Genomic DNA, 230,686 nt, shown 5'->3' with positions numbered 1-230,686 from the left:
CTGAACGATTGTTGCGCCACTTACAACGAATAAAGGGGGGCTTTACATTACAGTTCCTTGGCATTATTCAGTGCTAAAGATACGGCCAGCGTTTGTGCCAGGCACATTGAGGCAACCTGAGAGCGGAATCCATCGACCTGTGCTTCACGCACGACAAAGCAAACATCACTGAATGCAACTAGTGGGCTGACCTGACTATCAGTGATAGCGATTTGCTGTGCTCCCTGCTTAGCACCTAACTCCACCAGCTCTAGCGCTTCTTTGGCATAAGGGGAGTAACTGATAGCGATCACCACATCTTTGGGTTTTACCATACTAAGCTGCTCGGTAAACATGCCACCTAGGCCATCGATAAGAAATGCACGTCTTTCTAAATGACGTAAAGCATAAGTGAGGTAAGAGGCGACGCTAAACGAGCGACGCAGTCCGATCACATAGATATTTTCCGCATTGTTCAAAAGTTCTACTGCCTTATCTAACTGTTCGGCACTGATTTGCATGGGTAACTGTTGCAATGCCTGCGCATTGACCATGGTGAATACGTTTAGGATCTCTGCAGGTTTCTCCGGTGCAACGCTATCGTCTGAAGAGGTTTGGCGGAATAGACGGGCGCGCTCCGTATAGTTTACTGTTTCTTCCATCAAATGCTGGCGGAAGACCTGTTTCATTTCGTTGAACCCGCTGAATCCAAAAGCATTCGCGAAACGGATCAGAGTAGAAGGTGGGACACTGGCATGTGCGGCGATGGAAGCAACGGTATCGAAAGCAATGCTGTTACTGTTATCAAGAATATAGCGTGCTACTTGTTTCAAACGCTTGCTCAGCGTTTCATAGCGGCGACGGATCTCGTCTTGTAAAAGTGAAAGTTGAGTTGGGTTATTCATCCATTTGGCTCGCAGTATTGGCTAGGGTGAATCTGTTTATAATCCCGATAAGTTGAATTGCAAAAAGGCGTCAAGCTCTACGCGAAGTGTCGAAGTAACTCTGCCAAAGTACATGCAATTTAAATTATGTCGAGTATATACACCTGAATCATTATTCGGTCATTCTAACAGACGGAGTAGAAATTTCATTTCCTCAGAAAGCGATTTATTTTATTGCAAGCTGCATTACTTCACAGAAAATGGGCAAAAAAACCCTTAAAGCAGAAAAATCTACTTTAAGGGGGGAGTTAAAATGCAGGGGAGCTTATTCTGCTGTTCGACAGTGGGCGATACAGCCGCCAGAAACCGATCAGCCTGAGGTATTTCTGCTTCACTTGTTCGATTAACTCGGCGTCGCTTATCTCTCCTTGTAACCAAAGGCGTGAAGAGGTACCAAAAATGGTACGGCCAACAGCGAATCCTTTGACCCAAAAAGTATCGGCAGCTGCAGCGAAACCAGCCTGGAGGGTTTCCTCTAAGGAATCCAAGCCAAGAATTAGCACTCCTCGGCAGAATGGATCGTGGGTTTCAATGAGCTTTCCCACTTTCTGCCAAGTAGCTGCGCTCAGAGGTGGTAATTTCCACCAGTCGGGTTGTATGCCTAGCTGGTAGAAATGTTCTAGTGTTTCCAGGTAGTATGATTCATCTTTATCAGGGATACTATCCGGCAAAATAACTTCTAGCAGCAGCTCGTGGCCAGATTTGCAACAGCCACGGTAGATATCAACGATTTGTTCATCCTGTTCACGGCGCAATTCCTTGGCATCAAGTGGGTGGTAGAAAACCAAGCATTTCACCACGTGCTCAAGCGGCCAGTCGATTAACTGTGAACCAATATTACCGTGTTCTAACCTTAATGGACGCGAGCTTGGCAATTCGACGGGACGACCAATCCACCACCCTTTGCCGGTAATGGCATTTAACGCTTCTTGGCCATAAGTGGTATCGGCAAGAATACCACTGTTACCTTTTAATCCTGCCTCGTTAGCTGCGGCTTGAGCTGCCGCTAATAGCAAAGTTTTTAGTTGAGGAATACGCCCGTCATCAACCCCAGCTTCGCGTGCCATGTCCGCCAATTGTTTACGGTGATCAAAGGCAAAAACGCACAGTTCAGGCCACTGTTGTTTACGTGTAGTCACGCGATGTAGGTGATTCAGGCGTATATCGCGATCCGGGCGTTTTACATCCTGCTCGCGTTGCAGATAATCGTCCAGCTCGAATTTGGTTGGCATGGCGGGAGCACAACCATGGCGTGATACAACTAGTGCTCCGCAGGCATTAGCATAACGACAGGCCTGCTCCCAGCCCTCATTATTGAGGTAGCCACGCAATAGACCAGACATAAAAGCATCGCCAGCCCCCAATACGTTTAACACTTCAACCCGAACACCTGAATGCAGTTTGACCTGTTGCCAATTATTGGGGATGTCATCTTCAAATACCGAGCACCCTTGTGCCCCACGTTTACACACCAATGTTGCCTGAGTAACCTTGCGAACATTTTTAAGGGCTGTAAGCGTGTCTGTACTACCACCAGCGATATGAAACTCTTCCTCTGTTCCGACAATCAGATCGAAATGGTGTAACACTTCCTGCAACTCGCGTGTCACTTTCTCTGATTCGACAAAACGGGTTTCACCATCACCCAATGATGTCAACCCCCACAGTACCGGCCGATAATCAATATCCAGCGCGGTACGCAGCCCGTGCCTGTGTGCATACTCCAGTGCTTTAAGGACCGCTGCACGGGTATTAGGGTGGGAAAGATGTGTACCAGTGATGGCCAAAGCCCGCGATGAAGCGATGTAGTTTTCATCAATATCATCGGGTGTTAGTGCCATGTCGGCACAGTTCTCACGGTAGAAAATGAGCGGAAAAGTATCCCGATCCTTGATACCTAGGATCACCAAGCCTGTCAGACGCTGTTTGTCAGTGATCAGGTTTTGTGTATCTACCCCAACGCGCTGGAGTTCTTCACGCAAGAAACGGCCCATGTGCTCATCTCCAACGCGAGCCAACATGCCGGATTTTAGCCCTTGAATTGCTGTGCCATAAGCCACGTTGCCCGAGGAGCCGCCAAGATATTTGGCGAATGTGCTGGCATCTTCCAGGCGTGCGCCGATTTGTTGAGCATAGAAATCAACAGCGATCCGCCCGAGGCAAATAACATCAAGCTGCTTTTGTTGTGTAGCCATACTCGTTTCCTTCTGTCATTAAGCAAAACTCGATTGCGACCCGGTAGAGGAAGTAAGCAGGAAGCATAGGGGAAGTATGGGGAATAAAAATTTCAATTTCAAGATTGAATGAAATTTACACCCCAAAAAAATGGTGAATTTTATTTTTTACTTTTACAAAATAAAAGGGGCTTAGAGACAGGCTAATGTTAGTGCGAAAGTGTTTGACTTAAACCCGAAGAGAAAATGTTGGTATCGTAGTGATATCAGCAGCTTGTATCGATGTGTAAGTTCATTTAACTGAATGATATGTAATTGTTTTTATGTTTAATGATATGAATTGAAAGGATAAAAAATATGTCATTCGTAAGTTATAATGCGATCTTTATCTCAAAATGAAATATTTTTTCTGTATTGATATTTAATGGAAAATATATTTGTTTATAATCGATTTGTATTTCAAAATTTTTGTAAAATGAGCACGACTTAAATCCGAATAAAAGAGAACAATCGCTTTTGTCTATCAAAAGCCACCAGATATGCCTACTAGCTTCTAAGCCACAATGATGGCAAAGGGGATAACGCTAATCGAAAGGATGAGTAAATGGGTAAGATCAAGTTAACCATGGCACAGGCACTCGTCAGATTTCTCGACAACCAGTATTTACTGGTGGATGGTGTGGAAACCAAATTCGTAAAAGGTATTTTTGCTATTTTTGGTCATGGCAACGTACTCGGCCTTGGACAAGCATTGGAACAGGATTGTGGTGCTCTGGTGGTGCATCAGGGACGTAATGAACAGGGTATGGCACATGCAGCCACTGGGTTTGCCAAGCAGAAGCTGCGTCAACAGATTTACGCCTGTACGTCCTCTGTTGGCCCCGGTGCGGCTAATATGATTACTGCTGCAGCGACCGCCACAGCAAACCGGATCCCGTTGTTGTTGTTGCCAGGTGATGTATATGCCTCTCGTCAGCCCGATCCCGTATTGCAGCAGATTGAGCAATCCTATGATCTGAGTATCAGTACCAATGATGCTTTCCGAGCCGTCAGCAAATACTGGGACCGTATTGTACGTCCAGAACAGCTGATGAGTGCCTGTATCAACGCTATGCGTGTTCTGACCGAACCTGCGGAGACCGGCGCTGTAACGCTATGTCTTCCGCAAGACGTACAGGGGGAAGCTTATGATTACCCAGATTATTTCTTCCAGAAACGGCTGCACCGTCTTGAACGTCGCCCGGCAAGCGAAGGTATGTTGGCGGATGCATTGGCGCTGTTAGCGAGCAAGCGTAAACCACTTTTAGTCTGCGGCGGCGGTGTGAAATATTCACAGGCAGGGCAAGTCTTGCAACAGTTTGCTGAGCAGTTTCATATTCCGTTTGCTGAAACCCAAGCGGGTAAAGGAACAGTGTCTTCTGGCCATCCTTACAACGTTGGTGGGATCGGTGAAACTGGCTGTCTAGCGGCAAATACGTTGGCAAAACAGGCCGATTTAGTAATTGGTGTCGGCACGCGCTATACCGATTTTACTACCTCGTCAAAATGGCTTTTCCAGAACCCTGAAGTCGCTTTCCTCAACATTAATGTCAGTGCATTTGATGCGGGCAAACTAGACGGCGTTCAGGTGTTGGCAGACGCCCGTGTTGCACTGGTTTCTCTCCATTCTCTACTGATAAAAGCTGATTATCGTTCTGGTTGGCAAAATGCCATTCGTGAAGTTCTTGATGACCAGCAAAAAGAAACGGCACGTGTCTATCAGGCTGTCTATACCGGAGCCGGCTTTGTGCCAGAAATTGACGATTCTCTTGATCGTGAACGCGTTTTTGGCGAGTTCATTGAAAAAACGGGTTCTGTATTGACCCAAAGCCGTGTTCTGGGATTGCTAAATCAGAATTTGCCACAGGACAGTATCATCGTTGCTGCCGCAGGCAGCCTGCCTGGGGATTTGCAGCGCGTCTGGCAAAACCATGGGGAACACGGCTATCACGTTGAGTACGGCTACTCTTGTATGGGTTATGAAGTTAATGCGGCCTTAGGCGTCAAACTGGCAGAACCACAGCGTGAAGTTTACGCCATGGTAGGCGATGGTGCATTCATGATGCTGCACTCTGAGCTGGTCACCTCGATCCAGGAAGGTTGTAAAATCAATGTGTTGCTTTTTGACAATATGACTAACGGCTGCATTAACAACTTACAAATGGAACACGGTATGGAGAGTTACACCACTGAGTTCCGTTTCCGCGACCAGCAAGGTGGGAAACTTGATGGCAATTTTGTCCCGGTAAACTTCGCTATGTTAGCCGCTGCATACGGTTGCAAAACCTACAGCATTACTACTGAGGAACAGCTGATAGATGCTCTCATGGATGCTCGTAAGCAACGTGTTTCTACCTTACTGGATATCAAAGTATTGCCAAAAACCATGGTCCACAAGTATCTCAGTTGGTGGCGTGTAGGGGGGGCTCAGGTAGCCAAAAGCGAAAAAATTGTCGCCGTTGCCCGCAAGTTGCAAGAGAACATCGATAAAGCTCGCGACTACTGATAACGATCTACCCTAGGAATTTCAAGTTATAGCCGGAAAAAGCGAACGAAATAGTGCCGATGTTTAAAAAACGGTAAGGCGTAACTATACCTATTTCCAGACCTTGAGTCTGCCAAGCACATGCCCACGAGGATAACGAAAATGACATTGAACATAGGGGTTATTGGTACAGGAGCCATCGGTAGGGATCATATTCGCCGTTGCAGTAAAGTTCTGCAAGGGAGCCGCATAGTGGCAGTGAATGACATCAATCGGGATAGCGCAGCTGGTGTAGTCAGTGAGCTAAATCTGGATGCCAGGGTTTATGATAATGGCCATGATTTGATCAATTCTGCAGACGTGCAGGCGTTGTTGGTGACATCTTGGGGGCCAAGCCATGAGGAGTTTGTATTGGCCGCTATTGCTGCTGGCAAACCGGTATTTTGTGAGAAACCGCTGGCGGTTACTGCGCAAGGTTGCAAAAACATTGTGGAGGCAGAGGCCAAGTACGGTAAACGTTTGGTTCAGGTAGGTTTTATGCGTCCCTATGATCAAGGTTACCGCGCCTTGAAACAGGTATTAACCAGTGGACAGATCGGCGAACCGCTGATGTTGCATTGTGCTCATCGTAACCCTAGGGTGGGGGAAGCCTACACCACGGATATGGCGATTACCGATACGCTTATCCACGAAATCGACGTACTGCGCTGGTTATTGGACGATGATTACGTCTCTGTGCAGGTTGTGTTTCCACGCAAAAGTACCAAAGCCTTCCCACATCTTAAAGATCCGCAAATTGTATTGATGGAAACGGTAAAAGGTACCCGTATTGATGTCGAAATTTTTGTTAACTGCCAATACGGTTACGACATTCAATGTGAGGTCGTGGGTGAAACCGGCATTGCCAAATTGCCTGAGCCTTCTTCAGTGCAGATGCGTAGCGGTGCCAAACTGTCTACTGAAATCCTTACTGACTGGAAAGATCGCTTTATTGATGCCTATGACGTTGAGTTACAAGGTTTTATTAATGATGTGCAAGCTGGCAAGTTAACGGGCCCATCTGCCTGGGATGGTTATGCAGCAGCGGTAACTGCCGATGCTTGTATTGCGGCACAACTCAGCGGTGAGGTTGTACCGGTTACGTTACCTGCCCGCCCGGGTTTTTATGGTAACTAGGCCGACAAGTGCCTAAATTACTGAGGCTGAAGATGAATAAAGATAACGTAAAGCTGGCTATTGCCCCTATTGGCTGGACGAATGACGATATGCCTGAATTAGGGAAAGAGAACACGTTTCAGCAATGTGTCAGTGAAATGGCACTTGCAGGGTTCACGGGCAGTGAGGTGGGTAGTAAGTACCCACGCGATCCTAACGTATTGAAACCGATGTTGGAAATCCGTGGTATCCAAATCTGTAATGCTTGGTTTAGTACTTTTTTTGCCGAGGGTCATAAAGAAAAGACTATCGATGAGTTTGTAAACCATATGAATTTTCTGCATACAATGGGTGCGAAAGTCATTGGTTGTTCTGAGCAGAGTAAGAGTATTCAAGGTACTACGAAGGCGGTATTTGAAGATAAACCCTATTTCAGCGATGGCGAGTGGCAACGCGTTGCTGAGGGATATAACGAGCTGGCAAAGATTGCCGCAGGTAAGGGAATGCAAGTCTGTCTGCACCACCATATGGGAACAGGTATACAGACTACGCAAGAAATAGACCGTTTTATGGGGGCGGTAGGTGATAATGTTTACCTGTTGTTCGATACCGGGCATGCCTATTACTCTGAGGGAAGTCAACAGGCGATGTTGGCGATTTTGGAAAAGTACCTGCATCGAATTAATCATGTGCATTTGAAAGATGTGCGTGATGATGTGGTTACCGAGGTTAAAACGCGCAGATTAAGTTTTCTTGATGGTGTGAAAAAGGGAACTTTTACTGTACCGGGTGATGGAGTAATCGATTTCAGGCCTGTGTTTAAACTGCTGGATGATCGTGGATACAAAGGGTGGATGGTTGTAGAGGCGGAGCAGGATCCGGCGATTGCCAATCCTTTCGAATATGCCGTAAAAGCGCGTCGTTATATTCGCGAAACCGCTGGGATCTGAATCTTTTTTACTGGTGTTGTTGTGTATCTAACAAGGGCATTTGTATGACCGTAATGCCGATCGGTTAAGCTGAAAATGATCGGTTGAACGATCTTACAGCTGTGTGAAAGACCGTAATCTTATGGAGGATTGCGGTTTTTTTATGTTGGCGATAGTAACAGCACTACAAACGGTAGATCACTGATGTAAGACTTTAACATCTTTGCGTTTCACATAGCGTCCCATAATCCCGTTTATTCCTTTGCTTGGTACCGACTTGATGGGGAACTAAGGAAGTTATTTACTCGGCGTAAGTAATCAATATTTATCCAAATGTTTTTTAAAAACGCTTTACAAACGCGAATGATAATTGTTATTATTATCTCGCATTCAGAGAGAGTAATAACCCTTATTACTGGATACTGAAAGCACGACATTGCTCACATTGCTTCCAGTGTTTACTTAGGCCAGCTCGGGTGCTGGCTTTTTTTTTAACCAAAATTCTGCAGTAACTCAAACCAACCAATTCACTGAAAATTGCTTGAAGAATTAGTCTAATTTTTTGGATAAAGAGGTGAGATTTTTGCGCTTTCATATTCTTCGCCCAAGGCTAGACTATAGAAAACGTTGAGGAGAGTTGAACATGATTTATTTACGTAAAGCCGAAGATCGGGGCCATGCCAACCATGGTTGGCTAGATAGTTGGCACACTTTTTCATTTGCTAACTATTATGATCCAGACTTCATGGGATTTTCAGCACTGCGGGTGATCAACGAGGATGTCATTGAACCAAGCCAGGGATTCGGGACTCATCCCCATAAAGACATGGAAATCCTTACCTACGTACTGAGTGGTACGGTGGAACATGAGGATAGCATGGGCAACAAAGAACAGGTTCATGCAGGTGAGTTTCAGATAATGAGTGCTGGCACTGGAGTGCGTCATTCCGAGTACAATGCCAGTAGTGACCATCCATTGCATCTTTACCAGATCTGGATTATCCCAAACCAGGTTGGGTTGGAACCTCGTTATGAGCAGCGTATTTTTGACGCACCGCAAGGCTGCCAACTGGTATTGTCACCTGATGCGCGTGAAGGCTCGTTAAAAGTGTTCCAAGACATGACATTATCGCGCTGGACGCTTAAAAAAGATGAGCAGTCAGTGTACCCCATTCAGGCAGATCGTCGCGTTTGGATCCAGGTGGTTCGTGGCAGCGTGTCGATCAATGGTCAAAAAGCCGGCGCCAGCGACGCGTTTGCAGTGTGGGATGAAACCGCACTATCAATTTATACTGATGAAAACAGCGACATTTTACTATTTGATCTGCCACCGGTGTGATTGCAACACTTCTCTTAGAGGCTCAGTATTCTGAGCCTCTTGCTTAATCATACCTGTTAGCCCGCATTCTTTGCTAAAATGGTAACACTCACGCTTAGCCAGTGCATTGATAATGAAGAAAAAAAGGCCAGTGCTTCAAGATGTGGCAGATCAGGTAGGCATCACCAAGATGACGGTGAGCCGTTATTTGCGGAACCCCAACCAGGTTTCTGCTGCTCTGCAGCAAAAAATAGCGATAGCGCTAGACGACCTTGGCTACATTCCCAATCGTGCACCAGATATTCTTTCTAATGCCACGAGTCGTGCGATTGGTGTATTACTACCTTCGTTAACTAACCAGGTTTTTGCCGAAGTCTTGCGCGGTATTGAGAAAGTAACCGACGCACATAACTATCAAACCATGTTAGCGCACTACGGCTATTTACCAGAGCGTGAAGAAGAGCGCCTGGCCTCCCTGCTTTCTTACAACATAGATGGTTTGATACTTTCAGAGCGCCATCACACGCCGCGAACGTTGAAGATGATAGAAGTGGCGGGTATCCCAGTGGTCGAGTTGATGGACTGCGTCTCGCCTTGCATCGATCTGGCTGTAGGTTTCAATAACTTTGAAGCAGCACGTCAGATGACTCAACAAATTATCGCTCGTGGTCATCGCTATGTAGTCTATTTCGGTGCTCGTCAGGATGAGCGAACCATTATTAAACAGCAAGGCTACGAACAGGCAATGCATGAATCTGGCCTAGAGGCGTACAGTATCATGACCGCACGTTCCTCTTCTTATTCTGCCGGGAGTGAATTATTACGCGAAGTGCAACGGGAATATCCCCAGGTCGACAGTATTTTTTGCACCAACGATGATCTGGCGATTGGCGCAGTGTTTGAGTGCCAGCGTCAAGGATTGTCGATCCCAGGGGACATAGCCATCGCCGGTTTTCACGGTCACGATATTGGTCAGGTGATGGTGCCGAAGTTGGCAAGTGTACTGACACCGCGTGAGTACATGGGGCAGATCGCCGCTGAGCGTTTACTTGCGCGCCTGAAAGGAGAATCTGTTGTTCCACGAATGGTAGATGTCGGTTTCACCGTGATGCCCGGCGGAAGTATCTGATCCTTTGCAGAGTTCCTATGTTACCAGTTTAAGACCCTAAATAACCGCGCTTAATACCGCTTCACTGTAAGCTTCAGGTAGGTAGGAATAATGCGGAACGCCGACACGCCGTGAACCCCTCCCTGCGGGCTTGTATCGCGCATCCCCGCGCTCAACTAACCTGCATCACTCCCACCTATAGCACTATTAGACACAGCCTAGTGCTGCGATGCAACGGCTGACCACACCTTCGATGTCTGCGTCAATATCAATCCAAATTACATCTTTCTCATCGGCCCCAGGTTCTTCCAAGGCTTCAAACTGGCTTTTCAGCAATTCTGTCGGCATAAAATGCCCCGCGCGAGCTTGCAAACGTTGCAGAATGACATCGAAACTGCCCTTAAGATAGATAAAGACCATATTTTCGTTGCCTTGGCGTAACAAATCTCGGTAACGACGTTTCAGTGCTGAACAGACAATGATGCCAGTTTCACTTTTGTGATTCAGGCTGTATGCCGCATCGTTGAGGCGTTGCAGCCAGGGCACACGATCGTTGTCATTCAGCGGTTGCCCACTGGCCATCTTTTGGATGTTGGCTCGTGGATGTAAGTCATCGCCATCGATGAACTTTGCCTGTATTTCTTTTGCTATCGTTGCGCCAATAGTGGATTTTCCGCTGCCGGAAACGCCCATCAGGATGATGCTTTTGCCCGTCATAAGTTTGATCTTTATCTCAGAATACGAATTTTACCTGGGTCTGTGGTTTCGAATTTTATCATGTTACCGGTATCATGATACCGGTAACAAATGGAGGTGTGATTGTCATCACAAAGGATAGATAAAGGGTAATACCCATGTCTCTTACGTCGCCGCGTTGCGGTACTCACCCCATTAGGTTGTGTCCCTTAATTGCACGCTAGTGCGACGGGCAATTAAGTACATCACTGTACCCAACCACTTTCTTAGAGCACCAGGATAGGGCCGTACAACTAAAACAAAATATCCTCATTTCTTTGCTGTTTTGCAAAGAGGGTAAGTCATAAAAAGTTGGAGAAAATTATGCCATTAGTGATTGTTGCCGTTGGCGTAGCCATGCTGCTGCTGATGATGATCCGCTTTAAACTGAACGGCTTTATCGCGCTTATTTTGGTTGCGCTGGCGGTTGGTATTATGCAGGGCATGCCGGTGGATAAAGTCATCGGCTCTATCAAGGCCGGTGTTGGCGGCACATTGGGCGGTTTAGCACTGATTATGGGCTTTGGTGCCATGCTCGGTAAGCTTCTTGCAGATTGTGGTGGCGCGCAGCGTATTGCGACTACCCTGATCGATAAATTTGGTAAACAGCATATTCAATGGGCGGTTGTACTGACCGGTTTTACCGTTGGTTTCGCTCTCTTTTATGAAGTGGGTTTTGTACTATTGCTGCCATTGGTTTTCACGATTGCTGCATCTGCGCGTATCCCGTTGTTGTATGTTGGTGTGCCCATGGCAGCAGCGTTGTCCGTAACCCACGGTTTCTTGCCGCCGCACCCTGGTCCAACGGCTATTGCAACAATTTTTCATGCAGATATGGGGAAAACCCTTCTTTACGGTACGTTGTTAGCGATCCCCACTGTGATTCTGGCAGGCCCGGTGTATGCCCGTTTCCTCAAGGGAATAGATAAACCCATCCCTGTTGGGCTGTACAATCCTAAAATCTTTACTGAAGAAGAAATGCCCGGTTTCGGCGTCAGCGTTGCGACCTCTCTAGTACCGGTGATCCTGATGGCATTGCGTGCGGTTGCGGAAATGGTATTGCCGAAGGGTCATGTATTACTGCCTTATGCCGAGTTCTTTGGCGATCCGATTATGGCTACGTTGATTGCGGTGCTGATTGCCATTTTTACCTTTGGCCTAAACCGGGGGCGTAGCATGGAGGAAGTGATGGGTACCATCAATGAATCTATCAAAATCATTGCAATGATGCTGTTGATCATTGGTGGTGGCGGGGCGTTCAAGCAGGTATTGGTGGACAGCGGCGTTGAGCACTATATTGCCAGTATGATGCATGGCAGCAATGTTTCACCTATCCTGATGGCCTGGTCAATAGCTGCGATATTGCGCATCGCTTTGGGGTCAGCAACTGTTGCTGCAATCACCGCCGGTGGGATTGTTGCTCCATTGATTGCAACGACCGGCGTCAGCCCGGAGCTGATGGTTATTGCTGTTGGGTCGGGGAGCGTGATTTTCTCTCACGTTAACGATCCCGGTTTTTGGTTGTTCAAAGAGTATTTCAACCTGACTATTATGGAAACCATCAAATCCTGGTCGGTATTGGAAACTATCATCTCTGTCTGTGGCCTGATTGGCTGTTTGTTATTGGCCATGGTGATTTAAGCCCGCATGGTAAGAGCACAGTGGTCCGCTGTGCTCAACATGTTACAGTTTCATATAGGCTCTGATGCCATCCAGGAACATCTGGGTGGAAAGCATAACTAGAATTAACCCCATTAACCTTTCCAATGCGCTTAGGCCTTTGCTCCCCAGCAAACGGAAAAACAGGTTCGATAATAACAATATCGCGGCAGACAATGCCCAAGCAATCAGCAATGCTCCCACCAGGTGTAAAAGTTGATTTGGATATTGATGTGAAAGCAACATCAACGCCGCCAGAATTGACGGCCCTGCCACTAATGGGATAGCGAGTGGCACCAGGAACGGTTCTTCGCCAGCTGAAAGTCCGGTACTATTGCCCTCTTTAGATGGGAATATCATTTTGATAGCGATGAGGAACATGATAATTCCGCCGGATATTGAGACTGTTTCAGTGCGGAGATTAAGAAATGCCAGAATGCGTTCGCCAGCAAACAGGAAAATAAGCATCAACAACAGTGCAATTAATAATTCACGGATCAATACAATCCGACGGCGACGTGGCTCCAAGTGCTTAAGCACCGACATGAAAATCGGCAGGTTACCAAGTGGGTCCATGATTAAGAACAGCAATATCGTTGCTGAAATCATTTCTGTCATTTTTACCTCAACGTCAAATAACGCCCAATACGCTAATACTATAGATTTTGTATCGCAGTTTTTAGGTAAGCCACAGCGATAGAGTATAAGCAGGATTGCTGATAATCGTTTCTCTATCGAATAAATTCACTTTGCGCCTGCGCCGACATTTTGTAAGGTGGGAAGATATCGCACACAACTTATAATTTAGCTATGTCTCTTGTCTTGACTGCCGATGGTAACACTGAGGCCTTAAGGTTTTGGGCATAGTCATCCTCCAAGGCAGGACTATAGATATGAAAAATGTTGGTTTCATTGGTTGGCGTGGAATGGTCGGATCCGTACTCATGCAACGCATGTCGCAAGAACGCGATTTTGACGCCATTCGGCCAGTATTCTTTTCCACTTCACAGCATGGCGCTGCTGCACCGGCTTTCGGTGGCCAGCAGGGCACGCTGCAGAATGCCTACGATGTTGAGGCACTACGCGAACTTGATATTATCATTACCTGCCAAGGCGGTGATTACACTAATGAAATCTACCCAAAGCTGCGGGCAGCTGGTTGGCAAGGCTATTGGATCGATGCAGCTTCTTCTTTACGTATGAAAGATGATGCAATCATTATTCTTGATCCTGTAAACAGTATGGTGATCAAGGAAGGATTGAACAAGGGCATCAAGACCTTTGTTGGTGGTAATTGTACCGTTAGCTTGATGTTGATGTCTTTAGGAGGCCTGTTTACCAACGATCTGGTGGAGTGGGCATCTGTGGCAACTTATCAGGCTGCGTCCGGAGGAGGGGCTCGTCACATGCGTGAATTGTTGACCCAAATGGGTATGCTGCATGCGGACGTGGCGAAAGAGCTTCAGGATCCAGCCTCGGCGATCTTGGACATTGAGCGTAAAGTGACTGAAGCAACCCGTTCCGGTAAGTTGCCGACCGATAACTTTGGCGTTCCCTTGGCAGGTAGTCTTATTCCTTGGATTGATAAGCAGTTGGATAATGGTCAGAGCCGCGAAGAGTGGAAAGGACAAGCGGAAACCAACAAAATACTCGACACATCAATGACCATTCCGGTAGATGGCTTGTGTGTACGTGTTGGTGCGCTGCGCTGTCATAGTCAGGCTTTTACTCTGAAGCTGAAGAAAGATGTTTCTTTGCCAGAAATTGAACAAATGTTGGCAACGCACAACGATTGGGTACGCGTGATCCCCAATGACCGCGAACTGACTATGCGTGAGCTAACGCCTGCTGCAGTGACCGGAACCTTGAATACGCCTGTTGGCCGTCTACGTAAGTTGAATATGGGGCCAGAATATCTTTCTGCGTTTACCGTTGGCGATCAGTTACTTTGGGGAGCAGCGGAACCGCTACGCCGCATGCTGCGTATCCTACTGTAGCTTTAAACTGAATTTCCTGAGGGCTGGGTTCTTACAGCCCTTGAACGTCTTGTTTTAAACTCTTCTGTTCTTGGGTGCGTTGCGTGTGAAAGCGTCGAACGAGCGGGGAGGTTTCGCCTTTAAATACTTACTTTTGCAGGTAAATAACAACACAATGTGTCGTTAATTCTGCTGATTTTCCGATAAAGAATTTTCCTTCGTTATGCGGCAATTTTTTCGCTGGCATTGGCTATGCTTAACCGGTTGTTGAATAAAGTCGCCGTAAATGGTGATGGCTTGTCCGAAAAATAACCATAAAGAGCGAAACTATAGCTTGGGGCGGTAATGGATTAGCTAATAACCGACCGAAATCACGCTTTAGGTAGCAAATCAATTGCATGATAGACCCAATGGCTTCTTTGCTGTCAGTGTAGCCTTTTAAAGTCATGCTCTTAACTAAAGGAAGAATATAATGTCTGTACTTCCCGAACGTGACGTGATTAATCAGATAATCTCTGGTCACTATGCAGATCCTTTTTCATTGCTTGGCATGCATGTTACCGAACGTGGGTTACAGATCTGCGCTTTGTTGCCAGATGCCGGAGCAGTATGGCTGATAGAGAGCAAAACGGGTAAGCGCCTGGTGCAGCTAAATTGTGAAGATGCTCGCGGTTTTTTTAGTGCCATCGTCCCCCGTCGTAAAAATCCCTTCCGTTATCAACTTACAGTGAGTTGGAGCGATCATCAGCAAATCCTCGAAGACCCTTATCGTTTTGGTACTTTGTTGCAAGATATTGACAGCTGGTTATTAGCGGAGGGAACCCATCTACGGCCTTATGAGCATCTAGGCGCACATCCTTGTGTGCTGGATGGTGTTGAAGGCGTCAGCTTTGCCGTATGGGCACCGAATGCCCAAAGGGTATCTGTTGTTGGTGAATTCAACTTCTGGGATGGCCGACGGCATCCTATGCGTTTGCGCCGGGAGAACGGCATCTGGGAGCTGTTTTTACCAGGGGTAAAAGCTGGGCAACTGTATAAATACGAGATCATTGATTGCTACGGTAATCTTCAATTAAAAGCCGATCCCTACGCCTTTGAGGCGCAAATGCGACCAGAAACGGCATCATTAATCACGTCGCTGCCTGCGGTGGTGGAAAACACATCAGAGAGAAGACGGGCCAATGATTTTGATCGTCCAATCTCGATTTATGAAGTGCATTTGGGCTCTTGGCGTCGCCATACTGACAATAATTTCTGGCTAAGTTACCAAGAGCTTGCTGAGCAATTAATCCCTTATGTTAAAGAGATGGGATTCACTCATATTGAGCTTTTGCCAATCAATGAACATCCGTTCGATGGCAGTTGGGGTTATCAGCCTCTGGGCTTATATGCGCCTACACGCCGTTTCGGTACACCCGCAGAATTTAAAGCCTTTGTTGCTGCTGCTCATGAAGCAGGGATCAATGTGATCCTCGATTGGGTTCCGGGGCATTTCCCCAGTGATGCTCATGGTTTGGCAAATTTTGACGGGACTGCGTTGTATGAATATGCCGACCCGCGCGAAGGGTTTCACCAGGACTGGAATACACTGATTTACAACTACGGTCGTCATGAGGTCCGCAACTATTTGGCGGGTAATGCGCTCTACTGGCTTGAACGTTTTGGTATCGATGGTCTGCGAGTCGATGCGGTTGCGTCGATGATCTACCGTGACTACAGTCGTGCAGATGGCGAGTGGGTGCCTAATTATTATGGTGGTAAGGAGAATTTGGAGGCGATTTCCTTCCTGCGCTATACCAATCAGATGGTGGGTAAGGAGCGGCCTGGTGTAGTGACGCTGGCGGAGGAGTCTACCGATTATCCCGGCGTTACGTTACCGCCTGATGCTAATGGTTTAGGATTCCATTATAAGTGGGATCTCGGCTGGATGAATGACACGCTCAGCTACATGAAATGCGACCCAGTACACCGTAAATATCATCACAATCTGATGACCTTTGGCATGCTCTATGCCCATACAGAAAACTTCGTGTTGCCTATCTCACATGATGAAGTCGTGCATGGTAAATGTTCGATTCTGGATCGAATGCCGGGTGACGCCTGGCAAAAATTTGCCAACCTCCGGGCATATTACGGTTTCATGTGGGCACATCCGGGGAAAAAATTGCTGTTTATGGGCTGTGAGTTTGCGCAAGGGCGTGAATGGAATTTCGATACCAGCCTGGATTGGCATTTGCTGGAAGGAGATGATAGTTGGCATCACGGTGTGCAACGATTGGTACGCGATCTTAACCACTGCTATCAGCACAATGCTCCATTGTATGAGTGTGATTATCGTCCCGGCGGTTTTGAATGGCTGGTGGTGGACGACCATGAAAACTCGGTGCTTGCCTTTGCACGTTATGACTCGCAGGGGAATGAGTTGATTGCCATCAGCAATTTTACCCCGGTACCTCGCCATGATTATCGTATTGGTATTTCCCGCCCAGGTGAATATCAGGAAATTCTAAATACCGATTCGTTCCATTATCACGGTAGCAATGCTGGCAATCAAGGGCGGGTAGTCTCGGAACCGATCGGTAGTCATGGGCGTGAACACTCGATCAGCGTAATGGTGCCACCTTTAGCAACGGTTTACCTGTTGCGGGGGGTGTAATGACGCTGTTGATGCCTGGTATCGCTGCGCCTTTAGGGGCTTACTACGACGGTAGTGGCGTCAATTTCACGCTGTTTTCTGCGCATGCTACACAGGTAGAACTCTGTCTGTTCGACGAACAATATCGAGAAACACGCATACCTCTACCTGCTCGCAGTGGGAACATCTGGCATGGTTATTTGCCAGGCGGAAAACCGGGGCAACGTTATGGTTTTCGGGTGCATGGGCCGTTCGAACCCCAGCATGGGCACCGTTTTAACGCCAATAAACTGCTTCTTGACCCGGCAGCGCGTGCGGTAGAAGGCCCGGTAGCCGACCATCTGTATTTGCATGGGGGGTACGATCATCCGGAACCTCATGATAGTGCGATGTTAATGCCAAAGTGCGTGGTGATCGATGAACGGTACGATTGGGAAGATGATCGCCCGCCAGCAACGCCTTGGAGCAAGACGGTTATCTACGAGGCTCATGTTCGGGGCCTAACGTTGCTGCACCCGGAGATCCCTGCGGCATTGCGCGGTAGTTTTGCTGCGTTGGGCCACCCAGTGATGATTGCCTATTTCAAACGGTTGGGGATTACGGCGCTGGAACTATTGCCCGTTCAACAGCACACCACTGAACCGCGTTTACAGCGCCTGGGGCTAATCAATTATTGGGGATACAACGTGCTGGCGCCTTTTGCGCCGGATAATCGTTATAGCAGTTTGGCTACCGATATGACGCCGTTGCGTGAATTCCGCGATGCGGTAAAAGCTTTGCACAAAGCGGGGATTGAAGTGATTCTCGATGTTGTGTTCAACCATAGCGCAGAACTGGATGCTGATGGACCAACGTTGTCGTTTCGTGGCATTGATAACGCAAGTTACTACTGGCTAACGCCTGAGGGTCATTACGATAACGCCACCGGCTGCGGTAATACGTTGCGGTTAGATCAGCCAGCAGGCGTTGCGTGGGTAATGGATTGTCTGCGTTTTTGGGTAGAAGAGTGCCATGTCGACGGTTTCCGCTTCGATCTTGGCACAGTATTAGGCCGAACACCGGCATTTGACCGCGATGCTCCGCTGTTTCAAGCGATGCTCGCGGACGATACGCTTGGGCGCTGTAAACTGATTGCCGAACCTTGGGACATTGGTCCTGGGGGATATCAGGTCGGCGCATTTCCTGGTCGTTTTGCCGAGTGGAATGATCATTTCCGTGATGATATTCGTCGTTTCTGGCTGCAGAACGATTTGTCACTTGGTCAATTTGCCCATCGTTTTGCTGCCTCCAGCGAGATATTTAACCAACGTGGGCGTGCGCCCCATACCAGCATTAACATGTTGACTGCCCACGATGGATTTACTTTGCAGGATGTGGTGAGTTTCAACCAGAAGCATAATCAGTCTAACGGCGAAGGAAACCGTGATGGTACTGACCGTAACTTTAGCTGTAACCACGGCGTCGAAGGCCCGATTGCCGACGATGCCGTTTTGCAACGCCGCAAGGCCAGTCAGCGTGCGCTTCTTGCCACGTTATTGCTGTCCCAAGGAACGCCGATGCTGTTGGCCGGTGACGAGCATGGGCATAGCCAGCAAGGCAACAACAATGCTTACTGTCAAGATAACGAAACCACCTGGCTCAACTGGGCCAAGGCGGATGATTCCCTCACAGCATACACCGCCGCATTGATCCGCCTGCGCCAGCAAATACCCGCATTACAAGGAGATCGCTGGTGGCAGGAAGGAGATGGCAGTGTGCAGTGGTTGAACGTGTATGGGCAACCACTCAGTGCACAGGAGTGGGAACAGGGAGAGCGGTATTTACAGGTCCGTCTGTCGCAATGTTGGTTGCTGGTGATCAATGCGACCCCCTGCGCTGTCGAGATGACATTACCTGAGGGGGAGTGGCGGGTTGTTGCCCCCTTTACTCAGGACGATTCGCGGGCGACTTTAACCGCCTGGTGCCAGGCTGCGCATTCTGTTTGCGTGCTGGCAAAGAAAAATTAAGGAGTCAGCTATGGTTAGGTTTGAAAATAAAGACCCCCTGATGTTGGCGCGCCAACTGCCGAATAAATCCGTCGCCCTGATTCTGGCTGGTGGTCGTGGCTCGCGTTTGAAAGATTTAACCTCTACCCGGGCGAAGCCTGCGGTACATTTTGGTGGTAAGTTCCGCATTATTGACTTTGCTATGTCAAATTGCCTGAATTCAGGTATCCGCCGTATGGGCGTGATTACCCAATACCATTCGCATACCTTGGTGCAACATATACAGCGCGGTTGGTCTTTCCTTAACGAGGAAATGAACGAGTTTGTCGATCTGCTGCCAGCTCAACAGCGGCTCAGTACAGAGCATTGGTACAAAGGGACTGCGGATGCCGTTTATCAGAACCTTGATATTATCCGCCGCTATGAGGCGGAGTACGTTGTGATCCTGGCTGGCGATCATATCTACAAAATGGATTATTCGCGCATGTTGTTCGACCACGTGGAAAAAGGGGCGCAATGTACAGTGGCCTGTATTCCCGTGCCACGTAAAGAGGCCAGCGAATTTGGTGTCATGAAGGTGGACGATAACGATCTTATCCTCGAGTTCCTTGAGAAGCCGATGGACCCACCTGCAATGCCGGGTAATCCACAAATGTCGCTTGCCAGCATGGGGATCTATATTTTTAACGCCAGTTATCTTTACAAACTGCTGGAAGAGGATATGTCCAATCCAGACTCCAGTCATGACTTTGGTAAAGATCTGATCCCAAAAATCACGGCGCAAAAGGCTGCGTGGGCACACCCGTTCACATTGTCCTGTGTCACCTCCAATCCTGAATTGCCACCCTATTGGCGGGATGTGGGCACGCTTGAGGCATACTGGCGTGCTAATCTCGATCTGGCTTCGGTTACGCCAGAGCTGGATATGTATGATCGCGCATGGCCTATCCGAACCTATATGGAACCCCTGCCACCCGCCAAATTTGTACAGGATCGATCCGGTAGCCATGGTATGACCATGAACTCATTGGTGGCGGGAGGGTGTATCGTCTCGGGTTCGGTTGTGGTTCATTCGGTCTTATTCTCGCGTGTCAGAGTTAACTCATTCTGTACTATCGATTCTTCAGTCTTACTGCCGGATGTGAACATTGGTCGCTCCTGCCGTTTGCGTCGCTGCATCATTGACCGAGCCTGCCATATTCCTGAAGGGATGGTGATTGGCGAAAATGCGGATGAAGACAGCAGACGTTTTTATCGCTCGGCAGAGGGGATCGTACTCGTCACGCGTGAAATGTTGTCAAAGCTGTAGGTATTTTGCTTGCAAACCCGTGGATGCAGTGTTCTGCATCCACCCTCTCCGCAGAGAAGTTATTAGCGAATTTCAGGAGTGATAATGCAGGTTTTACACGTATGTTCTGAAATGTACCCATTGCTCAAAACAGGTGGGCTTGCAGACGTAGTAGGAGCATTACCGACGGCACAGATTGCTGAGGGAGCGGACGTTCGGGTGCTGTTACCGGCGTTTCCTGACGTACGCAATGGTATTCCAGATACGGTGCTTGTCGCGGAGGTCGACTCCTTTGCCGGGCGCGTAAGCCTGCGTTACGGCACTTATCACGGTGTGAGTGTTTACCTGATTGATGCCCCTTGGTTATATGACCGCCCGGGTAGCCCATACCATGACCAATCGATGAGCGCTTATCCCGACAACCATTGGCGCTTTGCCTTGCTGGGCTGGATGGCTTGTGAGATGGCTAAAGGTCTTGATCGTTACTGGCGTCCGCAGTTGATACACGCTCATGACTGGCATGCGGGGTTAGCCTGTGCTTACCTAGCTGCTAATGGTTACCCGGCGCGCTCGATCTTCACCGTACATAATCTAGCCTATCAGGGGTTGTTTGCAGCTCATCATCTACAGGAGTTGTGGCTACCTTCGTCGTTCTTAAATGTTTATGGTCTTGAATTTTATGGGCAAATATCCTTTCTGAAAGCAGGCCTTTACTATGCCGATCATGTTACTACCGTCAGCCCGACCTATGCGCGTGAAATTACGCTGCCAGAATTTGGTTATGGTATGGAGGGGTTACTGCAGGATCGCCAGCGACAAGGAAGATTGAGCGGCATTCTTAATGGTGTAGATGAAAACATTTGGGAACCATCCCAAGATACATGCCTAGTGGCGCGTTACGATGCTGAACGTCTGAAAGAAAAAGCTAAAAACAAGATCCATTTGCAAAAAAGTATGGGGTTGAAAGAGGATGAATCGCTACCGTTGTTTGCAGTGGTGAGTCGTTTAACCAGCCAGAAAGGGTTGGATTTGGTACTGGAAGCTTTGCCCGGCTTGTTGGCGAAAGGGGGGCAATTGGCGCTGCTAGGCTCCGGTGATGCAGTGTTGCAGCAGGCGTTCCTGGCAGCGGCTGCCGATTACCCAGAGCAGATTGGCGTGCAGATTGGTTATAACGAGTCACTATCCCACCAAATTATCGGTGGGGCAGATGTCATTCTAGTGCCGAGCCGTTTTGAACCTTGTGGGTTAACACAATTGTATGGCCTGAAGTATGGCACATTGCCACTGGTGCGTCGTACCGGTGGGTTGGCGGATACGGTGGTTGATTGTGCGCTGGAGAATCTGGCTGATGGGACCGCCAGCGGATTTGTATTTGATGACTGTGATGCCATCGCACTGGGTAATGCCATTCGGCGTGCGCTGGTGTTGTGGAGCAGACCTAAAGAGTGGCGGCACGTACAACGCTATGCCATGAGTCTTGATTTTGGCTGGCAAGTTGCGGCAAAAGATTATTTGTCGCTTTATCAACGCTTGTTGTAATCACGCACTTGGGAATGAATTACGATGACTTTACCGTTTACTTACACCTCACCCACGGTCAGTGTTGAAGCGCTGAAACATTCGATTGCCTATAAACTGATGTTTACTGTCGGTAAGGACCCTGCGATAGCCACCCAACATGACTGGCTTAATGCTGTGTTATTTGCCGTACGCGACAGGATGGTTGAACGTTGGTTACGATCTAATCGTGCCCAGCTCTCACAAGATGTCCGTCAGGTTTATTACTTGTCGATGGAGTTTTTGCTTGGCCGAACGCTCTCTAATGCCTTGCTATCCATGGGGATCTATCAGGATATTGACGACGCACTAAATGAAATGGGTCTGAGCCTGGGCGACTTGTTAGAGGAAGAAAACGATCCTGGTTTGGGCAACGGAGGTTTAGGACGGCTTGCAGCCTGTTTCCTTGATTCACTTGCCACACTGGCGTTGCCAGGACGGGGATACGGTATTCGCTATGAATACGGCATGTTCAAGCAGAACATAATCGATGGCCAGCAGATGGAATCTCCAGACTACTGGTTGGAATACGGTAATCCGTGGGAGTTTCCACGCCACAACACCCGTTACAAAGTTCGTTTTGGTGGCCGTGTTCAGCAAGAAGGTGCGAAGGTACGCTGGCTAGAAACTGAAGAAATTATCGCTATTGCCTACGATCAGGTGATCCCTGGTTTTGATACAGATGCGACTAACACACTGCGTTTGTGGAGCGCACAGGCCAGTAACGAAATAAATCTGGGTAAATTCAACCAGGGTGACTACTTTGCCGCAGTGGAAGACAAAAACCACTCCGAGAACGTATCGCGGGTACTCTATCCAGATGATTCCACCTATTCTGGGCGTGAATTGCGTTTACGGCAGGAGTACTTCCTGGTCTCGGCGACGGTTCAGGATATTCTCCATCGTCACTGGACTATGCATAAAACGTTCAACAATCTTGCCGATAAGATTGCCATCCATCTCAACGACACCCACCCAGTGTTGTCTATTCCTGAGCTGATGCATGTGCTGATTGATGAGCATAAATTCAGTTGGCTAGATGCTTGGGCAGTGGTAGAAAAAGTCTTCTCCTACACCAACCATACCTTGATGAGTGAAGCGCTTGAAACTTGGCCAGTGGATATGCTGGGTAAAATTCTACCGCGTCACTTGCAGCTTATTTTCGAAATCAACGACCATTTCCTCAAACACGTACAACAGGTCGTACCGGGTGATGATAAGTTACTGGCACGTGTATCCCTGATTGATGAAACCAATGGTCGTCGGGTACGGATGGCGTGGTTAGCGGTAGTGGCCAGTCATAAAGTGAACGGCGTTTCTGCACTGCATTCTGAACTGATGGTACAGTCGTTGTTTGCTGATTTTGCCCGGATATTCCCCGAGCGTTTCTGCAACAAAACCAATGGAGTAACGCCACGTCGCTGGTTAGGGCTGGCCAATCGGCCATTATCTGAAGTACTGGATGAGAGCATTGGTTATAACTGGCGTACCGATCTCAGCCAGCTTAGTGAAATCAAAACTAACGTGGATTACCCGAGTTTTCTTGAAGCAGTGCAGGCAGCTAAACGACAGAATAAAGAGCGCCTGGCAAGTTATATTGCTAAAAAGCTTAACGTCGTTGTGAACCCAGATGCTTTGTTTGATGTGCAAATCAAACGGATCCACGAATATAAGCGGCAGTTGCTGAATGTATTGCATGTGATCACAAGGTATAACCGGCTGCTACAAGATCCTGAAGCAGCGCGGGTGCCACGTGTGGTGATCTTTGCCGGTAAGGCTGCTTCTGCTTATTACGCGGCAAAACAGATCATCCGCTTGATTAACGATGTGGCGAAAGTCATTAACAATGATCCGCGCGTGCATCATGATCTAAAAGTGGTGTTTATCCCTAACTATGGTGTCAGCCTGGCACAGATGATCATTCCGGCCGCGGATCTTTCCGAGCAAATTTCATTGGCCGGTACTGAAGCTTCTGGAACCAGCAACATGAAGTTTGCTCTTAACGGTGCTTTGACTATTGGTACCCTGGATGGCGCTAACGTTGAAATGCTTGAGCATGTAGGTGAAGAGAATATCTTTATCTTCGGTAATACGGCTGAACAAGTGGATGAGTTGCGCCGTAAAGGTTACAACCCTCGCCAGTATTTTGAGCAGGATGAAGAACTGTATCAGGCATTAACGCAGATCGCCACGGGGATGTTCAGCCCTGAGGAACCGCAGCGCTACAGCAGCTTGTTTGACTCACTGGTGAATCTTGGCGATCACTATCAGCTGCTGGCTGATTATCGTAGCTATGTGGATACCCAGGATAAAGTTGATGAGGTATATCTTAATCAGGATGAATGGACGCGGCGTACGGTGCTTAATATCGCCAACATGGGTTATTTCTCCTCTGACCGCACCATTCAGGAATACGCAGATGAGATCTGGAACATCAAGCCGATAAAATTGTGATGGCATAGGGCTAGAAGTTCAGCCTTAATAAAATAGATCAGGGGCATCAACACAGAGGTTGATGCCCCTTTTTTTATTGCAGCGCGCTTATGATGCCAATGACAGCGCTTTCAGTTTTGCGTGTTCTGCCAGCCAGGCTTTAACTCTTGCCTGCTGGTTTTCGTTGAGCCACATACCCAGTTTAGTACGGCGCCAGATGGCATCTTCTAACTCGATAACCCATTCTTTTTCGACCAGATAACGAAGCTCAGCTTCGTACAAGCCATGGCCGAAGTCTTCACCTAAATCACTCAGGCTGAGAGCCTTGGACAAGATCAATTCGCTATGGCTACCATAAGTGCTGGCATAACGCTGTGCCAGAGACTCGGGTAACCAACCGTGTTGATGACGGAGTTTGGCGGCATAGCTGTCACGGTCGCCCCCAATATCGCCTCCTGGCAGAGAACCATTTTTAGTCCACGCAGGGCCGCAACCTGGATAGTAGGGTGCCAGTTTTTCCATTGCGTGTTCAGCCAGCTTGCGGTAAGTGGTGAGTTTGCCACCAAATACAGAAAGCAGCGGTGCTTTGCCTTCATCATCATGCACATCCAGCGTGTAATCGCGGGTGACGGCCTGCGGTGAGTCAGACTCATCATCACACAGAGGCCTTACGCCAGAGTATGTCCAAACAATATCGTCACGGCCTAGCTGTTTTTTAAAGTGGTCGTTGTAAACCTTCAGCAGGTAGTCGATTTCGTTATCGTCGATCTTGACCTCTTTAGGGTCTCCGTGGTACTCGACATCGGTAGTACCGATGATAGAAAACTCTTCAAGCCACGGAATGACAAACACAATACGGTGGTCTTCGTTCTGTAAAATATAAGACTGTGGTTGGTTATGTACTCTTGGTACCACAATATGGCTGCCTTTGATCAGACGAATGCCATAAGGCGATTTGAGTTTCAATCCATCATCAAAGAAGTTTTTTACCCAAGGGCCAGTGGCATTAACCAAGCCTTTAGCGCGCCAGCTAAATGACTTACCACTGTCTACGTCGGTAGCTTCTACTACCCACAGGCCATTTTCACGCCAAGCGCGGGTCACTTTGGTACGTGTACGCACGTCTCCACCGCGCTCGGATACAGCTTGAGCGTTCAGAACCACTAGGCGTGCATCGTCTACCCAGCAATCAGAATATTCGAAACCGCGCTTCAGTTCTGGTTTCAAAACGGATCCGGGGCCAAAGCTTAAGCCTTTACTGCCAGGTAGGCTGGTGCGTTTTCCCAAGTGGTCGTAAAGGAACAATCCGGTACGGATCATCCAAGCTGGCCGCAGATGCGGTTGATGAGGCAGACGGAAACGCATAGGGAAGGCGATATGCGGTGCTAGTTTTAGCAACACTTCACGTTCGGCAAGAGCCTCGCTAACCAAGCGGAATTCATAGTGTTCCAGGTAACGTAGACCACCGTGGATCAATTTAGAACTGGCGGAAGACGTAGCACAGGCCAAGTCCTGCGCTTCCAGTAGCAGAACAGACAATCCGCGCCCGGCAGCATCTGCCGCGATGCCTGCACCGTTGATACCGCCACCGATAACAATCAAGTCTTTGGTTTCCACGTCAACTGCCTCCAAATGTTCGAAATGGTTCTTTCATGTTCGTTTCCGCTCATTATTGTAATCAAAAACCAACAAACAAGCCAAGAGTTAACCAAAATAAATATTTCTGTGACAAAAATTGTAATATTTATGTGTCGTAGGTGCTGTTGTTTGCAGTGGCTCCTTTTGTAGCTCTAATTATTGAGGTAATAAGTCATTCAGTGAGCTGCAATACATCAATCATTGTCATTAAATGTAATCAAAAAGAGGTAGTTAACTATATCAGGGTGTCAGGGTACGTTTCTTGATTGCACAAAATTGTGATCTAAACGACATAATTTAAAATAATAACTATATCAATACGTTATATGTAAGGTGGGTGAGAATATATTGATTGGTATCAAGAAAAACAATTTCGCTATCAGATTTAAGAATACCCCATAGATTAATCAAATTATCATTTCACTCACAAATTGATACCTTAATAATAAATGAATATCACATATGGATGAATTTATGAGCCTATCCAATCAAAGTCGATCTCTGATTATATTAATTATTTCAGCAGGTTTTATTACAGTCATATCTGAGAGCATCGGTGTCACTATGGTGACCGCTTTTGGTATCAAATTCAGCTTATTACCTATGCTGTATGCGGTAATAATAGGTGTATTAGTGACCCCTGATTTATTGGGTAAAATAGTTAAGCCGATGGGGAATGTTCTTAATCATGAGACAATAAAAATTACCGGAAATATTGTCATGATCTCCTTACTTCCGCTGGGTGTTAAGTATGGCACATTGGTTGGCCCTAATGTTGCGGAGGTAATAAAGGCAGGGCCTGCACTGGTTTTGCAGGAGTTAGGAAATCTGGGTTCGGTGCTCATCGCTATGCCATTGGCTATTTTACTCGGAATGCGCAGAGAGGCTATCGGTGCCTGTTCCAGTATCTCAAGAGAACCTTCATTGGGCGTTATTGGCGAAAAATATGGGATAGATAGTCCCGAAGGTACAGGTGTACTCGGTACTTATATTGTCGGTAGCGTCATTGGGACGGTATTTTTTGGCATTATTAGCCCAGTTGGGTTGAGTTTTGGATTACATCCATTATCACTCGCTGTTGCCTGTGGTTTGGGGTCAGGGAGTATGATGGCAGCCGCATCAGCTTCTCTATCAAATGCCGTACCCGAGTTATCGAGCCAGATCCTGGCATTTGCCGCGACCAGTAACATGCTGGCAGCCGTAACGGGTATGTATGCACTGATCTTTCTGGCACTGCCACTCAGTAATTTCATGTACAAACTTCTTCGCAAATAATCGTATTGGGCAAGAATTATGAATATAAGAGAGTTTTCAGATAACACAAAAATAATTATCCCTTGTATTGCACTGGTAGTATTAGCACAATACGTGGGTAAAGGAATGTCGCCTGTTGAATCAATTCCTGGCGCAGTCATTATGTTCGTTATTATTATTATGTCTCTGCAAATTAAAATGTGGCTGCCTAAAGTCCCTCTTCCGGCTTTTGCCTGGACGACATTAATTGCACTTTTGCTCAGCATGCCATATTCTCCTGTTAGTCATATATTTATGAAGTTAACTAACAAAATTGATTTCCTATCAACTACAACACCACTTTTGGCATTTGCCGGGTTATCCGTGGGAAACAGCCTTGATAAATTAAAGTCACTGAGCTGGAAAATAGTGATTATCTCATTAGTGGTCTTTACCTGTGCATTTTTCGGTGCGGCATTCGTTGCACAATTAATTCTTAAATTCCAGAATATCATTTAAATATTCGGCAATAATTGGAGTGCGTAATGAACGATTACCGGATATCAGAGAGCTTAAAATATCTTGATGAATTCAGTCGGGGAGTTCGACATCATCTTCATACTATCCCTGAAGCATCAGGGATAGAATTTAAAACATCATCTTATTGTAAAGAACTGATGAAATCTTTCGGATATCATATTACTGAATATCCAGGGTATACGGGTTTTCATGCAGATCTCGATATTAGCCCAAAATTAAAAAGAATGGCTATTCGAGCTGACATGGACGGCTTAGAAATGCCAGACCTCACGGAGAATGATTATAAATCCTGCCATGAAAACATGGCTCATAACTGTGGGCATGACTCCCACATGGCGATAGCTCTGACTGCAGCGCGTTTCCTCGCCGAGCATCCTGAGCAGCTCCAGTTTAATGTTCGATTCATCTTTCAGATGGCTGAAGAGGATATGCGGGTACCCGGTGCAGAAAAAATGGTAGAGCTTGGGTGTGTTGATAGCGTTGATGAGATTTATGCGTTGCACAATGATGCTTCAATGGAAGTAGGTTCAATCAACATTAATAATCATATCATGTCTTCATGGGGAGCCGCCTGGACGTTAGACGTTCATGGCATTTCTGCCCATGGCTCTACGCCACAGAATGGGCGCGATGCAATCAGAGAAGCCGTTCGCATCATTGACGATCTGGACTATATTGTTGCCAAGAAAACCAATCCATTTAGCCCTGCCGTTTTTGGTTGTGGCATGATACATGGTGGCACAATTCCTAACGCTGTCCCTGATTATGTTCAGGCTCGGGGAACAATTCGTTCAATGGATGAAGAAACGGATTCAATCCTGAAGAACAGCTTTACGTCAATCATGAAAGAGAGTGCCATTCGGGGATTTGAAACGAATATGGTGTGCACGGGTTATCCGGCTGTGATCAACGATGAATATGCATATCAGCGAGTTGTTACCTGCGCGTCAAAATTCTTGCAGCGTGTAGACTGTAATTGTAAACCTATGACGGGCAGTGAAGATTTTAGCTATATGATTAACGCTATCCCTGCTAAAAAAGGTGCTTTTTTCTTCTTGGGGAGCGGCTGCAAGAGGAAAAATATTTCTAATTATTTACATGCTAATCCGTATTATCTTGATGATGACTGTTTGCTGATTGGTGCACAAATTTTTATTGAGCTGGCCACTAGCGTATAATTTCAAGATAAAAAGGGATGTCTTGCTACATAAAGGCATCCCTTTTCAACGACAATAAGCTCAATCTCCCCATAAACTTATTGAACACCTCTCTTTGATTATCTTCATGAAGTCATCCAGTAGACTGGATGGTATATTTCTTTTTCCAAATATCAAGTAATAGTCAGCAGATGGAACTTCTTCACTTATTTGAACTTCATGCAGTGATAATTTTTTATTTCTGCCTTCACCCATGGGGCTGGCCAGAACTGTCAGGTAGTTTGCACTGGTGACCAAACTCAGGATGGAGGAGATCGAATCAGTTCTTATCGACGAGCTAACATCGATACCATGCATTTCAAGGAAGTCATTAAGTTTATTGTAATAACCGAAGTTCGTTTCTGGCAGCACCCACTTGGCTGATTTTAATTCGGTTAGGCTTTTAGCCCTGGCAAGAGGGTGTAGAGGCGAAGAGAAAACAGCGAAACGACTGCGAAAGAGTTTTTCTGAATGATATTCGTAAGATAGCTCATCGTTAGACACGGTACCTATTGCGCAGTCAATGGTGCTATTACTAATCATGGGAAGTAAACTTGATAATTGGCCCTCATATATGTTGATGGCTACATTTTTGTGAGTAATTTTAAACTCATTTATAACATCAGGTAGTACCGTGTAACCTACAAGTGAAGAGTAACCTAGTGAGAAGGTCTCGTTATTTTTCCCAAACTTCTCTCTGATTTCAGAAACTGATTTTTGTAATCCGTTGATATAAGTTAATATTCTGCCATGAAAGATATTCCCAGCTTGATTGAGGTATACACCTGAGTTAGTTCTGTGGAATAAAGGAACGCCGATATGACTTTCGAGCTCTTTTATTATTCTTGTTACAGAGGGTTGAGTCATATGTAATTTTTTTGATGCACTCATTATTCCACCACATCTTGAAACTTCAAGAAAGACAATGAGATGTTTATTCTTCGGTAAGTCATTCATACAATGCTCGCAGATTATTAAGATACTTATAGTCGTCATACTTCAAGTTGCATGTGCGTTGGCTTTCCTCACTCACCCCAGTCACTTACTTGAGTAAGCTCCTGAGGATTCGTTGCGTTGCCGCCTTCCTGCAACTCGAATTATTTTGGGTATATATACGTTATATATCCGTTGCCATTCAAGCCACAGCGGTGTGGACTGCATTACTCGGCTCGTCTTTGGGCCTCGCACTCGGGCCGCAGCAAGTCGCGTTTAAATTTGCTTCCGGCAGATTTGTTACTCGTCCCAGTCAATGATTTGAGTAAGTTCCTAGGGTTTCGTTATGCAACTTGAATGAACTTGAGTATATAGTGATATGACTATTTTGAATAAACTGTGAGGCTTTTATATTTTCAATTCTGTTTAGGCCTTGTTGAATAAATCAAGTATTTAACGTCACTACCAATTTAGTGTTATATTTAAAGATAACTTTATAATAAATATAAAATAACAAGTTATATCCGACTTCATTCAAGTTTCTGCAAGGCTCAGTGACTTGGCCCCTCCTTGGGCCGCCTGTATCTTGAAAGCGCTTTAGGCTGTGTCCCTTAACCCAATAGTCGCCTTAAAAACAACCGAACAGAGCCTAATTTAAGCATGCAAAGGTAATTTCTGGCTGTTTTCTCCGAGCGTATGGCAATACGACGATGTTCTTTTAATATCCCAAAGCACCGCTCAACAACATTGCGTTTTTGGTACCGCTGAGTATCCAGTTTTCTGCGCCCATCTCGACTGGCTTTTTCATTCGATTTAAAAGGTATAACCGCTTTTATACCTTTTATTTTCAGGTGATTACGAAGCTTCTGGCTCGAATAGCCCTTATCAGCTAACACGGCGTTAGGGCGGGACTTTAGGTGTCCGCTTTTTCTGATAATACCAACTCGGTTTAGCAACGTTTCAGCATATTGACTCTCATGAGCTTGCCCACCGCTCAGGCAAAAGCTTAACGGCAACCCTGAGCTGTCTGTCGCCAAATGGACTTTGGTGCCAAAACCACCTCGAGAGCGACCAAGTCCATGATCCTTGAGTTCATCGGGGTACTTTTTTTAGCTCCTGCTGCCGCTTTTAATGCCCTGATATTGCTGCCGTCCAGTGCTATAGCATCCCAATCGATGAGTTTATTCTCATCCAAAATTTGGAGTAATTTATTGAAAATACTATTTATTACTCCAGATTTTGACCAACGATTAAAGCGGTTGTAAATCGTTTTCCAATTGCCATACCTTTCAGGAAGATCTCGCCAGGGAGCACCAGAGCAAAGCACCCAAAAGATCCCGTTCATTACAGGCCTATGTTCAAGGTAGGGACGACCGCCGCTAACACGATTACGTTCAGGCGGCAACAGGGGGGAAATGAGCGCCCAAGCCTCATCAGGGACATCATAACGAGCCAAATTCAAAAGCCTCTTGTCGGCTAAATATCGCTAAATTGTACAAAAAATAGTTACGGGACACAGCCTAGCATAAAACAAGGCAACCGATGCTTGTCGTAGCTCACCATTAGCACAACTCAAGTTGCACGTCGTATTGCTCGATAATTTTCATTACGCCCGGCGGCGGGGTTTGATCGGTAAACAGATAGTCGATTAAGTTCATATTTCCCAGATTCACCATCGCGTTACGGCCAAATTTGGAGTGATCGGTGACCAGCATAACGCAACGAGAATTTTCGATAATCGCGCGCTTAGTACGAACTTCGTGATAATCGAATTCGAGCAATGAACCATCCATGTCGATACCACTGATACCGAGAATGCCGTAGTCAAGCCGGAATTGGGAAATAAAGTCCAACGTAGCTTCTCCCATGATGCCACCGTCGCGGGTGCGCACTTCACCACCCGCTAAGATAAGACGAAAATCTTCCTTGACCGTGAGGAGAGTAGCAACGTTGAGATTGTTGGTCACTACGCGTAGATTTTTATGGTTCATCAGTGCATGGGCAACGGCTTCAGGCGTGGTGCCAATATCAATGAACAACGTTGCACCATCCGGGATCTGGCTGGCAACGCGTTGGGCGATGCGAGCCTTCTCTTCCGACCACATCACTTTGCGATCGTGATAGGCAGTGTTTACTGAGCTTGAAGGTAAGGCTGCGCCGCCGTGATGACGCTGTATTTTGTTCTGATCGGCTAGGTCATTTAAGTCGCGACGAATGGTTTGCGGGCTGACTTCAAAGTGCTCTACCAACTCTTCTGTGCTGACATATCCTTGTTGGCGAACTAATTCGATAATAGCGCCATGACGCTGTGTTTGCTTCACGATAATCCCCTAATACGCTGGTACGTTCGCTGTATTTCAACCTCGATATATACCCGTTGTCCCTCACGCTTCAAGCCGGTGGGAATGATGAGGAACGCCAAACGCGGTTCACTCCTCCCAGGCGGTTTGTATCGCGCATTCATACGCACAACGGTTGGCTATAGCCTGTGCACGCTCTTACCTGTAGCACTATTCCATGTGGCGATTTGATCGCGTTTAAATCGGTCTACGACCGATTTGTTCCTCAGTTGCTGCGTTATGTGGTACAGGTTTGTGCCTTACTCCTCCGGGGCCAACGTAAGCGCTGTTCAAAAACGCATTGCGTTTTTGAACAGCAACCTGAAGAAATGTCTTGCGGTTATTGTTTGTTGTACGTGTGATGACGCGTGTCCCAGAATGCCATCAATAACCCTAGCACTAAACCGGCGATATGTGCCGCATTTGCGATCGACATCCCTAAGATATCGAAATATCCGGCAACCAACCAGAGCACAGAAAATACCATTAAGCCCCGTGGCAAGCTTAAGCCACTTTCCGGGGCTCGCTCGCCGCTCAACCAGACGTATCCCATCAGGGCATAAACGACCCCAGAAAGTCCGCCGAACAGTGCACCACTGAACAAGGATTGTGCCCAGCCGCTGAAAAAGGCTGATACTACGGTAATGACGAACAGTTTTCCGGCCCCGAGACGTTTCTCTAAAGGGCCTCCCAGATACCACCACCACAGCAGATTAAAAGTGATGTGCAGCAGCGAAAAGTGTAGAAGCGCATGACTTACCCAACGCCACAGCTGACTATATTGCGATCCATTTTGTGGCCAGGAAAGCCAGAACATCACCGTATTGCCCCCCAACACTTGCATTAGTATGTAGACCACAATACTCAATGCCATCACGGTGAGAGTCAGGGGGCCAGCCTTGTTACGGATGGTTTGCAGATAGGAAAACTGTTGGTAATGCAAACCGGTGTTGGTGCTACCTGCCTGCCAACTGGCTGCCTGATAACGCTGATTGAGGGGATCAAGCAAAAACTGTTGTAGTTCGTGTTGTACTTGTTCCAGACGACCATCCTCTGCTAGCCAGATTTCGGTTGCTTCACCGGCATTGTGGACCTCAAGTATGACCCCCTGTGTTGCCATATAATCGACAAAGGCCTGCGCCAAGCGAGGGTTGGATACGGCGATCACTCGAACCATAGGTTTTCCGTCTAAGTAGATGACTTTGGCCGTGGGTTTAGTCCCCTGCGGCGTTAATGCCTGATTATACCTTTGAAATCTTGAGCATAGGGAACAGATATTGAAAAACAAAGGAGAATTCAGTTTAGCGCCTATCCCTCCAGGGCTATTTCATTGGCCATTGTAGCTCTAGACAGAACTCTAAATTCTCACCTACTACGTGTACTTGGGTTTCTGTACGCTGTTCGTTGTCTATTAGGGATAGGCTCTTAGGCCACTTCTACCCGTGACTCGCGAAGTTACGCCAACGTTTCAACATCTTGTGGAAACTGGCGGGACCAGGCTTCGAAACCGCCGTCGATACTGTACACAGCATCGAATCCCTGGTGCAGAAGGTACTGGGCGGCACCACGGCTGCTATTACCGTGGTAACACATCACCATGACCGGGTGATCGAACTCATTCTGCTGCATAAAGGTTGGTAGGGTGGCATTGGTTAGATGAAAAGCACCTGGCGTGTGCCCTGCGGCAAAACTTTGCGGATCGCGAATGTCGACCAATACGGCGCTGCCGTCTTTCCAACGTTGATATGCCTGTTCAACGCTGATCGCTTCAAATTGTTCCATGACTTCAATATACCCCGTAACATAGTGGAATGGTGTGCTACTCATCGACCTTCAAATCGTAGTCTAGGCTGTGTCTCTTAACTGTACGCGAGCGCCGCTGGCGGTCATTTTCGCGCAGAGCAAGGCGTGAGCCGCGAGGTTGGGTGTCCCCAATAAGCGGCGAGCAACGCAGCAATGCACGCCAATGGCGCCAGCCCGTAGGGTCGCGCCCCAAAAGCCCATTCTCTGTGTTGTCGGGCTTGAACAGAGGGCCACTCTGCCCTTCACCCTCCGCCTTGATAATGGGTTTTTGGGTCTGCGACGGGACCACGGACAGTTAAGGGACACAGCCTAGTGTATCCAACTTCGGTGCAAATAAGACCAGAGCAAAGCCAGGGGTTTACCAGAAAGCGTGCTTTCTGCCAGTTGTGTACTTTAACTTGCCTGTGGTGCCACGATAGACCCAAAGGGAAGGGGATAGTCGTCCGCTATTCAAACAAGCATTACGGGGTAGGGAAGGGGCTGCCTAGACGAGTTTCACGTCGACACCTTGTTGACGTAATTGTTCTACTATCGCTGGGCTGGCATCCTGCCCAGTGATCACGATATCGATCTGCTCGGTGCGGCTAAACAACATCCCTGCACGCTGGCCAACTTTACTGCTGTCGACCAGCACCACCAGTTTGCCGACGTAGTTGAGCATCTTCTGTTCGGCCATTGCCGTGAGCATATCGGTTTTATACAGTCCATCAGTAGTAAGGCCTATGCCGCTGGTAAACATCCAGTGCCCGGCATACAGGCTGGCATCGCCATCCTGTGGCGCTAAAGTGATAGCTTGGCTCTTATTGTATTGCCCCCCCATGATCACCACGCTTTCGTGTTCACGCTCGATCAGGTAATTAGCTAGCGGCAAGTAGTTGGTAATCACCTGTACTTCTTTACCGCACATTTCGCGCCCTAGCAGGAATGCAGTAGAACCACAGTTAATCACTACACTTTCCCCTGGCAGGCAAAGCTGAGCGGCTGCCCTGGCGATGCGCATTTTCTCGTCCAGGTGCTGCGTTTGATGGATATTGAGGGGAGACCATGCCGTGCGGGGGGGACAGGTGGCCTCAGCGCCGTTGCGTACCTTGCGCAATTTTCCTATTTCATTGAGTTTATTAATATCGCGGCGCGCGGTGGCGGGTGAGACCTCAAATGCTGCAATCACATCAGCCACAGAAATCTGACCCTTACTCTGCAAGAGATCGATAATGGCATTATGGCGTTGTGATTCTGTCATGCAGGCTCCATCAGGGAATAAGAACTATACTCAGTTAATTATATGCTCACATTCTGACGATTTGAATCATCTATGTGCAGAAGTGCGCATAAAGAGGTAAAAGACTTATACCCGTCCTCCTTCAGGCGTCAACGATGTCGGCTTTACTCGCGCCGCCAGTGACATAATGAGCTATGTTCCTAGAGGCTTGAGCGCTTGCCGCATTATTCGTCTACGTTTGTGCTTTACCCCTTTCTGACCAGTGCAAGTGCTGTTCAAAAACGCATTGCGTTTTTGTCATGCAACGTGAATGGACTTAGGTATATATGATCTTTGCTAACCTCTACAGGAAAGATTTAAACGGCAAATCAGGTTCAATAGTAAAGCAGTCTTCAAAGCCACGCGGATAGTGATATTCAAAATTATCTTTATCCAGCGGCCAGGTGAATTTGCCGCCTACCTGCCAGATAAATGGCTTGAAGCCGTATTTCAAACGTTCTTTCTTCATTTCCCAGAGTACGCGAATTTCTTGTGGGTCAGCTTGGAAATTCGACCAGATATCATGATGGAACGGAATGACGACTTTGGCATTGAGAGATTCTGCCATGCGCAGAATGTCGGCACTGGTCATTTTATCGGTAATACCGCGAGGGTTTTCACCGTAGGAACCGAGCGCTACATCGATCTGATGATCATTACCATGCTTGGCGTAATAGTTGGAATAGTGGGAATCACCACTGTGGTAGAGGTTACCGCCGGGTGTTTTGAACAGGTAGTTAACCGCACGTTGGTCCATCCCATCGGGTAATACACCCGCCGCTCTTTGTTCTGCAGGAAGCGTGATCAGAGCAGTGCGATCAAAGGCATCAAGTGCGTGAATTTCTATATCCTTGATTTTTATTACATCCCCAGGTTTTACGGCGATACAGCGCTCGCGGGGAACCCCCCAGCCAATCCACATATCCACGCAGCTCTGTGGTCCGATGAAGGGTACCGAAGCCTCACAGTTTTGCATCACCGCGGCCGCGACGTTGACATCGATATGGTCATTATGATCATGAGTTGCGAGTACGGCATCAATCGTCTTGATTGCAAAGGGGTCAAGTACGAAGGGAGTCGTACGCAGATTTGGCTGCAACTTTTTAACCCCTGCCATGCGTTGCATCTGGTGGCCTGTTTTCATCAGCGGGTTGTTGTGGCTTTGTTTACCTGTGCCGCACCAAAAATCAACACAAAGGTTGGCATTTTCCTCCGACTTCAGCCAGATCCCGGTACATCCCAACCACCACATCGCGAAGGTTCCTGGGGCAACTTGCTCCTGTTCTATTTCTTCATTCAGCCAGGAGCCCCACTCTGGGAAAGTACTCAGTATCCAGGATTCACGCGTGATAGTAGTGACTTTACTCATGATTTTTCCTCGCAAGCAGGTTGTTAAATTCAAATAAAATCAAAATAATCATTTAATGATTTGTTGTGATTTTATTTGGTTAAACTTAACACCATTAACGTCATCTTACAACTCGTGAATGCGCGGGGACATGATGGTTTTACTGCCTGATGATAAGTGTATGACGTCTTGTGATGATCATTAATTTGCTTTAATTCAACAAGTAATGAGTTATTTATAAATCCAATAGATTCAATCAATAGGCTTTGTCCATATAACTTGCGAGGTTGCTCACAAATAATCATTTGTGATCTTTTTATGATTCTCTGTGATTGATATGGTGAGGTTGTCCCCGCGTTAAGTTGGCGCTCTGGTATAAATGCCAGCCGCGTTATCTGCGGCGCATCAGGTAATGCCAAACGCTATTTGGAGAGCTGTATGGAAATCCTCTACACCATCTTCACCGTTTTTTTTAATCAGGTTATGACCAACGCGCCTTTGTTACTGGGGCTGGTTACATTGCTGGGCTATTTGCTGCTGCGAAAAAGTGCGGCGGTGATCGTTAAAGGCACGATAAAAACAATTATCGGTTTTATGCTGTTGCAGGCAGGTTCCGGCATCTTGACGAGTACTTTCAAACCCGTAGTGGCCAAACTTTCCGAGGTCTACAGCATCAATGGTGCCATCTCCGATACCTATGCTTCGATGATGGCGACTATTGAACGCATGGGGGATGCCTATAGCTGGGTTGGCTATGCGGTGTTATTGGCCTTGGCACTCAACATTGTTTATGTATTGCTGCGGCGGGTCACTGGTATCCGTACCATCATGCTGACTGGCCACATTATGTTTCAACAGGTTGGTCTGATTGCGGTGTTCTTCTACATTTTGGGTTACGACATGTGGACCACCGTGCTGTGCAGCGCCCTGATCGCCTCTCTTTACTGGGGGATCACTTCCAACATGATGTTCAAACCAACCCAGTCAGTCACGGAAAACAGCGGTTTTTCGATTGGTCACCAGCAACAGTTTGCTTCATGGGTCGCCTATAAATTGGCACCGTACCTAGGCAAAAAAGAAGAGAGCGTGGAAGAACTCAAACTGCCTGGCTGGCTCAATATTTTCCACGACAACATCGTCTCTACCGCGATCGTTATGACGGTGTTCTTCGGCATCATTCTCTGCTCATTCGGGCTGGACACATTGCAGCAAATGGCTGGCAAAACCCACTGGACAATCTACATCCTGCAAACTGGCCTGATGTTCGCCGTCGCCATTTTCATCATCGTGCAAGGCGTACGTATGTTCGTTGCCGAACTTACCGAGGCATTTAATGGCATTTCCCAACGGCTGATCCCGGGTGCTGTGTTGGCCATAGATTGTGCGGCTATCTACAGCTTTGCCCCTAATGCGGTGGTATGGGGGTTTATGTGGGGAACCATTGGGCAGTTGATTGCGGTTGGCATTCTGTTGGCTGTGGGATCCTCAATCATGATTATTCCCGGTTTTATCCCGATGTTCTTCTCTAACGCCACTATCGGCGTGTTTGCCAACCATTTTGGCGGCTGGCGTGCGGCGATGAAAATCTGTCTGGTGATGGGGATGCTCGAAATATTTGGCTGTGTCTGGGCCATTAAATTGACCGGGCTAAGTGCATGGATGGGTATGGCGGATTGGTCAATTCTCGCGCCGCCGTTGATGCAAGGTTTGAGTTTTGGCCTGTGGTTTATGGGCGTGGTGGTGCTTATTGCGCTGCTGTACATGTTCTTTGCCGGTCGGACGCTACGAGCGGAGGAAAATGCAGAAAAACAACTCACTGAATCGGCTTCAAATTAACTGGAGAGCACATTATGACGGTACGAATTCTAGCGGTATGTGGTTGCGGACAGGGAAGCTCCATGATCATGAAAATGAAAGTCGACCAATTCCTGACCCAACAAGGGGTGGATCACACAGTGAATAGCTGTGCGGTCGGGGAATATAAATCCGAACTCAGCAGTGCAGATATCATTATTGCCTCAACCCACGTGGCGGACGAAATCACGGTGAGTGGTAACAAATATGTGGTCGGCGTACGCAATATGCTTTCTGCCGCAGATTTTGGACTCAAACTCATGGCCGTGATCGAGGCTCATTTCGCAAAAGATATCAGGTGAGGCAAAGGGGATGAAGCTGAGTGATTCACTGGCGGATAACAATTCAATTCGACTTCAGGCTGAAGCACAGGACTGGCAACAGGCGGTAAAAATTGGCGTCGATCTACTGGTTGAGGCGGGCGTAGTCGAGCCACGTTATTTCGACGCTATCCTGGCGGGGGTTGAGCAATTTGGTCCTTACTTTGTCTTGGCCCCAGGGTTGGCAATGCCGCATGGCAGGCCAGAAGAAGGCGTGCTGAAAACCGGATTTGCACTGGTAACGCTGCAAACACCGGTATGTTTCGGTGACGATGACAACGACCCGATCGACATACTGATCACCATGGCTGCAGTCGATGCCAAAACGCATCAAGAAGTTGGCATTCTGCAGGTGGTTAATCTGTTTGATGATGAGGGCAATTTTGAACGCTTGCGTTCGTGCCGTTCGCCGCAACAGGTTCTGGATCTGATTAACCAAACGTCTGCTTCTGCTGCAGACCATTAAGGAGAACAAGGTGGTAAATACTTTACCTATGCTACAAGTGGCGCTGGATAACCAGTCAATGGATGATGCTTACCGCACGACGCGCCTGATTGCCAATGAAGTCGATATCATCGAAGTTGGCACCATATTGTGCGTTGCTGAGGGGATTCGTGCGGTTCGCGATCTAAAAGCCCTTTACCCAGACCGGATCGTATTAGCTGATGCCAAAATCGCCGATGCCGGTAAAATTCTCTCGCGCATGTGTTTTGACGCCAATGCAGACTGGATAACGGTGATTTGCTGCGCTGATATTAACACCACCAAGGGTGCACTAGCGGTAGCGAAAGAATTCAATGGTGATGTACAGATCGAGCTGACGGGTTTCTGGACCTGGGAGCAAGCACAAGAATGGCGTGAGGTGGGTATCCAACAAGTGGTTTACCACCGTAGCCGTGACGCGCAGGCTGCTGGGGTGGCATGGAGTGAGGCAGATATCACCGCTATAAAGCGTCTTTCCGATATGGGTTTCAAAGTAACGGTGACCGGCGGGCTGGCATTGGAAGATTTGCCGCTGTTTAAAGGGATCCCTATTCACGTGTTTATTGCTGGCCGTAGCATTCGAGATGCATCCGACCCCGTGGCCGCGGCTCGTAAGTTTAAACACGCTATTGCCCAATTGTGGGGCTAAGGAGCGATTATGGTTCCTTTAGGTATTTACGAAAAGGCGTTACCTAGCGGCGGTAGCTGGTTTGAACGTTTGCAGTTGGCGCGCGAATTGGAGTTCGACTTTGTCGAGATATCGATCGATGAAAGCGATGAGCGTTTGGCACGATTGGACTGGAGCCGCGAGCAGCGTTTGGCATTAGTCACTGCCGTTGCTAACAGCGGCGTACGGGTACCATCAATGTGCTTGAGTGCACATCGGCGTTTTCCTTTAGGCAGTGAGGATGATGCCGTCAGAGATCAGGGGCTGATTATCATGCAGAAAGCCATTCGATTGGCTCAGGATACCGGCATTCGTGTGATCCAACTGGCGGGTTACGACGTCTATTATCAACAGGCGAATGACAATACCCGGGAGAGGTTTCGCTTGGGGCTGCAACAGGCGGTGGAAATGGCCAGTCGTGCACAAGTGACATTGGCGATGGAAATTATGGATTACCCTTTGATGAGCTCCATCAGTAAAGGGCTTGGATACATCCATTATATGGATAATCCTTGGTTCCAGCTCTATCCAGATATTGGCAATCTTTCAGCCTGGGACAATGACGTTCCGATGGAACTGATAGCTGGCCGTGGTCATATCGTTGCCGTGCATGTTAAAGATACCCAGCCTGGAGTTTTCAAGGGAGTCCCTTTTGGTGAGGGCGTTGTGGATTTTGAACGTTGTTTTACCGCCTTGCAGCAAAGTGGTTATCGTGGCCCTTATCTGATCGAAATGTGGAGTGAAAAGGCAGCGGACCCAATACGTGAGGTGAAAGCTGCACGTGCCTGGGTGGTGGAGAGAATGATTAACGCCGGGCTAGCAATAGGAGCAGAGTCATGCTTGAACAGCTGAAACAGCAGGTATACGCCGCCAATATGGCTTTGCCTGCACATGGCCTAGTGACCTACACCTGGGGCAACGTCAGTGGGATTGATCGTAAGAGTGGTGCCGTGGTGATCAAACCGAGTGGGATTCCCTATGAGCAAATGCAGCCTGCAGACATGGTGGTTGTGGATTTAGCGGGTAATGTACTCGAAGGACGCTTTAGGCCGTCGTCTGACACCCCGACGCATCTAGAGTTGTATCGTTGCTATTCGCAATTAGGTGGCATTGTCCATACCCATTCAACCCATGCAACAGCTTGGGCTCAGGCTGGGCGAGCCATCCCTGCCTTGGGGACCACTCACGCAGATTACTTTGCGGAAGATATTCCTTGTACCCGAGGCCTGACGGCAACGGAGGTTTCTGGAGACTATGAATTGGAAACCGGGCGGGTCATTGTGGAAACATTGGGTGAGAGCGAACCGATGTATACGCCAGGGATTGTCGTTTATCAGCACGGACCATTTAGTTGGGGCAGCTCACCGGACGAGGCGGTACACAATGCCGTTGTTTTAGAGGAAGTAGCGAAAATGGCTTGGATCAGTTGCGGTATCAATCCTGACCTTCGCCACATTGATGCCCATTTAAGGGAAAAGCATTTCAGTCGCAAACATGGGCCAAATGCTTATTATGGGCAACAGTAGCTTCCCTGGTGGGCTTTCACGTGCACGTTAAGCGCAGGGTGGAAGAAAACGTAGCCTCATCCCAGTAGGATGCTCTTAGGCACCGTATCCCATCATCTTGAGTAACTGTTGTGCTTGCTGAACCGCCTCTTGCCGATGTGCTACGCCCAATTTTTGATAAAGATTACGAATATGGGTTTTGATGGTGGTGGCTGCCACGGCCAGTTCATTGGCTATTTTCTCATTGCTATAACCTGAGTAAATCAGGCCCAAAACCTGCCATTCACGCTGTGTTAACGGGCTGGTACGAATAAGTTCCGGCACTTGTGGATGGGTCAGTAATTTGTCGACGAAGTTCTCATCAAAATGAGCAAATTTGTGGCGATGATGCTGGTTGATGTCGCGCAGAATACGTTGGGCACGATGTTGTTCCAACTCCGGTAGTGCATTGAGTTGGATCAACTGACGTAGCTGTTGCGCCATAGTTTCGCCCTCAATAACAAAATGGCTGATAAAACCAGTCCTGTTTGCCAGCGTCAGCGCCTCTATCAGAACTCTTAACGCATCACTTTTACGGTTCATTTGCCAGTAGAGCTGATTACTGAGTAAAAGGTTACGGTTGAGATCGCTTACTAACCGCAGGCGACGAGCGTTTTCGTTTAATTCGTCTAATACCACTTCGGCTTCTTCGTATTGGCCGAGGAGGATCTGTACTCGTGCGATATTGCGCCATTGGCCCTGCATAAAATGGTTATTTGCCATACCGGGTTTTTCGGTATGGCGTAGCCAATTTGCGGCTGCAACGGTATCACCCGTGATCTGCCAATGGACCACTCGCGGTTTATCGGCGTTGGTTAGCCAGTCACGGTGATACTGCGAGCCATGAAGCAGTACTTCACAGCGCTGTAGGTGAGTATTAGCGTTATCCAGATCGCCTCGCGCCAGTGAACACTTCGCTAGCATTGCCAGACATTGCAACTGCTGTTGTGGCTGGTAGTTAGACAACACTTTTAGCCCTTCACGGGCTGCCTCTTCAGCTTCATCCAGCCGCGACCATGACCAAAGAACCTGTGAACGGATACGCAGCAGAAATTCGTGCATAGGTAACTGTTCTAAATGCTGTTCACGTACCAGCCCGAAGGCTTTTTCCTGTGTCTCATAAGCTGCCTGCAAGAAACCCTGTGCTATCAGGATCTCGCTTTGCTGCAGAAGAGCCCACAGCGCGTAATGGTAAGCCTGATGACGGTGCGCCATCTGTTCAGTCTGCTGCATCATGGGTAATGCCCGTGCCAGTTCACCTTTACAGTGATGTACCTCACCCGTGACCGAGGTAGCAACAATACGGCTGTAATAGCTGGAAAGTGGCAGGAACTTCAGCGCTTCAGTCGCCAACCGCTCAGCCTCTTCGGGTTTACCGGCGTTGATTGCCACTTGAGCACGCAGTGCATCGAATTCCGCATGCAGGGTCTGGTCAATAGTGACCTGCTGATTATGCATGGCGTGTTCAGCACGCTCCAACAGGGTGTCCACCTCGCTATAACGGTGCTGACTTTGTGCTAACCAGGCTTGTAGCAACGCCAGTTTAGGGCTCTGGATCAACCGCTCGTAAGGGAGTGCGTTCAAACACTCTTCGAGCAATGCCAATTCGCTGTGGTGGAACAAAGACCAAGCGTGCTGTAGCAGGATATCGCGCAACATATTAACATCGCTGGCAGCGAGTGCATGGTGAATGGCTTCGGCTGGATAACCCAATGCTAACCAGCCTTCAGCTGCAGAACGGTGCAATCCGGGTAATTCTAACGCCAACTCCCATTGGCAACGTTGGCGTAGGAACGAGGCGAAAAGGGGATGGAAACAGAACCATTCGCCAGTATCGTCCATACGGTGGATAAATAGCCCGTGGCGCTCGAGCTCTTCGAGGCGTTGCTGACCGTTATCCTCCTCCGTCAAGCGAACAATCAGTGCGTCATTCAGTGAACGCAATATCGAGCAGCGCAACAGAAAGGAGCGGGTGTCCGCATCGACACGATCTAACACCTCATCCACCAGATAATCGGAAAGGTGGCTGGCATTCAGCCCGGCCAGACGTTTTGCTGATTGCTGGGCTGAAGAGGCCGATTGACGGGCAGAAAGAGCGATCAGCTGTAGAGCTGTCGCCCAGCCTTCTACTTCGTCACATAATCGGCTGCTGTCATGTTGTTCAATTGGCGAACTTAGCCGGCAGTCAAAGAACTGTTTTGCTTCCTGGTGAGTAAATGCCAAGTGCTGGGTATTCAACTCCAATAATTGATCGCGTACGCGGAGATTGGCGATGCCAAGTGGTGGTAATGTTCGTGATAGCAGGAGCAACGTCAGATTTTCAGGCTGGTGGCGCAGGAAGAAACGCATTGCTTCATGAACTTGATGATTAGTGATCAAATGGTAATCATCGATTACCAGGTATAAGGGGCTATGCCAGTCAGACAGTTCGATAAACAACTGAGCAAACAGGGCCGAGAGGTTGGCGTATTGATGTTTTTGGCTTAATGCTTCGCTCTTGACACAGTGACCACCTGTTGCCTGCTGGAGTGCAGCAATCAGATAGCTGGCAAAGCGTTCTGGCTGGTTGTCACTCTCATCCAGTGAGTACCATCCCAGATCGGATTTGTCCGCAGCCCATTGAGCAATCAGCGTCGTTTTACCATATCCTGCAGGACAATTGACCAAGGCCAGACGATAGTTTACTACGCAGGCTAACTTCACCAACAGGCGATCGCGTACCACGGTATTTTGCAGCCGTACCGGACGGCTCAGTTTTGATGGGATCAGCATAATGTTCCAGATGTAAAGTGCGGTTCCCGTCGCCGAAGGACTGCCCGAAGGGATTCATCTCACCGCGACCCTGCTTCGTAATCAGGATGACTTAACTTCTGACATCGTGAAACGTATTGCAACAAGCTTACGCGTTGTATTGGAGTTAAAGTGTTATCGATCACACTTTTTTACGTTTACCCAGAGATTTAGCTCCGTACCTTTTTGTATTGTAACGTCTCAGGGATCCCTTTATACCCCAATGACTTCAAGATGCAGGTAAACGGCAAAGGAGCGGTAAATCGGTCAAGTGCCGATTTGAACGATGCTTCACTATCCGCAGGGGAACCTCCAGGGCGAGGTTCATCAACCTCTCAGAGCTTGGTAAACCAAGTATTTGCATTATTGGAAGAGGGTAAAAAAGTGTCTGGGATCACAGTTTCAGCTACGCCCCAATTCTCCTCCCCAGCTAATACCTGGTCGGGATGATGCTGTTGCTCATTCTCCGCGGCACGATAGTGAAAAAATTGGCCCATTTATCGGATAGAGAGTTTTCCTTATGTCACAGCCTATGCTCAAAAAGGACGTTTTTCTGGCTGCGCTGACCCGCCAGTGGCAGCGCTTCGGCCTCAGTTCCGCACAGCAGATGACTCAGCATCAATGGTGGGAAGCGGTCAGTGCCGCGCTGGCGGAACAGTTGGCAGCACAACCTGTGCCGAGTAAAAGCAGTAAATCGTTGCGCCATGTCAACTATATCTCGATGGAATTCTTGATTGGTCGGCTAACGGCCAACAACCTGATCAACCTTGGCTGGTATGACGTTGTTGAAACCACACTGGCAGAACAGGACATCAAGCTCGTCGATCTGCTGGAACAGGAAACCGATCCTGCATTGGGTAACGGGGGATTGGGGCGTTTGGCTGCCTGCTTCCTGGATTCGATGGCAACCGTCGAACAACCGGCTACGGGTTATGGCTTGAATTATCAATATGGTCTGTTCCGTCAATCTTTCAAAGCGTGCCATCAGCAGGAAGCACCTGATAACTGGCAGCGCGAGAGCTACCCCTGGTTCCGCCATAACTCAGCGCTTGCGGTAGATGTGGGTATGGGGGGTAAGGTAGAAAAACTGGCTGATGGCCGTGAATTATGGCACCCGGCGTTTACCTTACGTGGCGAAGCCTATGATCTGCCGGTACTCGGGTTCCGTAATGGCGTCACTCAACCTTTGCGTTTGTGGCAGGCGACACATACCCATCCGTTCGATCTGGGGGATTTCAATGACGGTAAATTCCTGCATGCGGAAAAACAGGGGATTGAAGCCGCAAAGCTGACCAAAGTGCTTTATCCGAATGATAACCACCAGGATGGCAAACGTCTGCGACTAATGCAGCAGTATTTTCAATGTGCCTGCTCGGTAGCCGATATTCTGCGCAAGCATCATCAGGCTGGCCGCAAGATTGAAGATTTGCCGAAATACGAAGTGATCCAACTGAACGATACCCATCCAACGATTGCCATTCCGGAAATGTTACGCATTCTGCTGGATGAGCATCAGTTGGATTGGGATGCGGCTTGGGCGATCACCAGTAAAACGTTTGCTTATACCAACCACACGCTGATGCCGGAAGCTTTGGAATGTTGGGATGAGAAGCTGGTGCGCAGTCTGTTACCTCGCCATTTTTCGATCATCAAACAGATCAACGCCAAGTTTAAGAAACTGGTAGACAAACGTTGGCCGGGTGATAAAGCAGTTTGGGCTAAATTGGCGGTGCATCATGACAAACAGGTACGTATGGCGAACCTATGCGTAGTAAGCGGCTTTGCGGTAAACGGGGTTGCTCAACTGCACTCGGATCTGGTGGTGAAAGATCTGTTCCCTGAATATCACCAACTGTGGCCGAACAAATTCCACAATGTGACCAATGGTATTACGCCACGGCGCTGGTTAAAACAATGTAACCCTGCCTTGTCAACGCTTATCGACACCACGCTAAATGTGGAGTGGGTCAACGACCTGGATGCATTGAAAGGCTTGGAAAAATACGCCGAAGATGCAGCATTTCGTGACAAGTTCAAGCAGATTAAACGCGATAACAAGGTGATCTTGGCTAATTATGTGCATAACGTAATGGGGTTGATGCTCAACCCTGATGCGATCTTCGATGTACAGATCAAACGTTTGCACGAGTACAAGCGCCAGCACCTGAATTTGCTGCATATTCTTTCTTTGTATCGCCAACTGCGTGATAACCCGGATCTGGATATGGTACCACGCGTGTTCTTGTTTGGTGCCAAAGCGGCTCCCGGCTATTACCTGGCCAAAAACATTATTTATGCGATCAATCAGGCAGCAGAGAAGATCAATAACGATCCTATCGTGAAGGATCGTATTAAAGTGGTCTTCATCCCTGATTACCGTGTCTCTGTCGCCGAACTGATGATCCCGGCTGCTGATATTTCTGAGCAGATCTCTACTGCAGGTAAAGAGGCATCAGGGACGGGTAATATGAAGCTGGCACTAAACGGCGCGATGACGGTTGGAACGCTGGATGGCGCTAACGTTGAAATCGCCGAACAGGTAGGCGAGGAGAATATCTTCATTTTCGGTAATACCGTCGAACAAGTTAAAGCACTGTTGAACAAGGGTTACGATCCGCTTCGTTACCGTAAAAAAGATAAACACCTGAAAACGATCCTGGATGAGTTGGCCAGTGGCATGTTCAGTAACGGCGACAAGCACGCTTTCGACATGATGTTACATAGCCTGTTGGAGGGTGGCGATCCCTACCTGGTGTTGGCGGATTTTGCATCCTACTGTGAAGCTCAACGTCAGGTAGACAAACTGTATCGCGACCGCGATGAATGGACGCGCCGAACTATCCTTAATACTGCTCGTGTAGGCATGTTCAGTTCCGATCGCTCTATTCGCGATTACCAACAGCGTATCTGGCAAGCCAAGCGTTAAGGAGAGCCGATGAGTAAAGGTATCGATCAGACAGCAACCCAGGCCGGGATTGTCGCTGATTACATCAATGCCCATGGAAAACAGCAGGCTACTTCGCTGGAAACCAAGCGTAAATTGCTGGATGCGATGAGCAGCATGCCATTACATCAAGATTCGGCACCTTTACCCGTGGTTAAGGTGTTTTATCTCGGTGAATCTGTGGCGTTGCCGCTAGGGGGCGCAGGTGAGTATCACTGGGTGCTACAGCATGAAGATGGTAACCAGCAGCAGGGCCGTGCTGCTGCACGCAAAACGTTAACCCTGCCATGCAAACTGCCACTGGGTTATCACCAGCTCACGTTGACACAGGGTGAGCAGCAATGGGAATGTCGGTTGATCATCGCCCCCAAACGCTGTTATGAACCTGATGCACTGCTGAACGGAAAAAAACTGTGGGGTGCCTGTGTTCAGCTCTACACGTTGCGGTCGGAACGTAACTGGGGTATTGGTGATTTTGGCGATTTACGGGTGATGATTGCTGAAGTTGGGGAGCGTGGTGGTGCATTCGTCGGGCTTAACCCGATACATGCGCTTTACCCGGCGAGTCCAGAAAGTGCCAGCCCCTATAGCCCTTCTTCACGACGTTGGCTGAACGTGGTGTATATCGATGTCAATGCGGTGGAGGATTTTCAACGCAGTCAGGCCGCGCAGAAATGGTGGCAAAAAGCTGCGACGCAGAAGCTGTTGGCTAAAGCCCGCAGTACTGCATGGGTGGATTACAGTACGGTAACACAACTGAAGTTGGCAGCGTTGAAACTCGCCTTTCCGCAGTTCCAGGCTCGTCAGCCAGGGGATACACACAAACAGGCGTTTGAACGTTTTGTAGGTGAAGGCGGAAGCAGCCTTTATCAGCAGGCGGCATTCGATGCCCTACATGCACACCTGCTGGCTAAAGACAGCAACATGTGGGGCTGGCCAGTCTGGCCTGAAGAGTATCGGCAAGGTAATACTCCGGCAGTAGATGCGTTTTGCAAACAGCATGCCGATGAAGTGGCTTTTTACCTATGGTTGCAATGGCTCGCTGCCAGTCAGTTCGCTGAGTGTTTCGACCAAAGTTGCGAACTGAATATGCCTATTGGTCTGTATCGCGATCTTGCCGTAGGGGTTGCAGAGGGCGGCTCAGAGACCTGGTGCGAACGCGAATTGTATTGTTTGAAAGCATCCGTAGGCGCTCCGCCGGATATTCTCGGGCCGCTGGGACAGAACTGGGGTTTGCCACCGATGGACCCTCATGTGATGGTAGCACGCGGTTATCAGCCTTTTATCGATTTGCTGCGAGCCAATATGACCAGCTGCGGCGCTTTGCGCATCGACCACGTGATGGCTCTATTACGTCTGTGGTGGATACCTTATGGTGAAACGGCCGATCGGGGGGCCTACGTTAAATATCCGGTTGACGATCTTCTCGCGCTGTTGGCGCTAGAGAGCCAGCGCCACCGTTGTATGGTGATTGGTGAAGATCTGGGCACCGTGCCAGTAGAGATTGTTGGCAAGCTGCGTGAAAGCGGTATTTACTCTTATAAAGTGTTGTATTTCGAGCATGACGAAGAGAATCAGTTCCGTGCCCCGCAATCCTACCCGGTACAGGCGATGGCCACGATTACAACCCATGATTTGCCGACAATGCGCGGTTATTGGCAGAGTGGTGATTTAACGCTCGGTGAAAAACTGGGTTTATATCCGGATGCTGAAGTGTTGAAAACGCTGTTTGCCGATCGTGAACGAGCCAAACAAGGATTACTTGACGGATTGCACCGTTACGGTTGTGTGCCGCAGAAGGTCGGTAAGAAGGCCGCGTTGCTAGAAATGAGCCCGTTAATCAACCGTGGGCTACAGCGTTATGTGGCCGACAGTGCCAGTGCGTTACTTGGTTTACAACCTGAGGATTGGTTGGATATGGCAGAACCGGTCAATATTCCAGGCACTAGCGATCAATACCCAAACTGGCGGCGTAAGCTGAGTTGCACGCTGGAAACGATGTTTCTCGATCGAGAAGTGAATCGGTTACTGAAAGATTTAGATAAACGGCGTAGAAAAGTGTCGGTAGGGTAATTGAGTAGCAGGTTCGGCTTGGCCGAACCTGCTAGGTGGTGTCACTTAAATTGCACGCGAGCGCCGCAACGCGCTTAAATGCCCCAGTCTGCGAAAGCCGCAATAGCCCATGGGATATTAAGCTTAGGCTATTCACGAGATATGCAACTGAATATCAGTAGTAGGAGTGCTCACCGCGCTGGTGTTCGGTCAGATCGCGTACGCCTTTCAGTTCGGGGAACTTTTGCAGGAGTTCTTTTTCGATCCCTTCTTTCAGCGTAACGTCCACCATGGAACAACCATTACAGCCGCCGCCAAACTGCAGGATAGCCAGCCCATCGTCGGTGATTTCCATCAGCGTAACGCGACCACCGTGGCCTGCCAGTTGCGGGTTGATCTGCGATTGCAACACGTATTCCACGCGTTCCATCAGTGGGGCGTCATCGTCCACTTTACGCATTTTTGCATTAGGTGCCTTCAGAGTGAGTTGCGAACCGAGCTGATCGGTTACGAAGTCGATTTCGGCGTCTTGCAGATAGGGGGCGCTTAGTTCATCCACGTAAGCAGACAGTTTCTCAAATTTGAGTACGGTATCTGTTGCTTCCACGGCATCTGGTGGGCAATACGAGACGCCACATTCTGCCGTAGGTGTACCCGGATTGATGACAAATACACGGATTTGGGTGCCTTCTTCTTGGTTTGCCAGCAGTTTGGCAAAGTGTTCTTGTGCAGCATCTGTTATACGGATCATAGCATTAGCTCAATAGTTGACTTCTATAGTAGGTTATAATACGCCCATTGCCTTGGTACTACAATGTACGGCAAATACACCATATTTGCAGTGATGAAACGCCTTGTTTCTGAAGTAGTTTAGCTATTTCCGCCACGGTACTGCCCGTGGTAACGACATCATCCAATAACGCCACATGCCGCCCTGCCAAGTTTTCATCACAACGAAAAGCTCCTCGCAGATTACGCCGTCGCAAACGAGCCACCAGTTGCCGTTGCGGTGAGGTTGCTCTGGTCCGACGCAATGCAGAGGCAGAGTATTCGCATCCTAGCCAACGCGCCAATGGCCGAGCCAACAGATCGCTCTGATTGTAACCACGCTGCCAACAGCGCTTGTGCTGCAAGGGTACTGCTAAAATAACATCTGGCCTGTTTAGATGTTGCTCTCTGTGCACTTTTAGCCAATGAAGCAGGATTAACCTTGCTAAAGTTGGGGCAAGTGCCGGTGTCCGTTGGAATTTTAAACGTTTGATCAGTGTGTTGAGGGGTTGGCAGTAGTCGGTAGCGAAAACCATTGCCTGCCAGGGGGCGGTTTTTGTAGGCAACGACCACAAGCTGCGTGCGGATTGCCACTGGGCAACCCGCAGCATGGGCAGCAGCAGGGTTTGGCTGGCAATGCCCGTAGGCAGTAGCTACATATGCCGTGGCCTATCAGCCGTAATGGTTGCTGACATAGCCAACAGCGGCTAAGGATTGATAACATAGACTTCTCCCTTTTCTGAAGGACAATAACTGATGACTGCGCTGTATTGGCAAACAATAGGTGAAGGCGATCGCGATCTTGTGCTATTGCATGGATGGGGGCTGAATGCAGAAGTGTGGGGTTGCATGCTGGAGCGATTGGCTCCGCATTTCCGTCTGCATCTTGTCGACTTGCCCGGTTATGGTCGCAGCCAAGGGTTCGGTGCTATACCATTACCACAGATAGCTGACGTGCTATTGGCGGCTGCACCCAGGAAGGCTTACTGGCTGGGTTGGTCGCTTGGTGGGCTAGTTGCGGGGCAGGTTGCGCTCATGCGGCCTGAACGGGTGGCAGGGGTGATCACCGTCGCTTCATCCCCCTGCTTCACGGCGAAAGAACAATGGCCTGGGATCAACCCAGAGGTGCTCAGCGGTTTCCAACAGTTGCTCAGTTATGATTTCCACCGTACTGTGGAACGGTTTCTGGCGCTGCAAACGCTAGGAACGGAGAGCGCACGTCAAGATGCACGTCTGTTGAAAACGGTGGTGCTCAATCAGCCGATACCGAGTGTCGACGTACTTAATGGCGGCTTGGAAATGTTACGTATGGTAGACCAACGTCAACTATTGGCAACACTGACGATGCCAGTGTTGCGTATTTACGGGTATCTGGACGGGTTGGTTCCGCGCAAAGTGGCTACCTTGTTGGATGAGCTTTGGCCACGGTCATCTTCGGTCGTTATCGCTAAGGCCGCTCATGCACCGTTTATTTCTCATCCTGACGAGTTCGCGAGCATTATTAATCGATTCGCTGAAGCCTAAATATCCTTGCCTTAGCGCTTAAAACGATAAATCACTGTACTGCAACCTTGGCCTTCCGGGCAGCTCTTACAGCTGCCACTCAAGCACTGGCTGGCGTCTTGCTCAACGCGTTCGGCTTTACCCATTGCGGTCAAGCGTTCCAGCATCGCCTCTACCAAAGGCAGAGGCGTGGCCAACTGGCGACTCAGTTGCTGAGCCTGAGCGCTGCCCTGCAAGGCAAGAGCATCACGGATTTGTAAAAGACTGGTCATCAGTGGCAATCACCTTGTGGCATCTGACAACATGCTGCTGGTGTGGTACTACGCAGTCGGATCGTTACACGGTTTCGTGCCTTACGTAAGCCGAGAAGAACCAGCATGTTAAACAGCAATACCAGCAGGATCGCTACTAGGCTGTATTGCGGGTGCTGATTAAACGTTGCTACCTGATAGAACAGAGTGGCCAACGAATAAGCGACATTAAGCCCCCATAGAATCGAAAAGGTCATCCAACCGCGGCTTGACTCACGTGCAATTGCACCCATCACCGAAACGCAAGGTACATACAACAGTACGAAGATCAGATAGCTGTAAGCAGAAATAGGGGTGCCAAACTTGCTGCTCATCACGCCCATTGAACCTGACCCCATTTCACCATCGCCCTTGCTGGCCTCGATAGGATTCGAGAGGACACTCAGGCTGAAGGTATCCTTCAAGCCTTGCCAAGTCTGCTCCGCTGCCGCACCCAACTCGGCAAACAGATTGAAATTGTCGGCATCGAAAGGTTCATTGGTGATCTGCTCGGCGGTGTATAGAGTATTGAGCGTCCCCACCACCACTTCTTTTGCCATCGCTCCGGTTACTAAACCGACGGTAGCCTGCCAGTTATCATTGTGAACCCCCATGGGTTGCAGCAGTGGTGTCAGCACTCTGGAAACCGATGCCAGTGCCGAATCGTTGATGCTGTCTACCGGTTTACCGCTGAAAGAAAAACTGTTCAGACCGCCGATAAAGATACTGGCAATGACGATCACTTTCCCTGCGCGTAGTATAAAGCCTTTCAGACGCTGCCAGGTTTGCAGCAGCAGGCTTTTCAGGTGTGGCACGTGATAAACGGGCAATTCCATAACGAAGGGGGAGGCTTCGCCGCGCATGATGGTGTATTTCAATACTAGGCCGGTGAGGATAGCGACGACAATGCCCAGCAGGTAGAGCGAAAACACCACGCCAGCACCGTCTTGGCCAAAGAAAGCGGCGGCAAAGACGGCAAAGATCGCCAGACGTGCGCCGCAGGACATGAACGGTGCCATCATGATAGTGATCAGGCGCTCGCGCTGAGCGTCTAAGGTCCGAGCGCCCATAATCGATGGCACGTTGCAACCAAAGCCGACAATCAGCGGTACGAACGATTTACCCGGCAGCCCGAGAATTTGCATCAGACGATCCATAACGAATGCAGCACGTGCCATATAGCCGGAATCTTCCAGGAATGACAGGAACAGGTACATCATGCCGATTTGGGGCACCAGAGGTAGGACGGTATTGATACCCCCACCTACGCCTTGTGCCAGAAAAATGGTCAGCCATTCAGGGAAGTGAAGGGTATAACCAACCCACTGTATCCCATTGATAAAAATAGCGGCCGAACCGAGTTCGAAAATGGGTTGCAGCGCACCGCCGATGTTGATCGCCAATAAAAACATCAGGTACATCACCAGCAGGAAGATGGGCACCCCCAGCCAGCGGTTAAGGATTATTTTATCCAGTGCTTCCGTCAGGTGGTTCGGCTTTGCTTGCTGCGAATTACTGACCGCATCGCAAATGGTAGCGATCGACTGGTAGCGAGCGTCAGCAATGACCAGTGCAGGATCTTCCTGCTGCTGATGTTGTAAGGCTTGTCTGGTTTGCGGCAGTAACTCGGCAGCTTTACCAACCAGTTGGTGGCTGTAGATATCCCCTTCCAGCATTTGCAAAGCCAGCCAGCGGCGCTGCTCGGAGGGTAAATTTTGCGGCATGGCCTCGCTGAGTTTGCTCATTTCTTCCAGCAGCAGTGGCGGGTAGTTCACCAACGCTTTCAATTCATTGAGTTGATGGTCATCGATCATTTGCTTAAGGAGGGTAATACCATCAGCTTTTGTTGATACTAATGGGACTACAGGACAACCGAGCCGCTCAGAAAGGGCCGCAATATCAATTTCTATGTTCTGACTCTTGGCGATATCCTGCATGTTCAATGCCACGATGCAAGGAATACCGAGTTCCAGTAATTGCAGCGTCAGGTACAGGTTGCGTTCTAGATTAGAGGCATCCACGACGTTGATCAGTAAATCGGCCTCACTGCTTAGGATGTAGTGGCAGGCAATCTGCTCATCCAGGGAGGTTTGTTCAGAGATGGTGGTGAGCGAATAAGTACCAGGTAAATCAACCAGAGTGGCTTGTGATTGTGGTGTAGTAAACTGGCCTTCCTTACGTTCGACCGTGACGCCAGACCAGTTACCGACCCGCTGGCGTGCTCCGGTGAGCTGGTTGAACAGCGTTGTTTTCCCTGAATTCGGGTTACCTATTAAGCCGATAGTAATTCTTTTCATAATCCAACGTGATATGAGTAAATTAAATACTGGCCGTACATTTATTACATATGTACGGAAAGGTCTGATGTTGAGATAGCGAGTTAGGTATGGCTATCAAGCAGGATCAGGTCCAAATCTTTTTTCCGTAGTACCAGATTAACGCGGCGAGTTCTTATTTCTATCGGATCGCCAAGAGGGGCAACACGTACGACGTCGAACATTGAACCCGGTAACATGCCGAGCGAGAATAGCTTCTGGCGATAAGCGGGGCTGATTTCGCTGGAGAAACCGGTGATTTTATAAGTCTTGTTAGGAAGAAGATGCATATTACCTTCTCAATGATTTGTGCGTTCCTGCTGGAGCGTCACTTTCATAATATTCTGCAGCCCAAATTATCTGAATAGATAAATGGGGAGAACCTGCATGACCCTCGCGAACCCTAAGTTTGCACAATGAATACGCAACACAATAATAATGAGAATGATTATCGTGTTCAATGAAAAGCACAAACATATTCGTTAAGAATTGTTAGTACAGTCACATTTGAGGCGACCATACTTGATGGGGCTAGTTTTAGCATTAAGCCCAAAACAGTGCAAATGAGAATAATAAGTTAATAAAGTTAACGCATTGTGTTTTATTTGAAATTTTATGAAGCATTTTACCGGTAGGTTTGACCCATTATTACTGACTGAAATAGCGATAAAAAGAACTCAATAACATCTTGATCGGCAAATGATAGGAGTAACTATTTGTGTTCATAATAAAATTGGCGAGCTGAAAGAGTGCTGCTGAAAATAATGTTAACGGATAGCATGCGTGAGGTGCTAATAGGAACTGCGGAGTGGGAATACGTTAAGATTCGGTAGCTTAAAAATAAATCATTTCCTTGTCGTACATCAAAAAGTAGCAAAAAAAAGGGCGGTATTTCATCCGCCCCGGAATATGTTTAGCGTTTTTTGCCAAAAGCGGCAGCAAGTGCATCACCCATCGCACTATTACCAGTACCAGTAGGGGGGGCATGACGCGACTTAGTTTTAGCGGGTTGGCGTGAAGTATTATCGCGCACTGGTGAGTTGTTACTGTTACCCCCACGCCGCGGTGAACCTTCTCCTGGCTGTTCATCCAAACGCATGCTGAGTGCGATACGCTTGCGCTGCAGATCGACTTCCATCACCTTCACTTTGACGATATCTCCGGCTTTTACCACGGTGTGCGGATCTTCAACGAATTTATCTGCCAATGAAGAGATATGAACCAGGCCGTCCTGGTGGACACCAATGTCAACGAATGCGCCGAAGTTAGTGACATTGGTCACTGAACCTTCAAGGATCATCCCTATTTGCAGGTCGTTCAGCGTTTCCACGCCCTCAGCAAATGTGGCTGTCTTGAATTCAGGACGAGGGTCACGGCCCGGTTTTTCCAGCTCTTTCAGTATGTCCGTTACCGTCGGTACCCCGAATTTTTCATCGGTAAAATCGCTGGCTTTGAGATTGCGTACTGTACTTGGATTACCCATCAAATCTTGCAAGGCGAGATGGGTGGCTGCCAGAATGCGTTCTACAACCGGATAAGTTTCAGGGTGAACCGTAGAAGCATCCAGCGGGTTGTCGCCGTGGTTAATGCGCAAGAAGCCCGCGCACTGTTCAAAAGCCTTTGGCCCTAAGCGGCTGACTTTCAGCAATTGCTCACGGTTGCTGAAGCGGCCATTATCGTCGCGCCAACTGACAATATTCTGTGCCATCATCTTTGTGAGACCCGCAACACGGGTCAACAGCGGAACGGAAGCGGTGTTCAGGTCAACGCCAACGGCATTCACGCAATCCTCTACCACTGAGTCCAGCTTCTTCGCTAACTGGCTTTGACTAACATCGTGTTGGTATTGACCGACGCCAATGGATTTAGGATCGATTTTCACCAATTCGGCCAGTGGGTCTTGCAGGCGACGGGCAATAGAAACGGCTCCGCGCAAGGAGACATCAAGGCTCGGAAATTCAAGAGCAGCCAACTCTGAGGCAGAATACACCGAAGCGCCCGCCTCACTGACGATCACTTTCTGCGCTTTTACCTCGGGGAACTGCTGTTGCAGCTCGGCAAAGAAACGCTCGGTTTCACGCGATGCTGTACCGTTGCCAATGGCAACCAGTTCAACATTGTGTCTGATACATAACGCCGCAACTGCAGTGGCGGCTTTGGCTGCCTGGCCGGTGTGCGGATAAACGGTATCGGTCGCAACCAGCTTACCGGTTGAATCGACAACGGCTACCTTTACGCCGGTACGCAGGCCGGGGTCCAGACCCATGGTTGCACGCATGCCCGCCGGTGCCGCCATGAGGAGATCGTGCAGATTACGCGCAAAGACGTTGATGGCTTCATCTTCCGCTCGTTCACGCACTGTACCCATCAGTTCGGTTTCCAGATGCAACAGTACCTTAATACGCCATGTCCAGTTGACGACCGATTTGCGCCATGCATCGGCGGGGGCGTTATTCAAGCGCAGATTGAGATGGTTAATGATGATCAGCTCACCTTGGCTTTCGCGAGGTGCTTCCTCAAATTGAGGGTCGGCGTTCAAGGCGAGCTGTAACACACCTTCATTGCGGCCACGGAACATTGCCAATGCACGGTGTGAAGGCACTTGCGAAATGGGTTCATGGTGCTCGAAGTAATCGCGGAATTTAGATCCTTCCTCTTCCTTGCCTTCGACAACCTTGGATACCAGATGGGCGTTTTTCCACAAGTAGTCGCGAACTTTGGCCAGCAAAGTGGCATCTTCGGCAAAGCGTTCCATCAGGATATAGCGTGCGCCGTCCAATGCTGCCTTGACGTCGGCAACGCCTTTTTCTGCATCGACAAACTGTTCAGCCAGGGATTCTGGTTGCTGCTGCGGATCCTGCCAGAGCGAATCTGCCAGCGGCTCCAGACCCGCCTCAATGGCGATTTGCCCGCGCGTGCGACGTTTGGGTTTATAGGGCAGATAGAGGTCTTCAAGTTCTGTCTTACTTAGCGTCGCGTTTATCGCTTCTGCCAGTTGGTCGGTAAGTTTACCCTGTTCATCAATCGACTTGAGGATGGTTTGACGGCGATCTTCAAGTTCACGTAGATAGCTCAGGCGCGTTTCCAACTGACGCAGTTGGGTGTCATCCAGGCCTCCGGTGACCTCCTTACGATAACGTGCGATAAACGGCACGGTATTACCTTCATCCAGCAGACGGATAGCGGAGTCAACTTGCTCAGGTCGTGCCTGCAGTTCTGTTGCAATGATATGGCTAAGTGGGTCAGTCATAAGTCAGGTATCTGTTAGGAACGATAATCAATAGGGGGACAGTTATACGGTTTGCAGGGGTAAAATACCAGCACTCAGGGCAGTGGCTTTGATAATGCCCTGAATTTTGGGTGTTGCTACAAGAGGAACGGCCCTAGCGATGGCCGTTTGAAAAAGACTGAACTATTCATTTTCTTTGACATACTGAATGTCGTTGACAGACCAGTAGGCAACGCCCACTGGCGTTTGTACCGTTGCGGTGTCCCCGACTTCTTTTTTCAGCAATGCGCGAGCCATTGGGGAGTCAATCGAGATGTAATCCTTACGGCCAAAGATTTCATCATAGCCCACGATACGAAAGCGTTTGATATCGCCTTCATCATTTTCGACCTCTACCCAGGCCCCAAAGAAAACTCTGCCCTCCTGCTGTGGTGAATAATCGACGATTTTCAGTTGCTCAAGACATTTGGTGATATAGCGTACGCGGCGGTCAATCTCACGGAGTCGCTTTTTATTGTATTGATAATCAGCGTTTTCACTTCGGTCACCCAGGCTTGCTGCCCAAGTGACTTTTTTGGTCACCTCTGGCCGTTCTTCGCGCCAGAGATAATCCAGCTCCTGTTTGAGTTTGTTGTAACCTTCGCGGGTGATCAGCAATGTTTTCATCAGTAATGGGTCCATCAAATCACAGGGAGTCAGCTTAGCGGATTCTTGCATAAACGAATCGTATCCTATACTCAGCGTCTACTAAACTGCACTATCGTTGATTTAACCTTGAGAGTCATTAAGGTATGTTTTTATGCTGTACACGGTGTTAAATCTGGTAAAGGTTTTTGATATTACACGTCATCGCGCTAGTGAAAATTGTTGATATTTGGACCGAAGAATAAGCTTTGTAACAATTTTATCTAGGATGTATATCAATAAACGCTGTCAGTAATGATGAGGTTTTTTAACAATACGAGACTGTTGTCAAATAACCGCCAGCGATATTGACGCATAAGTGCGGGCCACCGCCTAGAATCAGGCAATACAGCCTTTGGGAGTAAGACAATGCAAGAGAATCACAAAATCCTGGTCGTCGACGATGATATGCGCCTACGTGCACTGTTAGAGCGCTATTTAACCGAACAGGGTTTCCAGGTTCGTAGCGTGGCCAACGCAGAGCAAATGGATCGTTTGCTGACGCGTGAGTCTTTCCATCTGATGGTATTGGATCTGATGTTACCTGGCGAAGACGGGCTTTCTATTTGCCGTCGCCTGCGCAGCCAAAGCAACCCGATGCCGATCATTATGGTGACGGCCAAGGGGGAAGAAGTTGATCGGATTGTCGGGCTGGAAATTGGTGCTGATGACTATATTCCCAAACCTTTTAATCCGCGGGAATTACTGGCGCGCATACGGGCGGTGCTGCGTCGTCAGGCCAATGAACTACCCGGTGCGCCTTCTCAGGAAGAAGCCGTGATTGCTTTTGGCAAATTCAAACTGAATCTTGGTACACGCGAAATGTTTCGTGAAGATGAACCTATGCCTCTGACCAGCGGTGAATTTGCCGTGCTTAAAGCGTTAGTCAGCCACCCACGTGAGCCGTTATCGCGTGATAAACTCATGAACCTTGCACGTGGCCGTGAATACAGTGCGATGGAGCGCTCCATCGATGTGCAGATTTCTCGTCTGCGCCGTATGGTGGAGGAAGATCCAGCACATCCACGTTATATTCAGACCGTTTGGGGTCTTGGCTATGTCTTCGTTCCGGACGGCAGTAAGGCATGAAGCGATGGCGCTTTTCACCGCGTAGCTCGTTTGCTCGAACTTTACTGTTGATCGTCACCTTACTGTTTGTGAGCTTGGTGACGACCTATCTGGTGGTGCTTAATTTCGCTATCTTGCCCAGTTTGCAGCAGTTCAATAAAGTCCTAGCATATGAAGTTAGGATGTTGATGACCGATCGGTTGCAATTGGAGGATGGTACTTTTCTGGAAGTACCGCCAGCGTTCCGACGTGAGATCTACCGAGAATTGGGCATTTCTCTCTACACCAACGCGGCGGCGGAAGAGAGTGGATTGCGTTGGGCTCAACACTATCAATTCCTTAGCCAGCAAATGGCACAGCAGTTGGGGGGGCCGACCGACGTACGCGTCGAGGTCAATAAAAACTCCCCGGTAGTTTGGCTAAAAACTTGGTTGCAGCCAGATATTTGGGTTCGTGTCCCATTAACTGAAATTCACCAGGGTGATTTCTCACCGCTTTTCCGCTATACCCTAGCGATTATGTTGTTGGCGATAGGGGGAGCCTGGCTGTTTATCCGTATTCAAAATCGGCCTTTAGTTGAGCTAGAACATGCTGCTTTGCAGGTAGGTAAAGGCATTATTCCCCCCCCGCTTCGAGAATATGGCGCCTCAGAGGTGCGTTCTGTGACCCGTGCTTTTAACCATATGGCATCAGGTGTGAAGCAACTGGCTGACGACCGTACCTTGTTAATGGCGGGTGTTAGCCACGACCTACGCACACCGTTGACACGTATACGATTGGCAACGGAAATGATGAGCGCTGAGGACGGCTATCTGGCGGAATCAATCAATAAAGATATCGAGGAATGTAACGACATCATCGAGCAGTTTATTGATTACCTGCGTACCGGCCAGGAAATGCAGACCGAAATCAGCGATCTGAACGCTATCCTTGGCGAAGTAGTTGCCACGGAGAGTGGCTATGAGCGTGTGATTGAAACTGACATTTTGCCGGGCGAACTGCTGATGGATGTACATCCGCTCTCGATCAAACGTGCAGTGGTGAACCTGGTGGTGAATTCGGCTCGCTATGGCAATGGTTGGATCAAGGTTAGCAGTGGTCGCGAACTGCAACGCGGTTGGTTCCAAGTGGAAGATGACGGTCCGGGTATCAAGCCAGGAGAACTTAAACACCTCTTCCAACCTTTTGTGCGTGGCGACAGTGCACGCAGCACCAGTGGTACAGGGCTCGGGCTGGCGATTGTGCAACGTATTATTGATGCTCATGCTGGCGTACTGGATATCGGCAAAAGTGAACGTGGTGGGTTACGCATACGCGCCTATATTCCGTTACCGATCGAGAAGAGTGAATCCATCAATGGGCAATTATCGGCTAAAGAAGACGCCCTATAAGCCCTGCCTATTGAAGCGTTCTTGCTTACATGTGTTTCGTCTATTACCTTAGTTTCTGATAGTACAAGCATAAAAAGACGCGGAACCCGCGTCTTTGAAATGATAGGAGATGTGACTGGCACAGCAATGATTGTGCCGAGGGTGTTACAGTCTCGGTCCTGCACTGACCAATGCGGCACCAGCCGGCGTGTCGGTATACTTATCGAAGTTAGTGATAAAACGGTTTGCCAGGTCCTGTGCTTTTTCTTCCCATGCCTTTGTGCTGGAATAGGTGGCACGTGGATCTAGAATGGCGGGATCAACGCCAGGCAGGCTGGTTGGCATGGCCAGGTCGAAGATGGGTAGCGTAATAGTTTCTGCTTTATCGATCTCTCCGTTCAGAATGGCGTCGATAATACCGCGCGTATCTTTGATCGATATACGTTTACCGCTGCCGTTCCAGCCGGTATTCACTAAATAAGCCTGGGCACCGGCCGCTTGCATGCGTTTGACTAGCACTTCTGCGTACTGGGTTGGGTGCAGTGACAGGAAGGCTGCGCCGAAGCAAGCGGAGAAAGTCGGTGTTGGTTCGGTAACACCACGCTCGGTACCAGCCAGTTTCGCAGTGAAACCAGACAGGAAGTGGTATTGGGTCTGGTTAGCCGTCAGGCGCGATACCGGAGGCAATACGCCGAAGGCATCGGCAGTCAGGAATATCACCTTGGTAGCATGACCTGCTTTGGAAACCGGCTTGACGATGTTATGAATATGGTAAATCGGGTAAGAAACGCGGGTATTTTCCGTTTTTGAACCATCGTTGAAATCGACAGTACCGTTTGCCAAAACCGTCACGTTTTCTAGCAGCGCATCGCGCTTTATCGCGTTGTAGATGTCTGGTTCCGCTTCCTGAGACAGCTTGATCGTCTTGGCATAGCAGCCGCCTTCAAAGTTGAAGACGCCATCATCATCCCAGCCGTGCTCATCATCGCCAATCAACTGGCGCTTTGGGTCGGTAGACAACGTGGTTTTCCCCGTACCGGATAGGCCGAAGAACACCGCCACATCACCTTTCTTGCCCACGTTGGCCGAACAGTGCATGGAAGCAATGCCTTTCAGCGGCAGCAGGTAGTTCATTATTGAGAACATCCCTTTCTTCATTTCGCCGCCGTACCAGGTACCGCCGATCAGCTGCATGCGTTCGGTCAGGTTGAATGCCACGAAATTTTCCGAGTTCATTCCCTGCTGTTGCCAGTTCGGGTTAGTGCACTTGGCACCGTTCATCACCACAAAGTCAGGTTCAAAGCCCTGTAGTTCCTCTTCAGTTGGGCGAATGAACATGTTTTTTACAAAGTGTGCCTGCCATGCCACTTCCGTAATGAAGCGCACTTTTAAACGCGAATCCGCGTTGGCACCGCAGAAGGTATCTACCACAAATAGACGTTTGCCAGAGAGTTGTTCAGTAACCTGTTTTTTCAGATCTGCCCAGACTTCAGGGCTGAGAGGTTTGTTATCGTTCTTGCCTTTGCCCTGATCGGCCCACCAGACGGTGTTGCGCGTAATATCGTCACGAACAATATATTTATCTTTTGGAGAACGACCGGTGAAGATGCCTGTATCGACAGCAACTGCACCCAAATTGGTTACTACACCACGCTCAAAACCTTCAAGCGCAGGATCCGTCTCTTCTTTAAACAGTAATTCATAACTCGGGTTGTGAATGATTTCACCAGCGTTATGAATTCCATAAGCGGCAAGTTCTTGGCGGGTAATACCTTTAACACTCATGTCACTACTCCTTGAATACAGAATTTCTTGCGACAATAGTAGGGGGTCAGTGCATTGTAACCTCTATAGGTATCAAAAAATTAATGTATTAAACTTTTTTAGTTACGTTATGGGACATAGCACACGGAAAAAAGCAAGTGTGCAAACGACGGCTTGTTTCCATCTGTCCGCAGGTTGACGCTAATATTGATACAGTCTAGGAATAGGTTTGCATGTCACAACAATAACTTTTACTGCTGTCGTGACATTTAATACAAAAACTTTATCACTGAACGGAGAGTATTAAAACGGCATCACCAGTAAAGTCCTCGGTGGGAATGTTTTTTGCAGATGGCTTTTTTACTGGGGCAACATCAATGCGATCGCTTCCTTTGCCATTCAACAAAGCATTGTTAAAATTGCCCCCAGGGTTTAACCGTTTTCCCTCATTATTTCATGACGATACTAATTGCTGGATTGCTGGATTGCTGGATTGCTGGATTGCTGGATTGCTGGCAGCGATAAACTGCTGCTGTTGGCAGCCATGTTGGCTTTTACCGGCAAATTGCGCGTACTCTTGCAACTGTAATGGGTTTTAATGTGGCTTTTTGGTGCGCTGATGGCTATAGGGCTTACAACGACGAACATCCACAAGCAAAAATTTTGTTGGCAAGCTGTATACACAGCGTATTGAGGGTGAAAATCTGACATTGCGTAACCGACTGAAACGGCTCAATCGTAAGACGCCGGGGTATTCAAAATCCCCCGAAATGCACGACGGGACATCGGCACTTTCATCGAACGCGAGTATTACGTTTAATACGGTATCAACTCATTGAATGTATGAAAAAAAATTGGGTTTAATGAATTTTGATTTGTATATTCATTTTTATATAATAAGAAATTATCAGAGTGGCTCATGTTTTAGATGCAAAAAATTTAAATAACTAATATTAGAAACCATTCGAGCTGCATTTAGGCGGCAAGACCGAAAGTCGCTAGGAGCAATTAGCCCACGATGTGACTGATGCATACGCATGCAGCCAACACCCAAGCAACGTGAATTATGGCGAGTATAGTTACCGCCTTGCGGCATTCAAAGCAGTTGACGAACCATTTTACGGCTCTGCCTCACTATGCGTTGAAGCCGCTCGGGCGATAACTTAATGCAGTTGCTCATTGCCATCGGTATGACCGGCGTACAGGGTGGCAATATCTACCGAGTTGAACACGTAATGATTGCCGCAATAGTCGCAATGCATATCAATGTTGCCGTCTTGCTCCAACATATCGGCAACCTCTTCCGCAGGGAGTGTCATTAATGCATCGGCACAGCGCTGGTGCGAACAAGTGCAACGGAAAGTCACATCTTGTGGTTCGTACAGCGTGACCTCTTCCTGATGATAGAGACGATACAGCACTTCGTTAGCTGGTAGCGTGAACAGCTCTTGGTTCTTGATGGTGGCGGTCAGTTGTACCAGATGATCGAAATCATCGGCATTACCTTCCTGTGCGGGCAGAACCTGCAGCAGCATACCACTGGCGACCGGTTTCCCTTCTGCTTCTCCGGTACGGATAAACAAACGCGTTGGCAACTGCTCGGACTGGCGGAAATAGCCTTCCAGGCACTCGGCTAGCGTTCCGCCCTCCAGGCTCACCACGCCCTGATAACGCTCACCTTCCGTTGGGCTGATGGTGATCACCATGATGCCATTACCGAGCATTTGGTGTAGAGAGCTGTCAGCCGCGATATAGCCATCTACACGGGCGACACCGCGCATTTCCTGACGGTTGTTGCCGTTGATCACCGCCAGTTTCAGCGGGCCATCGCCCTGTATCTGCACGGTAATGTCACCGTCGAACTTCAGTGTGGCTGTCAAAAGGCTGGTTGCAACCAGTAATTCACCTAGCAGCGTTTGCACTGCAGCCGGGTAGTCATGGTTGGTCAGGATCTGCTGAAAGGTCTCGCTGACGGTCACCAGTTCACCGCGCACCGCATAGTTTTCGAACAGGTAACGGTGTAATTGGTCATGGTTAGACATAGTATTCTCTCTTTAAGGTGAGGGACTATTCCTGTTCACCAAATTTAAATTTGATCAGATCGCGCCGTTCTTTCTTGTCTGGGCGACGGTCTGGATGCGGCATGGTCAGTGCATTCATCCGGCGTGCCAGCGCCATTTTTTCGCGGTTGGCAATACTGGCTTGTGTTTCCTGGTACATCAGAACAGCCTCACTGGCACCGCGCCGTTGGTTGGTAACAGCCAGAACTATCACGGTGCGTTCTTCATTGCCTTGGCGCAGCTTGATTTCAGCATTAACCTCAACAGTTTTACTCGGCTTGCTGCGTTGCCCGTTGTAATGAACTTTGCCACCGTCGATCATTTCACGGGCCAGTGCACGGGTTTTATAAAAGCGTGCTGCCCATAGCCATTTATCCAGACGGACATCATCATTCGGCACTTCTTTGGCTTTCATGTTCTCCTCCGTTCCAACGCCGGTATCAACAGGCGATAATCGCTTATTGATGGAAAACGCTGGAAAGTCTTACTCGCCATACTGGAATCCGGGTTCTGTACGCCAAGACAGTGACGGATACCGAACTGACTGGCTGCATCAAGAATCGGTTCGCTGTCGTCAACAAACAACGTGCGTTGTGGTTCGAATCCCGTTTGCTGTTGCACCAGTTGCCATAGGCGCTGATCCTCTTTTGGATAACCAAATGTGTGGGTGGAAAGTAATAAATCAAGGTGCTGATCCAAACCCGTGTGTTCAACTTTTACCGCCAGGCTATGTGGGTGCGCGTTGGTTAGCAGGATTGTGCGGTGACCAGCGCGGCGCAAGGCTTGCAAAAATGGTGTGGTATCTTCACGTAAACGCGCACGGCTACCCACCTCGCTGGTCATCTGGTAGATATCCAGATCCAAGCGCTCACACCAATAATCAAAACAGTACCAGTTCATCGTGTGCTGCACGGCAAGATATTCGTCGTCGATAAGCTTGCGTGCTTCTTCGAGGGGAATGGCACGTTGTTCACTCAAGGCAAGTGGGACCCGCGTTAACCAGAAATGGCTGTCGAACTCTAAATCCAATAGGGTGCCATCCATGTCCAGTAATACGGTGTCAATATCTTGCCAGTCAAACTTTGGAACCATGTAACAAACCTCTTTGCGGGTTAATCATGACCCGTAGATGACAGCCTAATATGAGTTTACCATAAGCAGGGGGCGCGAGAGGCGCAGCCTAGACCGCAGGACTTATTGATACCGGGGTTAGCTGTGGATTAAAGCAACTTTGGTAATAGCGGTGAATATCAGCAAGACGATGTTGGTTTTTGCGCCAGCGTTGTATTAAACGCCAGGTGTTGTATCCAAAGATAATGACCAGTGCCAGGAGCAGTAAGCTGGTACCCAGATAGCGCCACAGGGTTACCATATCTGGTTCGCTGTGTAGTGCGATATGACGAGTGCCGTTAGCATCCACAAAGGTATTGGTGATAACGCCCTGAGCTTTGAAAGGGGTATTTAACAAAGCTCTACTAAGACGTTGCAATTCTTTCCATTGGTCAAAAGTATTGTATTCGTTAAGCGGCTGTAGGGGGAGTTGATGGTTCACCAACAGCTTGCCTTCGTCGCTGGTGATCAAAAAACCGCCCGATGGCGGATTATTAAGTCGAGCTATCGCCTGAAGGGTTTCCTGAGAGAAAAATGCTGAGGTTGCCGCATTGGTCAAGTTTTCCAGAGATTTGGCACTGATGGGCCGAAGAAGAACGTTAATGCCTCGCAGGGCGCCAGACTTTGCTCTTTTCACCAGACTGGTCCAGTTTTTAGCGTTTCCCAGATTGGTCAAGGCGTTCTTCAGCCTAATGCAATCAGCTTCCTTTCCGCACAAATCCTGAGTTTTTAAAACGATACCTGAAAAATCGTCCAGCAAGATCATACCTGATTTCTCTATTGCGCTGGCCAACTGTGGATTGAGTTTCTGTTCGTTACCACTGCGGTGCAATTGCCCGTTGACAGAGGCCCGTAGGGCTGTAGCCTTGTTGACTATTTCGGACTCTGGCTGTGGCAGCGGATCGGCATTACTCCAGTAGATTGTAGAGCAGTCGAAAGGCATAAAACTAGGAACCGCAGCTGTTGGATGGTTGTTTGAGGGGACATAACACATACCTGTGCCATGAATTTTCAGTGTATCACCGATATGCAAAGGAAGAGTGTTTAACTCCTGCACGTTAGAAACTTCAGTTCTCTTAGTGCCTTGTAGCCATGAACTGCTCAATTTAACCGGTAAACTGAGTGGGATGTAGGTGAGCAGCAAGAGCAGGACCACAAGAGAATTCGCCGCCAGCACGGCGTTCTTACCCCACTTCTGTAGAGGAAAATTTTTTACTTCGTCGTGTAGGGAAAGATAGTGGCCATGCCGTATCACTTGCTTGTTAAGATAAATATCTACGTTGGTTATTTTCCCCAAATCTTGTGAGAGGTAAGGTTGCCAGTGTGGGGGATATATCAAATCAATGGTCCCCAAAGAGATATTACTGACTTGCTCCTGATTAGACTCGCCGAACAACTCCCAGCGCTTTGGTGTGCCACGTAAACCGTGGACCTCTTTCAACTCACCTTCAACTGGGCGACGAAATAGACTCCAACACCCCCAAACGATCGTCAGCACAGCAGAAAAAATCATCCATGGGATCACGACTACCGGGCTTATTAAGCTGAAAAACAGCAACAGTAGAGCCACGGAGATAGTTATCGCTTCTTTGACGCCGTTGGGACCATTGAGTGTATATTCTTCACGGGTTTCTTTACGAATATTTATCAACTCAACATGTTCACTCTCATCCTTGCGGATGGCTGCATTCTCAGAGTGATTAACAGTAACCACCGGCGGCGGTGAACTATTCTGAATGTGGTCGAGCAGAGAATAGCCGTTGAGTGAAATGACTAACGGGAGAGTCTGGGTCTTGATCACTTCGACGTAGTTATCTGCGCTGATGTACTGCTCCCAGAATGGCGGCAGATGGATCTCTTCAGAATCGAGATAATAGCGCCAATTGTTGGGGGTATCATTCGCTAGCCCGTAGCGAGTAATGGCCTGAGTGATGGGGTAGACATCATCACTCTGCACCGTCAGCGTCAGCTTGGCAGAGTTTGGAGTAGGAATGTTGGGCAATAGTTTGTTTTCTGACCAGCTATCCTGCTGGTTGAGATAATATTCAATCGCAGCGCGCTCTTCTAAGGTAAGTTTGCGGTGTGTCGGTTTTATGAAGGTTAGGGAACCTGTTAAAGAAGGTTTACGACGGCGACTGAGCCAGAGGTAGAGGCTGGCAGCGAGTAGAAAAACAAGCACTAGGGCCAATATCAACGCTATTGTGCCCATGCTACCCTCACCTTGGATCCTTAGACTCGCCGATCCCGCTGTCTTTAAAGTCTATTTGAATCTTATCAGCGGATAAACGTAACATATTATACGGACTTGAAAGCTCAGTGATAGAACGCGCAATCGTTAAATTGTAAGTTGGTGCCATTAGCAAACCGCTTACTAGCTGATCATAGCAACTTCTTCTTATGGCACGATATCGGGTTTATCTTATTTTCTTAAACCGTTTTTAATGAGTATGGGGGAAAATTGCTGCCGAGCTGGTCACGCTTGTTAAAAAAAAGTAAGTTATGCCCTAGGTTGTGTGTCTCCATTATACGCGAGCGTCGCTAGTGGTTATTTGTGCGTAGGGCACGGCGACAGCCTAAGCGCGTTGTGGTCAATGTTCTCATTAAATCATCATGTGAACAAAATTGAGTTTAGTCAGTGTTTGTTTGAGCGTCATCAGAGCACAACTTGCACATTATTATCCTGGTTACAGGCCTTATTACCGCACTATTTTAGTGGCATGGGGTGTAACCTTCTTGAGGCAATCATGGATAAACACCTGCAGAAACCTAAAATTCTGAAAGTAGAAACAGTCGCACGTTCGCGTTTATTTAACGTTGAGTCGGTCGATCTGGAATTTAGTAATGGTGTGCGGCGAGTCTATGAACGTATGCGGCCTTCAGAACGTGAAGCCGTGATGATTGTGCCGATAATTGGTGATGATTTACTGTTGATCCGTGAGTATGCGGTGGGAACTGAATCCTATGAATTGGGTTTTCCGAAAGGGTTGATTGATCCTGGCGAGGGCCTTCTGGAAGCGGCTAACCGCGAGTTGATGGAAGAAGTTGGATTCGGTGCTAAGCGCTTTGATTTTCTTAGTAAACTGACGATGGCGCCTTCCTATTTTTCCAGTCAGATGAATATTGTTGTGGCTCAGGATCTCTATCCACAAAGTCTGGAAGGCGATGAGCCAGAACCATTACCGCAAGTCCGCTGGCCAATCGCCAATATGATGACATTGTTGGCTGAGGAGGACTTTCGTGAAGCACGTAACGTCAGCGCATTATTCCTGACTGCGGCCTTTCTACAGGGTTCCCGCTAGCGCTAGCCTGTATCCGGAAATTTATTCTCGGTGTTGTCGCACATTCACTATTATGCGTTTCCCTCATCTGCCTTAATAATGAGCTTTTGGAGCTTGACGGCACGACGGACACTAAGGTGTAAAGCCTAGATTAAAAATGGCCAGACTGCTGTACTGGCCATTTTCGTTTTTAGAATAGTTCGTGACTTTCGCCAGTTGGATCTGTGAGAGTGGTGCCTGCATCTTGTGCAGAGAACTCTGTCGGTTGAGTGCCTTCGATAAAATATTCAGAACGGCTGCCAGCGCCGCCATTGGACAATTTACCTGTTCTTTTGTCGATGGTTACACTGACAATCCCCGGAGGGGGGGTTATTTTCTGTTCTGGGAGCCCTTCAAGAGCAACTTTCATAAAGTTATCCCACGCGGGTTGAGCACTTTTTGCACCGCCTTCCCCTCCAGAGATTTGATCTGTTATTGCACCAGAGGCTGTTGTTCGGCCAAGATCGCGGCGATGATCGTCAAAGCCGATCCAGACTGAAGTGATCGTATCCGGACCATAACCAGAGAACCAAGCATCTTTCGAACTGTTGGTTGTACCGGTTTTGCCACCGATATCATGGCGTTTGAGGTCGCGGCCTGCACGCCAACCGGTCCCCATCCAGCCGGGTTCGCCAAAGATATTGCTATTCAATGCATCACGCATAAGGAATGATAACTGGGTGCTAATCACATGTGGCGCGTACTGCTGCTCATTATCCTGTCGTACTTGGGCTGGCGTGATCTGCTCAAGCTGCGGCATTGGCACGCTGTTATTGATACCTTCCTGTGATACCGCTACGTTCTCAACGTTATCGTCAGAGAGCATGGCCGAACGCTGAGTGTCACCATAAATAACCGGCAGATTACAGCTTTTGCAGACGATTTTGGGCTTGGCGTTGAATATAGTGTTACCTGTGTAGTCATCAATCTTGGTAATGAAATAGGGGTCAACCAGATAGCCTCCATTGGCTAACACGGCATAACCTCGTACCACCTGTAATGGGGTAAAAGAAGCCGATCCCAATGCCAAAGATTCCGAATGCACAATATTCTGTGCGGGGAAACCGAAGCGTTGCAGATATTCTGCAGCGTAATCGACGCCCATGGCACGCATTGCGCGAACCATCACCACGTTTTTTGATTGTCCAAGTCCCTGACGTAGGCGGATCGGACCGTCGTAAGTGGGGGGGGAGTTTTTAGGGCGCCAGTCGGTACCGGCACCTGCATCCCAGCGGGTGATCGGTAAATCGTTGAGGATCGTGGCCAGCGTCAGCCCCTTGTCCATCGCCGCAGTGTAAAGGAAAGGTTTAATGTTGGACCCCACCTGACGCAACGCTTGAGTGACCCGGTTGAATTTACTCTGGTTGAAATCGAACCCCCCCACCAGTGCCTTGACAGCGCCATTATTTGGATCGATGGAAACCAGTGCCGAATTGACGTCCGGCACTTGTGCCAACCACCATTTATCATTCTCCTTGCGGATCCATACCTGTTGACCCGTCTGCACTACATCGGTAACGCGCTTGGGTGTTGGGCCTTGCAGGGTATCCGTTTTGAAGGGGCGTGCCCAACGCATACCTGACATCGTTAGCACAATACTGCTGCCGTCGGACAGCATCGCTGAGGCTTGTTCTGCATCCGCATGGGTAATCACTGCCGGTGCCAGCGGGCCGTAATTAGGCAGGTTTTTCAGAGAGTCTATAATTTGTTTCTGATCCCATGCTATCTCCCCCACTTTCCACAGCACGTTTGACGGTCCTCTGTAGCCATGACGCATGTCATAATCGAGCACATTTTTATGCACGGCTTCCTGGGCAGCCAATTGCAGCTTCTTGGTGATGGTGGTGTATACCTTATAACCATCTGTGTAAGCATTCTCACCATATCGACCGATCATTTCCTGACGCACCATTTCTGCAAGGTATGGCGCGGAGAAGCTGATTTCTGGCGCATGGTAATGCGCAACCAGTTCTTCACTGCGAGCTTGATAGTATTGCTCTTTGGTGATGTAGCGTTCGTCCAACATGCGCAACAGCACAACGTTGCGGCGTGCCACCGCGCGATCGTGGGAATAGAGTGGGTTGAATGTTGAGGGAGCCTTGGGCAATCCGGCAATCGTCGCTATCTGACTCAAGCTTAGTTCGCTAACGTCTTTACCAAAATAGACATGTGCCGCGGCACCTACACCGTAAGCACGGTAACCTAAATAAATCTTGTTGAGATACAGTTCAAGGATTTCATCCTTGGTCATCATCTGTTCAATGCGGATCGCCAAGAAGACCTCCTTGATTTTCCGTATCAAAGTACGTTCTGGGCTCAAGAAGAAATTTCTGGCCAATTGCTGAGTGATGGTACTTGCACCTTGGGTTGCATGGCCTGAGAGCAGCGCAATAGAGGCTGCACGGAAGATACCGACAGGGTCGACCCCATGATGCTCATAGAAACGGCTGTCTTCTGTGGCGATGAAAGCATGCATCATCACCGGCGGGATTTGATCCAGCTTCAGAGGTATACGACGTTTCTCACCGAATTGGGCGATAAGCTCGCCATCGGCACTGTAAACCTGCATTGGAATTTGCAGCCGCACGTCTTTTAGCGTTGCGACGTCGGGCAGCTGTGACTCGACATATTTGTACAAGCCAAAAATCGAGGCTGCTCCCAGCAAGATGCAACACAATGCAAGGATTAAAAAATACTTTACGAACTTCACCTGAGATTTCCCATTTCATGCCAGTTGGGCAGTTTATAAACAACCGCGCAGTAGTATAAAGGTAAGCCTGCAACATGGATATGTTCTTTTGTTATTTGAGGGTATGGAGGCTATAAAGAATATGTTTTCTCAAGTTTGGCAGGTGGGGTTGGATATACAAAGCCACTGCGTTAGAGCGCTGGCAGCACAATATCGCCGAAGCGGTTGGCAACTGCGCCACTGGTGGCAACAGGCGTTACCGCATCCTGTGTTGCGTGAAGGATGTTTAGAAGAAACTGATACTTTGGTTACCATTTTGAAGCAGTGGCGTAACCAGTTACCAAGACATATCTCCTTACGCATTGCTTTGCCCGCGCAGCGTGTTTTACAACACACTTTGCCTTTACCGGACTTCCGTTTACGGGAGCCGATACGTCATGACTATATTACCTCTCAAGGGCTGAGGCAGTTCCCGCTAGACAGCCAGACTCTGGTGATGGATTACCGTCCGGCACCCCCAAATTCACATCATTTGCTGCTCACTGCTGCCCGTCAGCAGGAACTGCAGCAGTGGCTAGATTGCCTGCTGCAGGCCGAATTACAACCGGAAGTTGTTGATATCACACCTAATGCTTTATCCGTGATGGCAGGGGCTGTTGGCCTGTCCCAGGATGTTGGGTTGCTGCACCGATTAGAGTATGAGTGGTTGTGGGTTGCACCACGTACTGAGGCATTTACTTATGGTGTATTGCCCGTTCGTGAGGCTGAGAGCGTAGAGCAGGCATTGAGCGTAATAGGAGCCGCGTGCCCAACGCTTGCAACCAAGGGAGTTTACTACAGCAGCGTGATTGACGAAGTGGTGGCTGAAGGGATCGGCGCTATATCTTGGTCGCCGTTCACTGCTTTCAGCCGCTTATATCCGCCGCTACCACTTTTGCCTACGGCTTTTGTTCTGGCTGGCGGGTTAGCACTTCGCGGTGAGGACAATTAATGTACCAGGTCAATCTTTTACCTTGGCGTGTCAGGCAACAACGGCGACGCTATGTGTTCTGGTTAAGGCTGTTCTGCACCCAGTTGTTTGTCGCCACGTCTATCCTTACTTCTATCTTTTTTTTACTGGGCCATCAGCAGGTACAACAACGTAAGGTGGTGCAAACGTTAACTCAGCAATATTCCGACTTGACCGTTCGGCTCCGTGAAGTGCAGCAATCGATGTCAGAACTGGCGCGAGTAACAGCAGCAGAAACCCAGCGTCGGCAGAATCTTGCACATAATCGGCGTTATCTGTCACTGCTACAGCAACTCTCCCTCGCGTTGCCTGATACTTTGTGGCTCACAAGGTTTGAAGAAAATGCGAAGGGGATCTTGTTGCAAGGAGTGGGGGCACCTTATGCGGCGATTATCACATTTGAGCAGCAGATGGCCTTATCGCCTTTGCTGCATCACAGCCAACTAGCGGAAGTTATGGCACGGGAAGAAGGGGGACTGACGTTTATCCTGAAGGCACGCTGGGTGACGAATGAATAAGCCCTTACCAATTTGGTTAATCCAATGGCTTGGGCGGCCATGTTGGCAGCTACTGGCCGTTCAATGGCTGGTATTGGCTGCGGGTATTTTGCTGGCTTATGTGTTGTTTATCTCCGGTCAGTGGCAGCGACGGGAAAGATTGTATCAACAGCAACAACAGCTTCAATTACAGGTTACAGAGCGGCAGCAGCAAATAAGCCAGTTGCCGTCGCTAGAGGCATTAGAGTTGAGTTTGCAACACAAAGCGATAAAACAGCCGGAAGACCACGCGGAACTGGGGAGTAATCTCTCCCAGGTTGGCGGGAAGTTACTGCGTTGGCAACAGCAGGATAAGCCAGCACAACAAACGTTTAAATTTCAGGTGAATTACTCGGGATTGCTGCGTTTACTAGAAACGATTTCACCACACAAACGGATTGACCAGATACGTATCGAGAGTCGGTCTGAAGGGGTATTCACCGAACTGACATTGCTCAGCTCTGGGGACGGCGCTGATGAGTAAAATTTGTTGGTTGTGGTTGCTTCTTTCCACTTTGCTTGGCGCGGTGCAATATCGCGATCCGTTTCAGTCAGCGCAGGTAATACCCTGCAAAACGCCGACGGTTTCACCGACAGATTGGTTGCTCAAAGGCATTATTGGTTCCCCCGACTTTCGTCAAGGCTGGGTTGTGACTCCGCTAGGACAATGGTTGCGGCTATTGCCACAGCAATGGTTGCCGGGTGAATACTGGCAAGTGGAATCGATCCATTCTGATCGCATAGAACTCCGTGCCAAGGGAACGAATGAGGGTTGTTTGCCACAGGGCGGCAGTGTGGTGCTCACCTTGCAAAAGAAACCATAAGGACATGGAAATGAAGAGATTTAGCGGTTTTTGGGCCTGTTGGCTTGCTATACCTTTAACGGTAATGGGAAATGTGCAGCAAGAAAAACCCGTGTCACTGGTGTTTCATGAGACACCTATCAGTCTAATTTTACAGGCTTTGGCAGAATATCAGCAGTTGAATCTGGTAGCTGGTGAAGGTACCAATAGCAACCTGACTCTGCGGTTAGATAATGTTCCTTGGCAACAGGCGATTGCAGTAGTACTGCGCATGGGAAAATTGACGATGACTATTGAGGGGAATGTGATGATGGTTTTCCCTGAGCCGGATGAACAGGAACGGCAACGTCGCCAGCAGGTTTTGGCACAACAATTGCCATTAGCGAATCTGACAATGACGCTGCAAAATGCAGATGCCAGCGACATAGCGCAAAGTCTGGATAGCCAGCGTGGCAAACTATTGACCGAGCGCGGTAGTGTGGTGGTAGACAAACGGACGAACGCGTTGTTATTGCGTGATACTGCTCAGGCTCTTGCTCAAATGAAATCCTGGGTTGCCGAGATGGATGCGCCGTTGGAGCAGGTACAACTGGCAGCGCATATTGTTACCATCAGTAGCGAAAATTTGCGGGAGTTGGGTGTCCGCTGGGGGCTAAATGGGGAAGACGAATCTGCGAAGGGATTGCGGATAAACAACTTCAACGTTGATTTACCGATAGAAAATAGCCCAGTGGCAGCTGGTTTTCACCTCGCGCGGCTCAGTGGCCGTATTCTGGATTTGGAGTTGTCGGCACTGGAGCAGGAAAATGAGGTAGAAATCATTGCCAGCCCACGTCTACTTACTGCACATCAGCAAACGGCCAGCATTAAGCAGGGGACGGAAATCCCTTACGAAGTCTCGAGCGGTGCCAGTGGTGCTACTTCTGTAGAGTTCAAGGAAGCGGTGCTGGGCATGGAAGTTACGCCAAAGATTTTGCCTAATGGGCGGATCACATTAACACTTCAGATTAGTCAGAATATGCCAGGGCGTTCGATAAAACAGGGGGCAGGTGAGGCTCTTGCAATCGACAAACAGGAAGTTAAAACTCAGGTAACGGTAAAAAACGGTGAAACCATCGTATTGGGTGGCATATTCCAACGGCAAAACACGTATGGCGTGGACAAAGTTCCTGTGGTGGGGGATGTTCCTTTGCTGAGTTATTTTTTCAAACGCAGCAGCAAGCAGCATAAACGACGCGAATTGGTGATTTTCATCACTCCAACGCTGATAAAGGTCTGAATTTTATGCTTTTTTATAAGCGATGTTACGATGGCATTTTTTCAGATACCTTCCTGATGTATATTAGAGGTTATAACCTTGGAGATCCCCTCAAGGCGAGTACCTGCAGATTGGGGAAGCATATGACCGATTGTGGGCATAAGTGAGAAACACGCATAGAGTGAAAACGCTTAAAAGTTGATGGGCAAGTGCACTTTTTTCTTGTCTTCGCGGTATCTACGTTTGACGCTGCCGCCGATTTAGCTTACAAGGGTTACCGAATTGAGCTCCGAGGTTTTTTTGTTAATGCTTTACCCATCGTCTTTCAAGCTGTGACGTTGTTGGTTTAATGTATTTATCCGGTAACTTACCGAAGTTAAGTTTCTGGGATCTTTTACGTTTGCCTCTCCGAAACTTGAAATCTATAGGGTATAAGACGCCGTTAAAAACGTATGGTTTCCCTCCTGCGGCGTGGATAGCGATTTATTCGGTTGCCAAACTACCAAGAGTGTTGAGATAATTTTTCGTCTGATCTCGCACTATCGCTCATGAGGTTTCAGTTTAGGTCCCGTTGCTGATTTGATTGGCGGGGCGGGTTATCATTAACGAATTGTCTTAGTAATACCGAAAAACATGGCAGAGAAACGCAATATCTTTCTGGTTGGGCCTATGGGTGCCGGCAAAAGCACTATTGGCCGTCAGTTAGCTCAGCAACTCAATATGGAGTTTTTCGACTCCGATCAAGAAATTGAGCGACGTACCGGAGCTGACGTGGGCTGGGTATTCGATGTGGAAGGGGAAGAAGGCTTCCGCGATCGCGAAGAAAAAGTCATTAATGAACTGACGGAAAAGCAAGGCATTGTACTTGCTACAGGCGGTGGTTCGGTTAAGTCTCGTGAAACACGTAACCGCTTGTCGGCGCGTGGCGTTGTGGTCTATCTCGAAACCACCATCGAGAAGCAGTTGGCCCGTACTCAGCGTGACAAAAAACGTCCGTTGTTGCAGGTTGACTCTCCTCCGCGCGAAGTTCTGGAAGCGTTAGCTAAAGAACGTAATCCGTTGTATGAAGAAATCGCAGATCTCACCATCCGCACGGACGATCAAAGCGCAAAAGTAGTTGCTAACCAGATAATCAATATGCTGGAAAGCAACTGATAGACTCGCCATACTTCGCATGGCATGTGTGCAGGCAGTGCTCAAAAAACTCAGTTATTCAGTTGTCCATAATAGCTAGAGATCTTGGAGTCACTGCCTTTGCGTAACTTAAATGATTCAGAGTAATAGTGTTTCCGTGTTACTTTTGGGTAAATGCGGAAATCCTGAATTGTGTTCCCTGCGTTTGCAGGGGTAGACCACATTAGAACTGAGCGCGACATGGAGAGAATTACCGTAACGCTTGGGGAGCGCAGCTACCCGATTACCATTGCCGCCGGATTGTTTAACGATCCGGCTTCTTTTATGCCGCTAACGGCGGGTGAGCAGGTTATGCTGGTCACCAACCAGACTTTGGCACCGTTGTACCTGGAACGTATCAGGAAGGTGCTTGAGCAGAGTGGTATTGTGGTCGATCAGGTGATACTGCCCGACGGCGAACAGTATAAGTCCCTCGCCGTGCTTGAGCAGGTCTTCTCGGCGTTGCTGGAAAAACCGCACGGCCGCGATACCACACTTATTGCCCTCGGCGGTGGTGTGGTGGGCGATCTGACCGGTTTTGCCGCAGCATGCTATCAACGTGGTGTGCGTTTTATTCAGGTTCCTACTACGTTACTTTCGCAGGTGGACTCTTCTGTAGGCGGCAAAACCGCCGTCAATCATCCGCTCGGTAAAAACATGATTGGTGCCTTCTACCAACCCGCTTCTGTGGTGGTAGATCTTGATTGTTTGCGTACCTTGCCGGCACGTGAGTTATCCTCTGGGCTAGCGGAAGTGATCAAGTACGGAATTATTCTTGACCGTGATTTCTTTGTTTGGTTGGAAAAGAATATTGATGCGCTAGTGGCGCTGGATATGTCAGCGTTGGCGTACTGCATTCGCCGTTGTTGCGAATTGAAGGCTGAGGTTGTCGCTGCAGATGAACGTGAAAATGGTCTGCGGGCGTTACTCAATCTGGGTCATACCTATGGTCATGCTATAGAAGCCGAAATGGGTTATGGCGTATGGCTACATGGTGAAGCGGTTGCTGCGGGCATGGTAATGGCGTCGCAAACGGCCTACCGGCTGGGGCAATTTACTGCTGACGATATCGAACGGGTCAAAGGTCTGCTGCTGCGTGCTGGATTACCGGTTTGTGGTCCGCAGGAAATGGCACCAGCAGCTTATTTGCCGCATATGATGCGTGATAAGAAGGTATTGGCCGGTGAACTGCGTTTAGTATTACCAAAGGCAATTGGCGAAGCTGAAGTCCGTGGTGGCGTTGCCCATGAGGTCGTTTTGGCTTCCATCACGGATTGCCTTCCAATTTCAGGGGTTAAATCTATGCCCAAGTTACTGCAGGGCCGATAGTCTGAAACACAGCCGAGACTCCAGCTACCTCAAGTAATAAGAGTATAACAGTGGCTTGGCTACTGTTAGTATCTATACTCGCCGGTTTTAAGTGGCAGTGTGCCGTTTATACTCGCCGGTTTTGGCCACATAGCCTATCTATGGCACGGGGCTTCTTCTTCTCGGCTGCTTGTGTTGATGGAACTTACAATGACTCAATGAGTAGAGTAAGGCTCATGTTGCTTTGCCGTTGTCGTGTTACACAGTCTCTAACCATTCTGGATAACGGGTGGTAAGCTTTTTTCTCTAGTTGGAGGAGGTCATATGGATGAGTTTAAACCAGAAGACGATCTTCGGCCTGATACCAGCGACCGTCGACCTTCACGTTCGCGTCGATCATCTTCAGGCCCACGTTTAGCGGTCTCGCATCAGCATGTAATGATTGGTGTTGGCATTCTGGTCCTGTTGGTGTTGATTGTGGGTATCGGTTCGGCGTTGAAGTCGCCTACCGCGCATGAGGCTACTCAGCAAGGTATAAGCCGCGATATTAATCTTTCAGGATCTTCGTCGCTGACGGCGGCAAACGGCAGTGTAGCGGGTGGCACTACTGATACAAACGACAACAATGGCGTAGGCATTTCCCAACCAGCGCAGCCTCAAAATATCAGCGTTCCGCCAATCTCTAGTACTCCTACCGAAGCGCCGCCACAGCCTGCTCAAGGTGGTGCTCAACGGCGTATCGATTTACCCGGCAATATGGCAGATGCGCTATTGTCTCAACAAGGTCAGGTTGATACTGCCACACAGGATCTGAATACGCCGATTGCCGGTTTACCCACCGCTCCAGCTACGCTAATGAGTGGTAGTGCTGTAAAAGAATCTGCGCGAATGGGCAGTGTGAGTTCAGTTGCAAAAGAAACCACGCGTCCGTTGCACAATAACTCAGCCGTATCGGTTCAACAGCATAAAACGCCAGCAAGAACTGTGGCAACACCTGCGGTACCGCCCAAACCCTCACCCACCACGACCACAGCTTATACACCACCGGTGTCTGGCAAGAGTAGTGCGGTGAGTGGGGGTAACGGTTCCATCAAGTCGGCACCGGGTAGCCATTTCACACTGCAATTGAGCAGTGCTTCTCGTTCCGATACGCTCAATGCTTTTGCCAAGCAGCAAAACCTGCAGCACTTCATGGTGTACCAGACCAAGCGTGACGGCAAGCCGTGGTTTGTGTTAGTGAGCGGAGATTATGCTTCATCAGCGGAGGCCAAACGTGCAATCGCTTCGTTACCAGCAGATGTCCAAGCGAAAAAACCATGGGTCCGCCCTGTACACCAAGTGCAGCAAGACTTTAAAAAATAAATCATTTAATTTTGTGCGCTGATGTGCTGTTTGAAACAGAGTACAATCCGCCGCTCTGAATTGTATAAGTAGCTAACTGACGGCATGAAGAAAAACCGCGCTTTTTTAAAATGGGCTGGTGGAAAGTACCCGCTGATAGACGAAATTCGTCGTCATTTGCCAGCGGGTGACTGCTTAATCGAACCCTTTGTGGGGGCGGGTTCAGTATTCCTGAACATGGAGTACGACGCCTATATTCTCGCCGACATCAACAGCGATCTTATCAACCTGTATAACATCGTTAAGCAGCGCACGGATGACTTCGTGCGCGATGCACGTATCCTTTTCACCAATGAGTACAATAAGTCAGACCAATTTTATCTATTGCGTGAAGAGTTTAACAAAAGTACTGATGCTTATAGGCGCGCGTTACTGTTCCTGTATCTGAATCGTCACTGCTACAACGGACTGTGTCGTTATAATCTGAGTGGTGAGTTCAATGTGCCATTTGGTCGTTATAAAAAGCCTTATTTTCCTGAAGAAGAGCTGTATTGGTTTGCTGAAAAATCACGCAACGCCACTTTTGTCTGTGAGCATTACCGCGATACCATGGCAAAGGCAACGCAAGGCGCGGTGGTTTATTGCGATCCACCCTATGCGCCACTTTCGGCGACGGCTAACTTTACTGCATACCACACCAACAGCTTTAGTATGGCTGACCAGCAAGGGCTGGCGCTTATTGCTCATCGACTGTCGGTGGAAAGCCAAGTGCCAGTATTGATATCTAATCATGACACCGAACTGACACGTTGCTGGTACCAACATGCTTCGCTACATGTGGTGAAAGCACGTCGCACCATCAGCAGTAATATTCTGGGGCGCAGCAAGGTAAACGAACTACTGGCATTGTATAGCTAACAACTCGAATCCTACGTTTGGAGAAGCGGATGAAAAAGTTTTTGATTGCCCCGTCCATTCTGTCAGCCGATTTTGCCCGTTTGGGCGACGATACTGCCAAGGTGTTGGCTGCGGGCGCTGACGTAGTACACTTTGATGTGATGGATAACCATTACGTACCTAATCTGACGATTGGGCCGATGGTGTGTGAGTCTTTGCGAAGCTATGGCATAACCGCCCCTATCGACGTTCATCTGATGGTGAAACCTGTTGATCGTATCGTGCCCGATTTCGCTAAAGCCGGGGCAAGTTATATCTCTTTCCATCCTGAAGCCTCTGAACATGTTGATCGTACCCTTCAATTGATCAAAGAGCACGGCTGCAAAGCTGGACTGGTCTTTAACCCGGCAACACCACTGAGTTATCTTGATTACGTTATGGATAAGCTCGATGTGATCCTGTTGATGTCGGTTAATCCTGGTTTTGGCGGGCAGTCATTTATTCCAGGAACCTTAGATAAGTTGCGTCAGGTCCGTACTCTGATCGATAAAAGTGGGCATGATATTCGTCTGGAAGTCGATGGTGGCGTGAAAGTGGACAATATTGCCGAAATTGCTGCGGCCGGGGCTGACATGTTTGTTGCAGGCTCGGCAATTTTTGGCAAGCCGGATTACCGTAAAGTGATCGATGAAATGCGTCGTGAACTGGCTAAGGTTCACCATGGTTGATTTTAGCGCGATCCGTGGCCTGGTTTTTGATCTTGATGGCACATTGGTAGACAGTGCGCCTGGCTTGGCTGCCGCTATCGATCTGGCTTTAGCCGAAATGGGATTGCCGCAGGCAGGCGAAACCCGCGTCGCTACCTGGATTGGTAATGGTGCCGATGTGCTGGTTCAGCGTGCGCTATGTTGGGCTGAAGTGGACGCCACAGCGGAACATTGCCAGCAAATGCGCCAGCACTTTGACCGTTTCTATGCGCAAACCGTTGATAGCGGTAGTCGCCTGTTTCCGCAGGTGAAAGAAACGCTTAGCTGCCTGGCAGGCAAGGGCTATCCAATGGCGCTGGTGACCAACAAGCCCACGCCTTTTGTCGCTCCGTTGCTGACGGCACTCGGGATTGTCGACTATTTTTCGTTGATTATCGGCGGTGACGATGTGGTGGAAAAAAAACCACACCCAGCACCGTTGTATCTGGTGTTTGGCAAACTCGGGCTGCGAGCGAATGAAGTGCTGTTTGTCGGCGATTCACGTAACGATATTCAAGCGGCACAGGCGGCGGGTTGCCCAAACGTTGGTCTGACTTACGGATATAACTACGGTGAAGCGATCGCCTTGAGTCGTCCCGAGTGCGTGTTGGAGCATTTTGCCGATTTGTTGCCCGTTCTTGGGCTGTTACCTATAGAGAATCAGGAAATTTAAACATGAGTAAACCCATCGTATTTAGCGGCGCGCAGCCGTCTGGTGAACTGACCATTGGCAACTACATGGGTGCACTGCGTCAGTGGGTTCATATGCAAGACGACTATGATTGTATCTACTGCATTGTTGATCTTCATGCTATTACCGCGCGCCAAGATGCAGAGAAACTGCGTAAAGCCACGCTGGATACGCTGGCACTTTACCTCGCTTGTGGTATCGATCCGCAAAAAAGCACTATCTTCGTGCAGTCTCATGTGCCAGAGCATACGCAGCTGAGTTGGGTGCTCAACTGCTATACCTATTTTGGTGAACTGAACCGCATGACCCAGTTTAAGGATAAATCGGCGCGTTACGCGGAAAACATCAACGCGGGTCTGTTTGGTTACCCGGTATTGATGGCTGCAGATATCTTGCTGTATCAGACCAATCAGGTTCCGGTAGGTGAGGATCAGAAACAGCATATGGAACTGACCCGTGACGTTGGACAGCGTTTTAACGCACTGTACGGCGATGTGTTCAAGCTACCTGAGCCGTTTATTCCCAAAGCTGGTGGGCGCGTGATGTCTTTGCAAGAACCGACCAAAAAGATGTCCAAGTCGGATGAAAATCGTAACAACGTGATCGGCTTGCTGGAAGACCCGAAAGAAGTCACCAAGAAAATCAAACGCGCAATGACCGACTCGCAGGATCCCCCAGTGATTCGCTACGATGTGGCGAATAAACCGGGTGTTTCCAACTTGTTGGACATTCTGTCCGGCGTCACAGGCAAGAGCACAGAACAGTTGGAAATCGAGTTTGAAGGCCAGATGTATGGTCATTTAAAAGGTGCGGTCGCTGAGGCCGTTTCCGACATGTTGAGTAACCTGCAGGAGCGATATCACCGCTACCGTAACGATGAGGCTTTACTGCAGCAGATAATGCGCGATGGTGCTGCAAAGGCACGTGTTCGTGCACAGGAAACGCTGGCAAAAGTCTATCAAGCAGTGGGTTTTGTCGCGCATCCGTAACGTCCTGTGCAAAAAGGAAAAAAGCGACCAAAGTTGCCGCTGAGGTTGATGATAAAGTCGCTTTCTAACCAGATATACATGAGCCTAGGGCACCTTGTGGCTATTATGGGACACTTATCTGTTATGCCGACGGCTTACACTGTTACGATCCCTTCGGCACACTCTCTCAAATAGCGGGCTTTGTCAGCAGCCTGAACGGCCAAAACGTTGCTTTTTACGCCATTTTGCTGAGGTCTGATGGGGAGTCTCTGCAGGTAAACCAGTTCAGTTTGCTGCGTAGGCTAACGACACTTCCGACGATAATCAGGGTAGGGCTGGTGGCCTGTGCAGCCAACGCCCCCAATTGTGCCAGTTCACCTTCAATAACCCGCTGACGAGTCGAGGTGCCGTTCTCAATGAGGGCAATCGGCATTGAAGCCTCCACACCATGGGCTAACAGCTGTTGTTGGATCACCGGTGCCTGGTTTAACCCCATATAAAACACCAGCGTCTGATGTTCTGTAACAAGCTGCGCCCAGTCCAATTCGCCGTCGGTTTTGGCATGGCCGGTGACCAACCGTACGCTTTGTGCATGATCTCGATGGGTGAGGGGGATGCCGCTGTAGGCTGAGCAGCCTGATGCTGCTGTGATCCCAGGTACAACGGAAAAGGGAATGCCTGCTTCGGCCAACGTCTCCAGTTCTTCCCCTCCGCGGCCAAAAATAAAGGGATCTCCTCCTTTTAATCTGACGACACGTAAGCCCCGCTGAGCGTGATCCAGCAGGATCTGATTGATTTGTTCCTGCGGCACGCAGTGGTATCCGGCGCGTTTGCCTACAAATATGCGTTCTGCATCCCGGCGTACCAATGCCATTATCTCGTCAGAAACCAGACGGTCGTAGACCACAACGTCGGCCTGCTGGATCTGCTGTAGGCCTTTTAACGTCAATAGCCCAGCATCACCGGGGCCAGCGCCAACCAGTACCACTTCACCCTGTGCTTCTTGCCGTTCGCCAAACAACTGCTTGACGTGTCGTTTAACGAACTCGGTATCGTTGTTGGCCAAGGATTGCGCCAGCCTGTGGTGCACGAACAGTTTTTCCCAGAAACGACGACGAGTGCTAATATTGGCAAACCGTTGTTTAACTCTCTTTCGTAAGGAGCCCGCCAGATTCGCCAACTGGCCAAGGTGTTGTGGCAGCATGGCCTCGAGTTTTTCACGCAATAGGCGAGCCAGTACGGGCGCTTTTCCCCCGGAAGAGACGGCAACCATTATTGGCGAACGATCGATAATTGAAGGCATGATAAAACTGGCACGCTTGGGGTCATCAACGACGTTGCAGAATACCCGTTGCTGATTGGCAGATTGGTATACTAGGGCGTTTACTTCCACGCTGTTGGTCGCGGCAATAACCAACCATTTCTCTGCCAGTAAATCGGCATAAAACTCCCCTTCCACAAGCGTTAATCGCCCAAACTCGGCCCATACGCGAAATTGGTTATTGAATTGACGGGCATTGACGGTTAAACGTGCACCGGCATCCAACAGCAGTCGGGCTTTACGTTCGGCGACTTCCCCACCACCGACTAACAGGCAGGCTTTGTGTTGCAGTTGGCAGAAGATCGGTAAGTAATCCATCGAAATCCTCAATGAAGTCATTATGTTGTACTGAATTGCATACCAGTGGCGCAATTAAGCACAAGCCTGACAGGGCGATCTTCTGCCCCAGATTGACTATGTGGTTTGACGCATGGTGGTTTTCTCAGCCTCTGGCCGCTGTGCGCGCGGCGTGGCATACCAGTAACCTAGGCTGTGTCCCTTAACGGTACGCAAGCGCCGCTGGCGGACAGTTAAGGGACACAGCCTAGGCCCATAAAGACTGAACCAGATAGCATGTTGCCCAGTGACACCCAAATTATGACCAATACCGCTAAGGGTATAAGTATCACTATGCTGGCCGAACCAAGACAAGGCAAACAGCGTCATGACGATGCGTGCCGCTTTGGCAGCACATTTATTGATGGCATCGGTGAACATAAGTTTCCCAGAAAATGAATAGGTCAAATGCAATAAGCGGTAAGACTATCCGCTTTAAGCCTCATTTTTCGGCAGAAGTTTAAACTTAGGTATTGGCTGCGACCTGTACCATGCCGTCGATGACTCGGCTGGCAAAACTGGCAACGGAGCGGTTTTCATCTTCCAGACAGAAGCCATCGTGCAAACGAAAATGCTGTTTCTTCAGTGGACTTGCTATCCACAGTTCACCTTGATGTTCGGCAATCAGACCGCGTGAAAGCACGCTGGCCTGTGCAAACGGGTCAATATTGCTGAGTGCAAACAGTTGTTCATCGGTATAGGGACGGAATATCGCCACTTGTTGGCTGTCAATCAGCGCACATATGCCGGTGCCCGGTAGAATATCTGCGATCGGACAAACGGTGATCCACTGGCTCATACGTTGTTCTCCTCAGTTTCAAGCCAAGTAACGGTAATGCGTTCCTCTGGACGCGCCGGGCGGTGTTGCTCACGTTCTGCGACTACTTGAACGAGAGGATCGCGCTGGTGGTTGTTAATGAAGTGTGCGAAGCGTGCCTGTGATTCAGGATGTTCAACCGTTTCTTTCCATTCGCAGGTCACCACCTCGCGTAAGCGAGCGATTTCTGCTTCCAGTTGTGCGTTGATGCCCAGTTTGTCGCCGACAATTACGCTGCGCAGGTAATCGATACCGCCTTCCAAGCTCTCCAGCCAGAGCGAGGTACGCTGTAATTTATCGCCGGCACTGATATAGAACATAATAAAACGGTCGAGATAGCGTATCAGTGTCGTATCGTCGAGGTCGGCAGCCAGCAGGTCTGCATGACGCGGTTTCATCCCGCCATTTCCACAAACATACAGGTTCCAGCCCTTCTCGGTAGCAATTATACCAACGTCTTTTCCCTGCGCTTCGGCACATTCACGGGTACAACCAGAAACGCCAAACTTCATTTTATGTGGGGTGCGGATGCCTTTGTAGCGATGCTCAAGCTTCACGCCAAAACCCACGCTATCGCCGACGCCGTAGCGGCACCAGGTACTGCCAACACAGGTCTTGGCCATGCGCAGTGCTTTAGCGTAGGCATGACCCGTCTCGAAACCGGCGGCGATCAGTTTGGCCCAGATTGCCGGCAAATCGTCTTTTTGTGCACCGAACATGCCAATGCGTTGTGAACCAGTGATTTTGGTATAAAGGCTGTATTCTTTGGCGATCTGGCCGATGGCCAGCAGACCGTCTGGGGTGATTTCTCCCCCGGCAGATCGTGGGATCACCGAGTAAGTTCCGTCTTTCTGGATGTTACCCAGGAAGTTATCATTAGTATCCTGCAGCGGTGTGTGCTGTGGTTTAAGGATATATTCATTCCAGCATGAAGCTAGTAGTGAGCCAATTGTAGGCTTGCATACTTCGCAACCGTAGCCTTTACCGTATTTTTCCAGCAGTGCTCCAAAGGTTTTAATGCCTTCAACACGGATCAAGTGGTACAGCTCCTGACGCGAATAGGTGAAGTGTTCGCATAGGTGGTTGTTGACTTCGATGCCTTGCTTGCTCAATTCGGCATTCAGTACCTGCGTGATCAGTGGAATACAGCCACCACAGCCTGTTCCTGCTTTGGTTTCGGATTTGATGGCCGCGACGGTATGGCAACCCATATTGACTGCCTTGATAATATCGCCTTTGCTGACGTCGAAGCAGGAACAGATTTGCGCAGTATCCGGCAGTGAATCTACGCCAATAGCGGGTTTGCTGCCCGCGTGTGCCGGTAGGATCAGGCTATCCGGGTTTTCCGGTAATTGGACGTTGTTCAGCGCTAATTGCAGCAGGTTACCGTAGTCGCTGGTATCTCCAACCAACACCGCACCGAGCAGTGTTTTATTATCTGCACTGACGACGATACGCTTATAGACTTCCTTATTTTCATCCAGATAAACGTAGCTGCGTGCGCCAGCGGTGCGCGCGTGGGCATCACCAATACCCCCAACATCCACGCCTAATAGCTTCAGCTTGGCACTCATGTCTGCACCTTGGAAGCTGTTTTCTCTGCTTAGCAGGTGGTCAACGGCAACCTGCGCCATCTTGTAGCCTGGTGCCACTAAACCGAATATGCGTTGCCGCCATGAAGCGCATTCACCGATGGCGTAAATATCAGGATCGGAAGTTTGACAGCTGTCATTAATTGCAATACCTCCACGCGGTGCCGTTTCCAGTCCACATTGGCGAGCCAGTTTGTCTTGTGGCCGGATGCCGGTGGAAAATACGATAAAATCGACTTCCAGTTCAGTGTCATCAGCAAAGTGCATGGTTTTGCGAGCGGTTTTCCCACCGTTGACGATCTCCGTAGTGTTTTTTCCTGTATGGACTTTGACGCCCATCCGTTCGATTTTGCGCCGTAACTGATTCCCCCCCATGGGATCGAGTTGCTCTGCCATCAGCACTGGAGCAAATTCGATCACATGGGTTTCAACGCCCAGGTTTTTTAACGCCCCTGCGGCTTCCAGACCAAGAAGACCACCACCCACCACGGCCCCCCGCTGACTACGACGAGCGCAGGATTCGATAGCATTAAGATCTTCAATAGTGCGATAAACGAAGCAATCCTGGCTCTCTGCCCCTTTGATTGGTGGGATCCACGGGTAAGAACCGGTAGCCATGATCAGTTTGTCGTAATACACCGTGCGGCCGGTATTGGAGTGAATAACTTTTTCTGCACGGTTGATGGTGATCGCACGTTCACCGATCAGTACCTTCACGCCGTGTTTTTGGTAAAACCCCTCGCGGACCAACGAAAGTTCTTCAGCTGTGTGATGCGAAAAATAGGAGGAGAGATGGACGCGATCGTAAGCGATACGCGGTTCTTCACAAAAAACGGTGATTTCAAACGAGTCTTTGTCTGCCTTTTCCAGCAGGTTTTCGATAAAACGGTGGCCGACCATGCCGTTACCGATGACAGCGAGTTGGAGCCTGCGCATTTTTACCTCGAAATTCTGATTTCCTAGATGTACCTTATTCCTCCCTGACGGTCATTTATTGATACAAATCAAGACAGCCTTCATATACCTATAATGTGTTATCTGTGTGATTTTTATCGATATTTTATAACTTGTGGTTTTTATTCAACTTTAGCTTAATCGTGTTGATAGAAGAATGCTCATCCGGTATTGGCAAAGCCGCAGGTTATTACGTTGCCAATCTGTATGATTAGGCTGTGTCCCTTAACTGTCCGTGGTGCCGTCATAGCCCTAAAAGCCCATTATCAAGGCGGAGGGTGAAGGGCAGAGGGCCCTCTGTTCAAGCCGGACAACACAGAGAATGGGCTTTTGGTGTACGACCCTACGGGCTGACGCCATTGGCGTGCATTGCTGCGTTTTTCGCCGCTTATTGGGGACACCCAACCTCGCGGCTTACGCCTTGCTCTGCACGCAAATGACCGCCAGCGGCGCTCGCGTACAGTTAAGGGGCACAGCTTAGTGTCATGACGAGTCAAGCAAGGGGGTAAAAGTGGCGAATAATCCAGTGCAGTTTATCGACAATCTGCGGCTCAGTTGCCACGAGGCCACAATTGTTGCAGGCTGTGATTTTACAACTCTGGCAGAAGAAGCGTGAGTGTGTGCAATTCGGCGAGGCACAACAGTAGTAGCGATGAACGCTCATGGGGCAGGCACTATAGGCGGGCATGCTCTCGACGGAAAGTTTAGTCACTGAGATTACCGCCGTGTTTGTCGAGGAAGCGGCTCTCGCCGTTATCATGCAGGAATAAAAGCTTTGCAGGGCACGTAATATATATGGTGCAGAGTATAATACGATGAAATAAATGGGAAAAGTACTCCGCTGAACTCATACCGAAGACGCGCTACGTTCAAAAGAGCACTAAAAACAGCCAGTCGGAAATCTCGGCGGTTCCGGTGACGAATCCCTTAATGCAACACAGCTTTAAAACTTAAAGAATCGTTATAAAATATTATTTTTTTTGTAAAAAAAAGAATTTAAAACTTTAATTTATAATTTACTTTGACTTAACTAATTGGTAATATTTTTTGAATTGAAATTGATTTAATTTAAATAACTACTAGTTATTAAATTAATAGTTACCTTAATTAACTATCGAACGTTCCTTTCGTAATTTTCACATAAAGTTAAATCTTATAAATCCGATTATTTAGTCTTTCTTTGCTTTGAAATTTGTAACACCAATAGGGTTTTATTTATAGCAAAAATCTTCGCATGAGTTACTCGGTGTAAAATCATGTACACACTGAAAGTATAAAAAGAGCCTTGAATCAAGGATGCATCAGTGTGAAGTTTGCCTAGTTAATAATTATTTTGGTTTACGCCCCCCTTTTTAAGGGTGATTTTCAACGCAGAATACTATTTACAACAGTGCCTTAATCGGATTTTTTTATGCAAAATTCTATACAAGAATCAAACCGGACAATTACAGTTGAAGGGGATTTCCTACCTCGTTTAATAGATGGAAGCTCAGCATTAAAACTGCGACGTATTACAGGTGCTGAAACACTATCACAACCTTATGAGTACCATCTAGAGTTATCGACATCATTGGATATGCCAGATGAGCAAGCCGCAAATCTGGACTTACGCGCAATGCTGTGTCATGAGATGACAGTGAAAATTCAGCTTGATGGAGTAAGTATATCCATCTCTGGTATGGGAGAGCAAAAAAATATTGGTGAGGGGATACGTGAAATATCTGGCCTTGTCACTGAGGCAAGTTTAGTAGAAAAAAAAGACCGCTATTACATTTATAGGTTGGTTATATCTCCTTGGATTGTGCTTGCTAAACGTCGTACTGATTACCGTATTTTTCAGAAAAAAACAATTATTGAAATTATTGATGAGCTATTGAACGGTCAGTATTCTTATTTCTATGAGCTTCATTTTCAAAATGTACATCCGATAATAGAATATGAGGTGCAATACGGTGAGTCAGACTATGACTTCCTTCAGCGTTTATTAGAACGTAGTGGCATCTATTGGTATTTTAAACACGAGCATGGCATGCATCGGATGATATTGACTGACAGCATGGGAACTCATGCTCCTGTTGCAAGCTCAGCCTATCAGGTGTTGCCATATTCTCCTTCTGAAGATAGGAATGCACAAGAGTTTATCAGTTCTTTTAATATGACTGAATGTATTCAGTCAGGAGGGTGGACGACTAATGATTTTGACTTCACGAAGCCATTGGCTGAATTAACAGTAGAAAATTCAGATCCAAAACCAAATCCATATAATAATTTAGCCATTTACGAATGGCCAGGAAACTATACAGATACCGCTCAGGGGAATGAATATGCTCGAGTGCGTATGGAAGAGATTCAAGTCAAGAGCTTGCAGGCATCCGGAAAAGGCAATGTGCGTAATATCGTCTGTGGTACCACGTTTAACCTGCAAGGATATCCGCAGAAAAACGCCAATCGAGAGTATTTAGTCACACATTCATGGTTGGAGGCTGAAGAGTTGGGTGAAGCAAGTGCGTCTGGCAATTATAATTTCAAGGCGCGCTTTAACGTACAACCCGTAACTATACCATTTCGCCCTGAGCGTAAAACTAAATTACCCCGTACAACAGGGCCTCAAACAGCAATTGTGACAGGCCCGCCTGGGCAAGAAATCTGGACGGATGAACATGGTCGCGTAAAGGTGAAGTTTCATTGGGATCGATCGTCTATGTGTGATCACAATTCATCATGCTGGATAAGGGTTTCCTACCCGTGGGCCGGCAGTAATTTTGGTGGTGTTAATATCCCGCGTGTAGGCACTGAGGTCATCGTGGATTTTAAGAATGGTGATCCTAATAGACCCATTATTACCGGACGTGTATACAACAACGTCACTATGCCTCCGTGGGATCTACCGGGAAACGCAACGCAAAGCGGACTAATATCACGATCGTTAGGTGGGGGATTGGACAATGCGAATGCACTGCGCTTTGAAGATCGTATGGGGCAAGAAGAGGTGTGGCTGCAAGCCGAACGTGATCTGCTTACTCAGGTGAAAAACCATGAAGTACATCAAGTACAGGCAAATCGTAATAAGGCAATTGGCGGAGATGAGACAACGGATATCCAAGGAACACGTTCTGAAACAGTCGTTGGTGACGAAAAGATCGAGCTGATGGCCAATCGCCGTCGATCGGTCGCAAAGGATGAAACCATCGAGATCGGGGGAAATCATCAAAAATCGGTCAAAGGCAATCAGCGATATGATGTCACAAATAACCACGACAGATCGATTGGTGGAGATGATAGTCTCGATGTATCCGGTCAACAGAATATTAAAATCAATAAGGGACAGAAAGTAGAGGTAGAGCAGGATCTAAATAAGAGCATTGGTGGGGATCATACCGTTAGTGTTGGTAAAACCTATAACCTGACAGCTACTGATAAAATTGAGTTGATTGTAGGTTCAGTATCTTTTGTTCTGGAAAGCAATGGCAATATCACTATTAATGGAGTAGATATTAATATTGGTGGTAGTGGTCACATCAATATTAACGGTGATACTGTTGATTTAAATTAAGTCCTGCGGAACCTTAAAGGTAATTTATAAACAGAGAAATCATATAATCTATTTTAACCTAGACAACATAATGATAATCGTATGGCTAATTTTAAAAATTATAGTTTTTTTTCTGCCTTACAATATAAAGGCATAGATCAGAATGACACGGGTTTTCACGTGGTTGTTGCTCGTGTTGTTTATGATATGAAAATAGAGAAAAACAACCAATGTGCTCTTACCCTTTCATCAAAACAAGAATCATTAAACTATAGTGATATAAACTATAAGGATATGAGTCGTAGTAGCGTTAAGTATGAGAGCGATTTAGCACCCTATAAACCTAAAACAGATATTATTATTAATGCTACGGCCTATTCTCCTCATGATCAGGCGACGCCCTCTTTTAACGTATCCGTCATGATAGGGAATTATAAAAAGTCATTGCGTATTCACGGCCCACGCTCTTGGCTATTTACCCCTCTAGGGTGGTCACTCGGGTTTCCAAAACCTATCAAACAGCTTGATATTACCTATGAGTATGCATCCGGTGGCTGGTATGAGAGTGAAGATAAAACCATCGCTTCACCCAATAACCCATTAGGAATGGGATGGTATCCTGCTGAATATTTGAAAACGTGTAAAGTCACTGAACTGCCTGCGCCACAAATTGAATCAGAAACTTTACCCGTAGTCAGTATTAAAGAACTTATTCTTCCAGAGGGATTCGGATTTTTTGGCAGAGGTTGGCATGGACGTATCGAATATGCAGGAACTTACGATAACGCATGGGTAGAAAACAGACATCCTTATTTACCTGAGGATTTCAATTTCAGATACTGGTGTGGAGCACACCCGACGCTTCAAATTTCACACCCGAAACCTTGTGATAATATCCCTGTAGAGCTTTTTGGCTTACTACCAGCAAGTGAAATCGCAGATCAACATATTCGTATTCAGATCCCGGTAGAAACCTTGTTTATTTTTTTCAATACAGAATTTAGGCTTGGAATTACCAAGGATATGATACTTGATACGATAATTATCGACATGAATGCCCGCAAAGTGTTCTGTTCTTATCGAATCACACTGGCAGAAGAACTTAATGTTACGGAGATCCAGTTGCGCTATATCGCAGTGGATCACCGGCAAAAGCAAATAGATAGAGCAACGGCAATGAGACAAGATCTGTCGTCTACAGAGTTTATTCCTTTGCCGCCCAGCTTACTCAATAAAGGTAATTTATATGGCTAAAAAACTCGGAGCAAGAAAAGATTCAAATTGGTTGATTATTGGTAAATTGCCTGATGTTTGCCTTACCCCGCCAGGCAACATCCCGGTGCCCTATCAAGTCGTTTCGGATCTTGGAGATGCACAAGATACGATAAATGATGTCAGGCTCAATGGCGATCCAGCCTTTGTGTTTAATAAAAGTAAAGCACCGAAAACGAAAGGGGATGAAGCAGGCACTCAGGGAGGCATTAAAAGTGGAACCGTCGGTGGAGATTGCTGGCCGAAAGAACGTAGTAATACAGTACGTATCGGGAAAAAATATGTCATCCGTGATGGAGATGAATTTTATATGAATGGAAAGTTTAACGCTGAGTGAATCTCATATTATGACATTCTCCTTCAGTGGGCTGCAGAATATTCTAGAGGGTAAAAAAAATGAGTATGGGTGAATGAAATTATACCCCGGTGTAATAATACTAAATTGGCAAAATATGTGATGTGTGAGAAAAATCTGTTCAACATAAACAGCAATTTCAGAGAGAATAATTGACAGTATGGCTGAAGGAAACACAATAGGAACACTTGTCAACCAATCCAGCCCCAACTCATCGGGCGGTGACACCAATCCTCCTGAAGAAAAAAGCTGGTGGGATTCGATAAAAGAATACGTACACACTGGCTTGGATATTGCTGCAGCGCTCCCGGTCGCTGGGGCCATATTTGACGGTCTGAATGGCGCTATTTACACAGCAGAAGGTGATTATGGGAATGCCGCCATCTCATTTTCTTCTGCCGCACTGGATTTCGTGCCGGGGGTGGGATCATTAGCCAAAGGTGGAAAATATGCTTATAAAATTACCAAAAGTGTATTAAAAGTTTCTGAAAAAACAGTTGCAACGCAGTTAGAAAAAACAGTTGCAAAGCAGTTAGAAAAAAATGTTGCCAAACAATCTGAAAAAAGTCTCGCCAAACAATCTGAAAAAGAAACTGCTGAAACTATTGGAAATCGAGCGGCAAAAAAGGACGATGGTATTTCGGTTAAAGATAAAAAAAATGAGAAGTCAGTCCCTTCGAAGGTTTGTCCCAAGAGTGGGCACCCCGTCAACCCTGTTTTAGGCTGCAAATTTTTAACGGAAGAAACCGAACTTGATTTTAGGTTGCCATCAGTGTTGCCTTTACTTTGGCAACGTAGTTATTTCTCTGATCAGTCTGGTAACGACTGGCTTGGACAGGGCTGGTCTCTTCCATTCTCTTGGCGCTTATTGCAACAAACAAATAGTATGTTATTGATCGATTATCAGGGGAGAGAAATAAAATTACCTAAACTTGCAGAAGGGATGCGTATATTTGAGCCTAATGAACAGCTTTTTTTTGCGCGAGAGAGAAATAGCCGCTACCGTATTAGTACCATTGACAACCGGGTTCAGTATATTTTTTCACCTCTTGCATTAGGTGATGATGACCCTCAAGGAATCAAGGTTTCTTATTTCCCTTTGACGGCAGTGCAAGATGAATATGGAAATCATATTCGTTTGTGTTATGAAGATAATGGGTTACCTACAAATATTTATGATGCTGCTGGGCGATGGCTTAAATTGCATTTTATTACATTGACTCGACCTGATGGCAACGAAGTTCACCGCTTGCAAAGCGTCACTCAACTGAGCTGGGGTGCCGATTGCAAAGATCAACGCAAAACACAGCATCCTGAAACACTAGTCACCTATCGATATTCAGACGATGGCGATCTCATTGGCGTTTATGCCGCGAATGGTGATATTATTCGTGAGTATCGCTATAAAAATCATATTCTTATTGAACATAGTCAACCAGGTGGTCTTGTTGCGCGTTATGAATATGATGAGTATACAATAAAAGGTAAGGTTGTACGCCATACAACAAATTTAGGGCAGACCTGGTTATTTGATTATCGGGTTAATGAAACTTGGGTAACAGATCCTATTCAGCGTGTTACGCGTTATCAGTATAATGCCGATAAAGAGCTAACGGGTGTTATCAGTGGTAATGAACAAACAATACAAAAAATTTTAGATAAGTTCGGTCGTCAGACCACCCTTACTAAGCCTGGTGGGCTTCAGACACACTATGAATATAACAGTTACGGTATGGTGACAGCGGTCACTGATGCTGCAGGTAACCGTATAGCAATACGGTATAATCTCCAACACCGTCCTATTGCGATTATAGATGCAATGGGTCATGCAACTCGCTATGAATATAATTCAGCAGGAAGTATTTCACGTCAAATTAATCCATTAGGACATATAACCGAGTATACCTATAATGAGCGAGGTTTAGTGACTGAAATAAAAAGTCATGATGGAAAAATTCGTCAAATGGAATATAACTCGGCAGGGCTGTTGGTTACCTATACGGATTGTTCCGGTTTTATTACTCGATTTGGCCACGATACAAAAGGAAACGTCAACACCTTATCTACAGCTGACGGTACTACATTAGTGTTCACTTACGATTTTCGAGGGAAACTGCTTACCACCTCCTTTGCGGATGGTTCAAGTAATCATTACACGTATGACCGTCTTGGCCGTCAAATTGGAAAAAGTAATGGTTTGTCGGCAAAGACTGCTTGGCAACTGGATGTTGACGGGTTGCCGCTTATACGTACTGATGCTTGCGGTAATAATTTTTGCTATCAATATGATAATGTCCGTCGACTTGTTGGCCTGACGAATGAAAATGGGGCAAATTATTATATTACCTATGATAACAATGACCGAATCATTCGTGAAAAAGGTTTTGACGGCACGGTGACTAACTACCGATATAACGATGCTGGACAGCTTTTTGAAAAATATGAGTTTGGAAGCGAAGGTTCTATACAAATAGGCAATAGTCCAAATCAGGGGATTAAGACAATATTCAATAGAGACAAGTTAGGTCGAGTTATTGAGAAAATCACCTGTGACGAAAAAAACAATCTAGAGATGCGAAATTATTATCAATATAATAAAAATGGCTTCCTGATAAAGGCTTATAATACTGATAGCATAATTGAGCGTAGTTATAATGAAATAAATCAGTTAATGTCAGAAACATGTAAAGCTTTTGGGTATACCCAAACTCTTCTGCATTCTTATGATAGTTATGGTAACCGCTGTCAGACAATCCTTCCTAGCTATACAAAATTGGATTATTTTTATTACGGTCCAGGCCATTTGCTACAGATTAATGTTGATGGGGAAGTGCTTTGTGAAATGGAACGGGATAGCATGCATCGCACAGTCTCCTGCACACAGGGTGAGTTAATCAGTCATTTTCAATACAGCCCTCTAGGACAATTACAACATCAACAGGTTTTACCCCAAACCTCTCCTAAAGAGCTCTTTACTCCCATTATTTCTCGTACCTACCAATATGACAGAGCGGGTAATTTACAAAGTATAAGTAGCCCTTTTGATAAAGAAAGAAATTACCAATATGATGCTCTTAATCGAATACTCAAGGCTGGTGATGAGATTTTTGCTTTTGATCCCGCACATAACTTGATTGAAAACGCTTCATCAAAATATGCAAATAGGGTAATTGATAACCGCCTCAGTGGTTACCAGAATTGCCACTATTCCTATGATCTTTACGGGAATCTAAGGGAAAAGACCATGGGTAAAGATAGTTGCCTTCTCCTGCATTATAACCCCGAGCACCAACTCGAGCGTGCGGAAATGCGTTTTGGAGGTAACCATATGGTGACCAAATATAATTATGATGCGCTGGGACGCCGGATTTACAAAAAGAGCACCCATGAGGCGGTGTTTTTTTTATGGGACGATAACCAGTTATTAAGCGAAATAAAAGCAGGGCAGACGACTACCTTTTTATATGAACCTGGCACTTTCTCTCCATTGGCGCAAATTGTCCAAAAAGGCACTTCGGAGAAAGATATTTACTATTATCATACCGATCAAGTCGGTGCACCACACGAACTGACAACAATGAACGGGCAGATCGTATGGCGTGCTCATTATAAAGTCTGGGGGAAGGTAGCGGCGATAGATTCCTCAGAACAACAGGATAATAACGATGCGATACGTCAGCCATTGCGCTTCCAAGGGCAATACCATGATGAAGAAACAGGATTATATTACAACTACCATCGTTACTATGACCCTGATATTGGGCGTTTTATTACCCCTGACCCTATAGGCTTGGCTGGTGGAATGAATGCTTATCAGTATGCGCCTAATCCAACAGTTTGGATTGACCCTATGGGATTAGTAAATGAACACACCGGTTTTGTATATAGAGCTTTAACAAATCCTCAGTACTTGTCGGCAATTTTGGGAGTTGGTATTGAAGCCAAAAACCCTAATGCTGATTTTTCCCACAAAATGCATGTGGGTGGCGGTGTCATTCCTGGAGGTGATCATCCTGGGGGACAGGATTTGCAAACTCAATTCCTATCAACAAGCAAATCTTTGGAGCGTGTCAAGTGTTATGATCAATCGGAAGGGCAGATAAAAAAAATTGTGAAAGGGCAGATAATTAAAATCGACTTATCAAAAATTCCCGATAATGCAATAAAAGATATTAGCAATGGGCATGGTTTGAAAGGATCTGCACAAATGTGGGCCCGACGGGACCAAGAAGTTCTGATAAACAGAGTCATTCCACCTGATGCTTATGAATTGCTCTTATGAGTTGCACTGATGTGATGGACGCCGCTCTCTGTGTCTGGCCTGTGATACGGCTGATAGGATGGTGACCACTGTTTGCCCTATTTCACCATCAGTGCTGATCCCTTCGTCACACAGTGCGCGGATCTCCGCAATGGCGTAGTTATTGCGGAGATCCAACCTGCGGAAACAACACTGTATCTGGCACAGTAAGAGAAGGTTGATTTCCAGCGTTAAATGCAACGAAGGCAATAAAAAAGGGTTCTGACGTGGCAGAACCCTTGAACGCCAATGATCAGAGTTTAGTGTGTGGTATGTCCATGACTGCGGTGTTTGGTGACAAAACCAAGCAGCAGACACATCACAAACACCACCAGATACAGGCCGTTAGCCGTAGTCAGTGCGGCGTGTGCGCCGCCTTTAGCAACGATCGGGCCAGTAACCACAAAGGTCAACATCGTACCAATGGTGCCGCAGGTGAGAATGAAGTTGACCAATTTGGGTGAAGAAACCTTGGTCTGCAGTGAACCCAACGTAATTAACGTCGTGTAGATGGCACTGGAGACGAAACCTAGCGCTAGCATGTAGTAGCCCAGGTGGGTTGGGTTATCGGTGCTGATAAACAGGTACATTGCGACGGTCGCCAAGGCTGCCAATACGGTAACGACGCGTTGCAGATCGAAGAAGCGCAGTACAAAGCTGAACACCCACATTCCAACCATGTACGAAGTCCAGAAGTTGCTGACCACTTTCCCCGCTTGGCCGATCTCCATACTGAACGATTTGGTCGCGTATTCCGGCACCCATTGAATGAAACCCAATTGGCCCAGGATATAGCACAGTGCCGCGATAGAAAGGAACAGGACTCCGATCCCCCATTTCTCTTTCACTACCGGTTCGCCGCTTTCTTCACCTTTGTTACCCAGCACCGGAAACTCGGAACACAAGGTCAATACAAAGATAACCAGATAGAGCACACCAATACAGGCATAAACCCAATACCAACCTATGCTGCGTGCCAACAAGGTCGCGGCAATGATCGGAAAGATCATTCCAGCCATGCTAAAGAAAGAATCGGTGAACAGCAGACGTGAACCACGCTGACGGCCAGCATACATATGCGTGATCAGGAAGGTTCCGATCGACATGGTAATACCGCTGACAACGCCGAGCACAAACATGCACAATGAGAACACCGTTAGACTTTTGCCCACCATCAACCCGGCGATTGCCAGCACCATCAGGATGAAGCCAAAGACCAATTGACGTTTGAGCGGGATAATCTCCATCAGCCAGGCATTTAGGAAGATCGAAATCAAGATACCCGCGTTGAGGAATGTGAAGGTATTGCTCATGCTGGAAATCGGCAGATTAAAGTAGTCTGCAATATTTCCCATCACCATCCCTGTGACGATCACTAATGCACCGGTCAGCGCGTAAGAAAAAAAGCTGATCCATGTTAGCCGGATGCGGTTGCTGTCATTCATGTTATAGGCCTGATTGTGTCTGTTGAGGTGTATATCCGTCGCCATTGAAATTACAAAGGGGGATGTTCCATCTGTAAGTTGGTTGTAAGTCGCGTTCAAATTGATTTCTGACCGATGTGTCGTTCAGTTGTACCTACCCTGCATCTTGGAGTTATTTGGGTATATACTCTTCATACTTCAAGTTGCTTGGGTGTTGACTGCCTTCGTTCATCCCAGTCACTTACCTGAGTAAGCTCCTGGGGCTTCGCTCAGTTGCCGCCTACAAGCAACTCGAATTATTTTGGGTATAGAACAGGTTTTAGGCCGCTGGCTTTTTCTGGTAAAAACAGAAAAATCCCGTTGAGGCCAACAGGACGAGGATCCTAGCATAGGGAACGGGATTTTTTGTGATCGAGATCTTCTTTTGGGTTCAATACATTAAATGTAGTAACTTTCTTCCATGATACCGCACACAAGTTCATTCAAGTTGCAGGTAGGTTTCAACCTTGTTGGCGGTGATTCCACGAGCGCATAGTTAGCGTTGTTTGATAACGCCTTTGAGACTGTAATGGCACCACGAGCGGTGAAGGGGCACACCGAGTACCCATTATGGCCCCATTAACCCTCCGTGGATCAAAATCTATTCAAGTTCCCCGACATATTGACAACCTTGTTCTTTACAACTTTCTTCATAAGAAAGAATACTCAACAATTCGGTTCCAGGTTCACGTAGGGCATCTCTTGCAATTATAGAGACGATGCCATTAACGTTTGAAAAATATTCAATGGATGTTTTGCCGAAAAAATTACGTTGAATAGCGACTTTTTGCCCTGGTTTTACCATGTCACCTAAATCGACAAGCATTTCAACATAACCGCCAGTTTTAGAAACGATGGTATCCAGTTTGTTACCAAAGAAAAAATTCGTGTCTTTGGCTACTTTCCCGACTTTTTCATTACTCATCGCATAATCGGCAAGAATATTCATTACGCCATCGACGCTGGCTTGAATCAGCTTTTTATCAAAATGCCTGGGGCCTCCAACTTCAACGGTAATTGCGGGTACACCCGATTTTATTAACGTTGTTTCCAGCGTTCCCTGTACACCGGGATCGTCTTTAATCTGATCGACAGGAAAGAGTTCCGCCAAGCGTTTAGACTCAGGGTTACGGTAATCTGAAAAAATAAACCACGCAAAGTCAATGCCTGTAGAAGCGGTATGGAAGTCAACAGCGATATCCGCATTGCCTTTGATCAGTTTTTCCCAAATCAGCCAGGCTTGCCGTTCGGCAGCATTACCAAACTCTTTCCCTGGCCAGACTCGATTCATATCTGACAGGCTGCTTCCTGCGCTGCTAAGCGGCCATTTACGCTGCACAAACTCAGTAGAAGGGCGGCTAATATCAAGTATGGCTATCACCGTTCCCGACAACTGTTCTGGATTGATTGTGTTAAACACCTTATGCAGTACACCGACAGGACTGGTTTCATCACCGTGTACGCCTGACGTCAATAGTAGCCTTTTACCCTCATTCATCCCTTTCGCAACCATAATAGGAACATACCAATATTGCCCCGTTCCCATTTCTACACCTTTAAAAAGAAAATAATGAATTTTACCTTTTTGCAAGCTATCCAGATTCAGAGATTCAATGACTGGGTAACCCTGAATGCTATCTGTCTTTAAATCATCAGCCTTCGCCAGAGGAGGGATTAAAAATAAAGTAATAATCAACATGCATTTAACGATGTTTTTCATTTGTTTACTCCACGTGAGGTAACTAGTTGAAATGGGTTAGTCGTGTTACCGTTATATTTATGAAGAATGTTTCTTTGACGCTAATATCCTTGTATATATACCCTCCACTCTTCAAGTTGCATGGGTGTTAGCGTCGTCCGTTCGCACCCGTCACAGAGTGAGCTATGCTCCTGGCGACGCTCAGACTTGCCGCCTATATGCAACTCGAATTATTTTGGGTATAGGCTTATTTTTCTGAATCTTTAAAAAAGCCAGTTCAGTATAGTGCACCTTTATTTTTTCAGAGTTTCATAAAGCGCCTTCAGTATCAGAATATGCCCTTCACGTTGCTGTGATGTCGGCTGTGTTTACTGCTCCAGCGTTCTTTAATTGTGTACAAGTGGTGCCGTTGGAGGTTCCTTGAGAGTACGGTAAGGTAGAGCTTCATGGCTTACTGACCAAATAAGTGGTGAACAACCTAGCAATATAGTCAATAGCTTAAGCACTCCAGTTACGCCTCAAAACCTTTCAGATAACGCTTGTAAATCTGTCTGAATATACTTATTAATCTTTTAACTCGGTAAATAATGCGTGTTCAGCTTGGCAAAAATGGGGCTTGCGATCATACTGTCGACAGGAAAAACCAGCCGTGTTAGGAAGTGTCTGACAATTGAGTAAATGTTGGTAAATGGCTGGCGCTGGTCAGATTAGCTCTTTAGAATTGATGAGCTTCTCCGTTATATGTCTCTTAGAGAAAGGACCTGTTCATGTTCAAACGTACTTTAGTGACCTTCGTTGCGCTGTGTTCACTTACCGCAATGGCTCCTTCGGCATTGGCCGCCGGTGAAACACATGTCATGTTAACCACCTCGGCAGGTAATATTGAGTTGGCGCTCGACAGCCAGAAGGCACCTGTATCCACCAAGAACTTTATCGACTATGTGAACAGTGGCTATTACAACAACACCATTTTCCATCGCGTTATTCCTGGTTTTATGATCCAAGGCGGCGGATTCACTGCGGATATGCAGCAGAAAACCGCCAAGACGCCGATCAAGAATGAGGCTGATAACGGTCTGCGTAATTTGCGCGGTACCATTTCTATGGCGCGTACTGCCGATAAAGACAGCGCGACCAGCCAGTTCTTCCTGAATGTGGCCGACAATGCGTTCTTGGATCACGGCCAGCGTGATTTTGGTTATGCGGTATTTGGCAAAGTGGTGAAAGGTATGGACGTGGTAGACAAAATTTCCCAAGTACCTACCGGTAACGTCGGCCCTTTCCAGAATGTACCGAGCAAACCGATTGTGATCTTGTCAGCGAAAGTACTGCCATAAATCGAATGCGCCGGTTCTGGTAGAAGAACCGGCAGTTTTTCCCGCTAGAAGCCTTATCTGCATCACTGTTTTCTTCCGCACCTCATGATTCAATTGCCCACCTATACCTGACCGGATACCCGGTACACTGTGTTTCCCGTGTTGTTCAGGATTAGCTGTTGTTATGTTCGAGTTTAACCAGGTTTTACTGCTGCTTCAGCAGATGAGTGTCTACCTTGTTATTGCTTATTTGTTGAGTAAAACACCGCTGTTTATTCCTTTGATGCAGGCCACTATCCGCTTACCTCACAAACTACGGTATGAACTGATACTGGTCAGTTAACGTATTGAAAAAATGCGCTTTTCCTGATTAGGTTAAGCGCCTTTTTCTTTGAAATGACTACACCATAGACTACACCGAAACTTGAACGATATTACTCTTTGATGAACGCAGGCAAACAAAAAAGTCACCTAAGTGGCGTTGTTATTTAATGCTGGCGTAAACCACTGCAGCCATAAAGACGGCTCGTAAATGCTCACCCATTTTTAACAATAAGCCATTGCAACAAGATGATCATCGCGTAAACAAATGCACCTAACCCAATGAAATGAAATAGAATATATACTTTCCGAAGTAACGGAGTCACAGCCTTAACTGGGATAAGGTTTACTTGCTTTGCGACACACTCATTCGATCTTATAGCTAAAATATCTGGAACATCTTGATTTACAGATAGAATCTCACACCGGATAGGGTCGTTCGGAGAAAGGCTCTCAAAAGTAACTATGTAACGACCATCATTCACAAAACTTTCTGTATATTGATGAATAGGCCAAAAATTCATATACATAGGTTTGTAATTAAATACTAACGTAATGTTAGTTGCACTCTCTCGACCTTCATTGACTAGGATTAGCGATCGGGTATGTACTAACTGACGGTCATAAATAATCTCATTATTCGCATTGCGCACAGGCTCGTTCAATAAAAACGTAAATCCATGTTGAAAGCCATAAGATAACGCTGCTTTCGCTTTGAAACGGTTATTTCGCTTTGAAACGGTTATTAAGCACCCAAGTGAACAAAGCGATAAACACAGAAAATATCTCCTTGCTGTAAAGCTTCAAAATCTCCATATAACCTCTCCAATGAATGTGGCCGAGAAGAACAGTTTACACTCAATGTTTGGAAGATTCTTTGCAGCCTTTGCCCCCATTAGATACCCTTGAACGCCGCAAGGCGCTGTTGTTGCTCTTCGCTCAGGTCGAAGGCAAATTCTTCATGCTGTAGCTGATAGGTGCCGAAGCTCATCAGGAAGGCGACAGCCGGGTCTATCTTGTTCGCGGCCTTCTTCTTGTTCGGCTTGATATTGGCGTTAGCATCGGTTTCCATCACCACGTTATCCGGGTAGTTACCAAGCCTAAGGCGCTCCAACCTAGCCCCACGCCCATCTAAACGATACGCATAAACCCAGCTTACTGCGCCTGACTTGGAAACACGGACGCTCAACCCTTCACCATCTGCAATCACAATTTCTTTTTCGCGTGGCGTGTTGAGTAATGATCGAAGTTTTTTGTCGTTCAGCTTGTTTGTGCCGCTGGCCATATCACCCCAGAAATATCAGTTCATAGCTTCCACGTGATACACGGATCAATGTAAACCCACGAACAAGCATGAACAACCACAAACAAAAATATATTTATTTATGATAAAAATCATAATATTACAAGACAGCCACGAACCATAAAAAACCATGCTTCACAGAATACTTTGTTATGTGATCTTTTCGGTGTTTTGCATTATGGGCACCTATTTCGGTTTACATAATTCAGTACTCCATCGCCAACACGCACGCCATCGGTGCCGTATTGGGTGGGGGATTGCACCGCGCTATACGTTGAGAGGGAAGCCGACAACGCAGCAACGTATTCAAATGGACGCCGTCCGATGACGAGCTTTGAGAACGCGAGAGAACCTAGACAATCAATGAACACAGCTTAGGCCACCTTGACGGCAGTAGGCTACGCTTATAGCTTTAACATATCGTCAGACGTTTCTACGTTGCATTCGCTTGAAGGAAAAGCCTATGAGTGAACCACGGATTATTGCCAAAGCGATGATTGCTGGGAAACCAGCACATGATCTGGTTATTCTGCCTGCCTTAGCAAACCGGCATGGCCTAATCACCGGAGCGACCGGAACGGGTAAAACGATCACTCTGCAAAAGATGGCAGAACAATTCTCGCGCATCGGTATTCCGGTATTTTTGGCAGATGTAAAAGGTGATCTGTCGGGTATTGCTGCCGAAGGGGTCTCTTCCGATAAACTACAGGCGCGATTGGCTACCATTGGTATCAGCAATTGGCAACCCCATGCCTGCCCAGTGATCCCTTGGGATATTTTTGGAGAAAAAGGCCATCCGATACGTGCCACTATTTCCGATCTTGGCCCACTGTTGCTGGGCCGTTTGCTGGATCTGAATGAAGTGCAAAACGGTGTGCTACAACTGGTGTTTAAAATCGCTGATGATAACGCACTGTTGTTGCTGGATATGAAAGATCTGCGTGCGGTGGTGCAGTATGTCGGTGATAACGCCAAACAGTTCCAGACTCAATACGGCAATATCTCTTCAGCGTCGATCGGTGCTATCCAACGTGGTTTGTTGACGTTAGAACAGCAGGGAGCCAATCAGTTCTTTGGTGAACCGATGCTGGATATTAATGATTTGATGAGAACTGACAGTAACGGCCAGGGCGTCATTAATCTACTGGCCGCAGATAAGCTGATTAACCAGCCGAAATTATATTCAGTCTTTCTACTGTGGTTATTGGCAGAATTGTTTGAGCACTTGCCAGAAGTCGGCGACCCTGAACAACCTAAGCTGGTCTTTTTCTTCGATGAAGCGCATTTGTTGTTTAATGAAGCTCCCTCCTCTCTGCTGACTAAAATCGAACAAGTTGTACGTTTGATCCGTTCTAAAGGTGTGGGTATTTACTTTGTCACCCAGAATCCACTGGATATTCCAGACAGTGTATTAGGCCAGTTGGGTAATCGTGTCCAGCATGCTTTACGGGCCTTTACGCCAAGGGACCAAAAAGCGGTGAAGGCTGCCGCACAAACCCTGCGTGCTAATCCTGCCTTTGATGCACAAACAGTGATTACCGAGTTGGGCGTTGGGGAGGCGTTGGTTTCCTTTCTGGATGAGAAAGGACGTCCAAACATGGTGGAGCGAGCGATGGTGATTGCCCCCGAATCGAGAATGGGCATGTTGGGGGATGAAGGGTTGAACAGCGTTATCAATAAGTCGCCGCTGTATGGGTGCTACGAAGATCTGGTCGATCGTGAATCTGCTTACGAAAAGCTTTCTGTTGAGGGGTTTGCCACTCTTGGCAAACCGCAGCCGGACCACACGGCGCAAAAACCGGCAACAGAGCAGCAAAATAGCGGTGGTCTGATGGGGGGGTTAAACGAAATTTTATTTGGTTCTACCGGGCCTCGCGGCGGAAAACGAGATGGTATCGTTCAGACTGCCGCCAAGAGCATGGCTCGTGATCTGGGGCGTCAGATCCTGCGTGGCGTCTTAGGCTCAATCATGGGTGGCCGCAAAAAGTAGGCTGACATTATCGGTAGTCGCAGTAAACTGGTGCCGCGTTTTTTCTGTTGGACGTTATATGCTGCTGCTGATTGATAATTACGACTCTTTCACCTACAACCTTTATCAATACTTCTGCGAATTGGGTGCAGAAGTGTTGGTAAAACGTAATGATGAATTACAACTGACCGATATTGAAAAGTTGGCCCCCCAGCATTTAGTTATCTCCCCTGGACCTTGTACCCCAAACGAAGCGGGAGTCTCGTTGGACGCTATTCGCCATTTTGCCGGAAAACTGCCAATCCTCGGCGTTTGCCTTGGGCATCAGGCCTTAGGACAGGCGTTTGGTGCTGACGTAGTGCGTGCTCGCGAGGTTATGCACGGTAAGACGTCCAGTATCCGCCATATCAATAGGGGAGTATTCACAGGCCTGAATAACCCGCTGACGGTAACGCGTTACCACTCATTGGTACTTGATGCTGCTACTTTGCCTGATTGTTTTGAGGTAACAGCCTGGAGCCAGAGAGGCAATGAGCAGGATGAGATAATGGGTATTCGCCACCGAACGCTCGCGTTGGAGGGGGTACAATTCCATCCTGAAAGCATTCTCAGTGAACAAGGGCATCAGCTTTTGGATAATTTTCTTAAAAATTAGAAGGTTATGTTTTTTCGCTATTTAAAGTGATTTATATTTGCTCTTGATTGGTTTTTTATGCATATTTTGTGATTATATTTTCACTTGATACCTATTGTTCAGGAGTTCCTGATGTCCGAAAAACCCTCTGTAAATCGCAGTACCTTCGACCAGGTTATTCTACCTGTCTATGCCCCCGCTCAGTTTGTGCCGGTAGAGGGCAAGGGCAGCCGTGTATGGGATCAGCAAGGGAAGGAGTATATCGATTTTTCTGGCGGTATTGCGGTGACGGCACTGGGGCACTGTCATCCAGCCTTGGTGAAAGCGTTAAAGCAGCAGGGTGAAACCTTATGGCATACCAGCAATGTGTTCACCAATGAGCCTGCATTGCGTTTGGCCACCAAACTGATTGCAGCCACCTTTGCTGACCGCGTGTTTTTTGCCAACTCAGGGGCTGAAGCTAATGAAGCCGCATTCAAATTGGCGCGTCATTATGCTATCACTCGTCACAGCCCTTACAAAACCAAAATCATTGCCTTTAACAATGCGTTCCATGGTCGTACCCTGTTCACCGTTTCGGTGGGGGGACAGCCGAAATACTCTGATGGCTTTGGGCCTAAACCTGCTGATATTGTTCATGTTCCCTTTAACGATCTCGCAGCCGTCAAGGCTGTAATGGACGATCACACTTGTGCCGTCGTCATGGAGCCGATACAGGGGGAAGGAGGGATCACCGTCGCTGAGATGGCTTTCCTCAAAGGCGTGCGTGACTTGTGTAATCAACACCAGGCTCTGCTGATATTTGATGAAGTACAAAGCGGTATGGGCCGTAGCGGTAAGCTGTTTAGCTATATGCATTTTGGCGTTACGCCAGACATTCTGACCACAGCCAAAGCACTGGGAGGGGGATTTCCAGTGAGTGCAATGCTGACTACCGAAGAGGTCGCCTCGGTAATGCAGGTAGGTACTCATGGTACGACCTATGGGGGAAACCCGCTGGCTTGTGCGGTGGCAGAGGCTGCATTGGATGTTATCAATACGCCGGAAGTGTTAAGCGGCATCGAGCAGCGGCACGGGTTATTTGTCCAGGCTTTACAGAAAATAGACAAAAAACACGGTATTTTCAGCGATATTCGCGGCTTGGGGTTGCTTATTGGTGCAGAGTTAAAAGCGGAATATCATGGTAAAGCACGTGATTTCCTGACCGCCGCCGCCGCGCGTGGTTTGATGATCCTTAACGCCGGGCCAAATGTGATCCGCTTTGCTCCTTCGCTGGTGGTAGAGTTGAAAGATATTGAAGAGGGTATGGCACTGTTTGAACTGGCCGTGCAGGATGTGATTCACGCCTAATCTTTCTGCGTGCTCAGGCTCATGGACGGGCCAAGAATACCTAGGCGGCTTGAAGTCTGACGAGTAGATCAGCTGTCACGCAGTTTGCGCTTAAGCCAAATCCCATGGTGTGGGCGTTGGCGCCACGCCAGTGAAGAAATGGTATGCATTACGCCAAGATGTGAAAGAATGCGCCGCAGGTGGCGCTCCATTTCGGTTATTGGCATATCCGGGTGCAGGGCAGGTAACTGCATGATGCTGTTGCTGATATTCGGCCCGTCATACTCCAAGCGCTGTTGGCAGCTTTGCAGCGCAATCTCACAGCTTTGCAGATATTCTTCCGCCAGTTTTGGCGTCAGCATATAGTGCTCGCGTGCCAGAATGGTCATTGCATTCAGATGTTCGACAATAAACTGGTTGTGTGTGATCCATAACCGCATATCTGTCAGATAATCTGATTTAAACCCGGGTTCCTGCATGGCCTGATTGAGAGAGGTGAATAGGGTGTTGTGAGCCTGATTAACCTGCATCCGCGTATAGGCTAATTTGATGGGGTTGGGTTCCTGTTCTTCCAATAACATGCGTAATGCTGTCTGGTCATATTCCAGCGCCTGATGCGCGTTTTTACGCAGTAGTCCACTTTGCCATTGTGGCCACAGCCAGATCGTTCCGCCAAATACCAGTACGCAGCCGATAAGCGTATCTATTAGCCGGGGTATCAGGAAATCGGTGCCGTTGAGAGCCAATATTTGCAACGTGTAGACGGCGGTGATGGTAAAGCCTATCACTGCCAACCCGTAGTTTTTACGCAAAACCAGATAGGCCGCGAGAGTGATTGCCAGCATAACGCAGAGCGTTGCCAGCTCTGGCAGTTGCAACTGCAGCAACCCTGAGGCAATCACTAATCCAATCACAGTACCAAGCGCACGGTGCTGGATCCTCACCCTTGTCGCGTTGTAACCGTTCTGGCTGACCAGCATAATGGTCAGCAAAATCCAATAAGGTTTGGGCAGGTTGAATATCATCCCCAGATTGCAGCCGACGGCGAGTATAACCCCCAACCGGGCAGCGTTACGCAACGCATTGGATTTTAGCGAAAGATAGCCCACCACCGCGGGCCAGAAGGGTAATCGCGACTGATTGATCATAATGTTACGGCGATAGAGTGGGCGCTGGGTTCGTAGCAGACGTGCGATCCGGCTGAAGTGGTAATAGCAGAATTGGCCAACCGGATTATCGGCATGCTGTGTAGCCACTTTTTCTAATGCGGCCAACTCGTTTTTCATAGCAAAACGCTGTGAGCGGCGATGATAAAGAATATCGTCGGCCACTTCGCGCAGGCGCGTTGCGATAACTTGCGCGTTGCGGCGGATAATCGCTTCGGCCTGACTCTGCTCCACCAGTTTTTGTACCTCTTCTGGCTGATGCAGGCTGACGGTAATGTGTTCCTGCAGATCGAGCGCGACCTGAAATATGTTTTCTAAACGCTTTTGCTCAAGGTTGCTGGCATGGGGCAAGAAATTGAGTTGTTGGTACAACAGGTTGATGAGATCCATCACTTGTTGTTGGCGTTTTAATAAAGGGGGAAGGGCGGTTTCCGGATCGATGTGTTGAGTCAGCAATGAGTATTTCGCTTCAAAATAATCGGCTAACTGCGTAAAAAGTTGGCTCAGAGATTCACGCATCGGTTGTTCTTTCCATAGCTTGAACCAGAACCAGGTAAATAACCCGTACCACGCTGTGCCTACGATATATAGCAAGGGGTTATGCCATATAGGGACGCTGCCTGCCGTGCTGAGTGAGAAAATGGCCGCGACCATTGCTGCGGGCAACAAACGGGCGTGCAGTGGACTGATTTCACCACTGACGCCAAATAACAATGCCATCCCCAACATTAGCAAGGGTAACGGAACATGCCACAGCAGAGTCTGTTGCAGCAATAAACTACTGAAGGCGAACAATAGGCCGCCAACGACTAGACGCTTGAAAAAGCGTTTGTGGGGAGTATCCAGCCCGGCGATGTTGCAACAGGCGGGAACCAGAGAGAACAGCAACCCCAATTGCAGGTTTCCAATCAGCAAACCAAAAGCCACTGGCAGGCAAAGTACCAGCGTTTGCCGCAGCGCATAATTGACTTCAGGGTGATAAATCAGGCGACGCCACATGGTTTGCCATTCTGCAGGTAGAGACACGACGCATGTTCCTGCGCCGTGTTTTCAAGGATTAACGAGTGCCGTATACGACAATGGTTTTGCCGTGAGCGGAAATCAGGTTTTGATCTTCGAGCATTTTCAGAATACGACCGACGGTTTCACGCGAGCAACCGACGATTTGGCCAATTTCTTGGCGGGTGATCTTGATCTGCATACCATCAGGATGAGTCATGGCATCGGGTTGTTTTGCCAGATTCAACAATGTTTGCGCGATGCGCCCAGTGACGTCAAGGAAAGCGAGGTTACCCACTTTCTCTGAGGTGACTTGTAGACGGCTTGCCATCTGTGCGGAAAGACGCATCAGAATATCCGGATTAACCTGGATCAGTTGGCGGAATTTTTTGTAAGAAATTTCAGCTACTTCACAAGCCGTTTTTGCTCTTACCCAAGCACTACGCTCTTGGCCTTCTTCAAATAATCCTAGCTCGCCGATGAAATCCCCTTGGTTAAGGTAAGACAGAATCATCTCTTTGCCTTCTTCATCTTTAATCAGCACCGCGACGGAGCCTTTTACGATGTAGTAAAGCGTTTCGGCCTTTTCACCTTGGTGAATCAGCGTACTCTTTGATGGATATTTGTGGATATGGCAATGAGACAGGAACCATTCAAGAGTCGGGTCTGTTTGCGGTTTGCCGAGAACCATTCGCTGTTATCCTCTGTTGTTATCGCTGCCTTGTATCACAGGGGTCAGAGTTCCCTGTAAACGTGCCTATAGCCTGGTTTTTTATTAGTGGCTATCAACAGGTTTGAGGCATGTTATAGAAATATGCTTGTGTTCTAGCATATTGACTTGCGCGGAGTGCTGCAAGCTACATTCTGTTAACATACCAATATAGGAACCTTTCCTTTGGCAGTTCCCTGAAAATCGAACACCTGGAAAGAGTTATTGCGACTTTGTTTGTAGCACAGAGTGAGGCGAGTGTCTTGTATTGTCTCGCTTCAGCATGACTAGCATCAGGTTCCGTTGTCAGTTTCTATGCGAAAGCTTACTTTGTTTTCAGAAGTTAACCGGAGAGTACAAAATGCAGGCAAGAGTGAAATGGGTTGAGGGGCTGACTTTTTTGGGGGAGTCAGCTTCTGGTCATCAGGTGTTGATGGATGGTAACGCGGGGGATAAAGCACCAAGCCCAATGGAGATGGTGTTAATGTCCGTTGGGGCGTGCAGTGCCATTGATGTGGTGTCAATTCTCCAAAAAGGCCGTAACGATATTGTTAATTGTGAGGTAAAACTGACCTCAGAACGTCGTGAAGAAGCTCCTCGTCTGTTTACCCATATCAACCTGCACTTTATTGTGACCGGTAACGGGCTGACCGATAATATTGTTGAACGAGCGGTTAATCTTTCCGCAGAGAAATACTGCTCTGTAGCGCTGATGCTGAACAAAGCCGCTAGCGTTACCCATACTTTTGAAATCTGTGAAATTGCCTGAGCCTACCATCGATAGCGCTGGCAGTGAACGCGTAATAAATCCAGAAATTGCCGCGCCGTAATGGTTAGCGGCGATTTTTGCGAGTACAGCACGCAATACTGTGCTTGCGGCAGATTGTCGATAGGTAATGTCACCAGTCGGTGCTGTAAATAGAGCGGTGTCGCCATTGCTCGAGCGACTATCGCCAGATAGCCCGCTTCCAAGACCATATTCAGCCCGCATGCCACTGAATCTGTACGTATAGGCGTATGGGGCAACTGTTGGTAGAAAGTGCCGAGTATCGATTGTAGTTGTTGGTAATACCCCATGTCGGTTTCCGGTAATACGAGTTTTGCTTCACGGAGTTCATCCATTGATGTCGCCTGCATCAGGGGGTGTCCTTGGCGTGCAATAATGCAAAATGAAGCGTTGAATAGCGGTTCGCGCACTAAATCCTGCAACGGGAGTTCAGCGCTGAAAGTGCCGACGGCAAAATCCAGCCGCCCCTCACGTAATGCTGGTAGCAATGTAGAAATCTGGGCTTCACGGATGAGCAGATTGGCCTGTGGAAACGGTTGTTTAAATTCCTCTACCAGTGCCGGGAGTACCGTGAGTGCCAGCAAAGAAGAGCATCCAACAGCAACGCTGCCCTGTGAATGCTGGTTCAACTGTTTTATCTCATCGGCGGCACGCTGCAGTTCTTCCAGAATCAACTGCATCCGTAGAGAGAAGGTGCGGCCTGTTTCGGTCAATGTCATCCCTTGGTTACTTCTAATGATTAACTGGGTTTCTAACACTTGCTCCAATTCGCGGATAGTGCGACTGACTGCCGGTTGAGATTGCCCAAGCGTGCGCGCCGCAGCGCGAATACTACCGCTGCGGATCACTTGCTGGAAAACCTTCAGTTGCTGCAACTTTGGTAAATACCCCATTTCTACCCCTATCAGCAAAAGTCATCATCAATTAAAAAATTGTATCTTATGCAGTTAATAAAAAGCCTATAGATTCCACGGGATTGATATAAGTGATTGTTATTTAAAGTTATAAGTGATGTCGATCACACTATCAACATAAGCCCGCCATGATGTGGGACCTTAGCGATAACTTAAAGGAATATCAGCGATGAAAAATCGTTCACTAATGATTTTTTTGCTGTTTGTGGGTTATGTCGTAGTTTACATTGATAAAACCGTAATGGGGTTCGCGCTGTTGCCTATCGAACGTGAGTTCAATTTGCAGGCTGAACAGTTGGGGTATATTACCGGTATGTTCTTCTTGGCCTACTCATTGTTCCAGATACCGGCTGGTTGGCTCAATGACCGTTTTGGATTCAAGAAAGTACTGTGTAGCTCATTACTATTGCTCGGCGGATTTGCGCTGTGCTTCGGCATCTTGGGATTCGGCTTGGGGCTACTGGTAACGTTTCGTTTCCTTTCCGGTATAGGCCACTCCGGCTATCCCTGCTCGTGCGCTAAAGCTGTGGTGGCGAGTTTCTCGCTTGAACAGCGTACGTTCGCGCAATCCATTCTACTTTCCTCCGCCGGGCTGGCGATGACTGTCGGGCCGCTAGTGGCGGTTTATTGCCTTGATCATATCGGTTGGCGTGGTTCCTTCTCTGCGCTTGGGCTGCTGGCATTCGTGATTGCTGCCTGTATCTTATGGCTGGTACCTAACCCGCCTCAAGCCGAACGTGCCCAGCCTGGAGCAACAGGGGCAAGCTATAAAGCCTTGTTGAAAAGCCCGATCGTATTGCTGCTATTTGTGGCGATCTTCTGCATTAACATTCCGTCTTATGGTTTGATGGCCTGGCTGCCGAAATTCCTGGTTCAGCAACGAGGGCTACCGATAGGTGTTTCCAGCCTGGTAGTGGCTGCTGGTGGTTTGGGGATTTGGATTTCCTCACTGGGTACTGGCTGGTTGGTAGGGCGTTATCTACAAGGCCGCGAGCCACAGGTGATTTGTTTGAGTTCCTTCCTTAGCGCAATCTGCATCTGGCTGGTGTTTACCAGTGAGTCACCATTGACTGCCAGTCTGTGCCTGTTCCTGAGTTATGTCTTTCTGATGGCGTCTTTTGTGACGGTTTTTACCCTGCCAATGAAACGTTTGCCTGCGGAAGTGATGGGTGCTGCGATGGGGTTGATCAACACAGGTGGCACCCTTGGGGGATTTGTTGCGCCGATTGCTATGGGCTATTTGATCACTCTAAGTCAGGACTACATGACGACCTTTATCTTTTTGGCATTGGCCATGGTGGTTTCTGGGCTGGTGATCCTGCCGCTGGCGCGCCAGTCGCGTCAACCAGCATTGAACATTGAGGAGTACGAAAATGGATATTGAGCAGTTGATAGCAGGTGTTGAGCAACAGGTATTGAATTGGCGCCGCCACATTCATGCCCATCCTGAATTATCATTTCATGAAGCGCAGACAGCCGATTATATCGCCGAGCAACTGGCCAGCTTTGGCCCCTTAACGGTAACCCGTCCGACCCCGAATAGCGTGGTTGCTGAATTGAAGGGGGCGGCACCGGGGCCTTGTTTTGCGTTGCGTGCTGACATCGATGCTTTGCCGATTCAGGAGGAAAACGACGAACCCTTCTGTTCGACACGACCAGGTGTGATGCATGCCTGCGGCCATGATGCGCATAGTGCAATGCTACTGGGGGCAGCCAGAGTATTATGCCAGTTGCAATCTCACTTACAGGGTTCAGTGCGTTTCATCTTCCAACATGCCGAGGAGGTTCCACCGGGAGGGGCACAGCAATTGGTGGAGCTTGGGGTATTGAATGGGGTGACGATGATCTTCGGCTTGCATGTTATGCCCAATTTCCCTACTGGTGAAGTGGCGTTAAAACAGGGCGTTTTCAGCGCTTCCAGTGATAACTTCGATATCGTACTGCAGGGGAAGGGTGGACATGGGTCGATGCCTCATTTATGTATTGATCCCATCCCTATCGGTGCGGAAATTGTCACTGCCTTGCAGCAGATTGTTGCACGTAAGCTTGATCCATTGAATGTCCCTGTCCTGACAGTGGCAACCTTCCAGGGGGGTGACAGTTATAACGTTATTCCGGACAGTGTCAGGCTAGCAGGCACCCTGCGTACTCATAGCCGGGAAGTACGCGAACGGGTACCGCTGTTGGTTGAACAAACCGTTGCAGGGATCAGCCAAGCTCATGGCGCAAGCTACAGTGTGAACTGGACGCGTGGTTATACCATCGGTAATAACCACCCAGACGCTTGTACCATCGCACGTGAGGTGATTGCTGAAGCTGTGGGGCCGCGGGCATTGCGGGAAATGGCAACGCCGATGTTTGGCAGTGAAGATTTCTCGTCCTATCAAGAGAAAGTTCCGGGATGTTTCCTGTTTGTCGGCAGTGGCAATGAAGCGATTGGTGCCACTTATGGTGTGCATAATCCACGGTTTAAGCTGGATGAAGCTGCATTACTGATCGGGGTGAAACTGCACGTCGGCTTTATTCGCCGTCTACTGATGCGCTGAGAAGCATAGGCGCGGTGATGAACCGCGCCAGACAAGGTTACTATTCTATTTTCTTACCTTCCAATAGCTGTTTTACCAATGGAGCCATGATCAGCTCCATTGCCAGCCCCATTTTGCCACCCGGCACAACCAGCGTATTGATATGTGAAATAAACGATCCCTGTAGCATGGCCAACAGGTAGGGGAAATCGATCTGATCCAGGCCGCGAAAGTGGATCACCACCAGGCTTTCATCCAGTGAAGGAATCGCTTTAGCGGCAAATGGGTTAGAGGTGTCCACCGTTGGAACCCGTTGGAAATTGATGTGGGTACGTGAGAACTGTGGCGTAATATAGTTAATGTAGTCCTCCATCGAACGAACTACGGAGTCCATTACCGCTTCGCGTGAGTGACCTCGCTCCCCCGTGTCACGCACAAGCTTCTGTATCCACTCTAGGTTGACAATAGGAACCACGCCAACGAGTAGGTCGACATGTTTAGCCACATCGATGTGTTCTGTCACTACGCCGCCATGTAGACCTTCATAAAATAGTACATCTGTTGGAACAGGTAAGGGTTCCCAAGGGGTGAATGTTCCCGGCACCTGATTGTAGGGTACGGCTTCATCGTAAGTGTGCAGATATTTGCGTGAGCGACCGGTACCATTTTTGCCATATTCGACAAAACTTTGTTCAAGCAGGCCAAAATCGTTGGCTTCCGGGCCGAAATAGCTGATATGGCGACCCAGATCGCGCGCTTTACGGATGGCTGCATCCATTTCCGGCCGAGTATAGTGATGGAAACTGTCACCTTCCAGCTGTGCCGCATGGATATTGAGCTGCTGGAAAATCTTGCGAAACGCCTGGCTGGTGGTGGTTGTTCCGGCACCGCTGGAACCGGTTACCGCGATAATAGGGTGCTTAGCAGACATAAGTGGAAAACTCCATTAAGTGTGCGAGGTAGTAGGCTTCAATTCGCCTTAACAGAATATACCTCTATTTCTTGATGTTACAGATAACCAGTTTGCCATTGAGACCATTTTTAAATGGAGGATCGCAGTGATCTGCGCCCTCCTGCGATCCCCGCAACTGTAGCCATGGCACCAAGAAGCAGTGAGAGGCGAAAAAATGTTTCATCATATCCTAGTGCTGAAATCAACGGTGTGCTGAATAAAGGGGAAAGAAACTGACCAAGAAATATTGATGTGGTCAAAACGCCCCCAGCGAAGCCCCTGCGTTGTTCTGGCACAAGGTTGAGTGCAATAGCGACGAAATTTGGTGACACCGTGGCGTAACCTGCGCCGATCGCTGCAGTACCGGCAAAGATGGTCCAGGTATTTCCTCCATTGCTGATGAGCGTAAACCCAAGGGCCATCATGGCATAGCCTAAGGTGTAGTTACCAAAAAAGCCGATTACCCGCTTTATCCGGGCATAAAGTAAAGCGGTACAGCCCCCCGTTAGTGTCAATACACCTAAAGCCGAGCCGGTCATCACTGCGCTATTGTATCCTTGTGCATTGAAGAAAAAGGGCAACTGCGTTGGCAGGACGAAGAAGATCAGGTTCGTCATCATTTGCAAACACGCTAAAGCTAATAAAATAAAAGGGTTCCATGCGGGATCTCCACTGTTCCTGGATATTTTTGCCTGAGGGGTTGCTCTGGCTGGCTCGGTAATGACCATCCACATCAGAGGCAGGAAAAGGGCCGCTAGGCCGTAGATCGCGAAGGGTAGGCGGGGTGATATTGCTGCCGCGTATCCAGCCAGTGAGATAAACAGAAAACCTCCGAAATTGCGAGCCGACACCTGTAACCCCACAAAGTCATTGCGTTGGTCGCCGGTGAAGTAGTCACCAATCAGGGCTGTTCCCGCTGTCATAATGATCGCCACGGCGACGCCCAAGACCAAGCGGCTTGCAAAAATCTCAGGCAGGCTTGGAAGGTAGAGACCGGCACTACCTGTGATAATAAACAGGATAACGCCAACCAGCAGCATCCAGCGTCGCCCAAAACGGTCAGAGAAAATACCTGCAAGCGGAGCACATAGAACCACGCTCAGAGAAGGAGCAGGCACCAGCAGGCGCGTCAGAATGCCTGCGTTTGGCGTGTCTGAAAAACTAGCCTCAAGCCCTGCTAGTGCGGGGCTGATCGTTGCATTCGCCATAACGGTCAAACTCGCCGCCATTAAAAGAGCAATAGCTTTTGGATCTCTCCAGACGGCTCTTTTGAGATAATCCGGACCTTGTTCCATGTTTTGTTTTCCTGTTGCAAGAGTTTGTGTGTTGATGCATCTTACAAATTCAAGTCAACTTGAGGTCAAGTATGAAAGTTCTGGATATCGGCGAAGTAGCGCAACAATCCGGCGTATCACCTTCGACGTTGCGTTATTACGAGGAAATAGGGTTGATCGCATCCGTTGGACGACATGGGTTGCGCCGGCAGTTTGAGACGGATGTTTTGTTGCGGCTCTCATTAGTGGCGCTCGGTAAGTCCGCAGGTTTCTCACTGGATGAGATTTCTGGAATGTTTGGCAAAGATGGCAGGCCGGAATTACCGCGCGCAAACCTACATCTCAAAGCAGACGAGCTAGAGCGTCAGATCGACAATCTCACAGTGTTGAAAAATGCTCTACGTCATGTTGCCGACTGCCCGGCCCCATCACATCTTGAATGTCCGAAATTCCGGCGTTTACTCTTGACGGCAATCCGTCGCCAAAAGAGTAAAGCGAAATAAGAAATGAGGTTATCGTTGCGAAAACCCGTACCCTTCGCCCTGCCATAGAGCGACGTTGGGTAAAACGATGTTGAAGGGGGATGTCGGTGAAATGGCAACTACATCTCTTCGTGCCCGGTGCGTATCTGCCCACGGGGCATGAGATTAATGGTTTCATGCAGTTCAGACCACACCAGCACCACCTCTCCACTTTTCAACTGGCGGCGTACGTCTTCCACCTTTTGTTCTAGCGTTCGCTCATGTTCACCGTAGTCGGTTCCTTCACGCAGGACAAAGGATTCGATCAGGTTGTTCAGAGTTTCATTTTCAAGCTCTTGCCAGGGGATAATCACGTTGTTGATTCCAGAAAAGGAGCAAGCCAGGATGGAATGCGGTATTCCAGCCACATTTGCGGTTTTTTTAATGTGCCGCCAACAAAGCCAACGTGGCCGCCGCGTTCCGTCAGTTGATATTCGATATTGGTAGGTAGGCTGGTGAGGTCGGGGATCACCTCATCGGTCATAAAGGGATCGTCTTTGGCATGAATGATCAGCAAGGGTGTGGTGACCTGCGGCAACAGCGGCAAGGCACTGCAACGGCGATAATAATCGATAGCATCACTGAAACCGTGAATGCGTGAGGTAATAACTTCATCGAATTCGCGGATGCGCCGTAATTTGTTCAACTGTGGCAGATTCAGAGGCAGTGTGCCTGGATAATGCAGCAGTTTACGCGCCGCATTTTGTTTTAGCTGGCCTAAGAGGTAGTGCTGATAAACGCGAGAAAAGCCCTGTTCCATACGAATCGAACAAGGCTCCAACATCAGCGGAGCAGAAACGATAGCGGCTGCCTGTAACAGGCTGTCATTCCCCTGTTGTGCCAGGTAGTAAGCCAGCATATTGCCGCCAAGAGAAATGCCGACCGCTGCCGTGGGCACTTCACCAAAACTGTCACGTAACCAGCGCAGGAAGAAACGCGCATCTTCCGTTTCACCGGAATGATAGATACGTTGCTTGCGATTGGGGACGCCACTGCAGCCGCGAAAATGCATTACCACCCCCAGCCAACCTTTCTCGCGCCATGTATTGAGCAATCCGTGGGCATAAGGACTGTAAAAACTCCCCTCCAACCCATGAAATAGCACCACGCGTGGTTTATTCCGCGCCAATTGCGGATCTTCATTCCAGGCTAAATCGACGAAATCGCCATCAGGCAACTCCAGCCGCTGCCAGAAGGGTTTCAACATGACACGACGACGAACCAACCGTGGCAACAGGGTTTGCAGATGTGGATTACTTGCCCCAGTCAGTGGGCGAAAGGATTCATTCATAGTTGAATAAAATTCTTGTTGGCGGCTATTGTGTGATCAATACCGCACTGTTAGCTTCAATACCCAATGTGAACAATCATACTGCAAAAAAATCATTTGGGTGAGGAGCACCCACTTCATGGAGCTGAGTTTATTTCTTTCGATGTTAGGTTTCTTGTGGGTTGCAGCGATCACGCCAGGCCCAAATAACATGCTGCTGACCACTTCTGGCGCTAATTTCGGCTTCACGCGTTCATTGTGGCTGATGATTGGTATTATGCTGGGTATGCAAAGTATTTTGTTGCTGGTGGCGTTTGGTGTAGGTGGGTTGATTCTGATTTATCCCTCTTTGCACTTGATGCTCAAGATCCTTGGCAGTCTCTACCTGCTGTGGCTGGCATGGAAAGTAGCTACAGCGGCTTATGAACAACTGGAAACCGACGTTGCACCGCCCAAGCCTATTCGCTTCTATCAAGGCTGGCTGTTGCAGTTCCTCAATCCAAAGGCTTGGTTAATGGCATTGGGGGCGGTGGCGAGTTTTAGTCTGGCGGGTGACAAATACAATCACTCTATTCTGGCGATCGCCTTTGGTATTTTTGCCGTAAACATCATTGCTGGGATCATCTGGTTGGGGTTTGGTACGGTCATTGGCCGTCTGTTACGCAGTAAAAAAGCCTGGGTTATCTTTAACGTTTCGATGGGGCTGTTAACGGCGGCTTGTGTATTACTTATTTGGCATTGAGGAAACACCGATGGATGAAAATTATTTTCACGTTGATGCGTTTATCGGCAAAGGTCTGCGCGGTAACCCGGCGGGAGTTTTACTGTTAAAACAGCCTTTGGATAGCGCGCAAATGCAAGCTATTGCTAATGAGCTCTCTCTGCCGGAAACCAGTTTTGTTTGGGATGATGGTGATATGCAGGCGATCCGCTGGTTTACGCCAACGCGAGAGGTTGACCTCTGCGGGCACGCGACTCTGGCTGCTGCTCATGTGCTGCTGAATGTGGTAAATCCGTCACAGAAAGACATCCGTTTCCGTTCCGCCAGCGGTGAATTGTATGTAAAACGCGATATTGCAGACGGTGAACGTCTGATCCTTGATTTCCCCTCCCGGCCACCACAGAAAATAGCCGAACCGGCGCGACTGGCGACATTGCTTGGTGCTCAACTGTTGGAGGTATGGCAAGCGACTGCGATAATGGTGGTCTTGGCGAATGAAGAACAGGTCAAAACATTACAGCCAGATATCGCTGCGTTGATCGATTACGTCGGTTGCGGCGTGATCGTAACTGCGCCGGGCGACGAAGTTGACTTTGTTTCGCGTTACTTCTCTTTGGATCGTAGTGAAGACCCGGTAACGGGATCTGCACATTGTACGCTTATGCCTTATTGGACGGCGCGGCTTGGTCGCCATGTGCTGCATGCCAAACAGATCTCGTCGCGTGGTGGTGAGTTATTCTGCGAACTGAAAGGGGATCGCACGTTGTTGGGCGGTTATGCCCATATCTTTTTGCGCGGGAAAATCAATCTATAAAAGTCTGTAGCACCTTAGGTGCTACAGAGCCGAGATTAGCTGCAACCGTCGGTTTTAAGGATACTATCGAGCATGCTGGGCTGTAGCTATGGATACCAGACGACCCTGCAGCTCTTGCTCCATGGTTACCCGTTCTTGCTCGACAATATTCCCCGTAATAATGGGTGGGATGTTAGGTATTACATAGGGGTAATTGAATTTATTGTAAAGCTATCAGTGATAATCAGCATCACTTGACGTTGTATGAGATATCGTTTCAGAGAGTCCGGTTTATTGAGGCTTCGATTGTCAATATTGTGTTAGATAATACCTCATCAATTCCCCTCAATATTATCAGCAGGGGGTAAAGGGTGTGTATGCTAATAACGTCCTGCTTCACTGAAGGTTAATAGACCCAAAGTAGGCAATTATATGATCCCGTTCTCATGGCTAATATAACGGGTTATCTTGCATGAGTAAATCAATCACAATCAGGTTTTTAACAGGAGTATAACCATTTATATCATTAACTTAATCACTATGACTTTGCTGATTCTTCACAAAAAAAGGATGTGAGAATTATCTTATTCTGGGGTCCAGCCTTTTATGCTCATACATTGATAGAAAGAGTCGTTACGATTTTTTGTGTTAATATCTTTGAGGTAAGTCTCTATCCCAAGCCTACCAAAATTTTCATATCCCCCATCTCCTCTATCTACACCATATTCTCCACTCGTCCAACTTCTATCATATTTCATATAGTTACAATGACTATCATTGCCAGTGTTATTAATGTAATGATCATATTTTGATATTTTTTTTACCTCGCACTCGATAGGGAATATTTCTTCTGCTTTCTCATGGCATAATATTTTAGCAAGAGGAAGATACATAATGTTGTCATTGTCCTTTTTTATAGCCCAATAACTCGATGTGACTTGGTTTTTTGAACAACCAAGAAGGCATGTTGCAATAATAAGTGTTGTTAATACGGTTGTTACTTTCATGTTGTTCAATTAATGATTATTGTGCAATGTGTCTTGCAGTAATATACGTAGGTTACTTTTTATTGTTCATTAGTCCACTGCTTTCTAGTTTGGATTAGCTATTCATTTAGTTTTCATTAATGCTCATTGTTTCTAAGATAAATGCTGATGGGGAAAAGTTGGCAGAGTCAGCAGGTAGATAAATGAAATTTTAACGATGTGACTAAAAAACGATTAATGAATTTCAGAGTGTTAGCTTCTTTACAAAATAAATTCACCTTGCGTTGCAAGGTGAATGAAGTTGTAGACCTCGGGTATTAGGCTGTGTCCCTTAACTTTACGCGAGAGCCGCTGGCGGTCATTTACGCGCAGAGCAAGGCGTGAACCGTGAGGTTTGTTGGGACAGGTAAACGGCGAACAACGCAGAAATGAGCGCAAACGGCCCCGGCCCGTAGGGACGCGCCCCAAAAGCCCATTATCTGTGTTGTCGGGCTTGAACAGAGGACCACACTCTGCCCTTAACCCTCCGCCTTTATAATGGGCTTTTGGGTCTACGACGGCACCACGGGCAGTTAAGGGACACAGCCTAGGATTAATTTTCTGATTCAAACGCCTGGGTCAGGTTTTCCAGCTGTTCCTGCGCTTCTAACCAGGTCATTTCTGTCTCTTCCAACGCGGATTTGGTTTGGCTCTGCTTTTGAAGGCATTCCGTCAGTTCGGCTTTCCGGCTGATATCATACAATGCCGAATTTGCCAGCTGCTCTTCCACTGTCACTAACTCAGCCCCCAGTTTGTCCATCTGTTGTTCCAACTTGGCGATTTGCTTACGCAAAGGCTGGGTTTGCGTTCGGAATTCGGCTTCGCGACGTTTCTGATCTTTACGTGCTTGCGCGCTGTTGCCGTTATCCTGTTTGGATGGGGTATCTTGCTGCGCCTGCTGTTTTTGCAAGTCACTGAGCCACTGCTGGTAATCGTCCAGATCTCCCTCAAACGGCTCTACCTGGCCGTCATGTACCAGATAAAGATCGTCGGTAGTAGAGCGGAGTAAGTGACGGTCGTGCGAAACGACCACCAATGCGCCTTCGAAGTCGATCAGCGCTTCAGTCAACGCCTGACGCATATCCAGATCCAAGTGGTTGGTGGGTTCATCGAGCAGCAGGAGGTTGGGCCGCTGCCAGACGATTAGCGCCAGAACCAGCCGCGCTTTTTCACCACCTGAAAAACGCTCGGTAACCTCGGTAACTTTATCGCCCTGAAAACCGAAGCCGCCGAGATAATCACGTAGCTGCTGTTCCAACACTCGCGGCGCGATGCGGCTCAGATGCTGCAATGGTGATTCATCAGCGCGCAGGAACTCCAACTGATGCTGCGCGAAGTAGCCCAGCTTTATGCCCTTTGCCAGCCCAACTTCGCCGCTCAGTGATGGCAGAGTACCAGCCAGCAATTTAATCAGGGTCGATTTACCGGCGCCGTTACGGCCCAGTAAGCCAATGCGTGAACCGGGCACCAGATTGAGCTTAATCGACTGCAGGACCACTTTATCACCGTATCCAGCACTGACTTTTTCCATGCGTAGCAACGGGTTTGGCAGGCTTTCCGGTTCACGGAAGCTAAAACTGAAGGGGTTATCTACATGCGCAGGAGCAATCAGCTCCATGCGCTCCAGCATCTTGATACGGCTCTGTGCCTGCTTGGCTTTAGAGGCCTTGGCACGGAAACGGTCAATATAGCTTTGCAGGTGAGCCACTTTCTCCTGCTGGCTCTGATAGAGCGACTGTTGCTGCGCCAGCTTGGTTACGCGCTGGCGCTCGAACGAGGAATAGTTACCGGTATATTCGTTGATGGTCTGATTTTCAATATGGAGGATCTTGTCCACAATGGGATCGAGAAAGTCCCGATCGTGCGAAATCAGTACTAAAGTGCCGGGATAGTTTTTCAACCAGCGTTCCAGCCAGATAACCGCATCCAGATCCAAGTGGTTGGTCGGTTCGTCGAGTAACAGTAAATCAGAACGGCAAACCAGAGCCTGAGCCAGATTGAGACGCATGCGCCAACCACCGGAGAACGCACGCACCGGCTTGAGTAACTGCTCATTGGAAAAGCCTAAACCGTGCAGCAGGCTGGCGGCACGGGAACGAATAGTCCAGGCATCAATCGCGTCCAGCTTACCGTGCAGTGTGGCGATGGCATGTCCGTCATTGTCACTGTTTGCCTGTTGTAATTCGATTTCGAGCTGACGAAACTCGCGATCGCCGTCAATAACATATTCAATGGCAGGCACATCCAATGCGGGTGTTTCCTGATTAACCCAGGCTAATGCCCAGTTGCCGGGGAAGGTATAACTCCCGCTGTCTGCGGTGATTTCGCCCTTTAATAATGCCAATAGCGTCGATTTACCGCAGCCGTTCTTACCCACCAGGCCAACTTTTTGACCTGGATTAACCGTCGCCGTGGCGTTGTCCAACAGGACGCGTGTACCGCGTCGGATTTGTAGCGAGGAGAATACAATCATAAAGCGCCGTATGTTTGGAGTATGTTAAATTGAATCGGTTTACGTTAACAGGACACTCACCTATTTCTTTCAAGTTGCGGCTATGCTGCAATTTGGTGCATCCTCACGGGCTTACTTGAGTCAGGGCTGGAGCAAGTGAACGCAGCCAACAGCGCAGCAGCTTGAAGAATACGAGTTTATGCTGTCCTAATTATCAGTCTTTGCGTTGCATGGTAACGGAAATCTGCCGGCATGACGACGCTTTGGAGGGGAATGATGTCGCAGCCACCTAAGGTTTTGCTGCTGTATACCCATCCGGAATCCCAGAACTCGGTAGCGAATCGGGTTTTGTTAAAGCCGGCACAGCAATTGGAACACGTTACCGTGCACGACTTATATGCACACTACCCAGACTTTTTTATTGATATTCACCACGAACAACAACTGTTGCGTGACCATCAGATTATTGTTTTTCAACACCCTTTATATACCTACAGTTGCCCAGCTCTGTTGAAAGAGTGGCTGGATCGTGTTCTGGTCCGTGGTTTTGCCAGTGGTATTGGCGGTAATGCACTGGCAGGTAAATACTGGCGATCGGTGATCACCACCGGCGAGCCTGAAGGAGCTTATCGAATCGGGGGTTATAACCGTTATCCCATCGAGGATGTCCTGCGTCCTTTTGAACTGACCGCTGCCATGTGCCATATGCACTGGTTGACGCCGATGGTGGTGTACTGGGCGCGCCGTCAGAAGCCCGAAGTGTTGAGTACCCATGCCGATGCTTATGATGATTGGTTGCGTAACCCTCTGCAATATAAAGGGAGGTTGTGATGGAAGGTGCAACGCTAATCAGCGCCATTCTGTTATTTCTGTTTGCAGCCGTGGTTACGGTGCCTATTGCCCGCCGTTTGGGGATAGGCGCGGTTTTAGGCTACCTGATCGCCGGTATCGCCATTGGCCCTTGGGGATTGGGTTTTATCCGAGATGTCGATGAAATACTGCACTTCTCAGAGCTTGGCGTGGTGTTTCTGATGTTTATCATCGGGCTGGAGTTGAATCCGGCCAAGCTGTGGCAACTACGTCGTTCGATCTTCGGTGTTGGGGCTGGGCAAGTGTTGATCACCGCTGCGGTAATGGGGACGTTGCTTTACTTCAGCCATTTTGCTTGGCAGGCCGCGGTGATTGGTGGTATTGGCCTGGCGATGTCGTCAACGGCCATGGCGCTTCAGCTGATGCGTGAAAAAGGCATGAACCGCAATGAAGGGGGGCAGCTAGGTTTCTCTGTGCTGCTGTTCCAGGATATGGCGGTGATCCCTGCGTTGGCCTTGATCCCTCTCTTGGCGGGAGGAGCAGGCAACAGCGACGACTGGGCTGACATCGCCATAAAGGTAGCGGCATTCGGTGGCATGCTGATTGGTGGCCGCGTCCTGCTGCGGCCACTGTTTCGCTATATCGCCTCCTCAGGCGTGCGGGAAATCTTTACGGCAGCAGCGCTGCTGGTTGTGTTGGGCGCCGCATTGTTCATGGAAACACTTGGTCTGTCGATGGCTCTGGGGACGTTTATCGCTGGAGTGCTGTTGGCCGAAAGTGAATATCGCCATGAGCTGGAAATTGCTATCGAGCCTTTCAAAGGGTTGTTGCTTGGGCTGTTTTTCATCTCGGTAGGGATGGCCTTGAATATCGGCGTACTTTATACCCATCTGGCGCAGGTGCTATTAGGCGTCTTTGTCCTGATAGCCGTTAAGTCAAGTATATTGTACTCGTTGGCGAGCATATTCGGTTTGCGTAGTGCCGTACGCACGCAGTTTTCTGGCGTGCTGAGTCAAGGTGGGGAATTTGCATTCGTGCTGTTTTCAGTAGCGTCGACTCAGCATGTTCTGGATACAAAACAGTTGGCATTGTTGTCGGTAGTTGTAACTCTCTCGATGATGACGACACCTTTATTGATGCAAATAATTGATCGCGTTCTTGCCCATCGTTACAACGTTCAGGATGAAAATGAAGAAAAACCCTATGTAGAGGATGATGATCCCCAGGTGATCATTATCGGCTTTGGCCGTTTCGGGCAGGTGGTTGGCCGCTTGCTGATGGCCAACAAAATGCGCATTACCGTACTGGAACGCGATGTCAGTGCGGTTGGCGTACTGCGCCGTTATGGCTATAAGGTTTACTATGGGGATGCTACTGAGTTGGAGCTGTTACGTGCGGCGGGAGCAGAGAAGGCTAAATCCATCGTCATTACCTGTAATGAACCGGAAGACACGATGGCTATCGTTCATTTATGTCAGACTCATTTCCCTAACCTCTCTATTCTGGCGCGAGCCAGAGGCCGTGTAGAGGCTCACGAACTGTTACAGGCGGGAGTAAAACAATTCAGCCGAGAAACGTTTTCCAGTGCCCTCGAACTAGGACGTAAAACGTTGATGGAGCTGGGCATGCATCCTCATCAGGCTCATCGCGCGCAACAGCACTTCCGGCGATTGGATATGCGTATGTTGCGAGAGTTAATGCCACCGCACCAGGGTGATGTGGCGCAGATCTCACGTGTTAAAGAAGCACGGCGCGAACTGGAAGAGCTTTTCCACCGTGAAATGCAAAAAGAAAAGCGGCAGTTTGATGGCTGGGATGAAGACTAGGCGTTGTCTCTCAGTTGCCCGTGAGCCATACCCGTCAATAGCGAAAAAATTCGGAGCTTAATGATGTCTGTAACACGTAAAAGATTTATCGCCGGAGCAGTGTGTCCAAGCTGTAACGCTATGGATTCGATGATGGTGTGGCGTGAAGATCAGGTTGAGGTGGTGGAGTGTGTCAAGTGTAAGCATTATCAGCGCCAGACCGAGCAACAGGTTGAGAAACACGTCCGCGCACAAGAGCAGGTGATCGGTATTTTTCACCCTGAATAGCGTTATCTGCCGTGATTTTTCATGCTGGAGGGTACACTGAGGCAGATTTCCGATACAATCTTCACCGATTTAGTTTCTACCCAAAGTACTTGGGGCTTCAGGTAGGCGGCAAGGGCTGACTATGTGACTGGGGTGAGCGCTTGCAGCCAACACCCCTACTGCTTCAAGTAAGACGGGTATCCAACGGTAGGAGATATCATGAAAGTAGCAAAAGACCTGGTAGTCAGTTTGGCTTATCAGGTACGTACAGAAGACGGTGTTTTGGTTGATGAGTCTCCGGTGAGTGCACCGTTGGACTATCTGCATGGGCATGGCTCTCTGATTTCTGGTCTGGAAACAGCATTAGAAGGTCGCGATGTGGGCGAGCGGTTTGACGTTCATGTCGGTGCTAACGACGCATACGGTAACTACGACGAAAACCTGGTGCAGCGCGTACCAAAAGACGTTTTCATGGGCGTTGACGAACTGCAGGTTGGCATGCGTTTCCTGGCAGATACCGATCAAGGGCCAGTGCCTGTTGAGATCACTGAAGTGGATGGTGACCATGTTGTGGTTGATGGCAACCACATGCTTGCCGGTCAAAACCTGAACTTCAATGTGGAAGTTGTTGCAATCCGTGAAGCCACAGAAGAAGAGTTGGCTCACGGGCATGTTCACGGCGAGCACGATCATCACCATGAACACGGTGATGGCTGCTGTGGTGGTCATGATCACGAACATGACCATGAAAAGAAAGGTGGCTGTGGCGGTAACGGTGGTTGCGGTTGCCACTGATCCAGATGTTCTTATTACAAAGAGGTCGCTTATGCGGCCTTTTTCAGTAATGTGGTGGTGGGGTTTCTTCTGACTGTGAAGCGATCATCGAAGGTTGAGTGGCGCGCAGTTTATCAACCAATAGGCGAAGCTGCTCCTGCAATTTCAACATTTCCAACTGATGCCGCACCACGGTTTGGTTAAGCTCTTCGATAGTTATTTCCTGAAATGCCAGCCGGCTTTCCAACTCTTCCAGCCGTTTTTTTAAGCTCTCGTCACCTGTGTTGTGCATTATGTTACCTTTAGTGCTGTTAAATCACGAATCCCGAATCTATGTTAGCAGTAGCAGCAGACTTTGTGCTGTGTAATTTACTAAAGTGGCGTTTCAGAGCACGGTATCTAATAAAGTAAATATCAGTGCAACTTAAAAAAGCAGTTAACTATCATTCCATTAAGAAGGACGAGTGGTCGGAGTATCCAACTGGCTAAACTGCTTACGTTAATAATATCTAATGTGTAGACTCTAGGCCGCGGTTTGAAACTTATGTACGATTAAGTGGTCACATCTTGACTCGATTGATTACCTGTGTGACTGTTTTATTAGGTTCAGGCAGTTATAGTAGCTTGGTTAATTTACTTAATGATTGTTTGGGGCATCGCTTCAGACACTGGAGATATGGATGAAATCTTTGTTTAAAGTCACGCTTCTTGCAACCACGATGGCCTTTGCTCTGAATGTGACTCACGTTATGGCGGCCGATGCAGCTAAACCTGACGCTGCTGCGGCAACTGCAGAAGCAGCTAAAGCAGCACCTGCGGAAGCAGCTAAACCAGCAGAGGCACCAAGCACGGGAAAATTCAAGAACGACGATGAGCAAGCCGCTTATGCACTGGGTGCCTCACTGGGCCGTTATATGGAAAACTCGCTGAAAGAGCAGGAAAAGCTGGGGATAAAACTGGATAAAGACCAGTTGCTGGCTGGTGTTCAGGATGCGTTTACCAACCAGAGCAAGCTGAATGATGCAGATATTGAAAAAACATTACAAGGTTTTGAAGCACGTGTGAAAGCCTCTGCTCAGGCTAAGATGGAGCAGGACGCGAAAGAAAATGAAGCAAAAGGAACCAAATACACTGAGTCCTTTGCCAAAGAAAAAGGCGTGAAGAAAACCGAGTCTGGTCTGCTGTATCTGGTAGAAAAGGAAGGGACAGGTGAAGCACCAAAAGACACTGATACTGTTGTGGTGAACTACAAAGGTACCCTCACCGATGGTACCGTGTTTGATAATTCCTATGACCGCGGCGAGCCATTATCATTCCGTTTAGACGGCGTGATCCCAGGTTGGACCGAAGGACTGAAACATGTCAAGAAAGGTGGTAAAATCAAGCTTGTTATCCCACCAGCACTGGCTTACGGCAAAACAGGTGTTCCCGGTATCCCAGCCAATTCCACTCTGGTCTTTGATGTTGAGTTACTGGATATAAAACCAGCACCTAAAGCTGACGAAAAGACAGAAAAAGCAGCTAGCGAAGCAGCAACCGATACCAAAGCTAAGTAAGTCCTTAATTTCATCAACTGCCGCCAATAATCTTCTTGGCGGCGGTTTTTTACTTCCAAACCAGTCATCATTCAAATTCCCTACAAGTTTAATACTCTCTTAACTGATCGCTTGACGCCTAGCTGGCATCGGGCTTAACGTCAATAACACGCGCAAAGAAAAGGACTCTGATCTGGCAGTTTGCTAGACTCGCGGTCTGAACTTATGAATCATGCGTCTGCCCCTTAGGGCATGTATCTAAAACTGTTCTTGGCCTCTCACCTGTGGATGATGGCTGTACTCCACCAGAATATCTTTCAGGTGTGATTGCATGAGCAGTTTTAGCTGCGCCCCCTGGCCCAGGCGTTCTATGAGGTGGTATCTCCGATGTCTAATTCGCTTTTATCCAGCGAAACCAGCGAACTTGATTTGCAGAATGAACGTCCGTTTAGCCAGACGGATTACGAAATCCTGAAGTCATATGAAGCCGTGGTTGATGGGTTGGCAATGTTGATCGGTGCGCACTGTGAGATCGTGCTGCATTCGCTCGAAGATCTGAAATGTTCCGCAGTAAGAATCGCTAATGGCGAGCATACCGGACGTAAAATCGGATCTCCTATTACTGACCTTGCACTGCGTATGCAGCATGATATGGCGGGGGATGACAGTAGCGTTTCCAAAGCCTATTTTACTCGTGCCAAAAGCGGTGTTCTGATGAAATCAGTAACGATAGCCATCCGAAATCGCGAGCAGCGCGTTATTGGTCTGCTTTGCATCAACATGAACCTTGATGTGCCTTTTTCCCAGATCATTCAGACTTTCATGCCGCCAGAAACGCAAGAAGTCGCTTCCTCGGTCAACTTTGCTTCCTCGGTTGATGATTTGGTGGCACAGACGCTGGAGTTCACTATCGAAGAGGTGAATGCCGATCGCAATGTGTCGAATAACGCGAAAAATCGTCAAATAGTGCTCAATCTCTATGAGAAAGGGATATTTGATATCAAGGATGCAATTAATCAGGTTGCCGACCGCCTGAATATCTCCAAACATACCGTGTATCTGTATATCCGCCAGTTTAAAAGTGGCGATCTGCTGGGTAATGAGCGCTGATGCTGAATTATTGTCTACTGGTTACCGGGCCTGCTTATGGTTCACAACAGGCTAGCAGCGCTTGGCAGTTCGCTCAGGCCTTATTGGCTGCTGGTCACCGAATTTCTTGCGTCTTCTTTTATCGCGAAGGCGTGCTGAATGCTAACCAATTGACGTCTCCGGCGAACGATGAGTTTGATCTGGTACGGGCGTGGGTTGCCCTAGCGCAGCAACATGGTATTGAACTTAACGTTTGTGTGGCTGCTGCTCTGCGTCGGGGAGTGGCTGATGAACAGGAAGCCGAGCAGCTTAAGCTGGTTACGTCAAATCTACAGGCTGGTTTTACCCTGAGTGGTTTAGGTTCATTGGCAGAAGCTGCACTGAGCTGTGACCGTCTTGTGCAGTTTTAAGAGAGTAATATGAAACGAGTTGCATTTGTTTTTACTCACGGGCCGCATGGTAATGCATCCGGTAGGGAAGGACTGGATGCCTTGCTTGCGACTTCGGCACTCAGCGAGGACATCGCTGTTTTTTTCATTGCCGACGGTGTGTTGCAGTTGCTTCCCGGTCAGCAACCGGAAAAGATTTTGGCACGAAACTATATTGCTACTTTCGGATTATTGCCGTTGTATGACGTTGAACATGTCTATGTTTGTGAAGCTGCTTTGCATGAACGTGGCTTACAAAGTGTCAACGATTGGGTGTTGGCCGCGGAGATTCTTCCCGCTGATGCGTTACGGCAGAAACTGGCCAGTTACGATGTCGTAATGACATTTTAGGATACTCAAATGCTGTTTACTCTCAGCCATTCCCCTACCCACTGCGATCTCCCTGCACTGTTGAAGCTTACCGAGGAAGGCGATGCCTTGTTATTGATGCAAGACGGTGTGCTCGCCGGTCTTGCCGGCAGCGCCTGGCTTGATTTATTGCTTAATGCCCCAGCAAAGCTATATGCGTTGCGGAACGATCTTGATGCAAGAGGGCTGGCTGGTTGTATTTCACACAATATTACTGTCATCGGTTATACTCATTTCGTTGAATTAACCGTAAAGCACCGCAGCCAAATGGCATGGTAATGCGAGTAATGTTGTATATTTCTTGACACCTCTACAGGTCAGCCATAAAATTCTGCGTCCTCGTACTTTGCCAGTAGTGCATACGAGGGGACTTATCACGTGTTTACGAAGCAAGAAACGAAGCAAAACCCAGGAGCTTTTTGAATGGCAACGATTAATCAGCTGGTTCGCAAACCACGCTCTGTGAAGGCTGCTAAAAGCAACGTTCCAGCGCTGGAAGCTTGCCCGCAGAAACGTGGTGTATGTACCCGCGTGTATACCACCACCCCGAAAAAACCAAACTCTGCACTGCGTAAAGTATGCCGTGTGCGTTTAACCAACGGTTTCGAAGTGACTTCCTACATCGGTGGTGAAGGTCACAACCTGCAGGAGCACTCCGTGATCCTGATCCGTGGCGGTCGTGTTAAAGACCTGCCAGGTGTTCGTTATCACACCGTTCGTGGTGCACTTGACTGTTCCGGTGTTAAAGACCGCAAGCAAGCTCGTTCCAAGTACGGCGTGAAGAAGCCAAAGGCTTAATGGTTCTCCGTTAAGTAAGGCCAAACATTTTCACTTTAATGTCAAAATAAACTCATAGAGTTTTGGACAATCCTGAATTAACAACGGAGTATTTCCATGCCACGTCGTCGCGTAATCGGCCAACGTAAAATCCTGCCAGATCCTAAGTTCGGATCAGAGCTGTTGGCCAAATTTGTAAATATTCTGATGGTAGACGGTAAAAAATCTACTGCAGAAGCAATCGTCTATACCGCGCTGGAGACCCTGGCTCAGCGCTCTGGTAAAAATCATCTGGAAGCTTTCGAAGTCGCTCTGGACAACGTGCGCCCGACTGTAGAAGTTAAGTCTCGCCGCGTTGGTGGTTCTACTTATCAGGTTCCAGTTGAAGTTCGTCCGGTTCGTCGTAATGCCCTTGCAATGCGCTGGATCGTTGATGCTGCTCGTAAACGTGGTGATAAATCCATGGCTCTGCGCCTGGCGAATGAACTGTCTGATGCAGCAGAGAACAAAGGTTCTGCTGTTAAGAAGCGTGAAGATGTTCACCGTATGGCAGAAGCCAACAAGGCGTTCGCCCACTACCGTTGGTAATTACCACGTAGTAGTTATGCTAACCAAGCGGGCGCTCCAAGAAGCTAACCTGCTTGGCTTAACTGAACTTGAACGCCTAAGGCAATAGAGGAATAAAATGGCTCGTACAACACCCATTGCGCGTTACCGTAATATCGGTATCAGTGCTCACATCGACGCCGGTAAAACCACCACTACCGAACGTATTTTGTTCTATACCGGTGTAAACCATAAGATTGGTGAAACGCACGAAGGCACCGCGACCATGGACTGGATGGAGCAGGAACAGGAACGTGGTATTACTATCACTTCTGCTGCGACGACCGCCTTCTGGTCAGGCATGGCCAAACAGTTTGAGCCGCATCGTATTAACATTATCGACACCCCTGGTCACGTTGACTTCACTATCGAAGTAGAACGTTCAATGCGTGTGTTGGATGGTGCAGTAATGGTTTACTGTGCCGTTGGTGGTGTGCAGCCACAGTCAGAAACTGTATGGCGTCAGGCTAACAAATATAAAGTGCCACGCATCGCGTTCGTTAACAAAATGGACCGTATGGGTGCCAACTTCCTGAAAGTGGTTGGTCAGCTTAAATCTCGTCTAGCAGCAAACCCGGTTCCATTGCAACTGGCGATCGGTGCTGAAGAGAAGTTCACCGGTGTTATTGACCTGGTGAAAATGAAAGCGATTAACTGGAGTGATGCAGACCAGGGCGTGAGCTTTGAATATGAAGACATCCCTGCAGACATGGTTGAGTTGGCTGAAGAGTGGCACCAGAATCTAGTTGAATCTGCAGCTGAAGCTTCTGAAGAGCTGATGGATAAATACCTGGGCGGCGAAGAGCTGACCGAGGAAGAGATCAAAAAAGCTCTGCGTCAGCGCGTGCTGAAGAATGAAATTATCCTGGTTACCTGTGGTTCTGCGTTTAAAAACAAAGGCGTACAGGCAATGCTGGATGCGGTTGTTGAATACTTGCCGGCCCCAACTGACGTTGAAGCTATCAACGGTATGCTGGACGATGGGAAAGACACCCCAGCGGTTCGTCACTCTGATGACAAAGAGCCTTTCTCAGCGTTGGCGTTTAAAATCGCTACCGACCCATTCGTGGGTAACCTGACGTTCTTCCGTGTTTACTCGGGTGTTGTTAACTCCGGTGACACCGTTTTGAACTCAGTCAAAGCTCAGCGTGAGCGTCTGGGCCGTATCGTTCAGATGCACGCTAACAAGCGTGAAGAAATCAAAGAAGTTCGTGCTGGCGACATCGCTGCGGCAATCGGTCTGAAAGATGTAACTACCGGTGATACGTTGTGTGATCCTGCTAACCCGATCATTCTTGAGCGTATGGAATTCCCAGATCCGGTAATCTCGGTTGCTGTTGAACCAAAAACCAAAGCTGACCAGGAAAAAATGGGTATGGCTCTTGGCCGCTTGGCGAAGGAAGACCCATCATTCCGCGTATGGACTGATGAAGAATCAGGTCAGACTATCATCGCGGGTATGGGTGAGCTGCACTTGGATGTCTTGGTTGACCGTATGCGTCGCGAGTTTCACGTTGAAGCAAACGTCGGTAAGCCGCAGGTTGCTTACCGTGAAACGATCCGCGATACGGTTAAAGACATTGAAGGTAAGCACGCCAAACAGTCTGGTGGTCGCGGTCAGTACGGTCACGTTGTGATCGATATGATGCCTCTGCCTCCAGGCGGCGTTGGTTACGAATTTGTCAACGACATCGTGGGTGGTACGATTCCTAAGGAATTCATCCCAGCCGTTGATAAAGGTATCCAGGAGCAGCTGAAAGCCGGTCCACTGGCAGGTTATCCTGTTGTTGACATCAAAGTGCGCTTGCACTTCGGTTCTTACCACGATGTTGACTCCTCTGAACTGGCGTTTAAATTGGCTGCTTCTATCGCATTTAAAGATGCGTTCAAGAAAGCCAAACCAGTTCTGCTTGAGCCTGTAATGAAGGTTGAAGTTGAAACCCCTGAAGATTATATGGGTGACGTAATTGGTGACTTGAACCGTCGTCGCGGTATGATCGAAGGCATGGATGATACTGCTACCGGTAAAACCGTTCGCGCTCAGGTTCCGCTGTCTGAAATGTTTGGTTATGCTACTGACCTGCGTTCTCAGACCCAGGGCCGTGCTTCATACTCCATGGAGTTTTTGAAGTATGCTGAAGCGCCGAACAACGTCGCTCTGGCCGTTATCGAAGCCCGTGGTAAATAAGCTTTCGGGTTTAACACATTGATCCAGTGCTCTCACCAAAAGGGGGAGCATAAGAGTAAGGAATATAGCCGTGTCTAAAGAAAAATTTGAACGTTCCAAACCGCACGTTAACGTTGGTACTATCGGCCACGTTGACCACGGTAAAACTACCCTGACTGCTGCAATCACTACCGTTCTGGCTAAAACCTACGGTGGTAGCGCTCGTGCTTTCGACCAGATCGATAACGCACCAGAAGAAAAAGCACGTGGTATCACTATCAACACTTCTCACGTTGAGTATGACACCCCGACTCGCCACTACGCACACGTTGACTGCCCAGGGCACGCCGACTACGTGAAAAACATGATCACCGGTGCTGCTCAGATGGACGGCGCTATCCTGGTTGTTGCTGCGACTGACGGCCCAATGCCTCAGACTCGTGAGCACATCCTGCTGGGTCGTCAGGTTGGCGTTCCTTACATCATCGTATTCATGAACAAATGTGACATGGTTGATGATGAAGAGCTGCTGGAACTGGTGGAAATGGAAGTTCGTGAACTTCTGTCTGCTTATGACTTCCCTGGTGATGATCTGCCAGTTGTCCGTGGTTCGGCTCTGCAAGCGCTGAATGGCGTGCCAGAGTGGGAAGCGAAGATCATTGAGCTGGCTGGTCATCTGGATTCTTACATCCCAGAGCCAGAGCGTGCGATTGACAAGCCATTCCTGCTGCCAATTGAAGACGTATTCTCCATCTCTGGTCGTGGTACCGTTGTTACTGGTCGTGTTGAGCGCGGTATCATCAAGGTTGGCGAAGAAGTTGAAATCGTTGGTATCAAAGACACTGTTAAGTCTACCTGTACTGGCGTTGAAATGTTCCGCAAACTGCTGGACGAAGGCCGTGCGGGTGAGAACGTGGGTGTTCTGCTGCGTGGTATCAAGCGTGAAGATATCGAACGTGGTCAGGTTCTGGCTAAACCAGGTTCTATCAAGCCGCACACCAAATTTGACTCAGAAGTGTACATCCTGAGCAAAGAAGAAGGTGGTCGTCATACTCCATTCTTCAAAGGCTACCGTCCACAGTTTTACTTCCGTACAACTGACGTGACCGGTACCATCGAACTGCCAGAAGGCGTAGAGATGGTAATGCCTGGCGATAACGTGAACATGGTTGTTACCCTGATCCACCCAATCGCGATGGATGACGGTCTGCGTTTCGCAATCCGTGAAGGTGGCCGTACCGTAGGTGCGGGCGTTGTTGCTAAAGTTCTTGCTTAATAGCAAGTAACTTACGAGCATTAAAAGAGGGCACTTCGGTGCCCTTTTTTGATTTTAATTGAAATGGAAACTATTCTCACTTAGAATTATGAAATAGATTATGCAGTGAGTCCCACTTATGTACGTATGCCTATGCAATGCAGTGACTGACAAAGCGATCCGCAATGCAGTACGTCAACACGGTCCCCATACGATTAAACAATTACGTAGCTTGGTGCCAATCGGTAAGGATTGCGGTAAATGTATGCGCCAGGCGAGACAAATCCTGCTTGAGGAACGTGCTGCGATTATTCATCTACACAAAGTTGCCTAACTCGGAAACTAAAAGGTCAGGCGGTTCTTTGACTCTTTGTTCATAGGTTCTACACTTCTAGAACTTCCCAAGAGGAGATACCTATGAAAGGCGATAAAAAAATCATTGCCCACCTCAATAAACTGCTCGGCAACGAGCTGGTTGCTATCAATCAATATTTCCTGCATGCCCGAATGTTCAAAAACTGGGGCTTGATGCGTCTCAACGCCAAGGAATATCACGAGTCGATCGATGAGATGAAACATGCCGATCGCTACATAGAACGTATTCTGTTTCTTGAAGGGATACCGAACTTGCAAGAGCTTGGCAAACTAAATATTGGCGAAGATATTGAAGAAATGTTGAAATCCGACCTCAATCTTGAGCTTAAAGGAGCAAAAGATTTGCGTGAAGGAATTGCCTACGCTGATTCGATCCATGACTACGTCAGCCGCGATCTGATGAAAGATGTTTTAGCCGATGAGGAAGAGCATATTGACTGGTTGGAGACAGAATTAAGCCTGATCGAACGCTTAGGTATTCAAAACTACACGCAGAATCAGGTGCTGGAACCAAAAGACTGATACTAACTGCTCCCCGTCGCTAATGTATCATGGTAGGTACTAGGCAGTGTCCCTTTACTGTCCGTGGTGCCGTCGCAGACCCAAAAGCCCATTATCAAGGTGGAGGGGGAAGGGCAGAGTGCGGTCCTCTGTTCAAGCCCGACAACACGGAGAATGGGCTTTTGGGGTGCGACCCTACAGGCTGGGGCCATTTGCGCGCATTTCTGCGTTGCTCGCCGTTTATTTGGCCCACCAAACCTCACGGCTCACGCCTTGCTCTGCGCGTAAATGACCGCCAGCGGCGCTCGCGTACAGTTAAGGGACACAGCCTAGGAATAGGGGAGCAAAAGCATTTCCCCGTTCTTATACCTATCACTTTGATCGTCAAAATGCCCACCTGCTGAAATCACCGCCATCCTTGGTGCATCGCCATCCATTACTTGCTTCCTGTTCAGTTTTGCGTATAATGCGCGGGCTTACCTAATCTTGGTAAGCCTGATTTTAGCGAATCAGTCGATAGGCAGGTACGTTTTGCCCTTCGAACAATACTCCCGACATGGGGGTTATATGTTGACGATTACACTCCCCCATCAATCGAAATGGGTGCGAGGAGTAATTATTTACGTTTATAAATAATTGGAGCTCTGGTCTCATGCAGAACCAAAGAATCCGTATCCGCCTGAAAGCGTTTGATCATCGTCTGATCGATCAATCAACCGCGGAAATCGTCGAGACTGCCAAGCGCACTGGTGCGCAAGTCCGTGGTCCGATCCCGCTGCCAACTCGCAAAGAGCGCTTTACCGTTCTGATCTCTCCGCACGTCAACAAAGATGCGCGTGATCAGTACGAGATCCGCACTCACAAGCGTCTGGTTGACATCGTTGAGCCAACCGAGAAAACCGTTGATGCTCTGATGCGTCTGGATCTGGCTGCCGGTGTGGACGTGCAGATCAGCCTGGGTTAATCAGGTCATTGAGCGATTGAGAGGTTGAAACAATGATTGGTTTAGTCGGTAAAAAAGTGGGCATGACGCGTATCTTCACTGAAGACGGCGTTTCTATCCCAGTAACCGTAATTGAAATTGAAGCGAACCGTGTGACTCAGGTTAAAGACCTGGATAACGACGGGTACCGTGCCATTCAGGTCACTACTGGTAGCAAAAAAGCGAACCGTGTGACCAAACCGGAAGCGGGCCATTTCGCTAAAGCTGGCGTTGAAGCTGGCCGTGGTCTGTGGGAGTTCCGCCTTGAAGAAGGTCAGGAGTTCACTGCGGGTCAAGAAATCAGCGTAGAAATTTTCGCTGACGTTAAGAAAGTTGATGTTACAGGTACTTCTAAAGGTAAAGGTTTTGCTGGCACTGTAAAGCGCTGGAACTTCCGTACCCAAGACGCTACCCACGGTAACTCCTTGTCTCACCGCGTTCCGGGTTCTATCGGTCAGAACCAGACTCCGGGCAAAGTGTTCAAAGGCAAGAAAATGGCTGGCCACCTGGGTGACGAGCGTGTAACCGTTCAAAGCCTGGACGTAGTACGTGTTGACGCTGAGCGCAACCTGCTGCTGGTTAAGGGTGCTGTACCGGGCGCTACCGGTGGCAACCTGATCGTTAAACCAGCTGTGAAGGCGTAAGGGGATAGCAATGGAATTAGTATTGAAAGACGCGCAAAGCGCGCTGACTGTTTCCGAAACTACCTTCGGTCGTGATTTCAACGAAGCGCTGGTACATCAGGTTGTTGTTGCTTATGCAGCAGGTGCCCGTCAAGGTACTCGTGCTCAGAAGACCCGTGCTGAAGTGACTGGTTCCGGTAAAAAACCATGGCGTCAGAAAGGTACTGGCCGTGCGCGTTCAGGTTCTGTAAAGAGCCCGATCTGGCGTTCCGGTGGGGTGACCTTTGCTGCTAAGCCACAGGACCACAGTCAGAAAGTAAACAAAAAGATGTACCGCGGCGCGCTGAAAAGCATCCTGTCCGAACTGGTACGTCAAGATCGTCTGATCGTTGTCGAAAAGTTCTCTGTAGAAGCGCCTAAAACCAAGCTGCTTGCACAGAAACTGAAAGATATGGCGCTGGAAGATGTGCTGATCGTTACCGGTGAACTGGATGAGAATCTGTTCCTGGCTGCCCGCAACCTGTACAAGGTTGACGTGCGCGATGTAGCAGGTATCGACCCGGTTAGCCTGATCGCCTTCGACAAAGTGGTTATGACTGCTGATGCTGTGAAGCAAGTTGAGGAGATGCTGGCATGATCCGTGAAGAACGTTTGCTGAAAGTGCTGCGTGCACCGCACGTATCTGAAAAAGCATCGGCTGCGATGGAAAAAAGTAACACCATCGTTCTCAAAGTTGCCAAAGACGCGACCAAAGCAGAAATCAAAGCTGCAGTGCAGAAACTGTTTGAAGTCGAAGTCAAAGACGTTAACACCCTTGTTGTTAAAGGAAAAGTGAAGCGTCACGGTCAGCGTGTTGGTCGTCGTAGCGACTGGAAAAAAGCTTACGTCACCCTGAAAGAAGGCCAGAACCTGGACTTCATCAGCGGCGCAGAGTAAGTCGGAGGAGTAAGAACAATGGCAATTGTTAAATGTAAACCTACATCTCCGGGTCGTCGCCACGTTGTTAAAGTGGTTAACCCTGAGCTGCACAAGGGTAAACCTTATGCCCCGCTGCTTGAGAAACTGAGCAAAAGCGGTGGTCGTAACAACAATGGCCGTATCACCACGCGTCATATCGGTGGTGGCCACAAGCAACATTATCGTCTGGTTGACTTCAAACGCAACAAAGATGGTATCCCTGCTGTGGTTGAGCGTCTGGAGTACGATCCGAACCGTTCCGCGAACATCGCGCTGGTTCTGTACAAAGACGGCGAACGCCGTTATATCCTTGCGCCTAAAGGCCTGAAAGCTGGTGACCAGATCCAATCTGGAGTTGATGCTGCAATTAAAGCAGGTAACACCCTGCCTATGCGTAACATCCCAGTAGGTTCAACGGTTCATAACGTAGAAATGAAACCAGGTAAAGGCGGCCAGTTGGCGCGTTCTGCTGGTGCCTACGTTCAGATCGTTGCACGTGATGGTTCCTACGTAACTCTGCGTCTGCGCTCTGGCGAAATGCGTAAAGTTCCAGTTGATTGCCGTGCCACCTTGGGTGAAGTCGGTAATGCTGAACATATGCTTCGCGTTTTGGGTAAAGCAGGTGCTGCACGTTGGCGTGGTGTTCGTCCTACCGTTCGCGGTACGGCGATGAACCCAGTAGATCACCCGCACGGTGGTGGTGAAGGTCGTAACTTTGGTAAGCACCCGGTAACTCCGTGGGGCGTTCAGACCAAAGGTAAGAAGACCCGTAGCAACAAGCGTACTGACAAGTTCATCGTACGTCGCCGTAGTAAAAAATAATTAGAGGATAAGCCATGCCACGTTCTCTCAAGAAAGGTCCATTTATTGACCTGCACTTGCTGAAGAAGGTAGAGAAAGCGGTGGAAAGCGGTGACAAGAAGCCTTTGCGCACTTGGTCCCGTCGTTCAACGATCTTTCCTAACATGATCGGTTTGACCATCGCTGTCCATAATGGTCGTCAGCACGTACCAGTGTTCGTTTCCGATGAAATGGTCGGTCACAAACTGGGTGAATTCGCGCCGACTCGTACTTATCGCGGCCATGCGGCTGATAAAAAAGCTAAAAAGCGCTAAGGTAGGAGGAAGAGATGGAAACTATCGCTAAACATCGCCACGCTCGTTCTTCTGCTCAGAAGGTCCGCCTTGTTGCTGACCTGATCCGCGGTAAGAAAGTGTCGCAAGCTCTGGAAACTCTGACCTATACCAACAAGAAAGCTGCTGGTCTGGTTAAGAAGGTGCTGGAGTCTGCCATTGCTAACGCAGAACACAACGATGGCGCTGACATCGATGATCTGAAAGTCACGAAAATCTTCGTCGACGAAGGCCCAAGCATGAAGCGCATTATGCCGCGTGCGAAAGGTCGTGCAGATCGCATCCTGAAGCGCACCAGCCACATTACTGTGGTTGTGTCCGATCGCTGAGACTCTGGAGACTAGCAATGGGTCAGAAAGTACATCCTAATGGTATTCGCCTGGGTATTGTCAAACCTTGGAACTCTACTTGGTACGCGAATACCAAAGAATTCGCTGACAACCTGGACAGCGACTTTAAAGTTCGTCAATTCTTGTCTAAAGAGCTGGCGAAAGCTTCCGTTTCTCGCATCGTTATCGAGCGTCCTGCGAAGAGCATCCGTGTGACTATTCACACTGCTCGCCCAGGCATCGTTATCGGCAAGAAGGGCGAAGATGTCGAAAAACTGCGTATGGTCGTAGCGAAAATCGCTGGCGTTCCTGCGCAAATTAACATCGCCGAAGTCCGTAAACCGGAACTGGACGCGAAATTGGTTGCTGACAGCATTACTTCACAGCTGGAACGTCGTGTTATGTTCCGTCGTGCTATGAAGCGTGCAGTACAGAACGCAATGCGTCTTGGCGCTAAAGGTATCAAAGTTGAAGTAAGTGGCCGTCTTGGCGGTGCTGAAATCGCGCGTACTGAATGGTACCGTGAAGGTCGTGTTCCACTGCATACATTGCGTGCGGATATCGATTACAACACATCTGAAGCGCACACCACTTATGGTGTAATCGGCGTTAAGGTATGGATCTTCAAAGGTGAGATCCTGGGTGGTATGGCTGCAGTTGAACAACCGGAACCGGCTGCTCAACCTAAAAAGCAGCAGCGTAAAGGCCGCAAGTAAGGAGAGTCGCTGATGTTACAACCAAAGCGTACAAAATTCCGTAAGATGCACAAAGGCCGCAACCGTGGCCTGGCGCAGGGTACGGATGTTAGCTTCGGCACTTTCGGTCTGAAAGCTGTTGGCCGTGGCCGTCTGACTGCTCGTCAAATCGAAGCAGCTCGTCGTGCAATGACTCGTGCAGTTAAGCGTCAAGGTAAGATTTGGATCCGTGTATTCCCGGACAAACCAATCACCGAGAAGCCGCTTGAAGTGCGTATGGGTAAAGGTAAAGGGAACGTGGAGTATTGGGTTGCCCTGATCCAACCTGGTAAAGTCCTGTACGAAATGGACGGTGTGCCAGAAGAAGTCGCCCGTGAAGCGTTCAAGCTGGCAGCAGCGAAACTGCCGATCAAAACCACCTTTGTAACTAAGACGGTGATGTAATGAAAGCACAAGAGCTGCGTGAAAAAAGTGTTGAAGAGCTGAACACTGAGCTGCTCAACCTGCTGCGTGAGCAATTCAACTTACGCATGCAGGCGGCGAGTGGCCAACTGCAACAAACTCACCTGTTGAAACAAGTGCGTCGTAATGTCGCACGCGTTAAGACTTTACTGACTGAAAAGGCGGGTGCGTAAATGACTGATATTATCCGTACACTGCAAGGTCGTGTTGTTAGTGACAAAATGGAGAAATCCTTGGTTGTCGCTATCGAACGTACGGTGAAGCACCCAATCTACGGGAAATTCATCAAGCGTACGACTAAGCTACACGTACATGACGAGAACAACGAGTGTGGTATCGGCGACGTGGTAGAAATCCGTGAATGCCGGCCATTGTCCAAGACCAAATCTTGGACGTTGGTTCGCGTTGTAGAGAAAGCGATTCTGTAATAGAGTAGCTGGCTCTAACTTAATAAACGGCTCAGTAAGTGAGCCGTTTATTTTTTCTACCCATACATTGGAAGCGGTGTTATAATGCTGCGCCCTCAGTTATGGGGCTTTTCAACGACCTAGTAATAGGTCCTAAAGTTGTAGTTGACATTAGCGGAGCACTAACATGATCCAAGAACAGACTATGCTGAACGTGGCCGACAACTCCGGTGCACGTCGCGTAATGTGTATCAAGGTTCTAGGTGGCTCGCACCGTCGCTACGCAGGCGTCGGCGACATCATCAAAATTACCATCAAGGAAGCAATTCCTCGCGGTAAGGTGAAGAAAGGCGATGTGCTGAAAGCGGTAGTGGTGCGCACCAAGAAGGGTGTACGTCGCCCGGACGGTTCTGTCATTCGCTTCGATGGTAATGCATGTGTTATTTTGAACAATAACAGCGAGCAACCTATCGGTACGCGTATTTTTGGGCCGGTAACTCGTGAACTGCGTAATGAGAAGTTCATGAAAATTATCTCTCTGGCACCAGAAGTACTCTAAGGAGCGAACCATGGCAGCGAAAATCCGTCGTGATGACGAAGTTATCGTGCTTACCGGGAAAGACAAAGGTAAACGCGGTAAAGTAAAAAATGTCCTGTCTGCTGGTAAGGTCATTGTTGAAGGGATCAACCTGGTTAAAAAGCATCAGAAGCCTGTACCGGCTCTGAACCAGCCAGGTGGCATTGTTGAAAAAGAAGCTGCTATTCAGGTTTCCAACATTGCGCTCTTCAACTCGGCTACCGGTAAGGCTGACCGTGTAGGCTTTAGATTCGAAGACGGTAAGAAAGTCCGTTTTTTCAAATCTAACAGCGAAACTATCAAGTAATTTGGAGTATGACGATGGCGAAACTGCATGATTACTACAAAGACGAGGTAGTCAAACAACTGATGTCTCAGTTTGATTACAACTCTGTCATGCAAGTCCCTCGGGTCGAGAAGATCACCCTGAATATGGGTGTTGGTGAAGCGATCGCTGACAAGAAACTGCTGGACAATGCAGCAGCCGATTTGGCAGCAATCTCCGGTCAAAAACCGTTAGTCACCAAAGCACGCAAATCTGTTGCAGGCTTCAAAATCCGCCAGGGCTATCCGATCGGCTGTAAAGTAACTCTGCGTGGCGAACGCATGTGGGAGTTCTTTGAGCGTCTGATTTCCATTGCTGTTCCACGTATCCGTGACTTCCGTGGCCTATCCGCCAAGTCATTCGATGGTCGTGGTAACTACAGCATGGGTGTGCGTGAGCAAATCATCTTCCCAGAAATCGACTACGACAAAGTCGATCGTGTTCGTGGTTTGGATATTACCATTACCACTTCTGCGAAATCTGATGATGAAGGCCGCGCACTGTTGGCTGCTTTTAACTTCCCGTTCCGCAAGTAAGGCAGGGTTACTGATGGCTAAGCAATCAATGAAAGCACGCGAAGTTGTTCGCGTGAAACTGGCTGACAAGTACCGCGCTAAACGCGAGGAGTTGAAAGCTATCATTTCTGGTGTGAACTCATCCGACGAAGATCGTTGGAATGCTGTTCTCAAGCTGCAGAGTCTGCCGCGTGATTCCAGCCCGTCTCGTCAGCGTAAACGCTGCCGCCAAACTGGTCGTCCGCATGGTTATGTGGGCAAGTTCGGGTTGAGCCGTATCAAGCTACGTGAAGCCGCTATGCGCGGTGAAGTGCCAGGCTTGAAAAAGGCTAGCTGGTAATTACCAATTGAATCACGGGAGTAAAGACAGATGAGCATGCAAGATCCGATCGCGGATATGCTGACCCGTATCCGTAACGGTCAAGCCGCGAACAAAGTTGCGGTCACCATGCCTTCCTCCAAGCTGAAAGTGGCTATTGCCAACGTGCTGAAGGAAGAAGGTTATATTGAAGATTTCAAAGTCGAAGGCGATGCCAAGCCTGTTCTGGAGCTGGTACTGAAGTACTTCCAGGGCAACGCAGTGGTAGAAAGCATTCAGCGTATCAGCCGTCCAGGTCTGCGCATCTATAAGAAAAAAGATGAGCTGCCAAAAGTTATGGCCGGTTTGGGTATCGCTGTTATTTCTACCTCTAAAGGTGTTATGACCGATCGTGCAGCTCGCCAGGCTGGTCTTGGTGGCGAGATTATCTGCTACGTAGCTTAATTCGGGAGGAAAGAATGTCTCGTGTTGCAAAAGCACCCGTCGTCATTCCTGCCGGCGTAGAGGTAAAACTCAACGGTCAGGTTATTTCGATTAAGGGTAAAAACGGCGAGCTGACTCGTACAGTCCATGACGCCGTTATCGTTACGCAAGAAGCTAATACATTGACTTTCGCTCCGCGTGAAGGTTTTGTAAATGCATGGGCCCAAGCGGGTACCACGCGCGCTCTGCTGAACGCAATGGTTGTCGGTGTTACCGAAGGCTTCACCAAGAAGCTTCAACTGGTAGGTGTTGGTTATCGTGCAGCCATTAAAGGCAATGTGGTGAATTTAGCCTTAGGCTTCTCTCACCCAGTGGATCACCAGCTGCCAGCAGGTATTACTGCAGAGTGCCCTAGCCAAACTGAAATCGTGCTGAAAGGCGCTGATAAGCAGCTTATTGGCCAGGTTGCTGCAGATCTGCGAGCCTACCGCCGTCCTGAGCCTTATAAAGGCAAGGGTGTCCGTTACGCCGACGAAGTCGTGCGTACCAAAGAGGCTAAGAAGAAGTAAGGTAACACTATGGATAAGAAATCTGCTCGTATCCGTCGTGCGACCCGCGCACGCCGTAAGCTCAAAGAACTGGGGGCAACCCGCCTGGTGGTACATCGTACCCCGCGTCACATTTACGCACAGGTCATTGCTCCCAATGGTTCTGAAGTACTGGTAGCCGCTTCTACTGTAGAAAAAGCTATCAATGAGCAATTGAAGTACTCCGGTAACAAAGACGCAGCAGCAGCAGTTGGTAAAGCACTGGCTGAACGCGCGTTGGAAAAAGGGATTGCTAAAGTCTCCTTTGACCGTTCCGGTTTCCAATATCATGGTCGAGTCCAGGCACTGGCAGATGCTGCCCGTGAAGCTGGCCTTCAGTTCTAAGGAAGAGGTTTAAGATGGCTCACATCGAAAAACAAGCTGGCGAACTGCAGGAAAAGCTGATCGCGGTAAACCGCGTATCCAAAACCGTAAAAGGTGGCCGTATTTTCAGCTTTACCGCACTGACTGTCGTTGGTGATGGTAACGGTCGCGTTGGTTTTGGCTACGGCAAAGCACGCGAAGTTCCAGCAGCGATCCAGAAAGCGATGGAAAAAGCCCGTCGCAACATGATGAATGTCGCTTTGAACAGCGGCACCCTACAGCACCCGGTTAAAGGTGCACATACGGGGTCCCGTGTGTTCATGCAGCCAGCTCACGAAGGTACCGGTATCATCGCGGGTGGTGCAATGCGCGCCGTTCTCGAAGTTGCTGGGGTGCACAACGTATTGGCTAAAGCTTATGGTTCCACCAACCCGATCAACGTGGTTCGTGCAACTATCGACGCTTTGGCAAATATGAAGTCTCCTGAAATGGTCGCTGCCAAGCGTGGTAAATCCGTTGCAGACATTCTGGGGTAATTGACCATGGCTAAGACTATCAAAGTTACACAAGTTCGCAGCGCCATTGGCCGTCTGCCGAAGCATAAAGCTACACTGCTCGGCCTGGGTCTGCGTCGTATTGGTCACACCGTTGAGCGCGAGGATACTCCTGCTGTACGCGGTATGATCAACCTGGTTTCCTACATGGTTAAAGTTGAGGAGTAACAGATGCGTTTAAATACTCTGTCTCCGGCTGAAGGTGCCAAGCATGCGCCGAAGCGTGTAGGTCGTGGTATTGGTTCTGGCCTGGGTAAAACTGGCGGCCGTGGTCACAAAGGTCAGAAGTCTCGTTCTGGCGGTGGCGTACGTCGTGGTTTTGAAGGTGGTCAGATGCCTTTATATCGTCGTTTGCCGAAATTCGGCTTCACCTCTCGCAAAGCTATGATCACGGCAGAAGTTCGTCTGTCTGAGCTAGCTCTGATCGAAGGCGACGTAATCGACCTGAACACGCTGAAAGCCGCTAACGTTGTTGGTACCCAGATCGAGTTCGCTAAAGTGATGCTTTCTGGTGAAATCGCTCGTCCGGTTACCCTGCGTGGTCTGCGTGTCACCAAAGGCGCTCGTGCTGCTATCGAAGCTGCTGGCGGTAAAATTGAGGAATAAGTGAGCTAATGGCTAAGCAACCAGGACTAGATTTTCAAAGTGCTAAAGGCGGGCTCGGCGAACTGAAGCGCAGACTTTTGTTTGTTATCGGCGCGCTAATTGTCTTCCGTATCGGCTCTTTTATTCCGATTCCTGGTATCGACGCCACTGTGCTTGCCAAATTGCTTGAGCAGCAAAGAGGTACCATCATTGAAATGTTTAACATGTTCTCTGGTGGTGCCCTTAGCCGTGCTTCTATTTTTGCTCTGGGGATCATGCCGTATATCTCGGCGTCGATTATTATCCAGCTGTTGACGGTGGTTCACCCTACGTTAGCGGAAATCAAGAAAGAAGGGGAAGCTGGCCGTCGCAAGATTAGCCAGTACACCCGTTACGGTACGCTGGTATTGGCCATATTCCAGTCAATCGGTATTGCTACCGGTTTGCCGAATATGCCTGGTATGCAGGGCCTGGTGTTAAATCCAGGCTTTGCATTCTACTTTACTGCGGTTGTGAGTCTGGTAACCGGGACAATGTTCCTGATGTGGCTAGGCGAGCAGATTACTGAACGAGGTATCGGTAATGGTATTTCGATCATCATCTTCGCGGGTATTGTAGCGGGTCTTCCGCCGGCAATTGGCCATACTATTGAGCAAGCTCGGCAGGGCGACTTGCACTTCCTCCTGTTGCTGTTGGTTGCAGTATTAGTGTTTGCAGTAACCTTCTTCGTTGTTTTCATGGAACGTGGTCAGCGTCGTATTGTCGTTAACTATGCGAAACGTCAACAAGGTCGTCGTGTTTACGCAGCACAGAGTACACACTTACCGTTGAAAGTGAACATGGCAGGGGTAATCCCAGCAATCTTCGCTTCCAGCATTATTCTGTTCCCTGCCACGATTGCATCATGGTTTGGGGGCGGTACCGGTTGGAACTGGCTGACAACGATTTCGTTATACTTGCAGCCTGGGCAACCGCTTTATGTGCTACTCTATGCTTCTGCAATCATCTTCTTCTGTTTCTTCTACACTGCGTTGGTTTTCAACCCGCGTGAAACAGCAGATAACCTGAAGAAGTCCGGTGCCTTCGTACCAGGAATTCGTCCGGGAGAGCAAACGGCGAAGTATATCGATAAAGTAATGACGCGCTTAACCTTGGTGGGCGCGTTGTATATTACTTTTATCTGCCTCATCCCGGAGTTCATGCGTGATGCAATGAAAGTACCATTCTACTTTGGTGGTACCTCGCTACTGATAGTGGTTGTCGTCATCATGGACTTTATGGCTCAAGTGCAAACTCTGATGATGTCAAGTCAGTACGAGTCTGCATTGAAGAAAGCAAACCTGAAAGGTTATAACCGCTAGTCAGGTGCGTTTGAGAAGTTACGGAGAGTAAAAATGAAAGTTCGTGCTTCCGTCAAGAAATTATGTCGTAACTGCAAAATCGTTAAGCGTAACGGTGTCGTTCGTGTGATTTGCAGCGCCGAACCGAAGCATAAACAGCGTCAAGGCTGATTATCTCGCATATTTTTCTTGCAAAGTTGGGTTGAGCTGGCTAGATTAGCCAGCCAATCTTTTGTATGTAGCTGCAACATTATTTGAGTATCCTGAAAACGGGCTTTTCAGAATGGTGTTGCCGTAAAAATTAGTAGGAGTGCATAGTGGCCCGTATAGCAGGCATTAACATTCCTGATCATAAACATACCGTTATCGCGTTAACGTCGATCTTCGGAATCGGCAAAACTCGTTCACAGTCTATCTGTGCATCAACGGGTATTGCTGAAAATGTTAAGATCAGTGAGCTGTCTGAAGAGCAAATTGAACAACTGCGTGAAGCGGTTGCCAAATTCACTGTTGAAGGTGATTTGCGTCGTGAAGTTACCCTGAGCATCAAGCGTCTGATGGATCTTGGTACATACCGTGGTTTGCGTCATCGTCGTGGTCTACCAGTGCGCGGTCAGCGTACTAAGACCAACGCACGTACCCGTAAGGGTCCGCGTAAACCGATCAAGAAATAATCGGGGTGATTGAATAATGGCAAAGGCACCTGTTCGTACACGTAAGCGTGTAAGAAAACAAGTCTCTGACGGCGTGGCTCATATCCATGCTTCTTTCAACAACACCATTGTGACTATTACCGATCGTCAAGGTAACGCTTTGGGTTGGGCAACTGCCGGTGGTTCCGGTTTCCGTGGTTCTCGTAAGTCAACGCCTTTCGCAGCTCAGGTTGCCGCAGAACGTTGTGCTGACGCAGTTAAAGAATACGGTATCAAGAACCTGGAAGTTATGGTTAAAGGACCTGGTCCTGGTCGTGAGTCTACTATCCGCGCCCTGAACGCGGCTGGTTTCCGCATCACTAATATTACCGATGTGACTCCGATCCCTCATAACGGTTGTCGTCCGCCGAAAAAGCGCCGCGTGTAACGCCCCTGCTTTTCGGATTGTTGGAGAAAGAAAATGGCAAGATATTTGGGTCCTAAGCTCAAGCTTAGCCGCCGCGAGGGCACAGACCTGTTCCTTAAGTCTGGCGTTCGTGCGATAGATTCAAAATGCAAAATTGAGCAACCGCCTGGTCAACATGGTGCGCGCAAACCGCGTCTGTCTGACTATGGTGTGCAGTTACGTGAGAAGCAAAAAGTTCGCCGTATGTACGGTGTTCTGGAGCGCCAGTTCCGTAACTATTACAAAGCAGCAACCCGCCTGAAAGGCAACACCGGTGAAAACCTGTTGACCCTTCTGGAAGGTCGTCTGGACAACGTTGTTTACCGTATGGGTTTTGGCGCCACTCGTGCAGAAGCACGTCAATTGGTTAGCCACAAAGCAGTTATGGTAAATGGTCGCGTTGTTAACATCGCTTCTTATCAGGTATCTCCGAATGATGTAGTCAGCATCCGCGAGAAAGCTAAAAAGCAGTCTCGTGTTAAGGCTTCTCTGGAGCTGGCTGAGCAGCGTGAAAAGCCGACTTGGTTGGAAGTTGATGCTGCGAAGATGGAAGGTGTGTTCAAACGTATTCCTGAACGTACCGATCTGTCCGCCGACATTAACGAACACCTGATCGTCGAGCTTTACTCCAAGTAAAGCTTGAGTTTCAAAGAGAGGACACAATGCAGGGTTCTGTGACAGAGTTTCTAAAACCGCGCCTGGTAGATATCGAGCAAGTCAGTTCGACGCACGCCAAGGTGACCCTTGAGCCTTTAGAGCGTGGCTTTGGCCATACTCTTGGCAACGCACTGCGCCGTATTCTGCTTTCATCCATGCCGGGTTGCGCGGTGACCGAGGTTGAGATTGATGGTGTACTACATGAGTACAGCACCAAAGAAGGCGTACAGGAAGATATCCTGGAGATCTTACTCAACCTGAAAGGGCTGGCGGTGAGAGTTCAAGGCAAAGATGAAGTTATTCTTACCCTGAATAAATCTGGCATTGGCCCTGTGACCGCTGCCGACATTACCCATGATGGTGATGTCGAAATCGTCAAGCCGCAGCACGTGATCTGCCACCTGACCGATGTAAACGCTACTATCAGTATGCGTATCAAAGTTCAGCGTGGTCGTGGTTATGTGCCGGCTTCTGCCCGAATTCATTCGGAAGAAGATGAGCGCCCGATTGGTCGTCTGTTGGTTGACGCCTGCTATAGCCCTGTAGAGCGCATTGCCTACAATGTTGAAGCAGCGCGTGTAGAACAGCGTACCGACCTGGACAAGCTGGTAATCGAAATGGAAACCAACGGTACAATCGATCCTGAAGAGGCGATCCGCCGTGCGGCAACCATTCTGGCAGAACAACTGGAAGCTTTCGTTGACTTACGTGATGTTCGTCAGCCGGAAGTGAAAGAAGAGAAACCAGAATTTGATCCGATCCTGCTGCGCCCTGTTGACGATCTGGAATTGACTGTCCGCTCTGCTAACTGCCTTAAGGCAGAAGCTATCCACTACATCGGTGATCTGGTACAGCGTACCGAGGTTGAGCTGCTCAAAACGCCTAACCTTGGTAAAAAATCTCTTACTGAGATTAAAGACGTGCTGGCCTCCCGTGGTTTGTCTCTGGGCATGCGCCTGGAAAACTGGCCACCGGCAAGCATTGCTGACGAGTAACCGGATCACAGGTTAAGGTTTTACTGAGAAGGATAAGGTCATGCGCCATCGTAAGAGTGGTCGTCAACTGAACCGTAACAGCAGCCATCGCCAGGCTATGTTCCGTAACATGGCCGGCTCTTTGGTTCGTCATGAGATCATCAAGACGACCCTGCCAAAAGCGAAAGAGCTGCGTCGCGTTGTTGAGCCGCTGATTACTCTTGCCAAGACCGACAGCGTAGCTAATCGTCGTCTGGCATTCGCCCGAACTCGTGATAACGAGATTGTGGCAAAACTGTTTAATGAGCTGGGCCCGCGTTTTGCGAGCCGTGCAGGTGGTTACACTCGCATTCTGAAGTGTGGCTTTCGTGCAGGCGACAACGCGCCGATGGCATACATCGAGCTGGTTGATCGTGCTGAGTCTCAAGCAGAAGTTGCAACTGCAGAGTAATCTGTAGTAGCGTAAAAAAACCGGGCTTGCCCGGTTTTTTTACGTCTATTTCCTGTCAGAATGTGTCTGCATTGTGCACTGCTTAATTTCCCTCTTATCACCTACCATGGCTATGGCTTAATCTGTTCTTTAGAAGGGGCATGTATCTATGTGGTTACTGAAACCGTAGGCAGGTCGGTACATACTTGGCACTTAAAAAATTGGTGTGTTAAATAACCTGCCTCGGCTAAGGCAACCCTCTGGTATTCAAAAAGGTGGCTATGGACCCTGATTAGTATCAAGAGTCGGCAAACGATAAATTCAACCTGGAGGTATCCTGATGTTTAAAATCGGGCAATTGGCTAAGCTTGCAGATGTCACACCGGATACGGTGCGTTATTACGAGAAGCAAGGAATGATGGATCACAATACTCGTACCGAAGGAGGGTATCGTTTGTATAACGAGCAGGATTTACAGCGCCTGCGATTCATTCGTTATGCAAAACAGCTAGGTTTTACGCTAGAAACTATAGCTGAGCTATTATCAATCCGCGTTGATCCTGAACATCATACATGTGAAGAGTCTAAGTCAATCGTTGATGCGAGACTACGTGAGGTTGAAAGCAGACTATCCGAATTAACCAGAATGCGCGAATCACTGAAAAGGCTCAGTGATGCTTGTTGTGGAAGTAGTCACACCAGCAATTACTGTTCTATCCTAGAAGCCTTAGAGCAAGGCGCTAGCGAAGAGAAGGCTAAAAAGTGATTTGAATGCTTAGGAGCGTTTAATTGCTTCCCACAAGGTAGTACTATAAGCGAGTTTATTACCACAAACAGACAGGAATTAAGTTATGACAAAATATCGGCATACTAGAGGCCAGATCCGGGAAAATGCCATTGAGGCATTACTACACGATCCGTTGTTCCGGCAGCGTGTAGAAAAGAACAACAAGGGGAAGGGAAGTTACCGGCGAAAAGATAAACATGTAAAAGGTGGTAGCTGGGAGGCCAGTGGTAAATTTTCTTGTGATAACTTACCACTGGCCTTCTGGTTTTAAGGGACCAACAACCATCTTTTCATTAGGTTTTGCGTGCTGATGAAAAGCTTATTACTGCTTTGGCCGTTGTTGCTTGCTCAGCAAATCACGGATTTCAGTTAGCAATTTCTCTTCGGCTGTTGGAGCTGGCGGGGCAGTCGGTTCTTCAACTTCTTTACGGCGCATTTTGTTCATTAATTTAATGGCCATAAAGATTGCGAGGGCAACAATCACGAAATCAAAAATATTCTGCAGGAAAGCACCATAATTCATGACTACTGCGGGAACATTGCCTTCAGCTTCGCGTAGCACCAAGTGGAATTTTTTGAAATCTACCCCACCGATCAATAAACCCAGCGGTGGCATGATAATGTCTGCGACCAGAGAAGATACTATTCTGCCAAACGCGGCTCCAATGATCACACCGACTGCCAGGTCGACCACATTGCCACGCATGGCAAATTCACGGAACTCTTTCAATATACTCATCAGAACCCCCTCAAAAATCGACTAACATAAGTTTAATAAAGCAACTTATCCTTGCCATGGCAAGTAATGAAAATTTTAAGTTTTTACTGTGCGGATGAGACCGTGCGTCAATTAATCATCGCGAAATATCCCCGTACCCCCAGTCGCAACGGGGGCTTGTTCGCTTGCCGTCTGTCTGCAACTTGAAAATATTCACACCTATAAGAAAAATGGGCTGGGCTGGAACAATCGTTCGACGTCGGGAACAAACTTCTTATCGGTAATAAACATAATTACATGGTCGCCTTGCTGAATTTTGCTGTTGCTGTTGGCAATAATCACATCATCGCCACGGACAATGGCACCAATGGTGGTACCCGGTGGTAGTTTTATTTCCTCCACCATACGTCCCACAACTTTAGAGGTGCTTTCATCTCCATGTGCGATAGCTTCAATTGCCTCGGCGACACCACGGCGTAGTGAAGATACGCTGACAATATCTGCTTTACGGACGTGGCCAAGTAACGCCGAAATTGTCGCTTGCTGTGGTGAAATAGCAATATCAATCACACTGTCCTGGACTAAATCAACATAGGCTCGACGCTGAATGAGTACCATTACCTTTTTTGCACCCATACGTTTTGCCAGCATGGCAGACATAATATTTGCCTCGTCATCGTTGGTAATGGCGATAAAAACGTCAATCTGTTCTACATGCTCTTCTGCTAACAATTCCTGGTCTGAGGCATCACCATAGAAAACAATAGTGTCTTGCAACTGTTCAGCAAGCTCGGCAGCACGTTGCTGATTTCGCTCAATCAGTTTTACGTTGTATGATTTTTCTAACCGATGTGCCAGCCCCGCGCCTACATTGCCACCGCCGACAATCATGATACGCTTGTAAGGTTTTTCAAGGCGCTGAAGCTCGCTCATCACTGCACGGATATTTTGTGATGCTGCTACGAAGAAAACTTCGTCACCGGCTTCGATAATTGTGGAACCTTGGGGGCGAATTGGACGATCCTGTCGAAAGATCGCTGCCACTCTGGTATCTATGTGTGGCATATGTTCACGCATGGAAGAGAGGGCATTACCCACTAATGGGCCTCCGTAATAGGCCTTAACTGCGGCGATGCTAACCTTGCCTTCTGCAAAGTTAACCACCTGAAGTGCGCCGGGGTATTCGATTAATTTATAGATGTAATCGATAACCAACTGTTCTGGCGAGATCAGGTGATCGATTGGAACGGCTTCTGGATTAAAAAGTTTCTCTGCTTCCCTTATGTAATCTGGTGCACGGATACGCGCGATGCGGTTTGGGGTATTAAACAGCGAATAGGCAATCTGACAGGCGATCATATTGGTTTCGTCAGAATTGGTTACTGCAACCAGCATATCCGCGTCTTCCGCACCGGCTTCACGCAATACACGTGGATGGGAACCATGTCCTTGAACGACACGTAAGTCAAACTTATCCTGTAACTGACGTAGGCGTCCAGTATCGGTATCGACCACGGTGATATCGTTATTTTCACCAACCAGGTTTTCTGCTAGTGTCCCGCCAACCTGACCAGCGCCAAGAATAATTATTTTCATTGAATTCTCTGCTTCATACTACAACGGTCATGACCGAACGTTGAGAGTGTTAACAACACCCTTTAACAGTTATATTTTAATCAGCTTAGCGTAAAAGAAACCATCACCGTCTTCAGGATGAGGAAGATTCTGTTTACCCGGCGTTTGTTCGTTGCCAGTTTCAACTAGTTTCGCATCGCTATGGCTTTCTAGAAACGAAGCTATTTGCTCACTATTCTCTTGCGGCAGAATAGAGCAAGTTGCATAAAGCAACACCCCACCAGGTTTCAGATGTGGCCAGATGGCTTCCAGTATTTCACTTTGTAAACTGGCTAACTCTGCAATATCACTATCACGGCGCAACCATTTGATATCTGGATGTCGGCGGATCACACCAGTAGCGGAACAAGGTGCATCCAAAAGTATACGGTCAAACTGTTTGTCACCACACCATTGTTGCGGTGTCCTACCATCACCTTGCCTAACGACAGCCTGCAGGCGCAGACGTTGCAAATTTTCCTTTACTCGTGTCAATCGCTGTTCATCTATATCTACAGCCATCACATTCGCTTTTGGGGCTGCTTCCAAAATATGGGTGGTTTTACCACCGGGTGCGGCACAAAGATCGAGGATCTGCTCACTATCTTGCGGATCCAGCAGTTCGACACATCCTTGGGCTGAAGCGTCTTGTACAGTGACCCAGCCGTCTGCAAATCCCGGTAAATCTGTCACTGAGCAAGGAGTCAGCAGTCGTACCGCATCGCGATATTGCTTATGGGGCTCAGCCGAAATGCCGGCCTGCTGCATGAGTTTTAAGTAATTTTCTCGCGTATGGTGTAACCGATTGACACGAAGCCACATTGGAGGTTTTTGATTATTGGCATCAATGACTTGCTCCCAATGTGCCGGATAGGCTTGTTTAATACGTTCCAGCAACCAACTCGGATGCAGATAACGGCTTTGATTATTGGCTGCACGTGCCAATAGTTCTTCCTGTTGGCGCTGGAACTGCCGAAGGACGCCATTAATCAGGCCTTTCAGCTGCGGGCGTTTTAAGGCAACAGCGCCTTCCACTGTTTCTGCCAATACGGCGTGAGCTGGAATGCGGGTGTACAACAACTGATATAAACCAACCATCAGCAAGTAATGCAGCGTGCGCTGTTTACCCGTCATTGGCTTCGCCATCAGTTGCTGAATGCACCACTCAAGTTGTGGCAATACGCGCAGTGTACCGAAACAGAGCTCCTGCAATAAGGCTCGGTCTTTATCAGAAATGTTCTTCTGTAATGTTGGCAGAATTGTGTTGAGTGACTGCCCTTGATCCAGTACTTGGCCGATAGCTTTGGCTGCGTGGCTGCGAAGATTATAATTGTTTTTCATAGGCTGAAGCTGATAACGATCGGCATTAGGAAATAAAATGCCTGGTAAAAAAGCCCAGGCAATGGGAGTGATTGATATAACCGTCATACTTCAAGTTGCATGTACGTTGACGTTGTTTGTTCACCCCAGTCATTTACCGCCTTAAGTTCCCGGGGATTCAATGTGTTTCCGCCTTCCTGCAACTCGAGTTATTTAGGTTATATCCGGTTACCTGGAATAAACCATTCTCGACGTGAATTCAGTAAATCTTGGGCTGACATAGGTTTTTTACCGGCAGGCTGCAGTTGCGTCAGGTTTAGAACACCTTCTGCTGTAGCTACCTGGATGCCATGTTTATCGGCTTGTACAATGGTTCCTGGTTCTAAACAGGAGGTCTCAGCCAGCACGTTTGCTTGCCAGACTTTCACTGGTTGATCATCGATAGTGAAATAACTGACTGGCCACGGATTAAAGGCACGAATACAGCGCTCCAGCTGTGCAGCGGAAAGATGCCAATCAAGGCGTGCTTCTTCCTTGCTCAGTTTTTCAGCGTAGGTAACCAGTGCTTCTTCTTGTACTTCACGCTGAGCTATGCCTGAAGCCAGTTGCTGTAATGTTACCAACAGCCCTTGTGGCCCCAGTTTTGCTAGCTTGTCATACAGGCTGGCACTTGTGTCTGTGGCTTCTATTGGGCAACTGACCTTGAGCATCATATCACCGGTATCAAGGCCGACATCCATCTGCATGATCGTTACCCCTGTTTCGTTATCACCAGCCCACAACGCACGTTGGATCGGCGCCGCACCACGCCAGCGTGGAAGCAGTGACCCATGAACGTTGATACAACCTAGGCGTGGCATATCAAGCACAGCTTTTGGCAAGATGAGGCCATAGGCAACCACAACCATAACGTCTGCACTAAGATCGGCAACGAGATGCTGGTTCTCTTCTGGACGAAGAGATTTGGGTTGAAACACAGGGATCTGATGTTGCTCAGCCAGAACTTTTACCGGACTTGGCGTTAGTTTGTTTCCTCTGCCGGCAGGACGATCGGGCTGAGTGAATACCCCGACAATCTGATGCTGGGATGACAACAGTGTGTCAAGGTGACGCGCGGCGAAGTCTGGTGTACCTGCGAAAATAATCCGTAAAGGGTCAGACACGTTATTTTCCCGATCTGTTAGGCACGCGCATTAAGCTTGGCCATTTTTTCCAGTTTCTGACGAATGCGTTGGCGTTTAAGTGGCGACAGGTAATCGACAAATAGTTTGCCTACAAGATGATCCATTTCGTGCTGGATACAGATAGCTAACAAGCCATCTGCTTCGAGCTCAAAAGAGTGGCCATCGCGGTCAAGAGCGCGGATCTTCACTTTCTCTGCGCGAGGCACCAGCGCTCTGTGCTCAGGAACGGAAAGACAACCCTCTTCGATACCGGTTTCGCCGTGTTTTTCCAATAGTTCTGGATTGATCAATACCAAGCGTTGATCTCGATTCTCTGAAACGTCAATGACGATAATGCGTTGATGAATATCTACCTGTGTCGCGGCCAGGCCAATGCCTTCTTCCGCATACATAGTTTCGAACATATCATCAACGATGCGTTGGATATCTGCATTGACTTCTTTTACCGGGGCCGCAATTTTGCGTAACCGCTCGTCTGGGAAATGTAATACCTGCAAGACTGACATATATCTTTAGATCTGAATCCGAGTGATAAGGAGAGTTTAGTTTCTATTCTAGACATTTCCCGACCTGATTGACAGCATCCTTGAACGATTACATGAATTGGTATTACCCCATATTCAGCGAGGGAGTGCACGATGCAGCCAGAAGAAATTACTTTGCGTATGCATGCGGTAACAGGGATTAGCGTGCAGCAGGCCACCCATGTCATCAATCGGTTGATGGCAGAAGATAACCCGTCTTACTCGTTGTTAAGAGCATTAGGTTTAAATGATAAACAACAAGAACAGTTTATGCGGAGGCACTCGAGTTATCTCAAAGCAACGCTCAATTGGTTGGAACAACCGGGAAATCGGATGTTGAGATACGGTGAACCGGGCTTCCCTGAGCTTTTGGCTCATATCGGCGATGCTCCATTGTTACTGATGGTTCAGGGGGATGCAGCTGCACTGGGACGACCGCAAATCGCCATGGTTGGTAGCCGGCAATTTAGTCACTATGGTGAGCACTGGGGCAATTATTTTGCCTGTGGGCTAGTAAATTGTGGTTTTGCTATCACCAGTGGGTTGGCTATCGGTATCGATGGTATCTGTCATCGAGCAACACTTGATACCCAAGGAGTCACGATTGCTGTGTTGGGAAGTGGCCTGGAGAATATCTATCCACGTCGGCATCGTCGTTTGGCAAAGCAAATCATAGAACAGGGAGGAGCGGTAATTTCTGAACACTTGACCACCGATCTGCCTTTGGCCGATCATTTCCCACGCCGTAATCGTATTATTAGTGGGTTAAGTTTGGGCGTTGTGGTGATAGAAGCCTCGTTGCGAAGTGGTTCGCTGATAACGGCTCGTTATGCCTTGGAGCAGGGGCGTGAAGTGTTCGCCCTTCCGGGGGCTTTAGGTAACCCGATGAGTGAGGGAACACACTGGTTGATTCAGCAGGGCGCCAGTCTGGTGACTAGCCCAAAAGATATTGCTGAACAGCTAGGGAGTGGATTGAATTGGTTGCCTTTGAATGAGAATACAACTATTTCTTCATCAGAAGCTCAAGTTGAATTGCCATTTGCTGATGTGTTGGCTAACGTAGGAGATGAGGTGACACCTGTTGACGTCGTCGCTGAACGTGCCGGCCAACCTGTGCCAGAGGTAGTAATCAAGTTACTCGATCTGGAGTTAGCAGGGTGGATCGCAGCTGTACCCGGCGGCTATGTCCGAATAAGGAGGGCAGGCCATGTTCGACGTACTCATGTACTTGTTTGAAACCTATATCCATAATGAGTCTGAGATGCATGTAGATCAGGATACCTTGACTGACGATCTTGCGGAAGCAGGATTCGATCGGGATGATATCTTTAATGCATTGAATTGGCTTGAAAAACTTGCAGACCTCCAGGAAGGCGAGAATGCTCCTTATTTTATGGGTGCTGACCCGCTAGCCATGCGGATTTATACTGAAGAAGAGAGAGGACGTTTAGATGCTAATTGCCGTGGCTTTCTCCTGTTTTTAGAACAAATCCAGGTATTGAATCTCGAAACCCGTGAAATGGTTATCGATCGTGTTATGGCGTTGGATAACGAGGAGTTCGGTCTTGAAGACCTTAAATGGGTTGTGTTGATGGTACTGTTTAATATTCCAGGATATGAAGGTGCTTATCAACAAATGGAAGAACTATTGTTTGAAGTAAACGAAGGTTACCTGCACTGAGCGGGTAACGAGCATAGAAGACGTTATGACAAAAACAGCGATTTTTGCTGCTAGGCAAAATGAACCCTGTCCGGAATGTGGGGCCGAATTGGTGATCCGTAGCGGTCGCCACGGCCCTTTCTTTGGCTGTTCTGAATATCCTGACTGTCAATATATCAGGCCTCTAAAGGCACAGGCTGATGGGCATGTAGTCAAGGTGTTGGAAGGGCAAGCTTGTCCGAAATGTCTGGCGACTCTTGTATTACGTCAAGGGCGTTTTGGCATGTTTATCGGTTGTAGCCACTACCCTGACTGTGATCATATTGAAGTGATCGATAAGCCTGATGAGACTAGCATCGCTTGTCCCCAATGCGGCCAGGGAACATTACTGCAGCGCAAGTCTCGCTACGGCAAAACGTTTCACGCTTGTGATCGTTACCCAGAGTGTCAATTTGCCCTCAATTTTAAACCTGTGGCCGGTGAGTGCGCTTATTGCCACTACCCATTATTGATGGAGAAGCGCACAGTAAAAGGCCCAACGCTTTGCTGCGCTAGTAAACTATGCGGAAAACCCGTCGCAATCACAGAATAATTTCTCTATGAGCTCAGAACAAATTTCCGTATTCGCATCTATTATTTCCGCTCTCGAAAAACAGCAAGTCATTGCCTACCCAACAGAAGCCGTATTCGGCTTGGGATGTGATCCTGATAGCCAACAGGCCGTTATTGCGTTACTGGCGTTGAAGCAGCGCCCGTTAGATAAAGGCTTGATCCTTATTGCTGCCGATTACTCGCAGCTCACACCTTATATTGATGACAGTGTTTTGAGTGAACAACAGCGTGCCGCGATGTTTGCCAGTTGGCCTGGCCCAGTCACCTGGGTCGTGCCAGCAAAGTCGGAGACGCCACGCTTTCTTACCGGTCGTTTTAGTTCTCTGGCTGTACGTGTTAGCGACCATCCACTGGTAAAACAGCTTTGTCTTCAGTTCGGCAAGCCACTGGTTTCAACCAGTGCAAACTTGAGTGGTGAAGAACCGTGTCGCAATGTTGCAGAAGTGAGACAGCAGTTCGGCGAGTCTTTCCCTGTGCTGGTAGGTCACGTGGGTGGGCGGTTGAACCCTTCTGAAATAAGAGACGCTTTGACTGGTGAGCAGATCCGTCAAGGGTAGAATAGGTAATGTTTATGGAAAGGTTCGCAGTATTCGGTAATCCGATAGCTCATAGCAAGTCACCTCGTATCCATGCGCTATTTGCTGAGCAAACTGGGATTGAGCACCCGTATGGGCGTGTGCTGGCTCCGCTGGATGGTTTTGGGCCGGCTCTAAAGCAGTTTATTGGAGCGGGTGGTCAAGGCGCTAATGTTACCGTTCCTTTTAAAGAACAGGCCTATGCGGCAGCTTCAGAGCTAAGTCAAAGGGCGGCTATGGCAGGAGCAGTGAATACGCTTAAAGTTTTACCAGGGGGGCGGCTATTTGGGGATAACACCGACGGTGTCGGTTTGTTATCAGACCTTGAGCGTCAGCAACTTATCCAACCTGGAGATCGCATTCTGCTGGTTGGCGCGGGAGGGGCTGCACGAGGCGTTATTTTACCGCTGCTCTCTTCTGGTTGTGAAATGGTACTTACCAACCGCACATATAGTCGGGCTAACGAGTTGACGGAAGTATTCCGTACTTTTGGAAAGGTCGACGCATTACCTCTGGATCAACTTGATCAACCTGTATTTGACTTAGTGATCAATGCCACTGCCTCAGGGATAAACGGTGAGATACCGTCGTTGCCGAACAGTATTGTGAACAATACCACTCGTTGTTATGACATGTTTTATCGGCAGGGGATCACCCCATTCCTGGCCTGGGCACAGCAGCTTGGGGTAGAGCATTATGCTGATGGCTTGGGGATGCTTGTTGGTCAGGCGGCACATGCTTTCTTTTTATGGCACGGCGTTATGCCAGAAATCGAAGCGGTTTTACAACAACTCCGAAAAGAAATGGCGGCTTAGTTATGCCCCCGCTTTGGGCAACCGGGAGCGGGGTATTAGACATCTTCGGAAAGGTAGTCGTCTTTCCAGCGGACATAGTTATTGGCTGAGTAACGTAATCCCTCTAGTTCTTCTGTAGTTAATCGCCGGGCTTGGCGTGCTGGACTACCTACATACAAGTAACCACTTTCCAGGCGTTTGCCAGGTGAGACAAGACTGCCCGCTCCAATCATCACATCATCTTCGATTATTGCACCATCAAGCAGGATTGAACCCATACCAACCAGAACGCGATTACCGATAATGCAACCGTGTAGCATGGCTTTATGCCCGACTGTGACATCTTCACCAATCAGCAAGGGATAACCAGCAGGATTATATGCCGACTTGTGTGTGACATGCAGGACGCTGCCGTCCTGGATATTGCTTCGGGCGCCAATCTTAACTGCGTTGACGTCACCGCGAATGGAAACTAACGGCCAGATACTGACATCATCAGCCAGTGTAACGTTGCCGACCACGACACTAGATGGGTCGATCATGACGCGAAGGCCAAGTTGTGGGGAATAATGAAGATAAGAACGTATTGAATTGGACATGTGATAACACCTCTGGATCATATTACTGGCAATACTAGTCTTTAGCGGTGTAATTACAACCAGATAGCGCAGCGGATCCCTTGTAAAATAGCTGTTTTCGGGCAAGAACCACACGAAAGGGCTGAAAAGTGCGCAGTCGGCAAGAAAAGATCTAAAAAGAGGTTGTGGAAAAAAGGAAGATCCCTATAATGCGCCTCCATCGACACGGAACAGGTGAATGATTTCACGGTGCTTCCGGGGTCAGCAGAAAAAACCTAAAAATAAGGTTGACTCTGTAAAAGGAAAGCGTATTATACGCCACCTCGAGTTAGCAAGCGAAAGCGCGTAACTCACTGCTCTTTAACAATTTATCAGACAATCTGTGTGGGCACTCACAAGACGATATCCAGCTGCTTAGGCAGCAAAAAAATATCAAGTCTTGAAGAGTGACCAAGCAGTAATTCATGCGAATGAATTATTACGAAAGTTAATTTTCGAGCATCGCTTCACGAGTTGAAGCAAATCAAGCTTTTAATTGAAGAGTTTGATCATGGCTCAGATTGAACGCTGGCGGCAGGCCTAACACATGCAAGTCGAGCGGTAGCACAGGGGAGCTTGCTCCCTGGGTGACGAGCGGCGGACGGGTGAGTAATGTCTGGGAAACTGCCCGATGGAGGGGGATAACTACTGGAAACGGTGGCTAATACCGCATAACGTCGCAAGACCAAAGTGGGGGACCTTCGGGCCTCACACCATCGGATGTGCCCAGATGGGATTAGCTAGTAGGTGGGGTAATGGCTCACCTAGGCGACGATCCCTAGCTGGTCTGAGAGGATGACCAGCCACACTGGAACTGAGACACGGTCCAGACTCCTACGGGAGGCAGCAGTGGGGAATATTGCACAATGGGCGCAAGCCTGATGCAGCCATGCCGCGTGTGTGAAGAAGGCCTTCGGGTTGTAAAGCACTTTCAGCGAGGAGGAAGGGTTCAGTGTTAATAGCACTGTTCATTGACGTTACTCGCAGAAGAAGCACCGGCTAACTCCGTGCCAGCAGCCGCGGTAATACGGAGGGTGCAAGCGTTAATCGGAATTACTGGGCGTAAAGCGCACGCAGGCGGTTTGTTAAGTCAGATGTGAAATCCCCGAGCTTAACTTGGGAACTGCATTTGAAACTGGCAAGCTAGAGTCTTGTAGAGGGGGGTAGAATTCCAGGTGTAGCGGTGAAATGCGTAGAGATCTGGAGGAATACCGGTGGCGAAGGCGGCCCCCTGGACAAAGACTGACGCTCAGGTGCGAAAGCGTGGGGAGCAAACAGGATTAGATACCCTGGTAGTCCACGCTGTAAACGATGTCGATTTGGAGGTTGTGCCCTTGAGGCGTGGCTTCCGGAGCTAACGCGTTAAATCGACCGCCTGGGGAGTACGGCCGCAAGGTTAAAACTCAAATGAATTGACGGGGGCCCGCACAAGCGGTGGAGCATGTGGTTTAATTCGATGCAACGCGAAGAACCTTACCTACTCTTGACATCCACGGAATTTGCTAGAGATAGCTTAGTGCCTTCGGGAACCGTGAGACAGGTGCTGCATGGCTGTCGTCAGCTCGTGTTGTGAAATGTTGGGTTAAGTCCCGCAACGAGCGCAACCCTTATCCTTTGTTGCCAGCGATTCGGTCGGGAACTCAAAGGAGACTGCCGGTGATAAACCGGAGGAAGGTGGGGATGACGTCAAGTCATCATGGCCCTTACGAGTAGGGCTACACACGTGCTACAATGGCGTATACAAAGAGAAGCGACCTCGCGAGAGCAAGCGGACCTCATAAAGTACGTCGTAGTCCGGATTGGAGTCTGCAACTCGACTCCATGAAGTCGGAATCGCTAGTAATCGTAGATCAGAATGCTACGGTGAATACGTTCCCGGGCCTTGTACACACCGCCCGTCACACCATGGGAGTGGGTTGCAAAAGAAGTAGGTAGCTTAACCTTCGGGAGGGCGCTTACCACTTTGTGATTCATGACTGGGGTGAAGTCGTAACAAGGTAACCGTAGGGGAACCTGCGGTTGGATCACCTCCTTACCTAAAGATATTAGTTGAGTGCAGTGTCCACACAGATTGTCTGATGAAAAGTAACGAGCAGAAATACCTTTATAGGCTTGTAGCTCAGGTGGTTAGAGCGCACCCCTGATAAGGGTGAGGTCGGTGGTTCAAGTCCACTCAGGCCTACCAAATTTCTTCTCATGCTGCGTTATGTGCGCGGTCGTTTACGCCAGTAAACTTCCCTTCCACATGCCTTGCGTGAAAAGAAATTACATTCGCACTTCAAATCGAATGTAACTCTCCGAGTGGTACATAAAGGTCTCTGCGAGTGACTGTATGGGGCTATAGCTCAGCTGGGAGAGCGCCTGCCTTGCACGCAGGAGGTCAGCGGTTCGATCCCGCTTAGCTCCACCATACCGTCCTTGATAATACTTCAGAGTGTACTGGCAACAGTATGCTGCGAAGTATTTTGCTCTTTAACAATCTGGAACAAGCTGAAAATTGAAACCTGACAGCTGAAACTTATCTCTCCGTAGAAGTATTGAGATAAGGACTAACCTGTCAGAGAGTCTCTCAAATGTTTGCAGCACGAACGATGGAAACATCTTCGGGTTGTGAGGTTAAGTGACTAAGCGTACACGGTGGATGCCTAGGCAGTCAGAGGCGATGAAGGGCGTGCTAATCTGCGATAAGTGTCGGTAAGCTGATATGAAGCGTTACAACCGGCAATACCCGAATGGGGAAACCCAGTGCAATTCGTTGCACTATCCTGTCATGAATACATAGTGGCAGGAGGCGAACCGGGGGAACTGAAACATCTAAGTACCCCGAGGAAAAGAAATCAACCGAGATTCCCCCAGTAGCGGCGAGCGAACGGGGAACAGCCCAGAACCTGAATCAGGGTGTGTGTTAGTGGAAGCGTCTGGAAAGTCGCGCAGTAAAGGGTGATAGCCCCGTACACTAAAATGCACATTCTGTGAGTTCGATGAGTAGGGCGGGACACGTGACATCCTGTCTGAATATGGGGGGACCATCCTCCAAGGCTAAATACTCCTGACTGACCGATAGTGAACCAGTACCGTGAGGGAAAGGCGAAAAGAACCCCGGCGAGGGGAGTGAAATAGAACCTGAAACCGTGTACGTACAAGCAGTGGGAGCCTTCTTAATGGGGGTGACTGCGTACCTTTTGTATAATGGGTCAGCGACTTATATTTTGTAGCAAGGTTAACCGAATAGGGGAGCCGTAGGGAAACCGAGTCTTAACTGGGCGTCTAGTTGCAAGGTATAGACCCGAAACCCGGTGATCTAGCCATGGGCAGGTTGAAGGTTGGGTAACACTAACTGGAGGACCGAACCGACTAATGTTGAAAAATTAGCGGATGACTTGTGGCTGGGGGTGAAAGGCCAATCAAACCGGGAGATAGCTGGTTCTCCCCGAAAGCTATTTAGGTAGCGCCTCGTGAACTCATCTTCGGGGGTAGAGCACTGTTTCGGCTAGGGGGCCATCCCGGCTTACCAACCCGATGCAAACTCCGAATACCGAAGAATGTTATCACGGGAGACACACGGCGGGTGCTAACGTCCGTCGTGAAGAGGGAAACAACCCAGACCGCCAGCTAAGGTCCCAAAGTCATGGTTAAGTGGGAAACGATGTGGGAAGGCACAGACAGCCAGGATGTTGGCTTAGAAGCAGCCATCATTTAAAGAAAGCGTAATAGCTCACTGGTCGAGTCGGCCTGCGCGGAAGATGTAACGGGGCTAAACCATGCACCGAAGCTGCGGCAGCGACGCTTAGGCGTTGTTGGGTAGGGGAGCGTTCTGTAAGCCGTTGAAGGTGGACTGTGAGGTCTGCTGGAGGTATCAGAAGTGCGAATGCTGACATAAGTAACGATAAAGCGGGTGAAAAGCCCGCTCGCCGGAAGACCAAGGGTTCCTGTCCAACGTTAATCGGGGCAGGGTGAGTCGACCCCTAAGGCGAGGCTGAAAAGCGTAGTCGATGGGAAACAGGTTAATATTCCTGTACTCGGTGTTACTGCGAAGGGGGGACGAAGAAGGCTAGGCTAGCCGGGCGACGGTTGTCCCGGTTTAAGCGTGTAGGGGGTGTGACCTGGTAAATCCGGTTGCATATCAACCCTGAGGCGTGATGACGAGTCACTACGGTGGCGAAGTGGTTGATGCCCAGCTTCCAGGAAAAGCCTCTAAGCATCAGGTAACACAGAATCGTACCCCAAACCGACACAGGTGGTCAGGTAGAGAATACTCAGGCGCTTGAGAGAACTCGGGTGAAGGAACTAGGCAAAATGGTGCCGTAACTTCGGGAGAAGGCACGCTGGCACGTAGGTGAAGAGACTTGCTCTCGGAGCTGAAGCCAGTCGCAGATACCAGCTGGCTGCAACTGTTTAATAAAAACACAGCACTGTGCAAACACGAAAGTGGACGTATACGGTGTGACGCCTGCCCGGTGCTGGAAGGTTAATTGATGGGGTTAGCGGCAACGCGAAGCTCTTGATCGAAGCCCCAGTAAACGGCGGCCGTAACTATAACGGTCCTAAGGTAGCGAAATTCCTTGTCGGGTAAGTTCCGACCTGCACGAATGGCGTAATGATGGCCAGGCTGTCTCCACCCGAGACTCAGTGAAATTGAACTCGCTGTGAAGATGCAGTGTACCCGCGGCAAGACGGAAAGACCCCGTGAACCTTTACTATAGCTTGACACTGAACATTGAGCCTTGATGTGTAGGATAGGTGGGAGGCTTTGAAGTGTGGACGCCAGTCTGCATGGAGCCAACCTTGAAATACCACCCTTTAATGTTTGATGTTCTAACTCTGCCCCATAATCTGGGGTGAGGACAGTGTCTGGTGGGTAGTTTGACTGGGGCGGTCTCCTCCCAAAGAGTAACGGAGGAGCACGAAGGTTAGCTAATCACGGTCGGACATCGTGAGGTTAGTGCAAAGGCATAAGCTAGCTTGACTGCGAGAGTGACGGCTCGAGCAGGTACGAAAGTAGGTCTTAGTGATCCGGTGGTTCTGAATGGAAGGGCCATCGCTCAACGGATAAAAGGTACTCCGGGGATAACAGGCTGATACCGCCCAAGAGTTCATATCGACGGCGGTGTTTGGCACCTCGATGTCGGCTCATCACATCCTGGGGCTGAAGTAGGTCCCAAGGGTATGGCTGTTCGCCATTTAAAGTGGTACGCGAGCTGGGTTTAGAACGTCGTGAGACAGTTCGGTCCCTATCTGCCGTGGGCGTTGGAAGATTGAGAGGGGTTGCTCCTAGTACGAGAGGACCGGAGTGAACGCACCACTGGTGTTCGGGTTGTCATGCCAATGGCACTGCCCGGTAGCTAAGTGCGGAAAAGATAAGCGCTGAAAGCATCTAAGCGCGAAACTTGCCTCGAGATGAGTCTTCCCTGGGCCTTTAAGGTCCCTGAAGGAACGTTTAAGACTAAGACGTTGATAGGCTGGGTGTGTAAGTGCAGCGATGCATTGAGCTAACCAGTACTAATGATCCGTGAGGCTTAACCTTACAACACCGAAGGTGTTTTGGATTTGAGAGAAAAGAGTCGGTTTTCAGCGAAAGTTCCGGATTGGTTCTGATGGCTGCACGTGAGAAAGCGTGAGCGGTTGGGATGAAACAGAATTTGCCTGGCGGTAATAGCGCGGTGGTCCCACCTGACCCCATGCCGAACTCAGAAGTGAAACGCCGTAGCGCCGATGGTAGTGTGGGGTCTCCCCATGCGAGAGTAGGACACTGCCAGGCATCAAATTTGTGGGCTGATATGGCTCAGTTGGTAGAGCGCACCCTTGGTAAGGGTGAGGTCCCCAGTTCGACTCTGGGTATCAGCACCAGTTTACAGTGGTAATCAGAAGTTCGGCGAAAAAAATTAAAGAATTTGCTTGGCGGCAATAGCGCGGTGGTCCCACCTGACCCCATGCCGAACTCAGAAGTGAAACGCCGTAGCGCCGATGGTAGTGTGGGGTCTCCCCATGCGAGAGTAGGACACTGCCAAGCATCAATTACGCAAAAAGGCCACCCTTACAGGTGGCCTTTTTGCGTATGGGGGGTTGGTATCGTCTTATAGAATCTGAGCATTCTTGGTTATAAGTTAAACTCCACCCTCTTATTTATGAAAGATTTTCACCTTGATGCTGAATACTCGACATTAAGTTTAAAAAACGTTATCTTTGGGCATCTAGAAGTCTAAACGTATAAATGGATATGTGAGGATTAAGTAATGCCGATTCGTGTACCTGATGAACTACCTGCGGTAAATTTTTTGCGCGATGAGAATGTCTTTGTGATGACATCCTCACGAGCAAAAACACAGGAAATCAGGCCGTTAAAAGTACTCATCCTCAACCTGATGCCAAAAAAGATTGAAACCGAAAACCAGTTCTTGCGGTTACTTTCCAATTCTCCGTTGCAGATCGATATTCAACTGCTACGTATTGATTGTCGCGAATCGAAGAATACGCCAGCTGAACACCTGAATAATTTTTACTGTAACTTCGAGGACATTGAAGGTGAGAACTATGATGGTCTGATTGTAACCGGTGCCCCATTGGGTCTTATTGATTTTTGTGATATTGCTTATTGGCCGCAGATTGAACGTGTTATTGCTTGGGCTAGTAACCATGTTACATCAACGCTATTCGTCTGTTGGGCAGTGCAAGCAGCGCTGAATGTTTTATACGGTATCCCCAAAATAACGCGCGAAGTAAAGCTTTCTGGCGTTTACCAGCATCAGACACTCCAGCAGCATGCTTTACTGACCCGGGGCTTTGATGAGACTTTCCTGGCTCCTCATTCGCGTTATGCAGATTTTCCGACTGACGTTATTCGCCAATACACAGATCTGGATATTTTGGCGGAGTCAGAGCTTGCTGGAGCGTATCTTTTCGCCAGTAAGGATAAGCGCTTGGCATTTGTTACCGGACATCCAGAATACGATCCCCTGACGCTTGCAAACGAATATTGTCGCGATAAGAATGCCGGTCTCAACCCTTCCATTCCGCTCAACTACTTTCCTTACGACAATCCTCAACTTCCACCTGTAGCTTCATGGCGTAGCCATGGTCATCTGCTATTTTCTAATTGGTTGAATTACTATGTTTACCAGATCACACCGTTCGATTTGCGTCATATGAACCCCACCCTCGAGTAATTTTCCAATCTGCTCTAATGGTTGCTGCCATAGAGCACTTTAGGCTGTGTCCCTTAACTGTCTGTGGTGTTGCTGCAGTTCCAAAAGCTGTTATCAAGGCTAGGGTTGGCTTTCTGTTCAAGCCCGACAACACAGACTACGGCCTTTTGGGACGAATCCCTTAGGCTGCTGCCATTTGCGCACAAACGACTGCTAGCGGCACTCGCGTACAGCCTAATATTCCTGTCTTTTTCACTGTATTCTAAAGTTAGTAAATCACTTAAAAGACAAACACTGTCAATTTATGGAATGAGGTTCCTTGTTTTTATTACTATATTAAAGTTTTAATTTATTGATAATAATAAATTAATTATTATTTTTAATAAAAAATGGAAATCGTTTTTGATTTTTTAATTTTGTTAGCTATTCTAAAATTAAGCAGGATAAAGACTGACCAGTTTCAGGCTTTTTTACTCTGAATTGTAGTGATTTCCGATAACAATATTTCGCACTACCCGCATTGACAGTGTGAAAAGAAAGATGGAAAGGATAAAAACAATGACACAACAGGTAATAGGCAGGGAATTAAGTTTCACGCAGCGTTTCGGTGAAACTGAACGGCAGGTGCTCACGGAGGATGCAATCGAGTTCCTGACAGATCTGGTAGAAAAATTTACCCCTCAGCGTAACGAACTGCTGGCGGCACGTACTCGTTGGCAAGAAAAAATCGATCATGGTGAACTTCCTGAATTTATTTCGGAAAATGATTCCATTATTAATGGTGAATGGAAAATTCGAGGTATTCCCAATGACTTACTTGACCGCCGAGTAGAAATCACCGGTCCGGTTGAACGTAAAATGGTGATTAATGCCTTGAATGCCAATGTCAAAGTTTTCATGGCTGACTTTGAGGACTCACTGGCACCCAGTTGGGAGAAAGTCATTGAGGGACAAATCAATCTACGAGATGCGGTGAATGGCACTATCTCTTACACCAATGAGACAGGGAAAGTTTACCAACTCAAGCCCAATCCAGCCGTATTGATCGCTCGCGTACGCGGCCTCCATCTGCCAGAGAAGCACGTACAGTGGCAGGGAGATGCGATCCCCGGTGGGTTGTTCGATTTTGCTCTGTATTTCTTCCATAACTATCGTCAGTTGTTGGCAAAGGGCAGTGGCCCCTACTTCTATCTGCCGAAAACCCAGTCCTGGCAGGAGGCCGCCTGGTGGAGCGAAGTATTCAGTTTTACCGAGGATCGTTTCGAACTACCGCGTGGCACCATTAAGGCCACCGTACTGATTGAAACACTGCCCGCAGTATTCCAGATGGATGAGATCCTCTATCACCTACGCGATCATATCGTTGGGCTGAACTGTGGACGCTGGGATTATATTTTCAGCTATATCAAAACGCTGAAAAATCATAGCGACCGTGTCTTGCCGGATCGTCAGTCCGTTACCATGAACAAACCGTTTCTCAGCGCCTACTCACGACTGTTGATTAAGACCTGCCATAGGCGTGGTGCCTTTGCGATGGGCGGAATGGCCGCGTTTATCCCCAGTAAAGATGCTGAACAAAACGCAGTGGTTTTGGGAAAAGTACGCGCGGATAAAGAGTTAGAAGCGACCAATGGTCATGACGGCACGTGGGTGGCACACCCGGGACTGGCAGATACGGTGATGGAGGTCTTTAACCGTGCGCTCGGTGAGCGCCAGAATCAATTGGAAATATTGCGCGAAAATGATGCACCTATTACCGCAGCACAGTTGCTGCAACCCTGTGATGGTGAGCGCACCGAAAGCGGGATGCGTGCCAATATTCGCGTGGCGGTGCAATACATTGAAGCCTGGATCTCCGGCAACGGCTGCGTACCGATCTATGGCTTGATGGAAGATGCTGCTACCGCAGAGATTGCACGGACTTCTATTTGGCAGTGGATCCACCATGAGAAAAGTTTAAGCAATGGCCAACTGGTTACTAAAGCACGGTTTCGCCAAATGTTAAAAGAAGAAATGTGGGTTATCCGCGAGGAAGTGGGGGAAACGCGTTATCACGCGGGCCGATTCAGTGAGGCTGCACAGCTGATGGAACATATCACTACACAGGATGAATTAATCGATTTTCTGACTTTACCTGGCTATGCATTACTGGCCTGAACCGGTAAATCTGGCTTTTATGCTGGCTGAACCTAGTTAGGCCTTGCCGATAAAGTCAGAGCTTATCGGTCTGTTGAACCCTACTTCACCGAAAAGGATAAAAATATGGCTACCTCACGTACTCAACAGATCCAACAGCTGGAACAGGAATGGAAATCAGCACGCTGGAAAGGTATTACCCGGCCTTACAATGCTGAAGATGTGGTTAATTTGCGTGGTTCGGTCAATCCGGTTTGCACGCTGGCGCAGAATGGGGCAGACAAGTTGTGGGAACTGCTGCACGGCAAGTCCCGTAAAGGTTATGTCAACAGCCTTGGCGCGTTGACAGGAGGCCAGGCACTACAACAGGCGAAGGCCGGTGTAGAAGCTATTTATCTCTCCGGCTGGCAGGTAGCTGCGGATGCTAACACCGCTTCAGCTATGTACCCAGATCAGTCTCTATATCCCGTGGACTCCGTTCCCGCAGTCGTTGAGCGTATCAATAATACCTTCCGCCGGGCGGATCAAATCCAGTGGGCGAACAAAATTGAGCCAGGCAGTGAGGGTTATACCGATTACTTCTTACCTATCGTAGCGGATGCCGAAGCTGGATTTGGTGGGGTGCTGAATGCTTTTGAGTTGATGAAGGCTATGATTGAGGCTGGGGCCGCAGGTGTTCACTTTGAAGACCAACTGGCAGCGGTGAAGAAATGCGGCCATATGGGCGGTAAAGTTCTGGTGCCAACTCAGGAGGCGATTCAGAAATTAGTGGCAGCGCGGCTGGCCGCTGACGTTCTTGGCGTACCTACTTTGTTAATCGCCCGTACCGATGCCGATGCAGCGGATTTACTGACTTCCGATTGCGATCCGTACGACAGCGCTTTTGTTACTGGTGAACGCACCCCTGAAGGTTTCTTGCGTACTCATGCGGGCATCGAGCAGGCAATCAGTCGTGGTCTAGCCTACGCCCCTTACGCTGACCTGGTATGGTGTGAAACCTCCACGCCCGACCTGCAAACAGCCAAACGTTTTGCTGATGCGATCCACGCTAAATATCCAGGCAAGCTGCTGGCTTATAACTGTTCGCCGTCCTTCAACTGGAAGAAGAACCTGGACGACCAGACTATTGCACGTTTCCAGGACGAACTGTCAGCCATGGGCTATAAGTACCAATTCATTACGTTGGCTGGTATTCATAGCATGTGGTTCAACATGTTCGATCTAGCCCATGCTTACGCTCGTGGCGAAGGTATGAAGCATTATGTGGAAAAAGTGCAACAGCCAGAGTTTGCCGCAGTAGAACGTGGCTACACTTTTGCTTCGCATCAACAGGAAGTGGGGACCGGTTACTTCGACAAAGTGACCACCATTATTCAGGGAGGCGCATCTTCGGTAACGGCTCTGACGGGTTCTACTGAAGAACAACAGTTCTGATTGTTCAGGTTTGATTTCTGTGGGCTTGGCAGGCCAAGCCCTTGTGTGATCGATTTACGGCAGAGGCGAACAATGGCGGCAAAACTGGAATTATTGATCGCACAAACGATCTTGCAGGGTTTTGATGCCCAATATGGTCGCTTTCTTGAAGTCACTGCTGGAGCTCAACAACGTTTTGAGCAGGCAGACTGGCCCGCCGTTCAGTTGGCAATGAAACAGCGTATCCATCTTTATGATCATCACGTCGGCCTGGTGGTTAAACAACTGCAATGTATTACCGGACAGAAGTATTACGATGCAGATTTCCAAAATAGAGTCAAAGCCGTATATACCGAGCTTTTACCTGACTACCCGCGTTTTGAGATTGCAGAAAGCTTCTTCAATTCGGTCTACTGCCGCTTATTCCAACACCGCGATCTCACGCCGGAAAAGTTGTTCGTCTTCAGTTCTCAGCCCGAACGGCGCTTTCGCGATATTCCGCGGCCCCTAGCACGCGATGTTGTCCCTAATGGGGATTTGGCTGAGATGTTGCACAACCTGCTTACTGATTTACCGCTGCGTTTGCCCTGGGAAGACTTACCGCGCGACATTCACTATATCACCCAGACCTTATTGCAAATGTTTGATCCACAGCAATTAGCCGGAGCGACATTTCAGATCGCCAATGAATTATTTTACCGTAATAAAGCGGCGTGGCTGGTAGGCAAACTAAGGTTGGAGGAAGACATTTACCCGTTCCTGCTACCGATCCACCGCAGTGATGCTGGCGCGTTGTTTATTGATACCTGTCTGACCAGTAAAGCGGAAGCCAGCATTGTGTTTGGCTTTGCTCGCTCTTACTTTATGGTGTACGCCCCGCTGCCAGCGGCAATGGTCGAGTGGCTGCGGGAGATCCTCCCCGGTAAGACGACCGCTGAACTGTATATGGCTATTGGTTGCCAGAAACACGGTAAAACCGAATGCTATCGAGAATATCTGACCTTTATGGCGCAATCTCAAGAACAATTCATTATTGCGCCGGGCGTTAAAGGTATGGTGATGCTGGTGTTTACATTGCCCTCCTTTGATCGGGTATTCAAAGTGATCAAAGACGAATTTGCCCCGCAAAAAGAGGTGACTCAAGCGCAAGTGATGGTCTGTTACCAGTTGGTCAAGGAGCATGACCGTGTTGGGCGTATGGCCGATACACAGGAATATGAAAATTTCGTGGTTGATAAGGGGCGTATCAGTCCGGAATTGTTAGCAGAGTTGCAGCGTGAAGTACCGGAAAAACTGGAAGATCTCGGCGATCGGATCGTGATAAAGCATTTGTATATGGAACGGCGTATGACGCCATTGAATCTTTATTTAGAGCAGGCTAACGACCAGCAGTTACATGATGCCATCGAAGAGTACGGTAACGCCATTAAACAGCTGGCGGCGGCCAATATCTTCCCGGGCGATATGCTATTCAAGAACTTTGGTGTCACCCGCCATGGACGGGTGGTGTTCTATGACTATGATGAGATTTGCTATATGACCGAGGTGAATTTCCGCGAAATTCCACCGCCGCGTTATCCAGAAGATGAACTCGCCAGTGAACCTTGGTATAGCATTTCGCCTAATGACGTTTTCCCTGAAGAATTTCGTCATTTCCTGTGTGGTGATAAACGTATCCGACGTATCTTTGAGGAGATGCATAGCGACCTGTTTGATGCAAACTACTGGCGTGGACTGCAACAGCGTATCAAGGAAGGGCACATAGAAGATGTCTTTGCCTATCGCAAAAAACGACGCTTTAGCCAGCGGTTGCCTGCCGATTTTTCAGGGATGTCGCAGGCTTAAGTTATAAGGGGGTTGTGTTCTCCTCCCGTTACCGCTGAAATGGGAGGAGGACAAAACGTCAACGCACGCCGCCATATTCCAGGCTGATTTCTTTCGCCGCATGTATCACCAACGCACCCAGTTCGGTTACGCGATCGTCAGTAATACGTGATACCGGCCCGGAAATCGAGATGGCGGCAAAGGCTTCACGATGCTCGTCAAAAATACAGGCTGCTACACAGCGTAGTCCAAGGGCATGTTCTTCATCATCAAAGGAAAATCCCTGTTTGCGGATCAACGCCAATCCTTCTTTCAGGTTATGCGGTGTCAAGGTATAAGGGGTATAGGTATACATGCCTTTTTTATGTAGGAGTTTGGTGACCTGCTCATCCGGCATGCTGGCCAGAAAGGCTTTACCGGCGCCAGAGGCGTGCATTGGCAGTTTACCGCCGATCGGCGCAGACATCCGCATCAGTGCTGTACACTGGACTTGATCGATAATCACCGCCTGATCCTCGGCTTTATCCATCACTGCCAGATTGACTGTTTCACCCGACTCCTCCATCAAACGACGCAGTGTGGGGTGCACCATCGCCAGCAGGTTACGGCTTTGCAGAAAACTACTCCCAACGACAAACGCATGTGCCCCCATTGTCCATAGGCCAAGATCGCCGACCTGGCGCACGAAACCTAGCTGCTGCATGGTGGTCAGCAGGCGGTGAGTCGTGGAGTTAGGCAAACCCGCCTGCAGTGCCAGATCGGTCAATGCTATATTGCCATGCGCTTCGGCAATAAATTCCAGTAATTTTAAACCACGTGTCAGAGACTGGACCTGTCCCGTCGCTGCATTAGCAGTGAGCGTTGTACTGCGTGGCTTCTTGCCGCGTTTGGCAGGAGTTGATACGACCATGATTCACCTTCTTTTTTCCATCTTATGGAATTTATTTTCGTTTTTATAGTATGAATTGCAATACACTTATCCGCTCATCGGATCTGTTACCTGGCCAACCTGAAAAACTCTCAATACCCGCTGACAGCTTTGCCAGCATAACCTGTGCTAGGATGACTGGCTCTTCATCTTTCAAGTAATAAGCTGTTGAGCATAGGACGTTAGCGAATAATCGGGTGTGAAGGGGCTACAGTGATAAATCGAGTGGAACAACTGCGTCAGCAGTTAGCGCAGCGAATTTTCGTGTTGGATGGCGGTATGGGAACCATGATCCAGAGCTATCGGCTGGAGGAAATGGATTACCGTGGTGAACGCTTTGCAGATTGGCAAAGCGACCTGAAAGGCAATAATGACTTACTGGTGCTCACCAAGCCCGAGGTGATCACTGAAATCCATAATGGGTACCTGGCTGCGGGTGCCGACATTATTGAAACCAACACCTTCAACGCTACCACGATTGCCATGGCCGACTACCATATGGCGTCGCTGTCTGCCGAGATTAACTATCAGGCAGCAACCTTGGCCCGCGCCAGTGCCGATGAGTGGACTGCACGAACTCCCGAGAAACCCCGCTATGTTGCTGGCGTTCTGGGGCCAACTAACCGAACTGCATCTATTTCGCCAAATGTTAACGATCCTGCATTCCGTAATGTTTCTTTTGATCAACTGGTAGATGCTTACCGCGAATCAACCCGTGCATTGGTTGAAGGGGGAGTCGATCTGATCATGATCGAAACCATCTTCGACACTCTGAATGCCAAAGCCGCTGCTTTTGCGGTAGAAACCGAGTTTGAAGCACTTGGTATTACGTTGCCAATCATGATTTCCGGCACCATTACCGACGCCTCGGGGCGTACCCTTTCCGGCCAGACTACGGAAGCGTTCTACAATTCGCTGCGTCATGTTAAGCCGCTGACCTTTGGTCTTAATTGTGCTCTTGGTCCAGACGAGCTGCGCCAATACGTCGCTGAGCTGGCGCGCATCTCTGAAAGCTATGTCACTGCACACCCAAATGCCGGATTACCGAATGCGTTCGGTGAATACGATCTGGATGCTGAAGAGATGGCCAGACAGGTTGGAGAATGGGCTCAAGCGGGTTTCCTGAACATCATTGGTGGCTGTTGTGGCACGACCCCAGCGCATATTGCTGCGATGGCGAAGGCGGTTGAAGGTGTGCCACCACGTCAGCTGCCACAGTTACCTGTCGCCTGCCGCCTGGCTGGCTTGGAACCGCTGAATATTGATGCTAAGTCTTTGTTTGTTAACGTAGGGGAGCGCACCAACGTTACCGGTTCAGCGCGTTTCAAGCGGTTGATCAAAGAAGATAAGTACAATGAAGCGCTGGATGTGGCGCGCCAGCAAGTGGAAAGTGGCGCACAGATTATCGATATCAATATGGATGAGGGAATGCTCGACGCTGAAGCCGCGATGGTGCGTTTTCTTAACCTGATTGCCGGCGAACCCGATATCGCCCGCGTGCCGATCATGATCGACTCATCCAAATGGAGCGTGATCGAAAAGGGCCTAAAATGTATTCAGGGCAAAGGGATCGTTAACTCGATTTCGATGAAAGAGGGCGAAGAAGCCTTTATCCAGCATGCCAAACTGGTACGCCGCTATGGTGCTGCGGTGGTAGTGATGGCATTTGACGAAGTGGGCCAGGCAGATACCCGCGAACGCAAGTTCGAGATTTGTCGCCGTGCTTATCAAATCCTGACCGAACAGGTGGGGTTCCCGCCAGAAGACATCATTTTTGATCCGAATATTTTTGCCGTAGCGACCGGTATTGAAGAGCATAACAACTATGCTGTCGACTTTATCGAAGCCTGTGGCGACATTAAAACTCATCTGCCGCATGCCATGATCTCCGGCGGTGTATCCAATGTCTCGTTCTCTTTCCGGGGTAACGATCCGGTGCGTGAAGCAATCCACGCGGTATTCTTGTATCACGCTATTCGTAACGGTATGGACATGGGGATCGTCAACGCTGGTCAGTTGGCGATCTACGACGATTTGAGTTTAGAACTGCGTGAAGCCGTAGAAGATGTGATCCTCAACCGCCGCCAGGATGGTACAGAGCGATTACTGGTATTGGCAGAGAAATTCCGTGGTAACAAAGACAATGAAGTGGCGGTACAACAGGCTGAATGGCGGGGGTGGTCAGTTGATAAACGTCTGGAATACTCGCTGGTTAAGGGGATCACCGAGTTTATAGAATTGGATACTGAAGAGGCGCGTCAGCAGGCAGAACGTCCGATTGAAGTGATCGAAGGGCCATTGATGGCCGGTATGAACGTGGTGGGCGATCTGTTTGGTGAAGGGAAAATGTTCCTGCCACAGGTGGTGAAATCTGCTCGCGTCATGAAACAGGCTGTGGCTTATCTTGAACCTTACATTGAAGCTAGCAAGCAGAAAGGCTCAACGGCGGGGAAAATTCTGCTGGCGACGGTGAAAGGCGACGTGCATGACATCGGTAAAAATATCGTTGGCGTGGTGCTGCAATGCAATAACTACGAAATCATCGATCTGGGTGTGATGGTGCCAACCGAAAAGATCCTCAAAACTGCCCGCGAAGAGAAGGTCGATATTATCGGTCTGTCTGGTTTGATCACCCCTTCGCTGGATGAAATGGTCAACGTTGCCAAAGAGATGGAGCGTCAGGGATTTACCTTGCCGCTGCTGATTGGTGGTGCGACCACTTCTAAAGCGCATACTGCGGTGAAGATCGAGCAAAACTACAGTGGCCCAACGGTTTACGTGCAAAACGCATCGCGAACCGTTGGTGTGGTGTCTGCGCTGTTATCCGATAACCAGCGGGATGAGTTTGTTGCTCGTACGCGTAAAGAGTACGAAACCGTGCGTATCCAACATGGACGTAAAAAACCGCGTACTCCGCCGATCGGCCTGCAAAAAGCGCGGGAAAATGCTATGGCGCTGGATTGGGAAAACTACCAGCCGCCGGTGCCGAAAAAGTTGGGCGTATTCCCGGTGGAGGCCAATATTAGCACGTTGCGCCATTACATCGACTGGACCCCGTTCTTTATGACCTGGTCGCTGGCGGGCAAATATCCGCGCATTTTGGAAGATGAAGTGGTAGGGGAAGAGGCGAGACGCTTGCTCCAAGACGCTAACCAAATGCTGGATAGCCTGGCAGCCAACGGTAGTCTTAACCCACGAGGCGTCTATGGCTTATTCCCGGCTAACCGCGTTGGCGATGATGTGGAAGTCTACCCGGATGAGAGCCGCGAGGAGGTGCTGGTGGTCAGCCATCATCTCCGGCAACAAACGGAAAAAACCGACTTTCCGAACTATTGTCTGGCTGATTTTGTAGCTCCCAAGAGCAGCGGTAAAGCCGATTATTTAGGGGCTTTTGCTGTCACTGGGGGGCTGGAAGAGGATGAGCTGGCGGCGGCTTACGATGCCAAGCATGATGATTACAACAAGATCATGATCAAAGCCCTGTCCGATCGTTTGGCAGAGGCGTTTGCCGAATACCTGCATGAGCAGGTTCGTAAACTGCACTGGGGCTTTGCCGCAGATGAAAACCTCAGTAACGACGAGCTAATCCGCGAGAATTACCAAGGTATCCGCCCGGCGCCGGGCTACCCTGCTTGCCCTGAGCATACCGAGAAGGCGCAAATCTGGCATTTGCTGGACGTTAACCGCCATACTGGTATGAAACTGACGGAATCCTTTGCTATGTGGCCAGGGGCGGCGGTTTCTGGCTGGTATTTCAGCCATCCTGAGAGCAAGTATTTCGCGGTGGCTCAAATCCAGCGCGACCAAGTGGAGGATTACGCGCTGCGCAAAGGCATGAAAGTCGCTGAAGTGGAGCGCTGGTTAGCCCCGAACTTGGGATATGACGCAGATTGACGGCGATACTCACATCAAGTGCCCGTTACCAAACGGAAGCGGGCACTTGACTTGCTATCACTGTTTTTTCTGAATAGGGCGGCCGGACCAGTAACCTGCCAGCAGTGAGCCAGACAGATTGTGCCAGACTGAGAACAGCGCACCTGGTAGCGCCGCCAGTGGTGAGAAGTAGATCTTGCCCAGCGTTGCTGCCAACCCGGAGTTTTGCATCCCGACCTCGATGGCTAGTGTTCTACAGGTGGATTCATCAAACCCGAACAGCTTGCCACCCCAGTAGCCACTCAGTAATCCGATACCGTTGTGCAGGATCACCGCGATAATCACCATTAACCCCACCGAAGCGATATGGCTTTGGCTGCCCGCGACAACGGCACTGATAATGGCCACGATGCAGACCATCGACAGAGCGGGTAGATAGGGTTCGACACGTTTGACGGTTTTGGTGAAAGCGTGATGGATGATCAGACCCAGTCCGATTGGGAACACCACAATTTGCAGGATACTCAGCAGCATTCCCATGATATCAACGCTGATATTGGCATCGACATACAGACGCGTCAGTAAAGGGGTAGCAAAAACGCCAACCAACGTAGAAATGGCAGAAATAGTCACAGACAGAGCAACATCACCTTTAGACAGATAGATCATCACGTTGGAGGCGGTGCCGCTGGCTACGCTACCAACCAATACCATCCCGGCGGAGAGGTCTGGCGGCATACGAAAGAGTATCGCCAGTACCCAAGCAGCCAGCGGCATAATCAGATAATGCAAAAAAATCCCTGCCGCGACAGGCCCTGGACGTGACAACACACGTTTGAAGTCTTCCAGGCGCAACGTGACTCCCATGGCAAACATGATCAGCATCAACAGCGGGCTAATGTATGGGCTGAGGCCGGTAAACGTCGCCGGTGTGTAGTAAGCGGCAATAGAGAGCAGCACCGCCCACAGTGGGAATAAACGCGTAATTTTTGCCAACATAAATAGGTTGTCCTTAGCCAATATTGAATAGGTACGATGGGCGGTGTCGTGGGTACACCGCACTTCTATGATTGATAAAAATTTAATAAAAAGGCGCAGAGAGTCTGCGCCTGAGAGTTTAGCTGTCTGTGGCCTAATTACTCGAACAGATTATGATGCAGCGTTTGTACTACTCGCTCGGCATCGTCGCCTGGTACCAGGAAACAGAGGTTATAGCTGCTGGCACCGTAGCAAATCATGCGAATATTGAAAGGGTCCAGCACACCAAATACTTCTTTGCCCACTCCACAGGCTTGGGAAAGCTTGTTACCAATCAGAGCAACCAGTGCCAGATTCTCTTCTACTTCCACGCTGCACAACGAGGAAAGCTCGGTGAGCAGGGAGGTGGTAAGCAGACTGCCACCGGTAGTGGTGGAACCGGTAGTATCCATAGTCAATGCAACGCTGACTTCAGATGTGGTGATCAGATCCACGGAGATATTGTGGCGAGCCAGAATATTGAAAACCTCGGCCAGGAATCCGCGTGCATGCAGCATATTCAGGCTGTGCAGAGTGAGCAGCGTTTGTTTGCGGCGCAGTGCCAGTGCGCGGAACAATGGCGGGTTATCTGTGGTATTGCATACCAGCGTACCACCCGCTGCGGGTTCTTTGCTCGAACCGACAAATACCGGAATATCGCTGCGCACGGCGGGCAGCAAGGTGGCCGGGTGCAGGACTTTGGCCCCAAAAGTAGCCATTTCCGCCGCTTCTTCAAAAGCAATTTTATCGATACGTTTAGCGCTAGGCACCACGCGTGGGTCAGTGGTGTAAATGCCCGGCACGTCGGTCCAGATATCTACGCGGCTGACGCTTAAGGCTTCACCGATCAGTGCAGCAGTATAGTCGCTGCCACCACGGCCCAAAGTGGTGGTCCGGCCTTTGGGGTCGCAGCCGATAAAGCCCTGGGTAATCACCAGAGCCTCTTGCAGACGTGGTTTTAATAGTGAGTGAGCCAATTCTTTCAGCGCGGCGTTATCCGGTGCGGCTCGACCGAAATGATCATCGGTACGCATGACTTTACGAACATCAAACCATTCCGCCTTGACCTGACGCTGACGCAGCAGTTCTACAAACAGCAGCGTTGACATTAGTTCGCCGTGGCTTACCAATTCGTCTGTCAGGGCGCTAGACTTTGCCAAGGCGGCAGCTTCTGACAGCATGGTGATATTTTCCAGCATGCGCTCAATTTCATCGCGGATCACGGCTGGGTTATCGAGACGCTCAAGAATGGCGTATTGAATACGGCGGATTTCATCGATTTGATAGATCCGTTTCTCTGAGTCACAGCCTTCCGCCAGCGCCACGAGCAGGTTGGTGACACCGGCTGAAGCCGAAAGAACGACCAATCGAACAGTGGGATTGGAAAGTACGACATCGGCACTGCGATTCATAGCGTCGAAATCGGCTACACTGGTACCGCCGAATTTGGCTACAACTATCGCGTTTTGTGATGCTGCTTGATTCATGTAAAACCTCGTGTCAGGGATGCTATTTTAGATAGCATTTAATTTCCATAGCCTTGGCACAAGGGAAGAGCGGTAAACAGGGAGCAGGCGTAGAGGTTAAAACTACGATACACCCAGAAGCGCCCCACCTTGCTGACCGCCCTCTTAGGCGACCCATGGTGACAACCCAGGGGATTCAGCCCCTGTAGTCGACGCGATAATGACCGTTTCTATCGCATCTCGGCGTCGCTCCCCCTCGAGTGTCGTCATGGGATTACGGCTCCTCTGACACTGTACCTGGGCGACGCGCCTCTTCTGGCTTGCACGCATGGTTGTGCAAGTAGGCTGATAGAAATAACGGGTTTACACGCTGCTGTCAACGGGCAGAGGTTGAGGGATTTTCACTTGGTAACTGGGCAACCCATGTTCGGCGCATTCTCGGTGCGGTGTCTTCTCTGATCTTGGTGCAAAATAGAGGCACGTTTCCCGTTTCATCGCTGTGATAACAGGCTACAATCGGTCAATCACTTCACATTCATTCTCAAGCATAAGAGCGTTGCCATGAAAAATACCAATCCTAGTCAAACTGCTGCTTGGCAAGCCTTGCAGCAACATTTTGAACAAATGAAGGACATCCAGATCCGTGATCTGTTCGCTCAGGATAGCGACCGTTTCTCCAAGTTTTCTGCTACTTTCAACGGGCAGATGCTGGTGGATTATTCTAAAAACCGTATTACCTCAGAAACCCTGGAAAAACTGCAGGCGCTGGCCAAAGAAACCGACCTACAAAGCGCAATAAACTCAATGTTTGCCGGGGAAAAAATCAACCGTACAGAAGATCGCGCAGTGCTACACGTTGCGTTGCGCAATCGCAGTAACACCCCGATCATCGTCGATGGTAAAGATGTCATGCCGGAAGTGAATGCGGTGCTGGCGAAAATGAAACAGTTCTGCGACCGTGTGATTGGTGGCGATTGGAAAGGCTATACCGGCAAGCCGATCACCGACGTGGTAAATATTGGCATTGGCGGTTCTGATCTTGGCCCTTATATGGCGACCGAAGCGTTACGCCCCTATAAAAACCACCTGAATATGCACTTCGTTTCTAACGTCGATGGCACTCACATTGCCGAAACGCTGAAACCCCTAGACCCGGCGACTACGCTGTTCCTAGTTGCTTCCAAGACCTTTACTACCCAAGAGACCATGACCAACGCCCATAGTGCACGTGACTGGTTCCTGAACACTGCTGGCGATCAAAAGCATGTGGCGAAACACTTCGCTGCATTATCTACCAACGGCAAAGCGGTCGCTGAGTTTGGCATCGACACTAACAACATGTTCGAATTCTGGGACTGGGTGGGTGGGCGTTACTCTCTGTGGTCTGCAATTGGTTTATCTATCGCACTGTCGCTGGGCTTTGAAAACTTCGAGCAGTTGCTGAGCGGTGCGCATGAGATGGATAAGCACTTTGCCAAGACGCCGGCAGAGCAAAACTTGCCGGTACTGCTGGCACTGATCGGCATCTGGTACAACAACTTCTTTGGTGCGGAAACCGAAGCCATTCTGCCCTATGACCAGTATATGCATCGGTTTGCTGCCTATTTCCAGCAGGGTAATATGGAGTCTAATGGCAAATACGTTGACCGTAATGGCAACCCGGTGGATTACCAAACGGGCCCAATTATCTGGGGAGAACCGGGTACTAACGGGCAGCATGCCTTTTATCAATTGATTCATCAAGGCACCAAACTGATCCCTTGCGACTTTATTGCCCCTGCCATCAGTCATAACCCATTGAGCGACCATCACGCCAAGCTGCTGTCGAACTTTTTTGCTCAGACAGAAGCGCTGGCATTTGGTAAGTCTCGGGAAGAGGTAGAAGCCGAGTTTGCCGCGCAGGGCAAAAAACCAGAAGACGTTAAGCACGTTGCCCCTTTCAAAGTGTTTGAAGGTAATCGGCCAACCAACTCTATCTTGCTGAGGGAGATTACCCCGTTCAACCTAGGTAGCTTGATTGCCTTGTATGAACACAAAATCTTTACTCAGGGCGCTATCCTCAATATCTTCACCTTCGACCAATGGGGGGTGGAACTGGGTAAACAATTGGCAAACCGTATTCTGCCTGAACTGGCAGGCACAGAAGCCGTGTCAAGCCATGACAGTTCGACCAATGGCCTGATCAATCGTTTTAAAGCCTGGCGTTGAGCGTTGTATCGCACGAGTGATATGGCGTTGGCAAAAATTGCGTTGCCTGTTTTTTAGGCAGCTAACCGATAAGATTGTTCTGCCGGAGACGGTAAGGTCCCGGCAGAATATTGGTCTATGTGTATCATAAAGATCAGTTCCATACCTGCACAGGATAGTCTGTGCCCGCCAGAATCTTGAATACCAGCCTGGCTTGCGTCCCTCAATGCGAATAGCTTTAATAAACCCGATGGCAAGTGCTGGGAAAAGACCGGTCATGCGTTGATTAATGCACCAGCGATTGATTGCCATTGATGCTGTCACCATCATCATTGATCAACTGGTAACTGATATTCTGGTACTGGTGATTGCTTGACCGGTCGAGGATGATAATTTTACTGGAAAAGGGGGCGAGCATACCAATATCGACAGCGTAGCGATCTGTTGCATGTGTTAGCGTGGCGTCTTGATAGGTTGCGTAATAGGGAGAGCGATTTTCAACCTCCAGTTTCAATCGACCAGGCTCACGGATCAGGTTGAAGTGTTGCAGCTTGAGTAGATGATTAACTGCGGGGCTAAGGTCTTTAGGACGATATAACATCTTAAGCTGCAGGCGTATCGCCACTTTTATTTTGATTTGGTCAATGGCAGCGTTCTGTTCAGTGGGAGGAATTTCGTAAATATTGAGCCAGTATAACGACTCACGTTCCTGCGGTTGTGGCACTTGTGTCGCCAGCAACCGTAGGTTTTTCTTTTCCCCTGGTTCAAGGCGAAACAGCCCCGGCAGGGGTATCACTGGCACCTCCCCAGCGTTTTCTGGCGTGCCTTCTGGGGCCCCATCATCAATCCATGCCTGTACCACCACCGGATAGGGATTGGCGTTGAGCAATTGTAATGAGCGTTCGCGGTCTTCCCCCGAAAATACGACTCGGGAGGATTCAATAACCACTCCGGCCTGTACCCAACTACTGAGCAGTAATCCCCCAGCAAGATAACTTTTGAGCCATTTACGCATTATTGCACCTGAATAATGACTTGTGCTGTCGCATCGATCTTCCCTGCGGTGACTTTATTACCAGGTAAAGCCTTCAGGGTGGCGTTCAAGGTTTTGGTATAACGGGTTACCCCATTGACCACAGCGCCTGCGGTAGCGTCGTCTAATACTGGGTACCACCCGGCGCTCTCTACGCCTGTTAATGTGGTCAGTAGGTTTAATGGCGTGCCGTTAGGGCGCGAAAATTGAATGCCTACACCGGTGGCAACACCAGGGTCGCTGCCATAACCATCAGATAAAAGATAGCTGACCGCCCCCCCTGATAGGCCAAACCCGGCAGAGATTGCTGCTGCTGCGTTGGCTGGATTGACCAAGATCCCCATCGCTGTGTGGTTAGCTGCGATCCCATTGGAAAAATCCGTTAAATGACCATTGGCTGGACTTCCCGTCTGACAATCAAAGTTGATGGTCACAGGCATCTGACGACTCCCCCCTGAGCGCAGCTCTGAGACAGTAATGACCGGGAACGTCACCGTGGGGGTGACATTGGTGACGGAACAACTGGCGGCGCGACGAATATAAACGCGGTTATACAGACTGACGGCTCCGGGCGAGTAAGCAGAACCGTTGGAAGAGGTATTGAAGGAGTCCGTCCCTACCTTTAAGTCACTGGAGAGTGTCCCCCCTCTAAAGGCGATATAGGTATTAGGCTGTGGGAGTGCATAAATACCAGTGGTGTTTGAACCTTGCGCCGTTTCTAAGCGGAATAGCTCCACATAGGTATCACTGAAATGTTTGGCTTTCACCAATATCCAACCTTGTGAGTCAGTCTCCAGATTGATTAAGGGGCGTGCTTTCCAGTAACGGGAGTAGTATTCGCCAGTTACCAGATTGGTGGCACGCAACCCCATCCCTGTGGCAGCAGTCTGGTAGGTTTCTGGGAGGCCATAGGCGCTTCCTAATTCAACATTTCCTGCGTGAGCGGAACCACCGTTGGTAGCGTAGTATTCATACAATTTCCCTGCTTCGTCGGGAGTACAGCGAAATAACACTTGCTCAGCGCTGTAAGGTTGTCCCCCTGACTGTAGAAAACTGACGGTACCACTGGCAATCAACGACGTGTTCGCCTGAAAAGCAACCGTATTTATATTGATCACACTTGGCAAACTACCACTGGAACCGGATGCGCTAGTCGCGCCATCCCAATGTACGGCATTGCCTTTGCCGGGCTCAATATAGTAAGGAGAGTTGGGGTCTTGACTGGCCGTTGTGATTTTGTAGCATTCAGCCGAAGCAAGGTGAGTGAATGTCATGGCTACCAGTATGAACAGTGTCATCATCAGGTATTGGTGTGTAATTCGGATCAGTTGCATGATAGCTCCAAATGGTACAGAGACTGATGGCTCTCTTGGCCATCTAAATCGTAATTCAGAGTACATTGCTCACTCGCCGCTTCTCCCCACTTCAGGCGCAAAAGACCCTGCTTATTTGGGACACGGGCATAAAGTTGAGCACTCTGGCCTATCAAACCGACAATCGCATCGTTGCTGTCATAGACATTGCTACCTAACAGTAACTTGCTGGTGTGAGGGCCACGCAACTTGATCAGCAACGGATAACCCTCCACGGTTTTGAAACTCACTTTCACCACTGATCCAGCGTAGGGTGCTACATGCTTCTGGTTTTCCGCCAGTTCAGTGTTAGGATTTTCGATCCCTTTTGCATCAAGGATGATGTCGTTATAACGGTAAGGCACAAGTGAGGGCACAATGGCATAACCGAAACGGTCAATTTGTGCCCCCATGCCGTTGACTACGTTAGCCCCATGCACGTTTTTGGCTTCGATCAAGGCGAAGGTATCGCCAATATAGGGACCGAGAGTGACGCCACCAGAGTGCAACACCAGCGCCCCGCGTGCGCTGGCTCCTCCTTGGGTATAGTGTTTGCCTTGAGAGAGGTTACCCCCGACAGTGGCGATTGAAGTCTGTTGGGTGATGTTGCCACCGATACTGGCTCCGTTTCCTTGCGGGTCGAAAGCTCCGTTGAGCGCATAGCTTGAACGTTGCGCTTCCCCGAGTGTGCCTGTTAATGAGGTTTGATAACTGGTAGTACCATATTTCCCGGTGGTATGGGTGACACTGGAAGAAAGGGTTGGAGAATGCGAATCATTCCGAAGAGGGATCGACAGTGACAACATAACAATATTTTGTACTGAGCCATCACTGGTCACCTGATCATTAACATTATTATTATAACGTGTACTTCCCGTTTTCTGGCGGCCGACTGAGAGGTTGTAACTAATCCCTTTAAAGTGGTTGGAGTAGGACATTTGGTATTGGGTATCGCGCTCGCGTCCCCCACGATAAGCGGTGGTGGAGCCAGAGAAGTTGAGTTGACCATATTCACCCAGGCTCTGACTGACAGTCGCCACCCACTGGTTACTCTGCTGGTAGCTATTGGAGGTCCATATTGCATTATTCTCATCGGTATCACGTAACCCCAGTACATCAGTTAAATCGCGGTATCCTTCTATGGAGTAGTGATAGCTTGCCAGTGTCAGGGTTGTGGCGGTAGGGGTAATGGTACGACTATAAGTGCTTCCCAAACGCCATCCCTTTAGGGTCTCGCCCCACAGGTCTGCCCGTGAGTAGGTAGCATTGAATCCTAATGCTCCTAACTCGCTGGCGACGACAGCACCTGCCAAGAGGGCTTGATAGCCGTCCGAAATACGCACCCCGCTATTGGCAGTGATGGCGTTGGTTAGTCCGGTCTGGTAAGTGAGATCGGCAAACTTTGCGTCACTGTTACCAACATTGCGCACTTTACCTGCGGCGAAACTGTAATTGGAATGCCCTGGCCTCATAGAATCGGGTAGCGCAGAGAAGGGCACAGTAAAGGAAGAGACGCGGCCATCAGCCTCTTGAATATCGACAGCAAGGCCACCTTGGAAACTGGTGGGGTAGAGATCATTAATAACAAAGGCGCCTGGTGCTACGGTTGTCTGATAAATCAAGATACCTGATTGGCGCACACTGACTTTGGCGGTGGTGGCTGCGACACCGCGAATAGTTGGTGCATAGCCTTGCTGTGATTCAGGACGCATTCGTTCATCAGTTTGTAACATGATGCCGCGAAATCCCAAACTGCTAAACAAGGAGCCAGGGGTGAAACTTTCTCCCAGCGTCAACTGACTTCCCAGTGTGGGAAGAGGACGTTGCATATAGGTGCGGATGGCATCCCAACGATTATTATTACTACCGCTATCCTGGCGATAGCGAGTAAAACTGGACTGCTGGCGGAACTGCCATAAACCGAGGTTAATTCCTGCGTTGACTCCGAGAAAGGCAGAGTCGGTAGTGCTGCCAAAGGCCTTAGTGCGATAGTAGTTAGTATCGTAGCTGGTAAATGCCACCATATCGCCAGCAGAGAGCTCGCTGACTGGCACTGCGCCACGGGGTTGATGTTGCATAGAGACCTGTGGAACCGATAGGTCGAGACGTAACCGGGAAAAATCAAAATTGCTGGAAGCCCCGTCTACCCACTGCTCTAGACTGAGACAGTGACTTTGCTGACTGGTGCTGGCGAGAGGGCGTATAGCTTCTGGCAAGACATCAGCTTCCAGTAATAGCTCTTGGGATAAACAAGCAGAGACTCGCTGCTGTTGCCCGATCGCGAATCGCAAAGGTTTGTTGCTAAAAAATTGGCCATTGATAAAGATATCGACCTGATACTCCCCCGGCTCCACGCTGTTGGGATGATTTAAATGGTCAAGGTTGTTGAGAGTTTTAGTCTCGCCTATCAGCATATTGGGATCGAATTCAAACTGCTCATTGGTGCTCTCAGCAAAGGCGTGTGACACAGACAAACCTAGCCATATAACCAGCGGTTTGAGATGTATGCTATGTAAAGAGTTGTTCACTATCATCGCTTTCTCTGAGCGATTATATCCTTGTATGGTATTGATTTTTATTGTCATTCCTTTATACCCTGAAGCAAAAAAGCTAGCCAAACTCCATGGTGTCGCTTGATCTAAATACCCGCGTCTACTACCACTCCACTTTTACTAAGCTAGGTTTATTGGCTGAGGATAAATAAGTGGTATTCATAAACCGGCTCACACTCTTCAGCTTTCAGCAATTGTTACACCGTTCGGCAACGGTTATTGCTTATGACATATGTCATGCAAAGCCAATCTCAAGTGCTCTAAAAAGAGAAACTTTTCAATCCTTCATAGCCTCATGGCGTGAGAGAATCATCCCATACTCCGACAGAATAATGAGGGAGTACAAGGTGTTAAGCCAAGTGAGTCAGTGTGTTGCTACGCTGTAACATCAACATGGCGTTAGGACGTATAGCGCAATTGTTATCTGGTATTTTCTGGATGACTTTTTGCATTCGGTGTCGTTCATGTTGGAGATCGAGGACGGTAGGTTACCCGTTCGGTTGTGAGGGAATGTAATATTTGGCGATTGATAAGATCGCCCAACCGAATTGAGTTCCTTTCAGTAATTTAGGTACGGATATTTAGTTTAGGGCGGTTTCTGACTGTTGTTGTCCTCCATAATCATTAATGAAAGAAAACGTAACTTTCTGTGCCCCAGCGGGGGAACGGCTTCCTTTTTCTTGTTCCCAACTGACTTGAGATTTTGGTGCCACCATGTCAGCGCTAAATGAAACGGTTTGCCCACCCACCACCGCGTTGGCAGTGACAAAGGAGATAAAATAGTTAGAGTCATTGTGCGCCGTTAGTAACCACTTTCCCCCTTGTTGGTTCAACGAAAACCGAACTTGCTTTGTTGCGTCCCCAGGTTCGCCGACGATCTTGGCCGGCCGATAAAAAATTTTCAGTCGGTTACGCAGTACCAACATCATCTGGTTATTCCCTTTACCATTGATATTTTTTGGGGGGATCTGCGCACTGTTGAGGTAGAACACGGACTCACGATCCTGTGGCAGATTATTACCAGTAAAGGTTAAGCGCACTGATTGACCTGTTTGCGGTTCAATACGAAACAGAGCCGGCAGCACCACAAAGGGGCCATCTGCCGTCTCAGGCGTAGAGGACGGATTATTAATATCGGTCCATATCTGCATCACATACGGGATATTGTCTTTATTGTTTAATTGTAGTGTTTTTGACGGCTCGTCACTGGGATAGATGACTCTGGTGCTTAGCAAGACTACACCTGCCTGTGAAGGGGCTGTAAGCAGCATGAGTAGAGCCAAAAGAGCAACATACGGTCTGTAGTAGAAGTTGTTAATCACGCAAACCATCCTTTGGAAATCCCCTCTTCCAAAGACAGAGAAGAGGGGATGCGGCATTAATTATCTGTATGCAATGCTGTACTGAACACTTCCTAGTACAGTGCCTGGCGTTGTTGCAGCTTCTGCAACGTACTCCACTGCGTAGGTATGGCTGCTTGAGGTGGCATTCTCACCTAAAACAGTATATGTAGAACTGACCTCACCATTTAACTTCAATGGTCTGGTGGGGTAGATGGGGTCAACAATTTGTAGCGTAACACCTGTTGCTGTACCCGTATTGGCGATATGACCTTGAGCCGTTAAGTTGTCAGCCAAAAAGGTAGTCTTAAGGATAGTCGGATTGGCTGAGGCGGTACAGCCTGTCAGGTTGAGAATAAATGCTGTTGAACCAGATGTTTTTCCCGCTTGGTCTAACGTACTGGCTATAACGGTTGGCAGTATGATCAAAGGATCAGGGCCATTGCCGTTAATGTCAATTGTGCAGGTCTGGTCTATCACTTCACCTTGGAAACGGATAACGTGGGTGCCAGCAGCCATTACTGTAGTAGAAACCACTAAACCAGCCGCTATAATTGCAAGTTTGATCATTTTCATTTTGGATTTTTCCTGAAGCCAAAACATTAGCAAAGTGATATTCACTTTGCTGTTTCCCGTGGTCACAACACAAATTATCAGTCAGTCGAATAACATAACTGAATAACTATTTTTTCGCATATCGTAATTGATATAACTCATGCTTACGTGTTGTCCGAATAATAGATAGCATGACTTTTAAATTCTTGCTGGCTTTTAGGAACATTCTTATTTGGATTTTTAAAATGTAGACAGAAAGATCTTTTGGCTAATAAGGGGTATTTCAGTCAGGTACTTCATAATTATTAAAAATAAGAGGGATAAAAATTACTTATCCTTTCAAAGCAGAATAAAAAAATGGGCTGATTGCACGTAAAAAATTTACAGTTCGGCTGAATAAAAAGAGTAACGTGGTGAGCAAAAGATATGCAGATCTGATAGAACGACATAATTTCATTCTTTGCGTAAATATAAAAAAATGGGGCCGCAGAAAAAATTTATTTTCGAAGTGAGAGGAAATAAACGATAAGAACATCGTTTGGTATCTTGCTATTTATCACTATCTATTAATTTACGCTATCTTCCCTGTTTTGCGATATTAATTCCGTAATTAATCGAATTACTAAATAAAGCATTCAAGCCGGTGATGTGAATGTGGTGCCCTAAATTATGTTACATTTACATCCAAAGATTCCTTCGAAGTGACTCGATGTAAGGCTAAAGTCTATAGTAGCAAGTGCGAAAGTGGTGGTGATGCCCTACGCGCCTTTTGCCCCGAACACGGAACTCTGCTTCTGGGGCGTGCGGCCATTTGCGTGCAATTGAGGGATACTGCCTAAATAGGTGTTCTTAATACCGCGACACATCACGCTTTTGGCAGATGGGAATGATGAGGAACGCCGACACGCCGAGCCCCCCTCCCGGGGGCTCGTATCGCGCATTCTTGATCTCAATGGTAGGCTAACCTGCATCACTCACACCTGTAGCACTATTATGCGCTATTTAGCCTTTCACACCACCAGCCGTCAGGCCACCCACCAACCAACGCTGTGCCAGCAGGAAAACGGCAGTAATCGGGATTGCCGATAAAACGGCGGCAGCGGCAAAGTCGCCCCACAGGTAGTTTTGCGGGTTGAGGTATTGCTGCATACCCACGGCTAACGTATAGCTATCGACATCACGCAGCAGCAGTGAAGCGACGGGCACCTCGGTGATCGCGGCGATAAACGACAGAATAAATACCACGGCCAGAATGGGAACGGAAAGTGGCAACAGCACCAGACGAAATGCTTGCCATGGTGTAGCACCATCCAGCGCGGCAGCTTCCTCCAGCGAGTTATCAATTGTTTCGAAATAGCCTTTAATCGTCCAGACATGCAGCGCGATACCGCCCATATAGGCAAAAATTACCCCGCCATGCGTGTTAAGGCCGATGAAAGGAATGTATTGGCCCAAACGATCGAACAGCGCGTACAACGCCACCAGAGAAAGTACTGCCGGGAACATCTGGAAGATCAACATACTTTTCAGCAAAGTACTCTTGCCGCGAAAACGCATGCGGGCAAACGCATAGGCACAGGTGGTGGAGAGCGTCACGATACCTACTGCGGTGATCGCTGCAATTTTAACCGAGTTCCATAGCCATAACAGTACCGGGAAAGGGGGAGGCGTTACGCTGCCGTCGGCATGAGTAATGCTCATACCGAGTGCCAAGCGCCAGTGATCCCAAGAGATTTGCTCTGGGATCAAACTACCGGTGGCAAAGTTGCCGGAGCGTAACGATATTGCCACTACCATCAGTAACGGAAACATGATCAGAGCAATAAAACTCAGCATCAGAATATGGGTGATCCATAGACGTACTCGCTGGGATTTAGGTTGTACCATCGCCATTATTGTTCTCCCTTAGTCAAAGTTCATCTTGCTGGCTTTCAGATTTAAGATCGCCAGTGCGCCAACTAACAGGAAGATTAGCGTGGCAATAGCAGCTGCCAGACCGAAGTCTTGCCCACCGCCGCCTTCAAATGCGATGCGATAGGTGTAACTGACCAGCAGATCGGTATAACCGGCAGGGGTCGTCGTACCGATCATGTCGGGTCCGCCACGTGTCAGCAGTTGGATCAGAACAAAGTTGTTAAAGTTGAAGGCAAAACTGGCAATCATCAGCGGCGTCAACGGTTTGATCAACAGTGGTAGAGTGATGCGGAAAAAGTTTTGCATCGGGCTGGCGCCATCCATCGCCGAGGCTTCGTACAGATCGTCTGGGATCGCTTTGAGTAGCCCCATGCACAGGATCATCATGTAGGGATAACCTAGCCAGGTGTTAACGATCAGGATCATGCTTTTCGCAGTGAGCGGATCGGCGAACCAAGCCGGTTTAATGCCAAACAGCGCGTTGAGCATCAGGTTGATTTCACCAAAGCTCTGGTTGAATAACCCCTTGAAAATTAGAATAGAGATAAAAGAAGGTACAGCATAGGGCAGGATCAGCAGGACCCGATACACCGCTTTACCTTTCAACGCCTCCCACTGCACGACACAGGCTAACACCATACCAACCGCAACGGTAAGGATAACGGTCATTACCGAGAAGATAATGGTCCACACAAAGATAGAGACAAAAGGCTTCTGAATACCTTCATCATTCAATACGCGCAAGAAGTTTTTCCAACCGATAGTTACGGTATAACCAGGACTCAGGGTGCCTTTTGCCCAATCACCGTCGGCATTAATCGCCTGGTAAAAACCGATCTCCGGGTTAGGGCGATACTGGATTTGCGTTTGGTTATCCGTCAGCGTCTTGCCATCCTGAGCCAGCGTGTATAGCGGACTGGCACCTGAAAACTGGCGCAGGGAACTCATACGCAACTCGCCACCGTCAGTTAGGGTAGCGACGATTTGGCTCAGTGCCTGACGATTCAAGGTAATGTCGCGTAATGTTGCGCGTTCACCGCCAAGCTCGCTATTTTCCGCGGCCAATTTCAGCGTTTGTACTGCGTTATCACCAAGGCTGAAGGGTTCTGAAATCAGCAATTGGCCATTGTCAGGGTGAATTAACTGTAAACGCCACTGTTGGTTAGCTGCTGGATACAGCGCAAAAGTGAATGTTTTTCCCGTTTGGAACTGACGCTGCATAAGTACAGACTGAGCCCGTTCAAAGGTCAGTTGGTTAGTGCTGCTATAGTTGGTAAAGGCAATCGCAACAGTGCAAATCAGTGGAAACAGGACGAAAAGCCCCATACCGGCGATACCCGGATAAACGTAGCGCCAGGCATAAGCGCGGCGGTTGGCGAACACGTAGAGTCCGGTGCTGACCAATACCAGCGTTAGAATGGCAAACAGATATTCTCCCTGCGCATACATCAACACAATCAGATAACAGGTCGCCAAACTGAACAGGCCAACAAATAGCCACTTCAGTAAGTCGCTCTGCCACCACTTCGATTTTTTTCGCTCTGGCAAACCGGCGTGAGCTAATTGCATAGGGCATTCCTTTCTGGGGTGTTACCGCGGGATGCAATGGCATCCCGCACAACGAACTACGTGTTGATGGCAGTGGTGTGCACTGTCAGGTTATTACTTGGTAATACGGGTATGGGCATCTTCCAGCGCCGCTTTTACTGTCTGGCGACCGGTAATGGCATTAATCACTGCACTCCGCATGGCATACCAGAATGTACTCATCTGCGGGATATTTGGCATGATCTCGCCGTTTTGTGCGTTCTGCATGGTTGCCGCAATTCTTGGGTCTTTCGCCAGATGTTCCTGGAATGACTTCAGCGCTACGGCACCCAGTGGCTTGTCTTTATTGACCTCCGCCAATCCTTGGTCGGTCAGCAGGTAGTTTTCTAGGAACTCGGTTGCCAGTTCTTTGTTCGGACTGGCAGCGTTGATGCCGGCAGTGAGGACACCAACAAATGGCTTGGACGGTTTGCCCTGGAAGGTTGGCAGCAGTGTCACACCATAATTGATGTTGCTCTGCTCAATGTTGTTCCAGGCCCATGGGCCGTTGATGGTCATCGCCGTTTGGCCTTTGTTGAATGCGCCCTCGGCAATTGAGTAATCAGTATCGGCGTTGATGTGCTTGTTCTTCACTAAGTCGACAATAAACTGTAATCCAGCCTGTGAACCGGCATTCGCTACACCCACGTCTTTGACGTTGTACTTACCCTCTTCGAGTTTAAAGGCGAATCCGCCATCGGCGGCGATGATTGGCCAAGTGAAGTAGGGTTCCTGCAAATTCCACATGATGGCGCTTTTGCCCTTGGCACGCAGCTCTTTATCCAGCGCCGGGATCTCTTCCCAGGTTTTTGGCGCGTCTTTGATCAGATCTTTGTTATAAATCAGCGAGAGTGCTTCAACTGCAATCGGGTAGCCGATCATTTTGCCGTCAAACCGAACCGCATCCCAGGTGAACGGATAGATTTTTTCCTGGAAAGCCTTGGAAGGATGGATTTCTGCTAACAGGCCGGACTGGGCATAACCACCAAAACGGTCATGTGCCCAGAAGATGATATCTGGACCGTCACCGGTTGCGGCAACCTGCGGGAATTTCTCTTCCAGTTTATCCGGGTGCTCGATGGTTACTTTGATACCGGTGTCTTTCTCAAACTTTTTACCTACCTCGGCCAGGCCGTTATAACCTTTGTCGCCGTTGATCCAGATAACCAGTTTACCTTCTTCTATTTTGGCAAAGGCTGAAGAGGAGAGTACCAGAGTAGTTAACGCCGAAAGCGTAAGCGCACGTATGCTTTTTGTTATGCTGCGATTCATAATCCAATCCTTTTAAGAATACTGCGGTAAGGAGAGCGGTTTCGCGCCCATAGTGGGTCAAAAACCGACTTATTCTCATCCTCCCCCCATCTACGCCCCACACTCAAGTTGTGTGATCTGGCTTGCAAAGCCTTATATTCTTTGGCGTCAGGCACAAAAATGATGGGAATTTTTTGCAAGAAAGATCACATATTTGCCTTGTTCTTGGCATTTTATCTCTACATCCTCTTTCTCTCATCCTCCCATCTCCTCCCCCATGAAAAATCCCGTTACGGATGATCCTCCGCTCTTTTCATTCCCGCACTATCGGCTGCATTGTTTTTCACCGCAATGCATACCAGGGGCTTGGTTTTATGTCGTTAATGTCTATCGCCACTCGTCCTACGTTGTACCTGATCCACCCTGCTAGTTTTCGTGACGGCAACGGCGATGGTGTTGGCGATGAACAAGGCATGATGACTGCACTGCCTTACCTGAGAACGTTAGCGGTTGATGGGTTGTTGTTGCCAGAGAGCTTACCACCGGAGGCAAGGGAGGCAGTGGCGGAGCATGGATTGGCCCTTTGGTACAGTGAAAGCCCAGGCCGAATTTGCTGCAGTGCTGCACCAGAACAACATTACATGCGCCGTGCTTTGGCGCTTGAAGTGGTGCCGTTCAGCATCGAAAAGCTGGTGTCCGTATTGAATGCAGCTCGGAGCCGGCTGGCCGAAAACGTCTGGAGTACCGGTGAGGCTGACCAGCCAAGGGTTGTTAGTCACTGGGGACAAGGCGATCTCCGTTCTGCCCAGGCTTTTCTAACGCTTCTGGCATTACTGCCCGCACCAGTATGTCTTTATCAAGGCGAAGAGTTGGGACTGCCACATGCGGCAAACTTACAGGATCCGAATGGGGCACAAACCCCTATGCCATGGTATGAGGCTCCTGAACAGGCGACAGCCAGTGAAATTCATTGGTATCAGCAAGTGGCTATCGAGCATCGGGCGCTAGCCATTAGCCGCCAGCAGCAGGATAGCCATTCAACCTTACGCTATTGCCAGGCGCTACTGGCTCTGCGCAAGTTACCGATTATTCAGTATGGCGAGTTGGGAGTGGTCAGTCAGGAAAATGGTGTGCTCCGCTTACTGATTACCTATCAAGATCAATGCGTTGAAGCGCTCATTAATCTGCAGCCTTATACTCAGCCGGTTGTTCCGTCTGAGGCAACTATTCCACTGGAGTGGCAGATGGCGCAGAGCCAGGAAGGTGATCAACGATTTTTGGCAGGTTTTGCATCTGCCATTTTTACACGAAATGTTAACTGCGAAAGCAGGGGAGTAACGCATGGCTAGCGTCACACTGCGCAGCGTTTATAAGGCCTTTGGTGAGGCTGTGATTTCCAGGGACGTCAATCTAAGCATCGATGACGGCGAGTTTGTCGTGTTTGTAGGGCCATCGGGGTGCGGTAAATCGACGTTGCTACGTATGATCGCAGGGTTGGAGGACATTACCTCTGGTGATTTGTTCATCGGTGAAAAGCGGATGAATGAGGTGCCACCCTCCGAACGGGGTATCGGCATGGTATTTCAGTCGTATGCGCTTTATCCGCATCTGTCTGTGGCCGACAATATGTCATTTGGTCTGAAGCTGGCAGGAACAAAAAAAGCTGAAATTACTCAGCGGGTTAATCAGGTTTCAGAAGTATTACAACTGGCGCATTTATTGGAACGTCGGCCCAAAGCGCTGTCTGGTGGGCAGCGTCAGCGTGTGGCAATAGGTCGTACATTGGTCGCAGAACCCGATGTGTTCCTGTTAGATGAGCCGCTTTCTAACTTGGATGCCGCACTGCGTGTGCAGATGCGTATTGAGATTTCACGCCTGCACAAGCGCCTACAGCGCACCATGATTTACGTCACCCATGATCAGGTCGAAGCAATGACGCTGGCTGACAAAATTGTGGTCTTGGACGCTGGGCGCGTTGCCCAGATCGGCAAGCCGCTGGAACTGTACCACTACCCGGCCAACCGCTTTGTTGCAGGGTTCATCGGCTCACCAAAAATGAATTTCCTACCGGTTAAAGTTACCGCAGTGGAACATAACCGAGTGCAGGTTGAATTGCCGATGCCTAATCGCCAACTGGTGTGGTTGCCGGTTGAATCTCAAGGGGTTGAAATTGGGGCCAATCTGTCGTTGGGCATTCGCCCTGAACATCTGTTGCCAAGCTCTGAATCCGCAGTCGCGCTGATGGGGGAGGTGCAGGTGGTGGAACAGTTAGGCAATGAAACCCAAATTCATATTCAAATTCCAGAAATCCGTCAGAACCTGGTGTACCGCCAGAACGACGTGGTGCTGGTTGAAGAAGGTGCAATATTCGCTATCGGGTTGCCGCCGCACCGCTGCCACTTATTCCGTGAAGACGGTACCGCGTGTAAACGGCTGCATCAGGAACCGGGCGTTTAACGCATCAACGGCTGTATAACAGGAGAATAATAATGACTACTCTGCACAAACTTCCTCTGGCACTGGCTGTCGCTGCAGGAGTTCTATCTACACAAGCAATGGCTGTGGATTTCCATGGTTACGCACGTTCCGGTATCGGTTGGACTGGTAGCGGTGGTACACAACAGTGTTTTCAGGCTACTGGTGCCCAAAGTAAGTATCGTCTGGGTAACGAGTGCGAAACCTACGCTGAATTAAAACTGGGCCAAGAGTTGTGGAAAGACGGTGATAAGAGCTTTTACCTAGACTCAAACGTTGCATATAGCGTCAATCAGGCCAATGACTATGAAGCAACCAGTCCAGCCTTCCGCGAAATCAACGTACAGGGTAAAAACCTGATAGCTGCATTACCAGGCGCTAATATGTGGGCAGGTAAGCGTTTTTATCAACGTCACGATGTCCACATGATCGATTTCTACTACTGGGATATCTCTGGCCCGGGTGCGGGTCTGGAAAATATCGATCTGGGCTTTGGCAAACTGTCATTTGCCGTTACGCGTAATACGGAAGCCGGTGGTTCGGCAGCCTTTGGGAACTCAAGAACCGAGTACTATCTCGATCAGGCAACAGGGTCGATAGCCAGTCGTGAAGTTAGAAATACCGCCGATGTTTACAACGATGTTTATGATGTGCGCCTGGCAGGGTTGGAAACCAATCCTGGTGGCACGCTGGAATTGGGTATTGATTACGGCAATGCGACTACCAAGAACGGCGTTGAACTGCAGGAAGGTGCTTCTAAGAATGGTGTAATGGCGACGGCACAACACACTCAGAGTATGTTCGGCGGCTTTAACAAGTTTGTTGTGCAATATGCTACTGACTCGATGACCTCTTGGAACACGGGGCACAGCGAGGGCGGCAGTGTGAATAACGACGGCCATATGTTGCGCCTGCTGGATCATGGCGCAGTGAAGCTAAGCGATGATTGGGAAATGATGTACGTCGGGATGTACCAGAACATCAATCTGGATAACAACAACGGAACCACGTGGTACACGGTAGGTATCCGCCCGATGTACAAGTGGACACCCATCATGAGTACTTTGTTTGAAGCAGGCTATGACAACGTCAAATCTCAAAGAACAGACGATCGCAATAGCCAATATAAACTGACCTTGGCCCAACAGTGGCAGGCAGGCGACAGCATTTGGTCGCGTCCGGCTCTGCGTGTCTTCGTCACCTATGCCAATTGGGATGAGAAGTGGGGATATGTTAATGGTGGTGCGGTAAATGATGCTGGCCGCGGTAAAGATAATGAAGTGACCTTCGGTGCCCAATTCGAGGCCTGGTGGTAATCAGTAGACATGCGGCCAACCGTGAAAGTTGGCTGCATTAATCCTTCATTCACCAGTTTGGCTGACGTGTGTTCTTGCCAGTTGTGCGTCAGTCTTCCCGCCTCTTTGCGAAAGGGCTATCACAATGAAAAAAAATCTACTCGCTTTTTACCTGTCACTGGTCTGTGGTTCAGCATTGCCGTTGATGGCGCAGGCCACAGTATTCAATGCTCCGGCGGATATCTCGGTTGCACCAACGATCTCCCATGAGACGTTACAAAAGTTGTCCTGGACGCCAATCGTGCCGCCAGCGAGTGAAAGCTTCAAAATTACTGATTCAAATCAGAAAGTGGCTCAAGGCGATGTTCAGGGCTCGGTGGCTGGTTTTACTCTGCCAGCTGACCGTGGTTCGATAGAAATTACGCTCAGCAGTCTGGTAAAAGATCGTAGCGTCTTTTCGCCTAACGTACTGGTATTAGATGAACAATTACGCCCCGCCGCGTTTTATCCCAGCAGTTACTTCCCTTATGAGCGTGCTGGTGTGATGTCTGGTGATCGTTTGGAAGGAACCCTAAAACTGACCCCTGCACTAGGGCAAAAACAGATTTACCTGTTGGTTTACACTACCCGTCAGGATTTAGCGACAACCACTCAGCTTCTTGACCCGGCGAAGGCTTACGCTATGGGCGTAGGGAATGCGGTGCCCGATATTCCAGATCCTGTTGCACAGCACAGTGCAACGGGGGAGCTGAATCTGAAAGTTCGCTCAGAGCAGAATATGGGGAGCGTAATGATTGGCTTGCCGTTAAATAGTTCTCCGGCAACGGCACCGGTTGTTGTTGGCCCTGCAGTACCCGCAGTTGCTGCTCCAGCACCTGCTCCAGCCTCTTTATCTCCGTCAGAGCCAATGCTTGATGACACTGAAGCCTATTTTAATAAAGGTATCAAGCAGGCGGTCAAGGATGGCGATATCGATAAAGCACTGAAATTAATGAATGAAGCAGAAAAATTGGGTTCCGCCACAGCACGTAAGACATTTATTGGTAGTGTGAAAGGCAAGGGGTAATACCCCACACTGCCGATGCTGGCTTTATGATTGGTGCGTTTAGGCGCACCTTTTTTGCTGGGCGTTCGTTTTTCTCTCAAGGGGAGTATTGTGCTTTATTCCTCATCTTTCAGGTCGGACATAAGGCAGACTTCTTAACGAATCGACCTGCCGCTTTCTCATTTCTGCGTTACAATAGCCTTCTGTTAACGATTTGTATTGTCTGGAACCAGGCCATTCTGCGTGGTTTCTGGCATGGAGTAGAACAATGTTTGGCAATAAGGATCCCATCCTGCCGCCCATTGAGTGGTTGCCTGAGAACTCCCCAATACCTATCGCTGTCAGTGATTGGCTGATGGAGCCAGGGTCCATGACTCGCCGTTTTGAAGGCTATTGTCACCGTGTACATATAGAGCCGCAGCGCGAGTGCTTTATAACGCGTGAGAATTTGGCTGAAGAGGCCACACATCTGCCGTACAGCAAGCGCTATTGGTTGCGTGAAATTGTGTTGCTAGGGGATGGTGAACCCTGGTTGTTGGGGCGAACCGTGATCCCGCAGGAAACGTTGACCGGGCCCGATCAGGCGTTGGTTGATTTGGGCACAGTGCCACTAGGGCGCTATCTGTTCAGCAGTAACAGCCTGACTCGCGACTATATCAACGTTGGCCGCCAGAAAGCGTTGTGGGCACGACGTTCCCGGCTCTGTCTGGCGGGAAAACCACTTTTGCTGACAGAACTATTTTTATCGGCTTCTCCACTGTATGCGCTGGAAAAGGTGAAACCGGTACGATGAGGGGAGATAAATTGTGGAAGGGAGCGTAATTCAAAGCAAATGGCAGGCCTATAGCCATCTGATGCGCATTGATAAGCCCATTGGTACGCTGTTGTTGCTATGGCCCACATTGTGGGCGTTATGGCTGGCGGGAGGAAAGGTTCCATCGCTCTCGATATTGTTGGTTTTTGTGCTGGGTGTTTTTCTGATGCGCGCTGCTGGATGTGTGGTGAATGACTATGCTGATCGCGCATTCGATGGCCATGTGAAGCGCACGGCGGGACGACCAATACCCAGTGGCCGTGTCAGTGAAAAAGAAGCCAAAATTCTGTTTGTCTCGCTGGTGCTGGTTTCTTTTGCACTGGTTTTGACACTCAATGCTATGACCATCTGGTTGTCGCTGGTCGCATTGGCACTGGCCTGGATTTATCCGTTTATGAAGCGGGTGACCAACCTGCCACAATTGGTGCTCGGAACGGCATTTGGTTGGTCGATCCCCATGGCCTATGCTGCCGTAAGCGAGTCGCTCCCCCTGAGTTGCTGGTTGCTGTTTATGGCCAATCTTTGCTGGACAGTAGCTTACGACACCTTGTACGCCATGGTTGACCGCGATGACGATTTAAAGATTGGTATCAAATCTACCGCTGTGCTGTTTGGCCGCCATGACAAACTCATTGTTGGCATATTGCAATTTATTACTTTGCTGCTGATGCTTTGCGTGGGGTTGATGATGGATCTGGGAGGCGCATTTTATTGGTCGCTATTGTTGGCCGGCATGTTGTTTATCCATCAACAAAAGCAGATAGTCAGCCGCGATCGCGATGCCTGCTTCCGCGCTTTTTTGAACAATAATTATGTAGGGTTGGTGTTGTTTATCGGTATTGCGCTCAGTTATCTCTGATTTTCTTGCTACCGCTGTAAAAAGGGCACCCACGCGGTGCCCTTTTTACTATGACTTGCGTTACTGGTCTTCTCCTTTCACTTCCGTTGCTATCTGCGGAGCGCTGGTTTCTTCCAGCACACTGACGCTTTCTATCGTCAACTTGATTTCCGGGGTGATCAGATCGCTCAGAATGGTGTACACCTCGATGGTGTGTTCACGGATCGCATCGCCACTATCGCTGATGTAGCCTTCCTCGCGCAGTGTGGCGACCAGGGTGGAGAACACCGCCTTATCAAAGAACTCTGGCGCATTAATGCCATGCAGTACCGACAGACGTTGCGCCATAATGCGACTCTCTTTCTCCAGCGCCCCGCGGTTGATGCTTGGGTTTGCACTCAGGATCGACATAGTGATCGCGTAGCGCTGCAAGGTTTCGCGTACACCAGCAGCCAACAGCTGCAGCGGACGGATACGTGCCGGATTCAGCACCAGATCGTCCCCTTTAACACCAATCAGTTTCTGGCGCGCCAGCTCTTCGATCAACGGCTGCAGTACCTGTGGCAATTGATCTTTTTCGTAACGCAGAAACAACTCAGCTTTTAACATCGGATAAATCAGACTGACCTGGCGCAACAGTTCAGCACGCGACACGCAGCGATGATGCATCACGATCGTTGCGATCAGTGAAGGTAAAACCAGCATGTGGTGAATGTTGTTCCGGTAGTAAGTCATCAACACTGCCTGTTCCCGTGGCAGGATAATGATGTCGCCGATGCTGTCTTTTTCCACCTCGAACTTGTTCATGTTCAATGCATGATCCAACAACTGATCCGGCGTTTGTGAAGGTACTGTCACGTCGCGTGCGTAAGGCGCATTGCGCATCAATTGTTGGTAGCAATCCAACTGCTCAACCAACTGCTCTCGGGTCAGTGAACGCTGACGAGAGGCCAATAGCGCAGTGGAGCACAGGTTCATGGCATTGGCTGCGGCAGCGTTGTTGATGCGCACCATGATTTGGATTGCCAGATCGTTTACCACGGGGGTTAGCCAGTTTGGGCGTGGCGTTTCTATTGGGTCTATAGACTCACGCCATTGGGGAACGTGCTGATTGAGGTAAGACGTTAATGACAACGGCTCACCAAAATTGACGTAACCTTGGCCCAGGTTGCGCAGTTTACGCAGGCCGCGCAGCATTTGTAACAGGCCTTCTTTCTCTTTGGTTGCACCACGCAATTCTTTGGCGTAGGTGCCTACTTCCATCACGTGCTCATAGCCGATGTAAATTGGCACCAGCGTAATTGGCCGAGTACCTCCTCGTAACATGGCTTGAATGGTCATCGAAAGAGTACCGGTTTTGGGTTCCAGCAGGCGGCCAGTTCGGGAACGCCCACCTTCAACAAAGTATTCTACTGAGTAGCCGCGAGTGAACAACTCACCAAGATATTCACGGAACACCGTCGAATAGAGTTTATTACCCTTGAAAGTCCGACGGATGAAGAACGCACCCAAGCGGCGGAAAATCGGCCCAGCAGGCCAGAAATTCAAATTGATACCGGCAGCAATATGCGGTGGTACCAGCCCTTGGTGGTAGAGCACGTAAGAAAGTAACAGGTAGTCCATATGGCTACGGTGACAGGGAACATAGACAATCTCGTGGCCGTCCTGCGCCAATTGACGCACGCGCTCAGCATTGGTGACGTTGATACCCTGATACAAACGGTTCCAGGTCCAGCTGAGCACACGGTCAGACAGGCGCACCGCTTCATAGGAAAAGTTAGCAGCAATCTCTTCCATCAATGCAATTGCATTTTGTTGTGCTTTTTCGTGAGAGATCTTCTTGCTACGAGCCTCGTCTTCGACGGCTTTTTCAATCGCTTTGGAAGCCAGTAGTTTATTAAACAGATCCTGACGGTCAGGCAGGCTTGGCCCAACTGCGGCCAAACGCTGGCGTGCGAAGTGCATACGTGCCACTCGAGCCAGTTTCTGCGCGATAGATTTATCTGTGCCATGCTCGGTCGCCATTCGGCGTAAAGACACGGTATTAGAGAAGCGGACAAAGCTGTCTCGCCCTAACCATAATACGGCAAAGAATTTCTGTACCCCGTTCAGCAGGCGTAGTTGCGGCGCACCTTGGCCTTCACGCCCTGGGGAACGGCCAAACATTACCGATACCGGCAACATCTGAATATCAAGCTCTAGGTTGTTACGATGTAAATCCAGATAATCGTGGAACAGCTTTACCGACTCTTCTTTCGGCGTGTAATAACGGAATACGCGCGGACCATCGTGAATAAACACATGGCTAGGCAGTACGATACCGTCTATTTCGAGTGGTTTAAGGGGATCGGGCAGATCTTGCTCTAGGCACTGGGTGCGCAAAGTCAGTAAATCCGCCTTGGAATTATAAGGTAAAACATACAAAATCGGCCGTGAGGGGTCTAACCCTAACTCCATGACCGGATCTGAAGGGATAACCTTACTGTTTACCAATAATTTCATTGGTAAACTCAATAATTTATAATAAATTTTACGCCAACCTGACATAACAACGTGAAGCCTCTTGTTAGCAATGCGCCGCAAGAATACCAGAAACCGGGTAACAGGTCTGTGGTGTTGGGAAATCCAGAACCATCCAGGCAATGGATAGACTTAATTAGATTATACCGTATGTGTGTCAGCTTGCAGCGCTGACCACTATGGCAGGGCTAGCCTTATGCTCAAAAAATGCCTTGCTGTATCCTGAATTGGTGACGGTTCTATCATTTACCGCTGAGAAAGGTCCCCTTACCATGGCAAATCAAATCACTGGTCTAAAACGTATTGTGAAAGCCGTTGGTTATTCATATAAAGGTTTATCAGCAGCTTGGCACAACGAGGCCTCATTCCGCCAGGAGCTGGTTGTTGCCGTGTTGGCTATCATACTGGCGATTTGGTTGGATGTCGGTGCCGTAGCACGGATTTTACTGATAGGTTCGGTAATGCTGGTGATGATTATCGAAATACTCAACAGTGCCATTGAAGCTGTCGTTGACCGTGTAGGAGCGGACTACCACGAATTATCGGGGCGGGCGAAAGACATGGGTTCGGCGGCGGTATCTTTGACGATTATTTTGGCGCTGTTTGTTTGGGGCTCCGTGCTTTGGGTGCATTTTGCTTGAAGTTAAGGTGACAATGTTGCGAACAAGTTCGCTAATCCCTGATTTTTATTCATTCTTAGGTTCCCAATCTATATTTACCTGTATATACTCACAGCAAGACTGTATAAACAAACAGGGGGCGGAATGAAAGCACTAACTACCAGGCAGCAAGAGGTCTATGACCTGATTCGCGATCATATTTCTCAAACGGGCATGCCACCAACGCGTGCCGAGATCGCAACACGTCTGGGGTTCCGTTCGCCAAATGCTGCTGAAGAACATCTGAAGGCACTGGCCCGTAAAGGTGTCATCGAAATCGTCTCCGGTGCCTCTCGGGGGATTCGCCTGCTGATGGAAGATGAAGAGGGGCTGCCTTTGGTAGGTCGGGTCGCTGCTGGTGAACCTTTACTGGCTCAGCAACATATCGAAGGGCATTACAAAGTTGATCCTTCCCTGTTCAAACCTAATGCAGATTTTCTGCTGCGAGTGAGCGGTATGTCGATGCGTGACATTGGCATTCTGGATGGCGATTTGCTGGCAGTGCATAAAACTCAGGATGTGCGTAACGGCCAGGTGGTCGTCGCCCGTATTGAGGACGAAGTTACTGTAAAACGTCTGAAAAAGCACGGTAACGTTGTTGAGTTACTGCCGGAAAACAGTGAGTTTCAGCCGATAGTGGTTGATCTGCGTCAACAGAATTTCACTATAGAAGGTTTGGCGGTTGGGGTGATCCGTAACGGTGACTGGCTCTAAAGGTTTTACCAGGTATTGGTGCCCACGTTTATCGACCATCTTCTTTCAATGCACAGACAATATACCCAAGTAACTTCAAGATACAGGTAACCAACATCCCTGTAACTTGAAGGGCTGCGTAAACAATGCCGTTACCTGAAAGATAGCAGGGTATATCGTGCAGCCCTAGTGCGATTTCTTTTTTAACTCATCCTTAACTGACCCTGCCTTGAGAACGTACTGCTATGCGCCTGCTTTCTACTTTCACCAGCGATGCCGACAAAGCGCTGTGGCGCCTTGCACTGCCGATGATCTTTTCCAATATTACGGTTCCCTTGCTCGGTTTGGTTGATACAGCCGTTATCGGTCATCTTGACAGCCCGATTTACCTTGGTGGTGTTGCCGTCGGCTCTATGGTGACCAGCTTCCTGTTTATGCTGATGCTATTTTTGCGCATGAGCACTACCGGCCTTGCGGCACAGGCGTTGGGAGCGCAAGACCCACGGAAATTGGCGCGTACTTTTATACAACCATTCTTACTGGCTCTGCTGGCAGGGATGGCTATTGTGGTGTTGCGTACGCCGTTGATCACGCTTGCACTGCATGTAGTCGGTGGCGATAGGGACGTGTTGGCACAAGCAAGACTATTTCTGGAGGTCCGTTGGTTGAGTGCCCCCGCAGCATTAGCCAATATGGTGCTGTTGGGCTGGCTGCTGGGTGTCCAGTATATACGTGCGCCGGTAATTTTACTGATTAGCGGCAATCTGCTGAACATCGTATTGGATATCTGGCTGGTGATGGGACTGGGTTGGAATGTGCAAGGGGCTGCAGCAGCGACGGTTATTGCGGAATATGCAACGCTAATGCTTGGCTTATGGTTATCATTACGGGTATTACGTTTACACGGGATTTCGCTGGCAATATTACTCACAGCTTGGCGTGGTAATCTGCGCCAGCTCTTGGCGCTTAACCGTGACATTATGCTGCGCTCGCTATTACTGCAACTGTGTTTTGCTGCCATTACCCTATTAGGGGCCAGAATGGGAGGGAGCGTGGTGGCGGTCAATGCGGTGCTGATGAATTTGCTGACGTTTACCGCCTACGCGCTGGACGGTTTTGCTTACGCCGTAGAGGCGCACTCGGGTTATGCCTATGGCGCACATGACGATCGTCGATTACGCAAGGTTTGGCATGCCGCTTGTCGGCAAGCGTGCTTGGTTGCCTGTGGTTTTGCCGTCATTTACTTGCTTGCCGGGCAGCAGATCGTGGCTGCATTGACTTCATTGCCTGAGCTTCGTGCGCTGGCTGGCCATTACCTGCCTTGGCAAGTGGTGCTACCTCTGGTGGGTGTTTGGTGTTATTTACTGGACGGCATGTTTATCGGTGCTACCCGTGGTACCGAGATGCGCAACAGTATGGCGGTGGCGGCGATCGGCTATGGTGTTACCCTACTGACCCTGCCTGTATTAGGTAATCATGGTTTATGGTTGGCTTTGACCGTATTTCTGGCACTTCGGGGCATTGTATTGTGGTGGATGTGGCACCGCCATCGTCTTCACGGAACCTGGTTCTCAGCAAGATAATTGCCAATTAATCTGGCCGGTAGAAAGGGAGCATTGATACCTAATCAGGGACCTCATCCCGCATTCGATAACGGGAACATAAGGTGTTCCCGGTCTATTTATTTTTTCTTTGTCACAATGCTGTGATCGTGATTGCAATCGTGTTTATTCTCACAAGCCTCTATTTCAACACAAGGGGAACATAAACCGTGTGCTTCAACCACGCTGTGCCGTAATACGAACCCTGATTCCTGGGCGAGTTTCTGTAATGTTTCTTCCATCCCTTCGGTGGTGCGTTCAGTAACCAGTCCACAACGATCACAGATAAACAGCGCAGATGTGTGCATCGGTTGTTCAAAGTGATGGCATACTACATAGCTGTTGGTTGACTCAACGCGGTGGATAAACCCCTGCTCCAGTAAGAAATCCAGAGCACGGTATACCGTAGGCGGTTTTGCCTGAGGTTCCGCCACACGCAGCAGGTCCAGCAGGTCATAGGCACTGATGGCACCGGGCTGCTCAGCCATCAGGCGTAATACTTCCAGCCGTTGCGGGGTTAGTCGCACGTTGCGCTGCTGACAGAGTTGTTCAGCCTGCGCGAGCAGCTTTTCCTGGTTGGTTGGGTTCATGGCAAATATCCCGATATCCCGGTACGTAAAGAAGTCGATTTTATCATATTTAAGCGCAGTCGCCGAGGGTTGTTCTGTTTCACATGGCTAACGTGTTCTCAACAGACTATTTACAAGTTTTGTCGTATTTCAAATTTGCAATATTTACTGTCGCTATTCACAGCCTATTTTGCTTCAATCAGCCCTCTTTATTCTTGCCTAGATAAATGGTGTTTTTCCCAAGCTCCAAAATTGTCGCTATAATAGCCGCTTAGCGACATCGGTGCTGAGCACCGGTTGTTGAATCCTAGACATTTCAGGTAGCCAGTAACTCAGCATGACGAAAGAAATCAACATTTCCAAATACGCCGCCAATCGTTTCTCCATTGCCCCGATGCTGGACTGGACCGACCGCCACTGCCGTTATTTTCATCGTTTGCTGAGCAAAGAGATACTGTTGTATACCGAAATGGTGACCACCGGCGCGATTATTCACGGCAAAGGGGATTATCTGGCGTACAGCGAAGAAGAGCATCCGGTAGCGTTACAGCTGGGGGGGAGCGACCCCGCGGCACTGGCACACTGTGCCAAACTGGCAGAACAGCGTGGCTATGATGAGATCAATCTTAACGTGGGTTGCCCTTCTGATCGTGTGCAGAACGGTATGTTCGGTGCCTGCTTGATGGGGCAGGCCACGTTGGTGGCGGATTGTGTTAAAGCGATGCGCGATGTCGTATCTATACCGGTTACGGTGAAAACCCGTATTGGTATTGATGAGCAGGATAGTTATGCCTTCTTGTATGATTTTATTGCTACGGTTGCAGGGCGTGGCGAGTGCGATATGTTCACCATTCATGCCCGTAAAGCCTGGCTTTCAGGCCTGAGCCCGAAAGAAAACCGCGAAGTTCCACCGTTGGACTATCCGCGTGTTTATCAGTTAAAACGTGATTTCCCGGCGTTGACTATCGCCATCAACGGCGGGGTGAAAACGTTGGAAGAGGCTAAACAGCATCTGCACCATGTGGATGGTGTGATGATGGGACGTGAGGCGTACCAAAATCCTGGGATACTGGCGCAAGTTGATAGCGAGATATTCGGCAAGCAAAGTGCGGTGATGGATAACGTCGCCATTATCGAAGCACTGTACCCGTATATTGAACGCGAACTGGCGAACGGGACCTATTTGGGCCACATTACCCGCCATATCCTTGGGCTGTTCCAAGGGGTGCCGGGTGCGCGGCAGTGGCGTCGTCATCTGAGTGAAAATGCGCATAAACCGGGGGCTGACGTTCGTGTTGTTGAGCAGGCACTGGCTTTGGTTCGCTCAGCCCGCACTGAAGTGGCCTAATTTGTCATTTATTTGACTAAAATTTGGTTTTTTTGACCAATGACACCATTTGTTGTGGCATTATTGTTATTATTTTTCAATGCGTTAATTTTTTATTCATATTGGCATGCTTCTTGTAATGAACAAGGCAGACACATTGTTTTGCCAAGGAGCAATCTATGTTGGAACTTTTCTTTATTATCGGTTTTGTCGTTATGCTGTTGGTGACTGGGGTCTCTCTGCTGGGCGTCATCGCGGCGTTGTTCGTAGCGGCGGCTTTTATGCTATTAGGCGGATTGTTTGCGATTGTGATCAAATTGTTGCCATGGTTAATCCTGGCAGTAATTGGTGTGTGGATATACCGTTCAATGCAGAAGCCACAAATACGGCGCTATTAAGATTTTTTGCTGTAAAATCAGTCATCCATGCTGAAAATTACAGTGCTGTTTGCCTGCTAGTGCGCTAGGGTTCACACCTTGAGGTTTTTTAAGCAAACATTTTATTTACATTATCTGGCTGTTAGGATGTTTACCTCTGCAGCAATGCGAAGGGTATTATCCCCGCTGGGCATATACTAGCGTTGTTAAAGCAACCCGTAATCTCTTGCGAATTGAGCTCTACCCTTACAAAATGCAGTAATAGAAAGGGCTCCGTGCGGAGCCCTTTTATTGGCTTAAAACCCTGGGATCAGCAGGCAAGATCCGCTGGTTTGGCCACTTTCAAGCAATCCGTGTGCCCGTTGCGCGTCTGAAAGCCCAAATATCTGCTCTTTTTTCACATCAACTCTTATCGCCCCGCTGCCAATCAGCGAGAACAACTCATTACTGGCAAACTGCAATTCCTGGCGGTTGGTGATATAGCCATTGAGCGAGGGGCGGGTGACGTATAATGAGCCTTTCTGATTCAGCAAAGCCAGATCGACACCGGTTACCGGGCCAGAGGCGTTACCGAAGCTGACTAACAACCCCCGACGCTTAAGGCTATTGAGCGAGTCTTGCCAGGTACTTTTCCCGACCGAGTCATAAACCACGCTAACTTTCTCACCGTTGGTTAATTCTTCCACACGTTGAACTATGTTTTCTTTGCGATAGTTAATGGTCGCCCATGCACCTGCTTGTTTCGCCTGTTGTGCTTTTTCTTCAGAACTCACACTGCCAATCAGTTTGGCACCCAAGGCTTTGGCCCACTGGCAGGCGATCAGCCCAACGCCGCCGGCAGCGGCATGGAACAGGAAAATCTCACCGGGTTTAACCTCATAGGTCTGGCGTAACAGATAATGCACGGTTAACCCTTTGAGAAAGGACGCGGCACCCTGCTCAAAGCTGAGGTTGTCAGGCAGGATGGCCACTTTATCCTCCCGAACGTTGTGAATTTCAGAGTAGGCACCCTGAGTGGATTGAGCATAAACGACGCGATCGCCGGGTTTGAGTGTGCTGACGCCTGCTCCCACTTTAGTCACCACACCTGCCGCTTCAGAACCTAGGCCACTGGGGAGTTTTTCCGAGGGGTATAACCCACTTCGTATGTAAGTATCGATAAAGTTGATACCGATCGCTTTGTTCTCTACCTGAACCTCGCCAGTGGCGGGAGCAATAGGGGTAAAATCTACATATTGCAGCACTTCTGGGCCACCCGTGGCGGAGAATTGAATGCGCTTGGCCATGTCGTTACCTCCTTTGACAGTCTGGTTCCAGACTACGCTTTTCAGTATCAGCTATCCAGTTTGCCAATTCACGATTTATCCTTTTTTGCTAAGGGATGCCGCAGGAATCATCGATTAAAATCACGTATACTCTCGCGTCAGGATTTACCCTTCGCAACCGGATAAAGAAAACGCTTCATGGCAGGCAAAAAACCAACCAATAAAACAAACACGTACGAACCCAGAGACCGCCAGATGGAAGGGCTGAAGATGCCGCCACATTCGCTGGAGGCGGAGCAGTCCGTGTTGGGCGGTTTGATGCTGGATAATGAACGTTGGGACAACGTCGCTGAACGCGTGGTCTCCAATGATTTCTTCAGCCGCCCACATCGTCTGATCTTTACCGAGATGCAGCGTCTGTTGGAAATGAACCGCCCGATAGATCTGATCACATTGTCCGAATCGTTGGAACAGAAAGGGGAATTGGAATCAGTGGGGGGGTTTGCCTATCTGGCGGAACTTTCCAAAAATACCCCGAGTGCTGCCAACATCGGTGCTTATGCTGACATTGTGCGCGAACGTGCGGTCGTACGTGAAATGATTTCCGTTGCTAACGAGATTGCCGATGCGGGTTACGATCCGCAGGGGCGCAGTAGCGAGGATTTGCTCGACCTAGCTGAATCTCGGGTATTTCAGATTGCTGAAAACCGTGCCAGTAAAGATGATGGCCCGAAAGGGATCGAACGTATTCTAGAAGATACCGTTGCTCGTATTGAACAACTTTATCAACGCCCACACGATGGCGTAACCGGGGTCTCCACTGGCTATGGGGATTTGGACAAAAAAACGGCTGGTTTGCAGAAGTCGGATTTGATCATTGTCGCAGCGCGTCCTTCGATGGGTAAAACCACGTTCGCTATGAACCTGTGTGAAAACGCTGCGATGATGCAAGATAAACCGGTGCTGATCTTCAGCCTGGAAATGCCCGGCAACCAGCTTATGATGCGTATGTTGGCTTCGTTGTCACGCGTCGATCAGACCCGTATCCGAACCGGTCAGCTTGATGATGAGGATTGGGCGCGAATTTCCAGCACCATGGGGATCTTGCTGGAGAAACGCAATATGTACATCGACGACTCCTCTGGTTTAACGCCGACCGAAGTGCGTTCCCGTGCGCGCCGTATTTTCCGTGAGCATGACGGGCTTAGCCTGATTATGATCGACTATCTGCAATTGATGCGTGTGCCTGCGTTGTCTGATAACCGTACCCTTGAGATTGCCGAAATTTCCCGCTCTCTGAAAGCGTTGGCGAAAGAATTACAGGTTCCGGTAGTCGCATTGTCGCAGTTGAACCGAAGCCTGGAACAACGTGCAGATAAACGCCCGGTTAACTCCGATCTGCGTGAATCAGGCTCTATTGAGCAGGATGCTGACTTGATCATGTTTATCTACCGCGATGAGGTTTATCACGAAAACAGCGATCTCAAAGGAGTTGCTGAAATTATTCTGGGTAAGCAGCGTAATGGCCCTATCGGCACCGTGCGCTTAACCTTTAACGGGCAATGGTCGCGCTTCGATAACTACGCGGGGCCACAATATGATGATGAATAGTCAGCTAAGGAACTGAAATGAAAGCGGCAACTGCTGTAATTGACCGCCGTGCTCTGCGACATAACCTGCAACAGGTGCGCCGTATGGCACCACAAAGCCGCCTGATCGCCGTTGTGAAAGCCAACGCTTATGGACATGGCCTGCTGGAGGCTGCCCACGCGCTGCAAGATGCCGACTGCTATGGCGTGGCGCGTATTGCAGAAGCGTTGATACTCAGAGCTGGCGGCATCATCAAACCGATCCTGCTACTGGAAGGCTTCTTCTGTGCTGAAGATTTGCCCGCATTGGTGGCGAATAATATCGAAACTGTCATCCACAGTATTGAGCAGTTGGAATCGCTGGAACAGGGCGAATTGGCACATCCGTTACGGGTATGGATGAAACTTGATACCGGGATGCATCGCTTGGGGGTTCGCCCTGAGCAGGCCGAAGCATTTTATCAGCGTTTGTGCGCATGCCCTAACGTGGCGCAGCCGGTTAATATCATGAGCCACTTTAGCCGTGCCGACGAACCACAGGTGGATACGACAGAAAAGCAGATCGACTGTTTCGAACGCTTTATCGCTGATAAAGCGGGTCAGAAATCGATTGCGGCTTCCGGTGGGATTTTGCTGTGGCCACAGGCTCATTACGACTGGGTACGCCCTGGCATTATTCTTTATGGTGTCTCCCCATTAGACACGCTATACGCCGATAACTTTGGTCTGCAGCCCGCCATGACGCTTAAATCCAGCCTGATCGCGGTGCGAGAGCATAAAGCGAATGAGCCTGTGGGTTATGGTGGGGTTTGGGTAAGCGAGCGGGATACCCGTCTTGGTGTGGTAGCTATGGGTTATGGTGATGGTTATCCACGCATTGTCTCTCCCGGCACGCCAGTGTGGGTGAATGGCCGTGAAGTGCCGATAGTAGGCCGCGTGTCCATGGATATGATTTCGGTGGATCTGGGGCCAGGTGCAGCTGATAAAGTGGGTGATGAAGTAGTGTTATGGGGCAATCAGTTACCGGTTGAGCGGGTTGCCGCTTTCAGCGGAATGAGTGCTTATGAGTTGATCACCAAACTGACCCAGCGCGTAACGATGGAATACATTGGCGAGTAGCCAGCGGTTTCTCCCCCTCAATTTTTCCAGAAGTGTAACGAGGGGGAGCGAATATCACATCACTTTCTTACCGCCAACCACTGTTCGATAATCTTCTGATACTCCCCACTGGCTTTGCTTAGGTGCAGCCACTGATCGACATACAGTTTCCAACTCATATCGTCGCGCGGCAACATGTACGCTTTCTCACCATATTGCATAGGTTTATCCGGGTTCACCGCACACAGCTTAGGGAATTGTTTTTGTTGATAAAGGGCTTCTGAGGCATCGGTGATCATCACGTCTACTTTGCGATCAACCAATTGCTGGAAAATACCCATATTGTCATGAGATAGCGTCAGGTTAGCCTTGGGCAAGTAGGCTTGAACAAAGGCTTCATTGGTCCCGCCAGCGGGCTCTATCATGCGGACCGAAGGTTTATTAATCTGCTCTAGAGTCCGGTATTTTTTCACATCGGTGCAACGCACCAGCGGTATTTTACCATCGGTATCAAGCCGTTCAGCGAAGAATACCTGTTTCTGGCGTTCCAGAGTGACTGAGATCCCCCCCATAGCGATATCGCATTTCCCTGATACAAAGTCAGGCATCAGGGTTTTCCATGTGGTTTTAACCCACTTCACTTTGGCTCCCATGCTTTTCGCCAGTGACTCGGCCATCTCGATATCAATACCCTCGTAGCTGCCATCTTCTTTCAAGAAGGTATAAGGCTTGTAATCGCCGGTGGTGCAGACCGTCAGCACTTTTTGCTGCAACACCTTATCCAGATTGGATTGTGCACTGGTGCTTCCAACTGCAAGCAGCAAAGCGAGAGGTAATAATTTCTTCATTTGTTATCCCTTTTATACCTGTTGTATTTATTCTCAAGCCATAGTCTAACGTTCATACACGTATTGTTCTGCAATTTGCGAAGGGGCTGAGTTACCCTTTTCATGCAACTCGAATTGTTTAGGGTATATAGTAGATGATGTTCAGAACAACCCAAATCAGGAGAACCAACCCGTGTTCCAGAATGTTGATGCTTATGCAGGTGACCCAATTCTGTCGCTGATGGAAAAATTCAAAAAAGATCCCCGTACTCACAAAGTTAACCTGAGTATCGGCTTGTATTATAACGAGCAGGGGATTATTCCGCAGATGAGGGCGGTGGCTGCCGCAGAAGCCCAGCTTAACAGTATTGAGCACGGCGCATCAGTCTATCTGCCAATGGAAGGCTTACAGCCCTACCGCAATGCGATCCAGCAACTGTTGTTCGGTGCCGAGCATACCATGTTGCAACAGGGTCGTATCGCCACGATCCAAACCATTGGTGGCTCAGGTGCGCTGAAAGTCGGTGCTGATTTCCTAAAGAGTTACTTCCCGGATTCACAGGTATGGGTCAGCGACCCTACCTGGGAAAACCACGTGGCAATCTTCTCTGGTGCCGGTTTTAAGGTGAATACCTATCCCTATTTTGATAGTGAAAACCTAGGGGTGAAATTTGACGCCATGCTGGACACGTTGAAAACGCTGCCAGCCAGAAGCATTGTGCTATTGCACCCTTGTTGTCACAACCCGACTGGCTCCGATCTTACAGCTACCCAATGGGATCTGGTGGTTGAAGCGCTCGCTGAACGTGAATTGATCCCATTCCTCGACATTGCTTATCAAGGTTTTGGTGGCGGGATTGAGCAGGATGTCTACGCTATCCGCGCTATTGCGGCGGCGGGCCTGCCAAGCCTGGTGAGCAACTCATTCTCGAAAATATTCTCGCTTTACGGTGAGCGCGTTGGTGGGCTATCCGTGTTGTGTGAAAGCAGTGATGCTGCCGAGCGTGTGCTTGGGCAACTGAAAGCCACTGTGCGTCGTAACTACTCCAGCCCACCGAATTTTGGTGCGCAAGTTGTGGCAAAAGTATTGAATGACCCACAACTGAAGGCCGAGTGGTTGGCTGAAGTCGAGTCCATGCGCACCCGTATCCTGGAAATGCGTAAGGTGCTGGTAGAGACCTTGAAGAGTGCCTTGCCGCAGCGTAATTTTGATTACCTGCTGGAACAACGCGGGATGTTCAGTTACACCGGTTTCAGTGCGGCGCAGGTTGATCGCCTGCGTGAGGAGTTTGGTGTCTACCTGATCCACAGTGGGCGGATGTGCGTGGCTGGCCTCAATCATAACAACGTGCATCAGGTAGCAGAGGCGTTTGCGGCTGTTCAGTAAATGAGAACGACCCCATCCATTGACTCAGAGAAAATGACCGTGAACAAACAGCAACTGATGGATTATTGCCTTACCAAACCGGGCAGTGAACACGACTATCAGAATGATTGGCAGGCAGATCGTGTCAGAGTTGCCGACAAAATGTTTGCATTGTTCGGTGAAGCCTATGGTCGACCTGTGATCTCGCTAAAATGTGGGGTAGAACTCGCGGAACAACTGCGTGGGCAACATGCAGAAATTATCCCAGGCTACTATCTCAATAAAGCGCATTGGAACAGCATTTTCTTGGATGGTGCACTACCAGATTCTCAGTTTTATCGGTTGATCGATATTTCTTACCAATTGGTCACGGCGGGTTTATCGAAGAAAAAACGCCAAGAACTGGGTATCTGAAAGTAAAGCCCCTCTCCTGCCGTTGGTCAGGAGAGGGGCAGCTCTAAATCATTCGAGTTGCATGTCAAAAACGCCATGCGTTTTTGAACAGTGTTTGTGCTGGCCCCAAAACGCAGGCAACTTGAAGTATGATGAATAAGATCATTTTTTATGCAAAATTGGCTTCAGGAAACGCGCAGTGTGTGACGTTTTGCAGCCCGCTACGGTTTCTGGTGTGCCAGACACCAAGATCTCGCCACCACCACTCCCCCCCTCTGGCCCCAGATCGACAATCCAGTCCGCTGTTTTAATGACGTCCAGATTGTGTTCAATGACGACGATAGTATTGCCTTGATCGCGCAGCTGATGCAGAACCGCCAGTAACTGTTGGATATCGGCGAAATGCAGGCCTGTGGTTGGTTCATCAAGGATATACAGAGTCTGGCCTGTGCCGCGTTTCGACAGTTCGCGTGCCAGTTTCACACGCTGCGCCTCACCACCGGAAAGGGTAGTTGCCGACTGCCCCAGACGGATGTAAGAGAGCCCTACCTCCATCAGCGTTTGCAGTTTACGCGCCAGTGCAGGTACCGCATCGAAGAAATCACGAGCCTCTTCAATGGTCATATCCAGCACTTCGTGGATATTTTTACCTTTGTACTTCACCTCCAACGTTTCGCGATTATAGCGCTTCCCTTTGCACTGATCGCAGGGTACGTAGATATCCGGCAGGAAGTGCATCTCTACCTTGATCACGCCGTCGCCCTGGCAGGCTTCACAACGGCCTCCCTTCACGTTAAAGCTGAATCGGCCAGGTGTGTAACCACGGGTGCGGGATTCCGGTACGCCAGCAAACAGTTCACGTACTGGCGTAAAGATCCCGGTATAGGTTGCAGGGTTGGAACGCGGTGTGCGACCAATCGGACTCTGATCGATGTCGATCACCTTGTCGAAGTGCTCCAGCCCAGTCACTTCACGGTAAGGTGATGGTTCGGCAATGGTCGCTCCGTTGAGCTGACGCTGGGCAATAGGAAAAAGCGTATCGTTGATCAGCGTTGATTTGCCTGAACCAGAAACACCGGTAATACAGGTAAACAGCCCCACGGGCAGCGTCAGTGTGACATCTTTGAGGTTATTGCCACGAGCACCGCTCAGCTTCAGCACTTTAGCCGGGTCTGCTGGTACGCGTTGTGCCGGGATAGCGATTTCGCGTTTGCCGCTAAGGAACTGGCCTGTCAATGAGTCTGGCTCTGCCATGATGTCTTCAACGGTGCCTTCCGCAACCACTTGCCCACCGTGCACACCGGCACCGGGACCAATATCGATCACATGATCGGCGGCGCGGATCGCGTCTTCATCGTGTTCAACCACAATCACGGTATTACCCAGATTGCGCAGATGGATCAGAGTCTCTAACAGGCGCTCATTATCGCGCTGGTGCAAGCCGATGGAAGGTTCATCCAGCACGTACATCACACCTACCAAACCTGCGCCGATCTGGCTGGCCAGACGGATACGCTGAGCTTCACCCCCAGAGAGTGTCTCAGCAGAACGCGATAGGGAAAGGTAGTTCAAGCCGACATTGACCAGGAACTTCAGGCGATCGCCAATCTCTTTCAGCACTTTTTCGGCGATCTGTGCGCGTTGGCCGCTCAGTTTCATGTTCTGGAAGAATGTCATCGCGTGGCCGATACTCAGATCTGAAATCTCAGGTAACGTTGTATCTTCCACGAACACGTTACGTGCTTCTTCACGCAGGCGTGTGCCATGGCATGAGGCGCAAGGGCGGTTACTGATAAATTTGGCCAGTTCTTCCCGCACAGCGCTGGATTCTGTCTCTTTGTAACGGCGTTCCATATTGTGCAGTACACCCTCAAACGGATGACGGCGCACGGTGGTATCACCACGATCGTTAATGTATTTGAATTCGATTGATTCTTTGCCTGAGCCGCTGAGCACGGCTTTTTGTACGCTGGCACTCAGACTGCTGAATGGCGCTTCTACATCAAATTCATAGTGCTCAGCCAATGAACGCAGCATCTGGAAATAATAGAAATTGCGACGATCCCAACCACGAATAGCGCCGCCGGCAAGAGACAGGTCGGGATTTTGTACCACACGTTCAGGATCGAAAAACTGCTGCACACCTAGCCCATCACAGGTTGGACAGGCTCCCGCCGGGTTGTTGAATGAGAACAGTCGCGGTTCCAATTCACGCATGCTGTAACCACAGGTTGGGCAGGCAAAATTGGCAGAGAACAGCAGTTCTTCTGCTTTTTCGTCATCCATGTCGGCAACGATGGCCGTTCCGCCTGAGAGTTCTAGCGCAGTTTCAAAAGACTCGGCCAGGCGCTGTGCCAAATCGTCACGAACTTTGAAACGGTCCACTACCACTTCAATAGTGTGTTTCTTTTGCAGTTCCAGCTTAGGTGGATCGGAGAGATCGCACACCTCGCCGTCAATACGTGCACGGATATATCCTTGGGCTGCCAGGTTTTCCAACGTCTTGGTGTGTTCACCCTTACGATCTTTTACCACTGGAGCCAGTAACATCAGGCGTTTGCCTTCCGGCTGGTTGAGTACGTTATCCACCATCTGGCTGACCGTTTGTGCCGCCAGAGTAACATGGTGATCCGGGCAGCGTGGTTCACCGACTCGGGCAAACAGCAGACGCAGATAGTCGTGGATTTCGGTGATAGTACCCACGGTGGAGCGCGGGTTGTGTGAGGTCGATTTTTGCTCAATAGAAATCGCTGGCGAAAGACCTTCAATATGGTCGACGTCCGGTTTTTCCATCAGCGAAAGAAATTGCCGCGCGTAAGCAGAGAGAGATTCGACGTAACGCCGTTGCCCTTCGGCATACAGTGTATCAAAGGCCAATGAGGACTTGCCTGAACCCGACAGACCGGTAACAACGATCAGTTTGTCACGCGGAATAATAAGATTGATGTTTTTGAGATTATGGGTTCGAGCACCACGAACTTCGATATTGTCCATTTACACTTCCCGTCTTGATGATACACCACGCCTGTCTCCGTTTCTTAACGAGCGAATTTGTGATTTTACCCGCAAAAACGACACTGTCAGGACGAAACGCATAATTATGACACAAGTAAACCTGAATGAATATCCAGTATGGATATGTAAGGAGGTCGATTGTAGAAGCAATTTTGGAAGGAACTTCGCAGGTATAATCTAGGCGTATGACATGCTACAATTTACGGTTTAGACTAGGCTGTGTCCCTTAATTGCACGCGAGCGGCGCTTGTTGTCATGTACGCGCAGGGCAAGATGGAAGCCTCGCTGTTTGTAGGCCTAACAAGTGGTGAACAACGTGGCAATGCCCCGGTCTGAAGGTGTGCGTGCCAAAAGCCTGTATTCTATGTCGGGCTTGAACAAAGGCAATTCTGTCATTCACCCCGTCTCGATGACGGTTTTTTGGGCTGCGACGTTACCACGGTAATTAAGGCACACAGCTTAAGCAAAATGTGGTTTTTATCCACTTAATGATTCATCAGGAGATTGAATATGGCCAGCAGAGGCGTAAACAAAGTAATCTTGGTCGGAAATCTGGGCCAAGACCCTGAAGTCCGCTACATGCCTAACGGTGGTGCTGTTGCCAACATTACCCTGGCGACCTCAGAGAGCTGGCGTGACAAAGTGACCGGCGAGCAGAAAGAAAAAACGGAATGGCACCGTGTTGTGTTGTTTGGCAAGCTGGCGGAAGTGGCGGGTGAATACTTGCGTAAAGGTTCTCAAGTTTATATTGAGGGTGCGTTGCAGACGCGTAAATGGACCGATCAGGCAGGTGTAGAAAAGTACACTACCGAAGTCGTAGTTAATGTGGGCGGTACCATGCAGATGTTGGGTGGCCGTCAGGGGGGGGGAGCCCCGGCAGGTGGTGGTCAGCCAGCAGGCGGCCAACAGGGGGGTTGGGGGCAGCCTCAGCAGCCGCAAAGTAGCAGCCAGTTCAGCGGTGGTGGCCAGCAGCAGGCCCGCCCAGCTCAAAACAGCGCGCCAGCGGCCGGTAATGAACCCCCAATGGACTTTGACGACGATATTCCGTTCTAAAATACGCCATAGATTTTTTGTAAAGTATAGTGTCCTTAAGCCCCGTTATGCGGGGCTTTCCTGTTTTTTGTAGGCTACAAAAGTGTGAAAAGCGCTTTCGTTGTTTTCAGGATACTTTTTAACTCTATAAAAGAGTTAGAGGCGAAATATATCAGTATCCAGAAAGACCACAGATGAGGTTAATGACATCATTTGGTCCTTTCCCCGTCTGAAATACAAGAAAGCCCCTCGAGGTAACGCCGTTAACATTATCTCGCGGGGCTTAGTTTATTTTGTCAGTGAATGTGCTGACGATCAGTTGAAGATTTCTGCGGTGCCGTACATTTTGTTTTTCCCACCAGCAGCAATAATGCGGTAGGAGCTGGCACCCGCTGCCTCGGCTTTGCTTGCCAGTTCGGCTTCCAGAGCACTCAGGTTGTTCGCACCACTTACAGATACCACACCGATTTTATGTGCGCCAGCAGCGGGCTGGTTGCTTAATTGGTCTGCGGCAATGCTAGCGAAAGAAGCAGAAGCTAGAATAAAAGCAGTAGCAAAAATTTTGATGTTTTTCATGGTCAAATCCTCAGAGTTTATATTAGGTGAGAGGCTGTATCCTCTCGATGTGTTAAATACTAGGCTAAATATAGCCAATAGAAAATCGAGGTGTTTTGAGTGTTTCATTCAAATAAATTGATGATCGTGTCTGAGGTAAACCGGTTTGGCAGGAGACCAGGAGGCAACTACCTTTAATGCAAGTATTGTTACCGGAGAAAACCCATGATTACCCTTCATCATCTCAATAATTCCCGTTCACAACGCATCCTATGGTTCTTGGAAGAATTGGGTGTTCCGTATCAAATCCAGCGTTACCAGCGCGACAGCCTTACGATGCTTGCACCAGTGGAATTGCAAAAAATCCATCCTTTAGGAAAGTCTCCCGTGCTCGTTGATGGGGATCTTACACTCGCGGAATCGGGGGCCATTATTGAGTATTTGCAGGAAGTTTATGATGAACAGGAGGTATTCAAACCGACCGATCTCCGTGCTCGTCAGGAGTATCGTTATTGGCTGCATTATGCTGAAGGTTCGTTAATGCCTCTGTTGGTAATGAAACTGGTGCTCAACCGGTTAGGACTCCCACCCGTCCCATGGGTGATCCGTCCGCTTGCAGGTGCTATTGGCAAAGGCGTACAAAAGGGGTATTTGGATAAACAGATTGCTACCCATCGCAACTATCTTGAGCAACACCTGAATAAAAGTGCCTGGTTTGTCGGCAATGCGTTTAGCGCAGCAGATATTCAAATGAGTTTTCCACTAGAGGCGATGGCTGGACGAGGTGGGTTGGATGAATGTCCGCAGTTACAAAATTTTCTGCAGCGTGTTCATGCTCGTCCCGCCTATCAGCGAGCGCTGGAACAGGGTGGGCCATTTATTATGCCGGAATAAACCTTTCCTTGGACATCGATAACGATGTTTAGTAGGGGCTTAGAGCTGTTTTAACCAAGCACGGGTTTCCTGGACTTTGACGAGTACGGATGAACAGGAGATACACGCAAACCGCGCATTGCTGCATTATTCGCTGCTTATTGGGTCTATCAAACCGCACAACTCACGCCTTGTTCAGTGCGCAAATGACCCCCAGGGGTGTTCGTGTATCATTGAGGGGAACAGCCTAGCCCTGCATTATTGTCAGCGCACGTGTCCAATAAATTTTCACATACAATGTCGCGATCTTTAGTTGATCAGACGGTATAGAAGGCTAGATAATCGTTTGCCTTAAAAATACCTTTCAAATCTAAAATCTGATTAGCGTCGGTTTCATTTGAGATCTTTTGGGTAAAGCCATCATCAATCCACCGCTTCACGCAACGAGAGTTAAACGTTTGCCATATTATATGGCGTCATTTGGCCGTGTTACTGAAAGGTATGGAAGTGAACGTGATGGAAACGGTTTCGTAATGAGCATGCGTAAGCAGAATAACAGGCCTCTTCCTAGGGGCTGGCAATGAAAACAGGGGACAGCAACATGTCGAAATCTCAAGCGGATAATGCCTTCACACCAAAGGGCGGGCTTGATGGGTATTTTCAACTTTCAGCACGGGGTACTAATGTGCGTCAGGAAGTGGTTGCAGGGTTAACTACCTTCCTGGCGATGGTCTATTCGGTGATCGTCGTCCCAAGCATGCTAGGCAAAGCCGGTTTTCCTCCAACCGCGGTGTTTGTTGCCACCTGCCTGGTTGCCGGTTTGGGATCGTTGCTGATGGGCTTGTGGGCCAACCTGCCAATGGCGATAGGTTGTGCTATTTCACTGACAGCGTTTACCGCCTTTAGCTTGGTACTGGGCCAGCAAATCAGTATTCCTGTGGCGCTGGGGGCAGTATTTTTGATGGGAGTGCTGTTCACCATTATTTCGGTGACTGGCATCCGCTCCTGGATCCTACGTAACCTGCCTATGGGGGTGGCGCACGGTACAGGTATTGGCATTGGCCTTTTCTTGTTACTGATTGCTGCAAACGGGGTTGGCTTGGTAGTGAAAAACCCGCTGGATGGCTTGCCGGTTGCGCTAGGAGCATTCACTTCATTCCCTGTCGTAATGACATTGTTTGGGCTAGCGGTAATCTTTGGCCTGGAAAAATTGCGCGTACCGGGCGGAATACTATTGGTGATTATCGCTATTTCCATCATTGGCCTTATTTTTGATCCAACGGTGAAATACCAAGGCCTATTTGCCATGCCGAGTTTGGCAGGACCAGACGGTAACTCATTAATATTCAGTCTGGATATTATGGGGGCCTTGCAGCCAGTGGTGCTGCCAAGCGTGTTAGCATTGGTGATGACAGCGGTGTTCGACGCCACGGGTACTATTCGTGCGGTGGCGGGGCAGGCAAATCTGCTGGATAAAAATGGCCAGATCGTCAACGGCGGTAAAGCGCTGACTTCAGACTCTTTGAGCAGCATCTTCTCTGGTTTGGTGGGAGCAGCACCAGCGGCGGTTTATATCGAATCTGCCGCAGGTACGGCGGCTGGTGGGAAAACAGGTCTGACTGCCACGGTGGTGGGGATTTTGTTCCTGCTGATCCTGTTCTTGTCACCACTTTCCTATTTGGTACCGGTGTACGCGACGGCGCCTGCCTTAATGTACGTTGGCTTGTTGATGTTAAGCAACGTGACTAAATTGGACTTCAACGACTTCGTTGATGCCATGGCCGGGTTACTATGCGCTGTGTTTATCGTTCTGACATGCAACATCGTTACCGGGATTATGTTGGGTTTCAGCTCTCTGGTGATTGGCCGCGTATTCTCTGGTGAATGGCGTAAGCTGAACATTGGTACGGTGTTGATTGCTGCTGCGCTGGTTACGTTCTATGCTGGTGGCTGGGCGATCTAACTCATCAGCAATGTCGGGGCGCTGGCGTAGCGCCCCGATTCTTATCTCAAATTTTACCTCTTCTTCTTGCCCTATATTATTAAGTGCCTCTTCCATCAGTTTAATTTTACTGACTATTTGAACCTATTCTGGCGTTGTTCACCGCTGATTTGGCAAACTTTACCGCGTGGCTTACGTTTTGCCCTGCGCTTAAATAGCCACCAACGGCACTCACGTGTAATAAGAGAGAGGGTATAAGGTAAAACAAGCTTTAATCCCACGAAAAAAGTGATTTACTATTGGACGTTAACTTTGTCAGCGAGCTTTGATGTTCTGAACCGTAGAGTCTAAGGAAAGCATGGAAATCTTTTTTACAATCCTCATTCTGATTTTGGTGGTCTCCCTTTCTGGGGTGATAACACGCATATTACCGTTTCAGATACCATTGCCGTTAATACAGATAGTTATCGGGGCTTTGCTCGCCTGGCCGCATTTTGGGCTGCATGTTGATTTTGATCCTGAACTGTTCCTCGTATTGTTTATACCACCGTTATTGTTTGCCGATGGATGGAAAACCCCTACGCGCGAATTCCTGCACCACGGGCGCGAAATTCTTGGGTTAGCATTGGTGCTGGTGTTGCTCACCGTTGTGGGTGTCGGTTATCTCATTTACCTGATGGTGCCGGGGATACCTCTGGTAGCTGCGTTTGCTCTGGCGGCGGTATTGTCGCCAACCGATGCTGTTGCGTTGGGTGGTATCGTTGGCAAAGGGCGCATTCCTAAATCGATTATGGGCGTACTAGAAGGGGAGGCATTGATGAACGATGCTTCCGGTCTGGTTTCGCTAAAGTTTGCCATCGCGGTAGCAATGGGGACGATGATATTTACCGTTGGTGGCGCCACTCTGGAATTTTTGAAAGTGGCGATTGGCGGTCTGTTGGCCGGCGTTGCGGTGACCTGGACGTACAGTAAGTGCCTGCGCGTTATGAGCCGTTGGAGTGGTGACGATCCGGCAACGCAGATTGTATTCCTGCTGTTGTTGCCCTTTGCCTCCTATTTGATCGCTGAACATATTGGTGTTTCCGGTATTTTGGCTGCAGTAGCCGCGGGGATGACTATCAGCCAGTCTGGGGTGATCCGCAATGCACCGCTGACTATGCGTTTGCGGGCCAACAGCGTTTGGGCCATGTTGGAGTTTGTGTTCAACGGCATGGTCTTCATCATGTTGGGGCTTCAGCTCCCGGGGATTTTGGAAACCTCCATCCTCCAAGCTGAGTTAGATCCAACCATCGAAACCTGGTATCTGTTCACTGACGTAGCGATTATCTATACCGCATTGCTGGCGTTGCGTTTTACCTGGCTGTGGTTGATGAAAAACGCCAGCAAACGTTTTATGAAAAAACGCCCGTTGCTGTTTGGCGATTACAGTACCCGTGAACTGTGGGTGGCCTCTTTTGCGGGAGTCCGCGGGGCGATAACTCTGGCGGGTGTGCTCTCCATTCCGTTGCTACTGAGTGACGGTACTGCTTTCCCGGCGCGTTACCAACTGGTGTTTATTGCCACCGGGGTTATCCTGCTGTCGCTGATTGTCGGCGTATTGGTCTTGCCTGCACTGCTGCGCGGAGTGCATGTCGTTGATAAAAGCACCAGCAAAAAAGAAGAGCGTATGGCGATAGCTATGGCTGCGGAAGTAGGGATCCAAAGTATCAACAAAATGGAAGAGCGCTTGCTTGCTGATACGGAGGAAAACTTCGATCCGCAGGTGCTTAAAGAGATCAGTTCACGTGTAGTTGGTACGCTCAGACGGCGTATCACTAGCAAAGATGATATTGAGAATACGTTGATACTGGAAAATCTGGAGCGGCGTTTTCGCCTGACAGCATTACGAGCTGAACGCGGTGAGCTTTATCATCTGCGTGCCACACAGAAAATCAGCAATGAAACATTGCAAAAGCTGCTAACGGATCTCGATCTGATGGAGGCTTTGTTAGTCGAACGAGAAGGTTAGGGTGCCTTGGCTCCTTTTAGTCATCTAGGTTGTGTCCTTCAATTGCACGCGAACAACGTAACCATAGGCTCCAGCCTGAAGTGGCTGTTGCGGTTCCACGGGAAGTTAAAGGATACAACCTAATAGTGATGACTTTTGGCTGAGGTTAACTTCATGTTTCTGGCGTTTCGCCGTGCTGCTTCTGCTTTCCTGACTCGCCTCCAGGTGCCGATTCAGGTTGTGCTATATGCCTTGCTATACCTGGCTGCCGATCAACTGGTCAAGCAATTTCATCTGCCTTTACCCGCCAATATTGTCGGAATGCTGATGGTGGAGAGCTGGAGGATTTTTCTGGTGATTGCTATCAGTACTATGCTGACGTTGGGTGTTACCAGCTTGGTGGTTGGCCGTGTTTACCGTTTTGAAGTCTGGTTGCAACGGCGGAAACAGCGAGATGTATAATTTTATCCTCAGTGCGCAACGGCCTGGCGAAAGGAGCCCGATTTGGCGCTTCTTGCCACGGAGCCGGGACCGCCAGAGCCGACGAGATTTTGCCCAGCAGGTGGGCGTGTTTTCCAGCCTGGCGATGATGCTGGCGGGAGTAATCACGGTGATCGGTGCGCCACTGATAAGCCGATTAATGTGGTAATGAAACTGGGGGCTAAGGCTAAGCTGTACTCCTTAACTGTCGTAGGCCCAAAAGCCGACATCAAGCCCGGCAAAACACAGGCGATGGGCTTTTTGGGGGGGCCTACAGAGTATGAAGCTTCTCAAATTGCAGTTGGGTGACTCGAAATCTTTCGTGGCTTGCACTGCTTGCTGATTGAGTCTCATTATTTAATAGAGTGAAGGTGAACCTTCCGGTCGCGTTTTGAAACGTCGGTGTAACCACAGATATTGTTCCGGTGCACGCATAATCTCTTTCTCTATAACTTTATTCATATAAGCAGCTGCTGCGACTTCATTATCGATTGGATAGTCTTCCAACGGTGGTTGGATCAGCAGGTCGTAGCCTAAGCCTTTCGGGCGACGAATCAGTACCACCGGCACCAGAGCCGGTTTTGCCATACGGGCCAGCATAAAGGTACCGCTGGTAGTTGCGGCCTGATCGACAGCAAACAGCGGCGCAAATACGCTGCCGCGAGGGCCGTAATCCTGATCTGGGGCGAACCATACGGCCTCTCCGCGTTTTAGTGCTTGCACCATGCCCCGCAGGTCTTTGCGATCAAGCATAGCCTTATTTGAGCGCATACGGCCTTTGGTCTGGGCCCACTCCATCGCTTTGTTATTATGTGGGCGATACATCGCCATCATGGGTTGGCACAATCCCATAGCTCGACCACCCAGCTCTAACGACATAAAATGCACGCCAATCACTAATACGCCGCGGCCATTTTTCTGCGCCAGGTTCAAATGGTTAATACCGGACACGTTGAACCAGCGTTTGACGCGTTTGTCTGACCAGAACCAGGCCATACCGGTTTCTAGCAATCCCATTCCGAGGGATTCGAAGTTTCCGATAATTTTGCTCTCACGCTGTGCTGTATCCATATCTGGAAAGCATAATTCGAGATTACGGCGAGCGATCGATACACGGCGTTTCAAGAAACGCATTGAAGTACGCCCCATCCATCCCCCTAGCCTGTAAAGCACAGGATAAGGGAGTTGAACCAGCAGGAATAAAACCGTAAGACCGAACCAGGTCAACCAATAGCGGGGGTGCAGTAAAGAACGATGAAAACTTTGCGGACGCGTCATATTAACTCTTATGCAATGTGGGGTATAAGCCTGTAGCGCATAAAGAAGTGACTCGATAGCGGTACAATACTCAGACACCACGTCATGGTGATCGTTTAGCGAGATAACGTTATTAACTAAATCTTTACATTCTAAGGGCGGCTCGCATTACCATCAAGTTTCGGAAGGGCTTTTGCCTGCCCGCGAAGGGACTCGTTGAGCGTTGATTATATCATATAATCAACCGTCCAGGTTTCCTGGAGACGAGGCCGCGCTCCCGAGTTTCACGTAAGCGTTGCTGAGACCGAAAAAGATCAAGAGTTTAACATGAATATCGTGTCTTTCTTGCACTGGGTGTATTGCGGTATATACTCGGCAGGCTTTAAGTTGCATCGGCATGTTTTTCGCTTTTTTAAACTTTAATTACCTAATATATTCAATCTGATAGAGGATTCTTCCAGTTATTCACCCGTCATACATAGCGTAAGCTTTTGGCCTGAATGGGAGAAATTAGAAGCCGTCAATAATGTAAAAGGAATGTACTGTGTCAGAAACATCCCAACCGACCTCACAGGCTTTACGCTTCCCTTGCACGGTATTCAGAACTCAAAAGCGTATGGATGATTACGCTGCTGATGACATGCGCTGTGGTGACCTCAGCGCGACACAGTTGAAAACTGCTTTTAAGCTGAGTCATGTGTCAAGCAAAGCAGACCCATACACACTAACGTTGTTCGGACAGATGCAATCAATGCCTTATGGGTATCTGGCTGGTATGAAGTTGGAAAGCAAGAAGATAACACGGCATGAATGTGCCAAAATCCTCTTTGATGAGTTTCGCAACGAATCGCAGACCTTCTCTTTTTATGGCCCGTATAGAAAGTGATTGGCAAGATGATCGATCATACGCAAAGCGGTAATGGTACACCGTTTAGGGATATGATATTAAATACAGCATTGAAAGAGCAGATCCTTGATGACACCTCAGAAAATAGTTCATTATTAAGAATAAAGAAGGTGTTAATAGACAATATTGATTGGAAAAACAAGTTATATCCAGAAGAAAAAGAAGGGGATATCAGAAAGGCTATTTCTTTCGGTAGATTGCCAAAATTTGACCGATTACAGGATCGCATTAATGGATTAGGTATTACGGTTCATGATATATATGCAGCTCATATCACGATAACTTCATTACAGATTAATAATGATCGCTACCGTGCGGTTATTCGGTATAATGTTCAGGACCATTTTGGCCTAGATAATAAAGATATTATGAAGTTTAAAAAGTTTAGTATATTCCGACTCTGGTTTGTACTCCAGCGATTCAATCAGTTTTGCTATAAGCCCTTCATGACTAACATTGAAACAACGATTGAAATTGAAGGTAGTCGCCATGATAGTAAAAAATAAACTATACATCGGCATATTGTTGCCCATCATCGCCATCCTCAGCTATATGCTATGGTTGTTAAATCGCCCTATTGAAATTGTCGCCGTCCATCAGGATGAGAATTTTAGTTCAGTTTTGGTCAAAAACTTTCCCATTACCGATCAAGGGAAAATAAACTGGTGGCTGGACTTGAGACGACGGCCACGATGATGCACTTCCCCATGACGACGCAGCACCCGGTAAAAGGTCGACTCACTCGCCAGATAAACTCCTTTATCCGCCAGACGTGGCACGATTTGTGACGGCGGCAGGCTGGCATACTCGGGTTGATGGCAGACAGCCCGTATCTGCTGCTCTTCTTCCACACTCAGGCGATTGGCGGGCGCTGGGCGTATCGCCGTGGTTCTTCGGTCTTCCGGGGACGTTTGCCAGCGCTGCCAGGTGCGTACACTGAGCTCAACTTCGCGGCAGGCCACCGCTCGGCGGGCACCGGCAGTGACGGCCTCATTTATCCACGCGATAAACTGCTGCCGTTCCTCGTTGGGTGTCAGTCGTCCTCGTCCGTTTCCCCGTAGTAGTCCCTGAGCTTTTTTCTTAACACCAGGATCGCCGCCGCCTCCGCCAGCGCCTTTTCTTTACGCAACAGTTCCTTTTTCAACTGTTTGTTTTCTTTCTGGCTTTGCTTGAGAGCCGCTTTATCATCGCCAGAAGGAACCTGCAAAAAAGCCTGTTTCCATTGCGCTATCTGCGCGGGATAGAGCCCCTTTTTGCGGCAGTATTCGGCGATTTCCGTTTCACTTAACGTGGCGGTTTCCACGATAACGGCGAGCCGCGCTTCGGCGGGCCACTGTTCACTGTTTTTCTCTGCACCGGGCACCGGTTTCCCCTCTGATTTAGCCTGATTGCGCCAATTATAGAGAGTCGCTTCCGATATCCCTTCCATCTGTGCAACAGCCGCGACAGTCATGTTGTAAGGGGGCAGCAATTTTGCCAACACGCTGGCTTTACGTTCGGGAGAAATACGTTTTATTTGTCACTCCGTCGCCCTCTGGATCCATTTTTAGAAGGGGGGTGACAACTATGCTGACACTGAGGGCAGTTTTCAGGGTAAAAAACTTTTTTCTATGAGCTTTAGAAAAATAAAGGGCGTGGCTGGTATTAAGAACTAGCATGATTGCTAAGAAATCACCGCCTTGAATCCTATGGACAGGCCTATACTATGTACCTGCTGTACTAAGCCTGACCTAAGATAATGTTAATTGCACGATAAGGAGAACCATATGGATACGGTAGAGGAACTGAACGGAACGTATTTCTATAAGGGATTAACTAACCTCACGCCACAAGAATTGCTCTTTTGGGTGTTCGTTGAAGAAGTTGAAAAGCAGTTAGGAATACAGGATATCATAGGCGTTGCAGCCGTTGTTCTTGGTAGTAATATTATTGATGTGCCTGGAAAACCAAGCACAGCCACACCGGGAACGTCACATGCATCGCTATTTTTTCGCAAACATATCAGCTATAAGTTTAAAACGCGGGTATTACCAACACTGACTAGAAAATCTTTTAGCCTCAGAGGAATTAAGATTATGTGGGTTAATAATCTTGGTGCCTTTGTTGGAAGAGCTGTTCCCGTTCTAGGTTGGGTCATACTTGCGAATGACGTTTCAACAATCGGTTACCGCACTCTTAGAAACTACAACACAATCGCACGACCAGAGGATAAAATTTTGTGAATCAGGTAACTGATGCTGCTGTAAGGGAGTTTGTAAAAAGCGAATTGCCTTTGATAACAACACTTTTGCTAAAGAAGGTTGATATTGACGACCACTCTACCTTGCAGGAGCTGTATGAAGCAGATGATGTAGCGGAAATGATTGAAAAATACTTTGTACATTTTAATGTTAATCCTGCCGATTTTATTATTACAAATTATTTTCCTTGGAAAACCCCCTTCCTATTCTTTAGAAAGCCGGTTAATCAGGATAAAACTTCGCTCACCATACAAATGTTTATCGATTCCGCTAAGGCTGGACGATGGCTTTATTAATAACAAAACTCGGCGGTCGTGATGCAGATTTAGTGGTAGTGGTTGATTGTCAGATACCATCCGATGATCTTATCGTGCATCTCTTCTGACTTTGAGAAACAAATGGTCTTGCGGGTAAGCCGCTTAAGATGGGTCCGCAAGTTCAGATTATGTCGCTCAATCCGCCGCGTGTATTTCTTGCTGATAACATGACTGGTTGAAGACAATAAAGTCCGGTATACCGGCCAGGCATCGGTCATGTAGAAGGCAATGCTAAACGGGTCCAGCAAAACCAGAAGACGCTGGAGTGTCAGTGCATTTCGCGGGCCAAACACGTGGGCGATGACGCGCTTTCGGATACGGTCATAGGCATAAAACAGCCAGCGCTGATTGCCTTTACAGCGGACATACGACCACTGTTCATCGGCTTCACAACAAATAACGACTTCTGCCCCCTGGCTCAACGTTTTGCGCTACCTGATGCGGTGCGAGTTTTTTAGATGACGGAGAACGGTGTTGAGACTTATCCGCAGTGCTCTTGCCGTATCGCGGCATCCGGAGCCGTTCATCGCCATATCAACAATGGTTTGATGTTAGCCCCGTTGTAGCGATAGTGGAGCTGGAAGGTCTTCAGACACTGCTTACAGCGATAGAGCTGCGATCCTGAACTGGAATGGCCGTTTCGGATAACCCCCTGAGTGTCAGAGCAACGGGGACAAACCACATCAATCTTTGCCATCAATCATCCAAAGGGCAAAGAATACAACAACACTAAATCTGAGTCACGACCGGTAATCCGTAAGATATACCGTCGATTGATTAGATAATTTTAATATTGCTTGAGAAACCGCTTTGGTTTTTTTTTATTTTTGGCGTTCGAGTATCCAATATTTACGATTCCCACATGATGAAATACCGATGCGGTGATCTTCAAATACACATTTTCCATGTCTTACTTACTCATGATTGAAAGGGCATACCGATGCTGCTTAGATGGCTTTTTTGTTTGCCTGCGTTTAATAGAGATTAATATCTTTCATGTCACTGTATATCACGTGGTGTATCACGCGAAAAGAAAAAGGCGCTTACCGAATGAGGTAAAAGCGCCTTTTTTCAATACGTTAACTGACTAGTATCAGTTCATGCCGTATTTTTTCAATTTCTTACGCAGTGTTCCGCGGTTGATTCCCATCATCAGGGCTGCGCGTGTCTGGTTGCCACGGGTGTATTGCATCACCATGTCCAACAGTGGCTGTTCAACTTCAGCCAATACCAGCTCATACAGGTCATTAACATCTTGACCATTCAATTGAGCAAAATAGTTCTTCAGTGCTTGCTTAACCGAGTCACGCAGAGGCTTTTGTGTCACTTGGTCCTGTGAGTTCACGGTTGAAACGGTTAGTACGTCAGAATTTACGCGTTGTTCGAACATAGTTCTGTCAGCTCTTTTTTGTTACGCAAGATTTTCGAAATATGCCTCCAA

General features: G+C 48.7%; 203 protein-coding genes, 3 tRNA genes, 4 rRNA genes, 8 pseudogenes and 1 riboswitch (1 of these 219 running past the window's edge). Of the genes and pseudogenes, 146 read left to right on the top strand and 72 right to left on the bottom strand.

The features are described 5' to 3' along the window. Window positions 1-47 precede the first annotated feature (47 nt). Together OK023_RS16640 and OK023_RS16635 are read right to left on the bottom strand one after the other, a co-directional pair. A complete protein-coding gene (locus tag OK023_RS16640) occupies window positions 48-884 on the bottom strand; it encodes a MurR/RpiR family transcriptional regulator (RefSeq protein WP_317693761.1) in 837 nt (278 codons plus the stop codon). A gap of 287 nt (window positions 885-1,171) precedes the next feature. Next, entirely contained in the window at window positions 1,172-3,118 is a 1,947-nt protein-coding gene (locus OK023_RS16635; protein WP_317693760.1) for a bifunctional 5-dehydro-2-deoxygluconokinase/5-dehydro-2-deoxyphosphogluconate aldolase, read from the bottom strand. Between the two features lie 583 nt (window positions 3,119-3,701). Between OK023_RS16635 and iolD the strand changes: the two genes are divergently transcribed. From iolD to gntR, 5 genes are all read left to right on the top strand, one after another. After that, window positions 3,702-5,642, top strand: coding sequence for a 3D-(3,5/4)-trihydroxycyclohexane-1,2-dione acylhydrolase (decyclizing) (iolD, locus tag OK023_RS16630; RefSeq protein WP_317693759.1), 1,941 nt, complete (start codon window positions 3,702-3,704; stop codon window positions 5,640-5,642). 141 nt (window positions 5,643-5,783) lie between these two features. Next, window positions 5,784-6,797, top strand: a complete 1,014-nt coding sequence (locus tag OK023_RS16625; protein WP_317693758.1) for a Gfo/Idh/MocA family oxidoreductase — start codon at window positions 5,784-5,786, stop codon at window positions 6,795-6,797. Window positions 6,798-6,829: 32 nt separating this feature from the next. Continuing rightward, entirely contained in the window at window positions 6,830-7,726 is an 897-nt protein-coding gene (gene iolE, locus OK023_RS16620; RefSeq protein ID WP_317693757.1) for a myo-inosose-2 dehydratase, read from the top strand. A gap of 622 nt (window positions 7,727-8,348) precedes the next feature. Beyond that, window positions 8,349-9,044: a pirin family protein gene (locus OK023_RS16615; protein WP_317693756.1), complete on the top strand. Its 696-nt coding sequence runs from the start codon at window positions 8,349-8,351 to the stop codon at window positions 9,042-9,044. 112 nt (window positions 9,045-9,156) lie between these two features. Further along, on the top strand, window positions 9,157-10,152 hold the full coding sequence (gntR, locus tag OK023_RS16610) for a gluconate operon transcriptional repressor GntR (RefSeq protein ID WP_317693755.1): 996 nt from the start codon (window positions 9,157-9,159) through the stop codon (window positions 10,150-10,152). Between the two features lie 186 nt (window positions 10,153-10,338). On the opposite strand, the gene OK023_RS16605 is transcribed toward gntR, so the two are convergent. Beyond that, window positions 10,339-10,848 carry a gluconokinase gene (locus OK023_RS16605; protein ID WP_317693754.1) on the bottom strand — a complete coding sequence of 170 codons (510 nt, stop codon included), beginning with the start codon at window positions 10,846-10,848 and terminating at the stop codon, window positions 10,339-10,341. Between the two features lie 342 nt (window positions 10,849-11,190). Here OK023_RS16605 and gntT point away from each other — a divergent pair, with 342 nt between their 5' ends. Continuing rightward, entirely contained in the window at window positions 11,191-12,507 is a 1,317-nt protein-coding gene (gntT, locus tag OK023_RS16600; RefSeq protein WP_317693753.1) for a gluconate transporter, read from the top strand. 42 nt (window positions 12,508-12,549) lie between these two features. On the opposite strand, the gene OK023_RS16595 is transcribed toward gntT, so the two are convergent. Beyond that, complete coding sequence (locus tag OK023_RS16595) at window positions 12,550-13,143, bottom strand: YhgN family NAAT transporter (RefSeq protein WP_317693752.1); 594 nt, start codon at window positions 13,141-13,143, stop codon at window positions 12,550-12,552. 275 nt (window positions 13,144-13,418) lie between these two features. Between OK023_RS16595 and asd the strand changes: the two genes are divergently transcribed. The 6 genes from asd (at window position 13,419) to glgP (ending at window position 24,420) form a co-directional block, all read left to right on the top strand. Further along, on the top strand, window positions 13,419-14,522 hold the full coding sequence (asd, locus tag OK023_RS16590; protein WP_317693751.1) for an aspartate-semialdehyde dehydrogenase: 1,104 nt from the start codon (window positions 13,419-13,421) through the stop codon (window positions 14,520-14,522). Between the two features lie 451 nt (window positions 14,523-14,973). Next, window positions 14,974-17,157, top strand: coding sequence for a 1,4-alpha-glucan branching enzyme (gene glgB, locus OK023_RS16585; protein ID WP_317693750.1), 2,184 nt, complete (start codon window positions 14,974-14,976; stop codon window positions 17,155-17,157). Beyond that, window positions 17,157-19,142 carry a glycogen debranching protein GlgX gene (gene glgX, locus OK023_RS16580; protein WP_317693749.1) on the top strand — a complete coding sequence of 662 codons (1,986 nt, stop codon included), beginning with the start codon at window positions 17,157-17,159 and terminating at the stop codon, window positions 19,140-19,142. Before glgB ends, glgX begins: the two co-directional genes overlap by 1 nt. A 10-nt stretch (window positions 19,143-19,152) precedes the next feature. Beyond that, on the top strand, window positions 19,153-20,430 hold the full coding sequence (gene glgC / locus OK023_RS16575; RefSeq protein WP_317693748.1) for a glucose-1-phosphate adenylyltransferase: 1,278 nt from the start codon (window positions 19,153-19,155) through the stop codon (window positions 20,428-20,430). Between the two features lie 84 nt (window positions 20,431-20,514). Further along, window positions 20,515-21,948 (top strand): glycogen synthase GlgA, encoded by a 1,434-nt coding sequence (gene glgA / locus OK023_RS16570; RefSeq protein WP_317693747.1) that lies wholly within the window; start codon window positions 20,515-20,517, stop codon window positions 21,946-21,948. 24 nt (window positions 21,949-21,972) lie between these two features. Beyond that, the gene (glgP, locus tag OK023_RS16565; RefSeq protein WP_317693746.1) at window positions 21,973-24,420 is read left to right on the top strand and encodes a glycogen phosphorylase; all 2,448 of its coding nucleotides are present in this window, start codon (window positions 21,973-21,975) and stop codon (window positions 24,418-24,420) included. 87 nt (window positions 24,421-24,507) lie between these two features. On the opposite strand, the gene glpD is transcribed toward glgP, so the two are convergent. After that, on the bottom strand, window positions 24,508-26,016 hold the full coding sequence (gene glpD, locus OK023_RS16560; protein ID WP_317693745.1) for a glycerol-3-phosphate dehydrogenase: 1,509 nt from the start codon (window positions 26,014-26,016) through the stop codon (window positions 24,508-24,510). Between the two features lie 483 nt (window positions 26,017-26,499). Between glpD and OK023_RS16555 the strand changes: the two genes are divergently transcribed. The 3 genes from OK023_RS16555 to OK023_RS16545 are packed head-to-tail and all read left to right on the top strand — an operon-like array spanning window position 26,500 to window position 28,988. Next, window positions 26,500-27,312 carry a DUF3100 domain-containing protein gene (locus tag OK023_RS16555; RefSeq protein ID WP_317693744.1) on the top strand — a complete coding sequence of 271 codons (813 nt, stop codon included), beginning with the start codon at window positions 26,500-26,502 and terminating at the stop codon, window positions 27,310-27,312. Between the two features lie 18 nt (window positions 27,313-27,330). Further along, entirely contained in the window at window positions 27,331-27,789 is a 459-nt protein-coding gene (locus OK023_RS16550; RefSeq protein ID WP_317693743.1) for a hypothetical protein, read from the top strand. Window positions 27,790-27,815: 26 nt separating this feature from the next. Continuing rightward, window positions 27,816-28,988 carry a M20 family metallopeptidase gene (locus OK023_RS16545; RefSeq protein WP_317693742.1) on the top strand — a complete coding sequence of 391 codons (1,173 nt, stop codon included), beginning with the start codon at window positions 27,816-27,818 and terminating at the stop codon, window positions 28,986-28,988. Window positions 28,989-29,048: 60 nt separating this feature from the next. Here the strand turns inward: OK023_RS16545 and tdcA are convergent, their stop codons facing one another. The 7 genes from tdcA to ulaG all read right to left on the bottom strand — a co-directional run bounded on the left by tdcA (window position 29,049) and on the right by ulaG (window position 36,708). Beyond that, window positions 29,049-29,963, bottom strand: a complete 915-nt coding sequence (gene tdcA / locus OK023_RS16540) for a transcriptional regulator TdcA (protein WP_317693741.1) — start codon at window positions 29,961-29,963, stop codon at window positions 29,049-29,051. 587 nt (window positions 29,964-30,550) lie between these two features. Then, window positions 30,551-31,395, bottom strand: a protein-coding gene (locus tag OK023_RS16535; RefSeq protein ID WP_317693740.1) for an IS5 family transposase whose coding sequence is annotated in 2 segments (ribosomal slippage) — window positions 30,551-31,050 and window positions 31,050-31,395 — 846 coding nt in all. Because the reading frame shifts where the segments join, the coding sequence is not laid out codon by codon here. 106 nt (window positions 31,396-31,501) lie between these two features. Then, on the bottom strand, window positions 31,502-32,260 hold the full coding sequence (locus OK023_RS16530) for a DeoR/GlpR family transcriptional regulator (RefSeq protein ID WP_317693739.1): 759 nt from the start codon (window positions 32,258-32,260) through the stop codon (window positions 31,502-31,504). A 358-nt stretch (window positions 32,261-32,618) separates the two neighbouring features. Then, window positions 32,619-33,455: a rhomboid family intramembrane serine protease GlpG gene (gene glpG, locus OK023_RS16525; RefSeq protein WP_317693738.1), complete on the bottom strand. Its 837-nt coding sequence runs from the start codon at window positions 33,453-33,455 to the stop codon at window positions 32,619-32,621. 278 nt (window positions 33,456-33,733) lie between these two features. Next, entirely contained in the window at window positions 33,734-34,060 is a 327-nt protein-coding gene (gene glpE, locus OK023_RS16520) for a thiosulfate sulfurtransferase GlpE (RefSeq protein ID WP_317697780.1), read from the bottom strand. A gap of 505 nt (window positions 34,061-34,565) precedes the next feature. Continuing rightward, window positions 34,566-35,321 carry an HTH-type transcriptional regulator UlaR gene (ulaR, locus tag OK023_RS16515; protein WP_317693737.1) on the bottom strand — a complete coding sequence of 252 codons (756 nt, stop codon included), beginning with the start codon at window positions 35,319-35,321 and terminating at the stop codon, window positions 34,566-34,568. Window positions 35,322-35,643: 322 nt separating this feature from the next. Then, window positions 35,644-36,708 (bottom strand): L-ascorbate 6-phosphate lactonase, encoded by a 1,065-nt coding sequence (ulaG, locus tag OK023_RS16510; protein WP_317693736.1) that lies wholly within the window; start codon window positions 36,706-36,708, stop codon window positions 35,644-35,646. A 417-nt stretch (window positions 36,709-37,125) separates the two neighbouring features. Between ulaG and ulaA the strand changes: the two genes are divergently transcribed. The 6 genes from ulaA to OK023_RS16480 are packed head-to-tail and all read left to right on the top strand — an operon-like array spanning window position 37,126 to window position 41,538. Then, a complete protein-coding gene (gene ulaA / locus OK023_RS16505; RefSeq protein WP_317693735.1) occupies window positions 37,126-38,523 on the top strand; it encodes a PTS ascorbate transporter subunit IIC in 1,398 nt (465 codons plus the stop codon). A 14-nt stretch (window positions 38,524-38,537) separates the two neighbouring features. Then, complete coding sequence (ulaB, locus tag OK023_RS16500; protein WP_317693734.1) at window positions 38,538-38,843, top strand: PTS ascorbate transporter subunit IIB; 306 nt, start codon at window positions 38,538-38,540, stop codon at window positions 38,841-38,843. Window positions 38,844-38,853: 10 nt separating this feature from the next. Then, window positions 38,854-39,327, top strand: a complete 474-nt coding sequence (gene ulaC / locus OK023_RS16495; protein ID WP_317693733.1) for a PTS ascorbate transporter subunit IIA — start codon at window positions 38,854-38,856, stop codon at window positions 39,325-39,327. A 28-nt stretch (window positions 39,328-39,355) separates the two neighbouring features. Then, window positions 39,356-39,994, top strand: coding sequence for a 3-keto-L-gulonate-6-phosphate decarboxylase UlaD (locus tag OK023_RS16490; RefSeq protein ID WP_317697778.1), 639 nt, complete (start codon window positions 39,356-39,358; stop codon window positions 39,992-39,994). A gap of 9 nt (window positions 39,995-40,003) precedes the next feature. Further along, complete coding sequence (locus OK023_RS16485; RefSeq protein ID WP_317693732.1) at window positions 40,004-40,864, top strand: L-ribulose-5-phosphate 3-epimerase; 861 nt, start codon at window positions 40,004-40,006, stop codon at window positions 40,862-40,864. Further along, complete coding sequence (locus OK023_RS16480; protein WP_317693731.1) at window positions 40,849-41,538, top strand: L-ribulose-5-phosphate 4-epimerase; 690 nt, start codon at window positions 40,849-40,851, stop codon at window positions 41,536-41,538. The genes OK023_RS16485 and OK023_RS16480 overlap by 16 nt, the downstream gene beginning before the upstream one ends. A gap of 75 nt (window positions 41,539-41,613) precedes the next feature. Here OK023_RS16480 and malT read toward each other — a convergent pair whose 3' ends face one another. Then, window positions 41,614-44,328: an HTH-type transcriptional regulator MalT gene (gene malT, locus OK023_RS16475; RefSeq protein WP_317693730.1), complete on the bottom strand. Its 2,715-nt coding sequence runs from the start codon at window positions 44,326-44,328 to the stop codon at window positions 41,614-41,616. Between the two features lie 538 nt (window positions 44,329-44,866). Here malT and malP point away from each other — a divergent pair. Further along, complete coding sequence (malP, locus tag OK023_RS16470; protein WP_317693729.1) at window positions 44,867-47,272, top strand: maltodextrin phosphorylase; 2,406 nt, start codon at window positions 44,867-44,869, stop codon at window positions 47,270-47,272. 9 nt (window positions 47,273-47,281) lie between these two features. Continuing rightward, window positions 47,282-49,363, top strand: a complete 2,082-nt coding sequence (gene malQ / locus OK023_RS16465) for a 4-alpha-glucanotransferase (protein ID WP_317693728.1) — start codon at window positions 47,282-47,284, stop codon at window positions 49,361-49,363. 154 nt (window positions 49,364-49,517) lie between these two features. Here malQ and nfuA read toward each other — a convergent pair whose 3' ends face one another. After that, window positions 49,518-50,093, bottom strand: a complete 576-nt coding sequence (gene nfuA / locus OK023_RS16460) for a Fe-S biogenesis protein NfuA (protein ID WP_317693727.1) — start codon at window positions 50,091-50,093, stop codon at window positions 49,518-49,520. A gap of 58 nt (window positions 50,094-50,151) precedes the next feature. Beyond that, a pseudogene (gntX, locus tag OK023_RS16455) lies at window positions 50,152-50,834 on the bottom strand (DNA utilization protein GntX). Window positions 50,835-50,866: 32 nt separating this feature from the next. Here gntX and bioH point away from each other — a divergent pair. Next, on the top strand, window positions 50,867-51,634 hold the full coding sequence (gene bioH / locus OK023_RS16450) for a pimeloyl-ACP methyl ester esterase BioH (RefSeq protein WP_317693726.1): 768 nt from the start codon (window positions 50,867-50,869) through the stop codon (window positions 51,632-51,634). 11 nt (window positions 51,635-51,645) lie between these two features. Here the strand turns inward: bioH and OK023_RS16445 are convergent, their stop codons facing one another. The 5 genes from OK023_RS16445 to greB all read right to left on the bottom strand — a co-directional run bounded on the left by OK023_RS16445 (window position 51,646) and on the right by greB (window position 58,113). Continuing rightward, window positions 51,646-51,885, bottom strand: a complete 240-nt coding sequence (locus OK023_RS16445) for a FeoC-like transcriptional regulator (RefSeq protein WP_317693725.1) — start codon at window positions 51,883-51,885, stop codon at window positions 51,646-51,648. After that, entirely contained in the window at window positions 51,885-54,200 is a 2,316-nt protein-coding gene (feoB, locus tag OK023_RS16440) for a Fe(2+) transporter permease subunit FeoB (protein ID WP_317693724.1), read from the bottom strand. Before feoB ends, OK023_RS16445 begins: the two co-directional genes overlap by 1 nt. A gap of 83 nt (window positions 54,201-54,283) precedes the next feature. Next, entirely contained in the window at window positions 54,284-54,508 is a 225-nt protein-coding gene (feoA, locus tag OK023_RS16435) for a ferrous iron transporter A (RefSeq protein WP_317693723.1), read from the bottom strand. Window positions 54,509-55,131: 623 nt separating this feature from the next. Then, a complete protein-coding gene (locus OK023_RS16430) occupies window positions 55,132-57,468 on the bottom strand; it encodes a Tex family protein (protein ID WP_317693722.1) in 2,337 nt (778 codons plus the stop codon). Window positions 57,469-57,630: 162 nt separating this feature from the next. Then, entirely contained in the window at window positions 57,631-58,113 is a 483-nt protein-coding gene (gene greB / locus OK023_RS16425; protein ID WP_317697776.1) for a transcription elongation factor GreB, read from the bottom strand. Between the two features lie 387 nt (window positions 58,114-58,500). Between greB and ompR the strand changes: the two genes are divergently transcribed. After that, window positions 58,501-59,220, top strand: a complete 720-nt coding sequence (gene ompR, locus OK023_RS16420; protein ID WP_004709363.1) for a two-component system response regulator OmpR — start codon at window positions 58,501-58,503, stop codon at window positions 59,218-59,220. Further along, window positions 59,217-60,590 (top strand): two-component system sensor histidine kinase EnvZ, encoded by a 1,374-nt coding sequence (envZ, locus tag OK023_RS16415; RefSeq protein WP_317693721.1) that lies wholly within the window; start codon window positions 59,217-59,219, stop codon window positions 60,588-60,590. Before ompR ends, envZ begins: the two co-directional genes overlap by 4 nt. A 144-nt stretch (window positions 60,591-60,734) precedes the next feature. On the opposite strand, the gene pckA is transcribed toward envZ, so the two are convergent. Then, window positions 60,735-62,354, bottom strand: a complete 1,620-nt coding sequence (gene pckA / locus OK023_RS16410; RefSeq protein ID WP_317693720.1) for a phosphoenolpyruvate carboxykinase (ATP) — start codon at window positions 62,352-62,354, stop codon at window positions 60,735-60,737. Between the two features lie 647 nt (window positions 62,355-63,001). Here pckA and OK023_RS16405 point away from each other — a divergent pair. Beyond that, window positions 63,002-63,153: pseudogene (locus OK023_RS16405) on the top strand (IS1 family transposase); the annotation flags it as partial. A gap of 343 nt (window positions 63,154-63,496) precedes the next feature. On the opposite strand, the gene hslO reads toward OK023_RS16405, so the two are convergent. The 4 genes from hslO to OK023_RS16385 form a co-directional block, all read right to left on the bottom strand. Continuing rightward, window positions 63,497-64,375 (bottom strand): Hsp33 family molecular chaperone HslO, encoded by an 879-nt coding sequence (gene hslO, locus OK023_RS16400; protein WP_317693719.1) that lies wholly within the window; start codon window positions 64,373-64,375, stop codon window positions 63,497-63,499. Between the two features lie 25 nt (window positions 64,376-64,400). Then, complete coding sequence (gene hslR / locus OK023_RS16395; protein ID WP_317693718.1) at window positions 64,401-64,808, bottom strand: ribosome-associated heat shock protein Hsp15; 408 nt, start codon at window positions 64,806-64,808, stop codon at window positions 64,401-64,403. Beyond that, the gene (gene yrfG, locus OK023_RS16390) at window positions 64,805-65,485 is read right to left on the bottom strand and encodes a GMP/IMP nucleotidase (RefSeq protein ID WP_317693717.1); all 681 of its coding nucleotides are present in this window, start codon (window positions 65,483-65,485) and stop codon (window positions 64,805-64,807) included. Before yrfG ends, hslR begins: the two co-directional genes overlap by 4 nt. Window positions 65,486-65,573: 88 nt before the next feature. Continuing rightward, window positions 65,574-67,712 carry an IgaA/UmoB family intracellular growth attenuator gene (locus OK023_RS16385; protein ID WP_317693716.1) on the bottom strand — a complete coding sequence of 713 codons (2,139 nt, stop codon included), beginning with the start codon at window positions 67,710-67,712 and terminating at the stop codon, window positions 65,574-65,576. Window positions 67,713-68,247: 535 nt separating this feature from the next. Between OK023_RS16385 and nudE the strand changes: the two genes are divergently transcribed. After that, entirely contained in the window at window positions 68,248-68,802 is a 555-nt protein-coding gene (gene nudE, locus OK023_RS16380; protein WP_317693715.1) for an ADP compounds hydrolase NudE, read from the top strand. Window positions 68,803-68,971: 169 nt separating this feature from the next. Here nudE and mrcA read toward each other — a convergent pair whose 3' ends face one another. Continuing rightward, a complete protein-coding gene (gene mrcA, locus OK023_RS16375; protein ID WP_317693714.1) occupies window positions 68,972-71,530 on the bottom strand; it encodes a peptidoglycan glycosyltransferase/peptidoglycan DD-transpeptidase MrcA in 2,559 nt (852 codons plus the stop codon). Between the two features lie 121 nt (window positions 71,531-71,651). Here mrcA and pilM point away from each other — a divergent pair, with 121 nt between their 5' ends. The 12 genes from pilM to trpS all read left to right on the top strand — a co-directional run bounded on the left by pilM (window position 71,652) and on the right by trpS (window position 82,260). Continuing rightward, window positions 71,652-72,500 (top strand): type IV pilus biogenesis protein PilM, encoded by an 849-nt coding sequence (gene pilM / locus OK023_RS16370; protein ID WP_317693713.1) that lies wholly within the window; start codon window positions 71,652-71,654, stop codon window positions 72,498-72,500. After that, a complete protein-coding gene (locus OK023_RS16365; protein ID WP_317693712.1) occupies window positions 72,500-73,036 on the top strand; it encodes a PilN domain-containing protein in 537 nt (178 codons plus the stop codon). Before pilM ends, OK023_RS16365 begins: the two co-directional genes overlap by 1 nt. Beyond that, on the top strand, window positions 73,029-73,538 hold the full coding sequence (locus OK023_RS16360) for a hypothetical protein (protein ID WP_317693711.1): 510 nt from the start codon (window positions 73,029-73,031) through the stop codon (window positions 73,536-73,538). The genes OK023_RS16365 and OK023_RS16360 overlap by 8 nt, the downstream gene beginning before the upstream one ends. Then, window positions 73,531-73,878 (top strand): hypothetical protein, encoded by a 348-nt coding sequence (locus OK023_RS16355; RefSeq protein ID WP_317693710.1) that lies wholly within the window; start codon window positions 73,531-73,533, stop codon window positions 73,876-73,878. Before OK023_RS16360 ends, OK023_RS16355 begins: the two co-directional genes overlap by 8 nt. 64 nt (window positions 73,879-73,942) lie before the next feature. Next, on the top strand, window positions 73,943-75,136 hold the full coding sequence (gene hofQ, locus OK023_RS16350) for a DNA uptake porin HofQ (protein ID WP_317697774.1): 1,194 nt from the start codon (window positions 73,943-73,945) through the stop codon (window positions 75,134-75,136). Window positions 75,137-75,748: 612 nt separating this feature from the next. Continuing rightward, a complete protein-coding gene (gene aroK / locus OK023_RS16345) occupies window positions 75,749-76,270 on the top strand; it encodes a shikimate kinase AroK (protein WP_317693709.1) in 522 nt (173 codons plus the stop codon). 219 nt (window positions 76,271-76,489) lie between these two features. Then, window positions 76,490-77,617 (top strand): 3-dehydroquinate synthase, encoded by a 1,128-nt coding sequence (gene aroB, locus OK023_RS16340; RefSeq protein WP_317693708.1) that lies wholly within the window; start codon window positions 76,490-76,492, stop codon window positions 77,615-77,617. 303 nt (window positions 77,618-77,920) lie between these two features. After that, on the top strand, window positions 77,921-78,958 hold the full coding sequence (locus tag OK023_RS16335) for an SPOR domain-containing protein (RefSeq protein ID WP_317693707.1): 1,038 nt from the start codon (window positions 77,921-77,923) through the stop codon (window positions 78,956-78,958). Window positions 78,959-79,042: 84 nt separating this feature from the next. Then, window positions 79,043-79,855: an adenine-specific DNA-methyltransferase gene (dam, locus tag OK023_RS16330; protein WP_317693706.1), complete on the top strand. Its 813-nt coding sequence runs from the start codon at window positions 79,043-79,045 to the stop codon at window positions 79,853-79,855. A 29-nt stretch (window positions 79,856-79,884) separates the two neighbouring features. Continuing rightward, window positions 79,885-80,562: a ribulose-phosphate 3-epimerase gene (gene rpe / locus OK023_RS16325; RefSeq protein WP_317693705.1), complete on the top strand. Its 678-nt coding sequence runs from the start codon at window positions 79,885-79,887 to the stop codon at window positions 80,560-80,562. After that, entirely contained in the window at window positions 80,555-81,253 is a 699-nt protein-coding gene (locus tag OK023_RS16320) for a phosphoglycolate phosphatase (protein ID WP_317693704.1), read from the top strand. The genes rpe and OK023_RS16320 overlap by 8 nt, the downstream gene beginning before the upstream one ends. A 2-nt stretch (window positions 81,254-81,255) precedes the next feature. Further along, a complete protein-coding gene (gene trpS, locus OK023_RS16315) occupies window positions 81,256-82,260 on the top strand; it encodes a tryptophan--tRNA ligase (RefSeq protein WP_317693703.1) in 1,005 nt (334 codons plus the stop codon). 214 nt (window positions 82,261-82,474) lie between these two features. Here trpS and cysG read toward each other — a convergent pair whose 3' ends face one another. The 4 genes and pseudogenes from cysG to nirB all read right to left on the bottom strand — a co-directional run bounded on the left by cysG (window position 82,475) and on the right by nirB (window position 87,241). Then, window positions 82,475-83,878: a siroheme synthase CysG gene (cysG, locus tag OK023_RS16310; RefSeq protein WP_317693702.1), complete on the bottom strand. Its 1,404-nt coding sequence runs from the start codon at window positions 83,876-83,878 to the stop codon at window positions 82,475-82,477. Between the two features lie 96 nt (window positions 83,879-83,974). Beyond that, window positions 83,975-84,226 (bottom strand): annotated as a pseudogene (locus OK023_RS16305) (hypothetical protein); the annotation flags it as partial. Window positions 84,227-84,362: 136 nt separating this feature from the next. Next, entirely contained in the window at window positions 84,363-84,695 is a 333-nt protein-coding gene (nirD, locus tag OK023_RS16300; protein ID WP_317693701.1) for a nitrite reductase small subunit NirD, read from the bottom strand. Further along, a complete protein-coding gene (nirB, locus tag OK023_RS16295) occupies window positions 84,692-87,241 on the bottom strand; it encodes a nitrite reductase large subunit NirB (protein WP_317693700.1) in 2,550 nt (849 codons plus the stop codon). Before nirB ends, nirD begins: the two co-directional genes overlap by 4 nt. Before the next feature lie 1,429 nt (window positions 87,242-88,670). Between nirB and OK023_RS16290 the strand changes: the two genes are divergently transcribed. The 4 genes from OK023_RS16290 (at window position 88,671) to OK023_RS16275 (ending at window position 96,700) form a co-directional block, all read left to right on the top strand. Then, window positions 88,671-90,812 carry a type VI secretion system Vgr family protein gene (locus OK023_RS16290; RefSeq protein ID WP_317693699.1) on the top strand — a complete coding sequence of 714 codons (2,142 nt, stop codon included), beginning with the start codon at window positions 88,671-88,673 and terminating at the stop codon, window positions 90,810-90,812. Between the two features lie 81 nt (window positions 90,813-90,893). Continuing rightward, window positions 90,894-92,045 (top strand): DUF2169 domain-containing protein, encoded by a 1,152-nt coding sequence (locus tag OK023_RS16285; protein WP_317693698.1) that lies wholly within the window; start codon window positions 90,894-90,896, stop codon window positions 92,043-92,045. After that, window positions 92,038-92,400, top strand: coding sequence for a DUF4150 domain-containing protein (locus tag OK023_RS16280; RefSeq protein WP_317693697.1), 363 nt, complete (start codon window positions 92,038-92,040; stop codon window positions 92,398-92,400). Before OK023_RS16285 ends, OK023_RS16280 begins: the two co-directional genes overlap by 8 nt. A gap of 178 nt (window positions 92,401-92,578) precedes the next feature. Beyond that, window positions 92,579-96,700 (top strand): RHS repeat-associated core domain-containing protein, encoded by a 4,122-nt coding sequence (locus OK023_RS16275; RefSeq protein ID WP_317693696.1) that lies wholly within the window; start codon window positions 92,579-92,581, stop codon window positions 96,698-96,700. A gap of 278 nt (window positions 96,701-96,978) precedes the next feature. Here OK023_RS16275 and tsgA read toward each other — a convergent pair whose 3' ends face one another. Beyond that, window positions 96,979-98,163 carry an MFS transporter TsgA gene (tsgA, locus tag OK023_RS16270; RefSeq protein WP_317693695.1) on the bottom strand — a complete coding sequence of 395 codons (1,185 nt, stop codon included), beginning with the start codon at window positions 98,161-98,163 and terminating at the stop codon, window positions 96,979-96,981. 619 nt (window positions 98,164-98,782) lie between these two features. Continuing rightward, window positions 98,783-99,901: a succinylglutamate desuccinylase/aspartoacylase family protein gene (locus OK023_RS16265; protein WP_317693694.1), complete on the bottom strand. Its 1,119-nt coding sequence runs from the start codon at window positions 99,899-99,901 to the stop codon at window positions 98,783-98,785. A 746-nt stretch (window positions 99,902-100,647) separates the two neighbouring features. Here OK023_RS16265 and ppiA point away from each other — a divergent pair. Further along, window positions 100,648-101,217: a peptidylprolyl isomerase A gene (gene ppiA, locus OK023_RS16260; RefSeq protein ID WP_317693693.1), complete on the top strand. Its 570-nt coding sequence runs from the start codon at window positions 100,648-100,650 to the stop codon at window positions 101,215-101,217. A gap of 163 nt (window positions 101,218-101,380) precedes the next feature. Beyond that, window positions 101,381-101,539: a hypothetical protein gene (locus tag OK023_RS16255; RefSeq protein WP_317697845.1), complete on the top strand. Its 159-nt coding sequence runs from the start codon at window positions 101,381-101,383 to the stop codon at window positions 101,537-101,539. Between the two features lie 873 nt (window positions 101,540-102,412). Here the strand turns inward: OK023_RS16255 and OK023_RS16250 are convergent. After that, a complete protein-coding gene (locus OK023_RS16250) occupies window positions 102,413-102,802 on the bottom strand; it encodes an Arm DNA-binding domain-containing protein (RefSeq protein ID WP_317693692.1) in 390 nt (129 codons plus the stop codon). A gap of 154 nt (window positions 102,803-102,956) precedes the next feature. Here OK023_RS16250 and OK023_RS16245 point away from each other — a divergent pair. The 4 genes and pseudogenes from OK023_RS16245 to OK023_RS16230 form a co-directional block, all read left to right on the top strand. After that, window positions 102,957-103,074 (top strand): annotated as a pseudogene (locus OK023_RS16245) (LytS/YhcK type 5TM receptor domain-containing protein); the annotation flags it as partial. 209 nt (window positions 103,075-103,283) lie between these two features. Next, entirely contained in the window at window positions 103,284-104,810 is a 1,527-nt protein-coding gene (locus OK023_RS16240; protein ID WP_317693691.1) for a DUF853 domain-containing protein, read from the top strand. A 58-nt stretch (window positions 104,811-104,868) separates the two neighbouring features. Beyond that, on the top strand, window positions 104,869-105,444 hold the full coding sequence (locus OK023_RS16235) for an aminodeoxychorismate synthase component II (RefSeq protein ID WP_317693690.1): 576 nt from the start codon (window positions 104,869-104,871) through the stop codon (window positions 105,442-105,444). Between the two features lie 111 nt (window positions 105,445-105,555). Then, the gene (locus OK023_RS16230; RefSeq protein ID WP_317693689.1) at window positions 105,556-106,773 is read left to right on the top strand and encodes an aspartate aminotransferase family protein; all 1,218 of its coding nucleotides are present in this window, start codon (window positions 105,556-105,558) and stop codon (window positions 106,771-106,773) included. A 68-nt stretch (window positions 106,774-106,841) separates the two neighbouring features. Here OK023_RS16230 and OK023_RS16225 read toward each other — a convergent pair whose 3' ends face one another. Both OK023_RS16225 and crp read right to left on the bottom strand, forming a co-directional pair. Next, window positions 106,842-108,917, bottom strand: a complete 2,076-nt coding sequence (locus tag OK023_RS16225) for a YccS/YhfK family putative transporter (RefSeq protein WP_317697772.1) — start codon at window positions 108,915-108,917, stop codon at window positions 106,842-106,844. A gap of 58 nt (window positions 108,918-108,975) precedes the next feature. Beyond that, on the bottom strand, window positions 108,976-109,608 hold the full coding sequence (gene crp, locus OK023_RS16220) for a cAMP-activated global transcriptional regulator CRP (RefSeq protein ID WP_004090925.1): 633 nt from the start codon (window positions 109,606-109,608) through the stop codon (window positions 108,976-108,978). Between the two features lie 379 nt (window positions 109,609-109,987). Between crp and OK023_RS16215 the strand changes: the two genes are divergently transcribed. Continuing rightward, a complete protein-coding gene (locus tag OK023_RS16215; RefSeq protein WP_317693688.1) occupies window positions 109,988-110,395 on the top strand; it encodes an OsmC family protein in 408 nt (135 codons plus the stop codon). Between the two features lie 2 nt (window positions 110,396-110,397). Here OK023_RS16215 and OK023_RS16210 read toward each other — a convergent pair whose 3' ends face one another. After that, window positions 110,398-111,306, bottom strand: coding sequence for a LysR substrate-binding domain-containing protein (locus tag OK023_RS16210; RefSeq protein ID WP_317693687.1), 909 nt, complete (start codon window positions 111,304-111,306; stop codon window positions 110,398-110,400). Between the two features lie 190 nt (window positions 111,307-111,496). Between OK023_RS16210 and OK023_RS16205 the strand changes: the two genes are divergently transcribed. Next, a complete protein-coding gene (locus OK023_RS16205; protein ID WP_317693686.1) occupies window positions 111,497-112,711 on the top strand; it encodes an MFS transporter in 1,215 nt (404 codons plus the stop codon). Then, entirely contained in the window at window positions 112,701-113,873 is a 1,173-nt protein-coding gene (locus tag OK023_RS16200; protein ID WP_317693685.1) for an amidohydrolase, read from the top strand. Before OK023_RS16205 ends, OK023_RS16200 begins: the two co-directional genes overlap by 11 nt. Window positions 113,874-113,913: 40 nt before the next feature. Here the strand turns inward: OK023_RS16200 and OK023_RS16195 are convergent, their stop codons facing one another. Both OK023_RS16195 and OK023_RS16190 read right to left on the bottom strand, forming a co-directional pair. Then, window positions 113,914-114,783, bottom strand: coding sequence for a phosphoribulokinase (locus OK023_RS16195; protein ID WP_317693684.1), 870 nt, complete (start codon window positions 114,781-114,783; stop codon window positions 113,914-113,916). 110 nt (window positions 114,784-114,893) lie between these two features. Continuing rightward, window positions 114,894-116,099: an MFS transporter gene (locus OK023_RS16190; protein ID WP_317693683.1), complete on the bottom strand. Its 1,206-nt coding sequence runs from the start codon at window positions 116,097-116,099 to the stop codon at window positions 114,894-114,896. 71 nt (window positions 116,100-116,170) lie between these two features. Here OK023_RS16190 and OK023_RS16185 point away from each other — a divergent pair, with 71 nt between their 5' ends. Continuing rightward, a complete protein-coding gene (locus tag OK023_RS16185) occupies window positions 116,171-116,581 on the top strand; it encodes a helix-turn-helix domain-containing protein (protein WP_411569366.1) in 411 nt (136 codons plus the stop codon). Between the two features lie 98 nt (window positions 116,582-116,679). Here OK023_RS16185 and OK023_RS16180 read toward each other — a convergent pair whose 3' ends face one another. After that, the gene (locus OK023_RS16180; RefSeq protein ID WP_317693682.1) at window positions 116,680-116,913 is read right to left on the bottom strand and encodes a YheU family protein; all 234 of its coding nucleotides are present in this window, start codon (window positions 116,911-116,913) and stop codon (window positions 116,680-116,682) included. After that, a complete protein-coding gene (locus OK023_RS16175) occupies window positions 116,910-117,890 on the bottom strand; it encodes a hydrolase (protein WP_317693681.1) in 981 nt (326 codons plus the stop codon). Before OK023_RS16175 ends, OK023_RS16180 begins: the two co-directional genes overlap by 4 nt. A 118-nt stretch (window positions 117,891-118,008) precedes the next feature. Between OK023_RS16175 and OK023_RS16170 the strand changes: the two genes are divergently transcribed. Then, on the top strand, window positions 118,009-118,611 hold the full coding sequence (locus OK023_RS16170; protein ID WP_317693680.1) for a LysE family translocator: 603 nt from the start codon (window positions 118,009-118,011) through the stop codon (window positions 118,609-118,611). Window positions 118,612-118,621: 10 nt separating this feature from the next. Next, complete coding sequence (locus tag OK023_RS16165; RefSeq protein ID WP_317693679.1) at window positions 118,622-119,404, top strand: PhzF family phenazine biosynthesis protein; 783 nt, start codon at window positions 118,622-118,624, stop codon at window positions 119,402-119,404. Between the two features lie 563 nt (window positions 119,405-119,967). On the opposite strand, the gene OK023_RS16160 is transcribed toward OK023_RS16165, so the two are convergent. Together OK023_RS16160 and OK023_RS16155 are read right to left on the bottom strand one after the other, a co-directional pair. Continuing rightward, window positions 119,968-120,390 (bottom strand): hypothetical protein, encoded by a 423-nt coding sequence (locus OK023_RS16160; protein WP_317693678.1) that lies wholly within the window; start codon window positions 120,388-120,390, stop codon window positions 119,968-119,970. A 571-nt stretch (window positions 120,391-120,961) separates the two neighbouring features. After that, a complete protein-coding gene (locus tag OK023_RS16155) occupies window positions 120,962-122,881 on the bottom strand; it encodes an ABC transporter ATP-binding protein (RefSeq protein ID WP_317693677.1) in 1,920 nt (639 codons plus the stop codon). A gap of 255 nt (window positions 122,882-123,136) precedes the next feature. Here OK023_RS16155 and kefG point away from each other — a divergent pair, with 255 nt between their 5' ends. From kefG to slyD, 4 genes are all read left to right on the top strand, one after another. Beyond that, window positions 123,137-123,691: a glutathione-regulated potassium-efflux system ancillary protein KefG gene (gene kefG / locus OK023_RS16150; protein WP_317697767.1), complete on the top strand. Its 555-nt coding sequence runs from the start codon at window positions 123,137-123,139 to the stop codon at window positions 123,689-123,691. Beyond that, window positions 123,691-125,496 (top strand): glutathione-regulated potassium-efflux system protein KefB, encoded by a 1,806-nt coding sequence (gene kefB, locus OK023_RS16145; RefSeq protein WP_317693676.1) that lies wholly within the window; start codon window positions 123,691-123,693, stop codon window positions 125,494-125,496. Before kefG ends, kefB begins: the two co-directional genes overlap by 1 nt. Window positions 125,497-125,559: 63 nt before the next feature. Continuing rightward, the gene (locus OK023_RS16140) at window positions 125,560-125,763 is read left to right on the top strand and encodes a YheV family putative zinc ribbon protein (protein WP_317697765.1); all 204 of its coding nucleotides are present in this window, start codon (window positions 125,560-125,562) and stop codon (window positions 125,761-125,763) included. Between the two features lie 198 nt (window positions 125,764-125,961). Beyond that, window positions 125,962-126,537, top strand: coding sequence for a peptidylprolyl isomerase (gene slyD, locus OK023_RS16135; RefSeq protein WP_317693675.1), 576 nt, complete (start codon window positions 125,962-125,964; stop codon window positions 126,535-126,537). A gap of 43 nt (window positions 126,538-126,580) precedes the next feature. Here slyD and OK023_RS16130 read toward each other — a convergent pair whose 3' ends face one another. Beyond that, window positions 126,581-126,808 carry a protein SlyX gene (locus tag OK023_RS16130; RefSeq protein WP_317693674.1) on the bottom strand — a complete coding sequence of 76 codons (228 nt, stop codon included), beginning with the start codon at window positions 126,806-126,808 and terminating at the stop codon, window positions 126,581-126,583. Window positions 126,809-127,196: 388 nt separating this feature from the next. Between OK023_RS16130 and fkpA the strand changes: the two genes are divergently transcribed. The 41 genes from fkpA to OK023_RS15925 all read left to right on the top strand — a co-directional run bounded on the left by fkpA (window position 127,197) and on the right by OK023_RS15925 (window position 150,972). Further along, the gene (gene fkpA / locus OK023_RS16125; protein WP_317693673.1) at window positions 127,197-128,072 is read left to right on the top strand and encodes an FKBP-type peptidyl-prolyl cis-trans isomerase; all 876 of its coding nucleotides are present in this window, start codon (window positions 127,197-127,199) and stop codon (window positions 128,070-128,072) included. Between the two features lie 366 nt (window positions 128,073-128,438). Next, window positions 128,439-129,161: a transcriptional regulator gene (locus OK023_RS16120; RefSeq protein ID WP_317693672.1), complete on the top strand. Its 723-nt coding sequence runs from the start codon at window positions 128,439-128,441 to the stop codon at window positions 129,159-129,161. Beyond that, window positions 129,161-129,550: a sulfurtransferase complex subunit TusD gene (gene tusD, locus OK023_RS16115; protein ID WP_317693671.1), complete on the top strand. Its 390-nt coding sequence runs from the start codon at window positions 129,161-129,163 to the stop codon at window positions 129,548-129,550. The genes OK023_RS16120 and tusD overlap by 1 nt, the downstream gene beginning before the upstream one ends. A gap of 9 nt (window positions 129,551-129,559) precedes the next feature. After that, window positions 129,560-129,919, top strand: a complete 360-nt coding sequence (gene tusC / locus OK023_RS16110; RefSeq protein WP_317693670.1) for a sulfurtransferase complex subunit TusC — start codon at window positions 129,560-129,562, stop codon at window positions 129,917-129,919. A gap of 9 nt (window positions 129,920-129,928) precedes the next feature. Then, window positions 129,929-130,216: a sulfurtransferase complex subunit TusB gene (gene tusB, locus OK023_RS16105; RefSeq protein ID WP_317693669.1), complete on the top strand. Its 288-nt coding sequence runs from the start codon at window positions 129,929-129,931 to the stop codon at window positions 130,214-130,216. 144 nt (window positions 130,217-130,360) lie between these two features. Beyond that, entirely contained in the window at window positions 130,361-130,735 is a 375-nt protein-coding gene (gene rpsL, locus OK023_RS16100; RefSeq protein ID WP_004930426.1) for a 30S ribosomal protein S12, read from the top strand. A 96-nt stretch (window positions 130,736-130,831) separates the two neighbouring features. After that, window positions 130,832-131,302 (top strand): 30S ribosomal protein S7, encoded by a 471-nt coding sequence (rpsG, locus tag OK023_RS16095; RefSeq protein ID WP_127959713.1) that lies wholly within the window; start codon window positions 130,832-130,834, stop codon window positions 131,300-131,302. Window positions 131,303-131,399: 97 nt separating this feature from the next. After that, window positions 131,400-133,508, top strand: a complete 2,109-nt coding sequence (gene fusA, locus OK023_RS16090) for an elongation factor G (RefSeq protein ID WP_317693668.1) — start codon at window positions 131,400-131,402, stop codon at window positions 133,506-133,508. Between the two features lie 70 nt (window positions 133,509-133,578). Continuing rightward, a complete protein-coding gene (gene tuf / locus OK023_RS16085) occupies window positions 133,579-134,763 on the top strand; it encodes an elongation factor Tu (protein WP_317693667.1) in 1,185 nt (394 codons plus the stop codon). A 118-nt stretch (window positions 134,764-134,881) separates the two neighbouring features. After that, window positions 134,882-135,076: a bacterioferritin-associated ferredoxin gene (gene bfd, locus OK023_RS16080; protein WP_317693666.1), complete on the top strand. Its 195-nt coding sequence runs from the start codon at window positions 134,882-134,884 to the stop codon at window positions 135,074-135,076. A gap of 83 nt (window positions 135,077-135,159) precedes the next feature. Beyond that, on the top strand, window positions 135,160-135,639 hold the full coding sequence (bfr, locus tag OK023_RS16075) for a bacterioferritin (protein ID WP_317693665.1): 480 nt from the start codon (window positions 135,160-135,162) through the stop codon (window positions 135,637-135,639). Between the two features lie 631 nt (window positions 135,640-136,270). Beyond that, the gene (rpsJ, locus tag OK023_RS16070) at window positions 136,271-136,582 is read left to right on the top strand and encodes a 30S ribosomal protein S10 (RefSeq protein WP_001181005.1); all 312 of its coding nucleotides are present in this window, start codon (window positions 136,271-136,273) and stop codon (window positions 136,580-136,582) included. A gap of 32 nt (window positions 136,583-136,614) precedes the next feature. Beyond that, the gene (gene rplC, locus OK023_RS16065; RefSeq protein WP_142008002.1) at window positions 136,615-137,244 is read left to right on the top strand and encodes a 50S ribosomal protein L3; all 630 of its coding nucleotides are present in this window, start codon (window positions 136,615-136,617) and stop codon (window positions 137,242-137,244) included. 10 nt (window positions 137,245-137,254) lie between these two features. Beyond that, complete coding sequence (gene rplD / locus OK023_RS16060; protein WP_004929779.1) at window positions 137,255-137,860, top strand: 50S ribosomal protein L4; 606 nt, start codon at window positions 137,255-137,257, stop codon at window positions 137,858-137,860. Next, a complete protein-coding gene (gene rplW / locus OK023_RS16055) occupies window positions 137,857-138,159 on the top strand; it encodes a 50S ribosomal protein L23 (RefSeq protein WP_317693664.1) in 303 nt (100 codons plus the stop codon). Before rplD ends, rplW begins: the two co-directional genes overlap by 4 nt. Window positions 138,160-138,177: 18 nt before the next feature. Then, on the top strand, window positions 138,178-139,002 hold the full coding sequence (gene rplB, locus OK023_RS16050; RefSeq protein WP_024912205.1) for a 50S ribosomal protein L2: 825 nt from the start codon (window positions 138,178-138,180) through the stop codon (window positions 139,000-139,002). A 14-nt stretch (window positions 139,003-139,016) separates the two neighbouring features. After that, entirely contained in the window at window positions 139,017-139,295 is a 279-nt protein-coding gene (gene rpsS, locus OK023_RS16045; protein WP_004929772.1) for a 30S ribosomal protein S19, read from the top strand. A 14-nt stretch (window positions 139,296-139,309) separates the two neighbouring features. Further along, window positions 139,310-139,642, top strand: coding sequence for a 50S ribosomal protein L22 (gene rplV / locus OK023_RS16040; RefSeq protein WP_002223844.1), 333 nt, complete (start codon window positions 139,310-139,312; stop codon window positions 139,640-139,642). Between the two features lie 17 nt (window positions 139,643-139,659). After that, window positions 139,660-140,358, top strand: coding sequence for a 30S ribosomal protein S3 (rpsC, locus tag OK023_RS16035; RefSeq protein ID WP_317693663.1), 699 nt, complete (start codon window positions 139,660-139,662; stop codon window positions 140,356-140,358). 12 nt (window positions 140,359-140,370) lie between these two features. Beyond that, a complete protein-coding gene (gene rplP, locus OK023_RS16030; protein WP_004951171.1) occupies window positions 140,371-140,781 on the top strand; it encodes a 50S ribosomal protein L16 in 411 nt (136 codons plus the stop codon). Beyond that, complete coding sequence (gene rpmC, locus OK023_RS16025; RefSeq protein ID WP_002218942.1) at window positions 140,781-140,972, top strand: 50S ribosomal protein L29; 192 nt, start codon at window positions 140,781-140,783, stop codon at window positions 140,970-140,972. Before rplP ends, rpmC begins: the two co-directional genes overlap by 1 nt. Further along, window positions 140,973-141,227: a 30S ribosomal protein S17 gene (gene rpsQ, locus OK023_RS16020; protein ID WP_234587549.1), complete on the top strand. Its 255-nt coding sequence runs from the start codon at window positions 140,973-140,975 to the stop codon at window positions 141,225-141,227. Between the two features lie 166 nt (window positions 141,228-141,393). After that, window positions 141,394-141,765, top strand: coding sequence for a 50S ribosomal protein L14 (rplN, locus tag OK023_RS16015; RefSeq protein WP_000613954.1), 372 nt, complete (start codon window positions 141,394-141,396; stop codon window positions 141,763-141,765). Window positions 141,766-141,775: 10 nt separating this feature from the next. Next, window positions 141,776-142,090 (top strand): 50S ribosomal protein L24, encoded by a 315-nt coding sequence (gene rplX, locus OK023_RS16010; protein ID WP_021808126.1) that lies wholly within the window; start codon window positions 141,776-141,778, stop codon window positions 142,088-142,090. Window positions 142,091-142,104: 14 nt separating this feature from the next. Further along, window positions 142,105-142,644 (top strand): 50S ribosomal protein L5, encoded by a 540-nt coding sequence (gene rplE, locus OK023_RS16005; protein ID WP_317693662.1) that lies wholly within the window; start codon window positions 142,105-142,107, stop codon window positions 142,642-142,644. A 13-nt stretch (window positions 142,645-142,657) separates the two neighbouring features. Continuing rightward, complete coding sequence (gene rpsN, locus OK023_RS16000) at window positions 142,658-142,963, top strand: 30S ribosomal protein S14 (protein ID WP_202308054.1); 306 nt, start codon at window positions 142,658-142,660, stop codon at window positions 142,961-142,963. 30 nt (window positions 142,964-142,993) lie between these two features. After that, window positions 142,994-143,386, top strand: a complete 393-nt coding sequence (gene rpsH, locus OK023_RS15995; protein WP_317693661.1) for a 30S ribosomal protein S8 — start codon at window positions 142,994-142,996, stop codon at window positions 143,384-143,386. Between the two features lie 14 nt (window positions 143,387-143,400). Then, window positions 143,401-143,934 carry a 50S ribosomal protein L6 gene (gene rplF / locus OK023_RS15990; protein WP_317693660.1) on the top strand — a complete coding sequence of 178 codons (534 nt, stop codon included), beginning with the start codon at window positions 143,401-143,403 and terminating at the stop codon, window positions 143,932-143,934. Window positions 143,935-143,943: 9 nt separating this feature from the next. After that, window positions 143,944-144,297, top strand: coding sequence for a 50S ribosomal protein L18 (gene rplR / locus OK023_RS15985; RefSeq protein ID WP_317693659.1), 354 nt, complete (start codon window positions 143,944-143,946; stop codon window positions 144,295-144,297). Window positions 144,298-144,311: 14 nt separating this feature from the next. Further along, a complete protein-coding gene (gene rpsE, locus OK023_RS15980) occupies window positions 144,312-144,812 on the top strand; it encodes a 30S ribosomal protein S5 (protein ID WP_004929747.1) in 501 nt (166 codons plus the stop codon). 6 nt (window positions 144,813-144,818) lie between these two features. Further along, complete coding sequence (gene rpmD / locus OK023_RS15975) at window positions 144,819-144,998, top strand: 50S ribosomal protein L30 (protein ID WP_142007995.1); 180 nt, start codon at window positions 144,819-144,821, stop codon at window positions 144,996-144,998. Between the two features lie 3 nt (window positions 144,999-145,001). Further along, window positions 145,002-145,436: a 50S ribosomal protein L15 gene (gene rplO / locus OK023_RS15970; RefSeq protein ID WP_024912197.1), complete on the top strand. Its 435-nt coding sequence runs from the start codon at window positions 145,002-145,004 to the stop codon at window positions 145,434-145,436. 8 nt (window positions 145,437-145,444) lie between these two features. Beyond that, on the top strand, window positions 145,445-146,776 hold the full coding sequence (gene secY / locus OK023_RS15965) for a preprotein translocase subunit SecY (RefSeq protein ID WP_317693658.1): 1,332 nt from the start codon (window positions 145,445-145,447) through the stop codon (window positions 146,774-146,776). 33 nt (window positions 146,777-146,809) lie between these two features. Continuing rightward, window positions 146,810-146,926, top strand: coding sequence for a 50S ribosomal protein L36 (rpmJ, locus tag OK023_RS15960; protein ID WP_002227352.1), 117 nt, complete (start codon window positions 146,810-146,812; stop codon window positions 146,924-146,926). A gap of 146 nt (window positions 146,927-147,072) precedes the next feature. Next, on the top strand, window positions 147,073-147,429 hold the full coding sequence (rpsM, locus tag OK023_RS15955) for a 30S ribosomal protein S13 (protein ID WP_004951130.1): 357 nt from the start codon (window positions 147,073-147,075) through the stop codon (window positions 147,427-147,429). Window positions 147,430-147,445: 16 nt separating this feature from the next. Next, window positions 147,446-147,835 (top strand): 30S ribosomal protein S11, encoded by a 390-nt coding sequence (gene rpsK / locus OK023_RS15950; RefSeq protein WP_004929731.1) that lies wholly within the window; start codon window positions 147,446-147,448, stop codon window positions 147,833-147,835. Between the two features lie 33 nt (window positions 147,836-147,868). Continuing rightward, a complete protein-coding gene (rpsD, locus tag OK023_RS15945; RefSeq protein WP_317693657.1) occupies window positions 147,869-148,489 on the top strand; it encodes a 30S ribosomal protein S4 in 621 nt (206 codons plus the stop codon). Between the two features lie 26 nt (window positions 148,490-148,515). Next, complete coding sequence (locus tag OK023_RS15940) at window positions 148,516-149,505, top strand: DNA-directed RNA polymerase subunit alpha (RefSeq protein WP_317693656.1); 990 nt, start codon at window positions 148,516-148,518, stop codon at window positions 149,503-149,505. Between the two features lie 40 nt (window positions 149,506-149,545). After that, window positions 149,546-149,935: a 50S ribosomal protein L17 gene (gene rplQ / locus OK023_RS15935; RefSeq protein WP_004929726.1), complete on the top strand. Its 390-nt coding sequence runs from the start codon at window positions 149,546-149,548 to the stop codon at window positions 149,933-149,935. 319 nt (window positions 149,936-150,254) lie between these two features. Then, on the top strand, window positions 150,255-150,680 hold the full coding sequence (zntR, locus tag OK023_RS15930) for a Zn(2+)-responsive transcriptional regulator (protein WP_317693655.1): 426 nt from the start codon (window positions 150,255-150,257) through the stop codon (window positions 150,678-150,680). A gap of 85 nt (window positions 150,681-150,765) precedes the next feature. Next, complete coding sequence (locus tag OK023_RS15925; RefSeq protein ID WP_317693654.1) at window positions 150,766-150,972, top strand: alternative ribosome-rescue factor A; 207 nt, start codon at window positions 150,766-150,768, stop codon at window positions 150,970-150,972. A 51-nt stretch (window positions 150,973-151,023) separates the two neighbouring features. Here the strand turns inward: OK023_RS15925 and mscL are convergent, their stop codons facing one another. From mscL to def, 5 genes are all read right to left on the bottom strand, one after another. Then, a complete protein-coding gene (mscL, locus tag OK023_RS15920) occupies window positions 151,024-151,440 on the bottom strand; it encodes a large-conductance mechanosensitive channel protein MscL (RefSeq protein ID WP_317693653.1) in 417 nt (138 codons plus the stop codon). Window positions 151,441-151,638: 198 nt separating this feature from the next. Further along, entirely contained in the window at window positions 151,639-153,015 is a 1,377-nt protein-coding gene (gene trkA, locus OK023_RS15915) for a Trk system potassium transporter TrkA (RefSeq protein ID WP_317693652.1), read from the bottom strand. A gap of 69 nt (window positions 153,016-153,084) precedes the next feature. Beyond that, window positions 153,085-154,374 (bottom strand): 16S rRNA (cytosine(967)-C(5))-methyltransferase RsmB, encoded by a 1,290-nt coding sequence (rsmB, locus tag OK023_RS15910; protein WP_317693651.1) that lies wholly within the window; start codon window positions 154,372-154,374, stop codon window positions 153,085-153,087. Window positions 154,375-154,571: 197 nt separating this feature from the next. Beyond that, the gene (gene fmt / locus OK023_RS15905) at window positions 154,572-155,516 is read right to left on the bottom strand and encodes a methionyl-tRNA formyltransferase (protein ID WP_317693650.1); all 945 of its coding nucleotides are present in this window, start codon (window positions 155,514-155,516) and stop codon (window positions 154,572-154,574) included. 17 nt (window positions 155,517-155,533) lie between these two features. After that, a complete protein-coding gene (def, locus tag OK023_RS15900) occupies window positions 155,534-156,043 on the bottom strand; it encodes a peptide deformylase (RefSeq protein ID WP_317693649.1) in 510 nt (169 codons plus the stop codon). A 132-nt stretch (window positions 156,044-156,175) separates the two neighbouring features. Here def and dprA point away from each other — a divergent pair, with 132 nt between their 5' ends. Genes dprA through aroE form a run of 5 tightly spaced genes read left to right on the top strand, consistent with a single transcriptional unit; the run spans window position 156,176 to window position 159,723 of the window. Beyond that, a complete protein-coding gene (gene dprA / locus OK023_RS15895; RefSeq protein WP_317693648.1) occupies window positions 156,176-157,297 on the top strand; it encodes a DNA-protecting protein DprA in 1,122 nt (373 codons plus the stop codon). Beyond that, entirely contained in the window at window positions 157,269-157,742 is a 474-nt protein-coding gene (locus OK023_RS15890; RefSeq protein ID WP_317693647.1) for a DUF494 family protein, read from the top strand. The genes dprA and OK023_RS15890 overlap by 29 nt, the downstream gene beginning before the upstream one ends. Window positions 157,743-157,767: 25 nt before the next feature. Next, window positions 157,768-158,313, top strand: a complete 546-nt coding sequence (locus OK023_RS15885) for a type I DNA topoisomerase (RefSeq protein WP_317693646.1) — start codon at window positions 157,768-157,770, stop codon at window positions 158,311-158,313. A gap of 7 nt (window positions 158,314-158,320) precedes the next feature. Then, a complete protein-coding gene (tsaC, locus tag OK023_RS15880; protein ID WP_317693645.1) occupies window positions 158,321-158,890 on the top strand; it encodes an L-threonylcarbamoyladenylate synthase type 1 TsaC in 570 nt (189 codons plus the stop codon). A gap of 14 nt (window positions 158,891-158,904) precedes the next feature. Further along, a complete protein-coding gene (gene aroE / locus OK023_RS15875) occupies window positions 158,905-159,723 on the top strand; it encodes a shikimate dehydrogenase (protein WP_317693644.1) in 819 nt (272 codons plus the stop codon). 35 nt (window positions 159,724-159,758) lie between these two features. Here the strand turns inward: aroE and OK023_RS15870 are convergent, their stop codons facing one another. Next, the gene (locus OK023_RS15870) at window positions 159,759-160,301 is read right to left on the bottom strand and encodes a gamma carbonic anhydrase family protein (protein ID WP_317693643.1); all 543 of its coding nucleotides are present in this window, start codon (window positions 160,299-160,301) and stop codon (window positions 159,759-159,761) included. Between the two features lie 511 nt (window positions 160,302-160,812). Here OK023_RS15870 and OK023_RS15865 point away from each other — a divergent pair. From OK023_RS15865 to aceK, 11 genes are all read left to right on the top strand, one after another. Next, window positions 160,813-162,354 (top strand): 16S ribosomal RNA (locus OK023_RS15865). A gap of 73 nt (window positions 162,355-162,427) precedes the next feature. Continuing rightward, a tRNA-Ile gene (locus OK023_RS15860) sits at window positions 162,428-162,504 on the top strand. A 149-nt stretch (window positions 162,505-162,653) separates the two neighbouring features. Then, a tRNA-Ala gene (locus tag OK023_RS15855) sits at window positions 162,654-162,729 on the top strand. Between the two features lie 204 nt (window positions 162,730-162,933). Continuing rightward, a 23S ribosomal RNA gene (locus tag OK023_RS15850) occupies window positions 162,934-165,843 on the top strand. A gap of 118 nt (window positions 165,844-165,961) precedes the next feature. Continuing rightward, a 5S ribosomal RNA gene (gene rrf, locus OK023_RS15845) occupies window positions 165,962-166,077 on the top strand. Between the two features lie 13 nt (window positions 166,078-166,090). Beyond that, window positions 166,091-166,166, top strand: a tRNA-Thr gene (locus OK023_RS15840). Window positions 166,167-166,213: 47 nt separating this feature from the next. After that, a 5S ribosomal RNA gene (gene rrf / locus OK023_RS15835) occupies window positions 166,214-166,329 on the top strand. The 16S, 23S and 5S rRNA genes sit together here with 3 tRNA genes alongside, the layout of an rRNA operon. 223 nt (window positions 166,330-166,552) lie before the next feature. Next, window positions 166,553-167,482 carry a homoserine O-acetyltransferase MetA gene (metA, locus tag OK023_RS15830; RefSeq protein WP_317693642.1) on the top strand — a complete coding sequence of 310 codons (930 nt, stop codon included), beginning with the start codon at window positions 166,553-166,555 and terminating at the stop codon, window positions 167,480-167,482. 537 nt (window positions 167,483-168,019) lie between these two features. Continuing rightward, window positions 168,020-169,618 carry a malate synthase A gene (gene aceB, locus OK023_RS15825; RefSeq protein WP_317693641.1) on the top strand — a complete coding sequence of 533 codons (1,599 nt, stop codon included), beginning with the start codon at window positions 168,020-168,022 and terminating at the stop codon, window positions 169,616-169,618. A 105-nt stretch (window positions 169,619-169,723) separates the two neighbouring features. Continuing rightward, window positions 169,724-171,031 (top strand): isocitrate lyase, encoded by a 1,308-nt coding sequence (aceA, locus tag OK023_RS15820; protein ID WP_317693640.1) that lies wholly within the window; start codon window positions 169,724-169,726, stop codon window positions 171,029-171,031. 72 nt (window positions 171,032-171,103) lie between these two features. Continuing rightward, window positions 171,104-172,855 (top strand): bifunctional isocitrate dehydrogenase kinase/phosphatase, encoded by a 1,752-nt coding sequence (gene aceK / locus OK023_RS15815; protein WP_317693639.1) that lies wholly within the window; start codon window positions 171,104-171,106, stop codon window positions 172,853-172,855. Between the two features lie 58 nt (window positions 172,856-172,913). Here aceK and iclR read toward each other — a convergent pair whose 3' ends face one another. Further along, window positions 172,914-173,744 carry a glyoxylate bypass operon transcriptional repressor IclR gene (iclR, locus tag OK023_RS15810; RefSeq protein WP_317693638.1) on the bottom strand — a complete coding sequence of 277 codons (831 nt, stop codon included), beginning with the start codon at window positions 173,742-173,744 and terminating at the stop codon, window positions 172,914-172,916. Between the two features lie 231 nt (window positions 173,745-173,975). Here iclR and metH point away from each other — a divergent pair, with 231 nt between their 5' ends. Continuing rightward, window positions 173,976-177,656, top strand: a complete 3,681-nt coding sequence (gene metH, locus OK023_RS15805) for a methionine synthase (protein ID WP_317693637.1) — start codon at window positions 173,976-173,978, stop codon at window positions 177,654-177,656. Between the two features lie 57 nt (window positions 177,657-177,713). Here the strand turns inward: metH and panS are convergent, their stop codons facing one another. Both panS and lysC read right to left on the bottom strand, forming a co-directional pair. Continuing rightward, window positions 177,714-178,634, bottom strand: coding sequence for a ketopantoate/pantoate/pantothenate transporter PanS (gene panS / locus OK023_RS15800; RefSeq protein WP_317693636.1), 921 nt, complete (start codon window positions 178,632-178,634; stop codon window positions 177,714-177,716). A 137-nt stretch (window positions 178,635-178,771) separates the two neighbouring features. Further along, on the bottom strand, window positions 178,772-180,139 hold the full coding sequence (gene lysC, locus OK023_RS15795; protein WP_317693635.1) for a lysine-sensitive aspartokinase 3: 1,368 nt from the start codon (window positions 180,137-180,139) through the stop codon (window positions 178,772-178,774). A gap of 109 nt (window positions 180,140-180,248) precedes the next feature. After that, window positions 180,249-180,441: riboswitch (Lysine riboswitch) on the bottom strand. A 238-nt stretch (window positions 180,442-180,679) separates the two neighbouring features. On the opposite strand from lysC, the gene pgi reads away from it, so the two are divergent. Further along, entirely contained in the window at window positions 180,680-182,326 is a 1,647-nt protein-coding gene (pgi, locus tag OK023_RS15790) for a glucose-6-phosphate isomerase (protein WP_317693634.1), read from the top strand. A gap of 265 nt (window positions 182,327-182,591) precedes the next feature. Here pgi and OK023_RS15785 read toward each other — a convergent pair whose 3' ends face one another. From OK023_RS15785 to OK023_RS15765, 5 genes are all read right to left on the bottom strand, one after another. After that, entirely contained in the window at window positions 182,592-183,320 is a 729-nt protein-coding gene (locus tag OK023_RS15785; RefSeq protein WP_317693633.1) for a molecular chaperone, read from the bottom strand. After that, window positions 183,320-184,672, bottom strand: a complete 1,353-nt coding sequence (locus OK023_RS15780) for a fimbrial protein (protein WP_317693632.1) — start codon at window positions 184,670-184,672, stop codon at window positions 183,320-183,322. The genes OK023_RS15785 and OK023_RS15780 overlap by 1 nt, the downstream gene beginning before the upstream one ends. Continuing rightward, a complete protein-coding gene (locus OK023_RS15775) occupies window positions 184,663-187,275 on the bottom strand; it encodes a fimbria/pilus outer membrane usher protein (RefSeq protein ID WP_317693631.1) in 2,613 nt (870 codons plus the stop codon). The genes OK023_RS15780 and OK023_RS15775 overlap by 10 nt, the downstream gene beginning before the upstream one ends. A gap of 548 nt (window positions 187,276-187,823) precedes the next feature. Further along, window positions 187,824-188,564, bottom strand: a complete 741-nt coding sequence (locus OK023_RS15770) for a molecular chaperone (protein ID WP_317693630.1) — start codon at window positions 188,562-188,564, stop codon at window positions 187,824-187,826. Window positions 188,565-188,624: 60 nt separating this feature from the next. Then, the gene (locus tag OK023_RS15765) at window positions 188,625-189,203 is read right to left on the bottom strand and encodes a fimbrial protein (protein WP_317693629.1); all 579 of its coding nucleotides are present in this window, start codon (window positions 189,201-189,203) and stop codon (window positions 188,625-188,627) included. A gap of 296 nt (window positions 189,204-189,499) precedes the next feature. On the opposite strand from OK023_RS15765, the gene OK023_RS19240 reads away from it, so the two are divergent. Next, the gene (locus OK023_RS19240) at window positions 189,500-189,649 is read left to right on the top strand and encodes an IS1 family transposase (RefSeq protein ID WP_411569425.1); all 150 of its coding nucleotides are present in this window, start codon (window positions 189,500-189,502) and stop codon (window positions 189,647-189,649) included. 490 nt (window positions 189,650-190,139) lie between these two features. On the opposite strand, the gene malG is transcribed toward OK023_RS19240, so the two are convergent. The 3 genes from malG to malE all read right to left on the bottom strand — a co-directional run bounded on the left by malG (window position 190,140) and on the right by malE (window position 193,910). Then, window positions 190,140-191,030 carry a maltose ABC transporter permease MalG gene (malG, locus tag OK023_RS15760; protein WP_317693628.1) on the bottom strand — a complete coding sequence of 297 codons (891 nt, stop codon included), beginning with the start codon at window positions 191,028-191,030 and terminating at the stop codon, window positions 190,140-190,142. Between the two features lie 12 nt (window positions 191,031-191,042). Beyond that, entirely contained in the window at window positions 191,043-192,620 is a 1,578-nt protein-coding gene (gene malF / locus OK023_RS15755) for a maltose ABC transporter permease MalF (RefSeq protein ID WP_317693627.1), read from the bottom strand. 93 nt (window positions 192,621-192,713) lie between these two features. Then, window positions 192,714-193,910, bottom strand: coding sequence for a maltose/maltodextrin ABC transporter substrate-binding protein MalE (gene malE / locus OK023_RS15750; RefSeq protein WP_317693626.1), 1,197 nt, complete (start codon window positions 193,908-193,910; stop codon window positions 192,714-192,716). A 353-nt stretch (window positions 193,911-194,263) separates the two neighbouring features. On the opposite strand from malE, the gene OK023_RS15745 reads away from it, so the two are divergent. The 6 genes from OK023_RS15745 to ubiA all read left to right on the top strand — a co-directional run bounded on the left by OK023_RS15745 (window position 194,264) and on the right by ubiA (window position 200,377). After that, window positions 194,264-195,238 (top strand): alpha-amylase family glycosyl hydrolase, encoded by a 975-nt coding sequence (locus tag OK023_RS15745; RefSeq protein WP_317693625.1) that lies wholly within the window; start codon window positions 194,264-194,266, stop codon window positions 195,236-195,238. After that, a complete protein-coding gene (gene malK / locus OK023_RS15740) occupies window positions 195,231-196,346 on the top strand; it encodes a maltose/maltodextrin ABC transporter ATP-binding protein MalK (RefSeq protein WP_317693624.1) in 1,116 nt (371 codons plus the stop codon). Before OK023_RS15745 ends, malK begins: the two co-directional genes overlap by 8 nt. 32 nt (window positions 196,347-196,378) lie before the next feature. Further along, window positions 196,379-197,680, top strand: a complete 1,302-nt coding sequence (locus OK023_RS15735) for a maltoporin (RefSeq protein WP_317693623.1) — start codon at window positions 196,379-196,381, stop codon at window positions 197,678-197,680. Between the two features lie 124 nt (window positions 197,681-197,804). Beyond that, window positions 197,805-198,725 (top strand): maltose operon protein MalM, encoded by a 921-nt coding sequence (gene malM / locus OK023_RS15730; protein ID WP_317693622.1) that lies wholly within the window; start codon window positions 197,805-197,807, stop codon window positions 198,723-198,725. Between the two features lie 247 nt (window positions 198,726-198,972). Then, window positions 198,973-199,497 carry a chorismate lyase gene (gene ubiC / locus OK023_RS15725; RefSeq protein ID WP_317693621.1) on the top strand — a complete coding sequence of 175 codons (525 nt, stop codon included), beginning with the start codon at window positions 198,973-198,975 and terminating at the stop codon, window positions 199,495-199,497. Window positions 199,498-199,510: 13 nt separating this feature from the next. Then, entirely contained in the window at window positions 199,511-200,377 is an 867-nt protein-coding gene (ubiA, locus tag OK023_RS15720; RefSeq protein ID WP_317693620.1) for a 4-hydroxybenzoate octaprenyltransferase, read from the top strand. Between the two features lie 60 nt (window positions 200,378-200,437). Here ubiA and plsB read toward each other — a convergent pair whose 3' ends face one another. Next, the gene (plsB, locus tag OK023_RS15715; RefSeq protein ID WP_317693619.1) at window positions 200,438-202,903 is read right to left on the bottom strand and encodes a glycerol-3-phosphate 1-O-acyltransferase PlsB; all 2,466 of its coding nucleotides are present in this window, start codon (window positions 202,901-202,903) and stop codon (window positions 200,438-200,440) included. Between the two features lie 245 nt (window positions 202,904-203,148). On the opposite strand from plsB, the gene OK023_RS15710 reads away from it, so the two are divergent. The 3 genes from OK023_RS15710 (at window position 203,149) to dinF (ending at window position 205,811) form a co-directional block, all read left to right on the top strand. Continuing rightward, window positions 203,149-203,517, top strand: coding sequence for a diacylglycerol kinase (locus tag OK023_RS15710; protein WP_317693618.1), 369 nt, complete (start codon window positions 203,149-203,151; stop codon window positions 203,515-203,517). A gap of 123 nt (window positions 203,518-203,640) precedes the next feature. Continuing rightward, window positions 203,641-204,249 (top strand): transcriptional repressor LexA, encoded by a 609-nt coding sequence (lexA, locus tag OK023_RS15705; RefSeq protein ID WP_317693617.1) that lies wholly within the window; start codon window positions 203,641-203,643, stop codon window positions 204,247-204,249. A 224-nt stretch (window positions 204,250-204,473) separates the two neighbouring features. Continuing rightward, entirely contained in the window at window positions 204,474-205,811 is a 1,338-nt protein-coding gene (dinF, locus tag OK023_RS15700; protein ID WP_317693616.1) for an MATE family efflux transporter DinF, read from the top strand. A gap of 98 nt (window positions 205,812-205,909) precedes the next feature. Here dinF and zur read toward each other — a convergent pair whose 3' ends face one another. Then, window positions 205,910-206,419, bottom strand: a complete 510-nt coding sequence (gene zur / locus OK023_RS15695; protein ID WP_317693615.1) for a zinc uptake transcriptional repressor Zur — start codon at window positions 206,417-206,419, stop codon at window positions 205,910-205,912. Between the two features lie 316 nt (window positions 206,420-206,735). Here zur and dusA point away from each other — a divergent pair, with 316 nt between their 5' ends. Next, complete coding sequence (dusA, locus tag OK023_RS15690) at window positions 206,736-207,746, top strand: tRNA dihydrouridine(20/20a) synthase DusA (protein ID WP_317693614.1); 1,011 nt, start codon at window positions 206,736-206,738, stop codon at window positions 207,744-207,746. Between the two features lie 158 nt (window positions 207,747-207,904). Beyond that, entirely contained in the window at window positions 207,905-208,123 is a 219-nt protein-coding gene (pspG, locus tag OK023_RS15685; protein WP_317693613.1) for an envelope stress response protein PspG, read from the top strand. A gap of 275 nt (window positions 208,124-208,398) precedes the next feature. Here pspG and OK023_RS15680 read toward each other — a convergent pair whose 3' ends face one another. Further along, window positions 208,399-209,388, bottom strand: a complete 990-nt coding sequence (locus tag OK023_RS15680; RefSeq protein ID WP_317693612.1) for a quinone oxidoreductase — start codon at window positions 209,386-209,388, stop codon at window positions 208,399-208,401. A 177-nt stretch (window positions 209,389-209,565) separates the two neighbouring features. Between OK023_RS15680 and dnaB the strand changes: the two genes are divergently transcribed. Continuing rightward, window positions 209,566-210,978, top strand: coding sequence for a replicative DNA helicase (dnaB, locus tag OK023_RS15675; RefSeq protein WP_317693611.1), 1,413 nt, complete (start codon window positions 209,566-209,568; stop codon window positions 210,976-210,978). Window positions 210,979-210,995: 17 nt separating this feature from the next. Further along, entirely contained in the window at window positions 210,996-212,075 is a 1,080-nt protein-coding gene (gene alr, locus OK023_RS15670) for an alanine racemase (RefSeq protein WP_317693610.1), read from the top strand. 59 nt (window positions 212,076-212,134) lie between these two features. Here alr and OK023_RS15665 read toward each other — a convergent pair whose 3' ends face one another. Continuing rightward, window positions 212,135-212,902 carry a transporter substrate-binding domain-containing protein gene (locus OK023_RS15665; RefSeq protein ID WP_317693609.1) on the bottom strand — a complete coding sequence of 256 codons (768 nt, stop codon included), beginning with the start codon at window positions 212,900-212,902 and terminating at the stop codon, window positions 212,135-212,137. A gap of 172 nt (window positions 212,903-213,074) precedes the next feature. On the opposite strand from OK023_RS15665, the gene OK023_RS15660 reads away from it, so the two are divergent. Further along, the gene (locus OK023_RS15660) at window positions 213,075-214,268 is read left to right on the top strand and encodes an amino acid aminotransferase (protein WP_317693608.1); all 1,194 of its coding nucleotides are present in this window, start codon (window positions 213,075-213,077) and stop codon (window positions 214,266-214,268) included. A 39-nt stretch (window positions 214,269-214,307) separates the two neighbouring features. Beyond that, entirely contained in the window at window positions 214,308-214,661 is a 354-nt protein-coding gene (locus OK023_RS15655) for an MmcQ/YjbR family DNA-binding protein (protein WP_317693607.1), read from the top strand. A 141-nt stretch (window positions 214,662-214,802) separates the two neighbouring features. Here OK023_RS15655 and uvrA read toward each other — a convergent pair whose 3' ends face one another. Further along, window positions 214,803-217,634: an excinuclease ABC subunit UvrA gene (uvrA, locus tag OK023_RS15650; RefSeq protein WP_317693606.1), complete on the bottom strand. Its 2,832-nt coding sequence runs from the start codon at window positions 217,632-217,634 to the stop codon at window positions 214,803-214,805. 531 nt (window positions 217,635-218,165) lie between these two features. Here uvrA and OK023_RS15645 point away from each other — a divergent pair. Further along, complete coding sequence (locus OK023_RS15645) at window positions 218,166-218,708, top strand: single-stranded DNA-binding protein (protein WP_317693605.1); 543 nt, start codon at window positions 218,166-218,168, stop codon at window positions 218,706-218,708. 294 nt (window positions 218,709-219,002) lie between these two features. On the opposite strand, the gene bhsA is transcribed toward OK023_RS15645, so the two are convergent. Beyond that, window positions 219,003-219,263, bottom strand: a complete 261-nt coding sequence (gene bhsA, locus OK023_RS15640) for a multiple stress resistance protein BhsA (protein ID WP_317693604.1) — start codon at window positions 219,261-219,263, stop codon at window positions 219,003-219,005. A gap of 204 nt (window positions 219,264-219,467) precedes the next feature. On the opposite strand from bhsA, the gene OK023_RS15635 reads away from it, so the two are divergent. The 5 genes and pseudogenes from OK023_RS15635 to OK023_RS15615 all read left to right on the top strand — a co-directional run. After that, window positions 219,468-220,136 (top strand): glutathione S-transferase, encoded by a 669-nt coding sequence (locus OK023_RS15635; RefSeq protein WP_317693603.1) that lies wholly within the window; start codon window positions 219,468-219,470, stop codon window positions 220,134-220,136. Between the two features lie 580 nt (window positions 220,137-220,716). Then, on the top strand, window positions 220,717-222,078 hold the full coding sequence (locus tag OK023_RS15630) for an NCS2 family permease (RefSeq protein ID WP_317693602.1): 1,362 nt from the start codon (window positions 220,717-220,719) through the stop codon (window positions 222,076-222,078). 337 nt (window positions 222,079-222,415) lie between these two features. Continuing rightward, window positions 222,416-224,065: a Na+/H+ antiporter gene (locus OK023_RS15625; RefSeq protein ID WP_317693601.1), complete on the top strand. Its 1,650-nt coding sequence runs from the start codon at window positions 222,416-222,418 to the stop codon at window positions 224,063-224,065. A 153-nt stretch (window positions 224,066-224,218) separates the two neighbouring features. Then, on the top strand, window positions 224,219-224,506 hold the full coding sequence (locus tag OK023_RS15620) for a hypothetical protein (protein WP_317693600.1): 288 nt from the start codon (window positions 224,219-224,221) through the stop codon (window positions 224,504-224,506). An 8-nt stretch (window positions 224,507-224,514) separates the two neighbouring features. Next, window positions 224,515-224,693, top strand: a pseudogene (locus OK023_RS15615) (LrgB family protein); the annotation flags it as partial. 188 nt (window positions 224,694-224,881) lie between these two features. On the opposite strand, the gene lpxP reads toward OK023_RS15615, so the two are convergent. Further along, entirely contained in the window at window positions 224,882-225,802 is a 921-nt protein-coding gene (gene lpxP, locus OK023_RS15610; protein ID WP_317693599.1) for a kdo(2)-lipid IV(A) palmitoleoyltransferase, read from the bottom strand. A 523-nt stretch (window positions 225,803-226,325) separates the two neighbouring features. On the opposite strand from lpxP, the gene OK023_RS15605 reads away from it, so the two are divergent. The 3 genes from OK023_RS15605 to OK023_RS15595 are packed head-to-tail and all read left to right on the top strand — an operon-like array spanning window position 226,326 to window position 227,384. Then, a complete protein-coding gene (locus tag OK023_RS15605; RefSeq protein ID WP_317693598.1) occupies window positions 226,326-226,667 on the top strand; it encodes a DUF3289 family protein in 342 nt (113 codons plus the stop codon). Window positions 226,668-226,675: 8 nt separating this feature from the next. Next, complete coding sequence (locus OK023_RS15600; protein WP_317693597.1) at window positions 226,676-227,194, top strand: YPO3983 family protein; 519 nt, start codon at window positions 226,676-226,678, stop codon at window positions 227,192-227,194. Beyond that, on the top strand, window positions 227,178-227,384 hold the full coding sequence (locus OK023_RS15595; protein WP_317693596.1) for a DUF943 family protein: 207 nt from the start codon (window positions 227,178-227,180) through the stop codon (window positions 227,382-227,384). The genes OK023_RS15600 and OK023_RS15595 overlap by 17 nt, the downstream gene beginning before the upstream one ends. Here the strand turns inward: OK023_RS15595 and OK023_RS19235 are convergent. Then, window positions 227,372-227,844 (bottom strand): annotated as a pseudogene (locus OK023_RS19235) (helix-turn-helix domain-containing protein); the annotation flags it as partial. The gene OK023_RS15595 and the pseudogene OK023_RS19235 overlap by 13 nt on opposite strands. A 33-nt stretch (window positions 227,845-227,877) precedes the next feature. Further along, window positions 227,878-228,195 (bottom strand): annotated as a pseudogene (locus tag OK023_RS15585) (transposase); the annotation flags it as partial. Window positions 228,196-228,454: 259 nt separating this feature from the next. Here OK023_RS15585 and OK023_RS15580 point away from each other — a divergent pair. Next, window positions 228,455-228,910 (top strand): STM2901 family protein, encoded by a 456-nt coding sequence (locus OK023_RS15580; RefSeq protein ID WP_317693594.1) that lies wholly within the window; start codon window positions 228,455-228,457, stop codon window positions 228,908-228,910. Further along, complete coding sequence (locus OK023_RS15575; protein ID WP_317693593.1) at window positions 228,907-229,224, top strand: DUF1493 family protein; 318 nt, start codon at window positions 228,907-228,909, stop codon at window positions 229,222-229,224. The genes OK023_RS15580 and OK023_RS15575 overlap by 4 nt, the downstream gene beginning before the upstream one ends. A gap of 29 nt (window positions 229,225-229,253) precedes the next feature. On the opposite strand, the pseudogene OK023_RS15570 reads toward OK023_RS15575, so the two are convergent. From OK023_RS15570 to dusB, 3 genes and pseudogenes are all read right to left on the bottom strand, one after another. Continuing rightward, a pseudogene (locus OK023_RS15570) lies at window positions 229,254-229,942 on the bottom strand (IS1 family transposase). Window positions 229,943-230,338: 396 nt separating this feature from the next. Further along, on the bottom strand, window positions 230,339-230,635 hold the full coding sequence (gene fis, locus OK023_RS15565) for a DNA-binding transcriptional regulator Fis (RefSeq protein ID WP_000462905.1): 297 nt from the start codon (window positions 230,633-230,635) through the stop codon (window positions 230,339-230,341). Between the two features lie 21 nt (window positions 230,636-230,656). After that, window positions 230,657-230,686, bottom strand: partial view of a tRNA dihydrouridine synthase DusB gene (dusB, locus tag OK023_RS15560; RefSeq protein ID WP_317693592.1) — the end only. 936 nt of this gene lie beyond the right edge of the window; the window shows 30 of its 966 coding nt (coding positions 937-966); the start codon falls outside the window, past its right edge — the gene reads right to left on this strand; its stop codon occupies window positions 230,657-230,659.

The sequence above is a fragment of the Serratia sp. UGAL515B_01 genome, from assembly GCF_033095805.1.
Lineage (GTDB): Bacteria > Pseudomonadota > Gammaproteobacteria > Enterobacterales > Enterobacteriaceae > Chania.
The sequence above is the reverse complement of the archived record's forward strand: the minus strand, read 5'-3'. Positions and strand labels throughout refer to the sequence as shown.

What these genes read in the sequence shown, in the direction of transcription:
- OK023_RS16640 (WP_317693761.1), bottom strand. Translation starts at nt 884, where the DNA reads ATGAATAACCCAACTCAACTTTCACTTTTACAAGACGAGATCCGTCGC.
- OK023_RS16635 (WP_317693760.1), bottom strand. Translation starts at nt 3,118, where the DNA reads ATGGCTACACAACAAAAGCAGCTTGATGTTATTTGCCTCGGGCGGATC.
- iolD (WP_317693759.1), top strand. Translation starts at nt 3,702, where the DNA reads ATGGGTAAGATCAAGTTAACCATGGCACAGGCACTCGTCAGATTTCTC.
- OK023_RS16625 (WP_317693758.1), top strand. Translation starts at nt 5,784, where the DNA reads ATGACATTGAACATAGGGGTTATTGGTACAGGAGCCATCGGTAGGGAT.
- iolE (WP_317693757.1), top strand. Translation starts at nt 6,830, where the DNA reads ATGAATAAAGATAACGTAAAGCTGGCTATTGCCCCTATTGGCTGGACG.
- OK023_RS16615 (WP_317693756.1), top strand. Translation starts at nt 8,349, where the DNA reads ATGATTTATTTACGTAAAGCCGAAGATCGGGGCCATGCCAACCATGGT.
- gntR (WP_317693755.1), top strand. Translation starts at nt 9,157, where the DNA reads ATGAAGAAAAAAAGGCCAGTGCTTCAAGATGTGGCAGATCAGGTAGGC.
- OK023_RS16605 (WP_317693754.1), bottom strand. Translation starts at nt 10,848, where the DNA reads ATGACGGGCAAAAGCATCATCCTGATGGGCGTTTCCGGCAGCGGAAAA.
- gntT (WP_317693753.1), top strand. Translation starts at nt 11,191, where the DNA reads ATGCCATTAGTGATTGTTGCCGTTGGCGTAGCCATGCTGCTGCTGATG.
- OK023_RS16595 (WP_317693752.1), bottom strand. Translation starts at nt 13,143, where the DNA reads ATGACAGAAATGATTTCAGCAACGATATTGCTGTTCTTAATCATGGAC.
- asd (WP_317693751.1), top strand. Translation starts at nt 13,419, where the DNA reads ATGAAAAATGTTGGTTTCATTGGTTGGCGTGGAATGGTCGGATCCGTA.
- glgB (WP_317693750.1), top strand. Translation starts at nt 14,974, where the DNA reads ATGTCTGTACTTCCCGAACGTGACGTGATTAATCAGATAATCTCTGGT.
- glgX (WP_317693749.1), top strand. Translation starts at nt 17,157, where the DNA reads ATGACGCTGTTGATGCCTGGTATCGCTGCGCCTTTAGGGGCTTACTAC.
- glgC (WP_317693748.1), top strand. Translation starts at nt 19,153, where the DNA reads ATGGTTAGGTTTGAAAATAAAGACCCCCTGATGTTGGCGCGCCAACTG.
- glgA (WP_317693747.1), top strand. Translation starts at nt 20,515, where the DNA reads ATGCAGGTTTTACACGTATGTTCTGAAATGTACCCATTGCTCAAAACA.
- glgP (WP_317693746.1), top strand. Translation starts at nt 21,973, where the DNA reads ATGACTTTACCGTTTACTTACACCTCACCCACGGTCAGTGTTGAAGCG.
- OK023_RS16555 (WP_317693744.1), top strand. Translation starts at nt 26,500, where the DNA reads ATGGATGAATTTATGAGCCTATCCAATCAAAGTCGATCTCTGATTATA.
- OK023_RS16550 (WP_317693743.1), top strand. Translation starts at nt 27,331, where the DNA reads ATGAATATAAGAGAGTTTTCAGATAACACAAAAATAATTATCCCTTGT.
- OK023_RS16545 (WP_317693742.1), top strand. Translation starts at nt 27,816, where the DNA reads ATGAACGATTACCGGATATCAGAGAGCTTAAAATATCTTGATGAATTC.
- tdcA (WP_317693741.1), bottom strand. Translation starts at nt 29,963, where the DNA reads ATGAATGACTTACCGAAGAATAAACATCTCATTGTCTTTCTTGAAGTT.
- glpG (WP_317693738.1), bottom strand. Translation starts at nt 33,455, where the DNA reads ATGGTTCGAGTGATCGCCGTATCCAACCCTCGCTTGGCGCAGGCCTTT.
- glpE (WP_317697780.1), bottom strand. Translation starts at nt 34,060, where the DNA reads ATGGAACAATTTGAAGCGATCAGCGTTGAACAGGCATATCAACGTTGG.
- ulaR (WP_317693737.1), bottom strand. Translation starts at nt 35,321, where the DNA reads ATGACAGAATCACAACGCCATAATGCCATTATCGATCTCTTGCAGAGT.
- ulaG (WP_317693736.1), bottom strand. Translation starts at nt 36,708, where the DNA reads ATGAGTAAAGTCACTACTATCACGCGTGAATCCTGGATACTGAGTACT.
- ulaA (WP_317693735.1), top strand. Translation starts at nt 37,126, where the DNA reads ATGGAAATCCTCTACACCATCTTCACCGTTTTTTTTAATCAGGTTATG.
- ulaB (WP_317693734.1), top strand. Translation starts at nt 38,538, where the DNA reads ATGACGGTACGAATTCTAGCGGTATGTGGTTGCGGACAGGGAAGCTCC.
- ulaC (WP_317693733.1), top strand. Translation starts at nt 38,854, where the DNA reads ATGAAGCTGAGTGATTCACTGGCGGATAACAATTCAATTCGACTTCAG.
- OK023_RS16490 (WP_317697778.1), top strand. Translation starts at nt 39,356, where the DNA reads ATGCTACAAGTGGCGCTGGATAACCAGTCAATGGATGATGCTTACCGC.
- OK023_RS16485 (WP_317693732.1), top strand. Translation starts at nt 40,004, where the DNA reads ATGGTTCCTTTAGGTATTTACGAAAAGGCGTTACCTAGCGGCGGTAGC.
- OK023_RS16480 (WP_317693731.1), top strand. Translation starts at nt 40,849, where the DNA reads ATGCTTGAACAGCTGAAACAGCAGGTATACGCCGCCAATATGGCTTTG.
- malT (WP_317693730.1), bottom strand. Translation starts at nt 44,328, where the DNA reads ATGCTGATCCCATCAAAACTGAGCCGTCCGGTACGGCTGCAAAATACC.
- malP (WP_317693729.1), top strand. Translation starts at nt 44,867, where the DNA reads ATGTCACAGCCTATGCTCAAAAAGGACGTTTTTCTGGCTGCGCTGACC.
- malQ (WP_317693728.1), top strand. Translation starts at nt 47,282, where the DNA reads ATGAGTAAAGGTATCGATCAGACAGCAACCCAGGCCGGGATTGTCGCT.
- nfuA (WP_317693727.1), bottom strand. Translation starts at nt 50,093, where the DNA reads ATGATCCGTATAACAGATGCTGCACAAGAACACTTTGCCAAACTGCTG.
- bioH (WP_317693726.1), top strand. Translation starts at nt 50,867, where the DNA reads ATGACTGCGCTGTATTGGCAAACAATAGGTGAAGGCGATCGCGATCTT.
- OK023_RS16445 (WP_317693725.1), bottom strand. Translation starts at nt 51,885, where the DNA reads ATGACCAGTCTTTTACAAATCCGTGATGCTCTTGCCTTGCAGGGCAGC.
- feoB (WP_317693724.1), bottom strand. Translation starts at nt 54,200, where the DNA reads ATGAAAAGAATTACTATCGGCTTAATAGGTAACCCGAATTCAGGGAAA.
- feoA (WP_317693723.1), bottom strand. Translation starts at nt 54,508, where the DNA reads ATGCATCTTCTTCCTAACAAGACTTATAAAATCACCGGTTTCTCCAGC.
- OK023_RS16430 (WP_317693722.1), bottom strand. Translation starts at nt 57,468, where the DNA reads ATGACTGACCCACTTAGCCATATCATTGCAACAGAACTGCAGGCACGA.
- greB (WP_317697776.1), bottom strand. Translation starts at nt 58,113, where the DNA reads ATGAAAACATTGCTGATCACCCGCGAAGGTTACAACAAACTCAAACAG.
- ompR (WP_004709363.1), top strand. Translation starts at nt 58,501, where the DNA reads ATGCAAGAGAATCACAAAATCCTGGTCGTCGACGATGATATGCGCCTA.
- envZ (WP_317693721.1), top strand. Translation starts at nt 59,217, where the DNA reads ATGAAGCGATGGCGCTTTTCACCGCGTAGCTCGTTTGCTCGAACTTTA.
- pckA (WP_317693720.1), bottom strand. Translation starts at nt 62,354, where the DNA reads ATGAGTGTTAAAGGTATTACCCGCCAAGAACTTGCCGCTTATGGAATT.
- hslO (WP_317693719.1), bottom strand. Translation starts at nt 64,375, where the DNA reads ATGTCTAACCATGACCAATTACACCGTTACCTGTTCGAAAACTATGCG.
- hslR (WP_317693718.1), bottom strand. Translation starts at nt 64,808, where the DNA reads ATGAAAGCCAAAGAAGTGCCGAATGATGATGTCCGTCTGGATAAATGG.
- yrfG (WP_317693717.1), bottom strand. Translation starts at nt 65,485, where the DNA reads ATGGTTCCAAAGTTTGACTGGCAAGATATTGACACCGTATTACTGGAC.
- OK023_RS16385 (WP_317693716.1), bottom strand. Translation starts at nt 67,712, where the DNA reads ATGGGCACAATAGCGTTGATATTGGCCCTAGTGCTTGTTTTTCTACTC.
- nudE (WP_317693715.1), top strand. Translation starts at nt 68,248, where the DNA reads ATGGATAAACACCTGCAGAAACCTAAAATTCTGAAAGTAGAAACAGTC.
- pilM (WP_317693713.1), top strand. Translation starts at nt 71,652, where the DNA reads ATGTTTTCTCAAGTTTGGCAGGTGGGGTTGGATATACAAAGCCACTGC.
- OK023_RS16365 (WP_317693712.1), top strand. Translation starts at nt 72,500, where the DNA reads ATGTACCAGGTCAATCTTTTACCTTGGCGTGTCAGGCAACAACGGCGA.
- OK023_RS16360 (WP_317693711.1), top strand. Translation starts at nt 73,029, where the DNA reads ATGAATAAGCCCTTACCAATTTGGTTAATCCAATGGCTTGGGCGGCCA.
- OK023_RS16355 (WP_317693710.1), top strand. Translation starts at nt 73,531, where the DNA reads ATGAGTAAAATTTGTTGGTTGTGGTTGCTTCTTTCCACTTTGCTTGGC.
- hofQ (WP_317697774.1), top strand. Translation starts at nt 73,943, where the DNA reads ATGGGAAATGTGCAGCAAGAAAAACCCGTGTCACTGGTGTTTCATGAG.
- aroK (WP_317693709.1), top strand. Translation starts at nt 75,749, where the DNA reads ATGGCAGAGAAACGCAATATCTTTCTGGTTGGGCCTATGGGTGCCGGC.
- aroB (WP_317693708.1), top strand. Translation starts at nt 76,490, where the DNA reads ATGGAGAGAATTACCGTAACGCTTGGGGAGCGCAGCTACCCGATTACC.
- OK023_RS16335 (WP_317693707.1), top strand. Translation starts at nt 77,921, where the DNA reads ATGGATGAGTTTAAACCAGAAGACGATCTTCGGCCTGATACCAGCGAC.
- dam (WP_317693706.1), top strand. Translation starts at nt 79,043, where the DNA reads ATGAAGAAAAACCGCGCTTTTTTAAAATGGGCTGGTGGAAAGTACCCG.
- rpe (WP_317693705.1), top strand. Translation starts at nt 79,885, where the DNA reads ATGAAAAAGTTTTTGATTGCCCCGTCCATTCTGTCAGCCGATTTTGCC.
- OK023_RS16320 (WP_317693704.1), top strand. Translation starts at nt 80,555, where the DNA reads ATGGTTGATTTTAGCGCGATCCGTGGCCTGGTTTTTGATCTTGATGGC.
- trpS (WP_317693703.1), top strand. Translation starts at nt 81,256, where the DNA reads ATGAGTAAACCCATCGTATTTAGCGGCGCGCAGCCGTCTGGTGAACTG.
- cysG (WP_317693702.1), bottom strand. Translation starts at nt 83,878, where the DNA reads ATGGATTACTTACCGATCTTCTGCCAACTGCAACACAAAGCCTGCCTG.
- nirD (WP_317693701.1), bottom strand. Translation starts at nt 84,695, where the DNA reads ATGAGCCAGTGGATCACCGTTTGTCCGATCGCAGATATTCTACCGGGC.
- nirB (WP_317693700.1), bottom strand. Translation starts at nt 87,241, where the DNA reads ATGCGCAGGCTCCAACTCGCTGTCATCGGTAACGGCATGGTCGGCCAC.
- OK023_RS16290 (WP_317693699.1), top strand. Translation starts at nt 88,671, where the DNA reads ATGCAAAATTCTATACAAGAATCAAACCGGACAATTACAGTTGAAGGG.
- OK023_RS16285 (WP_317693698.1), top strand. Translation starts at nt 90,894, where the DNA reads ATGGCTAATTTTAAAAATTATAGTTTTTTTTCTGCCTTACAATATAAA.
- OK023_RS16280 (WP_317693697.1), top strand. Translation starts at nt 92,038, where the DNA reads ATGGCTAAAAAACTCGGAGCAAGAAAAGATTCAAATTGGTTGATTATT.
- OK023_RS16275 (WP_317693696.1), top strand. Translation starts at nt 92,579, where the DNA reads ATGGCTGAAGGAAACACAATAGGAACACTTGTCAACCAATCCAGCCCC.
- tsgA (WP_317693695.1), bottom strand. Translation starts at nt 98,163, where the DNA reads ATGAATGACAGCAACCGCATCCGGCTAACATGGATCAGCTTTTTTTCT.
- OK023_RS16265 (WP_317693694.1), bottom strand. Translation starts at nt 99,901, where the DNA reads ATGAAAAACATCGTTAAATGCATGTTGATTATTACTTTATTTTTAATC.
- ppiA (WP_317693693.1), top strand. Translation starts at nt 100,648, where the DNA reads ATGTTCAAACGTACTTTAGTGACCTTCGTTGCGCTGTGTTCACTTACC.
- OK023_RS16255 (WP_317697845.1), top strand. Translation starts at nt 101,381, where the DNA reads ATGTTCGAGTTTAACCAGGTTTTACTGCTGCTTCAGCAGATGAGTGTC.
- OK023_RS16250 (WP_317693692.1), bottom strand. Translation starts at nt 102,802, where the DNA reads ATGGCCAGCGGCACAAACAAGCTGAACGACAAAAAACTTCGATCATTA.
- OK023_RS16240 (WP_317693691.1), top strand. Translation starts at nt 103,284, where the DNA reads ATGAGTGAACCACGGATTATTGCCAAAGCGATGATTGCTGGGAAACCA.
- OK023_RS16235 (WP_317693690.1), top strand. Translation starts at nt 104,869, where the DNA reads ATGCTGCTGCTGATTGATAATTACGACTCTTTCACCTACAACCTTTAT.
- OK023_RS16230 (WP_317693689.1), top strand. Translation starts at nt 105,556, where the DNA reads ATGTCCGAAAAACCCTCTGTAAATCGCAGTACCTTCGACCAGGTTATT.
- OK023_RS16225 (WP_317697772.1), bottom strand. Translation starts at nt 108,917, where the DNA reads ATGTGGCGTCGCCTGATTTATCACCCTGAAGTCAATTATGCGCTGCGG.
- crp (WP_004090925.1), bottom strand. Translation starts at nt 109,608, where the DNA reads ATGGTTCTCGGCAAACCGCAAACAGACCCGACTCTTGAATGGTTCCTG.
- OK023_RS16215 (WP_317693688.1), top strand. Translation starts at nt 109,988, where the DNA reads ATGCAGGCAAGAGTGAAATGGGTTGAGGGGCTGACTTTTTTGGGGGAG.
- OK023_RS16210 (WP_317693687.1), bottom strand. Translation starts at nt 111,306, where the DNA reads ATGGGGTATTTACCAAAGTTGCAGCAACTGAAGGTTTTCCAGCAAGTG.
- OK023_RS16205 (WP_317693686.1), top strand. Translation starts at nt 111,497, where the DNA reads ATGAAAAATCGTTCACTAATGATTTTTTTGCTGTTTGTGGGTTATGTC.
- OK023_RS16200 (WP_317693685.1), top strand. Translation starts at nt 112,701, where the DNA reads ATGGATATTGAGCAGTTGATAGCAGGTGTTGAGCAACAGGTATTGAAT.
- OK023_RS16195 (WP_317693684.1), bottom strand. Translation starts at nt 114,783, where the DNA reads ATGTCTGCTAAGCACCCTATTATCGCGGTAACCGGTTCCAGCGGTGCC.
- OK023_RS16190 (WP_317693683.1), bottom strand. Translation starts at nt 116,099, where the DNA reads ATGGAACAAGGTCCGGATTATCTCAAAAGAGCCGTCTGGAGAGATCCA.
- OK023_RS16185 (WP_411569366.1), top strand. Translation starts at nt 116,171, where the DNA reads ATGAAAGTTCTGGATATCGGCGAAGTAGCGCAACAATCCGGCGTATCA.
- OK023_RS16175 (WP_317693681.1), bottom strand. Translation starts at nt 117,890, where the DNA reads ATGAATGAATCCTTTCGCCCACTGACTGGGGCAAGTAATCCACATCTG.
- OK023_RS16170 (WP_317693680.1), top strand. Translation starts at nt 118,009, where the DNA reads ATGGAGCTGAGTTTATTTCTTTCGATGTTAGGTTTCTTGTGGGTTGCA.
- OK023_RS16165 (WP_317693679.1), top strand. Translation starts at nt 118,622, where the DNA reads ATGGATGAAAATTATTTTCACGTTGATGCGTTTATCGGCAAAGGTCTG.
- OK023_RS16160 (WP_317693678.1), bottom strand. Translation starts at nt 120,390, where the DNA reads ATGAAAGTAACAACCGTATTAACAACACTTATTATTGCAACATGCCTT.
- OK023_RS16155 (WP_317693677.1), bottom strand. Translation starts at nt 122,881, where the DNA reads ATGATTGTATTCTCCTCGCTACAAATCCGACGCGGTACACGCGTCCTG.
- kefG (WP_317697767.1), top strand. Translation starts at nt 123,137, where the DNA reads ATGTCGCAGCCACCTAAGGTTTTGCTGCTGTATACCCATCCGGAATCC.
- kefB (WP_317693676.1), top strand. Translation starts at nt 123,691, where the DNA reads ATGGAAGGTGCAACGCTAATCAGCGCCATTCTGTTATTTCTGTTTGCA.
- OK023_RS16140 (WP_317697765.1), top strand. Translation starts at nt 125,560, where the DNA reads ATGTCTGTAACACGTAAAAGATTTATCGCCGGAGCAGTGTGTCCAAGC.
- slyD (WP_317693675.1), top strand. Translation starts at nt 125,962, where the DNA reads ATGAAAGTAGCAAAAGACCTGGTAGTCAGTTTGGCTTATCAGGTACGT.
- OK023_RS16130 (WP_317693674.1), bottom strand. Translation starts at nt 126,808, where the DNA reads ATGCACAACACAGGTGACGAGAGCTTAAAAAAACGGCTGGAAGAGTTG.
- fkpA (WP_317693673.1), top strand. Translation starts at nt 127,197, where the DNA reads ATGAAATCTTTGTTTAAAGTCACGCTTCTTGCAACCACGATGGCCTTT.
- OK023_RS16120 (WP_317693672.1), top strand. Translation starts at nt 128,439, where the DNA reads ATGTCTAATTCGCTTTTATCCAGCGAAACCAGCGAACTTGATTTGCAG.
- tusD (WP_317693671.1), top strand. Translation starts at nt 129,161, where the DNA reads ATGCTGAATTATTGTCTACTGGTTACCGGGCCTGCTTATGGTTCACAA.
- tusC (WP_317693670.1), top strand. Translation starts at nt 129,560, where the DNA reads ATGAAACGAGTTGCATTTGTTTTTACTCACGGGCCGCATGGTAATGCA.
- tusB (WP_317693669.1), top strand. Translation starts at nt 129,929, where the DNA reads ATGCTGTTTACTCTCAGCCATTCCCCTACCCACTGCGATCTCCCTGCA.
- rpsL (WP_004930426.1), top strand. Translation starts at nt 130,361, where the DNA reads ATGGCAACGATTAATCAGCTGGTTCGCAAACCACGCTCTGTGAAGGCT.
- rpsG (WP_127959713.1), top strand. Translation starts at nt 130,832, where the DNA reads ATGCCACGTCGTCGCGTAATCGGCCAACGTAAAATCCTGCCAGATCCT.
- fusA (WP_317693668.1), top strand. Translation starts at nt 131,400, where the DNA reads ATGGCTCGTACAACACCCATTGCGCGTTACCGTAATATCGGTATCAGT.
- bfd (WP_317693666.1), top strand. Translation starts at nt 134,882, where the DNA reads ATGTACGTATGCCTATGCAATGCAGTGACTGACAAAGCGATCCGCAAT.
- bfr (WP_317693665.1), top strand. Translation starts at nt 135,160, where the DNA reads ATGAAAGGCGATAAAAAAATCATTGCCCACCTCAATAAACTGCTCGGC.
- rpsJ (WP_001181005.1), top strand. Translation starts at nt 136,271, where the DNA reads ATGCAGAACCAAAGAATCCGTATCCGCCTGAAAGCGTTTGATCATCGT.
- rplC (WP_142008002.1), top strand. Translation starts at nt 136,615, where the DNA reads ATGATTGGTTTAGTCGGTAAAAAAGTGGGCATGACGCGTATCTTCACT.
- rplD (WP_004929779.1), top strand. Translation starts at nt 137,255, where the DNA reads ATGGAATTAGTATTGAAAGACGCGCAAAGCGCGCTGACTGTTTCCGAA.
- rplW (WP_317693664.1), top strand. Translation starts at nt 137,857, where the DNA reads ATGATCCGTGAAGAACGTTTGCTGAAAGTGCTGCGTGCACCGCACGTA.
- rplB (WP_024912205.1), top strand. Translation starts at nt 138,178, where the DNA reads ATGGCAATTGTTAAATGTAAACCTACATCTCCGGGTCGTCGCCACGTT.
- rpsS (WP_004929772.1), top strand. Translation starts at nt 139,017, where the DNA reads ATGCCACGTTCTCTCAAGAAAGGTCCATTTATTGACCTGCACTTGCTG.
- rplV (WP_002223844.1), top strand. Translation starts at nt 139,310, where the DNA reads ATGGAAACTATCGCTAAACATCGCCACGCTCGTTCTTCTGCTCAGAAG.
- rpsC (WP_317693663.1), top strand. Translation starts at nt 139,660, where the DNA reads ATGGGTCAGAAAGTACATCCTAATGGTATTCGCCTGGGTATTGTCAAA.
- rplP (WP_004951171.1), top strand. Translation starts at nt 140,371, where the DNA reads ATGTTACAACCAAAGCGTACAAAATTCCGTAAGATGCACAAAGGCCGC.
- rpmC (WP_002218942.1), top strand. Translation starts at nt 140,781, where the DNA reads ATGAAAGCACAAGAGCTGCGTGAAAAAAGTGTTGAAGAGCTGAACACT.
- rpsQ (WP_234587549.1), top strand. Translation starts at nt 140,973, where the DNA reads ATGACTGATATTATCCGTACACTGCAAGGTCGTGTTGTTAGTGACAAA.
- rplN (WP_000613954.1), top strand. Translation starts at nt 141,394, where the DNA reads ATGATCCAAGAACAGACTATGCTGAACGTGGCCGACAACTCCGGTGCA.
- rplX (WP_021808126.1), top strand. Translation starts at nt 141,776, where the DNA reads ATGGCAGCGAAAATCCGTCGTGATGACGAAGTTATCGTGCTTACCGGG.
- rplE (WP_317693662.1), top strand. Translation starts at nt 142,105, where the DNA reads ATGGCGAAACTGCATGATTACTACAAAGACGAGGTAGTCAAACAACTG.
- rpsN (WP_202308054.1), top strand. Translation starts at nt 142,658, where the DNA reads ATGGCTAAGCAATCAATGAAAGCACGCGAAGTTGTTCGCGTGAAACTG.
- rpsH (WP_317693661.1), top strand. Translation starts at nt 142,994, where the DNA reads ATGAGCATGCAAGATCCGATCGCGGATATGCTGACCCGTATCCGTAAC.
- rplF (WP_317693660.1), top strand. Translation starts at nt 143,401, where the DNA reads ATGTCTCGTGTTGCAAAAGCACCCGTCGTCATTCCTGCCGGCGTAGAG.
- rplR (WP_317693659.1), top strand. Translation starts at nt 143,944, where the DNA reads ATGGATAAGAAATCTGCTCGTATCCGTCGTGCGACCCGCGCACGCCGT.
- rpsE (WP_004929747.1), top strand. Translation starts at nt 144,312, where the DNA reads ATGGCTCACATCGAAAAACAAGCTGGCGAACTGCAGGAAAAGCTGATC.
- rpmD (WP_142007995.1), top strand. Translation starts at nt 144,819, where the DNA reads ATGGCTAAGACTATCAAAGTTACACAAGTTCGCAGCGCCATTGGCCGT.
- rplO (WP_024912197.1), top strand. Translation starts at nt 145,002, where the DNA reads ATGCGTTTAAATACTCTGTCTCCGGCTGAAGGTGCCAAGCATGCGCCG.
- secY (WP_317693658.1), top strand. Translation starts at nt 145,445, where the DNA reads ATGGCTAAGCAACCAGGACTAGATTTTCAAAGTGCTAAAGGCGGGCTC.
- rpmJ (WP_002227352.1), top strand. Translation starts at nt 146,810, where the DNA reads ATGAAAGTTCGTGCTTCCGTCAAGAAATTATGTCGTAACTGCAAAATC.
- rpsK (WP_004929731.1), top strand. Translation starts at nt 147,446, where the DNA reads ATGGCAAAGGCACCTGTTCGTACACGTAAGCGTGTAAGAAAACAAGTC.
- rpsD (WP_317693657.1), top strand. Translation starts at nt 147,869, where the DNA reads ATGGCAAGATATTTGGGTCCTAAGCTCAAGCTTAGCCGCCGCGAGGGC.
- OK023_RS15940 (WP_317693656.1), top strand. Translation starts at nt 148,516, where the DNA reads ATGCAGGGTTCTGTGACAGAGTTTCTAAAACCGCGCCTGGTAGATATC.
- rplQ (WP_004929726.1), top strand. Translation starts at nt 149,546, where the DNA reads ATGCGCCATCGTAAGAGTGGTCGTCAACTGAACCGTAACAGCAGCCAT.
- zntR (WP_317693655.1), top strand. Translation starts at nt 150,255, where the DNA reads ATGTTTAAAATCGGGCAATTGGCTAAGCTTGCAGATGTCACACCGGAT.
- OK023_RS15925 (WP_317693654.1), top strand. Translation starts at nt 150,766, where the DNA reads ATGACAAAATATCGGCATACTAGAGGCCAGATCCGGGAAAATGCCATT.
- mscL (WP_317693653.1), bottom strand. Translation starts at nt 151,440, where the DNA reads ATGAGTATATTGAAAGAGTTCCGTGAATTTGCCATGCGTGGCAATGTG.
- trkA (WP_317693652.1), bottom strand. Translation starts at nt 153,015, where the DNA reads ATGAAAATAATTATTCTTGGCGCTGGTCAGGTTGGCGGGACACTAGCA.
- rsmB (WP_317693651.1), bottom strand. Translation starts at nt 154,374, where the DNA reads ATGAAAAACAATTATAATCTTCGCAGCCACGCAGCCAAAGCTATCGGC.
- def (WP_317693649.1), bottom strand. Translation starts at nt 156,043, where the DNA reads ATGTCAGTCTTGCAGGTATTACATTTCCCAGACGAGCGGTTACGCAAA.
- dprA (WP_317693648.1), top strand. Translation starts at nt 156,176, where the DNA reads ATGCAGCCAGAAGAAATTACTTTGCGTATGCATGCGGTAACAGGGATT.
- OK023_RS15890 (WP_317693647.1), top strand. Translation starts at nt 157,269, where the DNA reads ATGTTCGACGTACTCATGTACTTGTTTGAAACCTATATCCATAATGAG.
- OK023_RS15885 (WP_317693646.1), top strand. Translation starts at nt 157,768, where the DNA reads ATGACAAAAACAGCGATTTTTGCTGCTAGGCAAAATGAACCCTGTCCG.
- tsaC (WP_317693645.1), top strand. Translation starts at nt 158,321, where the DNA reads ATGAGCTCAGAACAAATTTCCGTATTCGCATCTATTATTTCCGCTCTC.
- aroE (WP_317693644.1), top strand. Translation starts at nt 158,905, where the DNA reads ATGGAAAGGTTCGCAGTATTCGGTAATCCGATAGCTCATAGCAAGTCA.
- OK023_RS15870 (WP_317693643.1), bottom strand. Translation starts at nt 160,301, where the DNA reads ATGTCCAATTCAATACGTTCTTATCTTCATTATTCCCCACAACTTGGC.
- metA (WP_317693642.1), top strand. Translation starts at nt 166,553, where the DNA reads ATGCCGATTCGTGTACCTGATGAACTACCTGCGGTAAATTTTTTGCGC.
- aceB (WP_317693641.1), top strand. Translation starts at nt 168,020, where the DNA reads ATGACACAACAGGTAATAGGCAGGGAATTAAGTTTCACGCAGCGTTTC.
- aceA (WP_317693640.1), top strand. Translation starts at nt 169,724, where the DNA reads ATGGCTACCTCACGTACTCAACAGATCCAACAGCTGGAACAGGAATGG.
- aceK (WP_317693639.1), top strand. Translation starts at nt 171,104, where the DNA reads ATGGCGGCAAAACTGGAATTATTGATCGCACAAACGATCTTGCAGGGT.
- iclR (WP_317693638.1), bottom strand. Translation starts at nt 173,744, where the DNA reads ATGGTCGTATCAACTCCTGCCAAACGCGGCAAGAAGCCACGCAGTACA.
- panS (WP_317693636.1), bottom strand. Translation starts at nt 178,634, where the DNA reads ATGTTGGCAAAAATTACGCGTTTATTCCCACTGTGGGCGGTGCTGCTC.
- lysC (WP_317693635.1), bottom strand. Translation starts at nt 180,139, where the DNA reads ATGAATCAAGCAGCATCACAAAACGCGATAGTTGTAGCCAAATTCGGC.
- pgi (WP_317693634.1), top strand. Translation starts at nt 180,680, where the DNA reads ATGAAAAATACCAATCCTAGTCAAACTGCTGCTTGGCAAGCCTTGCAG.
- OK023_RS15785 (WP_317693633.1), bottom strand. Translation starts at nt 183,320, where the DNA reads ATGCGTAAATGGCTCAAAAGTTATCTTGCTGGGGGATTACTGCTCAGT.
- OK023_RS15780 (WP_317693632.1), bottom strand. Translation starts at nt 184,672, where the DNA reads ATGCAACTGATCCGAATTACACACCAATACCTGATGATGACACTGTTC.
- OK023_RS15775 (WP_317693631.1), bottom strand. Translation starts at nt 187,275, where the DNA reads ATGACAATAAAAATCAATACCATACAAGGATATAATCGCTCAGAGAAA.
- malG (WP_317693628.1), bottom strand. Translation starts at nt 191,030, where the DNA reads ATGGCGATGGTACAACCTAAATCCCAGCGAGTACGTCTATGGATCACC.
- malF (WP_317693627.1), bottom strand. Translation starts at nt 192,620, where the DNA reads ATGCAATTAGCTCACGCCGGTTTGCCAGAGCGAAAAAAATCGAAGTGG.
- malE (WP_317693626.1), bottom strand. Translation starts at nt 193,910, where the DNA reads ATGAATCGCAGCATAACAAAAAGCATACGTGCGCTTACGCTTTCGGCG.
- OK023_RS15745 (WP_317693625.1), top strand. Translation starts at nt 194,264, where the DNA reads ATGTCGTTAATGTCTATCGCCACTCGTCCTACGTTGTACCTGATCCAC.
- malK (WP_317693624.1), top strand. Translation starts at nt 195,231, where the DNA reads ATGGCTAGCGTCACACTGCGCAGCGTTTATAAGGCCTTTGGTGAGGCT.
- OK023_RS15735 (WP_317693623.1), top strand. Translation starts at nt 196,379, where the DNA reads ATGACTACTCTGCACAAACTTCCTCTGGCACTGGCTGTCGCTGCAGGA.
- malM (WP_317693622.1), top strand. Translation starts at nt 197,805, where the DNA reads ATGAAAAAAAATCTACTCGCTTTTTACCTGTCACTGGTCTGTGGTTCA.
- ubiC (WP_317693621.1), top strand. Translation starts at nt 198,973, where the DNA reads ATGTTTGGCAATAAGGATCCCATCCTGCCGCCCATTGAGTGGTTGCCT.
- plsB (WP_317693619.1), bottom strand. Translation starts at nt 202,903, where the DNA reads ATGTCAGGTTGGCGTAAAATTTATTATAAATTATTGAGTTTACCAATG.
- OK023_RS15710 (WP_317693618.1), top strand. Translation starts at nt 203,149, where the DNA reads ATGGCAAATCAAATCACTGGTCTAAAACGTATTGTGAAAGCCGTTGGT.
- lexA (WP_317693617.1), top strand. Translation starts at nt 203,641, where the DNA reads ATGAAAGCACTAACTACCAGGCAGCAAGAGGTCTATGACCTGATTCGC.
- dinF (WP_317693616.1), top strand. Translation starts at nt 204,474, where the DNA reads ATGCGCCTGCTTTCTACTTTCACCAGCGATGCCGACAAAGCGCTGTGG.
- zur (WP_317693615.1), bottom strand. Translation starts at nt 206,419, where the DNA reads ATGAACCCAACCAACCAGGAAAAGCTGCTCGCGCAGGCTGAACAACTC.
- dusA (WP_317693614.1), top strand. Translation starts at nt 206,736, where the DNA reads ATGACGAAAGAAATCAACATTTCCAAATACGCCGCCAATCGTTTCTCC.
- pspG (WP_317693613.1), top strand. Translation starts at nt 207,905, where the DNA reads ATGTTGGAACTTTTCTTTATTATCGGTTTTGTCGTTATGCTGTTGGTG.
- OK023_RS15680 (WP_317693612.1), bottom strand. Translation starts at nt 209,388, where the DNA reads ATGGCCAAGCGCATTCAATTCTCCGCCACGGGTGGCCCAGAAGTGCTG.
- dnaB (WP_317693611.1), top strand. Translation starts at nt 209,566, where the DNA reads ATGGCAGGCAAAAAACCAACCAATAAAACAAACACGTACGAACCCAGA.
- alr (WP_317693610.1), top strand. Translation starts at nt 210,996, where the DNA reads ATGAAAGCGGCAACTGCTGTAATTGACCGCCGTGCTCTGCGACATAAC.
- OK023_RS15665 (WP_317693609.1), bottom strand. Translation starts at nt 212,902, where the DNA reads ATGAAGAAATTATTACCTCTCGCTTTGCTGCTTGCAGTTGGAAGCACC.
- uvrA (WP_317693606.1), bottom strand. Translation starts at nt 217,634, where the DNA reads ATGGACAATATCGAAGTTCGTGGTGCTCGAACCCATAATCTCAAAAAC.
- OK023_RS15645 (WP_317693605.1), top strand. Translation starts at nt 218,166, where the DNA reads ATGGCCAGCAGAGGCGTAAACAAAGTAATCTTGGTCGGAAATCTGGGC.
- bhsA (WP_317693604.1), bottom strand. Translation starts at nt 219,263, where the DNA reads ATGAAAAACATCAAAATTTTTGCTACTGCTTTTATTCTAGCTTCTGCT.
- OK023_RS15635 (WP_317693603.1), top strand. Translation starts at nt 219,468, where the DNA reads ATGATTACCCTTCATCATCTCAATAATTCCCGTTCACAACGCATCCTA.
- OK023_RS15630 (WP_317693602.1), top strand. Translation starts at nt 220,717, where the DNA reads ATGTCGAAATCTCAAGCGGATAATGCCTTCACACCAAAGGGCGGGCTT.
- OK023_RS15625 (WP_317693601.1), top strand. Translation starts at nt 222,416, where the DNA reads ATGGAAATCTTTTTTACAATCCTCATTCTGATTTTGGTGGTCTCCCTT.
- OK023_RS15620 (WP_317693600.1), top strand. Translation starts at nt 224,219, where the DNA reads ATGTTTCTGGCGTTTCGCCGTGCTGCTTCTGCTTTCCTGACTCGCCTC.
- lpxP (WP_317693599.1), bottom strand. Translation starts at nt 225,802, where the DNA reads ATGACGCGTCCGCAAAGTTTTCATCGTTCTTTACTGCACCCCCGCTAT.
- OK023_RS15600 (WP_317693597.1), top strand. Translation starts at nt 226,676, where the DNA reads ATGATCGATCATACGCAAAGCGGTAATGGTACACCGTTTAGGGATATG.
- OK023_RS15595 (WP_317693596.1), top strand. Translation starts at nt 227,178, where the DNA reads ATGATAGTAAAAAATAAACTATACATCGGCATATTGTTGCCCATCATC.
- OK023_RS15580 (WP_317693594.1), top strand. Translation starts at nt 228,455, where the DNA reads ATGGATACGGTAGAGGAACTGAACGGAACGTATTTCTATAAGGGATTA.
- fis (WP_000462905.1), bottom strand. Translation starts at nt 230,635, where the DNA reads ATGTTCGAACAACGCGTAAATTCTGACGTACTAACCGTTTCAACCGTG.